The following is a 191545-nucleotide window of genomic DNA, read 5'->3' as shown; positions in this document are numbered from 1 at the left end:
AAAACCGCCGACTCGGCGACGTCACCACCCTCACCGACTCCACCGTCATGGACCTCATCCAGGCCAAGCTCCCCGCAGCACCGAGCGAGGACTGAGGCCGCCCCACCGACGCGATCGAGTCGCGCGCCGTGTTGTCCGGAAAAGGCTTACTACGGCGCGCCGCTTGCTGCCGGGCCCGAGTCCCGCGCGGGGGCGGGCGGGCCGCCGGTGCGTGGGGTGGCGTAAAGGTGCCTGTGAGCCGCTCGTCGATCAGTGGATCAAGTCTCAAAGCTTGAACACAAATTACACACATCCTCTCTTCATACCGGGCCCCGATGGTCTAGATTGACCGTGCTTCAGCTGTTCGGACACGAGGCGACCGCTAACGATCTATAGGTCCGGCGCTGCGGAAGGCCCGCAGTCGCGTCCCCGGTGCCGGGCATGGGGGTGATCGATTCTTTGAACCCGAGGGGGGGCCTTGGGTGCGGGGAGCATCCATGGTTTCAGCGGGTTCCCGCGCACCTCGACAGTCCGGCAGGACACACGAACCTGCCGTCACGAGGGCGGGTTGTTCACATAGCTCTGCGATAGCCGACATCTCATGCGCGGGAGGCGGGGGCCTCCTTCGGGGAGAGGAACAGCGCGGCGCGGGAGGCGGGGGCCTCCCGGGGAGCGACAGAACGGGAGGGTGGGGGCCTCCCGGGGGGAGGAACAGTGTTGGGCGAACACGTCGAGCCACTGGGGACCTGGGGGGTTCTGTGCGGCAAGGGGGAATAGTCAGCCCGTTTCCTTCGGCGCGCGGGCGCCTGGCGAACGGGGCAATCAGTCAGCCCGCGACCGACTGGGAGCAGCGGTACCGCCGTACCGTCGTCACCAGTGACACCGTGACCACCGCCGTCGTGGTGGCCGGGATCGGCAACTTCTTCGGGGTCCGGGACGCGGCCAACTGGCATGAGAAGTGGGGGATTCTCGCCTTCGGCACCCAGCTGCTGGTGCTGGGGTCGCTCGCCGTGAGCCGGGCGTGGGCTCCGGCCGTGCTCGGCCAGGGCGCCGAGGAATTCCGCCGGCTCGGACGCTCGCTGTTCACGGCGACCGTCGTCCTGGCGCTCGGCGGGATCGCCCTCACCTCGCGCAACATCAAGCTCTGGATCTTCGTCGCGATCCCCACGATCGCGCTCACCACCATGACCGCGCGGTATCTGCTGCGCCTTCGGCTGCACAAGCAGCGCAAGGAAGGGCAGTGCCTGCGACCGGTGCTCGCCGCCGGGAGCCCGGCCACCGTGCGCGACCTGATCACCCGCACCCGCAAGTTCCCGCACCTCGGCTGGCGCGTGGACGCGGTGTGCACGACGAACGGTCCCGGCCTCGACGGTGACCACTTGGACGGAGTGCCGGTCGTCGGCCGGCTGGGGGACGTCGCCAAGCACGTCCACGGCGACGGCTACCGTGTCGTCGCGGTCACACCGGACCCGCACTGGTCACCGCACCGGCTGCAGCGGCTGGCCTGGAACCTCGAAGGCACCGACGCCGAGATGGTCGTGGCGCCCGTGCTGATGGAGGTGGCCGGCCCCCGGCTGCACGTCGACGCGGTGCTCGGGATACCGCTGCTGCGGGTCAGCATGCCCACCTTCACCGGGGGCCGCAGGGCGGTCAAAGCAGTCGTGGACCGGTTGGGCGCAACGATTCTGCTGTTGGTGTTCGCGCCGCTGATGGTGTTCGTCGGGCTGCTCGTGCTGTCGGACAGCCGGGGTGGGGTGTTCTACCGCCAGCGCAGGGTCGGCAAGGACGGCCGCGAGTTCACCATCCTCAAGTTCCGCACCATGGTCGCCGGGGCCGACGGGGCACGTGCCGCGCTCGCCGACCGCAACGAGGGCGCCGGCCCACTGTTCAAGCTGCGCCGGGACCCGCGGGTGACCCGGGTGGGCACCGTGCTGCGCCGGTACTCGATCGACGAGCTCCCGCAGCTGTTCAACGTGCTCACCGGATCGATGTCGCTCGTCGGTCCGCGGCCTCCGTTGCCGGAGGAGTCCGCCGCGTACGACCCGGACATCAAGCGGCGGCTGCTGGTCAAGCCCGGGCTCACCGGTCTGTGGCAGATCAGCGGACGCAGCGACCTGTCGTGGGAGGAGGCGGTGCGGCTGGACCTTCGGTACGTGGAGGACTGGTCGCTCGCCCTGGACACGGTGATCTTGTGGAAGACGCTGCGAGCGGTGCTCTACGGGCAGGGAGCCTACTGATGGGCGGAAATCGTCGTCCGGCCGATGCACGGACCGCAGGCCCGCGCGGGCCTGTGCGGGGGAGGAACGGGTCATGAAGGTCAGCGTTTTCGGGCTCGGCTACGTGGGCTGTGTGTCGGCCGCGTGCCTGGCCAGCATGGGGCACGAGGTCATCGGGGTCGACGTCAACCAGGTGAAGGTCGACCTGGTCAACGACGGCAAGGCCCCGGTGGTCGAGGAGCGGATCGGCGAGCTCATCGCCGAGGTCGTGGGGTCCGGGGCGCTCCGCGCAACCGGCGACGTCCGCGAGGCGATCATGGACAGCGAGGTGTCGCTGGTCTGCGTGGGCACGCCCTCGGAGCCCAACGGCAGCCTGTGCACCACCTACTTGGAGCGGGTCACCGAGGAGATCGGCGCCGCGCTGGCGGAGCGAGGTGGGAGGCACACCGTCGTCTTCCGCAGCACCATGCTCCCGGGCACCTGTCTGAACCTGCTGGTGCCGATCCTGGAGAAGTACGTCGGCGGCACCGCCGGGGTGGACGTCGGGGTCGCGGTCAACCCGGAGTTCCTGCGCGAGGGCACGAGCGTGCGGGACTTCTTCGACCCGCCGAAGACCGTCGTCGGCGAGCTCGACCCGGCCAGCGGCGACGCGGTGCTGGCGCTGTACGAGGGCCTGCCCGGCGAGGTGTTCCGGGTGCCGATCCCGACGGCCGAGGCGATCAAGTACGCGGACAACGCGTTCCACGGCCTGAAGATCGGCTTCGCGAACGAACTGGGCGCGGTGTGCCAGGCGCTCGGGGTGGACTCGCACCAGGTGATGGACGTGTTCCTGGCCGACCGCAAGCTGAACATCAGCCCCGCGTATCTGCGGCCCGGCTTCGCCTTCGGCGGCTCCTGCCTGCCCAAGGACCTGCGCAGCCTGGTGTTCGCGGCGCAGCGGGCCGACGTCTCGGTGCCCATCCTCGCCCATGTGCTGCCCTCCAACTCCGACCATCTGCAGCGCGCGGTGGAGCTGGTCGAGCGCACCGGCAGACGCCGGGTGGGGCTGTTCGGACTGTCCTTCAAACCCGGCACCGACGACCTCCGCGAGAGCCCCCTCGTCGAGCTGGCGGAGCGGCTCTTCGGCAAGGGGTACGACCTGAAGATCTACGACGCCAACGTGAGCCTGTCCCGGCTGCTCGGCGCGAACCGCGAGTACATCGAGACCCGGCTGCCGCATCTCGCGCAGCTGCTCGCGGATTCCGTCGACGAGGTCCTCGAGCACGCCGAGGTGTGCCTGGTCGGGAGCAGGGATCCGGCCGTGCTGTCGGCGCTGCCCCAGGGCGGCGACGGCCCGGTGATCGTCGACCTCATCCGCCTTCCCGACGCCGAGAAGCGCCGGGCCGAACCGGGGTACATGGGCCTTGCTTGGTGACACGGCGTTGGATGAGACGGCCGGCGGCGGCCGGCGGGAGCGGCGCGCGCTGATCCTGGTGGAGAACCTGTCGGTGCCGTTCGACCGGCGGGTGTGGCAGGAGTGCACGACGCTGCGCGACGCGGGCTGGACGGTGCACGTCATCTGCCCCCGGGGGAGCAAGCGGGACACCGAGGCGGAGGCGGAGATCGACGGGGTGCGGATCCACCGCTACCCGTTGCGCGCGGCCACCGGGGGGCCGGCCGGCTACCTGCGGGAGTACGGATCCGCGCTCTGGCACACGGTGCGGCTGGCCCGCAAGGTCGGCCCGGTCGATGTGGTGCACGCCTGCAACCCGCCCGACCTGCTGTTCCTGCCGGCCCGGTGGCTGAAGCGGCGCGGCGCGCGGTTCGTCTTCGACCAGCACGACCTGGTGCCCGAGCTGTACCTCTCGCGGTTCGACCGCGGCAAGGACCTGCTCTACCGCGCCGTGTGCGCGCTGGAACGGATGACCTACCGGGCCGCGGACGTCGTGCTCGCCACCAACGAGAGCTACCGGGACGTCGCGGTGCGCCGGGGCGGCCGCCGGCCGGAGGACGTCTTCGTGGTGCGCAGCGCACCCGACGTCGACCGGTTCCACCCCGTGCCGCCCGAGCCGGAGTTGAAGCGCGGCAAGCCCCATCTGCTGTGCTACCTGGGCGTGATGGGTCCGCAGGACGGCGTCGACTACGCCCTGCGGGCCCTGGCGAAGCTGCGCGACGAGCTCGGGCGGACCGACTGGCACGCGGTGTTCGTCGGCGCCGGCGACTCCTTCGACGCGATGGTGGAGCTGTCCGGGCGGCTCGGGCTCTCGGAGCAGGTGCAGTTCACCGGGCGCATTCCGGACGCCGACCTGGCGCGGTACCTGTCCACCGCGGACGTGTGCCTCTCCCCCGACCCGCGCAATCCGCTCAACGACGTGTCCACCATGAACAAGGTCCTCGAGTACATGGTGATGGGCCGGCCGATCGTGTCGTTCGACCTGAAGGAGGCGCGCGTCTCCGCCGGTGACGCCGCCGTCTACGCGCCCGCCAACGACGAGTCGGAGTTCGCCGGGCTCGTCGCGCAGCTGATGGACGATCCGGAGAAGCGGGCCCTGATGGGCAAGATCGGCCAGGAGCGGATCGGCGGACCGCTCTCCTGGCGGAACTCCCAGCGAGCCCTGCTCGCCGCCTACGCCGCCGCCTGCCGTGACCGGGCCGCGGGGCCGGCGCGCGACCCGGACCGGGAAGGGGAAGGGCCGCACCATTGAGCGATGACACGATACGCCTGGTCACGATCGGGCGGATTATCCGCCGTCGCTGGCGGCTGCTCACCCTCCTGGCCCTGGTGGGTGCGCTCGTCGGCTACGGCGCCTCCGTGCTGTTCCCGCCGCGCTACACGACCTCGGCGTCGGTGCTGCTGCCGGGGACGTGGGAGGAGCGCGAGCTGCTGACGCAGACGGAGGTGGCGACCAGTTCGGTGGTGGTCGACCGCGCGGCGGCCACCCTCGCCTGGCCGGGGGTGAGCAGCAGCGATCTGCGGGATCAGGTCAGCGCCAAGGCCACCGAAGGGAACATCATCAAGATCTCCGGCACGGCCGACACCCCGGAGCGCGCACAGCGGCTCTGCGACCAGGTGGCCAAGGAGTTCGTCTCCTACGCCACACGGATCGCGAGCGAGAGCGCCGACCCCGAAGCGACGGACGAGCTCGCCGCGCTGCAGAAGTCGGTGCAGGACACCAGCCGTCGTATCAGCCGGTTGGCCGACGCGGCCGATCCGGGGCAGACCGTGGAGAGCGTGCAGACCCGCACCGAGCTGGAGAAGCTGCGCACCGCACTGCGGGAGGCCATCAACACGTTGCAGCAGGCCGACCCGGCCGAGAACGTGGCGAAGAACATGGTCGTCATGGGGTCGGCGACCCGGCCGACCGGCGAGGCACCGCCGACGAGGGCGCAGCTCATCGCCGGCGGAGCACTGCTGTTCTTCCTGTGCGCGGTCATCGGCCATCTCACCGCCGCGCGGATGAGCCACCGGCTGCGCGGCGAACCGGAGATCACCGCGGCGCTGGGGGCGGCGCTGCTGGGTACCGTCGACGTACCCGTCGCACGGCCCACGCACCGGCCGGGAGGCCGTGGCCCGCGGGGCTGGATCCGCCGGCTGCTGGGCCTCGACGTCCGGTGGGACATCCCGGCACCGCAGACATCCGGGGACGAGGCCAGCAGGCAGATCCGCTACCGGCGGGTGTGCTCCCGCCTCCGGGACCAGCAGCCGGCCCCGCGGCGGCTGCTGGTCGTCTTCCCCGAGGGTGACGAGACCGCCCGCCGGGCCGCGGCGCAGCTCGTCGTCGAGGCCGGGACCGATCCGCTGCTGCGCGCGGTGGCGGTTTCGGTGTCCCGGCCGATGGTGCCGGACCGCGGCCAGGCGTCCGGTGCGCTGGTGGTGCTCAGCGTCGGCAGCTGGACCGCCGGGGAGCTGGCCGGAATCGCCGAGGCGTGTGCGGACGCCCAGCACACGGTCGTCGGCGTCGTCCTCGCCGGTCCGGTCCGTGCGGCGCGGTCGGCCGGCCGCCCCCGGCAAGCCGCCGCGCCGGCGCTCACGGCCTTCGAGAGCGAACTGGACGACGCGACGGGGGTCACAGGGTGACGACGAGTACGACTCCGGAGTCGTCGGCCGCCGCTCCACTGCTCGATCTGCAGGGCCTGGTGGCGGCGGTGCGCAGGCGGCGCCGCCTGTGGGGCTCCCTCGCGCTGCTGGGGCTGCTCGTCGGCGCGGCGGTGGCGTTCCTGCTGCCGCAGCCGCCGACCGCGGTGACCAAGGTGCTGGTCGCGCATGCGGACGACCAGCCGAGCGACCCGGGAACGCTGATCCGCACCGACGTCGCGCTGCTGCAGACCACGCGGATCGCCGGCAATGCCCTGAAGTCCCTCGGGTCCCAGGAAAAAGTCGAGGACTTCATGCGGGACTACAGCGGTGCCGGTTTGACCAACAACGTGCTGCAGATCACCGTGACCGGTGGCAGCGAGGCGGAAGCGGTGGCCCGCGCCAAGGCGTTGGCCGACGCGTTCGTCGCGGACCATGTGCGGCGGATTCAGGAGTCCGCGCACGCCGAGGCCAAGGCCCTGCTCGACCAGCGTGACCAGCTCAAGGCCCAACTGGCCCAGGTCAACAAGGCGATCGGAGACAGTACGGAGGAGGGTGGGCAGCAGTCGTCGGCGGACCTGGAGTCGCTCTACGCCCGCCGCGCCGAACTGACCTCGCAGATCACCGATTTCAGTCAGCGCGCCGGGGAGGCGAGCATCGGTACGCCCCGGCTCGTCGCCGGCACGCAGATCGTGGACGCCCCGTACCTGGTGCCGCACTCCCTGCCCAAGGCCGCTGTCACCGACGCCGGGATCGGGCTCTTCCTCGGGCTCTTCCTCGGGCTCGCGGTGGCCGCGGTCGGCGCGGTGGTGGCGGACCGTCCCGTGCTGCGCCGGGAGATCGCCGCGAACCTCGGCGCCTCGGTGATCGCGGAGCTGCCGCACCGGGCGGCGGGGCGATGGCAGCGCCGCCCGGTCCGGGCGGCACGCGAACGGCTCACCACGTCCCTGGCCCGCGCCGTGCGCGGCTCCGCGGAACCCGTGTCGCTGCTGGAACTGGGGTGCGCGCGTCACACGAGCGGGATCGCCCTGGACCTGGCCGGAGCACTGGCGGCGGAGGGGCCGGTGGTCGTCGTCGACGGTCTGCCCGGCCGCCGGCTCTCCGGCCGCCGCCCGAAGCAGGGGGACCCGACCGTGGTCACCGGCGAGGAGGCCGAGGCCGGGTCGCACCAGGGGCGCCGGCTCGGCGTCGGCTCGGTGGCGCCCGGCACGGCCTGGACCGATCTGCAGTACCTCGGCACCCGGACGGTGCTCGTCGTGCGGGCCGGGCACGGCAGCGCCGCTTGGCTGCACACCGTGGCGCGCCAGCTCGCGGACCAGCACATACCGGTGATCGGTGTGGTGCTGATCGACCCCGACCCGCGTGACCGGACCGACGGCACGCTGTGGGACGGGGTGCAGACCGCGCTGCGCGGCCGGAACGAGCGGCCGGCCCGGAAGATCGGTGGGGGTGCCTCCCACGCCGTTCAGGCAGTGGGGGAGGGCGTGCGACGGGCGGAGCGGCTGCCGATGTGGGCGGCACGGGTCCCGGACAGCGAGCAGGAGGCTCAGTAGGACATGTGTGGCATCGCAGGTACTTACCGGTGGCCGGACGGGAAGCTGGTGACCGACCGGCTCACCGACACCCTCGCCCATCGCGGTCCGGACGGGGCGGGCCGCTACAGCCATCCCCTCGGTGACGGCGAGGTGCACCTCGGACACCGCCGGCTGGCCATCATCGACCTGTCCGAGACCGGCGCCCAGCCGATGGTCTCGGGCGGCCTCGTCCTGACGTACAACGGCGAGCTGTACAACGCGCCCGAGCTGCGCGCCGAACTGGCGGCGGCCGGGGTGCGCTTCCGCGGCACCTCCGACACCGAGGTGCTGCTGGAGGCCTGGCGGCGCTGGGGGACCGACTGTCTGCCCCGGCTGCGCGGCATGTTCGCGTTCGGGATCTTCGACGAGCGCACCGGTGAGCTGGTGCTCGCCCGCGACCAGCTGGGCATCAAGCCGCTGTTCCTGCTGCGGCGCGGCGAGGGTCTGGTGTTCGCCTCCGAGCTGAAGGCGCTCGCCGCCGTGACCGGCGGGTCGCTTCAGGTGGACCACGCGGCGCTGGTGGCCTCGCTGCTGTACTACTGGGTGCCGGACTCACGGTGCGCGTTCCGCGAGGCGGAGAAGCTGCCGCCGGGGAGCTGGCTGAGGTGCCGGCCCGACGGCAGCGTGCAGCGCGGGCGGTACTGGCAGCTGAAGGACGTCGCCGCCGAGGGCCGGGAGCGGGCCCGGGCCGGCGAACTGCCGGACATAGCAGCGGTCGTCGAGGAGTCGACCCGGCGCCACCTGCTCTCCGACGTACCTGTGGCGACCTTCCTCTCCGGCGGTCTCGACTCCAGCTATCTGACCGCGCTGGCGGCCCGCGAGCGGCCCGGGATCTCCGCCTACACGATCGGGTTCCGCGCCGAGGACGCCAAGTTCGAGGCCATGCCGGACGACCTGCGCTATGCCCGGCAGGTGGCCGAGCGGTTCGGCGTCGACCTGCACGAGATCGAGATCGCCCCGAACGTGCTCGACCTGCTGCCGCAGATGACGTACAGCCTGGACGAGCCGATCGGCGACCCGGCCGCGATCAACACCTTCCTGATCTGCTCGGCCGCCCGGGAGGCCGGGGTCAAGGTGATGCTCTCCGGGATGGGCGCCGACGAGCTGTTCGCCGGGTACCGCAAGCACCTGGCCAACCTGCTCGCGCTGCGCTACCAGCGCGTCCCGCGGCCTCTGCGGCGCGGGGTCTCCCGTGCCGTGGAACGGCTGCCGGTCGCCACGTCCCGCCGGGGCCTGCGGTCGGTGCGCTTCGCCAAGCGGTTCCTCTCCTTCGCCGATCTGCCGGAGGAGACCGCGTTCCGGCGCAGCTACACCATGTATGACCAGGACGAACTGCTCGCTCTGGTCGATCCGGACCTGGCCCAGGCGGTCGACGACGTGCTGACCGAGCACGCGGACGTCTACCAGGACAACGAGCTCGACGACTTCGTCAACCGCATGTGCCTGGGCGACGCCCGGATGTTCCTGCCGGGCCTCAACCTCACCTACACCGACCGGTCGAGCATGGCCGCGTCGACCGAGGTGCGGGTGCCGTATGTGGACGTCGAGGTGGTCAAGGCGGCGTTCGCGGTGCCCGGCGATCGCAAGATAGCCGGTCGGCAGGGCAAGGCGGTCCTCAAGGAGGCGGCCACCTCGATCCTGCCCCGGGAGATCGTGTACCGGCCCAAGGGCTTGTTCAGCGCCCCGCTGCGCGCCTGGATGAGCCGGGATCTGGCGCCGCTGGTGCGCGAGGTGGTCAACGACGGCGAGCTCGTCCGCTCAGGGTTCCTGCGCCGCGACGCGCTGGCGCGGATGGTCGCCGAGGACGCCGCCGGACAGCAGGACTTCTCCAAGCATCTGTGGCATGTGCTGACCCTCGAGTACTGGTACCGCGACGCGACCTCCGGGTCCGGCCAGAGCACTCGGTTGACGGCTTAGGAATCAGGGGACTTCGGTGAAACAGGTCGTACAGAACTACAAGAGCGGCGAGCTGGCCCTGCTCGACGTACCGGTCCCGGGGTGCAAGCCGGACGGTGTGCTGGTCCGCAGCGCCTATTCGCTGATCTCCACCGGGACCGAGCTCATGAAGGTGTCCGAGGCCGGCATGTCGATGCTGGGCAAGGCCCGCTCCCGCCCGGACCAGGTGGCCAAGGTCGTGCAGAGCGTGGCCACCAACGGGCTGCCCGCCACCTACCGCAAGGTGATGGGCAAGCTGGACTCCTACACGCCGCTGGGCTATTCGCTGTGCGGGGTGGTCGAGCAGGTCGGCGCCGGCATCGACGACGTCAAGGTCGGCGACCTCGTGGCCTGCGCCGGCAACGAGCACGCGCTGCACGCCGAGCTGAACTGGGTGCCGAAGAACCTCTACGCCCCGGTGCCGGACGGCCTCGCGCCCCGGCACGCGGCCTTCGGCACCGTCGGGTCGATCGCGTTGCAGGGCGTCCGCCAGGGCGAGTCACGGCTCGGCGAGGTGGCGCTGGTGATCGGCCTCGGGCTGATCGGTCAGCTGGTGGTGCAGCTCCTGACCGCCTCGGGGGTCCGGGTCGTCGGGGCCGACCCCGACCCGGCGCGCTGTGAGCTCGCCGAGCGTCTGGGTGCGGCGGCCTGCGGCGATCCCGCCTCCCCGGCCGTGGAGAACGCCGTCGCCGAACTCACCGACGGGCACGGCGTGGACCAGGTGTACCTGGCCGCCGGCGGGGGCAGCAACCAGCCCGTCGAGCTGGCCGCCCGGCTGAGCCGGGACCGCGGCCGGGTCGTCGACATCGGCAAGTGCCGGCTGGACCTGCCGTGGAACGCGTACTACGAGAAGGAACTCGACGTCCGCTTCTCCCGCAGTTACGGCCCCGGGCGCTACGACCCGGAGTACGAGCTGGAGGGGCGGGACTACCCGATCGGCTATGTGCGCTGGACCGAGCGCCGCAACCTGGCCTGCTTCCTCGACCTCGTCGCCCGCGGCCGGGTCGACGTGGAGCCGTTGGTCTCCCACATCGCCGACTTCGACGACGCCGTGGAGACGTACCGGAGTCTGAAGGACGGCGACCTCAAGGCCGTGGCCGTGCTGTTCCGCTACCCCGAACAGGAGGCCGAGAAGGCCGAGGCCGAGGCCCCGGTGGTGGCCGTGCCCGCGGTGAGTGTGCAGCGGAGTCCGGCCCGGGCCGCAGGGACACCGGTGCGGCTGGCGTTCGTCGGCGCGGGGAACTACGCGACGTCGATGCTGCTGCCGCACCTGGCCCGGCGCGAGGGCGTCGAGCTGTCGACGGTCGTCACCACGACGGCGCTGTCCGCGGCCAACGCGCAGCGGAAGTTCGGCTTCGCCGGGGCGACCACCGATCTCGACGCCGTGCTCGGTGACAAGTCCATCGACGCGGTGTTCGTGGTCACCCGGCACAGCTCGCACGCCGACCTGACCCGCAAGGCGCTGCTGGCCGGCAAGTCGGTGTTCGTGGAGAAGCCGCTGGCGCTCACCGAGGACGAGCTGGCCGGGGTGCTCGCGGCGGTCGAGGAGTCCGGCAACGACCGGCTCCAGGTGGGCTTCAACCGCCGGTTCGCGCCGCTGCTGCAGGAGGCCAGGAAGCGGTTCGGCGCCCGGACCGGTCCGGCGAGCCTGCGCTACCTGGTCAACGCGGGCCGCCTCGCGCACGGCAGCTGGTACCTCCAGCAGGGCACCGAGGGCTCGCGGTTCGCCGGCGAGGGCGGGCACTTCATCGACACGGCGAGCTGGCTGCTCGACGCCGATCCGGTCTCGGTGTACGCGGTCGCCGCCGCCGGCAACGAGGACCTCCAGGTCGTCCTGCGCTACCCGGACGGGTCCACCGCCACCCTCAGCTATGTCACCACCGGCGCGTCCGGCTTCCCCAAGGAGACCCTGGACCTGGTCGCGGACGGCAAGGTGCTGCGGCTGGACGACTTCGTCCGTGCCTCGGTGTACGACGGCCCCCGCAACCGGTGGGTCAGTTCACGGCTGCCCAAGGCCCGGGACAAGGGCCAGAACGCCGAACTCGCCGCGTTCATCAAGGCCGTGCGGACCGGTGGGCCGATGCCGGTGCCGCTGCAGTCGCTGGTCGCCACCACGGCGGCCACCCTCGCCGTGCAGGCCGGGCTGGTGGGCGGCGCGCCGGTGACGCTGGCGGGGGCGCGATGAGCATGAGCGCGGGCTGGTACCTGCGGCGGCTGTCCCGGATGGGCCCGCGGGAGGTCGGCGGCCGGGTCGGCGACACGCTGCGCAGACGGCGGTGGCGGTCGGCGCGACCGGACGCCCCGACCGTGACCGGCGCCCGGTTCACCGCGGTCCTGCCCGCGGGGACGATCGCCGCGGTGCCGCCGGACGCCGCGAAACGTCTGATCGCCGAGGCGGACCGGCTGATGGCGGGACACGTCGAGTACTTCGGGGTGGTCCGCGACGACCTCGCGGACCCGGACTGGTGGTACGACCCGAAGACCGGGCGCCGCGCCCCGTGGGGCTACGCCTTCGACGTGCCGTACCGCGACGAGGACGCGGTCGGGGACATCAAGCAGATCTGGGAGCTGTCCCGGCACCACTACCTCACCGTGCTCGCCGCCGCCTACGCGATCACCGGGAACGAGCGGTACGCCGAGCGCGTGGCCGGGCATCTGCGGTCCTGGTGGAAGTCCAACGCGCCGCTGCGCGGGGTGCACTGGACCAGCGGCATCGAGCTGGGGATCCGGCTGCTGTCCTGGGTGTGGATCCGCCGGCTGCTCGACGGCTGGCCGGGCGCGGCCGACCTGTTCGAGGGCAACCCGGTGGCGCTGAACCAGATCTGGCACCACCAGCGCTGGCTGGCCGCCTTCCCCAGCCGGGGGTCCTCGGCGAACAACCACGTCATCGCCGAGGCCGCCGGGCAGTTCGCCGCGGCCTGCGCGTTCGACTGGTTCCCCTCCTCCGCGCGCTGGCGGGCCGACGCGCTGCGGTCGCTGGAGCGGCAGCTGCGCGGCAACACCTTCCCCTCCGGCCTCAACCGGGAGCTGGCCACCGAGTATCACGGGCTGGTGCTGGAGCTCGGCCTGGCCGCGGTGGCCGAGGCGGACGCCGCCGGTGTGCCGGTCCCCGCGACGATCCGGCTGGTGCTGCTGCGGATGACCGACGCGCTCGCGGCCGTCGTGGACGCCCGGCTGCGGCCGCCGCGCCAGGGGGACGCGGACGACGGGCACGGTCTGGTCGTGGACGGCACGGACACCGACCGCTGGGGCTCACTGCTGGCCACCGGGGAGGCCGTGTTCGGCCGGCTCGCCTGGTGGCCGACGGTGACCGGCACCGATGTGCGCACCCCGCTGCTGGCCGCGCTCATCAAGCCCGCTGAGCTGTCCGTGACCCGCCCGGCGGGCCGGCCCGCCCACTTCGCCGACGCGGGCATGACGATCCTGCGCGGCCCGGGAGAGATCTGGTGCCGCTGCGACGGCGGTCCGCACGGGTTCCTGTCCATCGCCGCGCACGCGCACGCGGACGCGCTGTCCGTGGAGGTCCGGCACGACGGGGTGGACGTGCTCGCCGACCCGGGGACGTACTGCTACCACGGGCAGCCCGAGTGGCGGCGGTACTTCCGGTCGACGCTCGGCCACAACACCCTCCAGGTGGACGGCGGTGACCAGTCCGTCTCCGGCGGCCCGTTCCTGTGGACCCGGCATGCCCGCAGCCGCGTCCTGGTCGCGGACACCTCCGACGAGGAGGTGGGCCGCTGGTGCGCGGAGCACGACGGCTACCAGGGCTCCGTGCACCGCCGCCGCGTGGAACTGTCCTCCGAAACCCGGGAGTTGAGGGTGGTGGACGAGGTGCGCGGGCCGCGCCGGGCCGTACGGCTGGCGTTCCACCTCGGCCCGGCGATCACCGCGGACCTGGCGGGGAACCGGGCGGCGCTCACCTGGACCCGGGACGGCGAGGACCGCTCCGCGGCGCTCGACCTGCCCGGCGAGCTGTCCTGGCGGGCGCACCGGGGCGAGAGCGACCCGCCGCTGGGCTGGTACTCCGCCGGCTTCGGACGCAAGGAACCCGCCACCACGCTGATCGGCACCGGCTTCGCCGACGGCGCGGGCGACTTCACCACCGTACTCAGGTTCCACGGCTAGGGGGCTTCTGATGGATCTCCGTGCGGGAAGGAGCGCCCGCCGCGCTCCGGCCGCAGACCGCAGTGGGCGCACGCCCGGCTCGAGCGCAGCAGGGAGCCCGGGGGCGCGTGCCGGGCGTCGCGACGCCGCGGAGATCCGTCGCAGACCCCTGGGGAGAGGACGGATGGGGATCGGCTGGCGGCAGTGGGCGTGGCCGGCGGCGGCGCTGGCCCTGCTGGCGGCGACCGGCTGTGAGAGCGGTACGACGGACGCGGCGCCGAAGCCGAGCACCGCGCCCTCCACGTCCGTGGCCCGGGTGTGCGCCAAGCCCGCGGCCGGGCCGGCGAAGGCGCCGGCGGGCGCGGTGACGGTCGACCCGGCGGTGCCCGGCGACCTGGCCGCGAAGACCGAGAACAGTCCCCCGCACACCACCTTCTGGCTTCGGCCGGGCAAGCACACCCTCATGTCGGACCGCTATGACCAGGTGACCCCCAAGGAGGGGGACGTCTACCTCGGCGCGCCGGGCGCGGTGCTCGACGGCCGCAGGAGCAACCAGTACGCGTTCGGCGGCACCGCCCGCGACGTCACGATCCGCTACCTGACCGTGCAGGGGTTCGTCGCGCCCCTTGACGAGGGCGTGGTCAATCACGACTCGGCCGACGGGTGGGTGATCGAGCACGCGACGATCCAGAAGAACTCCGGCGCCGGGCTGATGGCCGGCGCCCGCCAGCAGGTTCGCGCGAGCTGCCTGCGCGACAACGGCCAGTACGGCATGAACGCGTACAAGGGCGCCGGCGGTCTGCGCGGCCTGGTGCTCGAGGGCAACGAGATCGTCGGCAACAACAAGGACGACTGGGAGCGGAAGCGGCCGGACTGCGGCTGCAGCGGGGGCGTCAAGTTCTGGGCCGTCAACGGCGCGGACATACGCGGCAACTGGGTGCACGACAACCGCGGAACCGGGTTGTGGGCGGACACCAACAACAATGACTTCCTGATCGAGAACAACCTGATCGAGGACAACGACGGTGCCGCGCTGATCTACGAGATCAGCTACAACGCGGTCATCCGGAAGAACACGATCCGGCGGAACAACTGGGTCGAGGGCCGCGCGAACGCCGCCGGCGGCGACACCTTCCCGTTCGCGACCGTCTACCTGTCCGAGTCCGGCGGTGAACCGCGGGTCCGCGCCCGCACGGACAAGATCGAGATCTACCGGAACGTGCTGGAGAACAACTGGTCCGGGATCACCCTGTGGGAGAACGCCGACCGGTTCTGCAACAGCCCGGCCAACACCTCCTCCGGCGACTGCACGTTGCTGGTGAAGAACATCGACCGCTGTGTGCCGCCCGCGATCGCCAAGGCGCCGCTCTACTCCGACTGCCGGTGGAAGACCCAGCGGGTGGACATCCACGACAACCGCTTCGTGCTGGACAAGTCCGTCCTCGACTGCACGGTGATGTGCGACCGGATGGCGGTGCTGTCCAACTACGGCACCTATCCGGACTGGTCGCCGTACCAGGGCGAGCGGGTGGCCGAGGCGATCACCCTCGCCCAGCACAACCGCTGGCACGACAACGTCTACGTCGGACCATGGACCTTCGTCGTCCATGACGCGAGCCGGACGGTCGGCTTCAAGCAGTGGCAGGTCACGCCGTACCGGCAGGACGCGGGCAGCACCTTCCGCGCACGGGACGGTGGGTGAGATGGGCACGGACCACAAGTCGAAGATCGTCCGGACGTCCTGGGGGCTGCTCGTCCTCAACACCCTCGGCTCCACCGGGGCGCAGACCATCGTCCCGCTGCCCCGCTCGCTCATCCAGATGGTCACCATGGGCTCGCTGGTCGGCGCGTTCGCGCTGGCGCTCGTGGTCAACCCCCGGGTGCGCATCCGGACCAGCTCCTACGTGTTCCTGCTCACCCTGCTGCTGGTGCCGAGCCTGATCTCCAGCGTGGGCCAGGGGGCCGGGTTCGGCGCGCTGTTCCGCTGCGCCCGGCTGGCTCTCTTCATCGGCACACTGTGGCTGCTCAGCCGCTGGTGGGACGGCGGCACCACGTTCGTCCGGCACCACATCCGGATGTACTTCGCGGTGCTCGGGACGGTCGCCGCCGGCCTGGTCGTCTCCCCGGGCGCCGCCCTGCCCGACCGCTACGGCGGGCGGCTGGTCGGCGCGTTGTGGCCGCTCACACCGCCGCAGATCGGACAGTACGCAGCGGTGATCATCGGGCTCACCGTGCTGCTCCTCCTGGGCCGCCGGACCGACCGGACCAGCGCGGCGGTGGTCATCGTGCCCTCCCTCGTCCTGCTCGCGCTGACCCATACCCGGACGGCCACACTCGGCCTGCTCATCGGGCTGGTGCTGGCGATCGGCTCGCTCATCCTGACCAGCGCCGCCGCCCGCCGGTTCTTCACCTGGACGGTACTGTGCGCGACGGTGGCCGCGGTGGCGTTCAGCTCCGCGCTCCAGGCGTGGTTCCTGCGCGGACAGAGCCAGGAGAACTTCGCCAGCCTCACCGGCCGGGCCAAGGTCTGGCACGCCCTGCTGGCGGAACCCCGGACGACCTCGCAGTACCTGTTCGGCACGGGCCTGGGCGACAAGTCGTTCAACGGGCTCCCGATCGACAACAGCTGGCTGGCCGTCTACAACGAGCAGGGCATCACCGGCATCGCCCTGGTGGCGGCGGTCATCATCGTGCTGGGCGGCGTCGCGCTGCTGCGGCCGCCGTCGCTGTCGAGGGCCTGCGCGATCTTCCTGATCAGCTACTGCGCGATCGCGTCGTACACCGAGGCCGGTCTGGGCGACGCCTCGCCGTATCTGCTGCATCTGGCCCTGGCCGCCTCGCTGCTGGCGGCGCCCGCCGAGGCCGCTCCCCCGTCGACGCCCGATCCATCCCGACGGCGCGTGCCGAGCCGGGCCGAGTCATCGGAGGTGACCTGACATGCAGGGCATGCACGTGCTGGTGGTGCACAACCGCTACGGCTCGGCGCAGCCGAGCGGGGAGAACAAGGTCGTCGACCAGGAGGTGGCGCTGCTGCGCGGCGCCGGCCACCGGGTCGAGGTGTTCGAGCGGCGCAGCGACGACATCGCCGCCCGGTCCCTGCCGGGCAAGGTCGCCGTACCGCTGCTGGTGCCGTGGAACCCGGCGGTCCGTACGGAGCTCGCCGCCCGGCTGCGCGCCGAGCGGCCGGACGTGGTGCACGTCCACAACGTCTTCCCGCTGCTGTCGCCGGCGGTGCTGGCGGCCTGCGCCGACGCCGGGGTGCCCGCCGTCGCCACGCTGCACAACTACACCCAGGTCTGTCCGCCCGGCACGCTGCAGCGGGACGGCCGGCCGTGCACCGAGTGCGTCGGGTCGGCGCCGCTGCCCGCCGTCCGGCACGGCTGCTACCGGAACTCCCGGCTGGCGACGGTGCCGCTCGCGGTCAGTCTGTCGGTCAACCGGCGGCGGTGGTGGACCGGTGTGGAGCGGTTCCTCTGCATCTCCGCGGCGCAGCGCGAGGTCCTGGTGCGGTCCGGCATGCCGGCCGAACGGCTGGCGGTGAAGCACAACTTCGTGCCCGAGCCGGGCGTCCGCCGCGAGGGGGCCGGCGAGCATCTGCTCTATCTCGGCCGGCTCGCGGAGGCCAAGGGCGTACGGCTGCTCATGGCCGCGTGGGACGAGATCGCCGCCGGCGGCGGTGTGGGCGTGCCGCTCGTGATCGCCGGCGCGGGGCCGCTGGAGCCGGAGGTGACCGCCTGGGCGGCGGGCCGGGACGATGTGCGGTACGTCGGCCTGTACGACCCGGCGGAGTGCCGGCAGGCCCTCGCGCGGTCGGTGGCCGTGGTGGCTCCCTCCACATGGCTGGAGGCGTTCGGCCTGGTGGTCGTGGAGGCGATGGCGGCGGGGGTGCCGGCCGTCGCCGCCGGTCACGGCGCCTTCGTGGAACTGGTCGAGGACGGGGTGACGGGGCTGCTGCACCGGCCGGGCGAGGCCGCCTCGCTCGCGTCCTGTCTGCGGCGGATCACGGCCGACCCGGCCCTGGGCCGGGAGATGGGGCAGGCGGCCCGGCGCCGTTACGAGCAGGGTTTCAGCCCGGCCGTCGGTCTCGAGCGCCTGGTTGAGGAGTACCGCACCGCGATCGCGGGTCGGACGGAACTAATGGGGGGCAGTAAATGACACGATGCCGACTCTGCGGCTCGGCGGCGATGGCGAGCGTCGTCGATCTCGGGGCGACGCCACCCTGCGAGAGCTTTCTCGCCGCGGACCAGCTGGACCGGCCGGAGCCGGCGTACCCGCTGCACCTGCGGGTCTGCACCGACTGCTGGCTCGCGCAGATCCCGCCGCTGATCACTCCGGAGGAGACGTTCAGCGAGTACGCGTACTTCTCCTCCTTCTCGACCTCCTGGGTGGAGCACGCGCGCACGTTCGTCGACGGCGCCGTGACGCGGCTGGGTCTCGGCTCCGACGCCTTCGTGGTCGAGGTCGCGAGCAACGACGGGTACCTGCTCAAGCATGTGGTGGACCGGGGGATCCGCTGCCTCGGCGTCGAGCCGTCGGTGAACGTCGGCGCCGCGGCGCGGGACGCGGGTGTGCCCACGCTCACGGCGTTCCTGTCCCCGGACACCGGCTCGGCCGTGCGCGCCGAGCACGGCCCGGCGGACCTGGTCGTGGCCAACAACGTGTACGCGCACATCCCCGACGTGGTCGGGTTCACCCAGGGGCTGCGCGCCCTGGTCGCCGACGACGGCTGGGTCTCCGTCGAGGTGCAGCACCTGCTGACCCTGATCGAGGAGAACCAGTACGACACCATCTACCACGAGCACTTCCAGTACTACACGGTCGCCTCCGCGATCCGCGCCCTGGCGAGCGGCGGGCTGACGCTCGTGGACGTCGAGCTGCTGCCCACGCACGGCGGCTCCATCCGGCTGTGGGCCCGGCCCGCCGAGGTGGCCGGCGAGCCGACGCAGCGGGTGGCCGACGTACTGGCCCGGGAGAAGGCCGCCGGGCTGCAGGAGCTGTCCGGGTACACCGAGTTCTCCGCCCGGGTGGCCAAGGTGCGCCGGGACCTCCTCAAGTTCCTCATCGAGGCGGCCGAGCGCGGCGAGACGGTCGTCGGCTACGGCGCCCCGGGCAAGGGCAACACCCTGCTCAACCACTGCGGCATCCGGCCCGACCTGCTCCCGTACACGGTCGACCGCAACCCCTACAAGCACGGCAGGTACACCCCGGGCACCCGCATCCCGATCCTGCCGCCCGAGCAGATAGCCGCCGACCGGCCGGACTACGTGCTCGTCCTGCCGTGGAACCTGCGGGCCGAGCTGGTGGAGCAGCTGTCCTTCGTGCACGACTGGGGCGGCCGGCTCGTCTTTCCCATCCCGGAACTGAGCATTGTCGAGGTGACGTCATGAAGGTCGTTCTGTTCTGCGGCGGTTACGGGATGCGGATGCGCAACGGAACCTCCGACGACGTCCCCAAACCGATGGCGATGGTCGGCCCCAGACCGCTGATCTGGCACGTCATGCGCTACTACGCGCACTTCGGGCACACGGAGTTCATCCTGTGCCTCGGCTACGGGGCGCACCACATCAAGGACTTCTTCCTCAACTACGAGGAGACGACGTCCAACGACTTCGTGCTGCGCGGCGGGCGGACCGAGCTGCTGTCCACCGACATCTCGGACTGGACGATCACCTTCGTGCAGACCGGCATCGAGTCGCCGATCGGGGAGCGGCTGCGCCGCGTACGCCATCACCTGGACGGCGACGAGATGTTCCTCGCCAACTACGCCGACGTCCTCACCGACGCCCCGCTGCCCGAGATGATCGAGAAGTTCGCGCAGCGCGACGCCGGTGCGTCGATGATGGTCGTACCGCCCCAATCCTCCTTCCACTGCGTGGAGTTGGGCGAGGACGGCCTGGTGGGCGGCATCACCGCGGTGAGCGAACTGCCGCTGTGGGAGAACGGCGGCTACTTCGTGCTCCGGCAGGAGGTCTTCGACCACATCCCGGAGAACGGGGACCTGGTCGCCGACGGATGCGCCCAACTGGCCAAGCGGGGGCGGCTGGTGGCGCACCAGCACCGCGGCTTCTGGAAGCCGACCGACACCGTGAAGGAGCGGGCCGCGCTCGACGCGGCCTACGCCCAGGGCGACCGCCCGTGGGCCGTGTGGGAGCAGGGGGTGCGTGCGTGATCCGGCTCGGGGCCGGGTCCCTGGAGCGGATCGTCGCGGTGGGCGCGCACTGCGACGACATCGCCATCGGGGCAGGCGGCACACTGCTCGCCCTGTGCCTCGCGCGGCCCGGCCTCCGGGTCGACGCACTGGTGCTCTCCGGCGGCGGCAGCGACCGCGAGCAGGAGGAGCGGGCCGCGCTCGCCGCCTTCTGCCCGGGCGCCGACCTGCGGCTGACCGTGCTCAAACTGCCGGACGGCCGCATGCCCGAGCACTGGGGCGAGGCCAAGGCCGCCGTGGAGGAACTGCGCGGACAGACCGACCCGGATCTGATCCTGGCCCCGCGCACCGATGACGCGCACCAGGACCATCGCGGCCTCGCGCAGCTGATCCCCACCGCGTTCCGCGACCACCTCGTGCTCGGCTACGAGATCGTCAAGTGGGACGGCGATCTCGGCCGCCTCGCGGTGTACCAGCCGCTGTCGCCGGAGGTCGCCGAGGAGAAGGTGCGGCTGCTGCAGGAGCACTATCCCTCGCAGCGGCACCGGCCCTGGTACGACCGGGAGGCCTTCCTCGGCCTCGCGCGGATCCGCGGCATCGAATGCCACGAGCGCTACGCCGAAGCGTTCGCCGTCACCAAACTCACGCTCAACCTGGGGGGTTGAACCATGCGCGTACTGCTGACCGGACACCAGGGATACCTGGGAACCGTCATGGCCCCGGTCCTCGCCGCGGCCGGGCACGAGGTCGTCGGCCTCGACGCCGGCCTGTTCGCCGACTGCGTCCTCGGCCCGACCCCCGCGGACCCGCCGGGGCCGCGGGTGGACCTGCGCGACATCACGGCCGAACACGTCGCCGGGGTGGACGCCGTGATCCACCTGGCGGCGCTCTCCAACGACCCGCTGGGCTCGCTGGCGCCGGAGCTCACCTACGACATCAACCACCACGCGTCCGTACGGCTGGCCCGGCTGGCCCGCGACGCCGGAGTGCAGCGCTTCCTGTACGCCTCCACCTGCTCGGTCTACGGCGCCGCCGGTGGCGACGACCTGGTGGCCGAGGACGCCCCGCTGCGCCCGGTGACGCCGTACGCGGAGTCCAAGGTGCGGGTGGAGGACGACCTGCACGCCCTGTCCGACGGCGACTTCAGCCCGGTGTACATGCGCAACGCCACCGCCTTCGGCTACTCGCCCCGGCTGCGCGCCGACATCGTGCTGAACAACCTGGTGGGCCACGCCCTGCTGTCCGGCGAGGTGCTGGTGCTCTCCGACGGCACCCCCTGGCGTCCGCTGGTGCACGCCGGCGACATCGCCCGGGCCTTCGCGGCCGCGCTGGTCGCGCCGCGGGAGGCGGTGCACGACCGGGCGTTCAACATCGGCAGCGAGACCAACAACGTCACGGTCGCCGAGATCGCCGAGCAGGTCGCCGAGGCGGTGTCCGGCGCGAAGGTGCGGATCACCGGGGAGAACGGCGCCGATCCGCGGTCGTACCGGGTGGACTTCTCCCGGTTCCGCGCCGCGATCCCCGGCTTCGACTGCGAGTGGACGGTGAAGCAGGGCGCGCTCGAACTCGCCGACGCCTACCGGAAGCACGGGCTGACCCAGGAGGACTTCGAGCGACGCTTCACCCGGCTGGCCGTGCTGCGCGCGGCGTCCGAGGCCGGCTCCGTCGACGACACCCTGCGGTGGCGCCGGTGACCAAGCATGTGGAAGAAGGTGCCGGCGACGAGATGTACGCCCTGGTGGAGCGGTTGTACCCGCTGTGCCGGAGCATCACCGGCGACGGTGTGCGCGCCACCCTGGACATCGTCGGCGAGTACATCCCGCTCCAGGTGCACGAGGTGCCGACCGGGACGCAGGTGCTCGACTGGACGGTGCCGCAGGAGTGGAACATCCGGGACGCGTACATCGCCGACCCGGCCGGTAACCGGGTCGTCGACTTCGCCGCGTCCAGCCTGCACGTGCTCGGCTACAGCGTGCCGGTGTCGGCGACCATGCAGCTGTCCGAGCTGCGCGCGCACCTGCACACCCTGCCGGACCACCCGTCCTGGGTGCCGTACCGCACGAGTTACTACAAGCCGGAGTGGGGTTTCTGCCTGGCCCAGGACACCCTGGACGCGATGCCGGACGGCGAGTACGAGGTGCGCATCGACTCCACCCTCGCCGACGGCCACCTCACCTACGCCGAGCACGTGGTCCCCGGGCAGGTCGCCGACGAGGTGATCGTCTCCTGCCATATCTGCCACCCGTCGCTGGCCAACGACAACATGGCCGGCGTCGCGGTGGCCACGTTCCTGGCCAAGGCGCTGGCCGAGGGGACGCCGTACTACACCTACCGGTTCATCTTCGCGCCCGGCACCATCGGGGCGATCACCTGGCTGGCCCGCAACGCGGAGCGGGTGGAACGGGTCAAGCACGGGCTGGTGCTGGCCTGCGCCGGCGACCCGGGCTCACTGACGTACAAGCGGAGCAGGCGCGGCGACGCGGAGATCGACCGGGTGATGCGGCATGTGCTGGCCGCCTCCGAACGTCCGCACCGGATCAACGAGTTCACTCCGTACGGCTACGACGAGCGGCAGTACTGCTCCCCCGGGTTCGATCTCGGCGTGGGCTCGCTCAGCCGGACCCCGTACGCCGGCTACCCCGAGTACCACACCTCGGCGGACGACCTGGACTTCGTGTCCCCGGAGGCGATGGCGGACACCCTCGCCGTCTGTCGCGAGGCGTTCGCCGTCCTCGACCGCAACCGGCGGTACCTCAACCTCAGCCCCTACGGCGAACCGCAGCTGGGCCGACGCGGGCTGTACGACGCGCTCGGCGGCCGCAGCGACACCAAGCAGGCCCAGATGGCCATGCTCTGGGTGCTCAGCCTCTCCGACGGCGAGCACGGTCTGCTGGACGTCGCCGAGCGGTCCGGGCTGCCGTTCGACACCGTCGCCGCCGCGGCCGACGCCCTGCGCGACGCCGAACTGATCAAGGTGTGACGCCGATGACCACCGAGAAGGAGAATCCGCCGACGACGGCGCCCCCGGCCGGATCCACCCGGCGGGCCTTCGTCGGCCGGCTGTCCTGGGGACTGGCCGACCAGGCGGCCTCCAGCATGAGCAACTTCCTGGTGGGGATGTACGTGGCACGCTCGCTGGGGCTGACCGCGTTCGGCGTGTTCACCCTGGCCTGGGTGACCTACGGCGTCGTGCTCAACGTCTCCCGCGGGCTGGCCTCCGACCCGCTCGTGGTGCGCTTCAGTGGCGTGCCGGACGCATCCTGGCGCGCGGCGGCGGCCCAGGCGGCGGGTACCGCGCTCGGCGTCGGCGGTGCCATCGGCGCGGTGTCCCTGATCGTCGGGCTGGGCCTCGGCGGCCATGGGGGCGCCGCTTTCGCCGTCCTCGGCGTGGTGCTGCCGGGGCTACTGCTGCAGGATGCGTGGCGGTTCGCGTTCTTCGCGGCGGGCGCCGGGCGGAAGGCGTTCGTCAACGATGTCGTGTGGGGCGTCGCGCTCGTACCGGCCCTGGTGATGGCCGCTCGCGCGGGCAGCGTGGAAGGCTTCGTGCTCGCCTGGGGCGGGACCGCCGCGGTGGCCGCCGGGTACGGCTGCTTCCAGTCCGGCATCCTGCCCCGGCCGACGCGGGCCCGCGCGTGGCTGCGCGAGCAGCGCGACCTCGGCTACCGCTACCTGGTCGAGAACGTGAGCCTCAGTGGTGCGAGTCAGCTGCGGGCGTACGGGCTCGGCGCGATCGCCGGGGTCGGCGCCGTGGGTTCGATCCGCGGCGCCGAACTCCTGCTCGGCCCGTTCCTCGCCGTGCTGATGGGCCTTTCGCTCGTCACCGTCCCCGAGGCGGCACGGGTGCTGCGGCAGGCCCCGCACCGGCTGGGCGCCTTCTGCCTCATGCTCGCCGGCGGGCTGGCCGCCGCCGCGCTGCTCTGGGGCGCCGCGCTGCTGCTGGTGCCCGACTGGGCCGGCGAACACGTGCTCGGCCAGGTCTGGCAGTCCGCGTCCCAGCTCATCATGCCGCTCACCGTCGGCGTCGCGGGCGCCGGCTTCGGCGTCGGCGCGGCGACCGGGCTGCGCGCCCTCGCCGCGGCCCGGCGCAGCCTGCGCTGCCAGCTGTTCGCCTCCGCCTGCTACGCCGGCTTCGGGATCGGCGGGGCGGCCCTGGCCGGCACGGCCGGCTCGGCCTGGGGCGTCGCCGCCGCGAACCTCAGCGCCTCGGCGGTGTGGTGGATGCAGCTGCGGGCCGCCCTGCGCGAGCAGCACCAGACCACCATCAGCGAAGTGAGGACGCCATGACCACTCAGCCCCGGCTGAGCATCGGCCTGCCCGTGTACAACGGCGAGGAGTACCTCGCCGAATCGCTCGACGCGCTGCTCGGCCAGACCTACGAGGACTTCGAGCTGGTCATCTCCGACAACGCCTCGACCGACGGGACCCGGGACATCTGCACCCGGTACGCCGCCCAGGACTCGCGCATCCGGTACCTGCGGCTGCCCAGGAACATCGGCGCCGCGCCGAACCACAACCATGTGTTCACCGAATGCCGCGGCGAGCTGTTCAAGTGGGCCTCGCACGACGACCTGTACGCCCGTGACCTGCTGCGGCGCTGTGTGGAGGCGCTGGACGAGCGGCCGGACATGATCCTCGCGCACTCCGGCCAGGCGGTCATCGACGGCGACGGGAAGGTGAAGGTGCCGTACGAGTACGGGCTCGCCACCGACTCGCCACACCCACCGGAGCGCTTCCGCAGCCTGCTGTTCGAGCCCGGTGGCGACGACTTCTACGGGGTGATGCGGGCCGAGGTGCTGCGCCGGGTGAAGCCGCTCGACAGCTACCACCACGCGGACCGTACGTTCGTCGCCGAGATCGCCCTGCGCGGGCCCTTCCACCAGGTGCCGGAGCTGTTGTACTTCCGCCGCGACCACCCCACCCGCGCCGAGCGGGCGAACCCCTCCAAGCGCTCCCGGTGCGCCAACCTGGACCCGCGCCGGGCCGGCCCGCTGCACCCGACGCCCCGGCTGCTCGCCGAGTACGTCTGGGGTTTCGTCACGGCGGTCCGGCGGGCGCCGATGTCCCCGGCCGACCGGCGTGCGTGCTACCGACACCTGGCCGCATGGATGACCAGCCGGGTCCGGCCCGGCGCCGGCGAACGGGTCGAGGACCGCGCCCCGGTCGACCCGGACCGGCTCACCGTCTCCGTCGACGCCCTCGTCGCCGGACGTGAAGGGAGGCAGGCATGACGTCTGCGAACAGGACCCCGGTACGTGTGGGGGTGTTCGGTCTGCTCGGCGCCGGGAATTTCGGCAACGACGGGCAGCTCGAGTCCATGCTCACCTACCTCCGCACCGAGCACCCGGAGGCGGTCGTGGACGCGTTGTGCAGCGGCCCCGAGGTCGTCGCGACCCGGTACGGGATTCCCACGACGCGGATGCACTGGTACCGCGGGGAGTACCGGACCGCGTCGTCTCCGGGCGCGATCGTGGCGAAGGGTCTGGGCAAACTCGTCGACGCCGTCCGGACCGCGATCTGGGTGCGTCGGCACGACGTGGTGATCGTGCCGGGCGCGGGCGTTCTGGAAGCGACGCTTCCGCTGCGGCCGTGGGGCTTCCCGTACGCGCTGTTCCTTCTCTGCGCGTCCGGCCGGGTGACGGGCACCCCGGTCGCGCTGGTCGGCGTCGGTGCGGACCGGATCGGCCACCGGGCGACCCGGACTCTGGTGCGCTGGTCGGCGCGGCTTGCCGCGTACCGGTCGTACCGGGACGACGGGTCCCGGGACGCGATGCGGGCGATGGGCGTGGACACCGCCGGCGACGGGGTCTACCGGGACCTCGCGTTCGCCCTGCCGACGCCGCGGGCGAGCGCGCCCTCGAACCCGCCGGGCCCGGTCTGCGTCGGAGTCATGGCCTACCACGGCAGCAACGACGACCGCGCCCTGGCCGAGGAGATCCACCGGCGCTACCTCGACGGGACGACCCGGTTCGTCCGCGCGCTGGTCGAGGAAGGCAGGACGGTCCGGCTGCTCACCGGCGACGAGCTCGATGAGCCGGTGGTCGCCGCGATCCTCGACGCGGTGGACTCGCCGCTGGTCACCACAGCCGAGGCGGCCTCGCTCGACGATGTGATGAAGGAGGTTGCGGATGCCGATACGGTGGTGGCGACCCGGTTTCACAACCTTGTCTGCGCGTTGAAGGCGGGCACGCCGACGCTCGCGGTCGGCTACTCGGCGAAGAGCGGCGCGCTCATGGAGCAGATGGGTCTTGGCGCCTACTGCCACCCGGCTCGCGAGGTCGACGCCGACCGGCTGCTCGAGCAGTTCCGGGAGCTGGAGCAGCGATCGGCGGACCTGCGGCGGACCCTGGCCGAGCGGAACCTGGTCGCCGCCCGCCAGATCGAAGCCCAGTTCGTCGAGTTGACCGCGGCCCTGTTCCCGGCGACCGGCCGCGCCGGGGCCCGCGCCCGGCAGGAGGCTCCATGAAAGCGACCGAAGTCCCCGCGATCGAGGGCGCGTTCCTCTTCGAGCCGACGCCGTACGCCGACGAGCGCGGCTTCTTCTGCCGCACCTTCGACGCCGACGTGGTCCGCTCGGTGGGACTCGACCCGGACGCCTTCATCCAGGACAGCCTGTCCCGCTCGGTCCGGGGTGTACTGCGCGGCCTGCACCTGCGCTCCGGCGCCGGCGAGGCCAAGCTGGTGCGGTGCTCGTACGGGAGGATCTTCGACGTCGTCGTGGACCTGCGGCCGGACTCGCCGACGTACCTGGGCCGGGCCTTCTTCGAGCTGTCCGGCGAGACACAGAAGACCGTGTACATCCCGGCGGGATGCGCGCACGGCTTCCAGGCTCTTACCGAAATCACAGACATCTCTTACCGTATCGATCGTCAGCACGATCCGTCCGAGGACGTGACGATCGCCTTCGACGACCCGGAACTCGCCATTCCCTGGCCACTGCCGGTCACGTCGATGTCCCAGCGGGACCGGGAGGCACCGAGCCTCGCCGAGGTCCTGAAGCACAAGGAAGGGTGAAGTCGGTTGACCACCGAACACGCCGAACGCACCGCGGAGACCGCGGAGTTCCTCCTGCCCCGGTCACGGCAGGCGAACGAGCGGCTGCACGCCCTTATCCCCGGGGGCGCACACACCTACGCCAAGGGCGACGACCAGTACCCCGAGAACCTGGCCCCGGTCATCAGCCACGGCAGCGGTGCCCACGTGTGGGACGTCGACGGCAACCGCTACATCGAGTACGGCTCCGGCCTGCGGTCGGTCAGCCTCGGCCACGCCCACCCCCGCGTGATCGAGGCGGTGCGACGGGAACTCGACCGCGGCAGCAACTTCGTCCGGCCGTCCATCGTGGAGGTCGAAGCCGCGGAACGCTTCCTGGCCACGGTGCCGACCGCCGAGATGGTGAAGTTCGCGAAGAACGGCTCCGACGCCACCACCGCCGCGGTGCGCCTCGCCCGCGCCGTCACCGGGCGCCCGCGGGTGGCCCTCTGTGCCGACCATCCGTTCTTCTCCGTCGACGACTGGTTCATCGGCAGCACGCCGATGTCCGCCGGCATTCCGGCGGCGACCAACGAGCTCACCGTGGCGTTCCCTTACGGGGACCTGGCCGCCACGGAGGAGCTGCTCACCCGGTACCAGGACGAGGTCGCCTGCCTGATCCTCGAACCCGCCACCCACAGTGAGCCGCCGCCCGGGTACCTCAAGGGCCTGCGCGAGCTGGCCGACCGGCACGGCTGCGTACTGATCTTCGATGAGATGATCACCGGCTTCCGCTGGTCCGAGGCGGGCGCCCAGGGCCTGTACGGCGTCGTCCCCGACCTCTCCACGTTCGGCAAGGCGCTGGGCAACGGGTTCGCCGTCTCCGCGCTGGCGGGGCGCCGCGAGCTGATGGAGCGGGGCGGGCTGCGGCACTCCGGCGACCGGGTGTTCCTGCTGTCCACCACGCACGGTGCGGAGACGCACTCCCTGGCGGCCGCGATGGCCGTGCTCACCACCTACGTCGAGGAGGGCGTCACCGCGCGGCTGCACGCCCTCGGCGAGCGGCTGGCGGCCGGTGTCCGCGACGCCGCGGCCGCCATGGGCGTCGGCGACCACATCGTCGTCCGGGGCCGGGCCAGCAACCTGGTCTTCGCCACCCTCGACGAGAACCTTCAGCCGTCGCAGGAGTACCGCACCCTGTTCCTGCGCCGGCTCCTCGCGGGCGGGGTGCTGGCCCCGTCGTTCGTGGTGAGCAGCGCGCTCAGCGACGCCGACATCGATCACACGGTCGACGTGGTGGCCCAGGCGTGTGCGGTGTACCGCAAGGCGCTGGACGCCGCCGACCCCACCGCCTGGCTGGCCGGACGCCCGGTGAAACCGGTGTTCCGCCGCCTGGCGTGACGTCAGGGACGCTCCGGCTGACCGGCGTCGGCCCTCCGGTCGGCCGGCCGGTCAGCCGTCCGGTCAGCCGTCCGGTCAGCCGTCCGGTCAGCCGTCCGGTCGACCAGCCACGCGATCGCCGGTGTCACCGCCAGCCCGGTGCACCAGCCGCCGAGGACGTCGGTCGGGTAGTGCGCGCCGAGGGCGACCTGCGCCCAGCCCATGGCGGCGCCGGCGACCAGCGCCGCGGCGAGCACGAGTGCCGTGCCGGCCGTCCTGCCGAGACCGAGGCGGCCGGTCACGAGCAGCGCCACCACGAGGGCGAGCGCGGTGGCGAAGGCGGTGTGCCCGCTCGGGTACGACAGGTTGTCCTCGCCGTGGATGGTGCGTCCCACCAGGGACTTGAGCAGCGTCGCCGTCACCACGGCCAGCCCGGGGCCGGCCACGACGAGCACCGCCGCACGAGGAAGCCGCAGCAGCAGACAGCCGGTCACCGCGGCCCCGACGAGCATCACCGCTCCCCCCGGCTCCCCCAGGAAATCCATGCCCAGAGCGACGTCCCGCCACGGCGGCCCCACACCGTCCACCGCCGACTGGATCCACGCGTCCAGCGTCCCGGGCCGACTGTGGCCGGCGTACACGACCCCGAGCAGGACGACGACCAGCGCGGCGAGGCCCGCGATCAGCCCGAGCAGCCCACGCAGCGAGGGGTCCAGCACCGATCGGGAGAGGCGATGCACCGCACCCTCCCACCGGCGCCGGAATCAGTCCCTGTCCGTCACCCTAACCAACGACGCGGTCGCGGCGGACCGCCATCGGGTAGTCCGCGAGTCAACACTGCGCGATTTTCTGGTTCTGGGCGGGGAGTTGACGGGGGCGGGGCCCGGGCGGTCGCCGATGGTCCGCGCGATGGCCGAGGGCGGTCAGGAGCGGGCTGGTCATCAGCGTCGTGATGACGGCCATCAGCACCAGGACGGTGAACAGGCGCTGGTGGATGACTCCCGAGGCCAGGCCCAGGTTGAGGGCGATGAGTTCGGTCAGTCCACGTGTGTTGAGCAGGACGGCGACGGTCGCGCTCGACTGCCGGGGCAGGCCGCCGAAGCGGGCCCCGAGGTATGCGCCGCCGAGCTTGCCCACGCAGGCGACGACGCAGACCACGGCGAGGAGGACGAAGTCGCCGAGGCGCAGGGAGCCGATGTCGAGGGCGAGGCCGGTGGTGATGAAGAACAGGGGGAGGAGGAGGGATTCGACCGCGTGGACGGAGGCGGTGAGGAAGGAACCTGGATCGGGGCTTGGAACGGGCTTTGGATCGGGCTTTGGATCAGGGCTTGGAACGGGGTTTTCGTGCGGGTGGGGCATGGCGGCGCCCGCGAGCAGACCGCCGAAGACCGCGTGCAGTCCGAGGGCGGTGGTCGCCGCCGCCGCACCCCCGGCGAGGGCGAACGCGACGGGAAGGTGATACGGCGCCGTGGCGGGGCTGCGCATCCAGCGGCGCAGCAGCGGCCTGACGACGCCCAGCAGCGCCGCGGCGAGCACGAGCAGCAGGACGAGCCGCAGGCCCACCTGCCGCACCCCGGCCCGCCGCCCGTCCGCGGTGGCGGCGCCCAGCGTGATCGCCGCGAGGGTGAGCCAGGCCACCGCGTCCATCAGGCCCGACGAGGCCAGCGCCACCGTACCCGCGCGGGTGCCGTCGAGCGCGCGGTCCCGGACGATCGCGGCGAGAACCGGCAGCGCGGTGATGGAGACGGCCACCGCCATGAAGAGGACGAAGGTGGCGCTGCCGGCCTGCGGTTCTCCGGCGGCGCCGAACTCGGCGCGCCCCAGCACGGCCGTGGCGGCACCGAGGCCCATCGGCACCAACAGGGCGCCGGCCGCGACCGCGGCCACGGCTCGGCCGGCCGCCTGACGGCGGTGGGCGGTCAGTTCGTGTCCGACGGAGAACATGAAGACCGTCACCGCGACCTGCCCCAGCATGCCGAGATAGGGCAGGACGTGCGCCGGGAACAGCCGGGCGGTCGGATCGCCGGGCAGCCGCCCGAGCAGGCTCGGACCGAGCGCGATCCCGGCCAGGATCTGTCCGATCACCGGGGGCTGCCGCAGTACACGTGCCCCTGCGCCGAACAGCGCGCACGCGAACACGGCCACGGCGAGCGCGGCGAGAACCGCGGCGATCGTCGAGTCGTCGAGCATCGTGGACCTGCCTCCTTTGGTGATCGACTGGTGATCGACTGGTGTTCGACCGATGATCCACTGCCGGCCCCGGGTGGGTCAGGCCGTCATGAGGGTCTCGGGGCGGTGGGCGGGAGCGGCTCGGCGGGCGTCGGCGCCTCGGCCGGGTCGCCGGCGCCAGCCGGGACCGTGACCGGGCGGTGGCGGCCCGAGAGGCGGTGGCGGGCCTTGCGTACCGCCGTGTCCGCCGCGTCCAGCAGGTATCCGTACGCGAAGATGGCGATGACGCCATGGGTACGCAGGTTGAGCACCCAGTTCAGGCGTGTGTTGACGCTCATCGGGATCCGGTGCGTCCAGGGGCGACGGGCCGAGGGCCGCCGCAGCGCCGCGGGCGCGATCCGGTCGAGCGGCGAGACGTCCACGACGCCGGCCGCGCGGGCCGTGAACACGCGCCACAGCCGCGGCAGCGGACGCGCGATCGAGATCTGGCAGTGGAAGCCGGGGACCTCGCTGCCGTGGTCCAGCCGCCACCGCGCCCGCTCGGCGATCTTCCGTTGCAGGTGTGCCTGGACGCGTTGCACCGTCTCCGGCGGCAGCCAGGCCCACGGCTGGGACGCGCTGTAGAAGAGGCGCTTGCTCAGCCGGCGGCGCAACCGCTGTTCCCGCGCGCCCTCGCGCTTCGTCTCGCCGTCGGTGTGCACGAGCCAGGTGGCGAAGTCCGAGCGCGCCGTCCCGGTCGACCAGAGCACGACGAGGTCCATCAGATGCGTGAGCAGGAAGTAGCGCGGGTCGCGGATGGCAGGCGTGAACTTCTCCCGCAGCATGTTGCGGATCATCAGCCAGTCCTGCCGCGCGTTGCGGTTGATCCGGTCGATGTACGCGTGCTCCGGCGTGCCGCCGCGCACCTGCGCCTCGATGACGTTCGTGAGGTGCCACAACTGCTGGCAGGAAAGGCCGATGCCCTGGCTGTAGTAGGCGTCGATGATCGAGGAGGAGTCCCCGACCATGCCGTAGCCGTGCGGGTGCACGAACGTGTCGGTCATGTACTGGGTGTTGCGGTACATCCGGAACTCCAGCAGCCGCGGCTCGGTCAGCACGTCCCGCAGCACCGGATAGCGGTCGATCAGCCCGAAGAACTGCCCGCGGGGCGTGTCGCCGGGCAGCGGGGTGCGCTGGTCGAAGATCACGCCGACGCTGATACGGTCCTTGGACAGGCGGATGACCCAGATCCAGTAGCCCTCGCCCCACAGGTGGACGGTGTACTTGTCGCGCGGGGTCGAGCCGCCGTTGGGATCCCGGTACTCCCAGACCGGTGCGAACTGCTCGTCGGTGATGTCGGTGAACTGGCCCCAGATCGAGGTGGTCTGGAATCCGTCCTGTGCGATGACCTCCTTCTCCATCGCGTGGCCGAACTTGCGCGCGAGCATCCGGTTGCGCCCCGAGCAGTCCACGATCCAGTCGGCGACCACCTCTCCGTGCGTCGAGGCGTTGCGGTCGGCCCAGCGCACGGTGTTCGGGGCGTCGGCCTCCACGCGTACGTCCACGACGCGTGCGCTGTCGAGGAAGCGGATGCGCGGGTGCGCGCGCACCGTGGTGCGGATCTCGTCCTCGGCCTCCGGGCGCACGATCTGCTGGTCCACCGCCAGGCACCGGAACCACAGCTTGTCCTCGGCGCTCTTGAACAGGTAGTGGTCCCGGTGGTCCTCCGACTGCCGGGCGAGGGTGTGCTCGCTGAGGGGCGCGATGCTCCATTCGCTGCGCGGGGCGAAGCTCTCGGCGCCCTCCATGCCCTCGGTGAACCAGACCCCGAGCTTGACGAAGCACTCCTCGTCGAGGAACTTGTCGAGCCGGCCGATGGTGCGCGGCAGGGCCGTGGACACCAGGAACGACTCACCGACCTTGAAGCTGCGCTTCTGGTGGACGACGTCGTCGATCAGTACGACGTCGATGCCCCGCTGGGCCAGCGACAGGGCGGTGAACATGCCGATCAGCCCGGCCCCGACGACCACGGCCTCCGCCCGCGCGGGCTCCTGCGGCGCGCTCACCGCCGGCCGCCCAACAGGTCGAGGGCACGGCGGGTGTCCCCGTCGAACGCGTCGCGGACCGGGAACCAGCGCTCCAGGACCCGTACCGCGGCATCGGCGGTGTCGCCCGGGAGACCCTCCTCGCGCAAGGCGTCGGCGCATTGCGCGAGTTCGGGCCCCCATCGCCAGGCGCGTGACGCGACACTGGGCAGCATTTCGTCTTCGATTACTTCGGTCAAAGGCGAACGGGTTATCAACGAGGCCTCCCCGATGAGCGGTTCGATGACGCCGTGGGCGTCCGCGTAGGCGTAGGCGATGCCCGCCAACACGTAGGCGACTTTCTGATACGTGGCGTAGGACGTCTTGAGGGCCGAGGCGGCGCCGAGCGGACCGCCGGTGTCCAGCGCCCGAATTCCGGTTCCCTCGAACAGCGAGATGACCCGGGCGACATCGTCCTTGTCGCCGGCGAGGTGCAGCCGGACGCCCGGAGCGTCCTGGGGACACGGTCCGATGACGCAGCCGTCGACGACGCGGACGTCCGCCGCCGAGAGCCGTGCGGCCAGGTCGAGCAGCACCGCGCGGGTCGTGCCGTTGGCGTCCAGGAACAGTCCCCGAAATCCGGTTCCGGCAATCGCCGCGGCGACCTGCGGCGCACCGTGCGGCGGGCAGATCGAGACGATCACATCGCTGTGCGCCGCGAGGTGCGCGAGGTCGTCCACCGCTTCCAGACCGAACTCCTCGGCCCGCCGCGCCGTGGCGGCGCTCCGGCCCGCCGGGCACCACAGCACCCGGTGACCCGCGCCGGCCAGCGCGCCACCGAACCCGCCGCCCATCCGGCCGGGGTGCAGCAGGCCGACCGTCGCGGTATCGGCATGGCTCATCCGTGCCCTCCTTGTGGGCCGAAGTGCTTTGCAGCCAGGGGTACATGACGCGAAATAAATGAATCGAGGTTTTGAATCCTTCGGCTACCCGGAATCCGGCAGCCGACAGGAAATTCGGCCACAGATGCGTGGGACCGTGCGTCGTTCCGGGGCGCCGCCGCTAGCTTCCAATCTCGATTGCCGTCCACGAATGTGCCGGCAGCTGGAAATCGCTTCAGGATCAGAAGGGGAGAACATGTCGATCGACTTCGGATCCGCCGTCACCCGCGGCGCGTCACGGGCCCGCCGGTACCTGAGGGACAACGGCCTGCCTCACAGCGACGAGATCGAACTCGAGCCCTCCGGAGTGGAGTTCGCGGACGGCGGGCACTACGGCGTCGAGATCCCGGTCGTCAACAGCTTCAAGGTGCTCGACGCGACGCTCCGCCTGCTCCAGGCCGAGGGACTGCCGGTCACCCGCTTCAACGAGACGCTCGGCGCGATGCTGCTGTCCGACTCCGAGGTCGGGGACATGCTCGGGCTGTGCCGGGAGAACGGCGTCGGGATGCTGTTCGCGCTCGGCCCGCGCCCGGAGTACGACCGTAAGGCGGCCTTCTACCGCGGCGGATTCGGCGCCTCCCAGGGCCGGCGGATCAACAACAACGACGCGATCGCGCAGAGCGTCGAGGAGGCGTACCGGCTGACCGAGCTGGGTTGCCGCGGTCTGATCGCGTACGACCTCGGCGTCATCCGCCTGCTCTCCGACATGCGGGCCGCCGGCGAACTGCCCGCCGACCTGATGCTCAAGGCGTCCTCGCACTGCATCGTGTCGAACCCGATGACCTCGCGGATCTACGCGGAGAACGGCGCGGACAGCGTCACCACCACCCACGACCTCGGGCTCGGGGTGCTCCAGGAGATCCGCAGGGGCTCTCCGCGGCTGACGATCGATCTGCCGACGGACGTCTACGGCAGCAAGGGCGGCTTCATCCGGTTCTACGAGGTGCCCGAACTGGTGCAGATCTGCGCGCCGATGATGCTGAAGATCGGGGCGAGCGCCCAGTCCCACCCGCACGACCCGGTCAACGAGAACACCATCCGCCAGCGCGTCCAGCGCGTCGGGCTGTGTCTGGAGTACCTGGCCAGGTCGGGCGTCGAGGCGAAGTACATCAGCGACCTGTCACCGCACCGCTGCGTGCCCGTACAGGCATGACGGTGTGCAGGCATGACGGCGTGAAGGTGTGAAGGCGTGAAGGTATGAGGCTGGTCGACGCGCAAGTCCACATCTGGGGCGCCGACACACCGGCCCGGCCGTGGCCGGCCGGTGGCGCGGCGACCGCCCACCGCGCCGGACCGGTCACGGCGCGCGAGACCCTCGCGGTGCTGGACGCCGCGGGGGTCGACCGCGCGGTTCTCGTGCCGCCCTCCTGGGAAGGCGACCGCAACGATCTGGCGTGGGCGGCCGCGGCGCGGCATCCCGACCGACTGGCCGTGATGGGTCGGATCCCGCTGACCGACCCCGCGCAGGCACGGCTGCTGGCCCGCTGGCGGGACCGCCCGGGCAGCCTGGGCGTCCGGGTCACGCTGCACCGCGACCCGTGGCGGACCCGGTTCCGCGCCGGCGACCTGGACTGGTTCTGGACCGCGGCGAACGCCGCCGCGCTGCCGGTCATGGTCTACGCCCCCGGCATGAGCGCGGCGCTGGGCGAGGTCGCCCGGCGCTTCCCGGACCTGCGTCTGATCGTCGACCACCTGGCCGTGCCGGTGGACGCCAGGACCCCCGAGGCGTTCGGACACCTCGGGGATCTGATCGCGCTTGCGCGCCACCCGCGGGTCGCGGTCAAGGCCACGGCACTGCCCTGCCATTCGAGGCTGCCGTTTCCGTTCCACGACCTCCACGAGCCCCTGGAGCGCGTGTTCGACGCCTTCGGCCCGCGCCGGATGCTCTGGGGCAGCGACTGGACCCGACTGCCGTGCCCCTACCGCGAGAACGTCGAACTGTTCACCGACGCCCTGTCGTTCCTGAGCGCGGGCGATCTCCGATGGATCATGGGAGACGCGGCCCTGGACTGGCTGGACTGGCCGGGTCGGCCGTGAGGCCCTCGGTGAGCCCGGCGTCCTGGGCGATGAGGGCGGCCCGCACGCGGTTCCCGCAGCCGAGCTTGGTCAGCAGACGGCTGATGTGGGCCTTCACGCCCCCTTCGCTCAGGTGCAGCGCGCGTCCGATCTCGCTGTTCGCCATGCCCTGGGCGACGAGCGCCAGGACCTCGAGCTCCCGCGGGGTGAGGCCGCCGATGAGTTCACGCGCCCGCTCGACGCGTTCGGTGTCGATCCGGGCGACGCTGTCGAGGACGTGCTTGGCGACCTCCGGGCACAGGACCGCTCCGCCCGTGGCCGCCACCCGTACCGCCGCGACGAGGTCCTGCGGGTTGCCGCTCTTGTGCAGGCAGCCTGCGACACCGGCCCGCAGGATACGGTCGAGGTCACCGCCGCCCGGCGAGGACGCGAGCACCACCACGGCCGTCGAGGGGGACAGGCGGCGCACGGTGCGCGTGACCCAGGCCCCACGCGTGCCCGCCATGCCGCTGTCGATCAGCAGCACGCCGAGCCGGTGGCGCAGCGTCATCTCGATCGCGGCGCTCTCGTCGCCCGTGTCCGCGACGACGTCTATGCCGTGGGCCCGCTCGAGCGCCGCCCGGATGCCGCCGCGGACCAGCACCTCGCGGTCGGCGATGCCCACCACGACGGTCGCCTCGGCGCGCCCGTCAGCCGGCGCCGTACGCCGCGCGGCGGGGGCGGCGGAGGTCCGGCCCGCCCGCACGGCGGCCGGCCTCATGACGTCGACCGGACCGATCGGCCACTCGGTCCGCAGCAGGGGTTGTGCCATGTCGACTCCTCACAAACGCATGGTGCGTCGGACAGCACTCCCGGCGCCGCTGCCGGTCTCCGCCCGCTCGGACGGGGCCCACCTCGATGCGCGGAACACGGACCCCGCTGTCGACACGACTGAAACGCGACATCGGTTCAGTCGAAAGCACCCGCCGCACACCCCGGTGGCCGAGTCCCCTTGCTCCGATACCGGTTACTCCGATACCGGCTGCTTACTCCGATACCGGCTGCGGACGCCATGTGCCGTCGAGCGGAACGCCGGCGGCTGCCGCGATCCGGTCGCGTGATTCCAGCAGTCGGGTCCGCAGCGTCTGCAGATCCACGTCCACCAGCACGCCATCACGTTTGACCACGCGGCCGGCGACGAGAACCGTGTCGATCAGGCCGGGGTGGCCGGCGCTGACGATGGTGGCGGCCGGGTCGGTGACCGGGAACACGGTCAGGTCGTCGGCGCGCAGCAGGATGACGTCGGCGTCCTTGCCGGGAGTGATACTGCCCGTTCGGCCGTCGAGCCCGCACGAGGCGGCGGCGTCGACGGTGGTGAAGGCGAGCAGCTCCCGGGAGCGCAGGCCGCCGTCCAGGCCGCGCTGCACGGCGAAGGCGGTGCGCATGGTGGAGAACATGTCGCCGCCGACGGACGGGACGTCGTCGACGGACAGCGTCGGGCGCAGGCCGGCGGCCAGCGCCCGGCCGGTCATCGGCGATCCGAACCCCATCTTCAGCTCGACGTCCGGGCTGATCGACAGCGAGCTCCCCGCGTCGGCGAGCATCCGCAGCTCCTCGTCGCCGAGCCCGTTGCCGTGCACGAAGGTGGTGGTGTCCCGCAGCAGACCGTGCTCGCGCAGATCGGCGACAGCCCCGCCTACGACGTCCACGTGCATGCTGGTGCGCAGGCCGAGTCCGGCCGCCAGCTCCAGCTCCCGGGCGACGGTGTCCAGGTCCGTGGCCTCGGGGCCGCGCAGTCCCAGCGCCATGGTGACCAGGCCGTCCCCGGTCAGGTCGGCGCGGACGCGGCGGACGGCGGCGTCGACGGGGTCGGGGGTGCCCCAGCCGGCGCCGAGGCAGAAGATCGACCGTCCCGGTGCGTCCCGCAGCGCGGCGACGGCGGCGTCCTCGTGCTCCGGGGTCTGTGCGACGTGGTACCAGTCCAGCATCGTGGTCACACCGGAGTGGAGGGCCTCCAGGCGGCCGAGCAGGGTGCCCGCGTAGACGTCCTCGGGCTGGTAGTGGGGTTTGACCGTGCCGTGCATGGCCACCGCCCACTCGGGGAACGTCCAGTCCGCGCCGACGCCTCGGAACGCGGTCTGCCAGGTGTGGCGGTGGTTGTCGACGAAGCCGGGCATGACGATCCGGTCGGTCGCGTCGATCATCTCGGCGTCCGGCGCGTCGATCCGTGCGGCGACCTCGACGATCACGCCGTCCTCGATGAGCACGTCACCGCGGGCGAGATCGCCGACGGACGGGTCCATGCTGACCACGGTGCCGCCGGTGAGCAGGGTTTTCATCGGTTGAACTCCTTCATGGACGTTTCGGATGGTCGAGATCGCGCGGGCGATCGGGTGCCTGGCGGTCAGGCTCGGGCGGTCAGGCTCGGGGGGTCAGGGCTTTCTGCCGCAGGTAGCCGATGAGGGAGAGAGCCAGGGCGAGGCCGCCGGTGAAGTACAGCTGCACGCGGGTGTCGCCCTGGCGGGCCATGAGGGCCAGGATCGCCAGCACTCCGGCCAGCGCCACCCAGGTCAGGGCCGGGAAGGCCCACATCTTCACGACCAGCTTCTCGGGTGCCTCCCGCTCCAGCCGGCGGCGCATCCGCAGCTGGGCGGCGGCGATGAGGCCCCACACCACCAGCACGGCCGCGCCGACCATGTTGAGCAGCCAGGTGAAGACCGTCTCCGGCCACCAGTAGCTCAGCAGTACCGCCACGAAACCGAAGCCGGACGAGGCGATCACCGCGCCCCGCGGCACTCCCCCGGAGACCTTGCCGAGGACTTTCGGACCCTGTCCGCGGGCGATCAGGGAGTACGCCATGCGGGAGGAGCCGTAGATGTTGGCGTTCATCGCGGACAGCAGGGCGACCAGCACGATGACGTTCATGAGCCGGCCGGCGGCCGGGATGTCGAGGTGGTCGAGGACCGCCACGTACGGGCCGCTCGTGGCGATGGCCGGGTCGCTCCACGGGATCAGCGTGACGATGACCAGCATGGATCCGACGTAGAAGAGGCCGATCCGCCACATCGCAGTGCGCACCGCCATGGCGACGCCACGCACCGGGTGCTCCGACTCGGCGGCCGCGATGGTGACCGTCTCCAGGCCGCCGTAGGCGAAGACGGAGGTGAGCAGGCCGACGACCAGGCCGTTCGTGCCGTGCGGCAGGAAGCCGCCCGCACCGGCGAGGTTGGCCGTGCCCGGGGCGTGCGTGCCGGGCAGCACGCCGAAGATCGCGAGGCCGCCCAGGACCAGGAAGAGGGAGATCGCGCCGACCTTCAGTGCCGCGAACCAGAACTCGAACTCGCCGAAGTTGCGGACCGCAGCGAGGTTCGTACCGCAGAACGCGGTCATGAACAGCAGGACCCACATCCAGGACGGGGTGCCCGGGAACCAGCCGGTCATGATGCCCGCCGCGCCGATCGCCTCGGCGCCGACGCCCACGCACAGCAGCGTCCAGAACATCCAGCCGGCGGTGAAGCCCGCCCAGGGCCCGATGGCCCGCTCGGCGTGCACCGAGAACGACCCGGAGGCCGGGTTCGCCGCCGACATCTCGCCGAGCATGCGCATCACCAGCATGACGAGCACGCCGGACAGCGCGTACGCGACGACGATCGACGGCCCGGCCGCCGCGATACCGGCACCGGAGCCGACGAACAGGCCCGCGCCGATGACACCGCCGAGGGCGATCATCGACAGGTGACGCTGCTTGAGCCCACGAGCGAGCGGGGCGCCACCGCGGGGTGCGTCACCGTCGGTCTCGTCGGCGGGTGTGGGGCCGGCGAGGCGACGGTTCTGCAGATGGGACATGGACATGCACCTCTTCGTTGAGCTGCTGGACTCTCAGGGGGGCGGCTGTGGCCGGCCCGCGCCGGTCACGAGTGGGGCACGGGCGGACGGCGTGGCCGCAGCACGCGGCCGACGCTCGCGCGGTGGTTCAGGCAGTCGCCGCAGTGGCGAGTACGGCGTCGGCGGCGGCCAGCGCGTCGGCGACCAGGTCGGCGGTGTCCTCGGTGCCCGCGGCCAGCCGGACCAGGCCCAGCGGAACCGACTCGGCGATCTGGTCCTCGCTGAGCATCCCGCGCCACATGGACGCCGGATGCACGGCCAGGGATTCGACGCCGCCGAGGCTGGCCGACCGGAGGGAGTAGCGCAGTCGGCCGAGGAAGGCGTCGGCCATCTCGAAACCGCCGGTGAACTCGATGCCGAGCACTCCGCCGAAGCCGCTCATCTGCGCGGCGGCCAGCTTGTGCTGAGGGTGGGTCGCCAGACCGGGATAGTGCACCCCGGCCACGGCGGGATGCCCGTTCAGCGCCTCGGCGAGCGCTTGGCCGTTGGCGTTGTGCCGTGGCACGCGCAGGGGCAGGGTGCGCATGCCGCGCAGCAGCAGCCAGGCGTCGATCGGGCCGAGGGTGGCACCGGTGAGCAGGCCGACGTCCCAGATCCGGTCCAGGAGCGCGGCCGGCCCGGCGATCACACCGGCGGACACGTCGGAGTGGCCGTTGAGGTACTTGGTCGCGCTGTGCCAGACCAGGTCGATGCCGAGGTCCGCGGGGCGCTGGTTCAGCGGGGTGGCGAAGGTGTTGTCCGCCATGGTCAGCACGTCGTGGGCGCGGGCCAGGTCCGCGACGGCGCGCAGGTCGGTGATCTGCAGCAGCGGATTGCTCGGCGTTTCCACCAGGATCAGACGGGTCTTGGGGGTCAGTGCCTTCGCGAACGCCTCCGGGTCGGTCTGGTCGACCAGGGTGGTCGACACGCCCAGACGCGGGAGCAGGTTCAGCAGCACCGAGCCGGTGCCGCCGTAGGTGGACCGCTGCCCGATGACATGGTCACCGGCGGAGACCAGGGCCAGCACGGCGGTGGTGAGCGCGGCCATCCCGGACGCGGTGACCATGGCCGCCTCGGCGCCCTCCAGCTCCGCGACGACGGCCGCGACCTGTGCGTGGTTGGGGTTGCCGAAGCGGGTGTAGAAGTCCTTGCCGCGCGGTTCGACGGCGCCCTGCGCGAACGTCTCGCCGTCCTCGGCCGAGAACGTGGCCGTCTGGTAGATGGGCGGTGCCACAGCGCGGCTGGGATGGATTTCGCGATCGGCGTGGACGGTGATGGTGCTGTTGCCCGGCATGGCCTGCCCTTCCGTGGACGTCGGTTACGACGCCATGAAGCGTGGCTGACCATCGCTTCGAAGTGGGCGGATCTCGGCAACTTTGGCAGCAAATTGCGCTCGTCGCAGGCGCACGATTGTGATACTCGACTCTCGGGCGCAATAATCTGCCACATGGACGAAGTGGACCGGTCGATTCTGGCCGTGCTCGAAGAGAACGGCCGGATCAGCAACAACGAGCTGGCCGCCCGGGTCGGGCTGTCGCCGTCCCCCTGTCTGCGGCGGGTGCGGCAGCTGGAGGAAGCCGGGGTCATCCGCGGTTACCGGGCGCTGATCGATCCCGCCGCGGTCGGCCGCAGTCTGCGGGTGTTCGCCGGGGTGCGGCTGATGCGGCACACCCGCGCGGACGTGGTCGCGTTCGAGCGCGGGATCACCCGGCTGACCGAGGTGGTCGCCTGCCACCACATCACCGGCAACTTCGACTACCTGCTCCAGGTCGAGGTCGCCGACCTGCCGGCCTACGAGGACTTCCACGCCAACCAGCTGGCCGCCCTTCCCGGCGTGGCCACGGTGACCAGCTACGTCACCATGAAGACGCTCTCCGCCGACACGACGTGAGCGGGTGGCGGGGCGGTCAGAGGGCGATGCCGCCGCGGACGCAGACGGTGGCGGCGCCGCTGACCCAGACGGTGCCGTCCGCATCGGCGTTGATCCCGATGCTGGCGGCCCGTCCCAGACGCGCGCCCTGGGAGACCCGGTAGGTCGAGGGTGCGGCGCCGGTGGCGGTGAGCCACTGGCCGACGCCAGCGTTCATGCTGCCGCACGCGGGGTCCTCGGGGACGCCGGCGCCGGGGGCGAAGGTGCGCATCTCTAAGTGGTGCTCGGATCCCTCGGGGTGGGCCCCGATCGCGCCGACCATCGCGGTCGGGATGAGGGACAGGTCGGGTTCGAGGGCGAGGACCTCCTCGGCGGTCGCCAGCCGGACCACGGCCCAGCCGGGCCCGTTGTCCACCCACTGATGGGCCAGGACCCGGTCACGCGTGATGCCGAACGCGGCGATGATCCGCTCCAGGTACGCGTCGTCGAGGGCTCCGTCACGGACTCGCGGCGGGGCGGCGAAGGACAGGGTGCCGTCCCCGCGCCGCACCGTGACCAGGCCGGCGGCGCACTCCTGCACGATCCGGTCGGCGTGCCGCGGCTTGCCGCCGTCGTCCAGCCAGGCGCGTGCGGAGCCGAGCGTGGGATGCCCGGCGAACGGAAGCTCGCCCTGGGGCGTGAAGATGCGCAGCCGGTAGTCCGCCTCCTCGGTCGTCGGGGGCAGGACGAACGTGGTCTCCGACAGATTCGTCCAACGCGCCAGGCCCTGCATCTCCTCCTCACCCAGGTCCGTCCCGTCCAGGACCACCGCAACCGGGTTGCCGCGATAAGGGATCGTGGAGAACACATCGACCTGCATGAACGGGCGTGTGCGGGGCATGGTCATCGGCCTTTCGGTAGCGGCGACAGCAGGTCCATCCCAACGGCGACCGCGCGACGAGGACAGAGCCAGTCACAACAAAGTGGACCGACCTGTATGACGGTCTCCTCTCTCAGCCGAAGTGGCGGATGCGGGCCGCGGTGGCCGGGGCGTAGGGCAGCCAGTCGCCGGCCGTTCCGGTGGTGACGAACTCGGCGACGGCGGTCGCGAATTCGCGGCCCAGGGTGCGCTGGGCGTCACCGGCCCCGGCGAGGACGGGGCTGCCGGGGTAGGCGTCGAAGGTGCCGAAGAGGAAGGGCAGTTCGGCGCAGTGCGTGGCACCCAGGGCGTACGGGTCCTCCGCGGGGCGTGGTCGAACCGGTAGACGTAGGTGGTGTTGCCCCCGGCCGCGTGGTGGTCGGCGACCTCCAGCGAGCCGTCGCGGAAGAGCCCGTCCGTCTGCACCGCGGTGAAGATCTCCGCCGGTGTCGCCTGCTCGTCGAGGCGGGCCGCGTGCTGCTGATAGACGTCCTGGGCGGTCTGTCGCCCGATCTGGGCGGTAAGGACGTCCAGGGCGCCGGCGGTGGAGATGTTCTGGATGCGCGGATCGAAGGCGAAGAAGGCCGTCGCCTCGTCGCGGGTGGTGCCGATCAGCAGCGGCTTGCCCTCCAAAGCGCCGTCCGCGAGCGCCTGTTGCCGGGTGCGGGGCATGCCCGGAGCGCCGAGGACCGGGTACATCGGCGGGGCCGCGTCGCCCGGAGCTGCGAGCCGCGCGGAGAGCCGGCCGTAGGCGTCCAGCAGCCGCTCGACCGGCAGGGCACGCAGAGCCTTCGCGGTGTCGGCGCCGTCCGGGATGTCCAGCAGCCGCAGGTAGGCGTCGGCGTTCCGGGCGGCCAGGTGGGGGTCCTGCGGGTCCAGGCCGAAGGGGCCGCTCTGCAGCAGCACCCGGGTGACGGATCCGTTCGTCGCGGGGTCGAGGGCGAGCATCAGGGAGGAATAGGCGCCGGCGGACTGCCCGCCGACGGTCACGGTGCGTGGATCGCCGCCGAAGGAGGCGATGTTGTCCTGGACCCAGCGCAGTACGGCGGCCTGGTCCTGGGCGCCGAGGTTGGCGGCGCCGATCTCCGGCAGATACAGATAACCCAGGGGCCCCACACGGTAGTTGGCGGTGACGACCACGATGTCGCCCAGGGCGGCCAGACGGGCGCCGTCGTACCAGTCCCAGCCACCGGAGCCGCTGGTGAAGCCGCCCCCGTGCCACCACACCAGGACCGGGCGGGCCGCGCGGTCCAGCACCCGGCGCGGAGTGAAGACGTTGACGGTCAGGCTGCCGTCCTCGTTCCAGTCCGGCACACGCTGCCCCTGCACCCTCTCCAGCCGGGAGGCCGCCTGCGGCACGGACGGTCCGGCCTGCGCCGCATCCCGTACGTCCGTCCAGCCCGGGTGCGACTGCGGCGGCGCGAACCGCAGTTCACCCACCGGCGACGCGGCATACGGGACACCCCGGAAGCAGACCGCCTCGCCCTCCTTTCTCGGCGAGCACGAACATCTGAGCCAGAAACAACACCTCTCCTCAAGGAAGAAAGACATAGAATCTTGCCGTATGGAGAAAGCACGCCATCAACTCAACGAGACGGACAGTCGGATCGCGGCCGCGATGCTGGCTGCCCCGCGTGCCTCGTGGCGTACGGTCGGCCGCGTTCTGGGCATCTCGGAGCGCACCGTCGTACGCCGTGCCGCACCCCTGTTCGGCGACGGGACCCTGCGGGCCACGGCCGTACGCAACCCCGTGCACTTCCCCGATCTGATCCCGCTGGCCCTGCGCATCCGTTGCAAGCCCAACCGGATCAGCGCCGTCGCCGCCACCCTGGCCCGCCGCCCCGACACCGTCTGGGTGGACGTCCTCGGCGGCGGGGACGAGATCTGCACCATCCTGTTCCTGGACGGCCCGGACGCCCGCAACAACCTGCTGCTGCGCGACCTCCCCGCCACCCCCGCGGTCCAGTCCTGGACCGCGCACGTACTCCTGCGGGTGTTCCCGGCCGCATTCGACTGGAGCGGCGGTCTGCTGACGGAGACCGAACTGGCCGCGCTACGGCAGGACATGCCGACGGCACCCGCCCGGCCTGCCCTCCAGCCCGTCGACCACCAGCTGATCACCGCGCTGACCGAGGACGGACGCGCCTCCTACACCGACCTCGCCCACCGGGCCGACACCACCGCTCTCTCCGCCCGACGCCGGCTGGAGGCACTCGTCGGCGGCCAGGTCCTTCGGCTCGCGACCGAGGTCGACCTCGCACGGCTGGGCATCCGCGCCGAAGCCCTCCTGTGGGTCACGGTCGCACCCGGCGGACTGGAGGAGACGGGCCGACAGCTCAGCCGCCACCCGCAGGTCCGTTTCGCCTCGGCCACCACCGGCTCCGCCAACCTCCTCGTGGCGGTTGCCGCAGCCGACCTCGACGCCCTTTACCACTTCATGAGCGACACCATCGGAGCCCTCGCCCACATCTCCACCGCCGAGGTCACCCCCATCCTGACCGGCGTCAAGAGGACGGGCCTGGTCCGACCGGGCAGCCTCTGAGCCGAACCCGTGTGTACGGCGCCGTCCTCACCAACGATGGGCGCCGACGACGGCACTCACGGGGCAGCCCATCACGGGCCGCGAGCCGGCACTGACCTGGTCGGCCGTGAGTGAGGGGCCTGTCCATCGCTTCGATGTGGGATCACGACGAACTCGTCGTCGCGCTGAGCGGATGACAGCCGATCTTCAGCAGGACAGGCCTTGTCCGCTCCGAGGCTGATCCCCAGCACCTCGGCGTGACGGAGCACCAAACGCATGGGGCTGCCGCCCATTCCCACCGCGCTCCGCGGTGACCTGCCGAGAATGCTGTGTGAGCTCTCACAGGGTGGACCGGTGGCCCATGTGCGAGCGGACTTCTGGGGCGGTGACGGGGATCAGAGCGCCGCCTTGTGGCGGGCCGGTGTGCGGGAATGGGGGCCGGTGCATGCCTCGGAATTCAGCGGGCCGCGTCCATGAGCGGCTGCCCGGCATCCCGGTGCCCCTCAACGGCAAGGAGATCACCGCCCTGCTCGGCCTGCCCCAAGGTCGGACGACAGGGGCGGCCATCCGCCACCTCCAGCAACTCCGGCCCAAGCCGCAGGTCAGGAGCCCTTCGCCACCGGCTCCAGAATCGCCATGCACTCCACATGATGCGTCATCGGAAGGATGTCGGCCTGAGCGAGTCACGGAAAAGACCAGGTCAGATGCCCTTTCTCGCCTCATTGCCCTGCGTGCGGGCGTCCAGAGCGTCAAACGAGCGTCACGCCGGCAGTCCGTCCCTGCTGCTCAGGGCAGAGGACAGTGCGCAAACCAGCTCACCGGCAGGATCCGTCTCGGCTCACTCCGACGCCGGCTCGCACATCACGCCCCGCAATACTTCTCCGCTCGCCATAATGGAGTCATGCCCTCCAGCCCACAGCACCCCGCACCCGCCCCGAGGGACGTCTCGGACGCGGATGCCGAGGACCTCGCGCTGTACCGGGAGAAGTTCCGGCGCCGCCTGCCGGAGTCGCTGGACAGGTTGCACGGACCGACCCACGGTGTCGTGGAGCTGCCGCTGCACATGGCCTGGTCCGGGATGACCTCATACGACCTGGGCAAACCGCGCCAGCGCATGGGCCTGTACCGCACCGTCCTGCACGAGGGCCTGCACGAAGACCTGCCCCGCTACCTCAACCAGGACCTGCTCCTCCAGTTGTGGCCGGTGCTGCGCACCCTCGTCGGCCGCACCGTGCGCACCGTGTGGGAGGACGCCTTCCCCCAGCTCGCTTCCCTCGCCCGGGCAGCCGCGTGACGGAGATGCCGGAGCTGCACACACGGCTCCTGGCGGATGTGATCGCGCTAGGTTCCCCGTATCCACTGGTTCTCACCGGTGGGTACGCCGTGCGGGCACACCGCCTCGTGAACCGCCCCAGCCAGGACCTCGACGTCGCCACCGAGAACCCGGCGCCCATGGCCGACATCGCCGCCACGCTCCGCGCCGGCCTGGAAGCCCGCGGCTGGACGGTGCACGCGCTGGAGACCGCCCCGCTGTCCGCCCGCTTCACCGTGACCGACCCGGCCACCGGGCAGGACTGCGAAGTCGACATCCTCAAGGAGATCTTCTGGCGACCGGTCGCCCAGAGCCCGTACGGGCCCATCCTCGCGGAGGAGGACGTGGTCGGGACCAAGGTCCGTGCCCTGGCCGACCGCGGAGCGCCCCGCGATCTGATCGACGTGTTCGCCGCCTCCCGCCGCTGGACCAATGCCGAGCTCGAAGAGTTCGGCCGCCGCCACGCCCGCGGCCGCTTCGAGCGCGAGGATCTCCAGTCGAATCTCACGGGCGCCGAGTGGACCGACGACGACGCCTTCGCCGCCTATGGACTCGATGACGCCACCATCACGGCTCTGCGCATCTGGGCTGGCAGCCCGGGGATCCGAGGGCCGCACTGGCGATGGTGGCGATCGCCTCCGTCATCGACGGGCCGTTCCGGTCGGTGCGCGCCTGGTAGTAGTCGAGGTCGTTCTGGGCCGGGCTGGGCGGCATCGGCACCGCCCAGGGGTATTGCAGCAGGGTGACGTCGGCCTGCATGACGGTCTGCCCGTTGTAGCCCTCGAACTCGGGGTGGATGTTGAGTGTCGTGTCCACCGGGATCTTCAGGCCGTCGGCCACCTTGCGCCATTCCGGATCGGCGGGCCGGCCGAGGATGCCGGCGGCGCGGACAGCGATGAGCAGGACGGCGACGAGCATCGTGAGGGCATACGCCGCCCAGGGCCGCCAGGAGTGACGGCGTGTGGTCAGGGCGGTGAACAGCAGTCCGCTCGCACACCACGACCCGCGGCCACGACCAGGGCGTAGGGCGGCCTTCCGTAGTGCTGGGTGGAGGGGATCACCGTGAAGGTGAGCCCGGCCATGAGTCCCGCCCAGGGGCCGGGGTGAGGACGTTGTCGGGCGCGAGGGCGAACACGTTGTGCATGAGGAGGTGGTAGAGCCCGTGCACGGCGTCCACCTCGGCCAACACGCGCCAGAGCTCGGGAACCGTGCAGTGGACGCCCTGCCGAGTCGCCGCCTCGTCCCGCCACGTGCTGCCCTGCCGGGTCGGTCCCCAGGTCCCGAGCAGCACCTGACGGCCGCCGGTACGACCGGCACCACCCAGCGCGGCGCCGGTGCCGGCCGCGTCCACCGTTCCCCCCACCACTTCGCGGAGCTGGTTCGGTTCGGTCGCGCGAACGGCACCGGCCTGCACAAGTCCCCCTCTTTCCCTCGAGTTCTCAGTGGGACCGACCGTCGTACATCTGCCGGCCCTGTGTTGCCTGCCGACAGGCTCCGATCAGCGGTGGGGGCGACCCCGAAGGGCCCGGATGGCCCAGGTGGCCTAGGGCCTGTCGTTTGGATCATGCCGCGCGTCGCGGGGTGTGGCACGCGCGTCTGCGGCGTTGTCGTCAGTTGACGACGCTCCGCGTCGCCGCCCTCCTCCGCCTTGCAGCCGCACGCACCACACCCCGCTCAGGTCGGCCGAGAGGCCACGTCGGCTCAGCCGACCTGATCCAAACGACAGGCCCTAGATCGCGCAGGCCCGGACGAACGCGTCGGCCAGCTCGGCGGGGCGGGTGAAGAGGGCCTCGTGGCTGCCGGGGGTCTCGATCATCAGGGGGTTCTTCAGGCGCTGGGGGAAGCGCTCGGCCCAGTGCCACTCGCCGGGGAGGGAGAGGTCCTCGGCGGACAGGACGTAGGCGGTGGGTATGTCGAGGGCCTGGAAGGCGCTGGTGTCGGGCTTCTCCGTGAACGTGCCGAGCGGCTGCGGCACGAGCAGGGAGTGGACGATCCGCTGTGTCTCCTCGTCGGCGTCCTGCATGAACGCCTGCTGGAACACCTCGAACGGGAACGTCACCCCGTTGTTGCCGGAGGCGGCGGCCACGGCGCGGAACATCTCGCCGTAGTGCGGCGGGCACGCGTCGATCAGCGACTCGCCGTCGTTCGGCACGAACGCGCTCCAGAAGACCAGCCGCCGCAGACGGGAGGCGAGCCGGGGCGCTGCGCCCACCAGCACGAACCCGCCCCAGCTGTGGCCGACCAGCGTGACGTCCTCCAGGCCGGCCTGCTCGACATACTCCACGAGGCTGTTCACACAGTCGGTCAGGGTCACGTCGGACGGGTCGTCGTTCTCCCCCAGGCCGGCCAGTGTGGGGGTGTGCACCTGGTGCCCGGCGGCCCGCAGTTCGTTCGCGACGGGGCGCCAGGCCCAGCCGCCGTGGCAGGCGCCGGTCACCAGGACGAAGGTCTCGCTCATATCGATCTCCTTTGATCGAGCACTCATCAATCGAGGGGTCACAACCAACTGGAGGTGAGTGGTCACAACCAGTTCGGGAGGTCGGGGAGTTCACCGGTGACCCGCAGGTCTTCGGCGGTGCCCCGGCCGGTGAGCCAGGCGGCGAGAGCGTGCGGGCGTCCGGAGACCGTGGCACCGACAGGGCCGGCGCCCAGCGCGACGGTGCCGTGTCCGTCCGCGCTCAACTCGACGCCGATTCCGGGCTCGACGCGGGCCGTCATCCACCCGGCCACATCGCCCACGAAGGCCCAGGCGAGGTCGGACGGCAGCACGTCCATGCCGACGCCGACCCGCAGATCGACCAGGTGGATCCAGACCTCGCGGGCCCGCAGCCACGGCACCTCGGACGCCGGGATCTGTCGGCCCATCCCGCTGGTGACGGTGGCCGACCAGTCGTCGTCCGACAGCGCCTCGGCGGCTTTCCGGAAGCGCTCGGCGGATTCCCGTACGTCCGCCCCCTGTTCGGTGAGCGGGCGACCGGCGCCGGCCTTGATGTCCGTGGCGCGCTGGTCCGGCGAGGCGTACATGGGGGTGGGGATTCCCGTACGGGCCCAGGTCAGCAGGTTGACCAGGGCGTCGGCGTTGCGGGCGAGGTGGGTGAGGAGGTGGCCGCGGGTCCAGCCGGGGAGAGCGGACGGTTCGGTGACGGCGTACGGCGGCAGTGCGTCGACCGCCCGCTGGAGCCGGACCTGACCGTCCGCGACCCAGTCGAGGACCTTCACGCCTTGTCCTCGACGACCGTGTTCACGCACTCCCCGATGCCCTCGACGACCGTCCGCACCACCTGACCGGGCTTCAGGAACACCTTGGGATCACGGGCCGCGCCAACGCCGCCCGGGGTGCCGGTGAGGATGAGGTCGCCCGGCTCCAGGGTCGTGAACGTGCTGATGTACGTGGCGATGTCGGCGGGGGTGAAGAGCAGGTCGGAGGTGCGTGAGCGCTGCATGACCTCGCCGTCGACCTCCAGCCGGATCTCCAGGTCGGCCGCGTCGTCGATCTCGTCGCCGGTGACCAGCCAGGGCCCGGCCGGGGTGCTGGCCTCCCACGCCTTGCCCTGGAGCCACTGCGGGGTGCGCCACTGCCAGTCCCGCATGGAGATGTCGTTGACGACGGTGTAGCCGGCGATCGCGGCGGCCGCCTCCTCCTTGGTGGCCCGGCGGGGCAGCCGGGAGCCGATGACGAAGCCGAGTTCGGCCTCCCAGTCCAGTTCCTCGGTCTCGCCCGGGTGGACGATGTCGTCGCGGGCGCCGAGCAGGCAGTTGGCGAACTTGGCGAAGAGGGCGGGGTGCGAGGGCATCTCGCGGCCCATCTCCGCTATGTGGGTGCGGTAGTTGTGGCCCACGCAGAAGATCTTCGCGGAGGTCGTGACGACCGGGGCGAGGTCGAGGGCGGCCACATCGTGCGTGGAGCCATCGGCGGCGGCCGCGTCCGTACGCCAGTCGGGGCGGCGCAGCAGGGTGGCGACGTCGGGGACGCCGACCTCCACTGCCCGGTCGCCGTCGAGGCGGACGGCCGCCGTGCCGTCGACGGTGCGGATGGTGGCGAGCTTCATGAGGTCGTGCTCCCGGTCGTTTCGGTGCGGGCGGTCGTTTCCGTGCGGGCGAGGTCGAGCGCTTCGTAGAGGGGCGCGTCGTTGAAGGTGAACAGGTCGAGCCGGGTGTCGGCGGCGATGGTCAGGGCGCACCAGGAGGGGACGGCGATCAGATCGCCGGCGGCCACCTCGATCACCCGGTCGTCGAGGGTGACCGTGCCGCTGCCGCGGAAGACCTGCCAGACCGAGGAGCCGACGGTGCGGCGGGTGGCGGTGATGGTGCCGGGCCGCAGCCGGTGCATCTCGGTGCGCAGGCTGGCGAGGGCGTCGCGGCCGGTGGCGGGGTTGGTGAAGCGGATGCCCGCGTGGCCGGGCTCGATGACACCGGGGTGTCCTTCGTCCTCCAGCTCCAGCTGGGCGGTGAGGGCGTCGTCGGTGTCGGCCCAACGGTAGGCCATCAGTGGGGAGTTGGGGCTTTCAGGGGCGGCTATCGGACGCAGTCCGGGGTGGCCCCAGAGCCGCTCGTTGCGCGAGCGGGAGGGGGTGGACCGGTCGGACACGCCGTCCTCGCCGAACTCGAAGAACCCGGCGTCGAGTCGGTGGACGAGCGGGATGTCGAGGCCGTCGAGCCAGACCATGGGCTCGTCGCCGACGTGGTGGTGGCCGTGCCAGTGCATGGACGGGGTGAGAAGGAGGTCGCCGGGGCGCATCTCGACCGCGTCGCCGTTGACGACCGTCCACACGCCCTCGCCCTCCAGGATGAGCCGGAAGGCCCCCTGCGAGTGCCGGTGTGCGGGGGCGACCTCGCGCGGGCCCAGGTACTGGATCGCCGCCCAGAGGTTGGGCGTCGCGTACGGCCGTCCGGGCAGGCCCGGGTTGGCGAGCGCGATCGCCCGGCGCTCACCGCCACGCCCGACGGGCACCAGGTCGCCGGACCGGCGGGCGAGCGGCAGCAGGGTGTCCCACTGCCAGACGTGCGGTACGGCCTCGGGCTGCGGGGTCAGCGGCATCAGGTTGCCGATCTCCGTCCACAGCGGGATGAGCCCGGCGGCCGCGAATCCGTCGTACAGCTTCCGCAGGTCGGGGTCGGTCTCGTCCGGAGCGATGACGGAGACGCTGGTCACCGGGTCAGTGGTCATCGGGGGGTTCCTTCGGCGTCGAGGCGGCGCGCGATGTCGGCGCGCAGGGCCTTCTTGTCGATCTTTCCGACCTTGGTGGCGATGAGTTCGGGGACGGTCACCAGCCGGTCCGGGAACTTGAAGCGGGCGGTGCCCGCGCGCTCCATGACGTGGTGGACGTCGTCGAGGGTGACGGTGTGCCCGGGTTCCGGGACGACGTAGAGGCAGACCCGCTCGCCGAGCTGGGCGTCGGGCATGGCCACGGCGGCGGCGCGGGCGACGCCCGGGGTCTGGTACGCGAAGTTCTCGATCTCCTCGGCGGAGATGTTCTCCCCACCCCGGATGATCATGTCCTTGTCGCGTCCCTCGACAACGAGGTTGCCGTCGGGCCGCACCCGCACGATGTCGCCGGTGCGGTACCAGCCGTCCTCGGTGAACGCGCGGGCGTTCTGCTCCTCGGCCCGGTAGTAGCCGCGCGGGGTGTACGGGCCCCGGGTCAGCAGTACACCGGGGCTCCCCTCCGGGACCGGGTTGCCCAGCTCGTCCACGACGAGAAGCTCGTCGTCGTCGCACATGGGGCGCCCCTGCGTCGTACAGATGACGTCCTCGGAGTCGCCGAAGCGCGTGTAGTTGAGGAGGCCCTCGGCCATGCCGAACACCTGCTGGAGCGTGCAGCCCAGTTCGGGGTGGACGCGGCGGGCGACGTGGTCGGCGAGGCGGGAGCCGCCGACCTGGAGGAGGCGCAGCGAACTCAGGTCGTGCGACGGGTGTTCCCGGTAGTGGTCCAGCCAGCGCTGGGCGATGGCCGGCACCAGGGCGCTCGCGGTGACGCCCTCACGCTCGACGATCGGGAACGCCTTGTCCGGGTTGGGTGAACCGAGGACGACCCGCCCGCCGTGCAGCAGGGTGCCGAGCAGACCCGGGCAGGCGAGGGGGAAGTTGTGTCCGAGGGGCAGGGCGGCGAAGTAGACCGTGTCAGGGCCGAGTTCGCAGACCTCGGCGCTGCGGCGGGCGTTGTAGAGGTAGTCGTCATGGGTGCGGGCGATGAGCTTGGGCAGTCCGGTGGTGCCGCCGGAGAGCAGGAAGACAGCGATGGAGCGGCTGTCGGGCCGGTACGCGTCGACCGCGTCCCGGGCGCCTGGTGCGACGGGCTCGGCGCACAACTCCCGTAGATCCACGGCACTGTCGCCCACCTTGTCGCCGAGGACCAGGACATGAGCGAGAGTTGACGAGGAGTCGGCGATCTCGAACGCCATCGACTGGTGGTCATGGCCCTTGAGGACGTCCGGGACCGCGATGCCCACGGCCTCGCCGTGTTCGACGAGATGGCCGATCTCGTGTCTGCGGTGGCCGGGCAGCGCCATCACGGGGATGACGCCGAGGCGCAGGCACGCGTACGTGAGGATCACGAACTCGACCGTGTTGGGCAGCTGCACCACGATCCGGTCGTCCGGGCGGAGGCCCAGCGCGGCCAGGCGCAGCGCCGCGGCGTCCGCCCGCTCGGCGAGTTGCCGGTACGTCAGCCTGCGGTCGCCGTCGACGACAGCGATCGCGTCGGGGGTCGCGTCGGCGGAGGCGTGCAGCCGGTCGCCGAGGGCGATGCCCTCCCAGTAGCCCTTCGCGGTGTAGCGCTCGGCGTACTCCGTCGGCCAGGGCACAGCTCCGTCGCTGCTAGGCCTAGGCATGGTCATTCTCCTCAGTGGGCACGATCACGGCGTCCAGGGCGATCAGCCCGTCGGCGGTGAGCCGCAGCGGGTTGATCTCGATCTCGGCGGTCTCCGGGCTCGCGGCCAGGGCGGCGGCGAGTGCGGCGGCGACCCGTCCGAACTCGGCGCGGTCCAGCACCGGCCCGCCCCGCCAGCCGTCGAGCAGGGCGCGGGCGGCCAGTTCGTCGGGCATCGTGGCGGCCTCGGCCACGGACAGCGGGGCGAGCCGGATCGCCACGTCGGCGAGCGCCTCAGCGGCCGTACCGCCCAGCCCCGCCAACACGACCGGCCCGAACACCGGGTCCCGCCGCACGCCGAGCACCAAGTCGACACCGGCCGGGGCCATCGCCTCGACCAGATAGCGGCGGTCGGTGCCGATGGCATCCAGCGCCACGTCGAGCTCCTCGGCGGTACGTACGCCCAGGTGGACCCCGCCGATCTCCGTCTTGTGCAGGATCGCGGCGTCGAGCACCTTGACGGCGACGGGGCCACCGAGCCGGCGCAGGGCGTGATGAGCCTCGGCGCGGTTGTCGCACGTGACGCGGTCGGGGGTGCGGATGCCGAGTCCGGCGAGGAAGGTTTTGGCGGCGTCCTCGTCGAGGGGGCCGAGGGGTACGGCAGCGATCGCCTCCGAGGGCAGTCCCTCCGCGTCCGACGAGGCCCGCTGCCGCGCGTTGGCCGAAGGGGCCGGTCCGGCGTTGGTGGCGGCGAGCGCCGATGCCGACGAGAACGCGACGGCATCGCCTTGCTGCCCCCGCTCTCGCGCGGGCGCCACCGGGCTGGGTGCGGTGACGGCGAACGTCGTGGCCGTGTCCGCGGCGCCGAAAGCCGATGCCGGTGACACCCCGACCGCCTCAACTCGCAGAGCCCGCTGCCGCGCATCCGCGACCAGTGCCCATACCGCGTTGGCGGCTGCGGCCGGTCCGGTGAGGGCCGGGACGCCGGCCTTGTGCAGGCGGGTCCGTTGTTCGGCCACATCCTCGGGGAGGCCGCCGACGACCACCACGGCCGGGGAGCCGGCGCCGAGGCCGGCTTCCTGGGCCACGGAGGCGAGGTCGACGCTGTCGGGCTCGGTCAGGGCGTAGACGGCGAGGAGGTCCACCGCCGGGTCGGCGGCCGTGGTGTCGAGGACTCGGGCGAACGTCTCGGCGGGGCGGCCGGTGTCGACCGGGTTGCGCTGGTAGGTGAGCGGGGGCAGCAGTTCGCTCAACGCGTGCCGCGTGGTCATGGTCAGCTCCGGTACGCGGATGCCGTCGATGCCCGCCCGGTCCGCCAGGAGCAGCCCCGGGCCGGCCTGGGCGGTCACGATCCCGAGCCCCGGGTCCGACAGCGGGCGCAGCCGGATGCGGGACAGCGTGGTGAGCGCGTCCACCAGTTCCCGCTCGTCGTCCACGACCACCGCCCCGGCCTGCCGCAACGCGGCCCGTGTCGTACGCCAGGACGTGGCGAGCGCGCCGGTGTGCGACCGGGCGAAGTCACCGATGTCACTTCGGCCGACGACCAGCGCCACGACCGGCTTCGCGACAGCCAGCCTGCGCACGGCCGCCACCAGACGTGATCCGTCCGGAACCGTCTCCAGATGCAGAGCCACAGCCGTCGTACGGCTGTCCTCCACGAGGTGCTCCAGGACATCCGCGGCGGTGACATCGAGGCCCGCCCCCATGCCGACACCGAGGCTGATGCCGTTCCCGGCGGCGACCAGGTCGAAGGAGAGCGCGTGGTTGACGCCGCCGCTGGCCGCGACGACGGCGATGTCCCCGGCCGGGAGCTGTCCGGCGGCCGGTACGAAACTGGCGGTGAGGCCCAGGTGGGGCGCGAAGAAGCCGGACGTGTTGGGACCGAGCAACCGGACCCCGGTCTCCCGGGCCACCCGGCGCAGTTCCTCCGCGTACGCCTCGCCCTCCGGGCCCGCCTCGCCGAAACCGCCGGCGCAGACCAGCGCGGCACGGCAGCCGGCGGCGGCCGCCTCGGCCAGGGCTTGCGCGCAGCCGGCCGCGGGCACGCACAGGACGGCGAGGTCGAGCCGTCCCTCGGTGTGCGCGGCGGCCTCGGCGACGGAGGCGTACACGCCTTCGGCGGGGTCGGGGCGGCGGGCGTTGACCAGGGCGCGGGCGCCGGGGAAGGGGGCGAGGGAGCGGGCCATGGCGGCGCCGAGCTTCCCGGTCTGCCGCGAGGCGCCGATCACGACGACGCCCTCGGGCGCCAGGAGCGGAGTCAGGTCCGTGGTCATGCCCCGCCCCGCCCTTCCCCGGTGGAGGCGACCAGATCGGCCCGCCCCGACAGGAGCAGCGTCTCCGCCCGGTCGTCGCCCATCGCGTCCTCCACGATCAGCGCGGGCACGCCGTACACCAGCCGGGCCTGCTCGGCGAGCAGGGAGCGGGTGAGCGGGCTGCCGTCCTGGACGGCCACAAGGTCTGGGGGTACGTCATCGCTCAACGCGGCGGCCAACTGCTCGTACAGGGAGGGGAGTTCGGCCTCTACGTCCGGCGCGGTGAGCCACAGGCAGCGGGAGCCCTCGGCGCGCAGTTCCATGAGCTGGGCCGGGGTCAGTCGTCGGCCGTCGAAGTCCATGAACGGGGTGTCGAGAGGAGCGGAACCTTCGTGGGCGACGCGCCAGTCCCGTACGACCGTGTCGACGAACTCGCGGTCGCGGCGGGCGATCCGCTCCTTGCCGATGCTTCGTGAAATGAAGTGGAAGGCGAACTGGGTGGGCCGGAACGCGTCGTGGTAGCGCCCGAAGTTCTCCCACCAGGACAGGCTGGGCCGGGCGGCGCCCTGGATCTTCTCGACCGAGGGGCGGCGGGCGGCCTCGTACGCCTCGAGGGCGGTCGGCAGGTCGTCGCGGTGGGCGAGGAGGCTGTCGGCGAGGGCGACGGCGTCCTCCATGGCCATCTTCGTGCCGGAGCCGACGGAGAAGTGCGCGGTGTGGGCGGCGTCGCCGAGAAGGACGACGTTGCCGCTGTGCCAGCGGTGGGTGCGACGGGTGCGGAAGTTGCCCCATCGTGAGTTGTTGACCAGCAGCTGGTGGCCGTCGATCTGCTCGGCGAAGAGCTTCTCCAGGTAGTGCCGGGTCTTCTCGTCGCTCGGGCCCGGCGGCTGCGCGGTGTCGAACTCGTCGAGGCCCGCGCGCCGCCAGGACTCCTCGTCGGTCTCCACGATGAACGTGCTGACCTCGTCGCTGATCGGGTAGCCGTGCACGGCGAACGTGCCGTGCGGGCCGTGCTCGTGGACGAAGGTCAGACCGTCGAAGAGGTAGTCCGTGCCGAACCAGATGAATTTGGCCATCGCGACGTCCACCTCGGGCACGAGGACGTCGGCGAGCCGGTCGCGGAAGCGGGAGTTGGCGCCGTCGGCGGCCACGATCAGGTCGTAGTCGGCCAGTCGCTCCGGATCGGCGGGGATCTCGTGGCTGAACCGGAGGTCGACGCCGACTTCCTCGGCCCGGCGGTGCAGGAGCTGGAGCAGGGTCTTGCGGGTGATGGCGGCCATGCCATTGCCGCCGCACCGGATGCGCTGTCCCTTGAGCCGCATCTCGATGTCGTCCCAGTGCCGGCCGTGGTCCGCGAGCGCGGACCGCAGCACGGGGTCGGCCTCGTGGATGGCTGCCAGGGTCGCGTCGGAGAACACCACGCCGAAGCCGAAGGTGTCCTCCGGGCGGTTCCGCTCGAAGACCGTCACCTCGACCGACGGATCGGCCTGCTTGATGAGCGCCGCGAAGAACAGCCCACCGGGGCCGCCTCCCACGCAAGCGATCCGAGAAACCATGGCCTCCGCCTTCACGTTCGAGTACAGGCCCAGCCTCAGGCCCGCAGGCATCCTGTGTCAACAGATACACGGGCGTCAATAATTTGTTGCGCTTTCCTGGCCCTGATTCCAGGGGACTGACTCATCCTGGCAACGGCCGTCCGTGTGACATAGTCGTTTCCGTGAAGCCTCGATCGATTGTCTTCGACCTGTTCGGCGACTACGTCCGCTACCGCGGCGGTGCCGCCCGGATGCGGACTCTCAGCACGCTGATGGGCTGCTTCGGCGTCGGTGAGAGCACTGTGCGCGTGGTGCTCGCCAGGCTGCGCAAGGAGGGCTGGTTCGATGTCCGACGCGAGGGCCGGGAGACCGTTTACGCGCTGAACAAGCGCAGTCTCCAGCTTCTCGACGAGGGCCGCACCCGCATCTTCGACCGGGCACCCGCCGACTGGGACCGGCACTGGTACATGGTCATCTACTCGGTCCCGGAGACCGAACGCGGTGTACGGGACCGCATCCGCAAGGAGCTGGCATGGCTGGGGTTTGGCCCGTTGGCCCCGTCCACGTACGTCTCCCCGCACGACCGGCTCCAGCAGGTCCGGGAGAAGTTCGCGGACGAGCCCGCCGTACGGCTCGACACGCTGCGCTGTCAGTCCGGCGGGCTGCCCGTCGACCGGGAGATGGCGGCGCGGGGCTGGGACCTCGACGGGCTCAACGAGGACTACCGGGAGTTGCTGCGCACGTATCGCGGGCGGATGGCCTCGTATCGGGCCGGGCATCTCAGTCCCGAGGAGGCCCTGGTCGAGCGGATGCGGCTGACGTACGACTACCGCAGGTTTCCGTTCCGCGACCCCGATCTGCCGACCGAACTGCTGCCGGCAGGGTGGGTGGGACATGAGGCGTACGAGATGTTCATCGAGGCCCATGACGTGCTTGGGCCGGCCGCGGAGGCGTACTACGACGAGGTGGTCGGCAGTCGCATGTGAGCGCCGCGTCGGGAGCGCCGAAAGATCTGCCTCGCTGTGCCGTCGGGCGACTGCTGCTGCGTCGTGGCTGGTCGCGTGGTTCCCCGCGCCCCTTTCAGGGCGCGGTTGTGGGCCTATGCCAGATGACCCAGCTCCCGCGATGCCTCCGTCACCGTCGCGTGCAGGTCGCGGGTCACCTCGGCCACGTGGTCCGGGGTTCCGGCGCTCTCCGGAAGGACGACCGAGATGGCGAGGGGCAGCGGGTCGCCGGCGGCGAAGACGGGGGCGGCGATCGAGATGATGCCCGGGATGACGCTGCTGCGGGTCTCGGCGTACCCCTGTTCACGGACCTGTTCCCGGGTGGCCGCCAGGCGCTCGGTGGGCCAGTCGGCCTCCTTGCCGCGCAGTTCGTCGCGGAGCACCTCGTCGGTGAGGCTTTCGGGCAGATGGGCCAGGAAGACCCGGCCGACCGATGAAGTGACCAAAGGCAGCGTGGCGCCGACGCGCACCGTCAGGGGCAGGGGGCGGGTGCCGTACGCCCAGCTGACGACGATCGGGCCGCGGTCGCCCCACACTGCGAGGTTCACGGAGTGGCCGGTGCGGTCACGGAGCCGCATGGCGTGGCCGCCGGCCACCGCGACCTCGTTGGTGCGGCGCAGCGCCTCGGCACCCATGCGGCGCATCGTGGCCCCGAAGTCGTAGAGGCCGGACGCGGCGTCCTGCGAGGTCAGGCCGATGCGGCCGAGGCTGACGAGATAACGGTGCACCTTGCTGGGCTGCATACCGCTGGCCTGCGCGATCGCCGACAGGCTCAGCGCGCCGCCCCCGCTCTCCAGGGCCAGCAGGACCCGCATCGCGGTCTCGACGGACTGGATGCCCTGCCGTTCCCCGTTCTCCTTGGACTCAGTACTGGTCACGGCACAGCCCTCTCCCCTGCCTGTGGTTGAACGCGATCAGCGTATCGGCGCGACAAGCCGACCAGCGTCTTCCAACAGATCTTACATTCACCATTGCGAAACGCATTACGTTCTGGTGAACTGCGGATGGGTGACGCTCACCGCCACCCCGGCTGCTCCCCCGTCGCACCGACGGCTCACTCGCAGCCACCGTTGAGCCGCTTCTGTCAGCGCACACGCCAGCGCTCCCCAGTGCCCGGTCACTCACACTCGACCCGCACCACACCTCACTCACCCCACGCTCCCCGCCTCACCCTCGCTCCACCCGCACCTCCCCTTCGCCGCACCGGCGATCCTCCGAGGAGAACTCCGCAATGAAGCTGATCGGCCTCGAAGAGCACTTCGTGACCCCCGACCTGGTGGGCCATGGCGCGTCCACCGCCTCCATCGCCCGGCCCCATGCGTGGGCCGAGGCCTCCCGCCGGCTCCTCGACCTCACCGAGGAACGCCTCGACGGCATGGACGCGGCAGGCCTGGACATGCAGGTGCTGTCCCTCAACTCTCCCGGCCTCCAGGCGGAGAAGGACCCGGCCGCCGCCGTACGCCAGGCGATCACGGTCAACGACTTCCTGACCGGTGTCATCGCCGAGCACCCCGACCGCTTCTCCGGCTTCGCCGCCCTGCCGCTCCAGGACCCCGGGGCCGCGGCCGACGAGCTGGAGCGGGCGGTCACCCAGCTCGGGCTGCGCGGCGCCCTCGTCAACGCGCACACCCATGGCAGGTACCTCGACGACCCCGCCCTGCGCGTCGTCTGGGAGCGCGCCGAGCACCTCGACGTACCGCTCTATCTGCACCCGGCGAACGGCGTCGACACCGCGCATGTGCTGTCCGGCCACCCCGAACTCGTAGGGCCCATGTGGAGCTGGGGCATCGACACCGCCACCCACGTCCTGCGCCTGATCTTCGGCGGTGTCTTCGACGACTTCCCAAAGGCCAAGCTGCTGCTCGGCCACATGGGAGAGGGCCTGCCGTTCGTGATGTGGCGCATGGACTCCCGCTGGGACTTCCACGCCCACCACGGCATCGAGCTCAGGCGGGGCCGCCCCTCGGAGTACCTCCGGGAGAACCTCTACATCACCACTAGCGGTGTCTGTTCCTCCGCCCCGCTGCTCACCGCGCTGCTGTCGATGGGCGCCGACCACATCCTCTTCGGCACCGACTACCCGTTCGAGGACATGGAGACGGCCACGACGTTCCTTCGGAACGCGCCGATCAGTGACGCCGACCGGCAGAAGATCGGCCACCTCAACGCCGAGAAGCTGCTCGGCCTCGCCCCGACCCCGGCACCCGCGTACGCCGGTGTCTGAGCACAAAGGGACCCACATGTACGACGTCGCCGTCATCGGGTACGGACCCGTCGGCATGGCCACGGCGGCACTGCTCGGTCAGGCAGGCCACGACGTGATCGTGCTGGAGCGCTACCCCACCCTCTACAACCTGCCGCGCGCCGCCATCTTCGACGACGAGACGATGCGGACGTTCGACCGCCTCGGCCTCTCCGAGACCCTGCTGCCCACGCTGCACGTCCAGCGGAACTACGAGTGGCGCAGCGGCGCGGGCGAGTTGCTCATCGAGCACGACTTCGCCGCCGTCGGCAGCCAGGGCTGGGCGGAGTGGTACATGATGTACCAGCCCTATCTGGAGGACGCTCTCGACAGCCTGGTCCGCGGTCTGGAGAACGTGCGGATCCGGATGGACTCCCGGGTCACGGGACTGCAGCACACCGATCAGGGCGTGGACATCCAGGTCGAGGGCGACGACGACGCCGTCTCCGCCCGGTACGTCGTGGCCTGCGACGGCGGCAACAGCTTCACCCGCACCTGGCTGGGCACCGGCCAGGAGGACTACGGCTTCTCCGAGCCGTGGATGGTCTGCGACTTCCGGCTGACCGAGGGCGACGGCGCGGACATCCCCAAGGCCCGCCAGGTCTGCGACCCGAAGCAGCCGATCTCGATCATCTCGCTGGGCCCGAAGCACCACCGGTTCAGCTTCATGCTCGACTCCGAGGACTCCTTCTCCGTCGAGCGGGAGCCCGACCGGGTGTGGGCGAGGGTCGCCGCCTACGTCGACCGCTCGCAGGCCGAGCTGATCCGGGTCGCCACGTACACGTTCCGCTCGCTGGTCGCAAAGCGGTGGCGCAGTGGCCGGATCCTGCTGGCCGGGGACGCGGCGCACCAGATGCCGCCGTTCCTCGGGCAGGGCATGTGCTCCGGCATCCGGGACGCGCAGAACTTCGCGTTCAAGCTGGACGCGGTGCTGCGCGGGGCCGACGACGCGCTGCTCGACACGTACCAGAGCGAGCGTGAGCCGCATGTCCGGGCCATCATCGCCAAGGGCATCGAGCTGGGCCGGGTGCAGACGATGCGCGACCCGGTGACCGCCGCCGAGCGCGACGCCCGGCTGATCGACCGGCGCGAGGCGAACGGGCGCCCGGAGAAGATGCGGTTCCCGGGGCTCGGTCCGGGGCTGCACGACGCGTCCCCGCAGGCGGGGCAGCTGATGCCGCACGGCCGTGTCGAGCACGACGGTACCGAGGGGCTCTTCGACACCGTTCTCGGCCGGGGCTTCGTCCTCCTCGTCGACGGCCGCGACGGCGCCTCGCTCGACGCCTCGGCCCTGGCGGAAGCCGCCCGGCTCGGCGTCGCCGTCCACCACCTCACCGACCGCCGCCTCACCACCGAGGGGTTCACGGATGTCGGCGGCGTCTACGGGCGCTGGTTCGGCGAGACCGGCCGTTCCGCCGTTCTGTGGCGGCCCGATTTCTACATTCTCGGCACCGCCGAGACGCCCTCCGGCGTCCCGGCGCTCCTGAAGGCCCTTGCCAACGCAGTAGAGCCGATGCAGGCTCCTGCCACCGTCGGAGAAAGGATCCGGCCATGACCGCTCCCTCTGTCATACGCCCGAGAGTCACCAGAGTGCCCGCGAACACCTTCATCCTGGTCGCCGCCTGGATCGTTTCCTCCCTTGAGGGCTACGACCTCGCCGTGTACGGCGTCACCGTCCCCTCCATCCTGGGCGACCCCTCGCTCGGCATCGACAAGGCCGAGGCGGGCACGATCGGCTCGCTCGTCGGCATCGGCATGCTGATCGGCGCGGCCTTCGCCGGAGCTCTCGTCCACCGCACCGGCCCGCGCCCACTGCTGCTCGCCGGGACCGCCCTGTTCACGCTCGGCATGACGATCTGCACGGTCGCGGGCGGTGTCCCGTCCTTCGGCGCCGGACGCCTGATCGTCGGGCTCGGCCTGGGTGTCGTCCTGCCGACGATCAACGCGTACGTGGCCGATCTCAGCGACCCGGGGCGCCGCAGCCGCAACGTCGCCCTGATCATGAGCGGTTACGCGGCCGGCGCCCTGCTCTCCCCGCTGCTCGGCACGGCCCTGCTCCCGGACGTCTCGTACCGCTGGCTGTATGTGATCGGTGTTCTCCCGGTGTTCCTGGCCATCCCGCTCGTCCTCCGGCTTCCGGAGAGCCCGCTCCACCTGCGTCGTACCGGCCGCGCCGACGAGGCGCGCGCGGTGGAGGAGCGACTCGGGCTGGCGCCCGTTGAGGACGCGCCGACGGCGGACCCGGGCCGCCGGCTGGGTCTCGGCTCGCTGCTGACCGGTGGCCTCGCCCTCTCGACCGTCCTGTTCTGGGCCATGTCCTTCTGCGGGCTTCTGCTGGTCTTCGGCATCAGCACCTGGCTGCCCAGCATCATGCAGGCCGCCGGCTTCTCCCTCGGCTCGGCGCTGCTGCAGACGGCGGCCATGTGGCTGGGTGTGGGCGTCGGGGCGATCGTCGGTGGCCGGATCGCGGACGCGCTGGGCGCCAAGCGGGTCGTGGTCGTCGCGTTCCTGGTCGGCACGGTCAGCCTGATAGCGATGAGCACGCGTCCGCCGACGGCCGTGATGTTCGTGCTGATGTTCATCAGCGGCTTCGGCTTCATCGGTTCGCAGATCCTCGGCAACGCGTTCATCGTGACCCGCTACCCGGATGCCGTACGCGGCAACGGCCTCGCCTGGGCCCTGTCCATCGGCCGGTTCGGCGCGATCGTCGGCCCGTCCCTGGGCGCGTTCGTCCTGAGCTCGGGCGCCGACATCGAGTGGGCCTTCTACGCCTTCGCCGTCCCCGCGCTCGTCGGGGCGTTCGCGGCGGGTGCCGTGCCCCGGGCCCGGACGGTGGCCGCGTGACCGCTTCCGTGGTCTACGAGTCGTGGGGCCAGCGGGTCGTCTTCGGCTCCGGCGCCGCACGGGACGACGTGGCGGCCGCGGTCACCGGGCTCGGCGCGAGCCGGGTCCTGGTGATCGCGGCCGACGGGGAGCGGGCCCTCGCCGAGGACATCTGCAAGGACCTGCCCGTCGTGGCGGTCTTCGGCGAGGTCCGCCCCCACGTACCGGTCGAGGTCGCCGAGGCCGTACGCGCCGCCGCCCGCGAGCGCGCGGCCGACCTGCTGCTGAGCGTCGGAGGCGGCTCGACGACCGGCACCGCCAAGGCGGCGGCGCTCACCACCGGGCTTCCGATCCTCGCCGTCCCGACGACGTATGCCGGCTCCGAGGCGACCCCTGTGTGGGGTCTCACCGAGGACGGCCACAAGCGCACCGGCGTCGACGCGAAGGTGCTCCCGCGGGTCGTCGTCTACGACGCCACGCTGATGTTGTCGCTGCCGACCCGGCTGTCGGTGACGTCGGGCCTCAACGCCCTCGCCCACTGCGTCGATGCGTGGTGGGCGCCCCGGCACAACCCGATCAGCTCCGCCCTGGCCGCCGAGGGTGTCCGCTCGCTGGCGTCCTCGCTGCCGCGCGTCGTCGCGGACGGCCAGGACGTCGCGGCCCGGCGCGACATCCTCCTCGGCACCTATCTCGGGGCGGTCGCCTTCGCCGGGGCCGGTTCCGGGCTGCACCACAAGGTGTGCCACGTCCTCGGCGGCGCGCACGACCTCGAACACGCCGCACTCCACTCGGTGGTCCTGCCCCATGTGGTCGGCCTCAACCTGCCGGCCGCGCCGGAGGCGGATCGGTGGCTGGGAGCGGCGCTCGACGCGCCCGCCGATCCCTTCGGGGCGCTCCTCGACCTCTACGCGAGCATCCGACCCCCGCGTTCACTGGGCGAGTTGGGCCTCCTCGAGCAGGAACTCGACCGGGCCACCGACCTGGTCATGGCACAGGTGCCGGACTCCAACCCGCGCCGCGTGACCCACGACGAGATGCGCGCCCTGCTGGGGCGGGCATGCCGTGGGGACACCCCGAAACAGGTCCCCCTCCTCCCCGGGACGGAGCCCCTGCGATGACCGAATCGATGTCTGAATCAACGACTGAGCGACAACTGACCGACCAGGTCGTCGCGAGCTTCGACTCCGCGAAGGACGACCGTTTCCGTGAGCTGATGCAGGCCCTCGTACGCCACGCGCACGCGTTCGTGCGCGAGACGCGGCTCACCGAGGACGAGTGGAACGCGGCGATCGGGTTCCTGACGGCGGCCGGTCACATCACGACCGACACCCGCCAGGAGTTCGTCCTCCTCTCCGACGTCCTCGGTATCTCGATGCTGACCGTCGCGGTGAACGAACCGGGCGACGGCGAGGCCACCGAGTCCACGGTCCTCGGCCCGTTCTTCGTCCTGGACTCGCCCGGGATCGAGCCCGGCGGGGACATCGCGGGCGGTGCGAGCGGCGAACCGTCCTGGGTCAGCGGCCGGGTCACGGGCCCCGACGGCACCCCGGTCGCCGGAGCGCGCGTCGAGGTGTGGGAGGCCGATGACGACGGGATGTACGACGTCCAGTACGACAACGGCGCCGGCGAACTCGCCGGGCGCGCACACCTGTTCACGGACGCCGAGGGCGGCTACCGGTTCTGGGGGCTCACGCCCACGCCGTATCCGATCCCGGACGACGGCCCGGTCGGCCGGCTGCTGGACCACGCCGGCCGTTCCCCGATGCGGGCACCGCATCTGCACTTCCAGGTGACGGCACCGGGTTTCCACACGCTCATCACGCACAGCTTCGTCGCGGGCGACTCCTGGCTGGAGCGGGACTCGGTGTTCGGGGTCAAGAAGTCGCTCATCCGCCCGTTCGAGCGCCACGAGGCGGGAACCCCGACGCCGGACGGGCGTCGGATCGACGGCACCTGGACCTCGGCGACCTTCGACATCGTGCTGAGGAAGGAGTAGCCAGATCTCGACGTGAGGGGTAGACGGCGTCGTGTGTGGCGGTCACCTTCGACAGCGGACTGCGAGGGAGCGCTCCCACGCCGCCCTTGTCGAAGGGACGGCCACCACGCAGACGCCTCGCGACTTACCCCGTACGTCCCTCGTCTTTCTCGAAGAGTCTTGGTCTCGGCCGCCGCCGCGGGCCGCCCTCGCCGCCGTAGCTCGAACATCGCTGCCCCCTCCTGGCTTCGTCGGCTTCGTCGGCTTCGTGGTGTCAGCGCGCCGCGCGCTTGATGAGGGCGGCCGTCGCGGCGGGCTGCGCGATCATCGCGACATGCGAGGCGTCGGCCTCCACGGTGTGCGCGCCGGCCCGGTGCGCCATGAACCGCTGGGCCGCCGGGGGCAGCACCTGGTCGTCGCGGCCCACGAGGTACCAGGAGGGAATGGTCTTCCAGGCCGGGGCGCCGGACGGCTCCCCGAGGGTGCGCGTGTCGGCGGGCCGCTGGCCGGCCCACATCAGCTCGGTGGTCGCCTTCGGCAGGTCCCCGGCGAACACGTCGTGGAAGAGCTCCTTCTTGATGTATCCGTCGACGAGGCCCTCTCCATAGGGACGGAAGTCGAGCGCCGCCTCACTGAGTCTGCTTCCCGGGTACTTGGTCTGCAGGCCCAGCAGCGTCTCCCCTTGATCGGGCACGAAGGCGTTGACGTAGACCAGCGCCTTCACGTTCGGGTTGCCGGTCGCGGCGTTCGTGACGACGATGCCGCCGTAGGAGTGCGCGACGAGGACGAGCGGGCCGCTGAGGGTCGCGAGGATGCCGGCCAGATAGGCGGAGTCGGAGGCCACGCCGCGCAGGGGGTTGGGCGGTGCGATGACCGGATAGCCGTCGCGGATGAGCCGGGAGGCGACCCCGTTCCAGCCGGAGGCGTCGGCGAACGCGCCGTGCACGAGCACCACAGTGGGCTTACGGCCGCTGCCGCCTCCGGTGTGTGCCTGCGCGGCGGGCGCGTCGAGCGCGGCGCCCACTACGACCGCGGCGGATCCGGCCAACAGGCCCCGGCGAGTTGTCGTCATCGATGTGTACCCTTCGGTATCCGGTGTTCTCGCTGATGAACGCGGGTCAGCGTAGGACCGGTTACTTGACGGGCACTGAACACAAATCCGGGCGCCCTACAGGGGCCGCTTCACTGTAAGTTCCGTTACCCCACTGCTTTTTCCTGGGCGACGGCATGCGGCGCCGCCGTGTTGGCGCGCTTGTCCAAGGTGTACCGGCGTTGCAGCGCGATGGCGATCGTCATGAGTACGGCCGGCAGCAGGGTGAATCCGTAGCGGACGGCCGCCACCGAGCCAGGAGACTGGGTGGTGTGCTCGCCCGCGGTACTGGCCACGAACCCGCCCGCGGCCAGGCAGGCCGAGTACAGATACGGCCCCAACGCGCCGCCGGTGGCCTCGGCAGCGGTCCACACCCCGGTGTAACTGCCCGCGCTGGCGGTTCCGGCCGGCCCGGCGGCGGCGATGACGTCGGGCACCATCGACAGCGGCAGCAGTTGCATCGCGGCGAACGCGACGCCCAGCGTCGCCACGGCCGCGATCAGCAGGGGCAGGCCGGCCGCGGCGCCCAGGGCCAGCACCAGCGAGCCGGCCACGAACACGGCCTGGGCGACGAGCAGGCTGCGCTGCTTGCCGAGACGCCGGGCCACCAGTACCCACAGGGGGGTGGTCAGGACCGCCGGCGCCATGAACGCCGCGATGAGCACGGTCGTGAGGGAGGAGCGGCCCAGCTCGTACTCGGCGAAGTACGGCATGGCGGCCAGTACCAGTTTCATCGTGATCGCGACGGTCAGATAGGACGCGGTCAGCGCACGGAACTGCCGGTCGCGCAGCGCCACCAGCAGCCCGCCCCGGTGCCCCGGCTCGGCCGGGGTACCCGGCGCGGCCCGGTTGAGGCGGGCGACGCCGGTGATGCCGACCAGCATCGCCGCAAGCATGACCGCGCCGAGCAGCAGGGCCATCCTCGTGTAGTCGCCGACGCCCGGATCGTCGCCGGCGACCACCGGCGCGGCCACACCGGCGAGCAGGACGCTCACGGCGATCACGACACTGCGGTAACCCATGAGGCGAGTCCGCTCGTGGTAGCCGATGCCCAGGTCGGCCGGTGTGGCGAGGTAGGAGACCTGGTAGCACGAGTAGAGCAGTTTGCCGGCGACCAGCGCCACCGCGACCCATAGCGCGGCGGTTGTCCCGTGCAGGTCCGACGGCACGGCGAACAGGGTCACGAAGGCGACCACCACAACGCAGCCGGCCACCATCAGTTGCCGGCGGTGGCCGCGGCCGGCCAGGTTGGCATCGGAGATCCGGCCCACCCAGGGGCGCACCACGATGTCGGCGGCACTCGGCAGCAGCAGCGCGAAGCCGGCCACCTGCGGCGGCACTGCCAGGACGTCGGTCAGGAAGTACAGCAGGAAGATGCCCGGCACGGTGGCCCAGATGCCCATGCCGACCGAACCGGCGGCGAAGGGGACGAGTGCGCGCAGGGGGAGCCGAACGTTGGTCATCAGCAGCCTTCCGGGAATCCGCCGCAGGGGACTGTCGTTACTCGCTTGCGTTCTCAGAAAGCCAGGGCCAGTCGGCGTACGGCCTCGCGCAGTTCTTCCGGAGTGCGGTCGCTGTAGGCGAATCGCAGGTGCCGGGCCGAGGACCGCTGCCGGGGGTCCGCCGCGAAGTACTCGCCCGGTTGGTAGAGCACGCCGTGGGCGGCCGCCCGCCGGAACAGCGCCGCGGGGTCCACGGCGTCGTCGGTGAGCCGGGGCCAGAGGAACAGCCCGCCTTCGGGGGCCACGATGTCGAGGGCGCCCGGGAGTTGTTCCTGGAGGGCGTCGATCAGCACGCCGGCGCGTTCCCTGTACAGCGCGGTGGCGCCGGCCACGATCCGGTCGAACCACGGGGCGTCGTCGGTGAGCAGCCGTTCGATCATCGCCTGGGTCACCGAGGAGGTGTGTACGTCGAGGCGGTTGCGCAGCCGGATCACCGGGTCCACGAGGTGGTCCGGCAGCAGCAGCCAGCCCACGCGCCAGCCGGGGCCGAGGGTCTTGGTGAAGGTGTTGACGTGGATCGCCCGGTCCGACTGGTTGAAGGCCGCGACACCCTGGTCCTGGCCGGCGAAGCGCAGTTCGCGGTACGGATTGTCGACGATCACGTAGAAGCCGTACCGCTCGGCGAGCTCGACCAGTGCCTGTCGCTTCGGTGTCGAGAGACTGACCTGGGCGGGGTTGTGGAAGTCGGGCACGGTGTAGGCCGCGGCGATCCGGGTGCCGGTGGCGAGCCGCCGGGCGAGGTGTTCGACGTCGAAGCCGTCGGCCACGACCGGTACCGGCAGGATCCGCGTCGTCGCCACCTCCAGGGCCCACAGGAAACCCGGGAACACCGGATCGTCCAGCGCGACGGTGGCACCGCGCTCGACGACGGTCAGCACCGCCAGTGCGAGGCCGTGCATGCCACCGTTCGTCACCACGATCCGGCTCGGGTCGACGCCCTCCCGCTTCGCGATCCAGTCGCGCAGCGCCTCGGATCCGCGCGCCGGCGAGTACTGGAGGGACGCGATCGCGGCGTCGGGGTCCTGCCACAGCTGCGCCGATGCCCGGCCGATCGCCTCGACCGGCAGAGCCTCGGGCGCGGGGATGCCACCCAGCAGCCTGATCGTTCCGGGGACGGCGGCGGCCAGGCTGGCATCGACGAAGCCCTTCGGCGCCGAGAGCCCACGGGCCAGGGCCGTCAGCCCGCTCCGTTCCTCATCAGGGCCTGCGGTCATGCCTTGCCTCCAGGTCTTGAGAGGAGTTGTTCGGCACGTCGCGCGAACAGGTGCGCCTCACGTGCGGTGGAGTGCGTGTGGGCCCGTTCGGCGGCGGCCCGGACAGCGGTGAGGGGTGCGCCGCGGGCCTGCAGCAGGCGCGCCTTCAGCAGCAGGAGCAGCCCTTCGGCGTAGCGCTGGCCGTAGTCCCAGATTGCCTGGTCGGCTCGGTCGAGAGCGGCTTCGGCCCGGTCGGGCAATCCGGCTGCCAGCCACATCTCGGCGATCAGCGCGTAGTTGTAGGCGATGCCCCATTGCGGCGGATCGAGCAGGTGGGCGGCCAGGAGTTCCTCGGCCTCGGCCGCGGCACCGGCCGGATCCTCGCCGGTGAGGGCCCGCGCCCAGCACCAGCTGAGCCAGATGTAGTGGTCGATGAGGGCGCGGAGACGGACGAAACGGGCGGCGGCCCACCGCTCGCCGGCTCGCCGTGCCGTTTCGGCGTCCCCGGCCATGGAAGCGATCATGGTCGTGTAATAGACCCAGACCGAGGCCGCGTACGGATCCCCCGGGGTGTCCCAGGTGTCGACGAAAGCCAGCGCCGCGTCGACGTCACCGTGCAGGGCGGTCATGACCGCCCGCCAGCCGGGCCCTTCCCCGGGAATGCTGCCGTCCCGCCGGAGCGGTGTCTCCTCGTCCGGGGCGAGGGCGCCGCCGACAGCGGCGACGTCCTCCTTGATGAGCGTCCGGTACGCCTCACCGATGTTGCCGATGTCCCACTGATGTAGACCCCACATGTGCCGGCCGTAGCGTCGGACGGCCGGGTCGGAGGACACCTGACCGAGTTCGTGCATGCGGCGGGCCAACTGCCCGCGGCCCTTCTCGATGGAGGTGTAGGCACCCATCGTGCGGATGAAGAGGAAGTCGGCGGCCTCCGCCTCCCGGCCCAGAGTGCGGGCCAGGTATTCGGCCCGTTCCAGCAGGTCGAAGGTCGAGGCGTCGTATCCCGCCTCTCGTCTGACAACGATGGCGAGCAGCGTGAGGGCGGAGAACTCCAGCTCCATGAGCCCTGCGGCCCGGGTGACCTGTACGGCGGAGCGCAGCTGTCGATTGGCGGACTCGAAGGCGAGTTTGGCTGCCGCCCGGCGCCCGGCGCGGATCAGCGCCTCCGCGACGCGGACGGGCTCGGCGAGGGGGCCGGCGGCCCACAGGTGGTAGGCGAGGCGTTCGGCGACATCCTCGTCGTCGGCATGGATCTGTTCGAGCGCGTCCGCGACGCGCAGATGCAACTGGGTGACCTGCTGTTTCGTCGCGGTCTCGGAGACCGACTCGCGCACCAGGTCGTGCGCGAAGCGGAGCGAGGACGGGTCCTGCGGCCCGGGTTCGAGCAGCCCTAGAGTGTGCAGGGGTTCCAGGCGGTCGAGACAGTCCGCGACGCCCACACCGGTGGCGCGGGACAGCAGCCTGAGGTTCACTTCGCGGCCGATGAGCGCGGCCACCCGCAGCAGGTGGCGGGCTCGGTCGTCGAGCCCGGACATCCGGTCGCGGACGACGTCATGGACGGTGGACGGGACTCCGGCCGCTGCGGACGTGTCGCCGTCGCCGATCGCGCCGACCCCGCTGAGGAGCCGGGACAGTTCGCGGACGAAGAACGGATTGCCGGAGGTACGGGCGTGGATGACGCGGGCGACGGCGTCGCCGGGATCCTGGCCGGCCTCGTGACGGATGAGTTCGGCCACGTCGGCCGGACCGAGCGGGCCGAGCCGGAACCTGCGGTGACCGGGCCGCCGGCCGGCGGCGGCCAGCACCCGGGAGAGGTCCGGGCCGAGCGTGGGTGCGCGGTCACGGAGCGCGCCGATGATCGCGGTGCCCAGGGGCAGCCGCCCCGCCAGGTGCTGCAACAGCTGCAGGGAGGTGGCGTCGGCCCATTGGAGATCGTCAAGTATCAGCAGTGTGGGCCGCCGCGCCGAGGCTTGTCCGAGGAGCGCGACGACCTGTTCGAACAGCCGGAACTGGGCGTTGCCGTCGGGAAGTTCCCGGGTTGCGTCGTCCCGCGCCGAAAGGAGGCTTCCCAACCCGCCGGTGAGCCACTGTGTGCTCGCCTCGGCGGGCAGACTGCGGACGACCTGGCTCAGGGCCTGCTCCCATGGCCACATCGCCGGTGTCCCGTCGCCCTCCAGGCAGGAGCCCCAGACGGTGAGCGCGCCCAGTCGGCCCGCCACGGCGGCGGCCTCCTCCAGCAGCCGGGTCTTGCCCGCGCCCGGTTCACCCTCGACGATGCCGATCGCGGTGTCGCCGGCGAGTGCGCGCTCCACGATGCGCCGCAGCGTGGCGAGTTCCTCGGCCCGGCCGATCAAGGTGGCCGCCGTGGTCCGGCCGACCTCCTCGTCCGCCTCCCGCGTCGGCGGCGACGCCGGGGGCTGGGTGAGAATCCGCCGCTGTGCTTCCTCCAACGCCGGACCCGGGTCGATGCCGAGTTCGTCGGCGAGCCGGTCACGGACCTGGCGAACCACCGACAGCGCCTCCGCCTGCCGTCCGGCGGCGCCGAGCACGCCGACGAGACCGGCCAGCACGGGTTCGTTGAACGGTGCCATCGATGCGGCCAGTTGCAGAGCCGCGAGCACCCGCTCCGGTTGGCCCTGCGACACGGCGAGCTCCGCCGCCGCCGTGCACGCGTCGTAGAACTCGTTGTCGAGTGCGGCGAAGACCGTCGCGGCGATCGTCCCGTCGGCGATGCCGTCGCCCGCCGGGCCGCGCCAGAGCCCGAGCGCTCCGACGTAGTGATCGAGGGCCACCTCGCGATCGTGCCGGGTCAGCGCGGCCCTGGCGGCATCGACACGTTCCCGGAAGGCGACGAGGTCCAGCGTGGCGGGGCCGGCGGCGAACAGGTAGGAACTGCCGCGACGGTGGAGGTACGAGCCGGTTTCGCGGACGGGTAACTGAGGTTCGAGCAGCCGTCGCAACGCGCCGATGTACTTCTGAAGAATGTTCATGGCGCTGGAGGGGGCGCCATCGCCCCAGACCAGGTCGATCAGCTCGCTCGTGCTGGTCGGTCTGCCGGTGCGGGCCAGCAGCAGAGCCAGAAGGTGTGCCTGTTGCCGTGGCCCGGCGCCCAGTTCGACACCGTCGCGCCAGATCCGTAACGGGCCCAGGATCTGCAGATACGGCACCACCACACTCCTCGATCCCGGGACGGACACGGCCCGATGCTCGCTGGTGCCGACTACGTGCGGAGTGTACGTGGACTGTGCGGATTTCACGGGTGAGTACGGCGATCTCGGCTTCTCGGCAGCGCTCCGATCGCCGAAACGGACTTTACGGACAGCGGAGCACCGTTCACTCCGCGTCAAGTGGCGGGCGCCAGTCTTTGGGTGCACGGCGGCGTCGATGCCTGCCGGGCCGCTCACCCCACTGACGCGATGACCTCGAGTGCCCACATCAGCCGAAAGAGGCAGGACCCACCCCATGAGCCCAGTGCAACCGTTCCGGAGAATCGTGACCGGCCATGACGCGTCCGATCGTGCGGTGATCACGCAGGACGCACCGCCGGCTCGCGTGGTGGAGATCGGCGGGCCTGGTGGCCCGACCTTCTATGAAGTGTGGAACACACGCCAGACGCCGGCCGTCATCGACCGGGAGTCGGGTGAGCCGGCGGAGGACGGTCTGGTGCTCGCGCCTCCCGAGGGCGGCACTCGCATCCGGGTGATCGACTTCCCGCCGGAGGACGACCGGATCCGGAACCTGACGGGGGCCCAGGCGGCCGAGAAGTTCGGGGAGATGGGCGGTGCCGACGCCGCACGGTCCGCTGCCGGTGCCCCGCATCCGTTGATGCACCGCACGCAGACGATCGACTACGGGATCGTCGTCGAGGGCGAGCTCACGCTGGTCCTCGACGACGGCGAGACCATCGTCCGCACCGGAGACATCGTGATTCAGCGCGGCACCAATCACGCCTGGGCGAACCGGTCGGCCGCGAACTGCCGGGTCGCCTTCGTGCTCATCGACGGCCAGTACACCGACGGACTCTGAGACGGACTCCGAGAAGGAGGAGCATCGTATGCGTATTCGACCCATCCCACGCGATGAGCTCGACCCCCGACTCCGCGAGGTGCATGACGGCATCGCCGGCCTCGTCACCGAGGAGCAGGGCCGCGTCGTCATCCTCGACGGCGACGGCGCGCTCGTCGGGCCGTTCGCGGCGATGCTGCACTTCCCCGCGTTCGGGGTTCCGGCGCTGTTTCTGCAGCGGGCGGTCGCGGCGGAGGCTCATCTCGATCCCATCGTTCGCGAGGTGGCGATCCTCACCGTCGGCGCCGCGTACGGCGCCCGATATCTGCTGTACGCACACGAGCAGACGGCAGATGAGGTCGGCCTTCCGGAGGCACGGATCGCGACCCTGGCGGCGGGCGGGCGGCCCTCCGGGCTGAGTGACGAACAGGCCGTCGCCCACGACGTCGCGATGGCGTTGACCTCCGGGCGCGTACTGCCGGACTCCACCTACGACCGGGCCACACGGTTGCTGGGCCATGACGGGGTCGGCGAGCTGGTGTTCCTCATCGGCAGCTACTGCCTCATCGCGATGGTGCTGAACTGCTTCGACGTACCGGTCCCCGGTCGGGAACCGTCGACTGCCCATCCGTGACGACGACAGGGTGCCCGGGCGACCGGAGCACACGTTCGGGCCGCCCGCCGGCGGTGGGCGGCCCGAACGCGGAGGTCAGCCGGATGCGCCGTCCGTAAGCTCGGTGATCAGTTCCGCGGCGCGGCGGGCGAAAAGGTGAGCCTCGCGCTCGACGGACAGTGCGTGCGCCCGCTCGGCAACCGCCCGGACGAGGGGGACCGGCTCTCCGCGTGCCCGCAGCACCCGTGCCCGGATCAGAAGCAGCAGGCTTTCGGCGTAGCGCTGGCCGTACGTTTCGACGGCCGAGTCCGCCTGGTCGAGCGCCGCGTCGGCCTCGTCCAGCTTTCCCGCCGCCAGCCACATCTCGCCGAGGAGCCCGTACCAGGTGGCCAGGCCCGAGCGTGGCGGGTCGGAGAGCGACACGACGATCAGCTCCTGCGCCTCTACGGCCGCACCGGCCGGGTCCTCGCCGGTCACGGCGCGCGCCCAGCACCGGGCCAGCCGTTGGTAGCCGCCGAGGAAGCCGAACGAGAACGCGGGGTCCACGGCGATCCCGCGCTCCGCCGCGCGCAGTGCCCGCACGGGGTCGCCGATCAACGCGGCGACCCGTGCGGAGTAGGTCGCCCAGACCGCGATCGCGTAGGGATCGTCGCCCGCGGCTGCCTCCATCGTGTCGAGGAGGGCCGGCGCCGCGTCGGTGTCACCGTGCAGCGCGGTCGTCATCGCGAGCATCCCGACCGCCATCAGCCGCAGATCGCGCCGGAGCGGGTCCTCCTCCCGGTGGGACAGGTCGTCCAGCACGGTCCAGTCGGTCCGGCTCAGGTACCAAAACGCCTCGCCGATGTCGCCGACTCCCCACTGGTGGATGCCCCAGGCGTACCAGCCGTAGGCGCGCACGACCGGGTCGTCGGACGCCTCGCCCTGCTCCAGCAGCCGGCAGGCCAGTCGGCCGGCGCGGTCCAGGTTCATGCCTTGGGCGTACGCGGCCCAGCGGGAGAAGAGGAAGTCGGCCGCCTTCCGTTCCCGGTCGAGTCCACGGGACAGATGTTCGGCCCGCTCCAGCAGGTCGACCACCGACCCCACGTATCCCACCCGCATGCCGTCCACCGCGGTGAGCAATGACAGGGCAGCCAGCTCCAGCTCCGCCAGGCCCGCTGTCCGTGCCACCTGCCCGGCCGAGTGAAGCTGTCGCGCGGCCGCCTCAAGAGCCAGTTTGGCCGCCGCGCAGCGGCCGGCTCGGACGAGCGCGGTCGCCGTTCGGGCCGGATCCGCGAGGGGGCCGGCGGACCACAGGTGGTGAGCGAGGCGCTCGGCCACCAGCTCGGTGTCCGCGGCCCTGTGCTCAAGCGCGTCGGCGACCAGCAGATGCAACCGGGCCGCGCGCGGTGGCGGTATGTCCTCGGCCACCGATTCGCGGACCAGATCGTGCGGAAAGCCGAACGAGTAGGGGTCCCCGGGCGAGGGTTCGAGCAGGCCGAGCCCTTCGCACGACTCCAGGCGGTCCAGACACGTCTGGTGGTCGAGACCGGCGGTGCGGGCGAGGAGAGCGAGGTCGACGGTACGGCCGATCAGCGCGGCGATCTGCAACAGGCCTCTGACGTCGGCCCCCAGTCCGGCCATCCGGTCGCGAACGACATCCCGGACGGTGGCCGGTACCGCGGTCCGGACCGCGGTGGCCTCCGTGCGGACATCGCCCTCGGCGAGCAACCGGGCCAGCTCGCGGACGAAGAAGGGGTTGCCGGCGGTGCGGGTGTGGATGAGACGGGTGGCACCCGGGCCCGGGTCCTGCCCGGTCTCACGGCGGACGAGTTCGGCCACCTCGGGCGGACCGAGCGGGCCGAGCAGGATCCTGTGGTGACCGGGCAGCCGACTCGCCGTGGCGAGCATCCGCCCCAGTTCCGAACTCGGCGCGGGCGCACGGTCGCGGAGGGCCCCGATCACGCCGGTGCCGCCCGGCAGCCGAGTCATCAGGTGACGGAGCAGATCCAGCGAGGCGGCATCGGCCCACTGAAGGTCGTCGACGACGAGCACCACAGGTCGCCGCGCCGATACCTGGCGGACGAGCGCGACAGCCTCCTCGAAGAAGCGGAACCGGACGCCGCCGTCCGGCATTGCCGGCATCGTCCGACCGCTGCCGCGCGAGGTCACGAGACGACCGAGTTCGCCCGCCTGCCACTCCTCCCGCGCCGCGGCCGGCACGTCGTCCAGGAGCGCGTTGACGATCTGCGCCCACGGCCACATCGACGGCGTGCCGTCCCCCGGCAGGCAATGGCCTCGGACGACGAGCGCGCCACTCCGGTTCGCCTCGACGGCGGCCTCCTCCAGCAGACGGGTCTTGCCCACTCCGGGTTCTCCTTCGACGAACACGAGCCCCGTCGATCCGGCCAGGGCCGATCCCACCGCGTGCCGCACCACAGCCAGTTCCTCGGCCCTGCCGACCAGGCTGTCGGCGGTCGGCGCCCCGCTGGTGGCTGCCGCAGGCCGTTCATGGAGTGTGTCCCCGGCCGGTGCCCGTTCCAGTACACGCAGCTGAGCGGCCACCAGTGCCGGGCTGGGGTCGACGCCCAGTTCCTCGGCCAGCCGGGCGCGGACGGTCCGGAACACCGACAGCGCCTCGGCCGGCTGGCCGGCGGCAGACAGGGCGGCGATGAGACTCGCCTGCACCCTCTCGTGCAGCGGCGCCATCCGGGCGGCCATGTGCAGGGACTGGAGCACACGTTCGGGGCGGCCGAGCGTGATCGCCAACTCGGCGGCCGCCATGCAGGCGTGGCGGAACTCGTCGTCCAGCCCGGCGAAGACAGCCATCCCGGTCGAGCCGTAGGCGACCCCGTCGCCGGCCGAGCCCTGCCAGAGCCCCACCGCTTCCAAGTACCCGTCGAGTGCGGCATGGAGCCGCTGCTCCGTGACGCCGCCCTCTGCCGTATCGACCAGCTCACGGAACCTGACGACGTCCAGTGTCCCGGGGCCGGCCACGAAGAGGTACGCGCTGCCGCGACGTTGAAGGTACGAGCCGGGTTCGCGCGCGGGCAACGTCGGCTCCAGCAGCCGCCGCAGCGCGCCGACATACTTCTGGAGAATGTTGACCGCCGAGGCCGGGACGTCCTCGGCCCAGATCAGGTCGACCAACTCGCTGATGCTGATCGGCTCGCCCGCACGGGCGAGGAGAACCGCGAGCAGATACGCCTGCTGCGGAGGCCCGGCGTCCAGTTCCACACCGTCTCGCCAGACCCGTAGCGGGCCGAGAACCTGCAGACGCAGAGATGTGCCGGAGGAAGCCATTCCTTTTCCCATTCCCAGTCCCGGTCCGCCATACCGGAAATGCACGGCGGACGACCAGGGGCGACAGCGGTGATCGCGGCGGATTCCCTCAGGTGGGCAGCGCACCGAGCAATCACGGCCGGCCCGTCCTACTGACCGATCACCAGGTCCTCGGTGGGCAGTGTCTGGCAGGCCAGCCGCCAGCCCGCCGCCAGCTCCTCGGCGGAGAACATCCCCCGGTCGTCGGTCTCGTGGGCGCCGGAGAGCACCCGCACCCGACAGGTACCGCAAGCGCCTTCGCCGCACGACTGGGGCAACGCGACACCGACGGCGTTGGCGGCGTCGAGGACCGACTGCCCGGGGCCGCACGGGAACGCCGGGGCGCCGCCCACCGTGCCGATCATGAACTGGGCGACACCGGCCGCCGCGGCGGCGACGGCGATGGCGTACGCCTTCTCCCGGCGGGTCTCCTTGCTCCGGCCCGACACGAACGCCTCGGTGCGGATGGCCTCTCGCGGCACACCCAGTTCTGTCAGGCGGCCGATCAGGTCCTGCATCATGGGCGCCGGCCCGCACAGGTGCACGCGGGTCGTCGGGCCTGCGTGGGGCCGCAGCTCGTCCGGACCGATCCGTCCCTCGCGTTCGGTGACGAAGATCGACACCTCCAGTCCCGGCAGCCGGGCCCGCAGCGCCGTGATCTCCGGCCCGAACACCACCTCGTCCTCGGTCCGGAAGCTCGCCAGCAGGACGATCCGCCCCGTGTGACCGGCGTCGGCGGCCGCGAGCAGGACGCTCATCAGCGGGGTGATGCCGACTCCCCCGGCGATGAGCAGGAGTGTGTCCGCCGTGCCTTCCTCGGTGCCCGGCTCCCAGGTGAACCCGCCGTGCGGGCCGCTCACCCGCAACGCCGGCCCGACCTCCAGTTCCTCATGCAGGAATCCCGAGCCCAGCCCGTCCGGCTCGTGCTTGACAGCGATCTCGAGGAAGCCGCTCTCCCCCGGGCTGCTGCAGATCGAGTACGACCGTTCGATCGGCTCGACGGCGACGGGCAGGTCGACCTTCACGTACTGCCCGGCGACGAACGAGAACGGCATCGTGTCCCCGTCCAGGGGTTCGAAGCGAATCCTGCGGACCGTCGGGGTCAGCACCTCGATGCCGGCCACGCGCAGATAGCCCTCCCAGGGCGTGGCCAGATCCCGGGTCGTCCCGCCGGAACGGATGGCCCGCCACATCGTCCCGAGCTGCCGCGGTTTCAGTACGGCGTTCGCCGCCATCAGCCCGCCCGCCAGCGCCCCCACCACACCGGACCCCCAGGCGTCCTGCCCGGCCACGAAGAGGCCCTTTACCGGAGTACGGCATCCCGCCCGAGCCGAGCGCAGCCGCTGGGGAGTCGCCGCGAGTCCGTAGAAGGATCCCCGCACGCTGTGCTGATAGGTCTCGAACGACAGCGGCGTCGCCAGTTCGGCGAACGCGATCGTCTCCCGGAAACCGGGCCAGCGTTCCTCCAGGCGGGCGATCAGCCGGTCGGTCAGCTCGTCCTTGAACTTCCGGTAGCTGTCCGGCCGCTCGTTCCCGGGCGTCCCGCGCCACTGGTCGACCACCTTCGGATCGACGAGTTCCAGCAGCTCCACCGTGTGGAACCGGGCGGCTGGGTTGTTGAGCGACGCGAACGACACGTACAGCGTTCCTTCCCCCACAGGGCGATGAACGCTGTCGTGCTCGTCGAGATCCGGCATGAACCAGTGGTTCTCGCCGCGCAGCCCGAACTCGGCCGGCGACCGGTCCAGTCCGAGGAACAGCATGACCGCCGACCGTTCCGCGGGCAGATCCGCCAGTTCGTGACTCCTCCCGATCAGGGCGTACGTGTTGCGCACGCCGGCCGCCGAGACGACGGTGTCCGTCCGCACCCGGTAGCGGCGGCCGGTGACGCTGTCCTCGACGTCGACGCCGGCCACCCTGCCGCCCTCGACGACGACCTCATGGACCCTCTGCCGGGCGCGCAGCACCACGCCGTACCGCTGAAGGATCTCCAGAACGACCCGGTTGAGCTCCTGCGGACCGCCCACGGGATGTGCGGTGCCTTCCATGAAGAAGGTCAGCGGGACCGCCGCGTGATAGCCGAACGCGCTCGACGCCGGCGGAGTGCCGTACAGCCCCCACCGCGCGGCCAGAACGGCCCGCAGACGCGGATCACGGAAACAGCGGGACACCTGCTCCCGCAACGACCGGAACGCCGACGGGAACAGCCGCTCGACGACGGGCGCACCCGCCGTGCGCAGACCGACGGGCAACGATGCCACGACATTGCGCGCGACCAGCCCGGCCATGGCCCGGCGCGTGGTGCGGAAGAAGCCGTCGATGGCGTCGGCCTCGGCGGGGAACCGTTCCTTCAGACGCTCACGGAACCGTTCCCTCGTCGCGGGGACGGTGAAATCGAACCCCGGGAAGTGCAGTGCGTCGTACTCGTCCGGCAGCGGCGAAAGCTGCGCCCTTCCATCCGTCATGAACCCGAGGAACGGGCCCGCGCTCGCGCTCATGTAATGCAGCCCGGTGCCGAACCGGTATCGCCCGGCGCGGGAGAACTCGTGCGTCATCCCACCGAGCGTGTAGTGCTGTTCGAGGACGAGAACACGCTTCCCGCCGAACTGCGCGATCGTGCGCGCCGCCGCGAGACCCCCCATACCCGACCCGATCACCACCACGTCGGCTTCCTCGTCCGAGACCATCCGCAACCCCCCAGTCATCCGTCCTCAGCGGGCTCAGATTGACCGAACCGGCTTGACATCGACTGAAAAATCAGGGAAGTCCCCTCTGGACCAGGTCCGGGTCTCATTCAATTCCCGTCCAGTGCGCCGCCATAGCTTTGCGCCGAGCGTGCGGGTGTGAAGCCGTGACGTTCTCGAAGAAGTGGCCGTCGGCCGGACGGTGTGGAAGAACCCGACACCCGCTCCGGTCGTTGTCGGCCGTCGTCCGAAGGAGAGGTTGGTCCATGGTGAGCGGGAATCCGACGATCGTGCTCGTGCACGGAGCCTTTGCCGACAGCAGCGGCTTCAACGCCGTCGCCAAGCGGCTCGTCGCCGACGGCTATCCGGTGGTCGCCGCACCGAATCCGCTACGCGGGCTCAGCTTTGACGCGGCCAACGTCAAGGCGCTGCTGGACAGCATCGAGGGACCGATCGTGCTGGTCGGGCACTCGTACGGCGGTGCGGTCATCTCCGCCGCCGCCGCGGGAAACGCGAACGTGAAGGCACTGGTCTACCTGGCGGCGTTCGTGCCGGAGACCGGCGAGAGCGCGCAAGCACTGGTGGAGAAGTTCCCGGGGAGCACCGTGGGCGAGTCCCTGAAGCCCGTGCCGCTGCCCGACGGACAGGTGGACCTCTACATCGACCCGAAGGTCTTTCATCCCCATTTCGCGGCCGACGTGTCGGAGGAGGAAGCCGCCCTCTATGCGATCACGCAACGCCCGGCCACCGGCGCCGCCCTCGGCGAGCCCGCCGCTGGGCCGCAAGCCTGGCACACGATCCCGAGCTACCACCTCATCAGCGGCGCCGACCGGATCATCCCGCCGGCGACGCAGGAGTTCATGGCCCAGCGCTCCGGTGCGAAGACCCAGGTGGTCGAAGGTGCCTCGCACATGGTGTTCGTCTCCCGGCCGGGTGCGACGGTGGCCCTCATCGAGACGGCCGTGCAGGAAGCCGTGCAGGAACAGGTGCTCCCGCGATAGCACCGCCGGTCACCGCAAGCGCATCGATCCGATGATCCACGGGAGGGAAAATGCACAAGAGCGAAAAGGCCATGAGGTGGGGCCTGCGGATCCACCTCTTCTGGTACGTCATCGCCAATGCGGCCCAGGTGGCGCTGTGGGCGATTCTCACATCCGACCACTTCTTCTGGCCCCTGTGGTCGATTCTGGGCTGGGGTATCGGACTGCTGATCCACTTCTTGGCGATTCGTTCGAAGTTCCGATCACTCGCCCGGTCATGACCTGAACCATCACAACGAGGACCAGAGGAGGATCATGTCCGGGAAAGTGGTTCCGGGTCGCAACACCGCCGCCGCCGAAGGCGACGTCGTCGTCTTCCACATCGGGCTGCGGATCAACCGGCTGCGAGCATTCTCCAGTTGGTTTCCGGCCTTCATGTCGATGCCGCGCATGCTGCGCGAGCTGTCCCAGGAAAAGAGCAGCGGACTTCTCGGCTACAAGGTGCTCTACGGCAGCGTCCGGGACTTTCTACGTCGTCCAGTACTGGTCCGACAAGGAGCGGCTCCTCGCCTACGCCCACCAGCAGGACAAGGAGCACCGGCCCGCATGGGCGGCGTTCAACCGACGAGCACGCGCCGGAAAGGGTCATGTGGGCATCTGGCACGAGACGTTCATCGTCCCGGCAGGCTCCTACGAATCGGTGTACGTCGACATGCCCGCCTACGGCCTCGCCGCCGCGACAGGTGTCGTACCGGTCGGCCGGCGCGGCGACACGGCGGCCCAGCGTCTGAGTGCCGCAGAGAAGTAGGCGTCCGAACAGTCGGCGGCGGATGCGCCGTACGGGCGCACCGTCCCGTAACCTGGGCCTCCGCTGCCGAAGCTCCGGAATCCGCAGCTCAGACGCCCTCTCGGACCGGCTCCAGAATCGCCACGCACTCCACATGATGCGTCATCGGAAACAGATCGAACGCCCGCAACGTCCGCACCCGGTAGCCCCCGTCCCGGAAGTACCCCAGGTCGCGCGCCAGGGCGGCGGGGTCGCAGGCGACGTACGCGATGCGGCGGGCGTCCAGGGAGGCCAGGTGTTCCACCGTGGCGCGGCCCGCTCCCGCGCGGGGCGGGTCGAGGACGATCAGGTCGACCTCGGTGATGCCGGTGCGCGGGAGGACGGATTCGACCTTGCCCTGCTCGATGCGGACCCGGGGGAAGTCCGCGAGGTTGTGCCGGGCGTCCTCGACCGCGCGCTTGCCGGACTCGATGCCGAGGACCGCGCCCTTCTCGCCGAGGCGGTCCGCCAGGGCGCCGGCGAAGAGGCCGACGCCGCAGTACAGGTCGAGGGCGGTGTCGCCCTTGCGCGGCAGCAGTCCCTGCATGACGGCGGTCACCAGGGTGTCCGCCGCCTTCGGGTGGACCTGCCAGAAGCCACCGCTGCCGACCCGGTGCGTACGGCCGTCCGCGCGCTCGCGGACGAAGGGGCGGCCGTGGACGCGGTGGACGCCGCCGTCCTTCTCGCCGACCCGCATGACGGACACCGGACGGTCCAGTTCCACGATCGGCAGCCGTGCGCCCGGCCGCGGGGTGAGGATCACCTGCCGGTCCTGCGAACCGGTCGCCGAGATCGCCTCGACCGTCGCCATCCCGCTCCAGTCGCGCTGCTCGATGCCGAGTTCGCTGACGCCCTCGGCGGCGATCATGCAGTGGTCGATGCGCTCCACGTCGTGCGAGCGGTGCCGGCGCAGACCGGCGTGGCCCTCGGCGTCCACCGCGTACTGCACGCGCGTACGCCACTGCGGCACCTGCCCGGCCGGCAGCTTGTCGCCCTCGGCCGGCATCACGGTGCCGTCCCAGCCGGCCTCCTCGGGTGTGAGGCCCGCGAGCCGCTGGAGCTGCTCGGCGATCACCTCGCCCTTGAGCCGCCGCTGGGCGCCCGGCTTGGCGTGCTGCCAGTCGCAGCCGCCGCAGCGGCCGGGGCCGGCGAAGGGACAGGGCGCCTCGACCCGGTCCTTGGAGGCGGACAGGATCTCCACCGCGTCCGCGCGCAGGAAGCGGGCGCCCTCCTCGCCCTCGGTCACCCGGGCCACGACCCGCTCACCGGGCAGCGCGTGCCGGACGAAGAGCACCTGACCGGAGTCGGTACGGGCGATGCAGTGGCCGCCGTGGGCGACGGGGCCGATCTCGACCTCGTACTCGTTCCCCACCAGGGTCTTCTTCGGTTCTGCCTGCATGGCGGGGTGACTCCACAACGTCGAACGAGGAACGGCCGGACAACAGCCCACCAGTCTACGTGGCTGTCGTCCGGCCGTTCACCACAAGGGCGGGCCGCCAGGGCCCCCAGGGCCCGCAGGGCCGCTACGGGTCCGTGAGCCCTTCTACGACTCCGAAGCGGAGCCCGACGCGGAACCGGACCCCGACGCGGAACCCTGAGCCCCGGCCGCCGAGCCGGTCGGCTCCTTCGCCCGGCCCTGTTCCGCGGGACCGCGCCGCACCGCGCCCGGCGCGTTCCACTCCTGCCGCTTACGGGCCCGCATCCGGGCCACCTCGGAGGACTCCAGCTGGTACGGCACGGACGTGACCATGACGCCCGGGGTGAACAGCAGGCGCCCCTTGAGCCGCAGCGCGCTCTGGTTGTGCAGCAGATGCTCGTACCAGTGGCCGACCACGTACTCCGGGATGATCACCGAGACGGCGGCGCGCGGCGACTCCTTGCGCAGGCCCTTGACGTACTCGATGATCGGCCGCGTGATCTCGCGGTACGGCGAGTCGAGGACCTTCAGCGGCACGTCGATCCCGCGCCGCTCCCACTCCTCGCGCAGCGCCTTCGTCTCGGTCGGGTCGACGTTGACGGTGAGCGCCTCCAGGGTGTCGGAGCGCATCAGCTTGGCGTAGGCGAGGGCCCGCAGGGTCGGTCGGTGGATCTTCGAGATCAGCACGACCGAGTGCACCCGGGACGGCCGTACGCTGTCGTCGCTCGGGCCCTCGGGCGCCGCGATCTCGTCCGCGACCCGGTCGTAGTGCTTACGGATCGCCGTCATCGTCGCGTAGAAGATCACCATGCCGAGCAGGGCGACCCAGGCGCCGTGCGTGAACTTGGTGACGAGGACGACGACCAGGACGAGGCCGGTGAAGAAGGCGCCGAAGGCGTTGATCGCCCGGGAGCGGACCATGTGGCGGCGCTTGGCCTGGTCGGTCTCGGTGGCCAGGTGGCGGTTCCAGTGGCGGACCATGCCGGTCTGGCTGAGCGTGAAGGACACGAACACGCCGACGATGTACAGCTGGATCAGGCGGGTGGAGTCGGCGCCGTAGATGATGATCAGGAAGGTCGCCGCGCCGGCCAGGAGCACGATGCCGTTGGAGAAGGCGAGGCGGTCGCCGCGGGTGTGCAGCTGGCGGGGCAGATAGCGGTCCTGGGCGAGGATCGAGCCGAGCACCGGGAAGCCGTTGTAGGCGGTGTTGGCGGCCAGGAACAGCACCAGGGCGGTGGCCGCCGCGAGCACGAGGAAGAAGAAGCTGCCCTTGCCGAAGACGGCCTCGGCGACCTGGGTGATCACCGGGTTCTGGACGTAGTCGGGGCCGACCCCGACGCCGTTCTTCAGCAGGTCGACGGCCGGGTTCTCGGCCATGCGGACATCGGTGGTCAGGGCGAGCACGATGATGCCGCAGAACATGGTGACGGCCAGCAGGCCCATCGCCGCGAGCGTGGTCGCCGCGTTCTTCGACTTGGGCTTGCGAAAGGCCGGCACGCCGTTGGAGATCGCCTCGACGCCGGTGAGCGCCGCACAGCCGGAGGAGAAGGCGCGCAGCATCAGGAAGACCAGGGCGAAACCGGCCAGGCCCTGGTGCTCGGCCTTGATCGTGTACTCGGCGGTCGGCGCCCGCATGGTGTCGCCGAGGACGAGCCCGCGGAACGCGCCCCACGCGATCATGATGAAGACGCCCGCGACGAACACGTACGTCGGGATGGCGAAGAGCTTTCCGGACTCCTTGACCCCGCGCAGGTTCATCAGGGTCAGCAGGATCACGACGGCGACCGCGCAGGCCACCTTGTGCTCGACGACGAAGGGGATGGCGGAGCCGAGGTTCTCGATGCCGGAGGCGATGGAGACGGCGACCGTCAGGACGTAGTCGACGAGCAGGGCGCTCGCGACGGTCAGGCCGGCCTTGGCGCCGAGGTTGGTGGTGGCCACCTCGTAGTCGCCGCCGCCGCTCGGGTAGGCGTGGACGTTCTGCCGGTAGGAGGCGACCACCGTGAACATCAGCACGACGACCGCGAGGGCGATCCACGGGCTGAAGTGGTAGGCCGACACGCCCGCGATGGACAGGACCAGCAGCACCTCCCCGGGCGCGTAGGCCACGGAGGACAGCGGGTCGGAAGCGAAGACGGGTAGGGCGATGCGCTTCGGCAGGAGCGTTTCTCCGAGCCGATCACTGCGCAGTGCGCGCCCGATCAGGATCCGTTTGGGCACGTCGGTCAGTTTGGACACAACAGAGGATCGTATGCCTTCGAACTGGGGCGCGCCCACCCTCCCCCGGGGTGAGCCGGGTGCCGCAGCACCGCGTCTGCCTCACGAGTGAAATCGGCCACGCGTCGGCTGCGGATTCCGTGGCCGCGCCGATCGTCATGCCTATATGACAACCCCCGCCCCGCCGCCGTCCATCGGAGGTTCCATGCACACGACCGCGGAGCTGATCGGAGCCGCCGCCACCCTCGTCGGCCTCGGAATCCTTACCGTTCTCAGTGTCTGGAGCATCAGCCGGCGCTGATCGCGCAAACCGTGCACGGGGGTGCCCTGCGCGGACCGCGCCTGTGTAGCTTGGTCGGCGGTCTGAGAGTCTGTTCAGAGCCACGCCAGAAAAATTTATTGACTTCTTGACTTCTTTACTTCCGGAAGGACGGTCGTGCACATCGTCATCATGGGCTGCGGCAGAGTGGGTTCCGCTCTCGCCCAGACCCTGGAGCAACAGGGGCACACGGTCGCCGTGATCGACCAGGACCCCACCGCCTTCCGACGACTGGGCTCCGGGTTCGGCGGCCGTCGTGTCACCGGGGTCGGCTTCGACCAGGACACCCTGCGCGAGGCGGGCATCGAGGAGGCAGGCGCCTTCGCCGCCGTCTCCAGCGGCGACAACTCCAACATCATCGCGGCCCGGGTGGCCCGCGAGATGTTCGGCATCGAGAACGTCGCCGCCCGGATCTACGACCCCCGGCGCGCCGAGGTCTACCAGCGCCTCGGCATCCCCACCGTCGCCACCGTCCGCTGGACGGCCGACCAGATGCTGCGCCGGCTGCTCCCCTCGGGCGCCGAGCCGCTGTGGCGCGACCCCACCGGCGGCGTCCAGCTCGCCGAGGTGCACGCGGCCCCGTCCTGGGTCGGCCACAAGATCAGCAAGCTGCAGGAGGAGACGGGCGTCCGGGTGGCGTTCGTGACCCGGCTCGGCGAGGCGATACTGCCCACCTCGCAGACCGTGCTGCAGGAGGGCGACCTGGTGCATGTGATGATGCGTACCGACGAGGTCGAGAAGGTCGAGGCGTCGTTCGCCGAGGGCCCGAGGGAAGGCGGTCACTGATGAGGGTCGCCATTGCCGGAGCCGGTGCCGTCGGCCGCTCGATCGCGGGCGAGCTGCTGGAGAACGGCCACGAGGTCCTGCTCGTCGACAAGGCGCCGACCGCCATCTCGGTCGAGCGCGTCCCGCAGGCGGAGTGGCTGCTCGCCGACGCCTGCGAGATCACGTCCCTGGACGAGGCGGCGCTCCAGCGCTGCAACGTCGTGATCGCCGCCACCGGCGACGACAAGGTCAACCTGGTCGTGTCCCTGCTGGCGAAGACGGAGTACGGCGTCCCGCGCGTCGTCGCCCGCGTCAACAACCCCAAGAACGAGTGGCTCTTCAACGAGTCCTGGGGCGTCGACGTCGCCGTCTCCACCCCCCGGCTGATGTCCGCCCTGGTCGAGGAGGCGGTCTCGGTCGGCGACCTGGTCCGGCTGCTCCGCTTCAGCCACGGCGACGCCAACCTCGTCGAACTGACGCTCCCCGAGGAGTCGGCGCTGGCCGGCACCCAGGTCGGCGACGTGGAATGGCCCGAGGACACCTCCCTGGTCACCATCATCCGCGGCACCAGGGTCCTCACCCCGACCAGGGAGGACTCCCTGGAGCCGGGCGACGAACTGCTCTTCGTGGCCGCGCAGGCGCGGGAGGAGCAGCTGGAGGACCTGTTGTCCGTACGGCGCGACACGTAGGAAGCGGGGGTCTGGGGGCGGCAGCCCCCAGATACCTCAGTCCCGACGGTGCCGTCCACCCGCGGCCTCGGCGGCGGCCTTCCGCTCGGCCTCCGCCTTCTCCTCCGCCTCCATCTCGGCGAACACGTCGATCGGCGCGGGCGCCTTCGCCAGGAAGACCCAGGTCAGCCAGACCGCCAGCAGGAAGGGCGGGATCTTCAGGGCGATCAGGACCCAGCCCAGCTGCGCGGTGTTCGCCCACCAGTACAGCGGGAAGAGGATCGCGCACTTGGCGAGCAGGATCAGGCCCCAGGCCCAGCTGGCCTTGGCGTAGGCCTTCTTGCGGCCCGGGTTCCGCTTGCGCCAGGAGAGGTTCTCCTTGAAGACCGGGCCGAGGATCAGACCGATCAGCGGGACCCCGCACAGGGTCGTGATGATGTACGCCAGTGCCAGGCCCAGCGTGTAGAGCATGCCGGGGAGGTAGAAGTCCTTGGCGTTGCCGGTCATCATCGCGAAGACGACACCGAAGGCGACCCCGAAGACCCCGCTGAAGGCGTGCTTGACGGTGTCCTTCATCGCCAGCCGGACCACGACCAGGACCAGCGACACCGCGAGCGCGGCGATCGCGGACATGTGCAGGTCCTTGTTGATCGTGAAGACGGTGACGAAGAGCAGGCCGGGCACGACCGTCTCGATCATGCCCCGCAGCCCGCCGAACGCCTCGAACAGCGCGGCCTCGGTCACCGCCCGGGCGTCGGCCGCGGCGGTGTCCTCCGCGGTCGTGTCTTCGGTCGGCTTGTCGAGCGACGTCACCGGCTACTCCCTACCGAGGGGTCTCAGTTCGTACTTCGGGTTGAACAGCACCCGGCGGCCTCTGCTCATGGAGACCCGGCCCGATGCGATGAGTCTGCGCCCCGGCTCTATGCCCACGATGGAGCGCCGGCCCAGCCACACCACGTCCAGCGCGGCGCTGCCGTCGAACAGCTCGGCCTCCAGGGCCGGGACTCCGGCGCGCGGACGCAGAGTGACCGTGCGCAAGGTACCAGTAACCGTGACGATCTGCCGGTCCTGGCAGTCGCCGATCCGGACGCAGCCGGTCGTCTCGGCGTCCTCCCGCAGCTCCTGGGACTCCAGGTCCTCCTGGGACGAGGAGAGCCGGTCGAGCATGCGCCGGAACCGGCCCACCGGCTTCTCGGAACGCGGAACACCACTCATGTGTGAAGCGTACCGGGGCCCACCGACACAGCCGTAACCCGTCCCACGGCTCACTTCTCGAAGCGGTAGCCCATCCCCGGTTCCGTGATGAAGTGCTTCGGATGCGAGGGGTCCGCCTCCAGCTTCCGTCTCAGCTGGGCCATGTAGACCCGCAGGTAGTTCGTCTCGGTGCCGTACGACGGCCCCCACACCTCCTGCAGCAGCTGCTTCTGGCCGACCAGGCGCCCGGTGTTGCGCACCAGCACCTCCAGCAGATGCCACTCCGTCGGGGTGAGCCGGACGTCCCGGCCCGCCCGGTGGACCTTCTTCGCGGCGAGGTCGACGGTGAACCCGTCGGTCTCCACCAGGACGTCGTCCTCCCCGCCCCCGGCCGGCTCGGCCCGGCGTACGGCGGCCCGCAGCCGGGCCAGCAGCTCGTCCATGCCGAAGGGCTTGGTGACGTAGTCGTCGGCGCCCGCGTCGAGCGCCTCGACCTTCTCGTCCGAGGAGTGCCGGGCCGACAGCACCAGGATCGGCACCCGGGTCCAGCCCCGCAGCCCCCTGATCACCTCGACGCCGTCCATGTCGGGCAGTCCGAGGTCGAGGACCACCACGTCCGGGTGGCGGGCGGCGGCGAGCCGGAGGGCGGTGGCGCCGTCGTGGGCGGCGTCGACCTCGTACTTGCGCGCCTTGAGGTTGATCACGAGGGCGCGCACGATCTGCGGCTCGTCGTCGATCACCAGCACCCTGGTGGCGGTCTGGGAGGGTCCCCCAGCAGGACTCACCATGAAGCCTGCCTTTCCGGTCGTACCGAACGTCCTTGTGCCGCGGCCGGTGCCGCGGTGTCCTCGCCGGGCGGTGCGGGCCGCGGCTGGGCCGCCGCCGGCGCCGCCGCGCGCAGTGTGAGGACCATGGTGAGGCCGCCGCCGGGGGTGTCCTCGGCGTTGAGGGTGCCGCCCATGGCCTCGGCGAAGCCGCGCGCCACCGCGAGGCCGAGCCCCACGCCCGCCCCGCGCGGTGCGTCGCCGTGGCGCTGGAAGGGCGCGAAGATCCGCTCCTTGGCCTCGTCGGGGACGCCCGGCCCCCGGTCCACGACGCGCACCTCGACCCGGTCGGACAGCGCGCTGGCCGCGACCAGCACCGGCTCACCGGCCGGGCTGTACTTGACCGCGTTCTCCACGAGGTTGGCCACCGAACGCTCCAGCAGCCCGGCGTCGACGGCGACCATGGGCAGGGTCTCGGGGATGTCCAGCTCGACGCTCTCCTCCGGGTCGGGGACCCCGCCGAGCGCCATCGGCACCACCTCGTCGAGGTCGATCTCCCGGATGATCGGCGTGACCGTCCCGGTCTGGAGGCGGGACATGTCGAGCAGGTTGCCCACCAGGTGGTCGAGCCGGTCGGCGCCCTCCTCGATGCCTTCGAGCAGCTCCGCCCGGTCCTCCTCGGACCAGGCCACGTCGTCGGACCGCAGGCTGGAGACCGCGGCCTTGATCCCGGCCAGCGGGGTGCGCAGATCGTGGCTGACGGCGGCCAGCAGCGCGGTGCGGATCCGGTTGCCCTCGGCCAGCGCGCGGGCGTGCTCGGCCTCCTCCTGCAGACGGCGCCGGTCCAGTACGACGACGGCCTGGGCGGCGAAGGCGGCCAGCACCCGGCGGTCCTCGGCGGGCAGCACCCGGCCGGTGAGCGCCAGCGCCGCGCGGTCGCCGACCGGCACGTCCACGTCCGCCTCGTCCGGCCGCTGCACGGGCCGCCCGAGGCCCACCTGGCCCGCGCAGGTCCACGGGGCCCGGTCGTCCGCCCGCTCCAGCAGCGCCGCCGACTCCATGCCGAAGGTCTCCCGGACCCGCTCCAGCAGTGCCTCCAGGCTGGTCTCGCCGCGCAGCACATTGCCCGCGAGGAAGGACAGGATCTCCGACTCGGCCCGCAGCCGGGCCGCCTGGTGCGTGCGGCGGGCCGCCAGGTCGACCACCGACGCCACGGACACCCCCACCCCCACGAAGATCACTATGGCGATGATGTTCTTCGGGTCCGCGATCGTCCACCGGTGCAGGGGTGGGGTGTAGAAGAAGTTCAGCAGCAGCGAGCCCAGCGCCGCCGAGGCCAGCGCCGGCAGCAGTCCGCCGAGCAGCGCGGCCGCCACGGTCACCGCCAGGAACAGCAGCATGTCGTTGGCGAGCCCGAGGTGGACGGTGTTCAGCAGCAGCGCGAGGATCGCCGGGCCGGCCAGGCCGACCAGCCAGCCCCAGATGATCCGGGCCCGGCCGAGCCGGGCGCCCCGGGCCACGGGCAGCCCCCGGCCCTTGGCCACCTCCCCGTGGGTGACGATGTGCACGTCGAGGTCGGGACCCGACTCCCGGGCGACCGTCACCCCGACACCCGGCCCGAAGACGTACTGCCAGGCCTTGCGGCGCGAGGAGCCGAGGACGATCTGGGTGGCGTTCACGCCCCGGGCGAAGTCGAGCAGCGCGGCCGGTATGTCGTCGCCGACGACGTGGTGGAAGGTGCCGCCGAGGTCCTCCACGAGGGTGCGCTGGACGGCCAGTTCCTTGGGCGAGGCCGAGGTCAGTCCGTCGCTGCGCGCGATGTACACGGCGAGGACCTCGCCGCCGGCGCCCTTCTCCGCCAGCCGGGCCGCCCGCCGGATGAGGGTGCGTCCCTCCGGGCCGCCGGTGAGGCCGACGACGATCCGCTCGCGCGAGCCCCAGATCGCCGACACCCGGTGTTCGCTGCGGTACTGCTTCAGGTAGGCGTCGACCCGGTCGGCCACCCACAGCAGGGCGAGTTCCCGCAGGGCGGTGAGGTTGCCGGGCCGGAAGTAGTTGGACAGGGCCGCGTCGACCTTGTCCGGCCGGTAGATGTTGCCGTGCGCCATCCGGCGGCGCAGGGCCTCCGGGGACATGTCCACCAGCTCTATCTGGTCGGCTCGCCGGACGAACTCGTCGGGCACGGTCTCCTGCTGCCGTACCCCCGTGATGGACTCGACCACGTCCCCGAGGGACTCCAGGTGCTGGATGTTGACGGTGGAGACGACGTCGATCCCGTCCGCCAGGAGTTCCTCCACGTCCTGCCAGCGCTTGGCGTTGCGCGAGCCGGGGACGTTGGTGTGCGCGAGCTCGTCCACCAGGGCGACCTGCGGGCGGCGGGCGAGGACCGCGTCCACGTCCATCTCGGTGAAGACGCCGCCCCGGTACTCCAACTCGCGGCGCGCGACCTGCTCCAGGCCGTGCAGCATCACCTCGGTGCGCGGCCGGCCGTGGTGCTCGACGAAGGCGACCACGCAGTCCGTCCCGCGCTCCACCCGGCGGTGCGCCTCGGACAGCATGGCGTACGTCTTGCCCACGCCCGGTGCCGCACCGAGATAGATCCGAAGCTTGCCGCGCGCCATGGCCCCATTGTCTTCCCGTGACTCCTGCCTACGCAGCGTCGACCCTACGACCATCGGGCCCGACAAAACGGGCGAGCCAGGCGCCGGCGGGCGCCTTTGACGCAACCCTGACGCACCGGACCCACCACCCGAGCCGACCTGCGGCCCGAGACCCACGACCCGCGGCCCGAGACCCACGACCCACGACCCGCGGCCCGAGACCCACGACCCACGACCCGAGACCCGAGACCCACGACCCGAGACCCGAGACCCACGACCCGAGACCCGAGACCCACGACCCGAGACCCGAGACCCACGGCCTGCGACCAGTGGCCCCCGCGCCCCATGGCCTGCGACTCGCGGCTCACGGCCTGCGGCTCGCGGCTCACGGCTCACGGCTCACGGCTCACGGCTCACGGCTTTCGGCTTTCGGCCCACGGCTCGCGGCTCACACGCGAAGGAGCCGCACCCCGAGGGGCACGGCTCCTTGTCGGCCTTCCCGGCCGGGCGCTCAGCGGACCTCGGTGATCTCCGGTCCGCGCTGGAGCTGGCCCATGCCTCCGGAGAAGCGGGAACCCTCGTCCTGCTGCTGGATGCCCTCGGGGACCATCTGCGCGTCGTTCGGCAGCTTGAGGACGATGGGGTCGCGCGGCGCCATCGGGCCGTCGCCGCGCACCACGACCGTGTCCCGGAAGATCTGCTCGAGCAGCCCGGCGGCCTGCGGCTGCACCGCGCCCTGGCCGGAGATCACTCCGCGCAGGAACCAGCGGGGGCCGTCCACGCCGACGAACCGTACGACGTGGAAGCCGCTCGTGCCGTCCGGCAGCTGCACCGGGACCTGGGCCCGCAGCTCCCAGCCCAGCGGGCCCTCGACCTCGTCGATGATCCCGCCCTGCTGGGTGATGCCCGAACCGATCTCCTCGCGCACCTCGCCCCAGATGCCCTCGCGCTTGGGCGCGGCGAAGGCCTGCAGCTGGACGGCGCTGTCGCGCAGCACGACGGTGGCGGCGACGATCGCGTCGCCCGCGACCTCGACGCGCAGCTCCATGCCGTCGACGCCCGGCACGAACAGACCGCCCAGGTCCACCCGGCCCTCGGCCGGGTCGCGGACCTCGGAGCTGTCCCAGGGTCCGTCGGGCCGCGGCTCGGGCTCGAGCCGGACGCGCTCGCGCTCGCCCGTTACCTCTTCGTCCGCCTCAGTGTCGACACTGTCGACGACCTGCTCGGCCTCGCCGGCCGCGTCCTCGGCGGCACCCTTCTTCTTGCGACGTCCGAACACGTCACTGTCCTTCCCGGTCGGATACGACCGAAGCGTATCGATACCCACCCACACTGCCGCCCAGGGCGGCCTGACCGCTTGCATCGCCCACCGCGGCATGCCCGCCGGTGGACCCGAAGCCCCCCGCGGCCCGTGCCGATTCGGGAAGCTCCGCGACCTCCTGGAAGCGGACCCTCTCGACCTGCTGGACGACCAGTTGGGCAATCCGGTCGAAGCGCTCGAACCGCACGGACTCGCGCGGGTCGAGATTCACCACGATCACCTTGATCTCCCCACGGTACCCGGCATCAACCGTCCCCGGGGCATTCACGAGTCCGACTCCGCACCGGGCCGCGAGCCCCGACCGGGGATGCACGAAGGCCGCGTACCCCTCGGGCAGCGCGACGGACACCCCCGTGGGCAGGACGGCCCGCTCCCCGGGCCCCAGTTCACAGACCTCGGTGGTCCGCAGATCTGCCCCCGCGTCCCCGGGGTGCTCGTACGCCGGAAGCGGTACGTCGGGGTGGACGCGCCGGATCAGGACGTTCAGGGGGTCACGGCTCACGGGTTCACCTCGAAGGCGCGGGTGCGCCGGACCTGGTCGGGGTAGCTCATGGCCGCCCGGATCTCCTCCTCGCGGCCGTGGTGGACGAAGTGCGCCACCTCGACCTCGACGAAGAGCGCGTCGGCGCGGACCGCGACGGGTCCCTCGGGGCCGCCGATGCGTCCGGTGGCCGTCGAGTAGATCTTCCGCCGGGCCACCGCCGTCACCTCGGCCTCCAGGTGCAGCGTGGTGCCGACGGGCACCGGCCGCACGAAGTCGGTCTCCAGCCGGCCGGTCACGGCGATGGTGCGCAGCAGCCAGTTCAGCGAGCCGAGCGTCTCGTCGAGGGCGGTGGCCAGGACGCCCCCGTGCGCGAGCCCCGGAGCCCCCTGATGGACGGGCTGCACCGTGAACTCGGCGGTGACGGTGACTCCCTCGCCGGCCCGCGCCTGGAGATGCAGCCCGTGGGCCTGTCCGCCGCCGCACCCGAAACACTGTTCGTAGTGGGCCCCGAGAAGCTCGCCGGGCGCGGGAGCATCGGGGTGCCGAACGGGTTTCACCGCGTCGGCGGGAGGCTGAAGAGCTGCGGAAGTACCACTCACAGCCGCAGACCTTACCCGCGCGTCGGCTCCTACCGGACACCATGCCAAGCTTGACGCCATGCAGCCCCCCGCCACCCCTTACGAAGAACGTCTCACCGCCCCCCGCACCTGGTGGTTCGTCTCGTTCCTCGTGGGCGTCTCCTTCGCCCTGATCCTGCTGCCCTTCGGCACGCTGCCGCTGCTGGGCGGCCTGGTCGGCGGCACCGCGGTCGCCGCGGTCGCCGCCAGCTCGTACGGCTCCGTGCGCATCCGGGTGGTCGGCGACGCGCTGATCGCAGGCGAGGCGAAGATCCCCGTCGCGGCCCTCGGCGAGGCGGAGGTGCTGGACCAGGAGGAGGCGCGCGCCTGGCGCACGTACAAGGCGGACGTGCGCGCGTTCCTGCTGCTGCGCGCCTACATCCCCACCGCGCTGAAGGTGCAGGTCACCGATCCGGACGACCCCACGCCGTACCTGTATCTGTCCACGCGGGAGCCGGAGCGGCTGGCCCAGGCCCTGCGGACGGCGCGGGAGGCCACGGCCTAGGCGCGCGGCGTCCCGGTTCAGTATCCGAGCTCCCTGGGGTGTCCGGGGAGCTCTCGCATGTCCAGGGGGTGTTCGGGCTTCTCCAGCGGCGGCAGGTCCGCCAACGCCTCCCAGGGCACCTGGGCCTTGCGCAGATCCGCGCGGATCCTCGCGGCCAGTTTCTTGGTGTCGCGCCGGTTCATGGCGGCGCCCACCACGGCGCCCACCAGGAACGGCACCAGCATCGGCAGGTCGCGGACGAGCCGCTTCATGATCTGCTGGCGCAGCTCGCGTTTCATCTGGCCGCCGAGCGCGGAGTTGACCGTGGACGGCTTGAGCGGGTCGATGCCGCGCTCTCCCGACCAGGCACGCAGATAGGCCGTGCTGCGGTCCTTGAGGGTGCCGGGCGGTCTGAGGCCGTACACCTCGTGCAGTTCGGCGATGAGCTTCAGCTCGATCGCCGCGACCCCGGTGATCTCCGCGGCCAGTTCGGTGGGCATCGCGGGCGGCACGGGCAGCATCGCCGCCGCGCCGACGCCCGCGCCGACCGTGGAGGTGGCGTTCGCGGCGCCCGCCACGAGCTTGTCGGCGAGCTGCTCCGGCCCGAGGCCGGGGAACTGTCCGCGGAGCGTCCTGAGGTCCCGTACGGGGATCCTCGGGGCGATCTCGATGATCCGGTCCGCGAGGTAGGACAGACCGGCCCTGGCGCGGTCCCCGCCCTTGCGGACGCCTTCCCGGGCCAGGTCCCTGGCCTTGTCGCGCATCACCGCGACCCGTCGCCTGGCGACGGGCACGGATCCACGCCCAGGCGCCGGGAGGTCAGCCCCGTCGCCTGTTGTACCGAGCGAGGCCGATCCCGCAGGGACCACTCCCTTGCCGGATGAGCCTCGCTCGTCGTCACGCACGCCGTGAGGACCGTCGGACGGCCCTTGGTCCGCTCCCGGCTTGCGGAAGCGGCGCTTCCGAGAGGGGGTCGAGCCAGTCACGGCCGACCCCGCCTCAGTCGCAGTCGCGGCAGATCGGCTGACCGTTCTTCTCCCGGGCCAGCTGGCTGCGGTGGTGCACCAGGAAGCAGCTCATGCAGGTGAACTCGTCCTGCTGCTTGGGGAGCACTCGGACGGCCAGTTCCTCGTTGGACAGGTCCGCTCCGGGGAGCTCCAGCCCCTCCGCCGCCTCGAACTCGTCGACATCGACGGCGGAAGCGGACTTGTCGTTCCGCCGGGCCTTCAGCTCTTCAAGGCTGTCGGAGTCGACATCGTCGTCGGTCTTGCGTGGGGTGTCGTAATCGGTTGCCATTTCGCCTCTCCCCCTCTGGGTGAATGCGGTGTCTCCAGCGCACGTAACGCGTGAGAGGCCGGACTTGTGCCCGCCTCGAGGCGGAGATTTTGCCTCACATCAAGGTCTGTTACTCAATCGACACCCAACCGGACTCCTCATGAGTGATCGGCTTGGATGGCGATCGGGACCGTACACGGTCCTGATGTCGCACTTCAAAGGCGTCTCACCGTGTACTTCCCGTGATCAGGACCCCCGAAAACCCGGATTTTCCGGGCTTTCCGGCAGGCGGCATGATCACGGAGAGTAGATGGCCGGAAATTCGCCCTTGTGATCGATCACACACGGGGTTGCCAGGACCGAGTCCTGAGAATTCCGCGCAAAGCGAACATCCCCGCGTGTGTCGGCGACATGGTCTCAGACGGGCAGGGTGACCCGCATCACGAGCCCCCCTCCCTCACGCGGCTGGGCCGCGATGTGCCCGCCGTGCGCCCGGGCCACGGACCGCACGATGGACAGCCCGAGCCCGACCCCCTTGTCGCTGCCCGTGCGCTCCGTGCGCAGCCGCCGGAACGGCTCGAACAGATTGTCGATCTCATACGCCGGCACGACCGGCCCGGTGTTCGACACGACCAGGACCGCGTGCCCGTGCTGGACCTCGGTGGTCACCTCGACCCAGCCGTCCTCCGGGACGTTGTAACGCACGGCGTTCTGCACCAGGTTCAGGGCGATGCGCTCCAGCAGGACGCCGTTGCCCTGGACGACCGCGGGTTTCTGCTCGCCGCGGATCACCACGCCCTTCGCCTCGGCCTCCCCGTGCACCTGGTCGACGGCCTGCTCGGCGACCTCGGCGAGGTCCACCGGTTTGCGCTCGACGATCTGGTTGTCGCTGCGGGCGAGCAGCAGCAGACCCTCCACCAACTGCTCGCTGCGCTCGTTGGTGGCCAGCAGGGTCTTGCCGAGCTGCTGCAGCTCCACGGGCGCGTTCGGATCGGACAGGTGCACCTCGAGCAGCGTGCGGTTGATCGCCAGCGGCGTCCGCAGCTCGTGCGAGGCGTTGCCGACGAAGCGCTGCTGGGCGGTGAACGCCCGCTGGAGGCGCTCCAGCATGTCGTCGAAGGTGTCCGCGAGCTCCTTGAACTCGTCGTCCGGGCCGTCCAGCTCGATCCGCCGGGACAGGTCCGAGCCGGCCACGGCGCGCGCGGTACGGGTGATCCGCCCGAGCGGCGACAGGACTCGTCCGGCCATGGCGTAGCCGAAGGCGAACGCGATCACGGCGAGGCCGAGCAGGGCCAGCAGGGAGCGGCTGAGGAGGTCGTCCAGGGCGTGCTGGCGCTGCTGGTTGACGCACTCGGCCATCGAGCGGTTCAGCTCGGTCGCCGTGGGGCTGGAGGGGAAGTTGCAGCTCTCGCTCGCGACCTGGCCCGAGAGGATCTTGAAGGGCAGCTCGCTGCCGACGTTCAGCGCGTGCGCGGCCAGCAGGTAGATGATCGACAGCAGCACGATGCCGGCGATCAGGAACATCCCGCCGTACAGCAGGGTGAGCCGTATGCGGATGGTCGGGCGCAGCCAGGGCAGGGTGGGCTGCACCCTCCGGGGGGCCCAGGTGGGCTTCGGGGGCGCCTGGGGAGGCGCGGGTGCGGCGGCCACGGCCGTCAGATCCGGTAGCCGGAGCCGGGGACGGTGACGATCACCGGGGGTTCACCGAGCTTGCGGCGGAGCGTCATGACCGTCACGCGCACGACGTTGGTGAACGGGTCGGTGTTCTCGTCCCACGCCTTCTCCAGGAGCTGTTCCGCGGAGACGACGGCGCCCTCGCTGCGCATCAGGACCTCCAGGACGGCGAACTCCTTGGGCGCGAGCTGGACCTCCTTGCCGTCGCGGAAGACCTCGCGGCGGTTGGGGTCGAGCTTGATGCCGGCGCGCTCCAGGACGGGCGGCAGCGGCACGCTGGTGCGCCGGCCGAGGGCACGCACGCGTGCGATGAGCTCGCTGAAGGCGAAGGGCTTGGGGAGGTAGTCGTCGGCGCCGATCTCCAGGCCCTCGACGCGGTCGCTGACGTCGCCGGAGGCCGTGAGCATCAGCACGCGCGTGGGCATGCCGAGTTCGACGATCTTGCGGCAGACGTCGTCGCCGTGCACGAGCGGGAGGTCGCGGTCGAGGACGACCACGTCGTAGTCGTTGACGCCGATGCGCTCCAGGGCGGCCGCACCGTCGTACACGACGTCGACGGCCATGGCCTCCCGGCGCAGTCCGGTGGCCACCGCATCGGCGAGCAGTTGCTCGTCCTCGACGACGAGTACGCGCACGTCGCTTGTCCTTCCTGTGTCCACCCGCGTAGCGCTCCGTGAGCGCGCGTGGGCAGGGGGTCTGGTGGGTGTGTGCTTCCATCCTGCCCTTTTCGGCCATAAGTCGGCGGTAAGACGGTGAGGCCGCGATGAAGGACGGGTATGAACCCGGGAATGCGAGATTTTCTCGTCCGGTTGAGGTTTCCGTGGAAGGGAGCGGGGGGAGGACGGCTTTACACCCCGCGATCACGCTCTGCATGTGCCGCAACACCATGTGGTACTCCGCGCTCCGCTTGCCGCAGAGTGGGCGTGGGTGTCCGGCACCGTCGCCGCCCGGCAGGGCAGCGCTGGGCACCTACTGGAGACGTGATCGCCCCTTCCCGAATCGGCACACCCCCGTGCCATCGACCCACGACCCAGGACGAGGGGGCGCAGCATGGACGCATTCACCGCAGGACTTCTGCAGCGCATAAGGGCGACCGAGTCCGATCTGACCAGGGCTCTCGACGAGGGCGACGACTTCCTCGTCGAGGTGGAGCAGGCAGAGCTCGACGACCTGCGCCGCCTCGCCGCCGAACACGGTGTGGAGGTCGGCGCGACAAGCGTCTGAGCGGTTGGCACGCGTCGTTCGCACGCGTGACGGAGGGGCCCCGGCGAATCCAGCGCCGGGGCCCCTTCGTGTGCGCGGTCCGCGCCGCCGGTGGGCGTGGTGCGCGGTTGCGGCCGTCAGTCGTGCCAGGCTCCGAAGTCCTCCAGGAGGCGCTGGAGGGGCTCGAAGACGGCCGGGGTGGCGGCGATCGCCAGATCGCGTGAGGGGCGCTCTCCGGGGCGTCCACCGGTCAGCGCGCCCGCCTCCCGGGCGATCAGGTCGCCCGCCGCGAGGTCCCACGGGTGCAGGCCGCGCTCGTAGTAGCCGTCGAGGCGGCCGGCGGCCACGTCGGCCAGGTCGACGGCGGCCGAGCCGCTGCGCCGGATGTCCCGCAGCAGCGGGATCAGCCGCCGGGCCACCTCGGCCTGATGGGTGCGGACCTCGGTGACGTAGTTGAAGCCGGTGGAGACCAGGGCCTGGTCGAGGGGGGCCGGGGCGCGGCAGGACAGCTCCCGCTCGCCCTCCCGGGCGCCGGTCACACGGGCGCCCCGACCGCGTACCGCGTGGTACGACTCCCCGCGCATCGGGATCTCCACGACCCCGACGACGGTCTCGCCGTCCTGCTCGGCGGCGATGGAGACGGCCCAGGTGGGCAGGCCGTAGAGGTAGTTGACCGTGCCGTCGAGGGGGTCGATCACCCAGCGGATGCCGGTCCTGCCGGTGCTGGAGGCGCCCTCCTCGCCGAGGAAGCCGTCGTCGGGTCGGTGCTCGGAGATCAGGCCGGTGATCAGCTTCTCGGCGGCGATGTCCATCTCGGTGACCACGTCGATCGGGCTCGACTTGGTGGCGGCCACCGCGAGATCGGCCGGGCGGCCGTCGCGCAGCAGCTCACCGGCCCGGCGGGCGGCCTCCCGGGCGAGTGCGAGCAGGTCCGGGTGCAGGGGGTCGGTCACGGGGCTCCTCACGCGTAGGGGCTGTCGACGCCCGCGGCGGCCGGCCGGGGCGCGCGGGCCGGGCAGCACCCGACGGGACACAGGTCGTGGCTCGCGCCGAGCGCGCCCAGGGCGCACGGGGCGACCGGGCGGCCGGTTTCGGCGGCGGCGCGTTCCAGGACGAGCTCGCGGACCGCGGCGGCGAACCGCGGGTCGGCGCCGACCGTGGCCGAGCGGCGCACCGGCAGACCCAGCTCCCCGGCCCTGGCCGTGGCCTCCGTGTCTAGGTCGTAGAGGACCTCCATGTGGTCGGAGACGAAGCCGATGGGGGCCATCACGACCGCCGGGACGCCGGCCGCGTGGCGCTCCTCGAGGTGGTCGCAGATGTCGGGCTCCAGCCACGGGATGTGCGGGGCGCCGGAGCGGGACTGGTAGACGAGCTGCCAGGGGTGGTCGACGCCGGTGCGGTCGCGGACCGCGTCGGCGATCACGCGGGCCACGTCCAGGTGCTGCCGCACGTACGCGCCGCCGTCGCCGTGGTCCTCGACGGGGCCCGAGGTGTCGGCCGAGGCGTCGGGGATCGAGTGGGTGGAGAAGGCGATGTGGGCGCCGTCGCGGATGTCCTCGGGGAGGTCGGCGAGGGACCGCAGGACGCCGTCGATCATGGGCTCCAGGAAGCCCGGGTGGTTGAAGTAGTGCCGCAGCTTGTCGATCTTCGGCAGCGGCAGGCCCTCCGCCTCCAGGGCGGCCAGCGCGTCGGCGAGGTTCTCGCGGTACTGGCGGCAGCCCGAGTAGGAGGCGTAGGCGCTCGTGGCGAGGACGAGGACGCGGCGGCGGCCGTCCGCGACCATCTCGCGCAGGGTGTCCGTGAGGTACGGGGCCCAGTTGCGGTTGCCCCAGTAGACCGGCAGGTCCAGGCCGTGGTCGGCGAAGTCCTTGCGCAGGGCGTCCAGCAGGGCGCGGTTCTGGTCGTTGATCGGGCTGACCCCGCCGAACAGGAAGTAGTGCTGCCCGACCTCCTTGAGGCGTTCCTTCGGGATGCCTCGCCCGCGGGTCACGTTCTCCAGGAACGGGACCACGTCGTCCGGGCCTTCCGGGCCGCCGAAGGAGAGCAGGAGCAGGGCGTCGTAGGGGGTGGCATCGAGCGCGTCTGGCATGCGTCCGATCCTGCCACCCGCCTCCGACGGCCGGGAAACGGCGGGGCCGTACCGGGCGCCGTACCGGGGCCGCCCGCGCGGGGCGCACGCCCCGGTGCATTAGGGTTGCCTAACTCGTAAGCTGTATCAGCTGCCTTCACGCCTTACCGAGCGTTACCGGGCACACACCGACGAGCCGCTTTCCACTTCTCGCCGCGCGGAGCCGCCACGCGCGCGTGACCGGACCGACCGGAGACACCGTGCCCAGCCCCTACCGCGCCCTGTTCGCCGCTCCCGGCTCCAAGGGCTTCTCCGCCGCGGGGTTCCTCGGCCGGATGCCGCTGTCGATGATGGGCATCGGCGTGGTCACGATGGTCTCCCAGCTCACCGGGCGCTACGGCCTCGCGGGCGCGCTGTCGGCGACCATCGCGCTGGCGGCGGCGGTGGTCGGACCGCAGATATCGCGCCTGGTGGACCAGTACGGCCAGCGCCGGGTGCTGCGCCCCGCGACGCTGTTCGCGCTGGCCGCGGCGGCCGGGCTGCTGCTGGCCGCGCACCTCCGGTGGCCGGACTGGGTGCTGTTCGTGTGCGCCGCGGGCATCGGCGCGGTGCCGAGTCTCGGCGCGATGGTCAGGGCCCGCTGGGCCGCCCTGTACCGGGGCACCCCGCAGTTGCACACGGCGTACTCCTTCGAGTCCGTGGTCGACGAGGTGTGCTTCATCTTCGGGCCGATCATCTCGATCGGTCTGTCCACCGTCTGGTTCCCGGAGGCGGGCCCGCTGCTGGCGGCCTGCTTCCTGGCCGTCGGCGTCTTCTGGCTGACGGCACAGCGGGCCACGGAGCCCGAGCCGCACCCGCGCGAGCAGCGCGGCGCCGGCAGCGCGCTGCGCTCGCCCGGTCTGCAGGTCCTGGTGGCCACGTTCGTGGCGACCGGCACGATCTTCGGGGCGGTCGACGTGGTCACGGTCGCCTTCGCGGACGAGCGGGGCCACAAGGGCGCGGCGAGCGTGGTGCTGGCGCTCTACGCGGCCGGTTCCTGTGTCGCCGGGCTCGTCTTCGGCCTGCTGCGGCTCAAGGGGGCGCCGGAAAGGCGCTGGCTGCTGGGCGTGTTCATGATGGCCGTGAGTATGATCCCCCTCCTACTGGTCGGAAACTTGCCGTTTCTGGCCGTGGCGCTGTTCGCTGCGGGACTGGCCATCGCTCCGACGATGATCACCACCATGTCCCTCATCGAAGAGCACGTACCACGCGCACAATTGACCGAGGGCATGACCTGGATCAGCACCGGGCTCGCGGTCGGGGTGGCGCTCGGCTCCTCCATCGCCGGCTGGGTCATCGACGCGGCCGGGGCACAGGCCGGGTACGGGGTTCCGGCGGTGTCCGGGGCCGTCGCGGTCGCGGTCGGTTTCCTCGGGTACCGCCGGCTCGGCAGGCCGGCTCCGGGTCGGGGAGGCACCCTTGAGCACCACAACGAGCGGGAAGAACGGCACGTGGCGTAACTGGGGCGGCAATGTGACCGCCCGTCCCGCGCGGGAGGTCATGCCCGCCTCCGTCGAGGAGCTGGCCGCGGCGGTGCGCCGGGCCGCCGAGGACGGCCTGAAGGTGAAGGCGGTCGGTACCGGCCATTCCTTCACGTCGATCGCCGCCACGGACGGTGTGTTGATCCGCCCTCAACTGTTGACCGGTATCCGCCGGATCGATCGTGACACCATGACCGTCACGGTCGAGGCCGGTACACCGCTCAAGAGACTCAACATGGCGCTCGCGCGCGAGGGCCTCTCGCTCACCAACATGGGCGACATCATGGAGCAGACGGTCTCCGGGGCCACCAGCACGGGCACCCACGGCACCGGCCGCGACTCCGGCTCGATCGCCGCGCAGATCAAGGGCCTGGAGCTGGTGACGGCGGACGGCTCGGTGCTCAGCTGTTCGGAGAAGGAGAACCCGGAGGTGTTCGCGGCGGCCCGGATCGGCCTCGGCGCCCTCGGCGTCGTCACCGCGATCACGTTCACCGTGGAGCCGGTCTTCCTCCTCACCGCGCGCGAGGAGCCGATGCCGTTCGACAAGGTCCTCGCCGACTTCGACGAGCTGTGGGCCGAGAACGAGCACTTCGAGTTCTACTGGTTCCCGCACACCGGGAACACCAACACCAAGCGCAACAACCGCAGCGCGGGCCCGCGCAAGCCGGTGAGCCAGGTCTCGGGCTGGATCGAGGACGAGTTCCTCTCCAACGGCGTGTTCCAGGTGGCGCAGTGGGTCGGCCAGGCGGTGCCCGCCACGATCCCGACGATCGCCCAGGTCTCCAGCAAGGCGCTGTCCGCGCGCACCTACACCGACGTTCCCTACAAGGTCTTCACATCGCCGCGCCGGGTGCGCTTCGTGGAGATGGAGTACGCCGTCCCGCGCGCGGCCGTCACCGAGGTACTGCGCGAGCTGAAGGCGATGATGGACCGCTCGGACCTCAGGGTCAGCTTCCCCGTCGAGGTGCGCACGGCGCCGGCCGACGACATCACGCTGTCCACCGCCTCCGGTCGCGACAGTGCGTACATCGCCGTCCACATGGTCAAGGGAACGGCCTACCAGGGGTACTTCACGGCCGCCGAGCGGATCTTCACCGCGCACGAGGGGCGGCCGCACTGGGGCAAGGTGCACACGCGCGACGCGGAGTACTTCGCCCGGGTCTATCCGCGCTTCGGGGAGTTCACCGCGCTGCGCGACCGGCTGGACCCCGGTCGCCTGTTCCAGAACGACTACCTGCGGAGGGTTCTCGGGGCGTAGTCGGAGATGGCGTGAAGTGTGCCACTTCCAAGATCACAGAAACCGCGTAACGGACGGCCAAGTCCCACCTCTTGCCAGAAGTTGAGCGGCGCGCCAATCCACGCACGTGGCCCAAATGGAGTACTGTTGCGAGCCTTGGGCCCGGGCTCCCCACAGGGTGTCCTGGGCCTTGCTGGACCGCCGGGAGGGGACTAGTTGCACAGGGTGACGGCGTTGGTCACTTAGCGTGGCGAATAGGTAACCGTGTCATAACGGCGATCCAGGGTCCGCGCCCGACACGCCGGGCAACTCGGCAAGGTTGTGGCAGGCTGCACCCGGGCAGGCCACACTCGACTAGCGGAAGCAGCGACGCACGTGACGTCGGCAGGCACCACCCGGGAGGTCCCCATGCCCGAACTGCGTGTCGTGGCCGTCTCGAATGACGGCACACGGCTGGTGCTGAAGGCTGCGGACAGCACGGAATACACGCTTCCGATCGACGAGCGTCTGCGCGCTGCCGTACGCGGCGACCGTCCCCGCCTCGGCCAGATCGAGATCGAGGTGGAGAGCCATCTCCGCCCCCGAGACATCCAGGCGCGTATACGAGCCGGTGCGACCGCGGAAGAGGTCGCCCAGATGGCCGGCATCCCCGTCGACCGCGTCCGCCGCTTCGAGGGTCCCGTGCTGGCCGAGCGCGCCTTCATGGCGGAGCGGGCCCGCAAGACACCCGTCCGCAGGCCCGGCGAGAACGCCGCGGGGCCCCAGCTCGGCGAGGCCGTCCAGGAGCGACTGCTGCTGCGCGGCGCCGAGAAGGACACCGTTCAGTGGGACTCCTGGCGCCGTGACGACGGCACCTGGGAGGTCCTGCTCGTCTACTGCGTCGCGAGCGAACCGCACTCGGCGAGCTGGACCTACGACCCGCCCCGGCGGCTGGTCCAGGCCGTCGACGACGAGGCGCGCTCGCTGATCGGCGAGTCCGACGACCTCGCCGCCCCGGAGCCCAGCTTTCCGTTCGTCCCCCGCATCGCGCGGCTGCCGCGCGACCGTTCGATGGACCGTGCGCTGGAGCGCCCGAGCCTGCCCTCCCAGCCGTCCGAACCGGCCGAGGAGAGCATCGGCGAGCGGGAGCGGGACTCGCTGACCAGTCTGCTGGAGGCGGTACCGAGCTTCCGGGGCGACATGGTCGTCCCGGAGCGCCCCGCGGAGCCCGTGGAGGAGCCCGAGGAGCAGGAGCCGGAGGCCGAGGAGCCCCCGGCGCCCGCCGCCTCGGCCGGCTCCGCCTACGCGGACGTCCTCATGCCGCGCTCGGTGGGCAGCCACCGCGACCGGCTGATCGGCGCCACCGACCGGCAGGCCGAGGCGGACGGCGTCCGTCCGGGCCGCCGGGCAGCCGTGCCCAGCTGGGACGAGATCGTGTTCGGGACGCGCCGCAAGAAACAGGAGTGACGGGACCGGGACGCCGTACGGCAACTCGGTCCCGGCATCAGCCGGTTCAGGTAAATCGGTTCGCACGCCGGTTCATACGTACGGAAGGGCCGCACCTGCTCGGTGCGGCCCTTCCGTTTGCCCGGATGCGAGGCAGGTCACTGCGGGTCGGGGCCCACCGCGACCGGCCGGGACGGGTCCGAGGACCACTCCGACCAGGACCCCACGTACAGCGCCGCCGGGATGCCCGCCACGGCCAGCGCCAGCACCTCGTGGGCGCCGGAGACGCCCGAGCCGCAGTACACGCCGACCTCGGTGCCGTCGGAGGCGCCCAGCGCCTTGAAGCGGTCGTGCAGCTCCTCGGCGGGCAGGAACCGGCCGTCGGGGGCCACGTTGTCGGTGGTGGGCGCCGACACCGCGCCCGGGATGTGCCCGCCGACCCGGTCGATCGGCTCGACCTCGCCCCGGTACCGCTCCCCCGCGCGCGCGTCGAACAGCACCCCGGAGCGTGCCCGTTCGGCGGCGCCGTCCGCGTCGAGGAGGCCCACGGCGTCCGCCACCGGTTCGAAGTCGCCCTCCACGCGTGCGGGGACATCGGTCGAGAGCTCCCCCCGCCACTGCGGCAGACCGCCGTCGAGGACCCGCACGTCCGGGTGACCCGTCCAGCGCAGCAGCCACCACGCGCGGGCCGCGGCCCAGCCCTGTCCGCCGTCGTACACGACCACCGGCCGGGCGGCCGACACACCCGCCCGGCGCATCGCCGCGCCGAACTCCGCGAGGTCGGGCAGCGGATGGCGACCGGCGGCGCCCGCCGCGCCCGCGAGCTCCCGGTCGAGGTCGACGTAGACCGCGCCGGGCACATGTCCGGCCGCGTGGGCGGCCCGGCCGTCGAAGGGCGGCTCGCCCGCCGCCTTCGCCACGGTGAGCTGCCAGCGGACGTCGAGGACGACGGGCGGGTTCTCCCCCGCCAGGTCGCCGGCGAGTTCGGTTGCGGTGATGATGGCGTTCATGGTCCCCATCCTCGCGCACGGGGTGGCCCCCACGCTCAGCTCCGGCTACTCTGCTCGGCCGGACACGCTCGATCACGAGGCGTACGGGATCGAGCACATGCCGTACAGGCGATCGACATACGGCGACAACCGCGCGTAAACCGCTGAGAAACCCCCCATCAGGCATCCTCCGAGGGCGGAAGCGACACGGCCACCGCGAGGGGCCGAGGAGAGAGGGACGATGACCGAGGCACGTGGGTCGGCCGGCCTGAGCGGCGCAGCGCAGGCCCGGTACGCGCCCGGTACACCCTGTTGGGTGAGTCTGATGGTGCATGGGTTGACGGCCACGCAGGAGTTCTACGGCGCGCTCTTCGGGTGGGACTTCCAGCCCGGGCCGCAGCAGCTCGGCCCCTACGTACGGGCCCTCCTCGACGGCCGTGAGGTCGCCGGGATCGGCCAACTGCCCCCGGACCGCCATCTCCCGATCGCCTGGACGCCGTATCTCGCCTCGGACGACGTGGACACGAGTGCCGAAACGGTGCGGCTGTGCGGCGGCACCATCGGGGTCGGCCCGCTGGACGCCGCCGAGGCCGGACGGCTCGCGATCGGCTCCGATCCCTCCGGCGCCGTCTTCGGCATCTGGCAGGCGGCGGCCCATCGCGGCACGAACATCACCGGGGTGCCCGGCACCCCCGCCTGGAACGAGCTGGTGACCTTCGAGACCGCGAGCGTCGGCAAGTTCTACGAGACGGTGTTCGGCTACACACAGGAGGCGGAGGTGTCCGCCGACTTCGACTACGTGACCCTGCACATCGGCGGGCACCCGGTCGCGGGCATCCACGGGGTGGGCGCCTCGCTGCCCCGGGACCGGGGGCCGCACTGGGTGACGTACTTCGAGGTGGCCGACGCGGACGCGGCGCTCGCTCTCGTCACCGACCTCGGCGGGCACGTCCTCGGACCGGCCCGGGACAGCGCGTACGGGCGCGTGGCCACCGTCAGCGATCCCGAGGGGGCCCGCTTCGCCCTGATCGAGGGGCCCCGCTGAGGCAGACTCACGCGCCGAGCACACGGTCCGCCGCGGACCGCTGGCGCAGGAACAGCGCCGTTCGCTCCGCGAGGACGTCCGGGTGGGCGTCCAGCCACCGCTGCTGCAGCGCGGCGAGCCGGGCGTAGGCGGTCCGCAGATAGTCGGTGTCGGCCTTGCAGCGCAGGTCCGCCCGGACGGCCGGGTGCCGGCGGACGTCGGTCCCGGCGGGCAGCGCCCTCAGCAGCCCCGCGGGGGTCGCGGCCTTGAAGCCCGCCCGGGCCATGCACTCCTGCCAGCGCGCGGTCACCGAGCGGTAGGCCGGGTCGCGCTCCAGGCTCTCGAGCGCCTCCCGCTCCCCCTCGCCGAGGCTCAGCCGCAGGGTCAGCCAGCGTTCGCGGCCGTCGCCCAGCAGCCGTTTCTCCGCTTCGGCCTGACAGCCCGTCGCGGGCTGGTCGACGTCGACGTACCGGCCCTTCACCGACACCTTGTCGTCGGGGTCGCCGTAGAGCGCGCGGGTGAACGCCTTGCTCCTCGGCTGCTCGGGCGGCAGTGACTCGTCCGCCCCGGCGGCCCGGGTCTCCAGGGTCTCGACGCCGAAGGGCCTCGGCCGCGGGATGTCGGTCTCCCCCGCCTTCGCCACGGGCGCCGCGCGGTAGCCGAACCCCTGGCGTGTCATGCACGCGGTGATGAGCCGCTGCTGGGCGGTGGCGATACGTTCCTTCTCCGGGCCCCAGCTGTAGACCAGCGCGTAGATCGGCGGTGTCGTGCCGAGTCTGTTCAGTTCCGCCGGTGAGAGGGCCCTGCCCTCGGCGGCCTTCGGGCCCGGGCCGCCAAAGCGGCCGGTGAGGGCCCAGGCCGTCGCACCGACGGCCAGGACGAGCAGGAGCGCGGCGATACGGCGGCCGCGGCCGCCCCGAGTGATCAGCACCATGGTGTCCCCGTCGGTGGGCCCGGGTCCCGGCGGTCGGCCGCCGGGACCCGGTGCGTTCCGCTGTCAGTAGCAGTCGATCGACGTCGTGCCCCGCAGCCGCAGGGAGCTGGCCTTGTTGCGCAGATAGTCGGGCAGCGGCGCGCCGTTCGCCCGGCTGTCGGTCCCGCCGTCGCCGAAGTGGGAGTTGGCGTAGTGACCGGGGTTCACACAGAACAGGAAGCCGTTCGCGTCCCAGTCGGTGCCGGTGTAGTTGTAGTAGTGGCTCTCGTAGCCCCCGGTGGTGGAGTTGCTGGCGGACCACACCTGGTTGCTGACCGTGACCCCGTTGCCGAAGGTGTCGTTGCCGAAGTCGGGGTCGGTGTTGAAGTACTGGTGCTTGGACGAGTTGATGTCGGTGAAGAAGACGCAGTGGTTGCCCGAGTCGCAGTTGGGGCCCGCCGAGGCCGGCGAGGCGGCGACCACTCCGCCGGCGGCCACCATCGCGGCCAGCCCCGCGACGACCGCCGCCTTCCTGCGCAGGCCCGCCACCGTGGTTCGTACGGTCATCTCTTCTCTCTCTCCGTCGTCCGGGCCCGGCGGGTCCGGTGGGAAGGGAGCGGCCGGCCGCCGCTCCTCGCCGACCCACCGTGGACCCGCCCGGTGCAGCGGTGGCGCAGGACGGCCGCCGTTCCGGTGCAGTCCTGGTGCAGCCCGCGCGGTGACCGCAGTTGAGGGGCGCGGTGGCCGTGCGGGGCGCGAAACGGCTCTGGCGCCACGCGTGTAGCACACGGCATCGTGGGCCGCAGACCGAAAGAGCGGCGCGTGAACGACCGCGCGCGCCGGGGGGATTCGGGGGGACGCATGGAATTCCGTGTGCTCGGACCGGTGGAGGTGTGGGGGGCGGGGAGAAGGCTTCCGGCCTTCGCGCGCAAACCGACCGCCCTGCTGGCCGCGGGGCTCGTCGACGCCGGCCGTGTCGTACCGGTGGACCGGCTGGTGGACGCGGTGTGGGGAGAGGATCCGCCGGCCACCGCCGCGAAACTCGTCCAGAGCTATGTGGCGGCCCTGCGGCGGGTGCTGCACCGGCCCGGCCGCACCCCGGTGATCGTGACCCGGCCGAGCGGCTATCTGTTCCAGCCCGCCGAGGAGGAGCTGGACCTGTGGCTCTTCCAGGAGCTGGTCGAACGCAGCCGGCTGGAGACCGGGCGTGGCCGGCACACGGCGGCGGCCGACGCGCTGGAGCGTGCGCTGGGCCTGTGGCGCGGCCCGGCGCTCGGCGGGCCGCGGACCCCGGCGCTGCGGGTGGAGGCCACCCGGCTGGAGGAGATGCGCACGGCCGCCGCCGAGCGGCTGATGGACGCCCGGCTGCAGGCGGGCGGCGGTGCGGAGCTGATCGGTGAGCTGACCCGGCTGGTGTCGGAGCATCCGCTGCGGGAGCGGTTACGAGGGCTGCTGATGGTGGCCCTGTACCGCGCCGGGCGCAGGGCGGACGCCCTCGCCGTGTACCGGGACTGCGGACGGCTGCTGCGCCGGGAACTGGGGGTGGAGCCCGGGCGGGAACTGGCCGAGCTGCATGCCCAGTTGCTGGCCGCCGACGTCCTCGGCCCCGGCAGCGGCCTGCCCGGGCTCGCTCCGGATCCGGTCGCGGTCACGGCCGCCGGGGGCGGATTCCGGACACCGGAGCAACTGCCCGCCGCGGTGGGCACGCTGACGGGGCGCCGGACGGAGTCGGAGCGGCTGGTCGCGGCGCTCACGCAGGCCGAGGACGGTGTGCGGGCCCCGGGCCGGGTCTGTGTCGTGCACGGGATGGGCGGGGTCGGCAAGTCGGCGCTCGCCCTGCACGTCGCCCATCGGGTGGCGGCGTCCTTCCCCGACGGGCGGCTGTACGCGGATCTGCGCGGCGGCGACCTCGTCCGTGCCGCCGGTCCGGGGGAGATCGTCGCGGAGTTCCTGCGTGCGCTGGGGGTGCGCGCGGAGCACGTGCCCGGCGCGCTCTCCGAACGCACCGCGCTGTACCGCACGGTGCTGGCCCGTCGGCGGGTCCTGGTGGTCCTGGACGACGCCGCCGGGGACCGTCAGGTCCAGCCCCTGCTGCCGGGGACCGGCGGCAGCGCCGCCCTGGTCACCAGCCGCCGCCGGCTGACCGGGCTGGACGCGTCGGCCCTGGTCCGGCTGGGCGCTCTCGGGGTACGGGCCACGGTCGAGCTGCTGGGCAGCCTGGTCGGGTCCGAGCGGGTGGCCGCGGAGCCGTCGGCCGCGCTCGACCTCGCACGGCTGTGCGGCGGGCTGCCGCTCGCGGTGCGGGTCGTGGGCTCCCGGCTCGGCGCCCGTCAGCGCTGGCCCCTGGCCGGTCTGGCCGCTCGGCTGCGGGACGAACACCGCAGGCTGGACGAGCTGTGCTCCGGCGATCTGGACGTGCGCGCCGGTATCGCGCGCAGCTATCGGGGCCTGGCCGCCCGGGAGCGGCTGGCCTTCCGGCGCCTGGGCCTGCTGGGACCGGTCGACCTCGCGCCCTGGCTCGGCGCGCCCCTGCTCGGGGTGTCCGTGCCCGAGGCCGAACGGCTGGTCGAGGCGCTGGTGGAGGCGCATCTGCTGGAGGTGCTGGTCCCCGACGACTCGGGCAGAATCCGCTACCGCTTCCCCGACCTCGTACGTCTGTACGCCGAGGAGCGGGCCTGTGCCGAGGACTCCGCGCCGGAGCGCTGGGCCGCCGTGGAGCGCGCGGTGCGCCTGTGGCTCACGCTCGTCCGCCATGCCGCGCACCAGGAGCCGCAGCCGGGCCGCGGCTCCCGGGCGCCGGAGGGGTCCGAGCCCGACTGGAGCAGATCGCTGGAACGGCCCCGCCGGCTCCTGGACCGGGTGGAGGCCGGTGTGCGCCGCCCGGTCGGTCAGTAGGGCCGGCCGGTCAGTAGGGTCGGTCGGTCAGTAGGGGGAGACGGGCAGGACGTCCGGCGAGAGCGCGCCGGCGCGGGCGGAGGCGCTGGTCATACGGCGGCGGAAGTGCCGGCGGCACAGGACCTCGTAGGCCACGGTGTCCGCCTGGTTGACGTCCCCGACGACGACCTGCGCGCCCTCGACCACCATGGCGCCGCCGACCGTACGGGCGTTGTGGGTGGCGCGGGCGCCGCACCAGCACAGTGCCTCGACCTGGAGGACCTCGACGCGGTCGGCGAGTTCGACGAGCCGCTGGGAGCCGGGGAACAGCTTGGAGCGGAAGTCGGTGGTGATGCCGAACGCGTAGACGTCTATCCCGAGATCGTCGACCACGCGCGCGAGCTGGTCGATCTGCTCCTCGGCGAGGAACTGTGCCTCGTCCGCGATGACGTAGTCCGCGCGGCCGCCCTGGGAGAGGTGGTCGACGAGGTACACGTACAGGTCCTGGCCGTCCTCGACCTCGACCGCGTCGGTGACCAGGCCGAGGCGGGAGGACAGCTTGCCCTGGCCCGCGCGGTCGTCGCGGGTGAAGATCATGCCCTGCAGTCCGCGCGCGGACCGGTTGTGCTCGATCTGCAGAGCCAGCGTCGACTTCCCGCAGTCCATGGTTCCGGAGAAGAACACCAGCTCGGGCATGGTGGGTGGGGGACCTTTCGGTGTCTGCGGCGGTAACTGCGGCGAAGGGGGGTGGACGGGCGTCAGGAGCGTACTTCGAGCAGGGGGACGAGCTGCTCCGCGGGGGTCATCGAGCCGTGGTTGCCGACCATGGCCGACTCCTTGGGCTCCCGCTCGGAGGCGATGATCAGGACGTCGTCCCGGGCGGCCGCGATCACATCGCCGAGACGCTCGTACACGCGTTCGTCGATGTGCGGTCCGAACCAGCCGGCGGCGATCGCCTCGTCCCGCGAGGCCACCCAGAACTGCTCGCCGAGCACCTCGCGCCAGCAGGTCAGCACGTCGTCCGCGGCGCCGGGGACAGCGTAGACATGGCGGGCGCGGCCCTCGCCGCCGAGGAGGGCGACTCCGGCGCGCAGTTCCCAGTCCTCGTCGAAGTCGATGCGGTGCTGCTCGTCGAAGGGGATGTCGACCATGCCGTGGTCGGCGGTGACGTAGAGCGCGCTGCGCGGGGGCAGTTGCTCGGCGAGGCGCTGGACCAGCCGGTCGACGTACATGAGCTGGCCGCGCCAGGTGTCGGAGGCGACGCCGTAGCGGTGGCCCGCGCCGTCGAGTTCGGCGTAGTACGTGTAGACGAGGGAGCGGTCGCCGGCGGCGAGCTGTTCGGCGGCGAGGTCCATGCGCTCCTCGCCGGTGAGCCGCCCGTGGAAGGTGCCGCCGCTGAGCGCGACCTTGGTCAGCGGGGTGTTCTGGAAGGCGGGCGAGGAGACCTGCGCGGCGTGCACGCCCGCCCGGTCGGCGAGCTGGAAGACGGTGGGGTACGGCTGCCAGGTGTGCGGCGCGGTCCAGGGGTGCCAGCGGAGCTGGTTCATCAGCTCGCCGGTGGCGGGATCGCGCACGGTGTAGCCGGGCAGGCCGTGGGCGCCCGGCGGGAGGCCGGTGCCGACGGAGGCGAGGGAGGTCGCGGTGGTCGCCGGGTAGCCGGCGGTGAGCGGACGTCCGGTGCCGCCGCGCGAGCCGCCGAGGAGGCTGTGCAGATACGGCGCCTCGTCCGGGTGGGCCTCGATCTGCTCCCAGCCGAGGCCGTCGATCAGGAAGACGCAGTTGCGGTCGGCCGGGGTGAGCTCCTCGATCGCCGCGGTCGTGCCGGGTACGCCCATGCCCGCGGCCAGCGTGGGCAGCAGGTCGGCGAGGGAGCCGGTGCCGTACTCGGGGACGGGGGCGGAGGAGACGGCGAGGGGTTCGGGGTGGTCCCAGGAGGCGGGGGCGGCCATCAGCGGGAGGTGTCCGCGGTGGCCTCGGAGAGCGCCTGGGCGAAGACGAGCGTCTGGCGCACCGTCTCCGGGCCGTCGCCCGCCTCGCTGACGCGCAGGCTGAGGTCGTCCGCCGTGGAGTTGCCCGTGTAGCCGTGGTCGGCGTCGCAGTTGGGGTCGCCGCAGGCCGCCGGTTCCAGGTCGATGCGGGAGACGGCGCCCCAGCCGATGGTCAGCACGACCTCTCGGGGCAGGGTGCCGGGGGTGTACGACTCCGGGTTCGCGACCACGCGGCTGAGGACGACCGACGAGATCCGGCCGAGCTTCACCGACTCCGTGGACGTCGTGGCGTACGGCGTCGGGGAGGTGGTGTCGGCGGCCTGCTCGTCGGTGTGGCTGACGATGAAGCGGTTACCGGTGAGGACCAGCACGGTCACATGCCGGCGCACCTCGTTCTGGTCGAACGTGGTCTCCTGGTGGACCAGGTACGACCGGATCGGCTCGCCGCCCACGGCGGCCTCCACCGCCTCGGCCACGAGGGCCGGGTAGTAGCCGCTGCGCTCGATCGCCGCGCGCAGCCCCTGGGTCGTCGTACTGGTCTTGGCCATGCCGTCCATCCTACGGGGACCCACTGACTGCGAGGCACCGCTCGTGGGGGCCCGGTCCGGGCGCGCGAGGGGACCCCGGGTCCGTCAGACCACCGGCAGGGTCCGCGGGCCGAGATCGTCGCGGGCCGGGGGCGGGGCGAGGCGGACCGAGGCGCCCAGGACGCTCACGCCGTGCCGGGCGACGACGACCGGTTCCAGGGTGACCGCGACCACCTCCGGGTGGTCGTCGACGAGACGCGAGACGCGCAGCAGCAGCTCCTCCAGGGCGGGGGTGTCGACGGGGGCGGCGCCGCGCCAGCCGAAGAGCAGGGGGGCCGTGCGGATCGAGCGGATCAGGGAGGTCGCGTCGCGGTCGGTCACCGGCACCAGGCGGTGGGCCATGTCGCCGAGCAGTTGGGAGGCCGCCCCGGCGAGCCCGAAGGAGAGCACGGCCCCGGCCGCCGGGTCGATGACCGCGCGGACGACGGTGTCGACCCCGCGCGGGGCCATCGCCTGGACGACCGGACGGATCTCCTCCGGCTTTCCGAACAGCTGGGTCAACTCGGTGTACGCCCGACGCAGTTGCTCCTCGTCGGCGAGGTCGAGGCGGACGCCGCCGAGGTCGGCGCGGTGGCGCAGGTGGGGGGCGGTGGCCTTGAGGGCGACGGGGTAGCCGAGGGCGCCGGCCGCGCGGGCCGCGTCGTCGGGGGTGGGCGCGGGGGTGGCCCGGCGGGGGTGCACGCCGTAATGGCCGAGCAGCTCGCAGGTCTCCTCGGTGCCGAGGGTGAGGCCCTGTCCGCGGGAGAGGAGCCCGTCGATCAGCCGGGCGGCGCCCTTCTCGTCGATGTCCTCGTACTCGGGCACCTTGCCGGGGTCGGCGGCCTCGCGCCGCCACTGCCCGTACTTCACCGCTTCGGCCAGGGCGCGTACGGCACGCTCGGCGGCGGGGTAGGCGGGGATGAGGTGGGCGCCCTCGGGGGCCTCCCTCGCGGCGGCGCCCTCGGGGGCCGCGCCGGGCTGGGACGGGGTCGCGCCACGCGTGCGTGCGCCCGCTCCGGCGCGCGGTGCGGTGCTGGTCGCGGCGGACAGGGCGGCCGCGAGGCCGCCGAGTTCCACGTGGACGACGAGGACCGGTTTGGCGGGGGCCGCGGCGGCCGCCGAGCGCAGCGCCTCCGCGAGGGCCGCGTCGCTGGGCGAGGTCTCGCCGATCGCCGGGATCGCCGTCACCACGACGGCGTCGCAGGTCTCGTCGGCCAGTGCCCGGGCGAGCGCCGCGTGGAAGTCCTCCGCCGAGGCCTCCGTCGTCAGGTCCAGCGGGGGCAGCGGGCGCAGTCCCTCGGAGAGGCAGGCGTCGTAGGTCAGCAGGCCGAGCGACTCGGAGTTGCCGAGGATGGCCACCCGGGGGCCGGTCGGCAGGGGCTGGCGGGCGAGCAGCAGGCCGGCGTCGACCAGCTCGGTGATGGTGTCGACGCGGATCACGCCGGCCTGGCGCAGCAGCGCCGACACGGTGGCGTGCGGGAGCCGGGTCGCGCGCACGGCGTGGCCCTGCGGGGCGGAGCCGGAGCCCTGGACGACCACCAGGGGCTTGGCCGCCGCGGTGCGCCGCGCGAGGCGGGTGAACTTGCGTGGGTTGCCGATGGATTCCAGGTACATGAGGGCGACGTCGGTGTCCGGGTCGTCGTACCAGTACTGCAGGACGTCGTTGCCGGAGACGTCCGCGCGGTTGCCGGAGGAGACGAAGGTGGACACCCCGGTGGTGCCGGTGACGCCGCCGCCGCGCCGGTGCAGCCGGGACAGCAGGGCGATGCCGATGGCGCCGGACTGGGCGAACAGTCCGATGCGGCCGGGGCGCGGCATCTCGGGGGCGAGCGAGGCGTTGAGCCGCACCTGCGGGGAGGTGTTGATGACGCCGAAGGCGTTGGGGCCGATGATCCGCATGCCGTACGCGCGTGCGTGCCGGACGAGGGCGCGCTGGCGTTCGCGGCCGTCGGGGCCGCTCTCGGCGTATCCGGCGGAGAGGACGACGAGGCCCTGGACGCCGTGTTCCCCGCACTCGGTGACGACCTCGGGCACGTGCTCGGCGGGGACGGCGACGACCGCGAGGTCGACGGGGCCGGCGATGTCGCGCACGGAGCGGAGGGCTGGGATGCCGTCGACGTCCTTGAGGTCCTCGGGGAACGCGCGGTTCACGGCGTACAGGGCGCCGGTGAAGCCGGCCTCGCGGAGGTTGCCGAGGACGCTGCGGCCGACGCCGCCGGGGGCGCGGCCGGTGCCGACGACGGCGACCGAGCCGGGGGCCAGCAGCCGTCGTACGGAGTGGGACTCGGCGCGCTGTTCCCGCGCGCGCTGCACGGCCAGGGAGCGTTCGGTGGGTTCGAGGTCGAACTCCAGGCGGACGACGCCGTCCTCGAAGCTGCGCTGCTGGGTGTAGCCGGCGTCCGTGAACACCTTGATCATCTTGGTGTTGGCGGGCAGCACCTCGGCGGCGAAGCGGCGGATGTCCCGCTCGCGCGCGACGGCCGCGATGTGTTCGAGGAGGGCGGAGGCGACGCCGCGCCCCTGGTGGGCGTCCTGGACGAGGAAGGCGACCTCGGCCTCGTCGGCGGGCGCGGAGGCGGCCATGCCGTCGGCACCAATGCGGTCATAGCGTACGGTTGCGATGAACTCGCCGCCGACCGTGGCCGCGAGTCCCACCCTGTCCACAAAGTCGTGGTGCGTGAAGCGGTGGACGTCCTTGGCGGACAGTCGCGGGTAGGGCGCGAAGAAGCGGTAGTACTTCGACTCGTCCGAGACCTGCTCGTAGAAGCTGACCAGGCGCTCGGCGTCATCGACGGTGATGGGGCGGATGCGCGCGGTGCCGCCGTCGCGCAGCACCACGTCGGCCTCCCAGTGGGCGGGGTACTCGTGCCGGTCCGAGGCGCTCTGCATGGGGCCCAGAGTACGGCTCGCGTACGACAACGGCGCGAGGCAGTCTGTGGAGGACGAACAGCCGGATCGAGGCCGCGATCCGGCGACCGCGCGGGGAACGGGACGTACGACCCGTTCCTCACCGGCTTCACGTGTGGAACACTGGTCTAGACAACACCGGTCTAGACAACCTGAGAACCGAAGGGCAGCAACACATGGCTGAGCGCCGCGTCAACGTCGGCTGGGCCGAGGGCCTCCACGCCCGCCCCGCTTCCATCTTCGTCCGAGCCGCCACGGCCGCAGGCGTCCCGGTGACGATCGCCAAGGCCGACGGCACCCCCGTCAACGCGGCCTCCATGCTGGCCGTCCTCGGCCTCGGCGCGAAGGGGGGCGAGGAGATCGTCCTCGCCTCCGACGCCGAGGGCGCGGAGGTCGCCCTGGACCGGCTGGCCAAGCTGGTCGCCGAGGGGCTCGAGGAGCTCCCCGAGACCGTCTGAGTCACGCACGCGGGCCGCGTCACCTTTCCGTTCCGGGTGGCGCGGCCCCGCCGTTTTCCGCGGCGGTCGCCCCGCATTGCGCGGGCGGGACAGAAAAATCGTCTCGGGGCACACCGAAAGCGCACCGTCGAGAATTCCGGGCGCACACGGAAAAGGGCAGCGGAAATACCACTCCGCTGAATATCCCTTCTTTGTATACGGCTCCCTTGTTAATGCCGCAGACCCGTCATGTTTACGGGAGGTTGCGAAGTCCTCACACGGTCGGCGCGCCCCGCGCCGCCGGTGAAACGCAGCCGGTGGGCGACCGTCGCGCGCTCGGTGTGCAGCGCCGTGACCGTCCGCGCGCGCTCCTGGTCGCCGCGCGCCACCGCGTCCACGATCGCGCCGTGCTCCGCCCAGGACGCCACGGGGTCGGCGGGCGCCTCCACGGCGTACATCCAGGCGATCTTGTGGCGGAGCTGGGTGAGCATCGACGTCAGGGCGTGGCTCCCGGAGGCCTGGGCGAGCGTCTCGTGGAACCAGCCGCCCAGGGAGCGCAGATCCTCGCTGTTGCCCCTGCGGGCCCGCTCCTGGCCCAGCCGGACGAGGCCGCGCAGCACCTTCAGATGGGCCTCGGTGCGCCGTTGGGCGGCCCGGGCGGCGCCCAGCGGCTCCAGGAGCATGCGCATCTCCAGCAGGTCGGCCGCCTCCTGCTCGGTCGGCTCCGCGACGCACGCGCCCGCGTGCCGCCGGGTGACGACGAAGCCCTCGGCCTCCAGGGTGCGCAGCGCCTCCCGGACGGGGACGCGGGAGACGCCGTAGCGGCGGGCGAGGAGTTCCTCGGTGAGGCGGCTGCCGCGCTCGTAGACACCCGCGACGATGTCGTCCCGGATGGCCGTGCACACCGAGTGCGCCGGAATATGCATGAGGGCCTCCGCCTTAATCCCCGTGAAACGTCGCCGAGCTCCGCCGATTGACGTGTGTTCCGTGACTCTATTGCAATGAGCCGGAATTTCCGACGGGGGGCCGGAATCCAGGGATATTTTTTGGACAGCGGAGTGCCGAAAACGGCAAAAGCCCCGGCCGTGGGGGCCGGGGCTCAGGACGAACCGTCGCCGGGTCTTCGGGGCGAACCGTCGCCGGGTGCCGTCAGACGTCGACGCCGTGCTGGCGGAGGTAGGCGACCGGGTCGATGTCGGAGCCGTACTCCGCCGTCGTACGGGCCTCGAAGTGCAGATGCGGACCGGTGACGTTGCCGGTCGCGCCGGACAGGCCGATCTGCTGCCCCGGGGTGACCTGCTGGCCCACCGAGACACCGATGGAGGACAGGTGACCGTACTGGGTGTACGTCCCGTCGTTCATCCTGATGACGACATTGTTGCCGTACGACCCTCCCCAGCCCGCCTCGACGACGGTGCCGAGGCCGACCGCGTGCACGAGCGTGCCGCTGGCGGCGTGGAAGTCGATGCCGGTGTGGCTGCCGGAGGACCACAGCGAGCTGCTCGCGTGGTAGCCGGTGGAGACGTAGGAGCCGGTGATCGGCAGCACGAAGGCGTTCAGACGCTTGCGCTCGGCCTCACGGGCGGCACGCACGCGTGCCTCGCGCTCCTCGACGGCCTTCTTGGCGGCGGCCTCGCGCGCGGCCTCCTCGAAGGCGGCCTTCTTCTGCACGGCGACCTGGTCGTCGACCTGTTCGGCGACGGCCTCGCCGGCGGTGACGACCGGGATCAGCCCGGTCTGCTCGGGGGTCGGCTCCGCGGCGAACGCCGGGCTGGAGGCGACGGTGGCCATGACACCGGTGGTGGTCAGCGCCGCGAAACCCGCCGCGCGGGCGGTGGTGCGCTGCATCCGGCTGGGCCGGCGATGCTTGCCGGTGGTGCAGGTGTACGCCATGAAGGGCGAGCGGTCCTTTCCTTCCCTCTCGCCTACCGGGTTAGCTGACGGGTTCGGAGCAGGAAGGTCTCCTACGGACCCCCTCGCTCACACGCGGGCGCCCGATTCACCCCAGGGACTTCATGGGTCCCCGGCTCCCCTGGCTCGCGCCGTACGGGGACTCGGCGATGACTGTCCGGTGCCGCGGATGCGGCGCGGTGCCTGACGAACAGCCGGGCTGACGGTATGCGGGACCGTTATCAATCCTCAAACGGATCACGGTTTTTGTAGCGTACGCCACAGCGCAGACACGCAACCTCCGCATCAATTCGGACATCTCGCGGCCCCGGGAGGACACCCCTGAAGGGCACTTGCGTCATCCCGGGGCCGCGAGTCCGTGTCCCCCCGCGGCTACTCCGCGGCCACGACGGTCACTTCGCCGATCCCGAGCGCCTCGACGGGCTCCTTGATCTGCGCGGCGTCACCGACGAGGACGGTCACCAGACGGTCCACCGGGAAGGCGCTCACGGCCGCCGCGGTGGCCTCGACCGTGCCGGTCGCGGCGAGCTGCTGGTACAGCGTGGCCTGGTAGTCGTCGGGCAGGAACTGCTCGACCTGGTCGGCCAGCGTGCCCGCGACGGCCGCCGCGGTCTCGTACTTCAGCGGCGCCACGCCCACCAGGTTCTGCACGGCGACATCGCGCTCGGCGTCCGTCAGGCCCTCGGCGGCGAGGGTCCGCAGCACCTTCCACAGGTCGTCCAGGGCGGGACCGGTGTTCGGCGTGTCGACGGAGCCGCTGATGGCGAGCATCGCCGCGCCCGAGCCGTCCGGGGCGGAGCGCAGGACCTGCCCGAAGGCGCGCACTCCGTACGTGTAGCCCTTCTCCTCGCGCAGGACGCGGTCCAGACGGGAGGTGAGGGTGCCGCCGAGGCAGTACGTGCCGAGGACCTGGGCGGCCCACACGCGCGCGTGCCGGTCGGCGCCGATCCGGCCGATGAGCAGCTGCGTCTGCACGGCGCCGGGGCGGTCCACGATGACGACGCGGCCGGTGTCGTCGGCGGTCACCGGCGGCACGGGCCGCTGCTGGGCCGGGGAACCCGTCCAGGCGCCCAGGGTCTCGCCCAGGAGGGCGGCCAGGTCGACGCCGGTGAGATCGCCGACGACGACCGCGGTGGACGTGGCCGGCCGGACGTGCCGGTCGTAGAAGGCCCGTACGGCGGCGGAGTCGATCTTCTCGACGGTCTCCGCGGTGCCCTGGCGGGGCCGCGACATGCGCACGGTGGCCGGGAACAGCTCCTTGGAGAGCTCCTTGGCGGCGCGGCGGGAAGGGTTGGCCAGCTCGTGCGGGATCTCGTCCAGTCGGTTGTGGACGAGGCGCTCGACCTCGCTGTCGGCGAAGGCGGGCGCGCGCAGGGCGTCGGCGAGCAGACCGAGCGCCTTGGGCAGCCGGGAGGCGGGCACCTCCAGGCTGATCCGGACGCCGGGGTGGTCGGCGTGCGCGTCGAGGGTGGCGCCGCAGCGCTCCAGCTCGGCGGCGAACTCCTCGGCGGAGTGCTTGTCGGTGCCCTCGGTGAACGCGCGCGCCATGATCGTGGCGACGCCGTCCAGGCCGGACGGCTCGGCGTCCAGGGGCGCGTCGAGGAGGACCTCGACGGCGACGACCTGCTGGCCGGGACGGTGGCAGTGCAGGACGGTCAGGCCGTTGTCCAGCGTGCCGCGTTCGGGCGCCGGGAACGCCCACGGCCTGGCCTCGCCCGCCCGGGGCTGGGGGTGGAAGTCCATCGTGGCGAGCTCCGTCACTGGGCCGCCTCCTCGTTCTCGTCCTGGTCGGCGGGGGCTTCGGGGGCGGTCGGCTCGTAGACGAGGACCGCGCGGTTGTCGGGGCGCAGGCGGGCCTGGGCGACCTCCCGCACCTCCTCGGGCGTGATGTCCAGGACGCGCTGGACGGCGGTGAGCGCGAGCTGCGGGTCGCCGAACAGGACGGCGAACCGGCACAGTTCGTCCGCGCGGCCGGCGACGGTGCCGAGCCGGTCGAGCCACTCGCGCTCCAACTGCGCCTGGGCGCGCTCCATCTCCTCGGCCGTCGGGCCGTCCTCGGCGAACCGGGCGAGCTCCTCGTCGATGGCGGTCTCGATGACGGGCACCTCGACGTCCCCGGACGTCTTCACGTCCAGCCAGCCCAGGGAGGGCGCCCCGGCGAGCCGCAACAGCCCGAAGCCGGCCGCGACGGCCGTACGGTCGCGGCGCACCAGCCGGTTGTACAGGCGGGAGGACTCGCCGCCGCCCAGGACGGTGAGCGCCAGGTCGACGGCGTCGCACGCGCGCGTGCCGTCCTGCGGCAGACGGTAGGCGGCCATCAGGGCACGGGCCGGGACCTCCTCCTCGACGACCTCGCGCAGCTGCTCGCCGATGACGTCGGGCAGGGTGCCGTCGCGCGGCTCGGGCTTGCCGTCGTGCGAGGCGATGGAGCCGAAGTACTTCTCGATCCAGGCGAGCGTCTGCTCGGGGTCGATGTCGCCGACGACGGACAGGACGGCGTTGTTGGGGGCGTAGTACGTGCGGAAGAACGCGCGCGCGTCCTCCAGGGTCGCCGCGTCCAGGTCGGCCATCGAGCCGATCGGCGTGTGGTGGTAGGGGTGGCCCTCCGGGTAGGCGAGGGCGGTCAGCTTCTCGAAGGCGGTGCCGTACGGCACGTTGTCGTAGCGCTGGCGGCGTTCGTTCTTCACGACGTCGCGCTGGTTCTCCATGGACTCGTCGTCCAGGGCGGCGAGCAGGGAGCCCATGCGGTCGGCCTCCAGCCAGAGGGCGAGCTCCAGCTGGTGGGTGGGCATGGTCTCGAAGTAGTTGGTGCGCTCGAAGCTGGTGGTGCCGTTGAGCGAGCCGCCGGCGCCCTGGACCAGTTCGAAGTGGCCGTTGCCCTTGACCTGGGCGGAGCCCTGGAACATGAGGTGCTCGAAAAGGTGAGCCAGACCGGTGCGGCCCTTGACTTCGTGGCGGGAGCCGACGTCGTACCAGAGGCACACCGCCGCGACGGGGGTCAGGTGGTCCTCGGAGAGCACCACGCGAAGGCCGTTGGCCAGGCGGTGCTCGGTCGCTGTCAGGCCCCCGGTGCCTGCCTGGTCTGTGGCCGTGTGACCCATGGGCATGTACGTCCCTTCCGATCGCGGACGCGGTCGTGGAAACCGCGCGTTTCCTGCCGGTCCTGTCACTGTATGCAAGCGCGCCGTGGGTCGGCGAAGTTCCCGGGGGCGGTACGCCGAGAGCGAGAATCCGGGACGCCGAGCCGGAACGGACATGACGTACCCTGCGGGCAATCATGAGAGGGCCGGGGTCCTGGGCCCGTCTTGTCAGTGCCACGGTCCACAATGGACCGCGTCAGAATCCGTCATACGCCTCAGCAAGGAGCCGGCAGCGATGGCCCGCCGCAGCACGAAGACCCCGCCGCCCGACGACTCGTACGAGGAGCGGATCCTCGACATCGACGTCGTCGACGAGATGCAGGGCTCCTTCCTCGAGTACGCGTACTCGGTCATCTACTCCCGCGCCCTGCCCGACGCCCGCGACGGACTCAAGCCGGTCCACCGTCGCATCGTCTACCAGATGAACGAGATGGGCCTGCGCCCCGACCGCGGCTATGTGAAGTGCGCGCGCGTCGTCGGCGAGGTCATGGGCAAGCTGCACCCGCACGGCGACTCGTCGATCTACGACGCCCTGGTGCGCATGGCGCAGCCGTTCTCCATGCGCGTGCCGCTGGTCGACGGCCACGGCAACTTCGGCTCCCTGGGCAACGACGACCCGCCGGCCGCCATGCGGTACACCGAGTGCCGTCAGGCCGAAGCGACGAGCCTGATGACGGAGTCGATCGACGAGGACACGGTCGACTTCGCGCCGAACTACGACGGCCAGGAGCAGGAGCCGGTGGCGCTGCCCGCCGCCTTCCCGAACCTGCTGGTCAACGGCGCGTCCGGGATCGCGGTCGGCATGGCCACGAACATGCCGCCGCACAACCTGGGCGAGGTCGTCGCGGCCGCCCGGCATCTGATCCGCTACCCCAACGCGGATCTGGACGCCCTGATGAGGTTCGTCCCGGGCCCGGATCTGCCCACCGGCGGCCGGATCGTCGGTCTCTCCGGGGTCCGCGACGCCTACGAGACGGGCCGCGGCACCTTCAAGATCCGTGCCACGGTCGCGGTGGAGACGGTGACGGCCCGCCGCAAGGGCCTGGTCGTCACGGAGCTGCCGTTCACGGTCGGTCCCGAGAAGGTCATCGCCAAGATCAAGGACCTGGTCGGTTCGAAGAAGATCCAGGGCATCGCCGACGTCAAGGACCTCACCGACCGCGCGCACGGCCTGCGCCTGGTCATCGAGATCAAGAACGGCTTCGTGCCGGAGGCCGTCCTGGAGCAGCTCTACAAGCTGACGCCGATGGAGGAGTCCTTCGGCATCAACAACGTGGCGCTGGTGGACGGCCAGCCGCTGACGCTGGGCCTCAAGGAGCTGCTGGAGGTCTATCTCGACCACCGCTTCGACGTGGTCCGCCGGCGCAGCGAGTACCGCCGCAGCAAGCGCCGCGACCGGCTGCACCTGGTGGAGGGCCTGCTGACGGCGCTCGTCGACATCGACGAGGTCATCCGGCTGATCCGCTCCAGCGAGAACAGCGCACAGGCCAAGGAGCGCCTGATGGAGCGCTTCTCGCTGTCGGATGTCCAGACCCAGTACATCCTCGACACGCCGCTGCGCCGCCTCACCAAGTTCGACCGCATCGAGCTGGAGGCGGAGAAGGAGCGGCTGAACGCGGAGATCGCGGAGCTGACCCGGATCCTGGAGTCGGACGCGGAGCTGCGCAAGCTGGTCTCGGCCGAACTGGCCGCGGTGGCGAAGAAGTTCGGCACCGAGCGGCGTACGGTCCTGCTGGAGTCGTCCGGTGCCCCGGCCTCCGCCGTGCCGCTCCAGGTCGCGGACGACCCGTGCCGGGTCCTGCTGTCGTCCACGGGTCTGCTGGCCCGCACGGCGAGCGGCGAGCCCTTCACCGGTGAGGACGACGGCAAGCGCGCGAAGCACGACGTGATCGTCTCGGCGGTGCCGGCCACCGCGCGCGGGGAGATCGGCGCGGTCACCTCGGCGGGCCGGCTGCTGCGGATCAACGTCGTCGACCTGCCGCAGCTGCCGGACACGGCGTCGGCGCCGAACCTCGCGGGAGGTGCCCCGCTGACGGAGTTCGTCTCCCTGGAGGGCGACGAGACGCTGGTCTGCCTCATCACGCTCGACGAGTCCTCCCCGGGTCTGGCGCTCGGCACGGAACAGGGCGTGGTCAAGCGGGTGGTGCCCGACTATCCGTCCAACAAGGAGGAGCTGGAGGTCATCACCCTCAAGGAGGGCGACCGGATCGTCGGCGCGATCGAGCTGCGCACCGGTGAGGAGGACCTGGTCTTCATCACCGACGACGCCCAGCTGCTGCGCTACCAGGCCGCGCAGGTGCGTCCGCAGGGCCGTCCGGCGGGCGGCATGGCGGGCATCAAGCTCGCCGAGGGCGTGAAGGTGATCTCGTTCACGGCGGTGGACCCGTCGGTGGAGGCGGTGGTCTTCACGGTCGCGGGCTCGCGCGGCACGCTGGACGACTCCGTCCAGACGACGGCCAAGCTGACCCCGTTCGACCAGTACCCGCGCAAGGGCCGCGCCACCGGCGGTGTGCGCTGCCAGCGGTTCCTGAAGGGCGAGGACTGCCTGTCCTTCGCCTGGGCGGGCCCGGTACCGGCGAAGGCCGCCCAGAAGAACGGCATGCCGGCCGAACTGCCCGAGATGGACCCGCGCCGCGACGGCTCGGGCGTCTCCCTGCCGAAGACGGTGGGCGTGGTGGCGGGCCCGGTCTAAACCGGTTCCCCGGGGTCCAGGGCCTCGTCCGGATCCTGTACGTAGCGCAGGACGCCCCACATGCCGTGCTCGTCGGCGTGTGGGGCGTCGCTCTTGCACGCCTCCAGTTCCTTGCCGAGCGCGCCGGCGTCGATGCCGGAGCCGATGAGGACGAGCTGGGTGAGACGCTCCTCGGCGGCGCCCCAGGGTTCCGGGTAGAAGCGCAGGAAGCGGCCGACGGCGTGCACGGCGTACCGGTTCCCGGGGTCGTGGGCGCCGAAGTCGACGTACCCCTTGATCCGGTAGAGCCCCTCGGGCCTGCTGTCGAGGAAGGCCATCAACCGGCGGGGGTCGAGGGGGACTTCGGAGACGAAGGAGGCGGTGTCGTAGTCGGCGTGCAGATGCCCGTGGTGCCGGTCGTCCTCGCCGTCGCGGTCGTGCAGGTCGTCGAAGGACAGCTGCCCGATGCGTTCCTCGCCGGGCCGGCAGTCGAAGAGGAACTCCGGGTCGACCCGGCCGTACGACGCCGGGACGACGGCCGCGCGGTCGGTGAGCGAGCGGACGAGGTCCAGGACGCGCCCGGAGTCGGATGCCCGGTCGATCTTGTTGACGACGACCAGGTCGGCGAGGGCGAGGTGCCGGTCGATGCCGGGGTGCTTGCTGCGGGTGTCGTCGAACTCGGCGGCGTCGACGACCTCGACGAGGCCTCCGTACACGATCCCCGGGTGCTCGCTGGCGAGCACCATCCGCACCAGTTCCTCGGGTTCGGCGAGACCGCTGGCCTCGATGACGATGACGTCGATACCGGTGTCGGGGTGGGCGAGCCGCTCCAGATAGACGTCGAGCTCGCTCACGTCGACGGCACAGCACAGGCAGCCGTTGCCGAGGGAGACGGTGGAGTCGCCGAGCGCGCCGGCCACGGCCATGGCGTCGATCTCGATCGCCCCGAAGTCGTTGACGATCGCCCCGATCCGGCTGCCCCCGCTGCGGTGCAGGATGTGGTTCAGCAGGGTCGTCTTGCCGGAGCCGAGGAATCCGGCGAGTACGACGACCGGGATCTGCTGCGGACTGCGGCTCTGCGTCACCGTGCGACCTCTCTGACACCTGCGCGTACTCCGGCTCACGGCTGCGGAGCGCGTACGGGGGATGGACGCGCCCCAGGATACGAGTCGGCGGAATCCCCGCGCGGTGAGCGATTGTCGGCGGCGCTCGCGGGGCAGACGTCTGGCAAGGCGCCCTGGCGTGCGACCCTCGCTTCCCTCCGTGCGCCTCCCCTCCGCCTCCCCCGCCGATCAGAGCCGCTCGGCACTCTGGGAGACGGCAAGCGCCGCCCACCGCTCGCCGGTCCCCGTCACTCCACCCGCACCCCGACGACCGGCGCACGGCTGCCCGATCGGGGGTAATTGACATGGCCACACGGAAGTCTCGGCTGCGGGGACTGGCTCCCGTCGCTGCGGCGGGCCTCGGCATGGCGGCCGGGGCCCTCGCAGCGCTGACCGTCCAGCGGAGCACCCTCAACGCACTGCGCACGCGGCTCGAGCACGTGGAGCAGGCGCTCGCGACGCCACCCCACACGAACCTGGCCCATCAGCAGCGGCTGCACTGGGAACTGCTGAGCAAGGCGATCGACAGCCCTGAGCTGGCCGAAGTGCTGGACATCTTCGAGGTGCCGGCATCACCCCAGAAGCGACGGCAGTACCTCTTCGCCAACGCCCTGTACACGAACCTGCTCTTCTACTACCGCATCGGCAATCTCACCCGCGAGGAGTTCCACGGCCGTATGCGAGGTCTGCTGCAGAATCCCGTCGTCCGGGAGTACTGGTACGCGACACAGGGCCAACGGGCGACCCTCCCCTCCGAGTCGATCGAGGCCGACCTGGGGCGCATGGTCGACGAACTCCTGCGTCAGCTCGAGGAGGCCGATGTGGACGAGTGGTGGGTGGTGGGCGAGCCACCGGCCGAGTAGAGGGCGCGCACCCGGAGGTTCACGCCGACGGCCCATAACGAACAGGTCAAGTCCGGAGTTGAGTGGGACGCCAGGGAGTTGACTCGCGCTTGATCGCGTAGAGGACCCCACACCGTCGTCGCCTACGCCGCCGGATGACGAGCGCACCCCACAGGGCCCGCCTTGCACCGAGCAGTCGTCGTGCGCAAGCCAATGGACCAAGGGAAGCAACAGTGAGTCAGATCATCCGTCGGATCGGTGTGCCCCCAGCCGAGCGGGGGAGCACGGGAGGGGGCAATTGCCCTGACATCTTCGAGTTGGCCGACGGGAACTTCGCCGTGATCGGCACGGACGCCACGGATTCACTGGACCCCGACCTTCCGTCCGACGCGTCCCGCGCCGACTACGAACGCATCGTCGTCGTCAGCCGGGAGACCCTCATCCGCGCGAAGGCCGATATCCCGGACGCTTGACCCGGCTCGGGGAGAGCCGTCGAACTCCCCCGCACAGGGCCCGGTGCGTCACTCGCGCCACCGGGCCCACGGCGCGTGCGCCCGCCGTGCGCCCTGCGCGCCCCCTCCGGCGCGACCTCTGTCCGGTGCAGCCGTACAGGCGCAGTCCTTCAGGCCGCCTCCGGCACCGCCACCGGCGCCCCCGGTCCCACATACCGCGCCACGGGACGGATGATCTTCGAATCCTCGGCCTGCTCCAGGATGTTGGCGCTCCAGCCCACCACCCGAGCCGCCGCGAACGTGGGGGTGAACATCTCGCGGGGCAGCCCGCACAGCTCCATGACCACGCCGGCGTAGAACTCCACGTTGGTGTGCAGCTCACGGCCGGGCTTCAGTTCGGCGAGGATCGCCTCCACGCGCCGTTCCACCTCCACGGCGAACTCGACCCGCGCCCCTCCGAACCGCAGCGCCGTCTCCCTGAGCATGCGCGAGCGCGGGTCCTCCGTGCGGTACACGGCGTGGCCGAAGCCCATGATGCGCTCACCGGCGAGGACCCGCTCCCGGATCCAGGGGTCGATGCGGTCGGGAGTGCCGATCGCGTCCAGGGTGTCCAGCGCCCGGCTGGGCGCACCTCCGTGCAGCGGCCCCGACAGCGCACCCACCGCCCCCACCAGACACGCGGCCACATCGGCCCCGGTCGAGGCGATCACCCTGGCCGTGAACGTTGATGCATTGAAGCCATGATCAATGGTTGAGATCAGGTACTGCTCGATCGCCCGGACCCGCTCCGCATCGGGCTCCGTCCCGGTCAGCATGTAGAGGTAGTTCGCCGCGTACGACAAGTCCTCGCGCGGCTCGACGGGGTCGAGTCCCTTCCCCAGCCGGTACAGGGCGGTGAGCAGGGTCGGCACGGCCGCGGCCGCCACGACGGTGTCCGCGCGGCGCCGGTCCGCGTCGATGTCGTACACGGGCCGGAAGCCGCTCTCCGCGCCCAGCAGCGACAGGGCCGTCCGCATCCCGGCGAGGGGATTCGTCCCGCCGGCCGCCGCGATGGCGGGCAGGGCCGCCGTCACCGCCCCGGGAAGCCGTCGCAGGGCGGCGGTCTCGGCGGCGAAGGCGGCACCGCGCCCCGCGTCCGGCAGCCCGCCGTGGATCAGGAGGTGCCACACGTCCTCGAAGGGGCGGGCGTGCGCCAGGTCGACGGCCGAGTACTGGCGGTAGTGGTAGAAGCCCTCGCGCCCCCGGACGTCGCCGACCTCCGTGTCGGCGACGACGACACCGGCGAGACCGCGCGGTGCGTCGAGGAGTGCGGGCGTGGACGGGTTGACGGGCCGGGCCGCGGACGGGGTGACGGTCATGACTTCCTCCTTTTCATTGATTCGATGTCATTCAACTTGATTCAACTGTCTATGATTGACGAAATCTCTGTCAATATTGATCCAGTCAATGCATGTCCTCTGCGGATACGGTGATCCCCATGCGCGATCACGAACCCGCCCCCGGCCACCTGGACCGACGGCTGAGCACCAAGGAGGCCGCCGAACTGCTCGGCGTGAAGCCCGAGACCGTGTACGCGTACGTGAGCCGCGGTCAGCTGAGCAGCAGGCGCACGCCCGGCGGCCGGGGCAGCACCTTCGACGCCAAGGAGGTCGAGGCGCTCGCGCGGCGCAACAGGCGGGAGAACGGCGGGAGTCCGGGCACGAGCGGAGAGCTCTCCGTGCGGACCCGGCTCACGTTCATCGACAAGGACCGGTACTACTACCGCGGCGTCGACGCGACCGAACTGGCCGCCCGGCACCCGTACGAAGAGGTCGCCGAGTGGCTGTGGACCGGCCGCCTGCCCGCCGGCGCCGTCTTCACCGCACCCGTCGCCTCCGTGGGGGCCGCCCGCCGCGCGGTCGACGCGCTGCCCGAACACAGCGGCCCCACCGACCGGTTGCGGGTGGCCGCCGTCGCCGCTGCCGTCGCCGACCCGCTGCGGTTCGACCTCTCCGAGGAGGCCGTGCTCGGCACCGCGCGCATCCTGATCCCCACCCTCGTCGCCGCCCTCCCGCCCGCGCGGCCCACCCACCGCGACGAGGGCTCCCTCGCCCGGCGCCTGTGGGCGCGGCTGACCGGGCGCGCCGCGGACGAGGCGAAGCTGCGGGCCCTGGACACGGCGCTCGGTCTGCTCGTCGACCACGACCTGGCCGCCTCGACGCTCGCCGTGCGCGTCGCCGCCTCCGCCCGGGCGCACCCCTACGCGGCCGTCTCGGCCGGGCTCGGTGTCATCGAAGGGCCTCTGCACGGCGCCGCGAGCGGGCTCGCGCACCGACTGCTGGAGGAGGTGCTCGACCTGGGCGACGCGGGACCGGTGATCGCCCAGGAGCTGCGGGCCGGCCGTCGCATCCCCGGCCTCGGCCACCGGCTCTACCCCGGCGAGGACCCACGCGCACGTGCCCTGTTCGCCCTCCTGGAGGAGATCCCCGAAGCCGAGCCCGCCCTCGCCGCGGCACGCGACATCGTGACCACGACCGCCCGCCACACCCCGTTGCACGCCAACGTCGACCTGGCCCTGGGCGTCCTAACCGCCTCCTTCGGCATGGAGCCCGCGGCGGGCGAGACGATCTTCGCGGTGGCCCGCACGGCGGGCTGGATCGCCCACGCCCTGGAGGAGTACGGCGAACGGCCCCTGCGGATGCGTCCCAGCGGGCACTACGTGGGACCGAAGCCGCCCCAGCACCTCCCCTGAGGACAACCAAGACAACCAGGATGACCGGGACGACCGGGACGACCAGGACGGCCGTCCGGACGCGACGGAACACACACGATCACACGATCCCGCTCCCGACCTGGGCGAAGACCGCCCGCACAGCCCCTCCCCGAGGACTCCACAGCGATCCACAGCCACCGCGGGAGGTGCGGCGCGTCAAGTCAGGTTAGGCTCACCTCTGTGAGTACGTGCGCGACCGACTCGCGGAACCTCGGCGAGCCCATGCCCGGAACCGCGGCCACCGCCTCGACCTGGCTCCTGCTGGAGCAGGCCGGTCCGTGGGGTGCCAAGGCACTCACCTCGAGCCACCTGGACCCCGTACTGGGCCGAGCCCTGGAAGCGGCCGCGAAGGACACAGGCGTGCGGATCGCGCTCATCCGCCGCCCGGGCCGGCACGCCGACCCCGGCATGCCGCCGCCCGTACGGCAGGTGTACGCGGCCCACACCGCGCCGGGGAACGTCTGGCTGCGCTCCGCCACGACCACCGATCCCGCGCGGCTGCTCGACGTCGACTTCGCCGCGCTCGGCCGGGGAGACCATCACGGCTTCGACACCGCGCTGCGCGGCGGCCCGCACACCGGTGATCCGCTCGCCCTCGTCTGCACCAACGGCAAGCGCGACCGTTGCTGCGCCCTTCTGGGCCGCCCGCTCGCGGCCGAGCTGGCCGCCTCGGGGGTACAGGGCGTGTGGGAGGTCACTCATCTGGGCGGTCATCGTTTCTCCCCGACGGTCCTCGTCCTGCCGCACGGCTACGTGTACGGCCGCGCCGAGGCCCACACCGTCAAGGATGTCCTGCACGGCGTCCAGGAGGGGCGGATCGTCGTGGACGGGTGCCGCGGGCGTTCCGCCTGGGAGCGGCCCGGGCAGGCGGCGGAGCTGGCCGTGCGCCGGGCGACCGGCGAGGACCGCGCCGAGGCGCTCGACGTCGTCCTCACCACCGGCGAGGCGCCGCGCTGGGAGGTGACCGTCGCGCACACCGACGGGCGCCACTGGCGGGTCGTGGTCGCCCAGGGCGCTGCCCAGCCGCCCCGTCCGGAGAGCTGTGGGGTGTCGGTCCTCGGTTCACCCGCGCGGATGGACGTGGTGGCGGTGCGCGAGCTGGCGGTGGCGGCGGTCGGCTGACACAGCCGCGTCCACAGTGGATCCCGGGCCTCGCGGGGCCCGTCCGAACCGTTTCCTCTTGAGCCGGTCAAGAGATCCACGCCACACACCCCTACGGCTGCACCGGCCCGCCCACGTACCGTCTTGGGTATGAGCCCCTCTCCCCCCGCCCGTCGCCTGCGCCTCGGCATGCCCCGGCGCGTGTTCTCGCAGGTGCTGCTGATGCAGCTGGCGATCGCCGCGGGAGTCGTGGTGCTCGCGACCGGTCTGTTCCTCGCCCCGCTCAGCAACCAGCTCGACGACCAGGCGATGCGCCGCGCCCTCGCCATCGCCCAGACCACCGCGGCGGTGCCCCAGATCGCCGAGGACCTGCAGAGGACACCGCCCACGGTGGACGGCCCCGTGCAGCGCGAGGCGGAACGGATCCGCAAGGCCAGCGGCGCGGAGTACGTCGTCGTCATGGACCTCCACGGCACCCGCTGGTCGCACCCGGAGCGCAAGGAGGTCGGCGGCCATGTCTCGACGTCCCCGGACAAGGCCCTGGCCGGCCAGGACGTCATGGAGATCGACAGCGGCACCCTGGGCCGCTCGGCCCGCGGCAAGGTGCCCCTGCGCGACAGCGCCGGCGACATCATCGGGGCGGTCTCGGTCGGCATCGAGTACGACAGCGTGCGCGCCCGTCTGATCCATGCGATCCCGGGCCTGTTCGCCTACGCCGGCGGCGCGCTCGCCGTGGGCGCGCTCGCTGCCTGGCTGATCTCCCGGCGGGTCCAGCGGCAGACCCGTGACCTGGCCTTCTCCGATATCTCCGCCCTGCTCGCGGAGCGCGAGGCGATGCTGCACGGCATCCGCGAGGGCGTCGTCGCACTGGACCGGAGCGGCCGCGTCCGGCTGCTCAACGACGAGGCGCAGCGGCTCCTGGGCCTCGGCGACGAGGCGGTGGGCCGCTCCCCCGACGAGGCGCTCGGCGAAGGACGTACGGCCGACGTACTGGCCGGCCGGGTGACGGGCACCGACCTGATCGCCGTACGCGGACAGCGCGTGCTGGTCGTCAACCGGATGCCCACCGACGACGGCGGCGCCGTGGCCACCCTGCGCGACCGCACCGAACTGGAGCAGCTCGGCCGCGAGCTCGACTCCACGCGCGGGCTGATCGACGCGCTGCGCGCCCAGGACCACGAGCACGCCAACCGTATGCACACCCTCCTCGGTCTGCTCGAGCTGGAGATGTACGACGACGCCGTGGACTTCGTCGGAGAGGTGGTCGGTGACCACCGCGTCACCTCGGAGCAGGTGACCGAGAAGATCGAGGACCCGCTGCTCGCCGCGCTGCTGGTCGGCAAGGCGACCGTCGCGGCCGAGCGCGGGGTCGCCCTGTGGGTCTCCGACGGCACCCGGCTGCCGGACCGGCTCGTCGACCCGCGCGGGCTGGTCACGGTCGTCGGCAACCTCGTGGACAACGCGCTCGACGCCGTCGCCGGCACCCCGCACGCGCGCGTGGAGGTCGAACTGCGCGCGGAGGGCCGTACCGCCGTCCTGCGGATACGGGACACCGGACCCGGGATCCCGGCCGAGCAGCGCGAGCTGGTCTTCACCGAGGGCTGGTCCACGAAGAAGCCGCCCGCGCACGGCAAGCGCGGCATCGGACTCTCGCTGGTCCGCAGGCTCGCGGAGCGGCAGGGAGGCAGTGCCACGGTCGGCGAGGCGGCCGGCGGGGGCGCCGAGTTCACCGTCGTCCTGCCCGAGGCGCTGGCCGGGCCCGACCTGGAACCCGTACTGACCGCATCGGTGAACAGCACTGTCGAGGAGGAGTCGCGATGATCGACGTCCTGGTCGTGGACGACGACACCAGGGTCGCCCAGGTCAACGCCGCCTATGTCGAGAAGGTGCCGGGCTTCCGGGTCGCCGGCGAGGCCCACAGCGCGGCCGAGGCGCTGCGCCAGCTGGAGCTGCATCCGCGCCTCGACCTGGTCCTGCTGGACCACTACCTGCCCGACGAGACGGGCCTGGAGGTCGTCCAGGAGATGCGGCGGCGCGGCCACCAGACCGACGTGATCATGGTGACCGCGGCGCGGGACGTCTCGACCGTGCAGGCGGCGATGCGCCAGGGCGCCCTTCAGTACCTGGTGAAGCCGTTCAACTTCGCGGGCCTGCGGGCCAAGCTGGAGGCGTACGCCGATCTGCGCCGCACGTTGGACGGCGGCGGCGAGGCCGAACAGGCCGACGTCGACCGCATCTTCGGCGCGCTGTCCGCGTCCTCGGAGCCCGGGCTGCCCAAGGGGCACTCCCCCACCACGGCCGAACTGGTCCGCCAGTCCCTGATGAACGCCGAGGGGCCGCTGTCGGCCCAGGAGATCGCCGACCGGACCGGGGTGAGCCGCCAGACCGCCCAGCGTTATCTGAAGCTCCTGGAACGCACGGGACGGGCCCGGCTGACCCTGAAGTACGGCGACGCGGGCCGCCCGGAACACCGTTACGTGTGGGCGACCCGCGCCTGAGGGCACGGCGGGGCGGGGGCGTCAGCCGGCCGCCTTCTCCACGAACTCCGTGGTGTAGGTCTTGCTCAGGTCGACGTCGGCGTTCTGGATGGTGGGGTTGAACGCCTTGAGGACCTTCTCCACGGTCTCGGGACCCTCCTCGGGCATCACGCCGTCCTTGGTGAACATCGGCAGCGTGCTCTTGATGGCCACCGCGTACAGCGTCTTGTTGCCCTGCGAGTAGTCGGCCGGCATCTTGTCGGCGATCTCGCTGGCGCTGTGGGTGGACATCCACTTAAGCGTCTTGACGAATGCATTGGCCAACTTCTGGACGGTGTCCTTGTGACTGTTGACCCAGTCCGTCTGCATGTACAGGCTTGACGACGGGTACGGCCCGCCCAGCGCCTCCATGGAGCCCTGCGGCGTCCTCATGTCGATGAGGACCTTGCCGGCCTTCTTGTCCAGGATGTTCGCGACGGTCGGGTCGGTCGTCATCCCCGCGTCGATGGCGCCCTTCTCCAGCGCCGAGATGAACGTCGGACCCGCGCCCACCGCGACCGGGGTGAAATCGCTGACCTTCACGCCGTTCTTGACGGCGAGGTACTTGGTGAGGAAGTCGGTCGAGGAGCCGAGGCCGGTCACGCCGAGCTTCTTGCCCTTGAAGTCCTCGGGCGAGGTGATCTTGTCCTCCGCCTTGGTGGAGACGATCTCCACCTCGCCGGGCGCGTGCGAGAACTGCACGACGGACTCGACGGCCTTGCCCTTCACCTGGAGGTCGAGCGTGTGGTCGTAGAAGCCGACGGCGCCCTGGACCTGGCCGGAGACGAGCGCGGTCTCGGCCTGCACACCGGCCGGCTCGCTCAGCAGCTCGACGTCGAGGCCCTCGGCGTCGAAGTAGCCGAGGCGCTGGGTGAGCATCGCGGGCAGGTAGATGACCTTGTCCAGGCCACCGACCATGATCTTGACCTTCGTCCCCTTGCCGTCGCCGCCGGAACCGGTCGAGGCGGTGCTCGCCGCGTCGTTGGCACAGGCGGTGAGGGAGGAGAGGGCGAGCAGGCCGGCGGCGGCCAGGGCGGCGTGTCTGGCGGAGAAGCGCATGACGGGTTCACGTCCTTGTGAGAGATGCGGGTGCGGGGAGGGGATCGTTCAACGAAAGGGCAGGGGGATGCTCGGGCCGAGGATCGTTCAACGACGGGTCAGCTGTCGGAGCCCGACGGCTTCCACCGGAAGATGCGCCGCTCGGCGAAGGTGAGCAGTCCCTCGGCGACGAGTGCCACGACGGCGAGGATGACCATCGCCGCGTACACGCCGGCCGCGTTGAACGTGCCCTGGGACTGCGCGACGAGCAGACCGATGCCCTTGGTGGCGCCGATGTACTCGCCGACGATCGCGCCGATGAGGGCGAAGCCGAAGCTGACGTGGAGGCTGGTGAAGATCCAGGAGGTGGCGGACGGGATGACGACCTGAAGCGTCACCCTGCGGTCGCTCGCCCCGAGGATGCGGGCGTTGGCGACCAGGTTGCGGTCGACCTCGCGGGCGCCCTGGAAGGCGTTGAAGAAGACGGGGAAGAACACCAGGACGACGGCCGAGGCGACCTTGGAGGCGGGGCCGAGTCCGAACCAGATGACGAAGATCGGCGCAAGGACGATACGGGGGATCGAGTTGAGCACCTTGATGTAGGGACCAAGGACATCGGCGAGGAAGGTGACCCGCCCGAGCGCGATACCGCACACGACACCGGCGATCACACCGATGACCCAGCCGAGCAGTGCCTCGTAGAGCGTGTACCAGATCTGCTCGCCGAGGGAGCCGAGCGCGGTCCCGTGAGTGACCCAGGTCCAGATCTGGTCCCAGATCTTGGAGGGCATCGAGAAGTTGAACGGATCGATGACCTTGGCCCGGGAGAGCGCCTCCCACAGGGCGAGGACGGCCACCAGGAGCAGGACCCGGGAGGTCCCGACGACGATCTTGCGTCTGCGGGCGGCACGCGCGCGCGAGTGGGCGCGATCCGGCGCCTTGACCGCGTCCGCGACGGGCGTGCTGAGGACGTCAGGCGACATGGGCGGCACCTCTTTCGCGGGTGATGCGGACCTCTTCGCCGAGGGACTCCCAGATCTCGCGGTAGATCTCGATGAACCGCGGCTCCAGACGCACCGACTCGACCTTGCGGGGGCGCGGCAGGTCGATGTCGAAGACCTGCTTCACGGTGGCCGGCCCCGCGGTCATGACCACGACCCTGTCGGCCAGCGCGATGGACTCCTCCAGGTCGTGGGTGACGAAGACGACCGAGGCGCCCGTGCCCTCCCACAGCTCCAGGAGCTCGTCCGACATCAGGGCCCTCGTCTGCACGTCGAGCGCCGAGAACGGCTCGTCCATGAGCAGGATCTGGGGGTCGTTGACGAAGGTGGCGGCGAGGGCGACCCGCTTGCGCTGACCACCGGAGAGCTGGTGCGGGTAGCGGTCCTCGAAGGCCGCGAGCCCGACCCGCGCCAGCCACTCACGGGCCTTCTGTCTGGCCTCCGCCTTGGGCACGCCGCGGAAACGGGGGCCCGCCATCACATTGGACAGGACGGTGCGCCACGGGAAGGTGGCGTCCTGCTGGAAGACGAAGCCGACCTTGTCGCCGACCCCGCGCACCGGCTGCCCGGCGACCAGCACCTCGCCCCGGGTCGGCTCCTCCAGGCCGCTGACCAGGGTCAACGTGGTCGACTTACCGCAGCCGGTGGGTCCGACGACGGCCACGAACTCGCCGCGCCCGATGGTGAGGTCGAGGTCCCGGACGGCCGTGTGCAGGCCTCCCGAGGGGGTCCTGAAGACCTTGCTCGCGCCCCGCAGCTCGATGGCGGGGCTGGTGTGTGCGCTCATGGCCGGGGACGGTAGATGTGAGCCGGGACACGGCATCAGCCTTGTGAGCGCATGCGCTTCTTTTGCTTGCAAGAGGCTGTTGTGCTCGTTTTGCGCGCGCTACAACAGCGGAGCCGAAACATGGGCTCGACGCCCACCAGGCCTTGACGGAAAGAGGCCCGATGATTGACGTCCTGGTCGTGGACGACGACTTCCGCGTCGCTGAGATAAACGCCAAGTACGTGGGGAAGGTTCCCGGCTTCCGGGTGGCCGCCCGCGCGCACAGTGCCGCCCAGGCGCTGGCCACCGTGCAGCGCGGAAGCATCGACCTGGTCCTGCTCGACCACTACCTCCCCGACGGGACCGGCCTGGAGCTGGTGCACCGGATGCGGGAGCAGGGTCATGGCACCGACGTCATCATGATCACGGCAGCGGGCGACGTCACCACCGTGCAGACCGCCATGCGTCTGGGCGCGCTGCACTACCTGGTGAAACCGTTCACCTTCGCCGCGCTGCGCACCCGTCTCGACTCCTACGCCGCTCTGCGCCGCACGGTGGACCGGGTCGGCGGCCGGGGCGTCGCCGGCCAGGAACAGGTCGACCGGATCTTCGGCGCCCTGCGCACCTCCCCGGTCCCGTCCTCCCCCGGCCTGCCGACCGGCCACTCGGAACCGACCACGGACCTGATCTGCACCGTCCTGCACCGCGCCGACCACCCGCTCTCGGCCCACGAGGTGGCCGCCGAGACCGGCCTGAGCCGCTCCACCGCCCAGCGCTACCTCCGCCACCTGGAACAGGCCGGCCGACTGCGCCTCTCCCTCAAGTACGGCGACACCGGCCGCCCGGAACACCGCTACGCCTGGGTGGCCCCGTAACGATCCGGCGCCACCGTGTCTCTTGCGACGCCGGAGGCACCCCTGCGAACAGGTCCCGAACCGCCGCACCTCCTACGACGCCCAGCGCGCCCGGTCAGACGGCGCCCGCCCCCGTCAGCGACCGGACCTCGGTCTCCGCGTGCTTGGCCTCGTCCGCGATCTCGGCCGAGGTGACCGTGCCGAGCCAGCCCGCGAGGAAGCCCAGCGGGATCGAGACCAGCCCGGGGTTCTGCAGCGGGAAGTACTGGAAGTCCACGCCCGGGAAGAGCGACTCGGGGCTGCCCGACACCACCGGCGACAGCACCACCAGCACCAGCGCCGGCACCAGTCCGCCGTAGACCGCCCACACCGCGCCCCGTGTGGTGAAGCCCCGCCAGAACAGGGAGTACAGCAGCACCGGAAGATTCGCGGACGCCGCGACTGCGAACGTCAGCCCCACCAGGAACGCGACGTTCAGCCCCCGGGCCAGCAGCCCCAGGGCGATCGCGATCACACCGATGCCGACAGCGGCGATCCGCGCCACCGCCACCTCGCTGCGGGCCTTCGTCCTGCTGCGGCGCAACGAGGCGTACAGGTCGTGCGCCACCGATGCCGAGGAGGCCAGCGTGATCCCGGCGACCACGGCGAGAATCGTCGCGAACGCGATCGCCGCCACGAACGCGAACAGCACCGTGCCGCCCGTCGAGTCGGCTCCGCCGCCCAGGTCGAGCGCCAGCAGCGGAACCGCGGTGTTCCCGGCCGCGTTCGCACCGCGCACCCTCTCAGGCCCGAGGATCGCCGCCGCCCCGAACCCGAGCACGATCGTCATCAGATAGAAGCCGCCGATGAGCCCGATCGCCCAGACCGTGGACCGCCGGGCGGCCCGCGCGGTCGGCACCGTGTAGAAACGCGACAGGATGTGCGGCAGCCCGGCCGTACCCAGCACCAGCGCCAGCCCGAGGCTGATGAAGTCGAAGCGGGCGGTCCAGTCCCCGCCGTACTTCAGCCCGGGCGCCAGAAACGCGGCGCCGTGTCCACTGCGCTCGGCCGCCGTGAGCAGCAGCCGGTCGAAGTCCCCGTGGAACCGCACCAGCACGAGCACCGTGAGCGCGATCGTGCCGCCGAGCAGAAGCACCGCCTTCACGATCTGAATCCATGTGGTGGCCCGCATCCCTCCCAACGACACATAGATCACCATGAGCGCCCCGACCCCGATGACGGCCCACGCCTGGACCGCCTCACCGGTCTTCCCGAGCAGCAGCGCGACCAGGCTGCCCGCACCCACCATCTGCGCCACCAGATAGAGCACCGACACGGTGACCGAGGAGGTTCCCGCCGCGATCCGCACCGGCCGCTCGCTCATCCGTGCCGCGACGACGTCGGCGAGCGTGAACCGTCCGCAGTTGCGCACCAGTTCGGCTACCAGGAACAGCACCACCAGCCAGGCCACGAGAAAGCCGACCACGTACAGCAGCCCGTCGTAGCCGAAGAGCGCGATGAGACCCGTGACACCGAGGAAGGAGGCGGCCGACATGTAGTCACCCGCGATGGCAAAACCATTCTCCATCGGGGAGAACAATCGCCCTCCCGCGTAGAACTCCTCCTCCGACCCCTGCCGGTTGCGACTCACCCAGGTCGTGATCCCCAAGGTGACCGCGACGAAGGCGCTGAACAGTGCCAACGCCAGCGCCTGATGGTGTCCGGTCACGACGCACCACTCCTCACCCCGCGCGTCAGCTCCTGTGTGTCCCAGCGCAGTTCGAGCGCCGCCCGGTCCCGGCGCAGCCGCGCGTGCCGCGCGTAGGCCCAGGTGAGCAGGAACGTCGTGAGGAACTGGCCGAGCCCCGCGACCAGCGCCACGTTCACCGCGCCCACCACCGGCCTCGCCATGAACCCCGGCGCGGCCGTCGCGGTCACGACATAGCCCAGGTACCAGAGGAAGAACCCCGCGACCGCAGGCCCCACGAACCGCCGGTAGCGGCTGCGCACTTCCTGGAACGCGGCACTGCGCTGCACCTCGAGATACACCTGGGCCGCCGCCACGGCCCCGTCCTCCCGCTCCCTTCGGGCCCCGGGGACCTCGGCCCCGTAGACGCCCGCCGAGGCCGTCGTACCCTGCTCCCCCCAGCCCGACGCGAGCGCGTCGTACCAGGGGTCCTCGTAGCGCACCTCACCCGGCGCCTCGACGAACTCCGGGTCCCGGCCGTGATGGTGCTCGCCGGATCTCTCAGGACCGTCCCCGCCGCCGCAGGCACGGCCATTGCTTGACTGCATGCCCAAGGATGGACAGAACGGGAAGACCCCCGGCTCTCCTTCCCCGCCTGCTTCACCCCATCAGGTGACGAAAAGACCACTCATCCCGTCGGTGGCCGGACCAGCCCCTTTCCATAGGCGTAACGCACCGCCTGCGCACGGTCCTTCAGCCCTGTCTTGGTGAACATGTTGTTGATGTGGGTCTTCACCGTCGCCGTGGACACCTGGAGCCGACGGGCGATCTCCTGGTTGCTGAGGCCCTCGGCGATCAGCGTCAGCACCTCCGTCTCCCGCGTGGTGAGACCGTCCGGTGGGGCGGCCGGCGCGACCGGTTCCGGCTCGGGTGCCGACAGACGCTCCAGCAGCCGCCGCTGCACGCTCGGCGACAGCCCCGCGTCCCCGGACAGCACACTGTGCACGGCCCGCACGATCTCGTCCCCGCCGGCGTCCTTGGTGAGATATCCCCGCGCCCCCGCCTGCAGTGCCGGGAACAGGGAGTCGTCGTCCGCGTACGTCGTGAGGACCACGACCTGTGTCCCGGGGTGCTCGGCGCGGATCCGCCGTGTCGCCTCCACCCCGTCGCAGCGGGGCATCCGCAGATCCATCAGCACCACGTCCGGCGCGAGTTCCGCGACGAGTCGCACGGCCTCGTCGCCGTCCGCGGCAGCCCCCACCACCTCGACTCCGGGCAACAGCCCGAGCAGCATCACGATGCCCTCCCGGACGACGGTCTGATCGTCCGCGACCACCACCCTGGCCGGCTTCCGCTCCGCCGTCTCCGTCATACCGGCACCTTCAGCGTCACCACGAACCCTTCCTCGTCCGGCCCGGCGTCCAGCGACCCGCCCAGCAGCTCGGCGCGCTCGCGCATCCCCAGCAGACCGTACCCGCCGCCGGCCTCGGCGAGTTCACCCGGTGAACCCCCCGAGTCCCGCACGTCCAAGGTCACTTCATGCGGGTCGTACTCCAGCCGCATCCGCACCTTGGCGCCCGGAGCATGCTTCCGGACGTTCGTCAGGGCCTCCTGGGCGACCCTGCGCACTGCCTGCGACGCCTCGGCCGGCAGTGCTCTGCGGTCACCCACGACGGTGACCTCGGCACCGTCGTCCGCGCGAACGAGGTCGGTAAGGAAGTCCTCGAGCGGCGTCAGATCGCCGCGCAGCGCGGACAGCGCGTGCCGGGTCTCGTCGAGGCCGTCGCGGGCCATTCCCCGGGCCGCCACCACCCGTTCGAGGATCTGCTCGCGGCCCGCACCTCTCTCGATCAGCAGCCGGGCGGCCTCCAGATGCACCAGCTGCGCCGAGAGGCTGTGGGCCAGCACATCATGGATCTCCCGGGCGATCCGGGCCCGCTCGGCGAGCGCGGCCGACTCCGCCTCCGCGACCCGCGCCGCGCGCTCCTGGGCGAGCAGCCTCTGGGCGTTGCCCCGGGCCTCGGCATCCAGGCGCAGGGTGTATCCCGCGAGAGCCATCCCGCCGACCGTCGCGGCCGTGGTCAGCCATACGTCGTTGTTGACCGCCGCGTACGAGGCGAGCGCGACCGAGGCGACAGGGAGCGCCGCCGCCAGGGGCATCCGTTCCAGCACCGCGATACAGCAACCGCACCACACGACGAGGGCGGGTTCCCGGAATCCCACGGCCTGGGCTGCGACGGCGAGTCCCAGCAGGAGGAGGATCACGGCCAACGACGGCCAGAACCGGTGCTGGAGCGTGGTCCGCCAGAAGCACCAGGCCAGCCCGCCGGTCACCAGGACTCCCACGGCTCCGGCGATCGCGACCCAGCCGTGCACACGGCTGCCGTGGAAGGCGCCCCAAAGGAGGATGCCGAGAAGCAGCAGCCTCACCACCCAGGCGAGCAGGCGCCGGGGAGTGGTCGTCCCCTGCCGGCTCAGCGCCTCCCGAGAGGGCCAGCGCGTCCAGGCGTTCTCCGTCACACGCGCTCCTTCCACGTGGTCCGGGCCGTCCGCTCACCGTACGCCGTGCTCTCCACAGGGGTCCGGTCCAGACGCTGCACGCGCCAGATCAGGATCCCGGAGCGGACCAGCAGAGTGCTCGCCAGCGCCAGCATCAGGGCCGAGCTGTCCTGATGGACGCCGAACAGCGTGCCCAGCGCGAACAGTCCCGCGCGCAGGCCTATGCCGAGGATCCAGACGCCCACGCTGGCCTTGGTGCTCCTGCTCCACACCGCGCCGTCGGCCTCCACCCATATACGGGTGGTCCAGGCCCAGCCGGCTCCCGTGGCCAGGCCGACCAGCAGTTCCGCGCCGAGGACCAGGGCCGACGCAATGGGGTGGTGGGCGTCGAGCAGGTGGGGCTCGCGCAGGGCTACGACGGCCAGGATCATCGGGAGGATCCACCACCGCCGGTCCGCGTCGACACGGCTTGCGCGGAACTGCCGCACGATCACCAGCGCGGCCACGGCCACGATCACCAGTGCGTCGATCAGCCCGGACATCACGCCTCCGTGAGCGAGAAGGGGATGCCGGCAGCGAGTGCCGCCGACGCCTACGACGCTACGGATTCGCGCAGGTCAGCGGATCGGAGCCAGGGTGGATCATGGGTGGATCCGCACCGCCGTGGAACTCCACCCCCGGGTGGAGGACCCGGCGCGAGAGCGGCGCGGCCGAGCCGGCGCCGGACCGTAAGCCGACGGGGCTGATTCCACCCGGAACCAACCCCCGCCGTACCGATCTTCCAGCGGCCGGTGCGCGGCCTGACGCCCCGCCGCCCACCGGGACGGCCTGCACCGGAGCCTCCCCCGGCGCAGGCCCGGGCCCCGGGCCCGGCGACTACGCGTCGATACGCGACCGGTCGAGGGTCGCCGCCGAGCTGGAGATGAACTCCTTGCGCGGCGCGACGTCATTACCCATGAGCAGGTCGAACACCTGCTCGGCCGCCTCCAGGTCGGAGAGGTTGATGCGGCGCAGGGTGCGGTGGCGCGGGTCCATCGTCGTCTCGGCCAGCTGGTCGGCATCCATCTCGCCGAGGCCCTTGTAACGCTGGATGGAGTCCTTGTACCGGACGCCCTTGCTCTGGAACTCCATGAGCTTGTCGCGCAGCTCACGGTCCGAGTAGGTGTACACGTACTTGTCCTGACCCCGCTTGGGCTGCACGAGCTCGATGCGGTGCAGCGGCGGCACCGCGGCGAACACGCGACCGGCCTCGACCATGGGCCGCATGTAGCGGTGGAACAGCGTCAGCAGCAGGGTCCGGATGTGGGAGCCGTCCACATCGGCGTCGGTCATCATGATGATCTTGCCGTAGCGGGCGGCGTCGATGTCGAAGGTGCGCCCGGAGCCGGCCCCTATGACCTGGATGATCGCGCCGCACTCGGCGTTCTTGAGCATGTCCGTCACGGACGACTTCTGGACGTTGAGGATCTTGCCCCGGATCGGCAGCAGTGCCTGGAACTCGGAGTTCCGGGCCAGCTTGGCGGTACCGAGCGCGGAGTCGCCCTCGACGATGAACAGCTCGCTGCGGTCGACGTCGTCGCTGCGGCAGTCGGCGAGCTTCGCGGGCAGCGAGGAGGACTCCAGGGCCGTCTTGCGGCGCTGCGCGTCCTTGTGCTGACGGGCCGCGATGCGCGTACGGGCGGCGGCGACCGCCTTCTCCATGACGACACGGGCCTGGGCCGCGGCGTCGCGCTTGGTGCTGGTCAGGAACGCCTTGAGCTCCTTGGAGATCACGGTGTTCACGATGCGCCGGGCCGCCGAGGTGCCGAGGACCTCCTTGGTCTGGCCTTCGAACTGGGGCTCTGCGAGGCGGACGGTGACGACCGTGGTCAGGCCTTCCAGGGCGTCGTCCTTGACGATGTCGTCCTCGGCGACGCGCAGCATCTTCTTGGTGCGCAGGACCTCGTTCATGGTGCTGGTGACGGCCGTCTCGAAGCCCGCGACATGCGTACCGCCCTTGGGGGTGGCGATGATGTTCACGAAGGACTTCAGGGTCGTGTCGTACCCCGTGCCCCACCGCATCGCGACATCCACTTCGAGCTCGCGGGTGACCTGGGTGGGCGTCATCTGCCCGTGCTCGTCCAGGACCGGGACGGTCTCCCTGAACGTGCCCTGCCCGGTGAAGCGGAGGACGTCGCAGACGGCCTTGTCCGTGGCCAGGTACTCGCAGAACTCACTGATGCCGCCGTCGAAGCGGAAGGACTCCTCGCCCTTGCTGCCGCCCTCACCGAGGCCGTACTCGTCGCGGACGACGATGGTCAGGCCGGGCACCAGGAACGCGGTCTGGCGGGCTCGCTGGTGGAGGTTCTCCAGCGAGAGCTTGGCGTCCTTGAGGAAGATCTGGCGGTCGGCCCAGTACCGCACGCGTGTGCCGGTGCGGGCCCTGGCGATCTTCTTGGTCTTGCGCAGGCCGCCCTGGGCCTCGAACTTCGCGTCGGGGCCGTCCGCGGCGAAGGCACCCGGCGCACCGCGCCGGAAGCTGATCGCGTGCGTGTGTCCGCTGCGGTCCACCTCCACGTCGAGGCGGGCCGAGAGGGCGTTGACGACGGAGGCGCCGACGCCGTGCAGACCGCCGGAGGCGGCGTAGGAGCCGCCGCCGAACTTGCCGCCGGCGTGCAGCTTGGTCATGACGACCTCGACGCCGGAGAGGCCGGTCTTGGGCTCGACGTCGACGGGGATGCCCCGGCCGTTGTCGCGCACCTCGACCGAGGCGTCGTCGTGGAGGATCACCTCGATGTGGTCGCAGTAGCCCCCTAGGGCCTCGTCCACGGAGTTGTCGATGATCTCCCACAGGCAGTGCATCAGACCACGGCTGTCGGTGGATCCGATGTACATGCCCGGGCGCTTCCGCACGGCCTCGAGGCCCTCGAGGACGAGCAGGTGCCGCGCGGTGTAGTTGGAACCGTCCCGGTCTGCTCCTGCCAGCAGCGCAGTGGACGGCACGGACGTTTCGGCGGTCACGCGGTTCGCTCCTCGCTGAATTTCAGGTGGGGCCCTTCTGGGTAAGGGCGCGGCTTCGTTCGCCGCCAAGAGGGTACCGAGGCCTGGTAGAGCCGTTGTCACGCCACCCTCGGTCTGAACTCAGACTAGTCCAGGGTCGCATGCGTGTTCGATCCCTCGTTGGAGTGAAGTACATATCACGTTCCCTTCGAGGCATGAACCATTTAGGCTCCGGGCACGTCCTCATGAACAAACCGGCAATCCAGCCGGGGAGGATCGAGACCATTGACCGACAGCGCGAAACCGTAAGCACCACCGAGACGCAATACGGCACATTCGCCGCCAAACCGGCAGCAGACGGCCGCCTCGAAGATTTTTTTCGAGGAGAAGCCACGAGCGGGAACGTTTTGGGGCTGGTTGGATGTTGACCCTGGTACGACAGCTCGTCGAGCTAGAGAAGAGGCGACGTGACTACTGTTCTGACCCCCGCGAGCCCGCTGACGGCCGCTGACCGCTGCGACCGCTGCGGCGCCCAGGCGTACGTGCGCGTGGTCCTGCTCAGCGGCGGAGAACTGCTCTTCTGCGCCCACCACGGCCGCAAGTTCGAGCCGGAACTCAAGAAGATCGCCGCTGAAATACAGGACGAGACGGAGCGGCTGACGACCGTTCCCGCATCCGCCTCCGACGAAGAGCGCTGATCCGACGCGTCCACGACGAGCCACATCGGCACAGGCCGGTACGCGGGCGGTGGTCCCTGGAAACAGGGATCGCCGCCCGCTCTCGTGGCTTCATGATCCGCGGACGCGCCTGACACGCTCCCCGGGCGGTGACACCGCCCACAGGGGCGGGAGGGGCCGGCCCAGACGTTGTCAGGGAGCCTTCTTTCCGCTCCCTTGTGAGGCCTTGCCCCGGCCCAACGTCCGGACGATCTCGGAGACGCGGGTGTAGACCCCCGGACTTCCCGGCCTCCCGCAGCCGCTGCCCCACGACACGAGCCCGATCAGCCGGCCCCGTGCGACCAGCGGCCCACCACTGTCCCCCTGGCAGGCGTCCCGCCCGCCGCGTTCCTCCCCGGCGCACACCATGCTCGCGGAGAGGTACTTGCCGTCGGCCGAACCCGGATACGCCCGCTCACAGAGCGCGTCGGCCAGCACATGGACGTGGGCGGCCCGCAGCCGGCGGGGATAGGCGCCGAACCCCGTGGTGTCGCCCCAGCCGGTGATCACGGCCTCCGTTCCGGGCCGGTACGCAGCGTCGCCCGGTCCGGCGAGTCCGATGGCCGACGTCCTGGGCAGGGCCTCCGCGAGGGTGAGCACGGCGAAGTCGCCGGCGTTGCTGCCGCTGTCGTACGCCGGGTTCACCCGGATCTCCCGTACGGCGATCTCCCGGCCCTCGTCCGAATACAGGTCCGTACGGCCCGTGACGACCTTAAGGTCGCGGGCCCGGTCCGGCGGCGCCCCCAGGACGTCCTCGCCCATGCAGTGGGCCGCCGTGAGCACGGTCGTGGGGTCCACCACGACCCCGCCGCAGAACTGTCCCGACCTCATACCTCCGAACCGGTCACGACTGGACAGCGCGACCGTCCACGGGCTCTGGGCGGCTTCGACGGGGAATCCGCCCAGGACGACGTCGGAGGCCGCGGGGGCGGCGGACAGCAACGGTATGGCCACTGCCGTGGCCGCCAGTGCCAATGGCCGGGCCAGTGCCCGGACAAAGCGACGACGCATGCACACTCCTCACTCAGAAGTGATCGATGAACACCCAGAGTGATCCACTGTGCGACACCCCGCGACCGCGCGCCCACGCCGAGGGCCCCTACTCATGCCGAAGGCCCGGCTCCCCCGAGGGGGAACCGGGCCTTCCGCGTCGTACGGCCTCGACCTGGGTCGTGCTGCCGATGCGGTCTAGTCGAGGTAGTCGCGCAGGACCTGCGAACGCGACGGGTGGCGCAGCTTCGACATGGTCTTGGACTCGATCTGGCGGATGCGCTCGCGCGTCACGCCGTACACCTTGCCGATCTCGTCGAGGGTCTTCGGCTGACCGTCGGTGAGACCGAAGCGCATCGAGACGACGCCCGCCTCGCGCTCGGACAGGGTGTCGAGGACGGAGTGCAGCTGCTCCTGCAGGAGCGTGAAGCTGACCGCGTCGGCCGGAACGACGGCCTCGGAGTCCTCGATGAGGTCACCGAACTCGCTGTCGCCGTCCTCGCCCAGCGGGGTGTGCAGCGAGATGGGCTCGCGGCCGTACTTCTGGACCTCGATGACCTTCTCCGGGGTCATGTCGAGTTCCTTGGCCAGCTCCTCTGGGGTGGGCTCACGGCCCAGGTCCTGGAGCATCTGGCGCTGCACGCGCGCGAGCTTGTTGATGACCTCGACCATGTGCACCGGGATACGGATGGTGCGGGCCTGGTCGGCCATGGCGCGGGTGATCGCCTGACGGATCCACCAGGTGGCGTACGTGGAGAACTTGTAGCCCTTGGTGTAGTCGAACTTCTCGACCGCGCGGATCAGACCGAGGTTGCCCTCCTGGATGAGGTCCAGGAAGAGCATGCCGCGGCCGGTGTAGCGCTTGGCCAGGGAGACCACGAGGCGGAGGTTGGCCTCCAGGAGGTGGTTCTTGGCGCGGCGGCCGTCCTCGGCGATGATCTCCAGCTCGCGCTTGAGCTTCGGGGCGAGCTTGTCGGCGTTGGCCAGCTTGTCCTCGGCGAACAGACCGGCCTCGATGCGCTTGGCGAGCTCGACCTCCTGCTCGGCGTTGAGCAGGGGGACCTTGCCGATCTGCTTGAGGTAGTCCTTGACCGGGTCGGCGGTGGCGCCGGCGGCCGCGACCTGCTGGGCGGGCGCGTCGTCCTCGTCCTCGTCGGAGAGCACGAAGCCGGCGCTCTCGGCGCCCTCGGGCTCGTCGCCGCCCTTGGGAGCGTCCTCGATGACCTCGTCCTCGAGGACCTCGGCGTCGTCCTTCTTGGCGGTGGTCTTCTTCGCGGCCGTCGTCTTCTTGGTGGCGACCGTCTTCTTCACGGCCGCCGTCTTCTTGGCGGGCGTGGTCTTCTTGGCAGCCGCCTTCTTGGCGGGGGCGGCTTCCTCTGCGGGGTCGTCCACAGTGGGTGCGGCCGGCGCAGTCGCGGTGGTGGCGGTGGCCTTCCTCGTGGTCACCGTCTTCGCCGCGACCGTCTTGGTGGCGGTGCGCTTGGCCGGACTCTTCGCTGCGACGCTCTTTCGGGTGCGCTTGGGCTCCGCGGCACTGACCATCAGCGTCACACCCTCTTCCTCGAGGATCTGGTTGAGGCTGCGCAGTACGTTCTTCCACTGAGTGGCCGGAATCTGGTCAGCTTCGAAGGCCCGACGCACATCGTCGCCGGCGATCTGCCCCTCAGCCTTTCCCCGCTCAATGAGCGCCATGACAGAGACGGACTCGGCGATCTCCGGCGGGAGCGTACGGGATGTGCTGGCCGACACGAACAACCTCTCGGAACGTTGGAAAACGGCTTCCGGCCCCGTCCACGGCGGACAGGAGCCGACCACCGGCCTGGGGGTGGACCGACGGTGCGGGCGGGGGGCCGGGAAGATGCACAGCGCCTTGAACGGCGTCCGTATTCCCTCCTCGGCTGTCACCTCTTAGGTCATCGCGTTGTTTCCACAAGCGTTACGCCCAATCTTCGTGGCCCGAGTCACACCGCGTAAGCGCTCAAAAACGGCCAGACACGGGCAGAGGTGGTCACCCGTAGTACGTACCCAGGTTGCCGCGATCCACCCCGGTCCGGGTCGAACCGTCGGACCCCGCGACCCCCGAGCGGGGTTCTGCGGGGTCCGACGCCGAAGGCGGGGAGCCGGCCGAGGACGGCGGAAGAGGGGGAGGACATCCCCGGTCGCACCTCCCGCGGCGGGCCGTCAGTGCTCGCGCGGCGCCGGCACGACGCGCTCCACCTCGGGGTGCACGGTGAGCAGCTGCCGCATGGCCGCCTCGGCCGCACCGCCGTCGGCCGCGGCCAGGGCGTCGACGATCCTGGCGTGGTGCGCCAGGGACGCCTCGGTCGGCCGGTCGCAGCCCGTGACCGGGCCTCCGGACACCTGCAGGGCGGCCGAGACGATCCCCGAAAGATGCTCCAGCATGCGGTTGCCTGCGACCTGGATGAGCAAGGTGTGGAACTCGGTGTCGGCCCGGGAGTACGTCAGCGCGTCGCCCTGCCCCATGGCGTGTCCCATGATCTCGACCATGTCGCCCAGTCGCTGTTGGACATCGTCCCGCCCGTGCCCCGCGGCGAGACGGGCGGCGAGCGGCTCGATCGTCCAGCGCAGCTCGCTCAGCTCGCGCCGCTGGTCGTCCCGCTGCGGTCCGAAGGCCCGCCATTCGATGATGTCCGGGTCGAGCAGGTTCCAGTCGCTGACGGGACGCACGCGCGTGCCGACGTTCGGCCGGGCGCTGACCAGGCCCTTGGCCTCCAGCACACGCAGCGATTCACGGACGACGGTACGGGAGACCTCGAAGCGCTGGCCGATCTCCTCGGGCACCAGCGGACGGTCGGCGCCGAGGTCACCCGAGACGATCATCTGGCCCAGCTGCTGGACGAGTTGGCCGTGCAGCCCGCGTCCGCGGCTGCCCGCGGTGCGCCGGCCCACGCGGCCCAGCTCGGGGTCCGCGCCCTCCCAGACGGGGGCTCCCACGCGGTCGGCCACCGGAGCGTCGGCGTAGGGGTAGCGGTCGAGTTCGCCCGGGCCGGCCAGACCGGAGTCGGCGGAGCGGGCGGCGGTCATCATGGTGTGCGCAAGGGTACTCACGGATCCTTTGTCGGCGTCGCCTCCAACTCCCTTGAGGTCTTTGGTGAAAAGCACACGAAAGGGTGATCGCTCACCCCGTCGCAATTGACGCCTTATCGGAAAGAAACGGGCGTTCTCCGGGTAGTTGTGCACACGCCAGGACAGGATGGGTGCAGATCAATCGTCACCGGACCCGGCTCCGCAGGTTCACCAGCGCATACGCGCCCAGCAGCGCGGCCAGCGACAACGTCATTGCCCCGCCCACGGGTTGGGCGATCACCCGCAGCGCGGCGAACAGATAGCGCTCTCCACCGAAGGGCCACTGGACGAGCAGCACCTCGCGCAACCGCAGCGAGAAACCGGCCGCGGTCCGCACGGACGCGTGCTCCGCGGCCCTTTGTGCGACGGGTACCACGGCGACCGGCACGGCCAGCACCGCCGCGAGTCCGGCCGTGGTCGACCGGAACACACCGGCCGCGAGGACACCGGCCCAGGCGCAGCCGATCACAAGGGCGAGCCAACTCGCGCTCAGCGAAGCCCACTCCGCGGGAACCTGCGCGAGCTCCCGTCCGTAGAGGAGGTAGAGCACCTCGGCGTCGCAGCCCACGGTGAGGAAGGCCAGCAGCAGCGCGGTGAGCCCGGCGACGAGGAGCTTGGCGCTGAGCAGCCCGAGCCTGCGGGGCACGGTGCCGTTGTCGGCGGCCAGGGCGGGGTGGCGGAACTCGTCCCCGAAGGCGAGCGCACCGAGCAGTCCCGCACCGAGTGCCGCCGGCGGCAGCGGCAGCTGCACGGGCCACGCGGCGAGCAGCCGCGCCTGCGAGGTGTGTCCCGCGCGCGCCAGGAGTACGGCGATGAGGGCGGAGGAGAGGAGCACGGCGGCGCCGGTCAGGAAGCTGGTGCCGATTCCGGCGGCACGGCGGAGTTCGTAGCGGAGGGGGCGCAGGGGACTGGGGGCGGAGCGGACGGAGATCGGAGGCGGCAGAGCCGACACGGAGTCGAGATTTCCCGGCATGGTGGCGAAGCGTGATGCCCGGGAGGCGGAGAGGATCCGGCGTCTGCCTCGCAGCGTGCGGCCCGACTTCTTCGGCGACCGGGGGCCGTCTGCGTCGGAGTCGGCGGCGGGCTCGGGGAAGGTCAGCTGCTCGGCGACCGCCAGGGGCAGAGGCAGGAGCTCGGGCTTGGTGGCGAGTTCGAGAGCAGTGGCGTCGGCCGGCACCGGGTGCGGGGCCGGCCCGGCGGCGGGTGCCGTGACGGGCTCGGGCCGGGTGGCACGACCGGAAACCGCGTCAGAGAACGCCGAGCGGGCATCGGTCAGCGGGCCGGCGGGTGCCGCTGTCACCTCGGACAGCGAGCCGACAGCGGGAGTCGGCTTCGCCTCGGACGCCGATGCGTCATCGGAGCCTGGTGCGCCCTCCGGATCGCCGTCCTCCGCGCGTACGCCATCCCCCGCGCGTACGCCGTTCTCCGTCCGTACGACATCGGAGTCGCCCGAATCAGAAGGGTGCGGCTCGGGAACGGCGCCCGGGCCCATGTCACCTGTCTCGTCGGCGAGTTGGTGGACGAGGATGCCGTGCCGGAACGCCGTCTCACCGACCTCCGCGCATGTACTGCCGTACACGCAGAGCCGGTTGCCGTCCTCCTGGACGACCTCGACGGAGCGGTGCCCGGTGCGTGCTTCCTTGGTGAGCAGGGCGGCCAGGCGGGCGGCGTGCGGGCTGCGGACGGCCACACGGGGGCGCAGCCGGGTGCGGGCGAAGTCGGTGACCTCCTGGTCGGCGACGAGCCTGCCCTGTTCGAGGGTGACGACCCGGTCGGCCGTGCGGACGGCCTCCTTGGGGTCGGCCGTGGTCATCAGCACCGTGCCGCCGTGGGCCGCATGCGCGCGCACCATGCCGTGCAGCCAACGGTCTTCGCGGCCGGAGAGCCCTTCCGCCGGTTCGTCGAGCACGAGGGTGTGCGGGTCCGCGAGGAGGGCGCAGGCGAGCCCCAGCCGCCGGTCCATGCCCCGGGAGAGGGTGCCGAGGCGCTCGTCCCGCAGGCTGATCAGGCCGACCACCTCCAGCACTTCGTCGGCGCGGCGAACCGGAACCCCTGCGGCCGCGCAGAGCATGCGCAGATGACCGCGGACGGTACGGGCCGGGTGCCCCGGCACATCTCCGAGCAGGACGCCGACCTCGCGTGAGGGGTGGGCGATGCGGTGCAGGGGGCGGCCTCTGAAGTAGGTGAGACCACGGCCCTGTTGGAGTTCGAGCATGAGTCTGAGCGCCGTGCTTTTTCCCGCGCCCGGCGCTCCGAGCAGCACGGTGACGCGGCCCGCACGTGCCTCGAAGGAGACGTCGTCGACGGCGGCTGGAAGCTCCTTGCGGGAGTCGCTGGTCAATCCGAAGGCCTGGATCACCTTTAGCAAGATAGCGCGCCATATGAGGTTTTTCCGGACACAGCATGGCCGACGGGGCGGGCCGATTGGCGCGTCCGACCCGCCTTTTCTCAGCCCTGCGGTCGACTCCCCTGGGCGGGTGAGCAGTTGCGGTGGCTCGGCGTCACACCTCGGGGCGCAGCATCGGCGGGTTGAGCAGCGTCGCGCCCCCGGCGCGGAAGAGCTGGGCGGGGCGGCCGCCCTGGCGCGTGGTGGTGCCCCCGGTGGGGACCAGGAAGCCAGGGGTGCCCGTGACCTTGCGGTGGAAGTTGCGTGGATCGAGGGCGACGCCCCAGACCGCCTCGTAGACCCGGCGCAGCTCGCCGACCGTGAACTCGGTGGGGCAGAACGCGGTCGCCAGCGAGGAGTACTCGATCTTGGAGCGGGCGCGCTCCACCCCGTCCGCGAGGATCTGGGCGTGGTCGAAGGCGAGGGGCGCGACGGGTTCGCCGTCACGGCCGTAACCGCCCTGCTGCAGCAGTTCCTCGACCGGCGCCCAGCGCGCGTTGCTCGCGTCGCCGCCGGCTCGCGGGGCGGGCAGATCTGGGGCGAGCGCGAGGTGGGCGACGCTGACGACGCGCATCCTGGGGTCCCGCTTGGGGTCGCCGTACGTGGCGAGCTGTTCCAGGTGGGCGCCGTTGTCGTGGGCCGGGGCGTCGGGGTCGTCGGCCCGCAGTCCGGTCTCCTCCGCCAGCTCCCGCGCCGCCGCCTGGGTGAGGTCCTCGTCGGCCCGTACGAAGCCGCCAGGGAGCGCCCACCGGCCCTGGAACGGCGGCTCTCCGCGGCGCACCGCCAGTGCGCACAGGGCGTGGCGGCGCACGGTCAGTACGACCAGGTCCACTGTGACGGCAAAGGGCGGAAAGGCTGACGGGTCGTAGGGCATGCGGCGATCATAGTCGTCTTCCTGACGATAAACACACCCTTCGCCGGACGCATCGATGGCTGATCCACTCCGGTACGGCGGCGCTGTCACCGGTCGGGCCCGGGGCCCGCCGTGTTCCTCGTCATCCGAGGTCACACTCCCAATTGCAGTCTTTCGGCCGCTTCCTCGACCATGGCGAGACCGAGTCGGCTGACCCGTACGGAAAAGGGCTCGCCCGCGACCCGCAGTCCGGTCAGGCCGATCTCGCCCAGGGGCGCGCCGCGCTGGGGGCGCAGGGTGATCGTCCCGGCGGGTGCGTCGGGCCGGATGCCGACCGGAGTCGTCAGCAGCAGGATCCCGGCGGCAGCGGAGGTGGCGGCCGGACGGCAGGCGGCCGGGTGGGGCACAGGGGCACCTCCTTCGGTGCGCTGCTCCCCGGCGTACATCTCCGGCAGGCGATGCCCGAAGGCCTCGGCCGCCGCCAGTACCCCGCCCAGCAGCACGCCGGCCTCCTTCTCGTAGCCCGCGGCGGCCAGTCCGGCGACGGCGATCGCCGTCTCGTGGACCCGTACGGCGCCGCCGCGATGGCCGAACGGGTTGTGGCCCGCCTCTTTGGCGCTCATGCCCCGCAGGCCCCAGCCCGAGTCCATCGCGGGGCTGCCGAGCAGCCGGGCCAGGCTTTCTGTCTGCACCTTGTCGAGCAGTCCGGGGGCCATGGCACCGCCTCCGAGCAGGCCGGTGTCGAGGAGGTGGACCGCTGTGGCACCCAGGTGGGGCACCGGTCGCCCTTCCGGGGTGAGCGCGGCCGGGGGCCTGCCGCCGCCCCGGTCGTCGAGCCAGAAGTCGCGCCGGAAGACGGCCCGCAGTCTCCGCGCCCACTCCCGCAGCCAGTCGGCGTCGCCGCTCGCCCTGCCGCAGCCGTCGAGCAGATCGGCGCCGAGCAGGGCCGCGCGATGGGCATGCGCCTGGGTCTCGCAGCGGACGGGCCCGCTGGGCTGCGGGTCGCGCAGATAGGTCCCCTCCCCCACGGCGGTCCGCAGCCAGGTCAGGCAGCGCTCGGCGGTCGGCAGCAGTTCCTCCGTGTCCCTGTCGGGCAGCCCCCAGCGGCGGGCCTCGGCGAGGAGCACCGGGAAGAGCAGGGTGGCCTCCGTGCCGGTGCAGCCCGGCGGCAGATGGGCGCCCGCGTCCCGTCGGGGGCCGGGGATCATGCCGTGGCGCGGTCCCGGTCGTGCGATCTGGGCGCGGGCCAGGGTGCGCAGCGTGCCCGCGGCGAGCCGGGTCCCGAGGGGCAGGGTCATGCGGGCCGCGGCGAGTGCCTCGACCGGGGCCAGACCGCAGCGCCACGGCGCCCCCGCGGCGAGGTGGGCGTCGGCGGGGTGGGCGGGGTCGCGCACCAGCAGCGCCTGGAGATCCTCGACGCTCGTGGCCATGAGCGCCGCCACACGCGGGTCGTCCCCCGTCGCACGGGCGGGCGCGAGGGGACTCGTGGCCGCGCGGCCGACGGCCCGGACCGGGCCCGCGCCTTCCGGCCGGACCCTCAGTTCCACACGGACGCTGCCGCCGGGAGGCAGGTCGAAGTCCCAGCGCAGCAGTCCCGCGGAGGCGATCGCGTCGGAGGGCGGCGGATCGGCGGTGACGTATGAGGTGCCTGCGGGGGATGACCAGCACAAACCGGAGTCGCGGACATGGGCGGGAAGCTCCGGGCCCACGGCGCCGGCGGCGATCGCCCCGATGTCGGCGAGATCGGTGCCCAGCGCCACCTCGACCGGGAGCCGCAGGGGCCGTGCGGCGGCGCTGCGCAGCGTGATCCGTTCCGTGCCGTCCGCGCGGCGGATCCGCTCGACGACGACATCCGGATCGGGGCCGCCGTGCGGTGTGACGCGCAGCGTGGCGGTGAAGTGGGCCCGGTCGGCCGAGGTCATCCGCGCCTGCACCCCGAGCGGTTCACGACCGGCCACCCGCACCTGGCAGCGCGACAGGATGCGTCTGCCGGCCCGGTAGAAGCCTTCCAGCCCGTGCCCGGTCAGCTGTCCCTGTTCGGTGGAGATGGCGAGGCCCGGCAGGGCGACACAGATCATCGCGGTGTGGGTGGGTGGCAGCTCTCCTGAGCGCCTTGTAGCGGCCGGGGGTGTGACCGGTGCCGCGCCGCCGGGCGGGCGGGGAGACGGGCGGCGCGGGGCGGCGATGGGCGGGAGGGCTGAACTGCCGGTGGACATGTCAGGGGTGGTCCGGCCCTGGCCGCTGAAGGTGCCCGCGGTGTCCTCTGCCCCTTGGGCGGGCGAGGCGCGTCGGGCGGTGGAGGGCGGAGTCGGCTGGTGCATGCGGTGACTTCCTCTGCTCTCTGTGCGCCTCGGACAGGGGCGTGGCCGGTGGCGGGCCTCCGGCGATGCGGGTGCGCGGTGGCGGTACGTTCGGTGCGGATCTACCGCCACTCAGGTGAACGGGGCGGGACTCTCCCAGGTCACGGCCTTGGCGTACGGACCCCACCGATCGGCGGTGGGGTCGGGCGCGCCGGCACGTGGGCGGGAAGGCGGGAGGGGCCGCCGCCGTCAACGCCTCGATGCCGGTTCACCCCTTCCCCTTGGTGTCGTCCCCGTCGGCCCGCACGCCTTCAGCGCAGGCTCCTCGGCGCCGGGCGGGAGGCTTCCCCGTGGCGCGCGGGCGTGACCCGCCCCTGCTCGCGGCGGCGGGACGCGTCGAGGGCGTCCGGGGGCGTCCCACGTTCGCGCCCGGCAGACGCTGCGTCCGCGCGCTGTCCGACGCGCCGTTCTCGTCCCTCGAGGCGGCCCGGTCGGCCCTGGAGGCGGCCCGGTCGGCCGCCTCTCGTGTCTGCGATGCGCGTGCCTGGCGCCCCTCGCGCTCCGAGCGCAGACAACGACGTACCGATTCCGGGTCGAGCCCCTCGTTGCAGGCCTGGTGCAACAGGCGGGCGAAGAGATAGTCGGGGTCCGCGCCCAAAGCCATGGCGAGGGCCTCGCGGGCCTCGAGTTCGTCGCCGCCGGACCAGGCGACCCAGCCGGCGAGGGTGAGCGGCGCCGCGGCGTGTTCGCCGTAGGGACCGACGCAGCGGCGGGCCAGTGCCCGCCACAGGCGCAGGGCGGGCGCCGCCTCGTCGCCCTCCATCCATTCCGCCGCCCGATCACGCGTCACCCGGTCCTGGAGGCCGAGAATCAGAGCGGCGGCTTCGTCGCAACCGAGCAGTGCGTCGTCCCTGCGGTCCGCTTCGGCGTTGCCCAGCACGACGGGTGCTTCGGCGAAGCGCCCCATGATCCGTCCGGCCCGTTCGATCGTCTCCTCGGCGACGACCGCACGGTCCACGTCGTCGATCATCCTCGTGACCAGCGCGCTGTTCGCCTTGTCCAGGGCGACTTCCTGCTCCAGCGCGACGCCCGTCTCCAGGGGCAGCAGCCGGGCGCGCAGCTCGCGCAGGGTGCCCCGGACCTGGATTCCGGCGTAGGTCGCTGCCGCGGCCAGCACGGAGGTGCCGGGCAGGCCCATGGACGTCCCCTCGACCGGGCAGCAGCCCTCTCGGGCGCAGCAGTAGGACCAGAATCGGCCGTCGGAGATGCACAGCGCCTCGATGACCGGCGCGTCGAGCGTCCCGCAGGCGACCCGCAGGGCGCGGGCCAAGGGCTCCAGTCGCGCCATGACCTCGCGGCCCGTCTCGCCCTCCGCGGGATCCTGGCAGAGGTAGGCGACCATCTGCGCCGGGCGGGCGCCACGCCGTTCGCTTCCCTTCACCAGCCCTTCCGCGAGCTGCTGGGCGACGGCGGACCAGTCGTCCGGGTGTGCGGGGATGCCGAGCCTGGCCCGGCCGCCGAACCGGCCCCGGCCGCCCCGGCCGCCGAGGGCGACCAGCACGATGCTGTCCTCAGGGCGGTATCCGAGCAGGTAGGGCAGGGCGTCGGCGAGTTCGCCCGGGGTGCGCAGGGTGACGTGGTGGGCGGCGGACTCGCCGTCGTAGGGCGTGCTCGCGTCGTAGGGCGTGTGGCTGATGTACGCCAAGGGGCCGTCGTACGGGTGCTCTCGATCGCGGTCCGGATGCTCGCCGCCGTCCCACGGATGCTGCTCGCCGTCGTCGAAGGGGCGCCCGCCGTCGTCGTACGGCGGCCTGCCGTCGTCGGCGTACCCGTCGCCGTGGAGAGTCGTGTCGCCCTGCCCGGGGGCGTCAGCGTAAGGGGACGGGTCGCCGTGAGCGGGTCGGCCGTCGTGGGACATGGGCCCGTCGAGCTCGTCGCGTCCGGAAATGTCACCGTTGTCGAAGGAGCCGGTCGTTTCGCTGTGGTTCGTCATGCCTCGACGATCTCGCGGATTGCGACCCTCCGCTTCGACCTGTGGATAAGTCCGACCAGGGACACGTCAATCGGGCGTTCCGGTGGGTTCCGGGAGCCGCTCGGACCCGGTCTGTCAGAGCCGTCCTGTTGTATGGGAGTCATGGAGCACACGAGCAACGCGGATCTCCGGGCGGACGCCGACACCGTTCTCGCCCGCCTCGTCGGCGACGCCACGGGCGCGGCCAGACTGCGCGAGGACCAGTGGCGGGCCATCGAGGCGCTGGTCGCCGACCGGCGGCGGGCCCTGGTCGTGCAGCGGACGGGGTGGGGCAAGTCCGCGGTCTACTTCGTGGCGACCTCGCTGCTGCGCGCCCGTGGCTCCGGCCCCACCGTGATCGTCTCGCCGCTGCTCGCCCTGATGCGCAACCAGGTCGAGGCCGCTGCCAGGGCCGGCATTCACGCACGGACCATCAACTCCTCGAACACGGAGGAGTGGGAGACCGTCCAGGCCGAGATCGCCTCGGGCGAGGTCGATGTCCTGCTGGTCAGTCCGGAGCGGCTCAACAACCCGGACTTCCGTGACCAGGTGCTGCCCGAACTGGCCGCCGCGACCGGACTGCTCGTGGTGGACGAGGCGCACTGCATCTCCGACTGGGGGCACGACTTCCGGCCGGACTACCGTCGGCTGCGGACGATGCTCACCGATCTCCCGCCCGGGGTGCCGGTGCTCGCGACGACCGCGACGGCCAACGCGCGCGTGACCGCCGACGTAGCCGAACAGCTGGGAACGGGCGGCGCGTCGGACGCCTTGGTGCTGCGCGGCCCGCTGGACCGGGAGAGCCTCAGCCTGAGCGTGCTGCGGCTCCCCGACGCCGCGCACCGGATGGCCTGGCTCGCCGACCATCTGGACGACCTGCCGGGCTCGGGAATCATCTACACGCTCACCGTGGCCGCCGCCGAGGAGGTCACCGCCTTCCTGCGGCAGCGCGGGCACATCGTCGCCTCGTACACGGGCCGGACGGAGAACGCCGACCGGCAGCAGGCCGAGGAGGACCTGCTGGCCAACAAGGTCAAGGCCCTGGTGGCCACCTCCGCGCTCGGGATGGGTTTCGACAAGCCCGACCTGGGCTTCGTCGTGCACCTCGGCTCGCCCTCCTCCCCCATCGCCTACTACCAGCAGGTGGGCCGCGCCGGCCGTGGTGTCGAGCACGCCGAGGTGCTCCTGCTGCCGGGGAGGGAGGACGAGGCGATCTGGGAGTACTTCGCGTCGCTGGCGTTCCCGCCCGAGGAACTGGTGCGCCGCACTCTGGACGTCCTCGCGCGCGCGGAGCGGCCCCTGTCGCTGCCCGCGCTGGAGCCGCTGGTCGAGCTGCGCCGCTCCCGTCTGGAGACCATGCTCAAAGTGCTGGACGTGGACGGCGCGGTGCAGCGCGTCAAGGGCGGCTGGACCGCGACCGGCCGGCCGTGGACGTACGAGACCGAGCGGTACGAGTGGGTCGCGCGGCAGCGCAAGGCGGAGCAGGAGGCGATGCGCGGGTACGCGTCGACGACCGACTGCCGGATGGAGTTCCTCCAGCGTCAACTCGACGACGACGGCGCCAAGCCGTGCGGACGGTGCGACAACTGCGCGGGGGCCCGCTACGCCGCCGAGACGTCCTCGGCCGCACTGGACGCCGCGCGCGTGGATCTGGGGCGTGCCGGGGTCGAGGTGGAGCCGCGCCGGATGTGGCCGACCGGCCTCCCCTCGATCGGCATGAATCTCAAGGGGCGCATTCCGGCCGGGGAACAGGCGCAGCCGGGGCGGGCTCTGGGGCGTCTCTCGGACATCGGCTGGGGCAATCGGCTTCGTCCGCTGCTGGCCGCGCAGGCATCTGACGGCCCGGTACCGGACGACGTGGCGAAGGCAGTGGTGGGCGTACTGGCCGACTGGGCAAAGGGGCCCGGCGGTTGGGCTTCGGGAGTCTCCGACGCCGTGCCTCGCCCGGTCGGCGTGGTCACCGTCGCCTCCCGTACGCGGCCTCGGCTGATCGAGTCGCTGGGTGCGCGGATCGCCGAGGTCGGGCGGCTGCCGCTGCTGGGAACGGTCGAGTACGCAGCCGACGCGGCGTCGGTCTCACGCAGCAACAGCGCCCAACGACTGAAGGCCCTCCACGGTCTGCTGGAGGTGCCGCCCGCGCTCGCTTCGGCGCTGGCCGAGGCCCGGGGGCCGGTCCTGCTTGTGGACGACTACACCGAGACCGGCTGGACCCTGGCGGTCGCGGCGCGCATGCTGCGGCGCTCGGGTGCGCGAGGGGTGTTGCCCCTGGTGCTGGCTGTACAAGGTTGATCACGCAGCGGGTGCGGCATGGATGTGTGCGGCCGTCTCACGCGTTCGCCCATGAATCACTGGGTAGGGATATAAGACACACACTGCCCTATAACGGTCTGTGGCCCCAATTGCTCGTTGCCGCATCCAAGTTCGACAGGAAGAATTGAGGTCCGCTCCCCGCACGGCTCGCCCGTAGTCCGGTAGGGCTCTGCTGCGGCGTGCGCTCCCCCCAATCCGACCCGCCCGCAGTGTGGGCCGTAGCCGAAGGGAGGATCGTGACCCTCGGATTCGCTCCGTCTTCGGCAGCATCGTTGTCCTCGTCCACGTCCGCCGCTTCCGCCAATCGTCTGCTCGAACCCGCGGAGTGGTCCGCGGCCGGCATCCCTTTGCTGCGCAACCCGCGCGAAGTGGTCAGCGGGCTGCACTCGCGGCACCGGCCCGGGCCGGCCACCGCGATCGTGGCCGTGCTCGATCCCGACGAACGGGTGCGGGCCAGTGCGTCTTTCACCCGACGTCAGGCACCTGCCGACGGCTGGATGTTCCGTAACGCGCTGCTGGCCCAGCTGCGCCGCGTCATCCCGCACGACCTGCGGCGGCGCACGCCGGTGCGGACCGCGGTGCTGCTCTACTGCCGTGAGGGCGACGCGCGCTGGACGGAGGAGGACGGTGCGTGGATGTGGGGCCTGCGTGACGCATGCACACTGCACGGGCTGCGCTGCGGGGCGTACATCACGCTGACCCGGGACGGCTGGCAGGTGCTCGGGGAGGGCCGTGGAGGCCGTCGCCCGAACACGGATTCCGCCCCGGAACCCTTCGGCCTGTCCGAGGCGCCGCCTCCGCTGCCGCGTACCGGCGGGGCCGTCTCGGAGGTCCTGCGCCGCGCGGCCGCCCGCTGAACGCATCAGCGGGTACGGCCGCCCCGACGGCCCCCGGATTCGCTGGCGGCGGGCCTCCTGCACAGCGCTGCTCAGCACCGGTCCTGCTCACCCCAGGCCTGAACGGCAACCGGCCGTTGGGGCAGTCCGCGCCCGCCGCCACACCCCATGCCGTGAGGTGACCTGCGGGCCCTCGGCGGACCCCAGACCCCGCAGGGCGAGGCGTCCGTGGCCGAGGGGCCCGTCAGGGCGGCGGGCGTCCGGACCCCCGGGCATGCCGAGGCGCGCGCGCCGAGACTCACGTCGTCCGCGCACGCGGAAGCACACCGTGGAGGTGCCGCGGCAACGAGGCCTGCCCGGCCCCGGCGCCTCCTGGTCTACCGGGTTCGGCTCAGACTCCCGCGCCGAGCACCGCGTTGATCTGCTGCGGGTCTCCGCAGACGATCAGCAGCGAGCCGGCTCGGGAACGAGCCAGCGGCAGAGCCGCGGCGGCGGTCTCCGGACCACCGTTGACGGCGACCACGACGACGGGCCGCACGGCTGCACGGCCCGCAGCAGCGCCATCGGCGTAGAAGACGTCGTCTCCGGCGTCGTGCTGCGCCCAGTAGGACGCCTCGCCGAAGGACAGTTCATGGACGGCCCAGGGGTGCTGGTCACCGGTGGTGATCACCAGTACGTCACCTGGGGTGCGCCCCGAGTCCAGGAGCAGGTCCACGGCCTCCTCGGCTGCGTCCAGCGCACCCTGGGCCGAGGCCGGGATCAGCTGGATCTGGGGAGTCGCCGAAGCGGGCGCGGGAGTGGCCGGGGCCGAGGGCCCGGGCTTGGGGGCGGCGTCACGCGGGGTGCGCTGCACCGGCGGCGCGGGCCGGAGGGGGCCGGGACGACCGGGACGCGACGGAGCCGCGGGACGGGGGCCGGGTACGGGTCGAGGGGTCGGCGCTGTACGGCCGCTGGCCGGAGTGGCGCGGGGACCCTGGGCACTCTCGTGAATCTGAGGCTCCTCGGGAATGAGAGGCATGGGCTGATATTTATCAAACGTTGGTACGGCTCGCGCCAGCGGGTGGCACATCAGTGCGAGCGGAATCGTCAGAAGTCGAAGCCGAGCTGACCCTCGATCTCCGGAACGCTTCCGTCCGCCCAGCTGCGGGCCTTCTTGAGGTGCCGCCACTGGGGCAGCGCATCAAGATACGCCCACGACAACCGGTGGTACGGGGTGGGGCCCCGCTCCTCCAGTGCGGCCTTGTGCACGGGCGACGGATACCCGGCATTGTCCGCAAAACCGAAGTGTGCATGGTCGACACCCAGTTCGGCCATCATTTTGTCGCGCTGAACCTTGGCGATCACCGAGGCCGCCGCGACCGCCACACACGAACGGTCGCCCTTGATGACCGTACGGACCTGCCACGGGGAACCGAGGTAGTCGTGCTTCCCGTCGAGGATCACCGCGTCGGGCCGCACCGGCAGCGCCTCCAGCGCCCGCCCGGCCGCGAGCCGCAGCGCGGCCGTCATCCCCAGGTCGTCGATCTCCTCAGGGGAGGCGTGCCCCAGGGCGTAGGCCGTCACCCACGTCCGCAGCACCTCGGCCAGCTCGGTGCGCCGTTTGAGCGTGAGGAGCTTGGAGTCGGTGAGACCGGCGGGCGGGCGACGCAGTCCGGTGACCGCCGCGCAGACGGTGACGGGACCGGCCCACGCGCCACGGCCCACCTCGTCGACACCGGCAATGACCTTCGCTCCGGTCGTTGCGCGGAGGGAGCGCTCGACGGTGTGGGTGGGTGGTTCGTACGGCATGGCGCCCTTAGGGTACGCCGCCGAGATCCCCTCGCGACACCCCCGTTCGCCCTGACCGCCCGTCCGCCGCCGGCAGCCCTGTCCGCGCCGCGGTCAGGAGGCGTCCGGACGCAGCAGCGGAAGCATGAGCTGGTCGATCATCTCTTCAAGATCCTGATCGCTCCATTCACTTCCGCACATCTTGGATCGGTACATCATCATGGCCGGAATGGCGTCGAAGACATAGCCGTTCGCAGCTCCGGGCCGCACCTCTCCCCTCTCGATTCCCCGGCTGATGACCTCATGCAGTATGCGGACGGCCGGCACCACGACACCCTGCACGATCAGCGCCCGGAAGCGCTCCGACTGCGATGGATCGCATTCGTGAATGATCGCACGCAGTGCGAAGCCGGGGCGCGAGAACATCGCGTCCCGCGCCGTCCGGCACAGCGCCACCAGGTCCTCACGCACATTCCCGAGATCGGGCGCCGCGTCCAGCCGGGGCAGCTCGGCGCTCAGTGCGTCGGCGACGAGATCCTCCTTGGAAGGCCAGCGACGGTAGAGGGCAGCCTTTCCGGTCTGGGCCCCGGCGGCGACTCCCTCCATCGTGAGGCCGTTCCAGCCGACGGTGCCGAGTTGTTCCAGCGCGGCATCGAGGATCGCGCGTTCGAGCACGGCGCCGCGCCGACGGGGGGAGGCCGTGCGGGCCGGTGCGGCCGTCCAGCGCGAAGTAACCATCCGAGTGTCTCCAGGCGAGCAGAGGGGGCGGGGAGGGCGAAGCGGTGCGGGGTGCGGTCGCGGCAACAGCGGGGGACGTGCCGACGGACACCCGGAAAGTGAACGCTTGCGTTCACTACTGGGGACTCACTACCGTGGACGCGAGAGTGAACGCGAGCGTTCACTAACGCAGTTGTGGGGGACCCATAGTGACAACCTCTCAGTTGATTCAGAACCAGAAACCAGGTGCGGCCCGCCGGGAGGGGCATCCCGGCATCGCGCTCACCGTCATCGCGGCCTGCCAACTCATGGTGGTACTCGACGCGACGATTGTGAACATCGCACTCCCGCACATTCAAGACGCGCTGAAGTTCAGCACCACCGACCTCACCTGGGTCGTCAGCGCCTACACACTCACCTTCGGCGGTCTGCTCCTGCTCGGCGCCCGAGCAGGAGACATCCTCGGCCGGCGCCGGGTGTTCATCACCGGAATCCTGCTCTTCACCTTCGCCTCGCTGCTCGGCGGACTGGCCCAGGAGCCCTGGCAGTTGCTGGCGGCGCGGGTCCTGCAGGGCATGGGAGGCGCCATAGCCTCGCCCACCGCGCTGGCGCTCATCACCACGACGTTTCCCGAAGGCCCGGAACGCAACCGGGCCTTCGGTGTCTTCGCCGCCGTCTCCGCGGGCGGCGGCGCGATAGGCCTGCTCGCGGGCGGCATGCTCACCGAATGGCTCGACTGGCGTTGGGTGCTGTTCGTCAACGTGCCCATCGGTGTGCTGATCGCCGCCCTGGCGCCGCTCTACATCGCCGAGTCGGAACGGCACCCCGGGCGCTTCGACATCGCGGGCGCGGTCACCTCGACGGCCGGTATGGCCTCGCTGGTCTACGCGTTCATCCGGGCCGCCGGGGAAGGCTGGCGGGATGGTCTGACCCTCGCAGCCTTCGCGACCGCCCTGGTCCTGCTGCTGGCCTTCGTGTTCACCGAGATGCGGGCCAAGGAGCCGATCACTCCGCTGAAGATGTTCACCGACCGCAACCGCTCCGGCACGTACATGATCATGCTGAGCCTGGCCGCGGCGATGTTCGGCATGTTCTTCTACATCGTCCTCTTCGTGCAGAACGTGCTCGGCTACAGCCCGATCAAGGCAGGGCTCGCCTTCCTGCCCGTCACGGTCGCGATCGCGGTCGGCGCGGGCCTGTCCCAGCGCTTCCTGCCCGCTCTGGGCCCCAAGCCGTTCATGCTCGCCGGGGCCACGCTGGTCGTGACCGGCCTGTCCTGGCAGACGTTCATCAGCCCCGACAGCTCCTATCTGGGTGGAGTGCTGGGCCCCATGCTGGTGTTCGGCTTCGGCATGGGCCTGAACTTCGTGACGGCGACCGTCACCGCCGTCTCCGGTGTCGCCCCGCACGAAGCCGGCGCCGCGTCCGGGCTGCTCAACGCCACCCAGCAGGTGGGAGGTTCGCTGGGGCTGTCCATCCTGACCACGGTCTTCGGCTCGGCCAGCAAGGACGAGGCGGAGAAGCAGCTGCCCCACTTCCTCGCCGACGGAACGGCCGAGCAGAAGGCCGAGTTCGCCAGGACGCATCAGCTGCCCGCTCCCTGGGGACACGAGGTTCTCGCCCACGGCATCTCCACGGCCTTCGTCCCGGCCGCCGCGATAGCCTCCCTGGCCCTGATCACGGCCTGGTTCGTGATCAGGGTCCGCAAGAGCGATCTGGACGCCCTGTCCGGGGCGGCGGGGCCCATGGCGGGGTGAGGCGTGCGGATGGCCCGGAGTCGCCGCGAGCGCAGCCCACAGGGGCGGCTCCACGGCCATCCGCAGTGCACCGACGGCCCACCATGCCGACCCGGCCGTCAGCGCGAACAAGACGAACCACATGACCACCACCCCCTGCACAGCCGCTCCCCGTCACCCGCCCGTGCCTTCACACGCCGCACGGCGGATGACCGGACAACGCCCGATCGGTCACGCAGAGTTCCCGATGAACACGGAGAGTTTCACCGGAGGGGACGGGGGGTGGGAATCCGGTCAGGCGGGCGCGACGACCCACCCCGGCAGCGCCTCCACCTGCTCCGCCCACGCGGCCGGAGGCGGGCCGGTCTTCCCGGCGGCCAGCACGCCGCCCACGATGGCGCAGGTGGTGTCGACGTCCCCGCCGACCTGCGCGGTCGTCCAGAACGCCGTCTCGTAGTCGCCGAGGGCGCGCGCAGCCGACCAGAGCGCGAAGGGAACGGTGTCATGGGCGGACGTACGGCGTCCGCAGCCCAGCACGGCCGCGACCGTGCCCGCGTCGCCGTAGTCGAGCATGTCCCTGGCGCGCCGCAGGCCGGCGCCGACGGCGCTCTTGGGCACGAGGGCGATGACACCGTCCAGCAGCGCCTCGGGGCGGGGCGGGCCGCCGGGCGCGCCAACCAGCGCGGCAGCCGCGGCGACGGCCATGGCACCGACCACGGCCTCCCGGTGCTGATGCGTGGGATAGGAGGAGATCTCCGCCTGGTGGGTGGCCTGCTCGGGGTCGTCCGCGTACCAGGCGCCCAGCGGGGCGATCCGCATCGCGGCGCCGTTGCCCCAGGAGCCCTGTCCCTTGAACAGGGCTGCCGACAGTTCGCGCCAGTCGGCGCCCTCCCGGACCAGCCGCAGCAGGCGGTTGACCGCGGGGCCGTAGCCGCGGTCGAAGTCGTGGTGCTCCGCGAAGGAGTGGGCCAGGGCGTCCTGGTCGATGCGGTGATGGGAGGCCAGGACGGCCACCACCGAGCAGGCCATCTCGGTGTCGTCGGTCCATTGCCAGGGGCCGGGCGGGAGTGCGCGGTCCTTCAGCAGCGGGTAGTTCGCGGGCACGAAGAACTGTGACCCGAGGGCGTCGCCCACCGCGAGGCCACGCAGGCTGGCGAGGGCGCGCTCCAGGCGCCCGTCGGGAGAGGAGTCAGCGGTCATCGCTCTGCCACTCTAGCCGGTGATCCCGTAGGGCTCCGGATCTCGCCAGCGGCCGAAGGGCCGGTCAAGGGTGTACTTGCCGTCGTCCCCGAGAACGAGCATGCGCATCTCGGCGTTCCCCGGATTCGACAGCGACTCGAATTCGGCGACCGTCCAGTGGAACCAGCGCATGCAGAACAGCCGCATGGCGAGGCCGTGGGTCACGATGAGCACGTTCGGCGGATGGTCGGGCGCCTCGAAGCTGCGGAACAGGCTCTCCAGGAAGCCGCCGACCCGGTCGTACACGTCGGCTCCGCTCTCGCCCTGTGCGAAACGGTAGAAGAAGTGCCCGTAGGCGTCCCGGTAGGCCTTCTGCAGCCGTACGTCGTCACGGTCCTGCCAGTTTCCCCAGTCCTGCTCGCGCAGCCGGGGCTCCTCGCGCACCCTGATGCGGTCGGGATCGAGATGGAAGGCCCGGAGGGTCTCGTGGGTGCGGCGGTAGGGGGAGACGTACACGCTGACCCGCTCGTCGCCGAGCACCTCCCGGAGCCTTTTGCCGGTCTCCTCGGCCTGCCGCCGGCCCCGGTCGGTGAGGGCCAGCGCGTGGTCGGGTTCACGCTCGTAGACGGTGTCATCAACATTGCCCGTTGATTCCCCGTGCCGGACAAGGACGATGCGCCGTGGTCGTGCCATGCCAAAACCCTAGATCGGGATGCGGCCGATCGAATACTCGTACGGCGCCCATACAGCGTAGGTCACACGGATCGAGCACCACACGTCACAAGAGGGCACACCTTCCACCGCAAGCGGTCAGGGCCCGTGCTCATACGGTCCAGGTCGTCTCCAGTTCGACGATGTCCCCGGTGAGGGCGGCGATGTCCGCCTCCGTCTGGGCGCGCAGGGCGAGCCGCTCCACGCGTTCGGTGCGGTACTTTCCGTGCTCGGCCTCGGAACGCCACATCGACAGGACCATGAACTCGTGGCCGGGCGCCTCGGCGAACAGTCCGCGGATCATGCCGGGCGAGCCGGCCATGGCCGGGTTCCACACCTTCTCCTGCATGAGGGTGAAGTGTTCGGCGCGCTCCTCGTGCACCCGGCACAGGGCCACGCGCAGCAGGTCGGAGTCGGTGAAGCGGGGCTCAAAGCCGGTCTTCACGTCGAAGCGGTAGTCGAACAGCCGTACCTGGGCGTCCTTGAACGTGCCCGCCTGGGCCGCGGCCAGCCGGTCATGGGAACGCGCCATGAAAGAGTCGTAGAAGGCACGGCTCTCCCAGAAGGCGAAGACATGCGCGACGGAGGGCCGACTCCTGCTCCAGCCCCCGCCTTGTCCCCGAAATCCCGGCTCCCCCAGAAGCCCCGCCCACTTTCGCTGCCCCCGTTCGAAACCGCGGCGGTCCACCACGGTGCAGCGAATCCACTTGACCAGCACCGCGCCATGGTAAGGCCACAGGGCGTGGCGTCGGTCACTCTCTGGCGCAGAGCAGCCATGCCGTGGGCCACGCGCGCGTGGCAGGATGGACAACCGGCCCTGATGATCGGGCAGTTCGGGGCGAGGTCAGACGGTGAACGGGGAGGGAAGTCCGTGAGCGGCATCAACAAGGGGATCCGCAAGATCGAGATGGCGCTGAAGTGGGACCCGAGTCCGGCGGGGCAACCCGCCACCGATCTGGACATCGTCGCCGCGACGTACCTCGCGAGCGATCCGTCCGGGGCGCCCGCCTATGTGGTGCACTTCGACAGCCGCTCGCCCGACGGCACCATCTATCTCAACCGGGACAGCAAGGACGGCAAGGGGTTCGGCTGGGACGAGGTCATGACGCTGGAGCTCGAGCGGCTGGACGCGCGGTACGCGCGCGTGGTGGTCGGTGTCGTCATCCAGCAGCATCCGGCGCACCGCACGTTCGTCAGCGTCCTCAACCCCGCCTTCCGGATACGGGAGGGCTACACGGTTCTGGACGAGGACGAATTCGGTGCTGTGCTCGGGGCGACCGCGGCGACGGTCGGGGAGTTCGTCCGTGAGTCCGACGGCTGGACGTTCCACCCGGGGGTCCAGGGGTTCGAGGACGACCCGGTGGCGTTCACCAGGGTCATGGGCCAGGTGCGCCAGTCCTGACCTCTGCCGGTCCCGACCTCCTTAGGGAAGGAACACCGAGGGCGGTGGAGCCGAGGACCGGCTCCACCGCCCTTGCCGGATCACGGGGATCCGGCCGGCGCTGCTGGGATCAGCTGCAACCGCTGGTCGAGCCGCAGCCCTCGCAGATGTAGCAGGAACCGGCCCGCTGCATCTTCGTACCGCAGGAGAAGCAGAGCGGGGCGTCGGCCTGGATGCCCAGCTGCATCTCCACCAGTTCGGCGCTGGTGTGGGCCTGCTTCGGGGCGGGCTTGGCCACCTCGACGTCGGCCTTCGGGGTGGCGACGGCCTTCAGGTCCGTCTGACGCGGGGCCGACTGGGCCAGACCCTCGACGTCGACGTCCTCCTCGGCCGGCTCGTAGGAACCGGTCTCCAGGTGGCGCTGACGCTCCTCGGCGGAGTGGATGCCGAGCGCGGAGCGGGTCTCGAAGGGCAGGAAGTCGAGCGCCAGGCGGCGGAAGATGTAGTCGACGATCGACTGCGCCATCCGCACATCCGGGTCGTCCGTCATACCGGCCGGCTCGAAGCGCATGTTGGTGAACTTCGAGACGTACGTCTCGAGCGGCACGCCGTACTGCAGGCCCACGGAGACGGCGATGGAGAAGGCGTCCATCATGCCGGCGAGGGTCGAGCCCTGCTTGGACATCTTCAGGAAGACCTCACCAAGGCCGTCGTCCGGGTAGGAGTTGGCCGTCATGTAGCCCTCGGCGCCACCGACCGTGAAGGAGGTCGTGATGCCGGGACGGCCCTTGGGCAGGCGCTTGCGGACCGGCCGGTACTCGACGACCTTCTCGACCGCGGTACGGATCGTGTCCTCGGCCTTCTCGGTGATCTCGGCCTTCTCCTGCTCCTTGGTGTCCTTCGTCTTCGCGGAGAGGGGCTGGCCGACCTTGCAGTTGTCGCGGTAGATCGCGAGCGCCTTGACGCCGAGCTTCCAGGCCTCGAAGTAGATCTCCTCGACCTCCTCGACGGTCGCCGTCTCCGGCATGTTGACCGTCTTGGAGATGGCGCCGGAGATCCAGGGCTGGATCGCCGCCATCATGCGGACGTGGCCCATCGGGGAGATGGCGCGCTCGCCCATGGCGCAGTCGAACACCTCGTAGTGCTCCTGCTTGAGACCGGGGGCGTCGATCACGTTGCCGTTCTCGGCGATGTGGGCGACGATCGCCTCGATCTGCTCCTCCTGGTAGCCCAGGCGGCGCAGGGCCTGCGGGACGGTGCCGTTGACGATCTGCATAGAGCCGCCGCCGACCAGCTTCTTGAACTTGACCAGGGCGAGGTCGGGCTCGACACCGGTGGTGTCGCAGGACATCGCAAGGCCGATGGTGCCGGTCGGGGCGAGCACGGACGCCTGGGAGTTACGGAAACCGTTCTTCTCACCGAGACGCAGCACGTCCTGCCAGGCCTCCGTGGCGGCGGCCCAGACCGGGGTGTCGAGGTCGTCCATGCGGACGGCCGTGCCGTTGGCGTCGGCGTGCTGCTTCATGACGCGGTTGTGCGCGTCGGCATTGCGGGCGTAACCGTCGTACGGGCCGACGACCGAGGCCAGTTCGGCGGAGCGGCGGTAGGCCGTGCCGGTCATCAGGGAGGTGATGGCCCCGGCGAGGGCGCGGCCGCCGTCGGAGTCGTAGGCGTGGCCGGTGGCCATCAGCAGGGCGCCGAGGTTGGCGTAGCCGATGCCCAGCTGGCGGAACGCGCGCGTGTTCTCACCGATCTTCTGGGTCGGGAAGTCGGCGAAGCAGATGGAGATGTCCATCGCGGTGATGACGAGCTCGACGACCTTCTGGAAGCGCTCGGCCTCGAAGGACTGGGTGCCCTGGCCGTCGTCCTTGAGGAACTTCATCAGGTTCAGCGAGGCGAGGTTGCAGGACGTGTTGTCCAGGTGCATGTACTCGCTGCACGGGTTCGACGCGGTGATCCGGCCGGACTCGGGGCAGGTGTGCCAGTTGTTGATGACGCCGTCGTACTGGATGCCGGGGTCGGCGCAGGCCCAGGCGGCCTCGGCGAGCTTGCGGAAGAGCGCCTTGGCGTCGACCTTCTCGATGATCTCGCCCGTCATACGGGCGCGGAGGCCGAACTCGCCGCCGTTCTCGACGGCCGTCATGAACTCGTCGTTCACGCGGACGCTGTTGTTGGCGTTCTGATACTGGACGGACGTGATGTCGTCGCCGCCCAGGTCCATGTCGAAGCCCGCGTCGCGCAGGGCGCGGATCTTCTCCTCTTCCTTCACCTTGGTGGCGATGAAGTCCTCGATGTCCGGGTGGTCCACGTCGAGGACGACCATCTTGGCCGCGCGGCGGGTGGCGCCACCGGACTTGATGGTGCCGGCGGAGGCGTCGGCGCCGCGCATGAAGGAGACCGGGCCGGAGGCGTTGCCGCCGGAGGACAGCAGCTCCTTGGAGGAGCGGATGCGGGAGAGGTTCAGGCCGGCGCCGGAGCCGCCCTTGAAGATCATGCCCTCTTCCTTGTACCAGTCGAGGATCGACTCCATGGAGTCGTCGACGGCCAGGATGAAGCAGGCGGAGACCTGCTGGGGCTGCGGGGTGCCCACGTTGAACCAGACGGGGCTGTTGAAGCTGAAGATCTGGTGCAGCAGGGCGTAGGCCAGCTCGTGCTCGAAGATCTCGACGTCGGCGGCCGACGCGAAGTACTTGTGGTCCTCGCCGGCCTTCGAGTACGTCTTCACGATGCGGTCGATCAGCTGCTTGAGCCCGACCTCGCGCTGGGGGGTGCCGACGGCACCGCGGAAGTACTTGCTGGTGACGATGTTGACCGCGTTCACCGACCAGAAGTCGGGGAACTCGACGCCACGCTGCTCGAAGTTGACCGAGCCGTCGCGCCAGTTGGTCATGACGACGTCACGACGCTCCCAGACCACCTCGTCGTACGGGTGCACGCCGGGGGTGGTGTGGATGCGCTCGATACGCAGGCCCTTGGTGGTCTTCGCGCCCTTCGCGCGGGACCCTCGTGCCGGACCGCTCGCCGTCTCTGTCATGCCGCCTCCCTGTACAGGCAAAAACGCCCTGAAATGCCACGATGTTCCCGTGGCACGGTGTGGTGTCTGGTGCCGCGGACGTCGATGCGCCTGGTCCGCAGCAAGTCTTGGTCCGCCGCCGCCCGACCGGATCCGGGGTCTCCGCCCGGTTCCGGTCCGCCGGGTCAGTCGGCGGCGTGGGCGGGCTCGGGGACCCTCGTGGTCCCTCCGCGGCCGCCGTCGTCCTCCCGGCCCCCCATGACAGCGTCCGGGTCGCCTTCGCGGTCGTCGTCGTCCGCGGCGGTGCGTCCCGTCTGGTCCCTGAGTTCCGCGATCGCGGCCTCGAAGTCCTCGAGCGAGTCGAAGGCCCGGTAGACGGAGGCGAACCGCAGGTAGGCGACGAGGTCGAGTTCCTGCAACGGGCCGAGTATGGCCAGTCCCACGTCGTGGGTGGTCAGCTCGGCGCTTCCGGTGGCCCGCACCGCCTCCTCGACCCGCTGGCCGAGCTGAGCGAGCGCGTCCTCGGTGACGGGCCGTCCCTGACATGCCTTGCGCACGCCGTTGATGACCTTGGTGCGGCTGAACGGCTCGGTGACCCCGGACCGCTTGACCACCATGAGCGAGCACGTCTCCACGGTCGTGAAACGACGGGAGCAGTCAGGGCACTGGCGGCGCCTGCGGATGGACGTGCCGTCGTCCGTCGTACGGCTGTCGACGACACGGCTGTCGGGGTGCCTGCAGAAGGGGCAGTGCATGAAGTCCCAACCCTCCTCACAGCAGACTCAATGGCCTCGCCGGGCCTCATGGGCCCCTCGAAGCAGCCCCAAGCATAGGCGATCCAAGTGGATGCGAAGACCAGGGGCACCACAACTTGTGGGCCGCTGATGACATCCAAGCACTAGATATGGGGCTTGGCCCATTCATCCAGGCCGTAACGCGTGTCGCGGCCGAAGCCCTCACCCCGCGCGTTCCCGCCGTCACGGGGAGCACGCGAAACCGGCCCCCACGCGCGCGTGTACAACCGTGTCCGCGCGGCGGATACGGCGATATCGTGGGCGCCGCAGGGAGGACCCGTGGGACTGTCGCGCATGAGGCGGAGCGGAACCCCGGCCGCCCCGTACCGGATGGCAGACTGAGGCGACACCCGACAGGGGGCGCCCCCGGCGGTGAAGAGTACAACAACGGGCTCTTTTGTCCGCCGGTCACCCGCGTTGGCTATACACCCAGACACGTGATCAAGTCAGGTTATCCACGCTTTTTCACTCGAACGTGTGTTTGGCGCAACCTTTCGAAAGCAACTACCGTTGTGCAGCAGGGAGACAATCGAGAGGGGCCGACGACGTGACCACCACCGCAGACAGCGCCACCATCACCGCCCAGGACCGCTCCCAGGGCCGACTCGAGCCGGTGCATGCGATGAACGAAGCCGTGAATCCGGAGGGGCACAAGCGCTCCCTGCCGGGCCGACCTCCAGGCATCCGGGCGGACAGCTCGGGCCTGACCGACCGGCAGCGCCGGGTGATCGAGGTCATCCGGGACTCCGTACAGCGGCGCGGCTACCCGCCGTCCATGCGGGAGATCGGCCAGGCCGTCGGCCTGTCCAGCACGTCCTCGGTGGCGCACCAGCTGATGGCGCTGGAGCGCAAGGGCTTCCTGCGCCGCGACCCGCACCGCCCGCGCGCGTACGAGGTCCGCGGCTCCGACCAGGCCGTCTCCGTGCAGCCCACGGACACCGCCGGCAAGCCCGCCGCGTCGTACGTCCCGCTGGTGGGCCGGATCGCCGCCGGCGGCCCGATCCTCGCCGAGGAGTCCGTCGAGGACGTCTTCCCGCTCCCGAGGCAGCTCGTGGGCGACGGTGAGCTGTTCGTACTGAAGGTCGTCGGCGACTCCATGATTGAAGCCGCGATCTGCGACGGCGACTGGGTCACCGTCCGCCGTCAGCCCGTCGCCGAGAACGGCGACATCGTGGCGGCCATGCTCGACGGCGAGGCCACCGTGAAGCGCTTCAAGCGCGAGGACGGCCATGTCTGGCTGCTCCCGCACAACGCCGCGTACGAGCCGATCCCCGGCGACGACGCGACCATCCTCGGCAAGGTGGTGGCGGTCCTCCGCCGCGTCTGAGCACGGCGGGCGGCCTCACCTCTTCCGCCCACCCCTGACTGGGCCCCGGGATCCCTGCGCCGGTTCCGGGGCCCTGTGCTGTCCTCCTACGTCCGGTCGGTCTCGGACTGCCGTGCCGTCGCGTCGATCGCCGCGAGCGACTTGCGTACCTGGTTGCGGTCCGTGGTGTACCAGAAGTCCGGCAGGGAGGCCTTGAGGTAGCTCCCGTAGCGGGCCGTCGCCAGTCGCTGGTCGAGTACGGCGACCACTCCCCGGTCCCCCGACGCTCGGACCAGGCGGCCGGCGCCCTGGGCCATGAGCAGCGCCGCGTGTGTGGCGGCCACGGCCATGAAACCGTTGCCTCCGGCGTCCTCCACCGCCTTCTGGCGGGCGCTCATCAGCGGGTCGTCCGGACGCGGGAACGGGATCTTGTCCATGACCACCAGCTGACAGCTGGTTCCGGGGACGTCGACGCCCTGCCAGAGCGACAGCGTCCCGAAGAGACACGTCTTCGGATCCGCCGAGAAGTTCTTGATCAGCTCGCCCAGGGTCTCCTCGCCCTGGAGGAGGATCGGAAACTCCGGGATCCGGCCGCGCAGCTCCTCGGCTGCGAGCTGGGCGGCGCGCATGGAGGAGAAGAGGCCGAGCGTACGTCCGCCGGCCGCCTGGATCAGTTCGGTCAGCTCGTCCAGCATGTCCGCGCGGTCGCCGTCCCGCGCGGGGCGCGACAGATGCTTGGCGACGTACAGGATGCCCTGCTTGCGGTAGTCGAAGGGCGACCCCACGTCGATCCCCTTCCACGGGGGAAGGTCGTCTCCCTCGGTGCCCTCCGGGGCGAGCCCCAGGGAGGCGCCCACGCCGTTGAAGTCCCCGCCGAGCTTCAGGGTCGCCGAGGCCAGGGTCACCGAGCGGTCGGCGAAGAGCTTCTCCCGCAGCAGGCCCGACACGGACATGGGGGCGACGCGCAGGGAGGCGCCGAAGCGGTCGTGCCGTTCGTACCAGACGACGTCGTACTCGGAGCCGCCCACGATCCGCTCCGCCACGTCGTGCACGCTCTCGACGGAGGCGAGCGCCTGCTTGCGGACCGCGTCCTCGTCCTGCACGGACTTGTCGCGGGTGGCGCCGATGGCGGAGATGACGGTGCGCGCGGCGTCGCGCAGGGCCATGAGGGCGTAGTTGAGGTCCTCCGGGATCTCCTCCAGGCGGCCCGGAAGGGCCAGCTCCATCAGTCGCTCGAAGCCCTCGGCGGCGGTCTGGAGCTGGTCGGCCGCCTTCTCGTTGACCAGCTTCGCGGCCCGTCGCACCGCCCGGTTGACCTGGCCCGGGGTGAGTTCGCCGGTGGCGACGCCGGTGACCCTCGACACCAGTTCGTGCGCCTCGTCGACGATCAGCACCTCGTGCTGCGGGAGGACCGGGGCGCCCTCGATGGCGTCGATCGCCAGCAGCGCGTGGTTGGTGACGACGACCTCGGCCAGCTTGGCGCGCTCGCGGGCCATCTCCGCGAAGCACTCGGCGCCGTATGCGCACTTGGTCGCGCCGAGGCATTCCCGCGAGGACACCGACACCTGGGCCCAGGCCCGGTCGGACACTCCGGGGGTGAGGTCGTCGCGGTCGCCGGACTCGGTCTCGTCCGCCCAGTCCCGCAGCCGCAGCAGGTCCTGGCCCAGCTTGCTGCTGGGCGCAGCCGCCTCGAACTGGTCGAAGAGGCCTTCCTCCTCGTCCTGCGGCACGCCCTCGTGCAGTCGGTGCAGGCACAGGTAGTTCGAGCGGCCCTTCAGCATCGCGAACTCGGGGCGCCGGCGCAGCAGGGGATGCAGCGCATCGACCGTGCGCGGCAGGTCGCGCTCCACCAGCTGGCGCTGCAGGGCCAGGGTGGCGGTCGCGACCACGACCCGCTCCCCGTGCGCGAGCGCGGGCACCAGATAGCCCAGCGACTTACCGGTGCCGGTGCCGGCCTGGACCAGAAGGTGGGAACCGTCGTCGATCGCCTCCGCGACGGCTTCGGCCATGGTCACCTGGCCGGGGCGCTCCGTACCACCGACAGCGGCGACAGCGGCATGGAGGAGTTCGGGGAGAGAGGGCTTCGTCATAGCGCGACCACCCTACGGCTCGGCACTGACAAACGGGTGATCGCGCAGGTGGTCGGCGGGAACGGAGCTGACGGAATCGGTGAGGGATTCAAGGTGCGGGGCTTCTCGGATTCGGGGCCGCTGAAGGGCCTGGGGGGACATCGACGGGCGAGGAAAAAATTCTCGGGGATTCTCGGGACGGGCGGGAACCGGCCGGAATCCCGAGGCGTTCCATGAGTGACGAGTCGATTACGGACCGTCACAGGGCATCACGGAGATGCCTGTCTCTGACCATGAGGCCGGCCCGCTTCCCGGGCAGGTCGACCTCGGCGCAGAAGCGGAAACCGGCGTGAAGGAAGGCGGCGATGGAAGGGGTGTTGCGAAGGTCGGGTTCAGCGACGACACGTGAGCAGGCGGGCCTCCTGTCGAGTACGAGGTCGGCTACGGCTCTCAGCAGCAGACCGCCGAGTCCTCGCCCGCGGGCGGCCGGGCCCCCGATGAGGAGATGGACACCGGTGTCGTGAGGTCGTGCCGGGTAGTGGCGGGCCAGCGGGTCGAGATCCGCCCGGTAGATCTCCCAGTAGCTCATGGGTGTGCCCTCCAGCAGGCCGAGGCACGGAACGCTGTGTGCGCCGTAGGCGAGGTGGCGGCGCAGATGCCGTTCGGTCACGGTCCGGGGGCCGGCCAACTCCCAGAACGCGGCGACCGCCGGCTCGTTCATCCACCGGCCGATGCGGGGCAGGTCGCGGTCGACCTGGACGGGGACGAGGTGGAACACACCTGCGGGTGTGGGGGTGGGCCCCCAGTCGCCCGGGCGGTCGAGCAGAGCTGTGGGCGCGGCGCCCGCGACGGCGCGGGTGTCGGTGGGGGGCACGGCGGGCTCCTCTCAGCGGGTGGATCGGGACATGTTCCTCAGGGACGAAGGGGAGTCGCAGTCGTGCATGCGGACGGTTCAGGAGTGGAGGGGGTTGGCGATGGTGACATACACGGACTGGGTGTCCACGGGGCCGACGAGTTCGTCCATGCCGTGCAGCCGGGTCAGCAGATTGGCCTTGCAGCGCAGCACGGGTGAGTCGAGGAGACGGGCGGGCAGCGAGCTGCGCGACCGGCCGGGGCCGCGGGCCACGGTCGTGAGGAAACCGCGGAAGGCGGTGAGCAGCAGACGTTCGTCGGCGAGACGCTGTGAGCCGAAGGCGCCGACGAGTCCGAGGACGTTGTTGATACCCAGGTAGTAGGCGAAGCGCTCGTCGGTGACGTCGTCGGAGACGAAGGTGTCGCTGTGCCCGCCGATGCCGGGCAGCCGGGCTTCGAGTTCCGCGCGGCGGGAGTCGCGGAAGTAGTAGCCCTGGTTGTCGCGGTACCGGCCTCCTGTGGGCCAGCCGTCGGGGTCCAGCAGGAGGAGCGTGTTCTGCTGGTGGGCCTCCAGCGCGATGCCCGCTTCCCCGTCGAGCCAGAGCACCGGGCGTACGACGTGCTCCAGATAACGCAGGAACCACTCGACGGCGACGGTGGCGAGCGGGCGCCCGGTCCGTCCGGCGAGCCGGGTGACGACCTCGGCCAGCCGGGAGCTGTGCACGGGTTCCGTGTCCGAGGCGGGCCCGGCGATCCCTGCGATCCCGGCGGCCCCGGCAACCCGGGGGTACGGCCGGGGCGAGACGAGGCCTGCGACACAGGAGACGTCGTCCGCGGAGGTGAAGGGGTTGTGGCGGATCACCACGTCGAGTCCCGGCACCGGGTGGCAGTCGGTCCCGTCGACGGCGAGCCAGGCCGGGTCGCGGACGATGTCGAAACCCGGATGGGCCGCCTGCCACTGCTTGGACAGGCCGGCCCGCAACAGGCGGTGGACCTCGACGCCACGGTGGAGTTCCTTGCGGAGGTTCTCCCGACGGGAGTTGGTGATGCGCAGGCCGAGCGACAGTTTGAGCATCGCCGGGGCGCCGGTCCGGTAGACGGTGCGTACGGAGGAGGTCGGGTGCCAGGGGGCGCCGAGCGGGCCGAGGTCCCGGAGCAGCCCGGCTTCGAACAGGGCGGCGACATCGCTGCGGTGGCGGGCCTCGCGCAGTTGCCAGGGGTGCGTCGGCAGGAGGGCGTGGCCGTCGGGCAACGTGCGGCGAACGGGCAACGGCACTCCGGTGTCGGCGAGTCGGGCGGTCAGCCGGTCGGCGGGAACGGGACGGCCGCCTTCCGTCCAGGCGGAGTCGGTGGCCAGCACGGAGGGAGCGACAACCAGCCAGTGGAGGGGGAAGGAGCCGCGCGACTCGGGTGAGTACAGCCGTGCTTCCGCATCGGAGAGGCCTTCGCGGCTCTTCGGGGTGGGGTGCAGGGGGTGCCCGAGGAGGAGTGCCTGTTCGGCGGCCAGGAACAGGTCGGGACCGTCGGTGGGGTGCTCGCGCCGCTCGCGGACGAAGTCCGCCGTGCGACGCACGGAGTCGGCGACGCGGGCCACCAGGGCGACCTGGTCCGTGCTGTGGATGACTGGTCGCGGCGGGGCGAGCGTGTTGGCAAGTCGGGGCAAGGCAAACGCCTCGGCCGGCCGGAGCGGGGCGGGTTGCTCCGCTCGTCGGGGCGCGGCAGGTGGCTCGACTGGTCGGGGTGTGGCGAGCGCCTCAGCCGGTCCCGGCAGGGCGAGCGCCTCAGCCGGTCCCGGCAGCGCCGGCGGCTCGGCTGGTGCCGGGGGCTTGGGCGTCTCGCGGGACAGCAGGGCGGCGAGTGTGACGGCGTCCACGGGTGGGGACTGCTCGGGGGCGTCGGCCAGGTGCAGGAGGCCGAAGCGGTGCCAGCCGGTCGGGGACCAGTGGTGGACGGGGGTGAGCAGGGCGGTGCCGCTGGCGGAGAGCGGCACTCGGAGGGTGCCGTCGGCAGGGGCGGGCAGGCCTGCCTCGCGCACCCAGCAGCGCAGCAGGCTCTCCACGGTCGCCGCCTGGGCCGCGGTGTGCGGGTCGGCGTGGTCCAAGGGGTGGGCCGTGACGCGGGGCGCCGGTTCCACGGGGGCGGCGTGGCGCTGCTGAGGAGGGACGGATGCGGTCGGTGGAACGTGGGTCGACGGAACGGAGGAGGTGGACGCTGGTGGGGTGGAAACGGCGGAGGTGGGACCAGGAGAGGCGGAGGGCACGGGAGAGTCGTTCAAGGGCGTTCCTCATCGGGTGGGTTCGGCGCGGTCGGCGGCGTGACGGACCGGAACGGCGGTGGGGACGCGACGGCACGGGGAGGCCGGCCGGTGTCCGTCTTGTGAGCGGGGCGGGCGAGGGGCCGGGCCGCGTCCGTCTCGTGAGCGGGGCGAGCGAGGGGCCGGGCCGTGTCCGGAGCCGCTGTGGTGTCCTCGTCGTACGGCCCGTCGGCCATGGCTCACCTGCTGCGGCCGGCACGGCCACGTGGCTTCGGAGCCTGCCTGGGCCGCTGGTTCGACTGGTCCTTGTCGTGCTGGTGCGTGCGGTGGGCGTGGTTACGGGCCGCCGCCTCGATAGCGTCGGCCAGCCGGTCGAGTACGGCGGCGGCCTGTTCGTCGGTGATCGTCAGGGGCGGAAGCAGGCGTACGACGCTTGCGTGGCGGCCGCCCAGTTCGACGATCAAGCCGCGGCGCAGGCACTCCCGCTGTACGGCGACGGCCAGTTCGGGGGCGGCGGGGTGGGGCCCGCGAGCCGGGACGGCGTCCGGGGCACCGCGGCCGACGCCCACCGCGACTCCGCTCCCCCGTCCCGACGCCTCCCCGTGCTTCGACTCCCCGCACTCCGCCTCCCCGTACTCCGAGTCACCGCACTCCGAGTCACCGCGATTCACCGCCCCCTCGCCGTCCGGGTCGGCCCCTTCGCCTTCCGGGTCGACCAGTTCGACCCCGATCATCAGTCCGCGCCCCCGCACGTCACCGATGCACGGGATGTCCTCGGCGAGGTGCCGGAGTCGGCCCAGCAGGTGGGCTCCCAGGGTGGCCGCGCGTTCGGCGAGGCGGTTCTCGCGGACGTGGGCGAGGGTGGCCGTGCCGGCGGCCATGGCGAGCTGGTTGCCGCGGAAGGTGCCCGCGTGGGCACCCGGTTCCCAGACGTCGAGGTCGTCGCGGTAGACGACGACGGCCAGCGGCAGGCTGCCGCCGATGGCCTTGGAGAGGACCATCACGTCGGGGGTGATCCCGCTGTGCTCCACCGCCCAGAAGGCGCCGGTGCGGCCGACGCCCGTCTGGACCTCGTCGGCGATGAGGGGGATGGAGCGGTCGGCGGTGATCTGCCGCATGCGCCGCATCCAGGTGTCCGGCGCGGGGATCACGCCGCCCTCGCCCTGGACGGGTTCGAGGATCATCCCGGCGGGGCGCCGGACCCCGGACTTGGGATCGTCGAGGACGGACTCGGTCCAGCGTGCCGCGAGTTCGGCGCCGCGGTCGCCGCCGACGCCGAACGGGCAGCGGTAGTCCTGCGGATAGGGCAGCCGGGCCACGCGGACGTCGAAGGCGCCGCCGGAGGCTTCGAGGGATCCGGTCGTCATGCCGTGATAGGCGCCGGTGAAGGCGAGGACACCCGTGCGGCCGGTGGCGGCCCGGACGAGGGTGAGCGCGGCCTCCACGGCGTCCGTGCCTGCGGGCCCGCAGAACTGCACGCGGGCACGGTCGGCGAGCCCGGGCGGCAGGGTGCGGAAGAGCTCGGTGATGAAGGCGTCCTTGACCGGGGTGGCGAGGTCGAGGACGTGCAGGGGCGCGCCCGAGTCGAGGACCGTGCGGATGGCCTCCAGGACGACGGGATGGTTGTGGCCGAGGGCGAGGGTGCCGGCGCCGGAGAGGCAGTCGAGGTAGCGGCGGCCGTCGGCGCCCTCGATGGTCATTCCCCGGGCGCGCACCGGCACGATGGGCAGGGCGCGCGCGTAGGTGCGCGCCGCCGACTCGCGGGCCGACTGGCGCCGCAGGATCCCCTCGTGCGCGGGCCGTCGGCCGGCCTGGCCGACGGGGGACCGTCCGGCGGGCGATGTTCCGGTGGATCGCCCCGAAGGGACCTCCTCGGGCACTGGCTCGGTCACGGCTCCCCGTCCTCCCGCAGTTCAGGGGGCCGAGCGCGCACAGCGGACCCCCCACCGCTACCAACCCCGGACGGCTGCCCCGGTTACGGGTTGCCTCAAGATCCTTGCCGTGACGGAACCGTTGCCCTCCTGTCGGAAGTCCCCCACAGCGAACACATATCGTGTGGAGGCATTTCAAGTTCGTTGACAGCAGGGGGAGTCAGACCATGCGATCGATACGGCCGTCGTTCACCGCTCGTCGGGGGAGGACCGCGCGCCGCCGAACCTCCCCCGTGCTCGGTGCCGTCGCCCTCGCCTCGGTGCTCGCGCTCACCGCGACCGCCTGCGACTCGGGCGACACCACCGCCGACGGCAAGGCCACCGCGTCGGCCACGGCGGGCGACGACGGGAAGATCACGATCCCGGACGACATCAAGGACCGGCTCAAGGAGCACGGGATCGATCTGGACAAGTGGAAGAACGGCGCATGGAAGAACTGGGACAAGGACGACTGGCTGCGTGAGGCCCAGGACTACGTCAACCCGATCATCAAGGGCCTGTGGGACCCGGACCGGATGCGGGAGGCGGAGGACCCGGACCGGGGTGTCGACGACAACGACCTCTCCGGCGACCAGGGGGTGACCGACCCGACGCCCGAGCCCGTGGACGCGAAGGCCGTGCCGACGACGTACCACGCCAACGCGCCCGAGGCGGGCAAGGTGTTCTTCGACGCCCCCGAGGGCACGATGGTCTGCTCGGCGACGGTCGTGGAGGACCCGGCGCACCCGGGCAAGTCCAATCTGGTGTGGACGGCGGGCCACTGTGTGCACGCGGGCAAGAAGGGCGGCTGGTACCGCAACATCGCGTTCGTGCCGTCGTACAACGACAAGGGTCTGTCCTCCGAGCAGTTGCAGACGGCCACCAAGGAGCAGGCCGCTCCCTACGGTGTCTGGTGGGGCGACTGGGTGAAGACCTCGGACCAGTGGATCGCACAGGGCGGGGAGACGGGCGGGGACGGCGCGCCGTACGACTTCGCCGTGATCCATGTGACGCCGGAGGCGGGCGGTTCCGGCAAGTCGCTGGAGGAGACGGTCGGTTCGGCGCTGCCGGTGGACTTCAAGGCGCCGGCGGTGCCGAAGGTGGACAGCATCACCGCGACGGGCTACCCGGCCGCGGCGCCTTTCGACGGGCAGAAGCTCTACCAGTGCCAGGACAAGCCGGGGCGGCTGTCGTTCAGCGAGTCGGACCCGACGATGTACCGGATCGGCTGCACGATGACCGGTGGTTCGTCCGGCGGTGGCTGGGTGGCGACGGGGTCGGACGGCAAGCCGGCGCTGGTGTCCAACACCTCGGTCGGCCCGGTCAGTTCGGGCTGGCTCGCGGGGCCGCGGCTGGGTGAGGTGGCCAAGGGTGTGTACGACTCGGTGAGCGACAAGTTCGCCAAGTGAGCGACGGGTTCGCCGAGCAGGAGGCGCACCGCGGACCATGACGAAGGCCCGCCCCCGTGAGAGAGGGGGCGGGCCTTCGTGCGTCGGTCAGGCGAGCGGTGCCGGGACGTACGGTGCGAGGTCCGCGGCCAGTTCCTCGTGCACCCGCACCTTGAGCAGCGTGCCCTCCGCCGTGTGCTCCGCGGAGATCACCTCGCCCTCGGTGTGGGCGCGGGCGACCAGCTTGCCGTGGGTGTACGGCACGAGCGCCTCGATCTCGACCGAGGGCCGCGGCAGCTCGTTGTCGATGAGCGCGAGCAGTTCCTCGATGCCCTGGCCGGTGCGGGCCGAGACGGCGATGGAGCGCTTCTCCATCCGCATCAGCCGCTGGAGGGTGAGCGGGTCGGCCGCGTCCGCCTTGTTGATCACGACGATCTCGGGCACCTGAGTGGCGCCGACATCGCGGACCACCTCGCGCACGGCGGCCAGCTGCTCCTCCGGGTTGGGGTGCGAGCCGTCGACCACGTGCAGGATGAGGTCGGACTCGCCGACCTCCTCCATGGTGGAGCGGAACGCCTCGACCAGGTGGTGCGGCAGGTGCCGTACAAAACCGACCGTGTCGGCCAGGGTGTACAGGCGGCCGCTCGGGGTCTCGGCCCGGCGCACGGTCGGGTCGAGGGTCGCGAACAGCGCGTTCTCCACGAGGACGCCCGCGCCGGTGAGGCGGTTGAGCAGGGAGGACTTGCCGGCGTTGGTGTATCCCGCGATGGCGACCGAGGGCACCTTGTGGCGCTTGCGCTCCTGGCGCTTGATCTCGCGGCCGGTCTTCATCTCCGCGATCTCCCGGCGCATCTTCGCCATCTTCTCGCGGATCCGTCGCCGGTCCGTCTCGATCTTGGTCTCACCGGGGCCACGGGTGGCGAGGCCGCCGCCCTTGCCGCCGCCCATCTGACGGGACAGCGACTGACCCCAGCCGCGCAGTCGCGGCAGCATGTACTGCATCTGCGCGAGCGCGACCTGCGCCTTGCCCTCTCGGGACTTCGCGTGCTGGGCGAAGATGTCGAGGATCAGGGCCGTACGGTCGATGACCTTGACCTTGACGACGTCCTCGAGGGCGATGAGCTGGCCCGGGCTGAGCTCACCGTCGCAGATGACGGTGTCGGCGCCGGACTCGACGACGATGTCGCGCAGCTCCAGGGCCTTGCCGGAACCGATGAACGTGGCCGCGTCGGGCTTGTCGCGGCGCTGGATCACGCCGTCGAGCACGAGCGCGCCCGCGGTCTCCGCGAGGGCGGCGAGCTCCGCGAGGGAGTTGTCCGCGTCCTGCACGGTCCCCGAGGTCCAGACGCCGACGAGGACGACCCGCTCCAGACGGAGCTGTCGGTACTCGACCTCGGTGACGTCCTCGAGCTCGGTGGAGAGGCCCGCGACACGGCGCAGGGCCGCCCGCTCGGAGCGGTCGAACTGGTCGCCGTCCCGCTCTCCGTCGATCTCGTGGCTCCAGGCGACGTCCTCTTCCATCAGGGCATCGGCCCGAAGACCTTCGGGGTAGGCGTGCGCGAAGCGCTTGGTGTCCTGGGAAGAGGAAGAAGAGGAGGTCATTGGGTCCTTACGTCGTGGGGATACCGATTTCGGCGGGGTTCACCGTCCATGGTGCACAACGCACGAGCACCCCGGGAGATTCCCGCGCCTCGTGCCCCGTGCCGCGCCGACCCGACGATGGTCGCACGGTACGCCCCGTCTCGTCACGGCCTTATTCCGGGGCCTACGGGGCCTTGGGGGCCTTGAGGGTCTTGGGCGCCATAGGTGCCTTGGGTGCCCGTGAGGTCTTCGCCCCCTTCTCCGCCGCCGTCGGCTTCCAGTCCGGGTGGCCGGGCATCGGCGGGGTCTTCTCGCCGTACAGCCAGGCCTGGAAGAAGTCGCCGAGGTCGCGTCCGGAGACCTCCTCTGCGAGCCGCCGGAAGTCCGCCGTGCCGGCGGTGGAGTCCCTGTGGTCGCGCACCCAGTCCCGCTCGACCCGCTCGAACGCCGTCTCGCCGATCTCCTGGCGCAGGGCGTACAGGACGAGGGCGGCGCCGTCGTACACGTTCGGACGGAAGATGCTGATCTTCTCGCCGGGGTCGGGCGCCTTGGGGAGCGCAGGAGGGCCGCCGGCGGCGCGCCAGCGGTCGGACGCGCCGTACGCCGCCTTCATGCGCTCCTGGAGGGTGTAGCCGCCCTTCTCCTCGGCGTAGAGGGCCTCGTACCAGGTGGCGTGTCCCTCGTTGAGCCAGAGGTCGGACCAGGTGCGCGGGCTGACGCTGTCGCCGAACCACTGGTGGGACAGCTCGTGCACCATGATCGACTCGATGTACCACTTGGGGTAGCCGGGCTCGGTGAAGAGGTCCTTCTCGAACAGGGACAGGGTCTGTGTCTCCAGCTCGAAGCCGGTGTCGGCCTGGGCCATGAGCACGCCGTAGGTCTCGAAGGGGTAGGGCCCGACCTTCTTCTCCATCCAGGCGATCTGGGCGGGAGTCTTCTTCAGCCACGGTTCGAGGGCCTCGCGGTCCTTCGTGGGCACGACGTCCCGGACGGGCAGCCCGCGCGGTCCGTCCCGGTGCAGGACGGTGGAGCGGCCGATGGACACCTGGGTGAGCTCGGTGGCCATGGGGTGCTGGGTGCGGTACGTCCAGGTGGTCGTCCCGCCGGACCGGTCGGCGCCGGCCGGCAGCCCGTTGGCGACGGCCGTGTAGTCGTCGGGGGCGGTGATCCGGATGGTGAACATCGCCTTGTCGGAGGGGTGGTCGTTGCACGGGAAGACCAGGTGGGCGACGTCGGCCTGGTTGGCCATGGCGAGGCCGTCGGCGGTGCGCACCCAGCCGCCGTCCCGGTCGCCGGCGGCCACGGGGTCGCTGGTGTGCCGCACGGTGATCCGTGTCCAGCTGCCCGGCGTCAGTGGGTCCTCGGGGGTGACCACCAGGTCGTCGCCGACGCTCTCGAAGGTCGCGGGCCTGCCGTCGACCTCGACGGATGCCACGTCACCGTGCGCGAAGTCGAGGTTGATCCGGTCCAGGGCCGCGGTGGTCCAGGCGTCGATGGTGGTGACCGCCTGGAGCGGCTTGCTGTTGGAGCCGGAGTACATGAAGGAGAGGTCGTACGACGCCACGTCGTAGCCGGGGTTGCCGAGGTGGGGGAAGAGGCGGTCGCCGACGCCCAGCGGTGCCGCCGGGGCGCTCGCGGCGACGAGGCATACGGAGACGGCCGAGGCGAGCAGCGCGGACTTCAGCCGGCGGGAGGCGGCGGTACGGGGGCGAGGGGCCCGGGGGCGCAGGGCCGAGGAGCGGGGGGTGAGCAGCATGGACCACCGCTACCAGCGCACACCTGCCGTACGGCGGCGACGCGCGCCCTTCCCACCCGAACGGGTTGCGCACGCGCGCGTGCGTGTGGGCCGGGCGGACCGGGGCGCGCCGGTTCGGGCTCAGGAGGCCGGCGCGTGGTGCTGGGCCCGGCTCACGTCGTAGACCCCGGGGACGTTGCGCATGGCGCGCATCAGCGTGGGCAGGTGGGCCGCGTCGGGGAGCTGGAGGGTGTACGTGTGGCGTACGCGCTGCTGGCTCGGGGGCTCGACGGTCGCGGAGACGATCTCGGCACCCTCCAGTGCCATGGCCTCCGTGAGGTCGGCGAGCAGATGGGGGCGGCCGAACGATTCGGCGACCAGGGTGACCCGGCACTCGGTGGTGTCGCCCCAGCGCACGTCGACGGCCGCGCGCCCCGCGTCCGCCATACGCGTCACCGCGGCGCACTCCGCGCGGTGCACGGTCACCACTCCCCCGCGCACGGCGAAGCCGGTGACCTCGTCGGCCGGGACGGGGGTGCAGCACCCGGCGAGGCGTACGCCCGCGTCGGGCCGGCCGACGACGGTGATCGCGGTGTCGGGGCGGGACAGAGGGGAGTCGGCGGCCGGGATGTCCGTCACCGTCCGCGCCGCGTCGACGGACTCCTCGGGCTCGGCCGGGGCGGGGTGCGTCGCCAGCCAGCGCTGGATGGCGATCCGCGCGGCGGGGGTGTGGGCGTGCTCCAGCCACTCCCGGGAGGGCTCGGAGGCGGGGTCCTGGCCCATGAGGAGCTGGACGGTGTCGCCGTCCTGCAGAACGGTGCTCAGGGTCGCCAGCCGGCCGTTCACGCGGGCGCCGATGCAGGCGTGCGCGTCCTCACCGTACTGGGCGTAGGCGGCGTCGACGCAGGTGGCGCCGTCCGGGAGGCCGAGGGTGCCGCCGTCGGGTCGGAACACGGTGATCTCGCGGTCCTGGGCGAGGTCCTCGCGCAGGGTGGACCAGAAGGTGTCGGTGTCCGGCGCGGCCTCCTGCCAGGCGAGGAGGCGGGAGAGCCAGCCGGGCCGGGTCGGGTCGACCCGCTCCCCGTCGGCCCCCTCCCCGTCGAGCCGGTCCCCGTCCGCCGGGGCGCCCTCACGGCTCTGCTCCGCCTGCAGACCGACGTAGGGATTGCCGAGCGCGACGACTCCGGCCTCGGCGACCTTGTGCATCTGGTGGGTGCGGATGAGGACTTCGGCGACCTGGCCGTCCGCGCGGGCGACGGCGGTGTGCAGGGACTGGTACAGGTTGAACTTGGGTACGGCGATGAAGTCCTTGAACTCCGAGACGACGGGCGTCATACAGGTGTGCAGTTCGCCGAGGACGGCGTAGCAGTCCGCGTCCTCGTTGACGAGTACCAGCAGTCGGCCGAAGTCGCAGCCGCGCAGTTCGCCGCGCTTGCGTGAGACGCGGTGGACGGAGACGAAGTGGCGGGGGCGGATGAGGACTTCGGCCTGGATGCCGGCCTCGCGCAGGACCGCGCGCATCGCGTCGGCGAACTCGGCGAGGGGGTCGTCGGCGCGGGAGGCGTTGTCGACGATCAGCTCGCGGGTGTGCTCGTACTCCTCGGGGTGCAGGATCGCGAAGACGAGGTCTTCCAGCTCGGTCTTGAGGGCCTGGACGCCTAGGCGTTCGGCGAGCGGGATGAGGAAGTCCCGGGTGATCTTGGCGATGCGCTCCTGTTTCTCGGGGCGCATCACGCCGAGGGTGCGCATGTTGTGCAGCCGGTCGGCGAGCTTGATCGACATCACGCGGACGTCGCTGCCGGTGGCGACGAGCATCTTGCGGAAGGTCTCGGGCTCGGCGGCGGCACCGTAGTCGACCTTCTCCAGCTTGGTGACGCCGTCGACGAGATAGCGCACCTCCTCGCCGAACTGCTCGCGCACCTGGTCGAGCGTCACATCCGTGTCCTCGACGGTGTCGTGGAGCAGAGAGGCCGTCAAGGTGGTGGTCTCGGCGCCGAGTTCGGCGAGGATCAGGGTCACGGCGAGCGGGTGGGTGATGTACGGCTCGCCGCTCTTGCGCATCTGGCCGCGGTGCGAGGACTCGGCCAGCACATAGGCGCGGCGCAGGGGTTCGAGGTCGGCGTCGGGGTGGTGGGCGCGGTGGGCCTCGACGACATGGCCGATGGCGTCGGGCAGTCGGCCGCGCGAGGGGCTGCCGAGCAGGGCGGCCCGTCCCAGGCGGCGCAGGTCGATCCGGGGCAGGCTGCGCCTGCGGGTCGTGGCCGGCGCTACCGGGCCCGGCGTCGCAGGGTTCGTGGCCTCCGCACTCATGGGCACCTCCGGCTGCGTGGACCGGCGGACGGGGTGTCCCAGGGCGGACACGGCTCAGGGGACTGGCAAAGGTCCCCCGTCCGGGCCGGTGCTTGATGCTACCGAGCCCATCACGTGCGACTGACCGCCTCTCGCCGAGCGTGAAACGGATCACCCATTCGAGCGACGATTTGAGGGTTTACGGTTTTGCGCCATCAGAACCAGGACCGGCCACCATTTCGAACCTCTGACCGTGACTCAGATGTGCGGTCGCGTGTTCCGCGACCGCACAAACCTGCGATACCAAGCCGTCATCGGGTCAGCGAGCGACGCTTTCCAGCCACTCGGGATCGATCTCGCCTGTGGCGACGATCACTGCGGGTCCGGTCATCTCGATCTCGCCGTCGGGGCGCTCGGTGATCACCAGACGTCCGCCGGGGACGTCCACGGTGTACGTCGCCGGGGTCCCGGTGGCGGCCGGGTCGACGCCGTCCCTGCGGGCGGCGGCCACGGCGACGGCGCACGCGCCCGTGCCGCAGGAGCGGGTCTCGCCGGAACCGCGCTCGTGCACGCGCAGGGCGACATGCTCCGGGCCGCGGTCGACGACGAACTCGACGTTGACGCCGTCCGGGTAGGCGGAGGCCGGGCTGAAGGGCGGCGGGCTGTACAGATCGCCGGCGTGCGCGAGGTCCTCGACGAAGGCGACGGCGTGCGGGTTGCCCATGTTCACGTTGCGCGCGGGCCAGCTGCGCTCGCCGACGCTCACGGTGACCTCGCCCTCGGGCAGACGCGCCCGGCCCATGCCGACGGTGACGTCGCCGTCCTTGGCGATGTGCGCGCTCTTGACGCCCGCGCGCGTGGCGACGGCGATGTCCCCCTCGGGGACGAGTCCCGCGTGCTGGAGGTAGCGCGCGAACACGCGCACGCCGTTGCCGCACATCTCCGCGATCGAGCCGTCGCCGTTGCGGTAGTCCATGAACCACTCGGCCTCGGCCGCCATGGCCTTCGCCTCGGGATGGGCTGCGGACCGCACGACATGCAGCAGCCCGTCGCCGCCGATGCCCGCGCGCCGGTCGCACAGGGCGGCGACGGCGGTCGGGGGGAGGTCGATGACGTTCTCCGGGTCCGGGACGATCACGAAGTCGTTCTCGGTCCCGTGTCCCTTGAGGAAGGCGATCCGCGTGCTCATTCCTCGATCGTACGGCGTGCCGCCGACAGGCCCGTCAGCGCAGGCGGGCGACTCTCCAGACGGCGAGGACCGCCACCACGGCGACCAGGACGACGTACGCCAGGACGACCCGCCAGTCGGGGCGACGGCCGGAGCCGCGCGCGGGCAGCCCGGGCCACGTGTAACCAACGCGACGCGCGGCCATCATGCCCCAGCCGGCCGCACAGGAGCAGATCAGCAGCCCCAGCATGGCGATCACGGCCCCGCTGTCGCCGAAGTCGAAGGCGAGGGGGAACGCGAACATCAGGGAGCCGGTCGCGGAGAGGGCGACGATGGGGGCGAGCTGCCAGATCCGCAGCCGGCGCTGCGGGCGCAGCTCGACCTCGACCTCGGGCCCGCTCGCGAACATCTCCTCGGGCTCGGGACCGTCGTCGGTCACGCCGCCGCCCTGGGTGTCGTCCACCACGTCGGGGTCCACCGCCTCGGGAAGGGCACGCCCCTCCTGGGGCTCCGGTTCCCCACGCTCCGGCGTGAGGCCCTCGGTGCCTTGTGCGGTGTCACGAGGGCCGGCCTCCATCGCCACGCGCCCTCCCAACTCGGACTCCACTTGGTCGATCGAAGCTCGATGATGGCACGGCACCGGAGGCACGGATGACGGCCTGGGCGTCCCGATGCCATGACGTGATCAGGCTGTAACCGGTCGTTCCACCAACGCCAGCGCGAGCCCCGGAAGTTCTGTGAGATCCGCCGCAGCCCCACTCAACCAGTGCACCCGCGGATCGCGCCTGAACCACGAATCCTGACGGCGCGCGAAGCGCTTGGTGGCGCGGACGGTCTCGGCCCGCGCCTCGGCGTCCGTGCACTCCCCGGCGAGGGCGGTGAGGAGCTGCTGGTAGCCGAGCGCGCGCGACGCCGTACGCCCCCCGCGCAGGCCCTGCGCCTCCAGTGCGCGCACCTCGTCCACGAGCCCGGCGTCCCACATGCGGTCGACCCGGCGGGCGATGCGCTCGTCGAGCTCGGGGCGCGCCACGTCGACCCCGATCTGGACGGTGTCGTAGACCGAGTCGTGGCCGGGCAGGTTGGCCGTGAAGGGCCGGCCGGTGATCTCGATGACCTCCAGGGCGCGGACGATCCGGCGGCCGTTGCCGGGCAGGATCGCCTGGGCGGCCTCGGGGTCGGCGGCGGCCAGCCGGGCGTGCAGCGCGCCGGAGCCGCGCAGGGTCAGCTCCTCCTCCAGACGGGCGCGGACCGCGGGGTCGGTGCCGGGGAACTCCAGGTTGTCGACGGCGCCGCGGACGTACAGCCCGGAGCCGCCGACGAGAATCGGCCAGCGGCCCTCGGCGAGCAGGGCGTCGATCCGGGCCCGGGCCAGCTTCTGGTACTCGGCGACGGAGGCGGTGACGGTGACGTCCCAGATGTCGAGGAGGTGGTGCGGGACCCCGCCGCGTTCCTCGGGTGTCAGCTTGGCGGTGCCGATGTCCATCCCTCGGTACAGCTGCATGGAGTCGGCGTTGACCACCTCACCGCCGAGCCGTTGGGCGAGAAAGACGCCCAGATCGGACTTTCCGGCCGCGGTCGGTCCGACGACGGCGATGACTCGGGGGGTGGGGGCTGCGCTGCTCACCGCATCAGTCTCCCAAACCGCCGGGCCCGCACTCGAACGAGTTACGTTCCGGAACACGAAGGGCTGTCACGGACAGGGCGGGATGCGCCCCGCACGAGTACCGTATGGGTTGGTATGGGCGTTTAAGTACCCGCAGGGAAGGTGGCCCATGGGTCTCTTGGACAATTTGAAGGCCAGGCTCGCCCCGGCCAAGGACAAGGTCTCGCACCTCGCCCACGAGCACGGGGACAAGGTCACGCACGGTCTCGACAGGGCGGCGAAGGCCGTCGACGAGAAGACCAAGGGCAAGTACTCCGACAGGATCCACACGGGCACCGACAAGGCCAAGGGAGCCATGGACCGGCTCGCGCACAAGGACGAGCCGCCGGCGGGCGGCGGCGACACGTTCACGCCACCGCGCACCCCTCCCCCGGCCTCCTGACCCCGGCTCGCGGCCCCCGCACGCGCGCGTGCCGCGAGGCTAGGACCAGGTCGCGACCACGTATCCCACTCCGTACGGCGCGTCCTCGTACAGCAGCGCGCCGCTGAGCCCGGCGCCCTCGGCGGCGCCCGCCAGGACCTGCCAGGAGGTCCGGCCGGCGGCCTTCAGTTCCTGCGCCAGCCCGGCGTCGAGTGCCTTGATCGCCGCCAGGTCCGCCGTGCCCAGCGCTCGCGCGACCTCCGCGTCGAAGGGCGCGGCGCGCTCGTCGAGGTAGCCGGGCGCCTTCAGGGTCCGGCAGGCGCTCGCGTCGCCCATGACGAGCAGCGCGACGCGTTCCGCCTGCGCGCCGAGCTCCCTGCCGACCTCGAGGCACCGCTCGACCGGGAGGGGTTCTCCGACCCCGAGTCCCGCGACGGGCGCGGCGGCCCAGCCGGTCCGTTCCAGCAGCCAGGCGGCGACGGCGAGCGAGGTCGGCAGGCCGGGTGCGGAGGGGGCCGCCACGCCCGCCCGGCCCAGCCGCACCGTCACGTCCACGCCGAAGCCGCCGAACGAGCCGCGCGCGCCCTCCGGATACGGGCCGCGGCCGGTCTTCTCCGCGGGCCCGACGACGTGGAGCAGGTCCGGCCGGGCGGCCGCCAGCACGGCCAGCGCGTCGGAGCAGGCGGCACGTGCCGCGTCCAGCTCGGGCGCGGCCCCCGCGGCGACCTCGGGCACGAGCAGCGGCGGACAGGGGCAGACGGCGGCGGCGACAAGCATGACCGGCAGGGTAACCCCGCGGCCCGCCGCAGGTCAGTTCTTCACCGGTACGTCGACGGGCTCGATCGAGGTCACCGGTACGGCCGCAGGCATGCCGTCAGTCGCAGCCGCAGCCGCTCCCCGCAGCCGCCGGCAGCGGGGCCGGGGCCGGGGCGCCGACCCGGGGCAGGCCCAGCATGACGCCGGCCGGCTTGGCGGCCTTCTCGGCGTTGCGCTTCTCCCAGGCGTCGCCCGCGCGCGTGCGGCGCACGTCGAGGACGGCGCCCTCGGCGAGGAGGTGGTGCGGGGCGGCGTAGGTGATCCCGACCGTGACGACGTCGCCGGGGCGGACCTCCTGGTCGGGCTTGGTGAAGTGGACCAGGCGGTTGTCGGGGGCGCGGCCGGAGAGCCGGTGGGTGGCGCCGTCCTTGCGGCCCTCGCCCTCGGCGACCATCAGCTCCAGCGTGCGGCCGACCTGCTTCTTGTTCTCCTCCCAGGAGATCTCCTCCTGAAGGGCGACGAGACGCTCGTAGCGCGCCTGGACGACCTCCTTGGGGATCTGGTTCTCCATGGTCGCGGCCGGGGTGCCGGGGCGCTTGGAGTACTGGAAGGTGAAGGCCTGGGAGAAGCGGGCCTCGCGGACGACGTGCAGGGTCTGCTCGAAGTCCTCCTCGGTCTCGCCGGGGAAGCCCACGATGATGTCGGTGGTGATCGCCGCGTGCGGGATCGCGGCCCGCACCTTCTCGATGATCCCGAGGTAGCGGTCCTGCCGGTAGGAGCGGCGCATGGCCTTCAGGACCGGGTCGGAGCCGGACTGGAGCGGCATGTGGAGCTGGGGCATGACGTTCGGGGTCTCCGCCATGGCCGCGATGACGTCGTCGGTGAAGTCGCGGGGGTGGGGGGAGGTGAAGCGGACGCGCTCCAGGCCCTCGATCCGCCCGCAGGCGCGCAGCAGCTTGCTGAAGGCCTCGCGGTCGCCGATGTCGGAGCCGTAGGCGTTGACGTTCTGGCCGAGCAGGGTGATCTCGGAGACGCCCTCGCCGACCAGGGCCTCGATCTCGGCGAGGATGTCGCCGGTGCGGCGGTCCTTCTCCTTGCCGCGCAGGGCCGGGACGATGCAGAAGGTGCAGGTGTTGTTGCAGCCGACGGAGATCGACACCCAGGCCGCGTACGCGCTCTCGCGGCGGGTCGGCAGCGTGGAGGGGAAGGCCTCCAGGGACTCGGCGATCTCGACCTGTGCCTCTTCCTGCACGCGCGCGCGTTCCAGCAGGATCGGCAGTTTGCCGATGTTGTGCGTGCCGAAGACGACGTCCACCCAGGGCGCCTTCTTCACGATGGTGTCCTGGTCCTTCTGCGCGAGGCAGCCGCCGACCGCGATCTGCATGCCGGGGCGGGAGGCCTTCTTCGGCGCGAGGCGGCCGAGGTTGCCGTACAGCCGGTTGTCGGCGTTCTCCCGGACCGCGCAGGTGTTGAAGACGACGACGTCCGCGTCCCCGTCGGACCCCTCGGGGGCGCGGACGTAACCCGCCTCCTCCAGCAGCCCGGACAACCGCTCGGAGTCGTGGACGTTCATCTGGCACCCGTAGGTGCGGATTTCATAGCTCTTGGGTGCGGGAACGTCCACTGCGAGGCTCCGGTCGCTGCTGCTGGTCATGCCTCAAGGGTAGGTGCTCGCGCGCGAGCCCCGCCCCGGCCGTTTCACCGCCTCTCAGGTCTCGATCACGGCGTCGCAGTCGGGGCAGACCACGGACTCGTGTTCCGGCGGGTACCAGCGCGCTCCCTCGTGCTCCGCGGGCTGCCGGCGGGCCCGCACCATGGCGAAGGTGTCCTTGCCGCACAGGGTGCGCGGTCCGGTGGTCCCGGGGGTGCCGGGGGCGGCGGGCGCCGCGTGGACCCTGCGGACGTGCGACTCCGCGCCGCCGGGGGCCGGCACCGGGTTCTCTACTTCGTAGACGACGATCTCGCTCATGTCCGTACCGGTTCCTCGATGACGGAGAGCACATTGCCCGCCGGGTCGGTGAACCACGCGATCAGCGGACCCCCACCGCGGAAGATGCCCTTCTCGTCGGCCTGGAGATGGTCGTAGCGCTCGAGGCGCACCCCCCGGCGGGTCAGCTCGTCCACCGCCGCCTCGATGTCGTCGACGGGGAAGTTGAGGACCGTGTAGGTCGCCGGGGTGTGGTCGGGCTTGGGGTAGACCAGGGTGTCCCGGTCGCCCGCGATGTGCAGGGTCAGCAGTCCGTTCTCCTCGGACACCCGCAGGCCGAGCGTCTCGGCGTAGAACTTCCTGGCCGCGTCGAGGTCGTCCACCGAGAAGCCGCTGAACGCCTTCGTCGTACCGAACATGATCGCCTCCCAGGCGTGGTTGCTGGTCGTTCAGGCTCCGAAGCCGTCCGGGACCTCACCGCCCGCCCCGTCCTCGG

General features: G+C 71.5%; 156 protein-coding genes, 2 pseudogenes and 1 riboswitch (1 of these 159 running past the window's edge). Of the genes and pseudogenes, 64 read left to right on the top strand and 94 right to left on the bottom strand.

Annotated elements, in window-relative coordinates:
* Positions 1-752 precede the first annotated feature (752 nt).
* The 21 genes from ABZ464_RS18555 (at position 753) to ABZ464_RS18455 (ending at position 28380) form a co-directional block, all read left to right on the top strand.
* Positions 753-2216 (top strand): sugar transferase, encoded by a 1464-nt coding sequence (locus ABZ464_RS18555; protein WP_359277991.1) that lies wholly within the window; start codon positions 753-755, stop codon positions 2214-2216.
* A gap of 73 nt (positions 2217-2289) precedes the next feature.
* Positions 2290-3609 carry a nucleotide sugar dehydrogenase gene (locus ABZ464_RS18550; RefSeq protein ID WP_359277946.1) on the top strand — a complete coding sequence of 440 codons (1320 nt, stop codon included), beginning with the start codon at positions 2290-2292 and terminating at the stop codon, positions 3607-3609.
* Positions 3599-4879, top strand: a complete 1281-nt coding sequence (locus ABZ464_RS18545; RefSeq protein ID WP_359277943.1) for a glycosyltransferase family 4 protein — start codon at positions 3599-3601, stop codon at positions 4877-4879. Before ABZ464_RS18550 ends, ABZ464_RS18545 begins: the two co-directional genes overlap by 11 nt.
* On the top strand, positions 4876-6252 hold the full coding sequence (locus tag ABZ464_RS18540) for a Wzz/FepE/Etk N-terminal domain-containing protein (RefSeq protein WP_359277940.1): 1377 nt from the start codon (positions 4876-4878) through the stop codon (positions 6250-6252). The genes ABZ464_RS18545 and ABZ464_RS18540 overlap by 4 nt, the downstream gene beginning before the upstream one ends.
* The gene (locus ABZ464_RS18535) at positions 6249-7802 is read left to right on the top strand and encodes a Wzz/FepE/Etk N-terminal domain-containing protein (protein WP_359277937.1); all 1554 of its coding nucleotides are present in this window, start codon (positions 6249-6251) and stop codon (positions 7800-7802) included. Before ABZ464_RS18540 ends, ABZ464_RS18535 begins: the two co-directional genes overlap by 4 nt.
* Before the next feature lie 3 nt (positions 7803-7805).
* Entirely contained in the window at positions 7806-9740 is a 1935-nt protein-coding gene (asnB, locus tag ABZ464_RS18530) for an asparagine synthase (glutamine-hydrolyzing) (protein ID WP_359277934.1), read from the top strand.
* 16 nt (positions 9741-9756) lie between these two features.
* The gene (locus ABZ464_RS18525; protein ID WP_359277931.1) at positions 9757-11943 is read left to right on the top strand and encodes a bi-domain-containing oxidoreductase; all 2187 of its coding nucleotides are present in this window, start codon (positions 9757-9759) and stop codon (positions 11941-11943) included.
* Positions 11940-13883: an alginate lyase family protein gene (locus ABZ464_RS18520; RefSeq protein ID WP_359277928.1), complete on the top strand. Its 1944-nt coding sequence runs from the start codon at positions 11940-11942 to the stop codon at positions 13881-13883. Before ABZ464_RS18525 ends, ABZ464_RS18520 begins: the two co-directional genes overlap by 4 nt.
* Before the next feature lie 163 nt (positions 13884-14046).
* A complete protein-coding gene (locus ABZ464_RS18515; RefSeq protein WP_359277925.1) occupies positions 14047-15564 on the top strand; it encodes a right-handed parallel beta-helix repeat-containing protein in 1518 nt (505 codons plus the stop codon).
* Position 15565: 1 nt separating this feature from the next.
* On the top strand, positions 15566-16798 hold the full coding sequence (locus ABZ464_RS18510; protein WP_359277922.1) for an O-antigen ligase domain-containing protein: 1233 nt from the start codon (positions 15566-15568) through the stop codon (positions 16796-16798).
* A 10-nt stretch (positions 16799-16808) separates the two neighbouring features.
* Positions 16809-18017, top strand: a complete 1209-nt coding sequence (locus ABZ464_RS18505; RefSeq protein ID WP_359277988.1) for a glycosyltransferase — start codon at positions 16809-16811, stop codon at positions 18015-18017.
* Positions 18014-19249 (top strand): class I SAM-dependent methyltransferase, encoded by a 1236-nt coding sequence (locus ABZ464_RS18500; RefSeq protein WP_359277919.1) that lies wholly within the window; start codon positions 18014-18016, stop codon positions 19247-19249. Before ABZ464_RS18505 ends, ABZ464_RS18500 begins: the two co-directional genes overlap by 4 nt.
* Positions 19246-20031 carry a sugar phosphate nucleotidyltransferase gene (locus ABZ464_RS18495; RefSeq protein WP_359277916.1) on the top strand — a complete coding sequence of 262 codons (786 nt, stop codon included), beginning with the start codon at positions 19246-19248 and terminating at the stop codon, positions 20029-20031. The genes ABZ464_RS18500 and ABZ464_RS18495 overlap by 4 nt, the downstream gene beginning before the upstream one ends.
* Positions 20028-20675, top strand: a complete 648-nt coding sequence (locus ABZ464_RS18490; RefSeq protein ID WP_359277913.1) for a PIG-L deacetylase family protein — start codon at positions 20028-20030, stop codon at positions 20673-20675. Before ABZ464_RS18495 ends, ABZ464_RS18490 begins: the two co-directional genes overlap by 4 nt.
* Before the next feature lie 3 nt (positions 20676-20678).
* Complete coding sequence (locus ABZ464_RS18485) at positions 20679-21704, top strand: SDR family oxidoreductase (protein ID WP_359277910.1); 1026 nt, start codon at positions 20679-20681, stop codon at positions 21702-21704.
* Positions 21705-21736: 32 nt separating this feature from the next.
* Positions 21737-22990 carry a DUF4910 domain-containing protein gene (locus ABZ464_RS18480; RefSeq protein ID WP_359277985.1) on the top strand — a complete coding sequence of 418 codons (1254 nt, stop codon included), beginning with the start codon at positions 21737-21739 and terminating at the stop codon, positions 22988-22990.
* Positions 22991-22995: 5 nt separating this feature from the next.
* The gene (locus ABZ464_RS18475) at positions 22996-24294 is read left to right on the top strand and encodes a hypothetical protein (protein WP_359277907.1); all 1299 of its coding nucleotides are present in this window, start codon (positions 22996-22998) and stop codon (positions 24292-24294) included.
* Complete coding sequence (locus ABZ464_RS18470; RefSeq protein ID WP_359277905.1) at positions 24291-25238, top strand: glycosyltransferase family 2 protein; 948 nt, start codon at positions 24291-24293, stop codon at positions 25236-25238. Before ABZ464_RS18475 ends, ABZ464_RS18470 begins: the two co-directional genes overlap by 4 nt.
* Positions 25235-26473 (top strand): polysaccharide pyruvyl transferase family protein, encoded by a 1239-nt coding sequence (locus ABZ464_RS18465; RefSeq protein WP_359277902.1) that lies wholly within the window; start codon positions 25235-25237, stop codon positions 26471-26473. Before ABZ464_RS18470 ends, ABZ464_RS18465 begins: the two co-directional genes overlap by 4 nt.
* A complete protein-coding gene (rfbC, locus tag ABZ464_RS18460; RefSeq protein ID WP_359277900.1) occupies positions 26470-27021 on the top strand; it encodes a dTDP-4-dehydrorhamnose 3,5-epimerase in 552 nt (183 codons plus the stop codon). Before ABZ464_RS18465 ends, rfbC begins: the two co-directional genes overlap by 4 nt.
* 6 nt (positions 27022-27027) lie before the next feature.
* Entirely contained in the window at positions 27028-28380 is a 1353-nt protein-coding gene (locus tag ABZ464_RS18455) for a glutamate-1-semialdehyde 2,1-aminomutase (RefSeq protein WP_359277897.1), read from the top strand.
* A 2-nt stretch (positions 28381-28382) separates the two neighbouring features.
* Here ABZ464_RS18455 and ABZ464_RS18450 read toward each other — a convergent pair whose 3' ends face one another.
* From ABZ464_RS18450 to ABZ464_RS18435, 4 genes are all read right to left on the bottom strand, one after another.
* Positions 28383-29099 carry a phosphatase PAP2 family protein gene (locus ABZ464_RS18450; protein WP_359277894.1) on the bottom strand — a complete coding sequence of 239 codons (717 nt, stop codon included), beginning with the start codon at positions 29097-29099 and terminating at the stop codon, positions 28383-28385.
* A gap of 91 nt (positions 29100-29190) precedes the next feature.
* Positions 29191-30549, bottom strand: a complete 1359-nt coding sequence (locus ABZ464_RS18445) for a cation:proton antiporter (RefSeq protein WP_359277891.1) — start codon at positions 30547-30549, stop codon at positions 29191-29193.
* A gap of 86 nt (positions 30550-30635) precedes the next feature.
* The gene (locus ABZ464_RS18440; protein WP_359277888.1) at positions 30636-32573 is read right to left on the bottom strand and encodes an FAD-dependent monooxygenase; all 1938 of its coding nucleotides are present in this window, start codon (positions 32571-32573) and stop codon (positions 30636-30638) included.
* Positions 32570-33433 (bottom strand): DUF1932 domain-containing protein, encoded by an 864-nt coding sequence (locus ABZ464_RS18435; RefSeq protein WP_359277885.1) that lies wholly within the window; start codon positions 33431-33433, stop codon positions 32570-32572. The genes ABZ464_RS18440 and ABZ464_RS18435 overlap by 4 nt, the downstream gene beginning before the upstream one ends.
* 235 nt (positions 33434-33668) lie before the next feature.
* Between ABZ464_RS18435 and ABZ464_RS18430 the strand changes: the two genes are divergently transcribed.
* Both ABZ464_RS18430 and ABZ464_RS18425 read left to right on the top strand, forming a co-directional pair.
* Entirely contained in the window at positions 33669-34625 is a 957-nt protein-coding gene (locus tag ABZ464_RS18430) for a hypothetical protein (RefSeq protein WP_359277882.1), read from the top strand.
* Between the two features lie 44 nt (positions 34626-34669).
* Entirely contained in the window at positions 34670-35509 is an 840-nt protein-coding gene (locus ABZ464_RS18425; RefSeq protein WP_359277879.1) for an amidohydrolase family protein, read from the top strand.
* On the opposite strand, the gene ABZ464_RS18420 is transcribed toward ABZ464_RS18425, so the two are convergent.
* From ABZ464_RS18420 to ABZ464_RS18405, 4 genes are all read right to left on the bottom strand, one after another.
* A complete protein-coding gene (locus ABZ464_RS18420) occupies positions 35460-36299 on the bottom strand; it encodes a response regulator transcription factor (RefSeq protein WP_359277876.1) in 840 nt (279 codons plus the stop codon). The two genes, ABZ464_RS18425 and ABZ464_RS18420, sit on opposite strands and share 50 nt — an antisense overlap.
* Positions 36300-36513: 214 nt before the next feature.
* On the bottom strand, positions 36514-37806 hold the full coding sequence (locus ABZ464_RS18415) for an amidohydrolase family protein (RefSeq protein ID WP_359277873.1): 1293 nt from the start codon (positions 37804-37806) through the stop codon (positions 36514-36516).
* 79 nt (positions 37807-37885) lie between these two features.
* Entirely contained in the window at positions 37886-39196 is a 1311-nt protein-coding gene (locus tag ABZ464_RS18410) for an amino acid permease (protein ID WP_359277982.1), read from the bottom strand.
* Positions 39197-39440: 244 nt separating this feature from the next.
* Positions 39441-40625 (bottom strand): aminotransferase class I/II-fold pyridoxal phosphate-dependent enzyme, encoded by a 1185-nt coding sequence (locus ABZ464_RS18405; protein ID WP_359277870.1) that lies wholly within the window; start codon positions 40623-40625, stop codon positions 39441-39443.
* Between the two features lie 153 nt (positions 40626-40778).
* Between ABZ464_RS18405 and ABZ464_RS18400 the strand changes: the two genes are divergently transcribed.
* Entirely contained in the window at positions 40779-41222 is a 444-nt protein-coding gene (locus tag ABZ464_RS18400) for an Lrp/AsnC family transcriptional regulator (protein WP_359277867.1), read from the top strand.
* 16 nt (positions 41223-41238) lie between these two features.
* On the opposite strand, the gene ABZ464_RS18395 is transcribed toward ABZ464_RS18400, so the two are convergent.
* Both ABZ464_RS18395 and ABZ464_RS18390 read right to left on the bottom strand, forming a co-directional pair.
* On the bottom strand, positions 41239-42087 hold the full coding sequence (locus ABZ464_RS18395) for a PhzF family phenazine biosynthesis protein (RefSeq protein WP_359277864.1): 849 nt from the start codon (positions 42085-42087) through the stop codon (positions 41239-41241).
* Positions 42088-42153: 66 nt separating this feature from the next.
* Positions 42154-43539: a carboxylesterase family protein gene (locus ABZ464_RS18390; RefSeq protein ID WP_359277861.1), complete on the bottom strand. Its 1386-nt coding sequence runs from the start codon at positions 43537-43539 to the stop codon at positions 42154-42156.
* Positions 43540-43663: 124 nt separating this feature from the next.
* Here ABZ464_RS18390 and ABZ464_RS18385 point away from each other — a divergent pair, with 124 nt between their 5' ends.
* From ABZ464_RS18385 to ABZ464_RS18375, 3 genes and pseudogenes are all read left to right on the top strand, one after another.
* Positions 43664-44641 carry an Lrp/AsnC ligand binding domain-containing protein gene (locus ABZ464_RS18385; RefSeq protein ID WP_359277858.1) on the top strand — a complete coding sequence of 326 codons (978 nt, stop codon included), beginning with the start codon at positions 43664-43666 and terminating at the stop codon, positions 44639-44641.
* Between the two features lie 880 nt (positions 44642-45521).
* The gene (locus ABZ464_RS18380) at positions 45522-45914 is read left to right on the top strand and encodes a hypothetical protein (protein ID WP_359277855.1); all 393 of its coding nucleotides are present in this window, start codon (positions 45522-45524) and stop codon (positions 45912-45914) included.
* A 5-nt stretch (positions 45915-45919) separates the two neighbouring features.
* Positions 45920-46522: pseudogene (locus ABZ464_RS18375) on the top strand (nucleotidyl transferase AbiEii/AbiGii toxin family protein); the annotation flags it as partial.
* On the opposite strand, the gene ABZ464_RS18370 reads toward ABZ464_RS18375, so the two are convergent.
* From ABZ464_RS18370 to ABZ464_RS18330, 9 genes are all read right to left on the bottom strand, one after another.
* Positions 46500-46850, bottom strand: a complete 351-nt coding sequence (locus ABZ464_RS18370; RefSeq protein ID WP_359277997.1) for a hypothetical protein — start codon at positions 46848-46850, stop codon at positions 46500-46502. The pseudogene ABZ464_RS18375 and the gene ABZ464_RS18370 sit on opposite strands and share 23 nt — an antisense overlap.
* A 139-nt stretch (positions 46851-46989) precedes the next feature.
* On the bottom strand, positions 46990-47298 hold the full coding sequence (locus ABZ464_RS18365) for a hypothetical protein (RefSeq protein ID WP_359277852.1): 309 nt from the start codon (positions 47296-47298) through the stop codon (positions 46990-46992).
* A 363-nt stretch (positions 47299-47661) separates the two neighbouring features.
* The gene (locus ABZ464_RS18360; RefSeq protein WP_359277849.1) at positions 47662-48390 is read right to left on the bottom strand and encodes an alpha/beta fold hydrolase; all 729 of its coding nucleotides are present in this window, start codon (positions 48388-48390) and stop codon (positions 47662-47664) included.
* 62 nt (positions 48391-48452) lie between these two features.
* The gene (locus ABZ464_RS18355) at positions 48453-49151 is read right to left on the bottom strand and encodes a maleylpyruvate isomerase family mycothiol-dependent enzyme (RefSeq protein ID WP_359277846.1); all 699 of its coding nucleotides are present in this window, start codon (positions 49149-49151) and stop codon (positions 48453-48455) included.
* The gene (locus ABZ464_RS18350) at positions 49148-49981 is read right to left on the bottom strand and encodes a fumarylacetoacetate hydrolase family protein (RefSeq protein ID WP_359277843.1); all 834 of its coding nucleotides are present in this window, start codon (positions 49979-49981) and stop codon (positions 49148-49150) included. Before ABZ464_RS18350 ends, ABZ464_RS18355 begins: the two co-directional genes overlap by 4 nt.
* Positions 49978-51099 carry a cupin domain-containing protein gene (locus ABZ464_RS18345; protein ID WP_359277841.1) on the bottom strand — a complete coding sequence of 374 codons (1122 nt, stop codon included), beginning with the start codon at positions 51097-51099 and terminating at the stop codon, positions 49978-49980. Before ABZ464_RS18345 ends, ABZ464_RS18350 begins: the two co-directional genes overlap by 4 nt.
* Positions 51096-52763 carry an AMP-binding protein gene (locus tag ABZ464_RS18340; RefSeq protein WP_359277838.1) on the bottom strand — a complete coding sequence of 556 codons (1668 nt, stop codon included), beginning with the start codon at positions 52761-52763 and terminating at the stop codon, positions 51096-51098. Before ABZ464_RS18340 ends, ABZ464_RS18345 begins: the two co-directional genes overlap by 4 nt.
* Positions 52756-55014 carry an acetate--CoA ligase family protein gene (locus ABZ464_RS18335; protein ID WP_359277835.1) on the bottom strand — a complete coding sequence of 753 codons (2259 nt, stop codon included), beginning with the start codon at positions 55012-55014 and terminating at the stop codon, positions 52756-52758. The genes ABZ464_RS18340 and ABZ464_RS18335 overlap by 8 nt, the downstream gene beginning before the upstream one ends.
* Positions 55011-56528, bottom strand: coding sequence for an FAD-dependent monooxygenase (locus ABZ464_RS18330; RefSeq protein ID WP_359277832.1), 1518 nt, complete (start codon positions 56526-56528; stop codon positions 55011-55013). The genes ABZ464_RS18335 and ABZ464_RS18330 overlap by 4 nt, the downstream gene beginning before the upstream one ends.
* A 182-nt stretch (positions 56529-56710) precedes the next feature.
* Here ABZ464_RS18330 and ABZ464_RS18325 point away from each other — a divergent pair, with 182 nt between their 5' ends.
* Complete coding sequence (locus tag ABZ464_RS18325) at positions 56711-57514, top strand: PaaX family transcriptional regulator C-terminal domain-containing protein (protein ID WP_359277829.1); 804 nt, start codon at positions 56711-56713, stop codon at positions 57512-57514.
* Positions 57515-57627: 113 nt separating this feature from the next.
* Here the strand turns inward: ABZ464_RS18325 and ABZ464_RS18320 are convergent, their stop codons facing one another.
* Entirely contained in the window at positions 57628-58410 is a 783-nt protein-coding gene (locus ABZ464_RS18320) for an IclR family transcriptional regulator (RefSeq protein WP_359277826.1), read from the bottom strand.
* Between the two features lie 353 nt (positions 58411-58763).
* On the opposite strand from ABZ464_RS18320, the gene ABZ464_RS18315 reads away from it, so the two are divergent.
* The 5 genes from ABZ464_RS18315 to ABZ464_RS18295 are packed head-to-tail and all read left to right on the top strand — an operon-like array spanning position 58764 to position 64593.
* Positions 58764-59756, top strand: coding sequence for an amidohydrolase family protein (locus ABZ464_RS18315; protein WP_359277823.1), 993 nt, complete (start codon positions 58764-58766; stop codon positions 59754-59756).
* Between the two features lie 16 nt (positions 59757-59772).
* Positions 59773-61329, top strand: a complete 1557-nt coding sequence (locus ABZ464_RS18310; RefSeq protein ID WP_359277820.1) for a bifunctional 3-(3-hydroxy-phenyl)propionate/3-hydroxycinnamic acid hydroxylase — start codon at positions 59773-59775, stop codon at positions 61327-61329.
* 35 nt (positions 61330-61364) lie between these two features.
* Positions 61365-62618, top strand: coding sequence for an MFS transporter (locus tag ABZ464_RS18305; RefSeq protein WP_359277817.1), 1254 nt, complete (start codon positions 61365-61367; stop codon positions 62616-62618).
* On the top strand, positions 62615-63715 hold the full coding sequence (locus ABZ464_RS18300; protein ID WP_359277814.1) for a maleylacetate reductase: 1101 nt from the start codon (positions 62615-62617) through the stop codon (positions 63713-63715). The genes ABZ464_RS18305 and ABZ464_RS18300 overlap by 4 nt, the downstream gene beginning before the upstream one ends.
* Positions 63716-63723: 8 nt before the next feature.
* Positions 63724-64593, top strand: coding sequence for a dioxygenase (locus ABZ464_RS18295; RefSeq protein WP_359277811.1), 870 nt, complete (start codon positions 63724-63726; stop codon positions 64591-64593).
* A gap of 253 nt (positions 64594-64846) precedes the next feature.
* On the opposite strand, the gene ABZ464_RS18290 is transcribed toward ABZ464_RS18295, so the two are convergent.
* From ABZ464_RS18290 to ABZ464_RS18275, 4 genes are all read right to left on the bottom strand, one after another.
* Positions 64847-65644 (bottom strand): alpha/beta hydrolase, encoded by a 798-nt coding sequence (locus ABZ464_RS18290; protein WP_359277808.1) that lies wholly within the window; start codon positions 65642-65644, stop codon positions 64847-64849.
* 125 nt (positions 65645-65769) lie between these two features.
* On the bottom strand, positions 65770-67125 hold the full coding sequence (locus tag ABZ464_RS18285) for an MFS transporter (RefSeq protein ID WP_359277805.1): 1356 nt from the start codon (positions 67123-67125) through the stop codon (positions 65770-65772).
* Between the two features lie 53 nt (positions 67126-67178).
* Positions 67179-68378: a PLP-dependent aminotransferase family protein gene (locus ABZ464_RS18280; protein WP_359277802.1), complete on the bottom strand. Its 1200-nt coding sequence runs from the start codon at positions 68376-68378 to the stop codon at positions 67179-67181.
* A complete protein-coding gene (locus ABZ464_RS18275) occupies positions 68375-71554 on the bottom strand; it encodes a BTAD domain-containing putative transcriptional regulator (RefSeq protein WP_359277799.1) in 3180 nt (1059 codons plus the stop codon). Before ABZ464_RS18275 ends, ABZ464_RS18280 begins: the two co-directional genes overlap by 4 nt.
* A 325-nt stretch (positions 71555-71879) precedes the next feature.
* Between ABZ464_RS18275 and ABZ464_RS18270 the strand changes: the two genes are divergently transcribed.
* A complete protein-coding gene (locus ABZ464_RS18270) occupies positions 71880-72383 on the top strand; it encodes a cupin domain-containing protein (RefSeq protein ID WP_359277796.1) in 504 nt (167 codons plus the stop codon).
* Positions 72384-72411: 28 nt separating this feature from the next.
* Positions 72412-72996 (top strand): hypothetical protein, encoded by a 585-nt coding sequence (locus ABZ464_RS18265; protein WP_359277793.1) that lies wholly within the window; start codon positions 72412-72414, stop codon positions 72994-72996.
* 75 nt (positions 72997-73071) lie between these two features.
* Here the strand turns inward: ABZ464_RS18265 and ABZ464_RS18260 are convergent, their stop codons facing one another.
* Positions 73072-76188, bottom strand: a complete 3117-nt coding sequence (locus ABZ464_RS18260; protein ID WP_359277790.1) for an AAA family ATPase — start codon at positions 76186-76188, stop codon at positions 73072-73074.
* Positions 76189-76382: 194 nt separating this feature from the next.
* Complete coding sequence (locus tag ABZ464_RS18255; protein ID WP_359277787.1) at positions 76383-78977, bottom strand: FAD-dependent oxidoreductase; 2595 nt, start codon at positions 78975-78977, stop codon at positions 76383-76385.
* 245 nt (positions 78978-79222) lie between these two features.
* Here ABZ464_RS18255 and ABZ464_RS18250 point away from each other — a divergent pair, with 245 nt between their 5' ends.
* Together ABZ464_RS18250 and ABZ464_RS18245 are read left to right on the top strand one after the other, a co-directional pair.
* Positions 79223-79957, top strand: a complete 735-nt coding sequence (locus ABZ464_RS18250) for an alpha/beta hydrolase (protein WP_359277979.1) — start codon at positions 79223-79225, stop codon at positions 79955-79957.
* A 50-nt stretch (positions 79958-80007) separates the two neighbouring features.
* On the top strand, positions 80008-80217 hold the full coding sequence (locus ABZ464_RS18245) for a 2TM domain-containing protein (RefSeq protein WP_359277785.1): 210 nt from the start codon (positions 80008-80010) through the stop codon (positions 80215-80217).
* A 9-nt stretch (positions 80218-80226) separates the two neighbouring features.
* Here ABZ464_RS18245 and ABZ464_RS18240 read toward each other — a convergent pair whose 3' ends face one another.
* Positions 80227-80388, bottom strand: a complete 162-nt coding sequence (locus ABZ464_RS18240; protein WP_359277994.1) for a hypothetical protein — start codon at positions 80386-80388, stop codon at positions 80227-80229.
* On the opposite strand from ABZ464_RS18240, the pseudogene ABZ464_RS18235 reads away from it, so the two are divergent.
* Positions 80318-80744: pseudogene (locus ABZ464_RS18235) on the top strand (DUF4188 domain-containing protein). The gene ABZ464_RS18240 and the pseudogene ABZ464_RS18235 overlap by 71 nt on opposite strands.
* An 88-nt stretch (positions 80745-80832) precedes the next feature.
* Here the strand turns inward: ABZ464_RS18235 and ABZ464_RS18230 are convergent.
* Both ABZ464_RS18230 and ABZ464_RS18225 read right to left on the bottom strand, forming a co-directional pair.
* Complete coding sequence (locus tag ABZ464_RS18230; RefSeq protein WP_359277782.1) at positions 80833-82161, bottom strand: TRAM domain-containing protein; 1329 nt, start codon at positions 82159-82161, stop codon at positions 80833-80835.
* 144 nt (positions 82162-82305) lie between these two features.
* On the bottom strand, positions 82306-84417 hold the full coding sequence (locus ABZ464_RS18225) for an APC family permease (RefSeq protein WP_359277779.1): 2112 nt from the start codon (positions 84415-84417) through the stop codon (positions 82306-82308).
* Positions 84418-84832: 415 nt separating this feature from the next.
* On the opposite strand from ABZ464_RS18225, the gene ABZ464_RS18220 reads away from it, so the two are divergent.
* On the top strand, positions 84833-85501 hold the full coding sequence (locus ABZ464_RS18220; protein WP_359277776.1) for a TrkA family potassium uptake protein: 669 nt from the start codon (positions 84833-84835) through the stop codon (positions 85499-85501).
* A complete protein-coding gene (locus tag ABZ464_RS18215) occupies positions 85501-86169 on the top strand; it encodes a TrkA family potassium uptake protein (RefSeq protein ID WP_133914085.1) in 669 nt (222 codons plus the stop codon). Before ABZ464_RS18220 ends, ABZ464_RS18215 begins: the two co-directional genes overlap by 1 nt.
* A gap of 36 nt (positions 86170-86205) precedes the next feature.
* Here the strand turns inward: ABZ464_RS18215 and ABZ464_RS18210 are convergent, their stop codons facing one another.
* The 7 genes from ABZ464_RS18210 to ABZ464_RS18180 form a co-directional block, all read right to left on the bottom strand.
* Positions 86206-86961 (bottom strand): DUF3159 domain-containing protein, encoded by a 756-nt coding sequence (locus ABZ464_RS18210; protein WP_359277773.1) that lies wholly within the window; start codon positions 86959-86961, stop codon positions 86206-86208.
* A gap of 3 nt (positions 86962-86964) precedes the next feature.
* A complete protein-coding gene (locus ABZ464_RS18205) occupies positions 86965-87363 on the bottom strand; it encodes an OB-fold nucleic acid binding domain-containing protein (protein ID WP_359277771.1) in 399 nt (132 codons plus the stop codon).
* A 50-nt stretch (positions 87364-87413) separates the two neighbouring features.
* Positions 87414-88130 (bottom strand): response regulator, encoded by a 717-nt coding sequence (locus ABZ464_RS18200; RefSeq protein WP_359277768.1) that lies wholly within the window; start codon positions 88128-88130, stop codon positions 87414-87416.
* Positions 88124-90727 (bottom strand): ATP-binding protein, encoded by a 2604-nt coding sequence (locus ABZ464_RS18195; protein WP_359277766.1) that lies wholly within the window; start codon positions 90725-90727, stop codon positions 88124-88126. The genes ABZ464_RS18200 and ABZ464_RS18195 overlap by 7 nt, the downstream gene beginning before the upstream one ends.
* A 490-nt stretch (positions 90728-91217) precedes the next feature.
* Positions 91218-91985, bottom strand: coding sequence for a DUF3710 domain-containing protein (locus tag ABZ464_RS18190; protein ID WP_359277763.1), 768 nt, complete (start codon positions 91983-91985; stop codon positions 91218-91220).
* A 1-nt stretch (position 91986) separates the two neighbouring features.
* Positions 91987-92529: a dUTP diphosphatase gene (gene dut / locus ABZ464_RS18185; protein WP_359277760.1), complete on the bottom strand. Its 543-nt coding sequence runs from the start codon at positions 92527-92529 to the stop codon at positions 91987-91989.
* Positions 92526-93110: a PaaI family thioesterase gene (locus ABZ464_RS18180; protein ID WP_359277757.1), complete on the bottom strand. Its 585-nt coding sequence runs from the start codon at positions 93108-93110 to the stop codon at positions 92526-92528. The genes dut and ABZ464_RS18180 overlap by 4 nt, the downstream gene beginning before the upstream one ends.
* A gap of 58 nt (positions 93111-93168) precedes the next feature.
* On the opposite strand from ABZ464_RS18180, the gene ABZ464_RS18175 reads away from it, so the two are divergent.
* The gene (locus ABZ464_RS18175) at positions 93169-93633 is read left to right on the top strand and encodes a DUF3093 domain-containing protein (RefSeq protein WP_359277754.1); all 465 of its coding nucleotides are present in this window, start codon (positions 93169-93171) and stop codon (positions 93631-93633) included.
* A gap of 17 nt (positions 93634-93650) precedes the next feature.
* On the opposite strand, the gene ABZ464_RS18170 is transcribed toward ABZ464_RS18175, so the two are convergent.
* The 4 genes from ABZ464_RS18170 to ABZ464_RS18155 all read right to left on the bottom strand — a co-directional run bounded on the left by ABZ464_RS18170 (position 93651) and on the right by ABZ464_RS18155 (position 97196).
* Positions 93651-94598 (bottom strand): hypothetical protein, encoded by a 948-nt coding sequence (locus ABZ464_RS18170; RefSeq protein ID WP_359277752.1) that lies wholly within the window; start codon positions 94596-94598, stop codon positions 93651-93653.
* Between the two features lie 13 nt (positions 94599-94611).
* Positions 94612-94908, bottom strand: a complete 297-nt coding sequence (locus tag ABZ464_RS18165) for a DUF4193 domain-containing protein (protein ID WP_003993510.1) — start codon at positions 94906-94908, stop codon at positions 94612-94614.
* Positions 94909-95304: 396 nt separating this feature from the next.
* Entirely contained in the window at positions 95305-96537 is a 1233-nt protein-coding gene (locus ABZ464_RS18160; protein WP_359277749.1) for a HAMP domain-containing sensor histidine kinase, read from the bottom strand.
* A gap of 5 nt (positions 96538-96542) precedes the next feature.
* On the bottom strand, positions 96543-97196 hold the full coding sequence (locus ABZ464_RS18155; RefSeq protein WP_003993508.1) for a response regulator transcription factor: 654 nt from the start codon (positions 97194-97196) through the stop codon (positions 96543-96545).
* Positions 97197-97611: 415 nt separating this feature from the next.
* On the opposite strand from ABZ464_RS18155, the gene ABZ464_RS18150 reads away from it, so the two are divergent.
* On the top strand, positions 97612-97785 hold the full coding sequence (locus ABZ464_RS18150) for a hypothetical protein (RefSeq protein ID WP_166663599.1): 174 nt from the start codon (positions 97612-97614) through the stop codon (positions 97783-97785).
* Positions 97786-97901: 116 nt separating this feature from the next.
* On the opposite strand, the gene ABZ464_RS18145 is transcribed toward ABZ464_RS18150, so the two are convergent.
* Positions 97902-98717 (bottom strand): inositol monophosphatase family protein, encoded by an 816-nt coding sequence (locus ABZ464_RS18145; protein ID WP_359277745.1) that lies wholly within the window; start codon positions 98715-98717, stop codon positions 97902-97904.
* An 8-nt stretch (positions 98718-98725) separates the two neighbouring features.
* Positions 98726-99853 carry a ferrochelatase gene (locus ABZ464_RS18140; protein ID WP_359277742.1) on the bottom strand — a complete coding sequence of 376 codons (1128 nt, stop codon included), beginning with the start codon at positions 99851-99853 and terminating at the stop codon, positions 98726-98728.
* 239 nt (positions 99854-100092) lie between these two features.
* Between ABZ464_RS18140 and ABZ464_RS18135 the strand changes: the two genes are divergently transcribed.
* From ABZ464_RS18135 to sepH, 3 genes are all read left to right on the top strand, one after another.
* On the top strand, positions 100093-101331 hold the full coding sequence (locus tag ABZ464_RS18135) for an MFS transporter (protein ID WP_359277976.1): 1239 nt from the start codon (positions 100093-100095) through the stop codon (positions 101329-101331).
* Positions 101291-102610: a D-arabinono-1,4-lactone oxidase gene (locus ABZ464_RS18130; protein WP_359277739.1), complete on the top strand. Its 1320-nt coding sequence runs from the start codon at positions 101291-101293 to the stop codon at positions 102608-102610. The genes ABZ464_RS18135 and ABZ464_RS18130 overlap by 41 nt, the downstream gene beginning before the upstream one ends.
* Before the next feature lie 387 nt (positions 102611-102997).
* Positions 102998-104035 (top strand): septation protein SepH, encoded by a 1038-nt coding sequence (gene sepH / locus ABZ464_RS18125; RefSeq protein ID WP_359277736.1) that lies wholly within the window; start codon positions 102998-103000, stop codon positions 104033-104035.
* A gap of 137 nt (positions 104036-104172) precedes the next feature.
* On the opposite strand, the gene ABZ464_RS18120 is transcribed toward sepH, so the two are convergent.
* Positions 104173-105024, bottom strand: coding sequence for a sulfurtransferase (locus tag ABZ464_RS18120; RefSeq protein ID WP_359277734.1), 852 nt, complete (start codon positions 105022-105024; stop codon positions 104173-104175).
* A gap of 220 nt (positions 105025-105244) precedes the next feature.
* Between ABZ464_RS18120 and ABZ464_RS18115 the strand changes: the two genes are divergently transcribed.
* Positions 105245-106048, top strand: coding sequence for a VOC family protein (locus tag ABZ464_RS18115; protein ID WP_359277731.1), 804 nt, complete (start codon positions 105245-105247; stop codon positions 106046-106048).
* A gap of 7 nt (positions 106049-106055) precedes the next feature.
* Here the strand turns inward: ABZ464_RS18115 and ABZ464_RS18110 are convergent, their stop codons facing one another.
* On the bottom strand, positions 106056-106961 hold the full coding sequence (locus ABZ464_RS18110) for a hypothetical protein (protein ID WP_359277729.1): 906 nt from the start codon (positions 106959-106961) through the stop codon (positions 106056-106058).
* Between the two features lie 63 nt (positions 106962-107024).
* On the bottom strand, positions 107025-107507 hold the full coding sequence (locus ABZ464_RS18105; protein WP_359277726.1) for a hypothetical protein: 483 nt from the start codon (positions 107505-107507) through the stop codon (positions 107025-107027).
* Between the two features lie 294 nt (positions 107508-107801).
* On the opposite strand from ABZ464_RS18105, the gene ABZ464_RS18100 reads away from it, so the two are divergent.
* Positions 107802-109835 (top strand): BTAD domain-containing putative transcriptional regulator, encoded by a 2034-nt coding sequence (locus ABZ464_RS18100; RefSeq protein WP_359277723.1) that lies wholly within the window; start codon positions 107802-107804, stop codon positions 109833-109835.
* A gap of 27 nt (positions 109836-109862) precedes the next feature.
* On the opposite strand, the gene ABZ464_RS18095 is transcribed toward ABZ464_RS18100, so the two are convergent.
* From ABZ464_RS18095 to ABZ464_RS18080, 4 genes are all read right to left on the bottom strand, one after another.
* The gene (locus ABZ464_RS18095; protein WP_359277720.1) at positions 109863-110510 is read right to left on the bottom strand and encodes a thymidine kinase; all 648 of its coding nucleotides are present in this window, start codon (positions 110508-110510) and stop codon (positions 109863-109865) included.
* 62 nt (positions 110511-110572) lie between these two features.
* Entirely contained in the window at positions 110573-111763 is a 1191-nt protein-coding gene (locus ABZ464_RS18090; RefSeq protein WP_359277717.1) for a nucleotide pyrophosphatase/phosphodiesterase family protein, read from the bottom strand.
* A complete protein-coding gene (locus ABZ464_RS18085; RefSeq protein WP_079078802.1) occupies positions 111763-112359 on the bottom strand; it encodes a DUF5998 family protein in 597 nt (198 codons plus the stop codon). Before ABZ464_RS18085 ends, ABZ464_RS18090 begins: the two co-directional genes overlap by 1 nt.
* A 75-nt stretch (positions 112360-112434) precedes the next feature.
* The gene (locus tag ABZ464_RS18080) at positions 112435-115257 is read right to left on the bottom strand and encodes a GNAT family N-acetyltransferase (protein ID WP_359277713.1); all 2823 of its coding nucleotides are present in this window, start codon (positions 115255-115257) and stop codon (positions 112435-112437) included.
* Positions 115258-115451: 194 nt separating this feature from the next.
* Here ABZ464_RS18080 and ABZ464_RS18075 point away from each other — a divergent pair, with 194 nt between their 5' ends.
* A complete protein-coding gene (locus tag ABZ464_RS18075) occupies positions 115452-115733 on the top strand; it encodes an HPr family phosphocarrier protein (protein ID WP_359277710.1) in 282 nt (93 codons plus the stop codon).
* 209 nt (positions 115734-115942) lie between these two features.
* On the opposite strand, the gene ABZ464_RS18070 is transcribed toward ABZ464_RS18075, so the two are convergent.
* The 4 genes from ABZ464_RS18070 to ABZ464_RS18055 form a co-directional block, all read right to left on the bottom strand.
* A complete protein-coding gene (locus ABZ464_RS18070) occupies positions 115943-116638 on the bottom strand; it encodes a GntR family transcriptional regulator (protein WP_359277707.1) in 696 nt (231 codons plus the stop codon).
* Positions 116639-116861: 223 nt separating this feature from the next.
* The gene (locus tag ABZ464_RS18065) at positions 116862-117605 is read right to left on the bottom strand and encodes a M23 family metallopeptidase (RefSeq protein WP_359277704.1); all 744 of its coding nucleotides are present in this window, start codon (positions 117603-117605) and stop codon (positions 116862-116864) included.
* 14 nt (positions 117606-117619) lie between these two features.
* A riboswitch (cyclic di-AMP (ydaO/yuaA leader) is annotated at positions 117620-117782 on the bottom strand.
* A gap of 213 nt (positions 117783-117995) precedes the next feature.
* A complete protein-coding gene (locus ABZ464_RS18060) occupies positions 117996-119384 on the bottom strand; it encodes a pitrilysin family protein (protein WP_359277701.1) in 1389 nt (462 codons plus the stop codon).
* Positions 119381-120730 (bottom strand): pitrilysin family protein, encoded by a 1350-nt coding sequence (locus ABZ464_RS18055; RefSeq protein ID WP_359277699.1) that lies wholly within the window; start codon positions 120728-120730, stop codon positions 119381-119383. The genes ABZ464_RS18060 and ABZ464_RS18055 overlap by 4 nt, the downstream gene beginning before the upstream one ends.
* Before the next feature lie 268 nt (positions 120731-120998).
* On the opposite strand from ABZ464_RS18055, the gene ABZ464_RS18050 reads away from it, so the two are divergent.
* On the top strand, positions 120999-123455 hold the full coding sequence (locus ABZ464_RS18050; protein WP_359277696.1) for a DNA topoisomerase IV subunit A: 2457 nt from the start codon (positions 120999-121001) through the stop codon (positions 123453-123455).
* Here ABZ464_RS18050 and ABZ464_RS18045 read toward each other — a convergent pair.
* Positions 123452-124519, bottom strand: coding sequence for a GTP-binding protein (locus ABZ464_RS18045; RefSeq protein ID WP_359277693.1), 1068 nt, complete (start codon positions 124517-124519; stop codon positions 123452-123454). The genes ABZ464_RS18050 and ABZ464_RS18045 overlap by 4 nt on opposite strands.
* A 323-nt stretch (positions 124520-124842) precedes the next feature.
* Between ABZ464_RS18045 and ABZ464_RS18040 the strand changes: the two genes are divergently transcribed.
* Together ABZ464_RS18040 and ABZ464_RS18035 are read left to right on the top strand one after the other, a co-directional pair.
* Positions 124843-125400, top strand: coding sequence for a DUF6082 family protein (locus ABZ464_RS18040; protein ID WP_359277690.1), 558 nt, complete (start codon positions 124843-124845; stop codon positions 125398-125400).
* A 224-nt stretch (positions 125401-125624) separates the two neighbouring features.
* Complete coding sequence (locus ABZ464_RS18035; protein WP_359277973.1) at positions 125625-125852, top strand: hypothetical protein; 228 nt, start codon at positions 125625-125627, stop codon at positions 125850-125852.
* Positions 125853-126001: 149 nt separating this feature from the next.
* Here the strand turns inward: ABZ464_RS18035 and ABZ464_RS18030 are convergent, their stop codons facing one another.
* Positions 126002-127189, bottom strand: coding sequence for a citrate synthase/methylcitrate synthase (locus ABZ464_RS18030; RefSeq protein WP_359277688.1), 1188 nt, complete (start codon positions 127187-127189; stop codon positions 126002-126004).
* A gap of 119 nt (positions 127190-127308) precedes the next feature.
* Between ABZ464_RS18030 and ABZ464_RS18025 the strand changes: the two genes are divergently transcribed.
* The 4 genes from ABZ464_RS18025 (at position 127309) to ABZ464_RS18010 (ending at position 132182) form a co-directional block, all read left to right on the top strand.
* Positions 127309-128562, top strand: a complete 1254-nt coding sequence (locus ABZ464_RS18025) for a citrate synthase (RefSeq protein ID WP_359277685.1) — start codon at positions 127309-127311, stop codon at positions 128560-128562.
* Between the two features lie 201 nt (positions 128563-128763).
* Complete coding sequence (locus ABZ464_RS18020) at positions 128764-129705, top strand: sucrase ferredoxin (RefSeq protein WP_359277682.1); 942 nt, start codon at positions 128764-128766, stop codon at positions 129703-129705.
* Between the two features lie 129 nt (positions 129706-129834).
* Complete coding sequence (locus tag ABZ464_RS18015; RefSeq protein ID WP_359277679.1) at positions 129835-131505, top strand: sensor histidine kinase; 1671 nt, start codon at positions 129835-129837, stop codon at positions 131503-131505.
* Complete coding sequence (locus tag ABZ464_RS18010) at positions 131502-132182, top strand: response regulator (protein ID WP_359277677.1); 681 nt, start codon at positions 131502-131504, stop codon at positions 132180-132182. Before ABZ464_RS18015 ends, ABZ464_RS18010 begins: the two co-directional genes overlap by 4 nt.
* A gap of 21 nt (positions 132183-132203) precedes the next feature.
* On the opposite strand, the gene ABZ464_RS18005 is transcribed toward ABZ464_RS18010, so the two are convergent.
* From ABZ464_RS18005 to ABZ464_RS17995, 3 genes are all read right to left on the bottom strand, one after another.
* On the bottom strand, positions 132204-133259 hold the full coding sequence (locus tag ABZ464_RS18005) for an ABC transporter substrate-binding protein (protein WP_359277674.1): 1056 nt from the start codon (positions 133257-133259) through the stop codon (positions 132204-132206).
* A 98-nt stretch (positions 133260-133357) separates the two neighbouring features.
* On the bottom strand, positions 133358-134221 hold the full coding sequence (locus ABZ464_RS18000; protein WP_359277671.1) for an ABC transporter permease: 864 nt from the start codon (positions 134219-134221) through the stop codon (positions 133358-133360).
* The gene (locus tag ABZ464_RS17995) at positions 134211-135026 is read right to left on the bottom strand and encodes an ABC transporter ATP-binding protein (protein ID WP_359277669.1); all 816 of its coding nucleotides are present in this window, start codon (positions 135024-135026) and stop codon (positions 134211-134213) included. Before ABZ464_RS17995 ends, ABZ464_RS18000 begins: the two co-directional genes overlap by 11 nt.
* A gap of 161 nt (positions 135027-135187) precedes the next feature.
* Between ABZ464_RS17995 and ABZ464_RS17990 the strand changes: the two genes are divergently transcribed.
* A complete protein-coding gene (locus ABZ464_RS17990; RefSeq protein WP_359277667.1) occupies positions 135188-135880 on the top strand; it encodes a response regulator in 693 nt (230 codons plus the stop codon).
* 94 nt (positions 135881-135974) lie between these two features.
* Here ABZ464_RS17990 and ABZ464_RS17985 read toward each other — a convergent pair whose 3' ends face one another.
* The 6 genes from ABZ464_RS17985 to ABZ464_RS17960 all read right to left on the bottom strand — a co-directional run bounded on the left by ABZ464_RS17985 (position 135975) and on the right by ABZ464_RS17960 (position 143024).
* Positions 135975-137567 carry a cation acetate symporter gene (locus tag ABZ464_RS17985; RefSeq protein ID WP_359277664.1) on the bottom strand — a complete coding sequence of 531 codons (1593 nt, stop codon included), beginning with the start codon at positions 137565-137567 and terminating at the stop codon, positions 135975-135977.
* Positions 137564-138133 (bottom strand): DUF485 domain-containing protein, encoded by a 570-nt coding sequence (locus tag ABZ464_RS17980; protein WP_359277662.1) that lies wholly within the window; start codon positions 138131-138133, stop codon positions 137564-137566. Before ABZ464_RS17980 ends, ABZ464_RS17985 begins: the two co-directional genes overlap by 4 nt.
* Positions 138134-138213: 80 nt before the next feature.
* Positions 138214-138897 (bottom strand): response regulator transcription factor, encoded by a 684-nt coding sequence (locus tag ABZ464_RS17975; RefSeq protein WP_359277659.1) that lies wholly within the window; start codon positions 138895-138897, stop codon positions 138214-138216.
* Complete coding sequence (locus ABZ464_RS17970) at positions 138894-140045, bottom strand: histidine kinase (protein ID WP_359277657.1); 1152 nt, start codon at positions 140043-140045, stop codon at positions 138894-138896. Before ABZ464_RS17970 ends, ABZ464_RS17975 begins: the two co-directional genes overlap by 4 nt.
* On the bottom strand, positions 140042-140566 hold the full coding sequence (locus ABZ464_RS17965; protein ID WP_359277654.1) for a DUF1453 domain-containing protein: 525 nt from the start codon (positions 140564-140566) through the stop codon (positions 140042-140044). The genes ABZ464_RS17970 and ABZ464_RS17965 overlap by 4 nt, the downstream gene beginning before the upstream one ends.
* A 334-nt stretch (positions 140567-140900) precedes the next feature.
* Positions 140901-143024 carry a DNA topoisomerase IV subunit B gene (locus ABZ464_RS17960; RefSeq protein ID WP_359277651.1) on the bottom strand — a complete coding sequence of 708 codons (2124 nt, stop codon included), beginning with the start codon at positions 143022-143024 and terminating at the stop codon, positions 140901-140903.
* A gap of 446 nt (positions 143025-143470) precedes the next feature.
* Here ABZ464_RS17960 and ABZ464_RS17955 point away from each other — a divergent pair, with 446 nt between their 5' ends.
* Positions 143471-143701 carry a hypothetical protein gene (locus tag ABZ464_RS17955; RefSeq protein WP_067247462.1) on the top strand — a complete coding sequence of 77 codons (231 nt, stop codon included), beginning with the start codon at positions 143471-143473 and terminating at the stop codon, positions 143699-143701.
* Positions 143702-143872: 171 nt separating this feature from the next.
* Here the strand turns inward: ABZ464_RS17955 and ABZ464_RS17950 are convergent, their stop codons facing one another.
* From ABZ464_RS17950 to ABZ464_RS17920, 7 genes are all read right to left on the bottom strand, one after another.
* Positions 143873-144730, bottom strand: coding sequence for a serine protease (locus ABZ464_RS17950; RefSeq protein ID WP_359277648.1), 858 nt, complete (start codon positions 144728-144730; stop codon positions 143873-143875).
* A gap of 177 nt (positions 144731-144907) precedes the next feature.
* Positions 144908-146458, bottom strand: coding sequence for an RNA polymerase sigma factor (locus tag ABZ464_RS17945; protein ID WP_359277645.1), 1551 nt, complete (start codon positions 146456-146458; stop codon positions 144908-144910).
* Between the two features lie 432 nt (positions 146459-146890).
* A complete protein-coding gene (locus ABZ464_RS17940) occupies positions 146891-147778 on the bottom strand; it encodes an FCD domain-containing protein (RefSeq protein ID WP_359277642.1) in 888 nt (295 codons plus the stop codon).
* A gap of 163 nt (positions 147779-147941) precedes the next feature.
* Positions 147942-150155 carry an ATP-binding cassette domain-containing protein gene (locus ABZ464_RS17935; protein ID WP_359277639.1) on the bottom strand — a complete coding sequence of 738 codons (2214 nt, stop codon included), beginning with the start codon at positions 150153-150155 and terminating at the stop codon, positions 147942-147944.
* A gap of 142 nt (positions 150156-150297) precedes the next feature.
* Complete coding sequence (locus tag ABZ464_RS17930) at positions 150298-151056, bottom strand: NUDIX hydrolase (protein WP_359277636.1); 759 nt, start codon at positions 151054-151056, stop codon at positions 150298-150300.
* A 131-nt stretch (positions 151057-151187) separates the two neighbouring features.
* A complete protein-coding gene (locus ABZ464_RS17925; RefSeq protein WP_359277970.1) occupies positions 151188-153113 on the bottom strand; it encodes a glycogen debranching N-terminal domain-containing protein in 1926 nt (641 codons plus the stop codon).
* A 490-nt stretch (positions 153114-153603) separates the two neighbouring features.
* Positions 153604-155328, bottom strand: a complete 1725-nt coding sequence (locus ABZ464_RS17920; protein ID WP_359277633.1) for a DUF4192 domain-containing protein — start codon at positions 155326-155328, stop codon at positions 153604-153606.
* 141 nt (positions 155329-155469) lie between these two features.
* On the opposite strand from ABZ464_RS17920, the gene ABZ464_RS17915 reads away from it, so the two are divergent.
* Both ABZ464_RS17915 and ABZ464_RS17910 read left to right on the top strand, forming a co-directional pair.
* Complete coding sequence (locus ABZ464_RS17915) at positions 155470-157635, top strand: RecQ family ATP-dependent DNA helicase (protein ID WP_359277630.1); 2166 nt, start codon at positions 155470-155472, stop codon at positions 157633-157635.
* A gap of 257 nt (positions 157636-157892) precedes the next feature.
* Positions 157893-158513 (top strand): hypothetical protein, encoded by a 621-nt coding sequence (locus ABZ464_RS17910; RefSeq protein WP_359277627.1) that lies wholly within the window; start codon positions 157893-157895, stop codon positions 158511-158513.
* Positions 158514-158883: 370 nt separating this feature from the next.
* On the opposite strand, the gene ABZ464_RS17905 is transcribed toward ABZ464_RS17910, so the two are convergent.
* The 3 genes from ABZ464_RS17905 to ABZ464_RS17895 all read right to left on the bottom strand — a co-directional run bounded on the left by ABZ464_RS17905 (position 158884) and on the right by ABZ464_RS17895 (position 160997).
* Positions 158884-159510 (bottom strand): hypothetical protein, encoded by a 627-nt coding sequence (locus ABZ464_RS17905; protein ID WP_359277625.1) that lies wholly within the window; start codon positions 159508-159510, stop codon positions 158884-158886.
* Positions 159511-159578: 68 nt separating this feature from the next.
* Positions 159579-160280, bottom strand: a complete 702-nt coding sequence (locus ABZ464_RS17900) for a ribonuclease HII (protein ID WP_359277623.1) — start codon at positions 160278-160280, stop codon at positions 159579-159581.
* Between the two features lie 93 nt (positions 160281-160373).
* On the bottom strand, positions 160374-160997 hold the full coding sequence (locus ABZ464_RS17895; RefSeq protein WP_359277620.1) for a TetR/AcrR family transcriptional regulator: 624 nt from the start codon (positions 160995-160997) through the stop codon (positions 160374-160376).
* Between the two features lie 188 nt (positions 160998-161185).
* Between ABZ464_RS17895 and ABZ464_RS17890 the strand changes: the two genes are divergently transcribed.
* Positions 161186-162733, top strand: a complete 1548-nt coding sequence (locus ABZ464_RS17890; RefSeq protein ID WP_359277617.1) for an MFS transporter — start codon at positions 161186-161188, stop codon at positions 162731-162733.
* Between the two features lie 273 nt (positions 162734-163006).
* Here ABZ464_RS17890 and ABZ464_RS17885 read toward each other — a convergent pair whose 3' ends face one another.
* The 3 genes from ABZ464_RS17885 to ABZ464_RS17875 all read right to left on the bottom strand — a co-directional run bounded on the left by ABZ464_RS17885 (position 163007) and on the right by ABZ464_RS17875 (position 165320).
* Positions 163007-163912 carry an ADP-ribosylglycohydrolase family protein gene (locus tag ABZ464_RS17885; protein WP_359277614.1) on the bottom strand — a complete coding sequence of 302 codons (906 nt, stop codon included), beginning with the start codon at positions 163910-163912 and terminating at the stop codon, positions 163007-163009.
* A gap of 12 nt (positions 163913-163924) precedes the next feature.
* The gene (locus tag ABZ464_RS17880) at positions 163925-164584 is read right to left on the bottom strand and encodes a histidine phosphatase family protein (protein ID WP_359277611.1); all 660 of its coding nucleotides are present in this window, start codon (positions 164582-164584) and stop codon (positions 163925-163927) included.
* 130 nt (positions 164585-164714) lie between these two features.
* Complete coding sequence (locus ABZ464_RS17875) at positions 164715-165320, bottom strand: YdbC family protein (RefSeq protein WP_359277607.1); 606 nt, start codon at positions 165318-165320, stop codon at positions 164715-164717.
* A gap of 153 nt (positions 165321-165473) precedes the next feature.
* On the opposite strand from ABZ464_RS17875, the gene ABZ464_RS17870 reads away from it, so the two are divergent.
* On the top strand, positions 165474-166004 hold the full coding sequence (locus ABZ464_RS17870) for a TerD family protein (protein WP_359277604.1): 531 nt from the start codon (positions 165474-165476) through the stop codon (positions 166002-166004).
* A gap of 109 nt (positions 166005-166113) precedes the next feature.
* Here ABZ464_RS17870 and ABZ464_RS17865 read toward each other — a convergent pair whose 3' ends face one another.
* Positions 166114-169017 (bottom strand): vitamin B12-dependent ribonucleotide reductase, encoded by a 2904-nt coding sequence (locus tag ABZ464_RS17865; protein ID WP_359277601.1) that lies wholly within the window; start codon positions 169015-169017, stop codon positions 166114-166116.
* A gap of 164 nt (positions 169018-169181) precedes the next feature.
* Positions 169182-169751, bottom strand: a complete 570-nt coding sequence (gene nrdR, locus ABZ464_RS17860; protein WP_359277598.1) for a transcriptional regulator NrdR — start codon at positions 169749-169751, stop codon at positions 169182-169184.
* A 586-nt stretch (positions 169752-170337) separates the two neighbouring features.
* On the opposite strand from nrdR, the gene lexA reads away from it, so the two are divergent.
* Entirely contained in the window at positions 170338-171117 is a 780-nt protein-coding gene (gene lexA / locus ABZ464_RS17855; RefSeq protein ID WP_055635752.1) for a transcriptional repressor LexA, read from the top strand.
* Positions 171118-171203: 86 nt separating this feature from the next.
* On the opposite strand, the gene ABZ464_RS17850 is transcribed toward lexA, so the two are convergent.
* The 4 genes from ABZ464_RS17850 to ABZ464_RS17835 form a co-directional block, all read right to left on the bottom strand.
* Positions 171204-173186, bottom strand: coding sequence for an ATP-dependent DNA helicase (locus ABZ464_RS17850; RefSeq protein ID WP_359277595.1), 1983 nt, complete (start codon positions 173184-173186; stop codon positions 171204-171206).
* Between the two features lie 238 nt (positions 173187-173424).
* Positions 173425-174039: a GNAT family N-acetyltransferase gene (locus ABZ464_RS17845; protein WP_359277592.1), complete on the bottom strand. Its 615-nt coding sequence runs from the start codon at positions 174037-174039 to the stop codon at positions 173425-173427.
* A gap of 78 nt (positions 174040-174117) precedes the next feature.
* The gene (locus ABZ464_RS17840) at positions 174118-176151 is read right to left on the bottom strand and encodes an IucA/IucC family protein (protein ID WP_359277589.1); all 2034 of its coding nucleotides are present in this window, start codon (positions 176149-176151) and stop codon (positions 174118-174120) included.
* Positions 176152-176510: 359 nt separating this feature from the next.
* Positions 176511-178055, bottom strand: coding sequence for a diaminobutyrate--2-oxoglutarate transaminase family protein (locus tag ABZ464_RS17835; protein WP_359277967.1), 1545 nt, complete (start codon positions 178053-178055; stop codon positions 176511-176513).
* Positions 178056-178369: 314 nt separating this feature from the next.
* Here ABZ464_RS17835 and ABZ464_RS17830 point away from each other — a divergent pair, with 314 nt between their 5' ends.
* Positions 178370-179590: a hypothetical protein gene (locus ABZ464_RS17830; protein WP_359277586.1), complete on the top strand. Its 1221-nt coding sequence runs from the start codon at positions 178370-178372 to the stop codon at positions 179588-179590.
* Positions 179591-179677: 87 nt separating this feature from the next.
* Here the strand turns inward: ABZ464_RS17830 and hflX are convergent, their stop codons facing one another.
* From hflX to miaA, 6 genes are all read right to left on the bottom strand, one after another.
* Positions 179678-181171, bottom strand: a complete 1494-nt coding sequence (gene hflX, locus ABZ464_RS17825) for a GTPase HflX (protein ID WP_359277583.1) — start codon at positions 181169-181171, stop codon at positions 179678-179680.
* Positions 181172-181334: 163 nt separating this feature from the next.
* Positions 181335-182906, bottom strand: a complete 1572-nt coding sequence (locus ABZ464_RS17820) for a M1 family metallopeptidase (RefSeq protein ID WP_359277580.1) — start codon at positions 182904-182906, stop codon at positions 181335-181337.
* A 120-nt stretch (positions 182907-183026) separates the two neighbouring features.
* On the bottom strand, positions 183027-185195 hold the full coding sequence (locus ABZ464_RS17815) for an HD domain-containing protein (RefSeq protein WP_359277577.1): 2169 nt from the start codon (positions 185193-185195) through the stop codon (positions 183027-183029).
* 298 nt (positions 185196-185493) lie between these two features.
* Entirely contained in the window at positions 185494-186363 is an 870-nt protein-coding gene (gene dapF, locus ABZ464_RS17810) for a diaminopimelate epimerase (protein WP_359277574.1), read from the bottom strand.
* A 34-nt stretch (positions 186364-186397) separates the two neighbouring features.
* Positions 186398-186919, bottom strand: coding sequence for a hypothetical protein (locus tag ABZ464_RS17805; protein ID WP_359277964.1), 522 nt, complete (start codon positions 186917-186919; stop codon positions 186398-186400).
* Between the two features lie 108 nt (positions 186920-187027).
* The gene (gene miaA / locus ABZ464_RS17800; RefSeq protein ID WP_359277571.1) at positions 187028-187966 is read right to left on the bottom strand and encodes a tRNA (adenosine(37)-N6)-dimethylallyltransferase MiaA; all 939 of its coding nucleotides are present in this window, start codon (positions 187964-187966) and stop codon (positions 187028-187030) included.
* A gap of 148 nt (positions 187967-188114) precedes the next feature.
* Between miaA and ABZ464_RS17795 the strand changes: the two genes are divergently transcribed.
* On the top strand, positions 188115-188387 hold the full coding sequence (locus ABZ464_RS17795; RefSeq protein WP_359277568.1) for an antitoxin: 273 nt from the start codon (positions 188115-188117) through the stop codon (positions 188385-188387).
* A 39-nt stretch (positions 188388-188426) separates the two neighbouring features.
* Here the strand turns inward: ABZ464_RS17795 and ABZ464_RS17790 are convergent, their stop codons facing one another.
* The 5 genes from ABZ464_RS17790 to ABZ464_RS17770 form a co-directional block, all read right to left on the bottom strand.
* A complete protein-coding gene (locus ABZ464_RS17790) occupies positions 188427-189143 on the bottom strand; it encodes a class III extradiol dioxygenase subunit B-like domain-containing protein (RefSeq protein WP_359277565.1) in 717 nt (238 codons plus the stop codon).
* A 97-nt stretch (positions 189144-189240) separates the two neighbouring features.
* Positions 189241-190776, bottom strand: a complete 1536-nt coding sequence (miaB, locus tag ABZ464_RS17785) for a tRNA (N6-isopentenyl adenosine(37)-C2)-methylthiotransferase MiaB (RefSeq protein WP_359277562.1) — start codon at positions 190774-190776, stop codon at positions 189241-189243.
* 54 nt (positions 190777-190830) lie between these two features.
* Complete coding sequence (locus ABZ464_RS17780) at positions 190831-191091, bottom strand: hypothetical protein (RefSeq protein ID WP_359277559.1); 261 nt, start codon at positions 191089-191091, stop codon at positions 190831-190833.
* On the bottom strand, positions 191088-191468 hold the full coding sequence (locus ABZ464_RS17775; protein ID WP_359277557.1) for a VOC family protein: 381 nt from the start codon (positions 191466-191468) through the stop codon (positions 191088-191090). The genes ABZ464_RS17780 and ABZ464_RS17775 overlap by 4 nt, the downstream gene beginning before the upstream one ends.
* A 30-nt stretch (positions 191469-191498) precedes the next feature.
* Positions 191499-191545 carry the end of a PP2C family serine/threonine-protein phosphatase gene (locus ABZ464_RS17770; protein ID WP_359277554.1) on the bottom strand. 736 nt of this gene lie beyond the right edge of the window, so 47 of the gene's 783 nt are visible here — the last part of the coding sequence; its start codon lies off the right edge, out of view; the stop codon is at positions 191499-191501.

Source organism: Streptomyces sp. NPDC005820 (assembly GCF_040630255.1).
GTDB lineage: Bacteria > Actinomycetota > Actinomycetes > Streptomycetales > Streptomycetaceae > Streptomyces.
The sequence above is the reverse complement of the archived record's forward strand: the minus strand, read 5'-3'. Positions and strand labels throughout refer to the sequence as shown.

Excerpts from the sequence above, each read along its gene's own strand:
- ABZ464_RS18425 (WP_359277879.1), top strand. The coding sequence starts at position 34,670 with ATGAGGCTGGTCGACGCGCAAGTCCACATCTGGGGCGCCGACACACCG.
- ABZ464_RS17980 (WP_359277662.1), bottom strand. The coding sequence starts at position 138,133 with ATGCAGTCAAGCAATGGCCGTGCCTGCGGCGGCGGGGACGGTCCTGAG.
- ABZ464_RS17820 (WP_359277580.1), bottom strand. The coding sequence starts at position 182,906 with ATGCTGCTCACCCCCCGCTCCTCGGCCCTGCGCCCCCGGGCCCCTCGC.
- ABZ464_RS18290 (WP_359277808.1), bottom strand. The coding sequence starts at position 65,644 with ATGACGACAACTCGCCGGGGCCTGTTGGCCGGATCCGCCGCGGTCGTA.
- nrdR (WP_359277598.1), bottom strand. The coding sequence starts at position 169,751 with ATGCACTGCCCCTTCTGCAGGCACCCCGACAGCCGTGTCGTCGACAGC.
- miaB (WP_359277562.1), bottom strand. The coding sequence starts at position 190,776 with ATGACCAGCAGCAGCGACCGGAGCCTCGCAGTGGACGTTCCCGCACCC.
- ABZ464_RS17795 (WP_359277568.1), top strand. The coding sequence starts at position 188,115 with ATGGGTCTCTTGGACAATTTGAAGGCCAGGCTCGCCCCGGCCAAGGAC.
- ABZ464_RS17865 (WP_359277601.1), bottom strand. The coding sequence starts at position 169,017 with ATGACAGAGACGGCGAGCGGTCCGGCACGAGGGTCCCGCGCGAAGGGC.
- ABZ464_RS17965 (WP_359277654.1), bottom strand. The coding sequence starts at position 140,566 with ATGTCCGGGCTGATCGACGCACTGGTGATCGTGGCCGTGGCCGCGCTG.
- ABZ464_RS18070 (WP_359277707.1), bottom strand. The coding sequence starts at position 116,638 with ATGCATATTCCGGCGCACTCGGTGTGCACGGCCATCCGGGACGACATC.
- ABZ464_RS18105 (WP_359277726.1), bottom strand. The coding sequence starts at position 107,507 with ATGACCGTACGAACCACGGTGGCGGGCCTGCGCAGGAAGGCGGCGGTC.
- ABZ464_RS18000 (WP_359277671.1), bottom strand. The coding sequence starts at position 134,221 with ATGTCGCCTGACGTCCTCAGCACGCCCGTCGCGGACGCGGTCAAGGCG.
- ABZ464_RS18465 (WP_359277902.1), top strand. The coding sequence starts at position 25,235 with ATGACGTCTGCGAACAGGACCCCGGTACGTGTGGGGGTGTTCGGTCTG.
- ABZ464_RS17790 (WP_359277565.1), bottom strand. The coding sequence starts at position 189,143 with ATGCTTGTCGCCGCCGCCGTCTGCCCCTGTCCGCCGCTGCTCGTGCCC.
- ABZ464_RS18550 (WP_359277946.1), top strand. The coding sequence starts at position 2,290 with ATGAAGGTCAGCGTTTTCGGGCTCGGCTACGTGGGCTGTGTGTCGGCC.
- ABZ464_RS17900 (WP_359277623.1), bottom strand. The coding sequence starts at position 160,280 with ATGCCGTACGAACCACCCACCCACACCGTCGAGCGCTCCCTCCGCGCA.
- ABZ464_RS17905 (WP_359277625.1), bottom strand. The coding sequence starts at position 159,510 with ATGCCTCTCATTCCCGAGGAGCCTCAGATTCACGAGAGTGCCCAGGGT.
- ABZ464_RS17920 (WP_359277633.1), bottom strand. The coding sequence starts at position 155,328 with ATGACGAACCACAGCGAAACGACCGGCTCCTTCGACAACGGTGACATT.
- ABZ464_RS18505 (WP_359277988.1), top strand. The coding sequence starts at position 16,809 with ATGCACGTGCTGGTGGTGCACAACCGCTACGGCTCGGCGCAGCCGAGC.
- ABZ464_RS18265 (WP_359277793.1), top strand. The coding sequence starts at position 72,412 with ATGCGTATTCGACCCATCCCACGCGATGAGCTCGACCCCCGACTCCGC.
- ABZ464_RS17950 (WP_359277648.1), bottom strand. The coding sequence starts at position 144,730 with ATGCGTCGTCGCTTTGTCCGGGCACTGGCCCGGCCATTGGCACTGGCG.
- ABZ464_RS17885 (WP_359277614.1), bottom strand. The coding sequence starts at position 163,912 with ATGACCGCTGACTCCTCTCCCGACGGGCGCCTGGAGCGCGCCCTCGCC.
- ABZ464_RS18480 (WP_359277985.1), top strand. The coding sequence starts at position 21,737 with ATGTACGCCCTGGTGGAGCGGTTGTACCCGCTGTGCCGGAGCATCACC.
- ABZ464_RS18110 (WP_359277729.1), bottom strand. The coding sequence starts at position 106,961 with ATGGTGCTGATCACTCGGGGCGGCCGCGGCCGCCGTATCGCCGCGCTC.
- ABZ464_RS17805 (WP_359277964.1), bottom strand. The coding sequence starts at position 186,919 with ATGGAGGCCGGCCCTCGTGACACCGCACAAGGCACCGAGGGCCTCACG.
- ABZ464_RS18385 (WP_359277858.1), top strand. The coding sequence starts at position 43,664 with ATGGAGAAAGCACGCCATCAACTCAACGAGACGGACAGTCGGATCGCG.
- rfbC (WP_359277900.1), top strand. The coding sequence starts at position 26,470 with ATGAAAGCGACCGAAGTCCCCGCGATCGAGGGCGCGTTCCTCTTCGAG.
- ABZ464_RS18175 (WP_359277754.1), top strand. The coding sequence starts at position 93,169 with ATGCAGCCCCCCGCCACCCCTTACGAAGAACGTCTCACCGCCCCCCGC.
- ABZ464_RS17930 (WP_359277636.1), bottom strand. The coding sequence starts at position 151,056 with ATGCCCTACGACCCGTCAGCCTTTCCGCCCTTTGCCGTCACAGTGGAC.
- ABZ464_RS18380 (WP_359277855.1), top strand. The coding sequence starts at position 45,522 with ATGCCCTCCAGCCCACAGCACCCCGCACCCGCCCCGAGGGACGTCTCG.
- ABZ464_RS17915 (WP_359277630.1), top strand. The coding sequence starts at position 155,470 with ATGGAGCACACGAGCAACGCGGATCTCCGGGCGGACGCCGACACCGTT.
- ABZ464_RS17880 (WP_359277611.1), bottom strand. The coding sequence starts at position 164,584 with ATGGCACGACCACGGCGCATCGTCCTTGTCCGGCACGGGGAATCAACG.
- ABZ464_RS18140 (WP_359277742.1), bottom strand. The coding sequence starts at position 99,853 with ATGCCAGACGCGCTCGATGCCACCCCCTACGACGCCCTGCTCCTGCTC.
- ABZ464_RS18115 (WP_359277731.1), top strand. The coding sequence starts at position 105,245 with ATGACCGAGGCACGTGGGTCGGCCGGCCTGAGCGGCGCAGCGCAGGCC.
- ABZ464_RS18360 (WP_359277849.1), bottom strand. The coding sequence starts at position 48,390 with ATGAGCGAGACCTTCGTCCTGGTGACCGGCGCCTGCCACGGCGGCTGG.
- ABZ464_RS18435 (WP_359277885.1), bottom strand. The coding sequence starts at position 33,433 with ATGAGCCATGCCGATACCGCGACGGTCGGCCTGCTGCACCCCGGCCGG.
- ABZ464_RS18335 (WP_359277835.1), bottom strand. The coding sequence starts at position 55,014 with ATGACCACGGACCTGACTCCGCTCCTGGCGCCCGAGGGCGTCGTCGTG.
- ABZ464_RS18415 (WP_359277873.1), bottom strand. The coding sequence starts at position 37,806 with ATGAAAACCCTGCTCACCGGCGGCACCGTGGTCAGCATGGACCCGTCC.
- ABZ464_RS18500 (WP_359277919.1), top strand. The coding sequence starts at position 18,014 with ATGACACGATGCCGACTCTGCGGCTCGGCGGCGATGGCGAGCGTCGTC.
- ABZ464_RS18090 (WP_359277717.1), bottom strand. The coding sequence starts at position 111,763 with ATGGCCGCCCCCGCCTCCTGGGACCACCCCGAACCCCTCGCCGTCTCC.
- ABZ464_RS18285 (WP_359277805.1), bottom strand. The coding sequence starts at position 67,125 with ATGACCAACGTTCGGCTCCCCCTGCGCGCACTCGTCCCCTTCGCCGCC.
- ABZ464_RS18250 (WP_359277979.1), top strand. The coding sequence starts at position 79,223 with ATGGTGAGCGGGAATCCGACGATCGTGCTCGTGCACGGAGCCTTTGCC.
- ABZ464_RS18245 (WP_359277785.1), top strand. The coding sequence starts at position 80,008 with ATGCACAAGAGCGAAAAGGCCATGAGGTGGGGCCTGCGGATCCACCTC.
- ABZ464_RS18050 (WP_359277696.1), top strand. The coding sequence starts at position 120,999 with ATGGCCCGCCGCAGCACGAAGACCCCGCCGCCCGACGACTCGTACGAG.
- ABZ464_RS18215 (WP_133914085.1), top strand. The coding sequence starts at position 85,501 with ATGAGGGTCGCCATTGCCGGAGCCGGTGCCGTCGGCCGCTCGATCGCG.
- ABZ464_RS18445 (WP_359277891.1), bottom strand. The coding sequence starts at position 30,549 with ATGCTCGACGACTCGACGATCGCCGCGGTTCTCGCCGCGCTCGCCGTG.
- ABZ464_RS18370 (WP_359277997.1), bottom strand. The coding sequence starts at position 46,850 with ATGCTCGTCGCCGTCCTGCTCATCGCTGTCCGCGCCGCCGGCATCCTC.
- ABZ464_RS18485 (WP_359277910.1), top strand. The coding sequence starts at position 20,679 with ATGCGCGTACTGCTGACCGGACACCAGGGATACCTGGGAACCGTCATG.
- ABZ464_RS17925 (WP_359277970.1), bottom strand. The coding sequence starts at position 153,113 with ATGATCTGTGTCGCCCTGCCGGGCCTCGCCATCTCCACCGAACAGGGA.
- ABZ464_RS18010 (WP_359277677.1), top strand. The coding sequence starts at position 131,502 with ATGATCGACGTCCTGGTCGTGGACGACGACACCAGGGTCGCCCAGGTC.
- ABZ464_RS18395 (WP_359277864.1), bottom strand. The coding sequence starts at position 42,087 with ATGACCATGCCCCGCACACGCCCGTTCATGCAGGTCGATGTGTTCTCC.
- ABZ464_RS18345 (WP_359277841.1), bottom strand. The coding sequence starts at position 51,099 with ATGACCACTGACCCGGTGACCAGCGTCTCCGTCATCGCTCCGGACGAG.
- ABZ464_RS18295 (WP_359277811.1), top strand. The coding sequence starts at position 63,724 with ATGTCTGAATCAACGACTGAGCGACAACTGACCGACCAGGTCGTCGCG.
- ABZ464_RS18240 (WP_359277994.1), bottom strand. The coding sequence starts at position 80,388 with ATGCGCGGCATCGACATGAAGGCCGGAAACCAACTGGAGAATGCTCGC.
- ABZ464_RS18100 (WP_359277723.1), top strand. The coding sequence starts at position 107,802 with ATGGAATTCCGTGTGCTCGGACCGGTGGAGGTGTGGGGGGCGGGGAGA.
- ABZ464_RS18410 (WP_359277982.1), bottom strand. The coding sequence starts at position 39,196 with ATGATCGCCCTCGGCGGTGTCATCGGCGCGGGCCTGTTCGTCGGCTCC.
- ABZ464_RS18340 (WP_359277838.1), bottom strand. The coding sequence starts at position 52,763 with ATGCCTAGGCCTAGCAGCGACGGAGCTGTGCCCTGGCCGACGGAGTAC.
- ABZ464_RS17775 (WP_359277557.1), bottom strand. The coding sequence starts at position 191,468 with ATGTTCGGTACGACGAAGGCGTTCAGCGGCTTCTCGGTGGACGACCTC.
- ABZ464_RS18165 (WP_003993510.1), bottom strand. The coding sequence starts at position 94,908 with ATGGCAACCGATTACGACACCCCACGCAAGACCGACGACGATGTCGAC.
- ABZ464_RS17895 (WP_359277620.1), bottom strand. The coding sequence starts at position 160,997 with ATGGTTACTTCGCGCTGGACGGCCGCACCGGCCCGCACGGCCTCCCCC.
- ABZ464_RS18495 (WP_359277916.1), top strand. The coding sequence starts at position 19,246 with ATGAAGGTCGTTCTGTTCTGCGGCGGTTACGGGATGCGGATGCGCAAC.
- ABZ464_RS18470 (WP_359277905.1), top strand. The coding sequence starts at position 24,291 with ATGACCACTCAGCCCCGGCTGAGCATCGGCCTGCCCGTGTACAACGGC.
- ABZ464_RS18405 (WP_359277870.1), bottom strand. The coding sequence starts at position 40,625 with ATGCCGGGCAACAGCACCATCACCGTCCACGCCGATCGCGAAATCCAT.
- ABZ464_RS18015 (WP_359277679.1), top strand. The coding sequence starts at position 129,835 with ATGAGCCCCTCTCCCCCCGCCCGTCGCCTGCGCCTCGGCATGCCCCGG.
- ABZ464_RS18520 (WP_359277928.1), top strand. The coding sequence starts at position 11,940 with ATGAGCATGAGCGCGGGCTGGTACCTGCGGCGGCTGTCCCGGATGGGC.
- ABZ464_RS18085 (WP_079078802.1), bottom strand. The coding sequence starts at position 112,359 with ATGGACGGCATGGCCAAGACCAGTACGACGACCCAGGGGCTGCGCGCG.
- ABZ464_RS18075 (WP_359277710.1), top strand. The coding sequence starts at position 115,452 with ATGGCTGAGCGCCGCGTCAACGTCGGCTGGGCCGAGGGCCTCCACGCC.
- ABZ464_RS18510 (WP_359277922.1), top strand. The coding sequence starts at position 15,566 with ATGGGCACGGACCACAAGTCGAAGATCGTCCGGACGTCCTGGGGGCTG.
- ABZ464_RS18200 (WP_359277768.1), bottom strand. The coding sequence starts at position 88,130 with ATGGTGAGTCCTGCTGGGGGACCCTCCCAGACCGCCACCAGGGTGCTG.
- ABZ464_RS18025 (WP_359277685.1), top strand. The coding sequence starts at position 127,309 with ATGCGCGATCACGAACCCGCCCCCGGCCACCTGGACCGACGGCTGAGC.
- sepH (WP_359277736.1), top strand. The coding sequence starts at position 102,998 with ATGCCCGAACTGCGTGTCGTGGCCGTCTCGAATGACGGCACACGGCTG.
- ABZ464_RS17975 (WP_359277659.1), bottom strand. The coding sequence starts at position 138,897 with ATGACGGAGACGGCGGAGCGGAAGCCGGCCAGGGTGGTGGTCGCGGAC.
- ABZ464_RS18005 (WP_359277674.1), bottom strand. The coding sequence starts at position 133,259 with ATGCGCTTCTCCGCCAGACACGCCGCCCTGGCCGCCGCCGGCCTGCTC.
- ABZ464_RS17995 (WP_359277669.1), bottom strand. The coding sequence starts at position 135,026 with ATGAGCGCACACACCAGCCCCGCCATCGAGCTGCGGGGCGCGAGCAAG.
- ABZ464_RS18475 (WP_359277907.1), top strand. The coding sequence starts at position 22,996 with ATGACCACCGAGAAGGAGAATCCGCCGACGACGGCGCCCCCGGCCGGA.
- ABZ464_RS18055 (WP_359277699.1), bottom strand. The coding sequence starts at position 120,730 with ATGCCCATGGGTCACACGGCCACAGACCAGGCAGGCACCGGGGGCCTG.
- ABZ464_RS18230 (WP_359277782.1), bottom strand. The coding sequence starts at position 82,161 with ATGCAGGCAGAACCGAAGAAGACCCTGGTGGGGAACGAGTACGAGGTC.
- ABZ464_RS18310 (WP_359277820.1), top strand. The coding sequence starts at position 59,773 with ATGTACGACGTCGCCGTCATCGGGTACGGACCCGTCGGCATGGCCACG.
- ABZ464_RS17815 (WP_359277577.1), bottom strand. The coding sequence starts at position 185,195 with ATGAGTGCGGAGGCCACGAACCCTGCGACGCCGGGCCCGGTAGCGCCG.
- ABZ464_RS17780 (WP_359277559.1), bottom strand. The coding sequence starts at position 191,091 with ATGAGCGAGATCGTCGTCTACGAAGTAGAGAACCCGGTGCCGGCCCCC.
- ABZ464_RS18350 (WP_359277843.1), bottom strand. The coding sequence starts at position 49,981 with ATGAAGCTCGCCACCATCCGCACCGTCGACGGCACGGCGGCCGTCCGC.
- ABZ464_RS18315 (WP_359277823.1), top strand. The coding sequence starts at position 58,764 with ATGAAGCTGATCGGCCTCGAAGAGCACTTCGTGACCCCCGACCTGGTG.
- ABZ464_RS18065 (WP_359277704.1), bottom strand. The coding sequence starts at position 117,605 with ATGGCGTACACCTGCACCACCGGCAAGCATCGCCGGCCCAGCCGGATG.
- ABZ464_RS17990 (WP_359277667.1), top strand. The coding sequence starts at position 135,188 with ATGATTGACGTCCTGGTCGTGGACGACGACTTCCGCGTCGCTGAGATA.
- hflX (WP_359277583.1), bottom strand. The coding sequence starts at position 181,171 with ATGACCTCCTCTTCTTCCTCTTCCCAGGACACCAAGCGCTTCGCGCAC.
- ABZ464_RS18430 (WP_359277882.1), top strand. The coding sequence starts at position 33,669 with ATGTCGATCGACTTCGGATCCGCCGTCACCCGCGGCGCGTCACGGGCC.
- ABZ464_RS18095 (WP_359277720.1), bottom strand. The coding sequence starts at position 110,510 with ATGCCCGAGCTGGTGTTCTTCTCCGGAACCATGGACTGCGGGAAGTCG.
- ABZ464_RS17830 (WP_359277586.1), top strand. The coding sequence starts at position 178,370 with ATGCGATCGATACGGCCGTCGTTCACCGCTCGTCGGGGGAGGACCGCG.
- ABZ464_RS18195 (WP_359277766.1), bottom strand. The coding sequence starts at position 90,727 with ATGGCGCGCGGCAAGCTTCGGATCTATCTCGGTGCGGCACCGGGCGTG.
- ABZ464_RS18040 (WP_359277690.1), top strand. The coding sequence starts at position 124,843 with ATGGCCACACGGAAGTCTCGGCTGCGGGGACTGGCTCCCGTCGCTGCG.
- ABZ464_RS18205 (WP_359277771.1), bottom strand. The coding sequence starts at position 87,363 with ATGAGTGGTGTTCCGCGTTCCGAGAAGCCGGTGGGCCGGTTCCGGCGC.
- dapF (WP_359277574.1), bottom strand. The coding sequence starts at position 186,363 with ATGAGCACGCGGATCGCCTTCCTCAAGGGACACGGGACCGAGAACGAC.
- ABZ464_RS18400 (WP_359277867.1), top strand. The coding sequence starts at position 40,779 with ATGGACGAAGTGGACCGGTCGATTCTGGCCGTGCTCGAAGAGAACGGC.
- ABZ464_RS18280 (WP_359277802.1), bottom strand. The coding sequence starts at position 68,378 with ATGACCGCAGGCCCTGATGAGGAACGGAGCGGGCTGACGGCCCTGGCC.
- ABZ464_RS18080 (WP_359277713.1), bottom strand. The coding sequence starts at position 115,257 with ATGCAGAGCGCCTCGGACCGGCACGAGTACCCCGCCCACTGGGAGGCC.
- ABZ464_RS17850 (WP_359277595.1), bottom strand. The coding sequence starts at position 173,186 with ATGACGAAGCCCTCTCTCCCCGAACTCCTCCATGCCGCTGTCGCCGCT.
- ABZ464_RS18120 (WP_359277734.1), bottom strand. The coding sequence starts at position 105,024 with ATGAACGCCATCATCACCGCAACCGAACTCGCCGGCGACCTGGCGGGG.
- ABZ464_RS18515 (WP_359277925.1), top strand. The coding sequence starts at position 14,047 with ATGGGGATCGGCTGGCGGCAGTGGGCGTGGCCGGCGGCGGCGCTGGCC.
- ABZ464_RS18420 (WP_359277876.1), bottom strand. The coding sequence starts at position 36,299 with ATGGCACAACCCCTGCTGCGGACCGAGTGGCCGATCGGTCCGGTCGAC.
- ABZ464_RS18150 (WP_166663599.1), top strand. The coding sequence starts at position 97,612 with ATGGACGCATTCACCGCAGGACTTCTGCAGCGCATAAGGGCGACCGAG.
- ABZ464_RS18255 (WP_359277787.1), bottom strand. The coding sequence starts at position 78,977 with ATGACTGGGGGGTTGCGGATGGTCTCGGACGAGGAAGCCGACGTGGTG.
- asnB (WP_359277934.1), top strand. The coding sequence starts at position 7,806 with ATGTGTGGCATCGCAGGTACTTACCGGTGGCCGGACGGGAAGCTGGTG.
- ABZ464_RS18030 (WP_359277688.1), bottom strand. The coding sequence starts at position 127,189 with ATGACCGTCACCCCGTCCGCGGCCCGGCCCGTCAACCCGTCCACGCCC.